This is a genomic window from Chloroherpetonaceae bacterium, assembly GCA_025056565.1.
Classification (GTDB): Bacteria; Bacteroidota; Chlorobiia; order Chlorobiales; family Thermochlorobacteraceae; genus Thermochlorobacter.
The window spans coordinates 1-202,159 of the sequence record JANWWA010000004.1 but is presented as its reverse complement, the minus strand read 5'-3'; the positions used below and the strand labels follow the sequence as shown (position 1 = coordinate 202,159).

The window sequence follows — 202,159 nt, the reverse complement described above, 5'->3', positions numbered from 1 at the left end:
TGACCGTGCCGCCTGAGAGACGGAACGAACCGCGTGGGGTAGCTGCACCCACGGTTGATGGACGGAATTTCTCCGCATTCACCACGCCGCCTTCAATAATGACGCTTCCCGTTCCGCGCGGCACCAAGCCTTCGTTGCCACAGGTAATCGTACCTGCCGTTTGGCGATAGGTGCCATAGACCACCAGCGCATTCCCTGTTGCCTGAATCGTTGCGCCATCGTTCCAGAGTTGCGCGTTTTCGCCGAGTTCTATGCTTGCGCCCGGCGACGCGCCCGTTTCGGGTCCACCAAGATCATAGTTGTCGAAGATTGTCATCAAATCGCTTATCGTGATGTTGGGTCCCAAGCGCAAAATGCCGTTGGTAATGACAAAGCGTTGCCCACCCGCTATGCTCGTGCCGCCATTGCCCCAAAATTGAGGGTTTGCCGCGCCCGCAGGCACGACGACGGAAAGCACGTGCGTCTGCCCCGTGCCTTTGTTCACGATGAAGTTGCCGAATTGCGTCGAGTGCCCCACGTTGAGCGTTACGGTATTGTCGCTTGCGCCGATGAAGCGAATGCGCGCCGAGCCGCCATTTGAGCCGAAAGGGTCTGCGCCTTCGGTAAGGTTTGTGAGGTCAATCGTGCCGCTGTTTGTGAGATTGCCGCTCAAATTGATGACGTGTTGCACGACGCCGGTTGTGCTGCCCACGTTGAGCGTTGCGCCGCTATTGACGGTGAGGTTGCCACTGATATTGAGCGTTACGACAGGTGGCGTGCCCGTGCCGCCAATTGTGAGCGTATTGCTCTCGACGGTCAGGTTGCCGTTGATGGTGAAGGTCGTTGCCGATGTGGGTGCGAAAGACTTTGCGCCCGTGCCTGCAATAGTGAGGTTGTTGTAGACGGTCGCGTCGCTTGGCAAGGTATAAGCGCCGCCCTCGTAGCGCACTGTGCCGCCGCCTGTTTGCAGAAAGGGATTGCTCGCAAGCGCCGTGAGCACGGTTGGAAACGCGCCTGCGCTGATGCGCAGCGTGCCTGTGCCTTGCAGTGTGCCGAAGGTTTGCGTCGTGAAGCTCTGAATGTTCAGCGTGCCGTTAATCGTAACCGTGCGGCTTGCGACAGTGTGCTGAATTTGGTTAGCTGCCGTGAGCGTAATCGTGTGTCCGGGGTTAATGACATAATTCCAGTCGGGGTTTGGCGTGCCAGTTACGAAGTCCACGCCGCCGTTGGTAAATGTCCAGATGTTTGGGTCATTAAAGTTGCCACTTTGGTAGGAATAGACAGTGGTCTGTCCAAACGCAAGCGTTGGAATAAATAGGGCAGTAGCAAACAGGACTACCACATAGCGTCGCACTTCTCGCATTTCAGTGAGTTTTTTAGTTAGCAAAAATTTTTTAGTTAGCAAAAACTCTATGAGCATTCAGCTACATAGCTAAACAGCTATTTCGTTGTGCTATTCCATCGGTCGCAGGGTGATGACATAGGTCGGCGCAGCAGTCATCGGCTCCTTCTGAGTGTAAGAGGGCGATGAGAAGTACTCGAAAGATAAGCCTTTTGCACCAGATTAGCAAGTTGGTGCGTGCTTTGCCTGTGTGCGCACTCAGAACTTCCCCCGAGGAGGCATTAGGGCAAGGGGAGGTGTCGCTCATCTTGCCCTACGCTGCTCTCTGTTTCAGGAATCTCTGCGTTACTCCTCTTCTTCTTGCTGGCGCAATTTTTCTAGTGTGGCGAAGTCTTCCAGCGTAGTCGTATCGCCTGAAATGGTGCCATTGGTCGCCAGCTCGCGTAGGAGCCTTCGCATAATTTTGCCGCTACGGGTCTTTGGCAACCCTTCTGCCCAGCGGATTTCATCAGGCTTTGCGATTGAGCCAATTTCACGTGCCACATGGTTACGCAATTCTTCACGCAGGGCAGCACTGCCTTCGTAGCCTGCTCGTAGCGTTACAAACGCTACCAGTGCGTTGCCTTTGATTTCATCAGGACGGCTGACCACTGCGGCTTCTGCAACCGCAGGATGTGACACCAGTGCACTTTCTACTTCGCTCGTGCCCAAGCGATGCCCACTTACATTTACCACATCGTCGACGCGTCCCATAATCCAGATATAGCCATCTTTGTCCTTGCGTGCTCCATCACCTGTGAAATAGACACCTTTGATTTCCGACCAATAGACTTTTTCATAGCGTGCGTTATCGCCGTAGATGGTGCGCAGCATAGACGGCCATGGACGCTTGATGACAAGGAAACCGCCTTCATTTGTTTTGCATGACGTTCCATCTTTTTTCACCACATCTACTACAATACCCGGTAGTGGTAAAGTGGCGGTGCCGGGTTTGAGCGGTGTTGCGCCTGGCAATGGTGCAATCATAATGCCGCCAGTTTCTGTCTGCCACCACGTATCTACAATTGGGCAGCGCTTTTTGCCGACAGTGGTGTAATACCACATCCACGCTTCTGGGTTGATAGGTTCACCCACTGTGCCAAGCAAGCGTAGAGAGGAAAGATTGTGTTTATTCACCCATTCATCGCCTGCACGAATAAAGGAACGAATCGCAGTTGGCGCAGTATAGAGAATCGTTACCTTGTGGCGGTCAATCATATCCCAGATGCGTCCCCAGTCAGGGTAGTTAATGGCGCCTTCGTACATCAGTGAGGTTGTACCGTTGCAGAGCGGTCCGTAGACGAAATAGCTATGTCCCGTAATCCAGCCTGCATCTGCCGTGCACCAGTAAATGTCTTCGTCCTTAATGTCAAAGACCATTTTGTGCGAAGTGGCGACATGCACCATATAGCCGCCTGTGGTATGCAAAATGCCTTTGGGTTTGCCCGTTGAGCCGCTGGTGTAGAGAATGAAGAGCGGGTGCTCCGCATCGACAGGTTCAGCAGGACAGTCATCGCTGGCAAGGCTCATTAGGTCATGCCACCAGTGGTCGCGTCCATCGACCATATTGATATGCACACCTGAATCGGGCTTGAGGCGCTGATAGACGATGACATTTTCAACGGACGGTGTATTGACCAGTGCCTCATCTACAACTGCCTTGAGATTGAGCACTGCACCCCGGCGATGCACGCCGTCAGAGCAGATGACCATTTTGGCGTGTGCATCATTGATGCGGTCGCTGACCGCTTGTGCCGAGAACCCACCGAAGATGACGCTATGCACGGCGCCAATGCGTGCGCATGCCAGCATTGCAATTGCCAGCTCAGGCACCATTCCCATATAAATTGCTACACGGTCGCCCTTCTTGATGCCGCGTTTCTTTAGTGCATTTGCGAGCTTACAGACTTCTCGATGCAGTTGCGCATATGTTAGCACACGCTGCTCACCGGGTTCTCCTTCCCAGATAATTGCTGCTTTGTTTTTGCGCCAAGTTGTCAGATGACGGTCTATGGCATTGTAACAGATATTGGTCTGACCGCCAATAAACCATTTCGAGTAGGGCAATTTCCACTCCAAGACTTTGCGCCACTTTTTGAACCAATGAAATTGCGAAGCTAAGTTTGCCCAGTATTTTTCAGGGTCTTTTTCCGCTTCTTTGTAGAGCCGTTCATACTCGGCCATTGACTTGATATGAGCTGCTTGTGAAAATGCTTTACTCGGCTTAAACACACGTTTTTCTGTGAGCACCGAGCTGATTTCTGCCGAAGACTTTTGTGCACCCTCACTTGCCGCTTGACCGTTGCGCCGCACCTTGCCGTTTGTTGCACTATGCAGGGAGGACGATTTGGCTTGGGACTTCTTCTGGGTCGTTTTCGCGGTCGGCATATCCTTACTCCTTTGTGTTTTGTCAGTTAATTGGACTTCTTGCTTATCAAGAAATGACTGGTGCAGAAAGTTAGGGTTTCTTTGGCTCGATTCAAATAGCGGAGAGCTGCCACCATGACTGCTTCGTTATGCAGTTTTCCTTGTGTTAATCCCTATGTTAAGTTTTTGTTAAGCTCTTTGTTACAACTTGGATTGAGTGCATATTGTTATGGTTTAACACTTTTATTTATGCTCAGACTCCGAAGCAGCCTCTTGCTTTGTTTTCTGCTCTGGCTCTGCAGCTGTCACGCCCCTGATGCTACAATTACTATTCGTGGCTCAGACACAATGGTCGCACTCGGGCAGAAGTGGGCAGAAATTTATATGAGCAAGTTTCCCGATGAGACGGTTCAGGTCAATGGCGGCGGCAGCGGAACAGGTATTGCCGCACTCATTAACCGCACTGCCGATATTTGCCAATCGTCTCGTCCAATGAAACCCAAAGAGCGCCAAAGAATTCGTGAAAAGTTTGGACGCGATGTCATTGAAATCCCTGTTGCCAAAGATGGAATTGTCATTTATGTGAACGAGCGTAATCCGATTGCAAAGCTTTCACTGTCGCAGTTGCGTCAGATTTACACTGGCAAAATTCAAAACTGGAAAGAATTAGGCTGGGAAGACCAGCGCATCATTGTCTATGGCCGAGAAAATAGCTCAGGCACCTACGAATTTTTCAAAAAAGAAGTGCTCAAAGGCGATGACTTTGCCGCTTTCGTGCAAACCTTGCCCGGCACCGCCGCTATCGTGAATGCAGTGAGCAAAGATGTCTATGCTATCGGTTACGGCGGCAATGCCTATTCACGCGGCATTCGCCTTATGCCCATCAGCCGCACAGACACATCTGCTGCGATTGAAGCCAATGAAATCACGATTGCGCAAGGCACTTATCCAATCTCGCGAAATCTTTATTTTTACCTTGCCAGAGAGCCAAACCCAACGATTCAGCGCTTTTTGGATTGGGTTCTGAGCGCCGAAGCTCAATCGATTGTCGCTGCACAGGGCTTTTTTCCAGTCAAAGGCTTGGTCGCTCAGCTGGACTCTGCAAGGAGCACCTCAAGCCAGTTTCAATGAATAAGTTTTCATCAACACCTGCTGTCAACCAACGCGCCAAAGCAGTAGACCAAGTGATGCGCGGGGTTATTACCACACTAGCGCTTGTTTCTTTTTCTTTCATTTTCCTCATTCTCCTTTTCACCTTCAAGGAAGCCAAAGATGTCTTTTTTGATGCTGAGACGCGCCAAGCGGTTTTGCCCACGCTCCTTAGCACAAACTGGCAACCTGTCTCTGAAAATCCCAAGTATGGAATTGTCCCTTTGCTCATCGGTACGCTGAAAACCACGCTGATTGCGATGGTGATTGCTATCCCGGTGGGAGTGCTTGCAGCACTTTACACAGCGTGTTTTGCTCCTATTTGGCTAAGAGAAATCATCAAGCCTGTGGTGGAGCTGCTGGCTGGTTTTCCCTCAGTCGTCATTGGCTTTTTTGCACTGTTTGTGTTAGCTGGTGCTTTGCAAACGCTTACAGGGGCTGAATTTCGCCTGAACGCACTGGTTGGCGGCGTGGCTATTTCTTTTAGCGCAATCCCTATTATTTTCACCATTGCGGAAGATGCACTCTCGTCTGTGCCAAAGTCCATTCAGGAAGCCAGCTACGGTTTGGGGGCAACGCAATGGGAAACAGCGTTCTACATTACTTTGCCTGCAGCGTATCCGGGCATCTTTGCCGGTGCGCTTTTAGGTTTTGGTCGTGCAGTTGGCGAGACCATGATTGTTTTGATGGCAACGGGCAATGCGCCTATCTCTTCTTGGACGCTCACTGATTCAGCGCGCACCCTGACAGCGACCATCGGCGCAGAGATGGCAGAAGTGGTCTTCGGCGACCCACATTACAATGTGCTTTTTCTCATCGGTGTTGTACTATTCCTATTCGCCTTGCTGCTCAATAGCATTGCAGAGTTCTACATTAAAGCCAAGCTGATGCGCAAGTTTCGTGGCAGCTAAAGCTCCAACTGCATCAAAGTGCAAGGAACCCAACGCAGCTAAGCAACAGATGAACAAACGGCTCTTGGGTAATTTCTACATAGGCATCACCGCCTTTGCAGCCTTACTGATTTTTCTTTTAGTCGCCTTTATTCTCCTTGACATTTTTCGCGGCGGGCTTGCGAAACTTAGCTGGGAATTTCTCACTCAGCCGCCCAAGGAAGGGATGACGGCAGGCGGCATTTTTCCTGCAATTTATGGCACTGTTGTGCTCGTGCTCTTGATGACCATCTTGGGTTTGCCGCTAGGCATCATTACGGCAATTTACCTTTCTGAATATACCACTGCTGAAAATTGGCTGGCGCGCACGGTGCGCTTTGCCGTGAGCAACTTAGCCAGCGTGCCTTCGATTGTGTTTGGTTTGTTTGGATTAGGTTTCTTTGTGCAATTTGTTGGCACAGGGATTGATGCTGTAGTGGCTCCAAAAGATGAAGTCATCTACGGCAAGCCTGCACTGATTTGGGCTGCTGCCACACTGGCGGTGCTGACGCTGCCTGTTGTCATCGTGTCGGTCGAGGAAACGCTGCGTGCTGTGCCTCGCGACTACCGTGAAGCGGCTCTGGCGCTCGGCGCTACAAAGTGGCAAACAACTTGGAAGGTAGTTTTGCCAAATGCGGTTGGAGGGATTCTAACTGGCGCAATTTTAGCCGTCAGCCGTGGTGCAGGTGAAGTTGCACCTTTACTTTTCACTGGTGCTGCGTTTTTTCTGCCCAAACTTCCTAATTCGCTTGATGACCAATTTATGCACTTAGGCTATCACCTCTACGTGCTGGCGACGCAATCGGTCGATGTCGAGCAAACCTTGCCCTTGCAATATGCTACGACGCTGGTTCTGCTCGCCTTGACTTTTCTTCTCAATCTTTCTGCTATTTTGATTCGTTACCGATTCCGCCAAAAGCTCATTCGCACCTGACATCGTCTTCGGCTGTGCAATGATTTACGCCGTAATTCCGTGCTACAACGCAGCCCAAACGCTGCCAGAGCTACTGCGTCGACTTGCCCCAGTTGTGGCGAATGCACACACCATTTGTGTCAGTGACGGCTCAACTGACCACACTGTGCAAGTGCTGTCTGCGTTTCCTGTGCATATCATTGCGCGTCCTCACAATGAGGGTAAAGGTGCTGCGCTCAAGGTAGGCTTTGAGTATGCTCTTCGTCAAGGGGCTTCGGCTGTGCTCACACTTGATAGTGATTTGCAGCATAGCCCAAGCGATGCACCGAAGTTGATTGCGGCGCTTGAGCATTTCGACATGGTCATTGGCTCTCGGCATCGTGCAGCACAGTTCCGCCGGTCTCCTATGCCGTTTGCACGTCAGCTTTCCAATCGCATCACATCAGGATTGCTCTCCCAGCTTTTGCACCAACCTATCTTGGATTCGCAATGTGGCTACCGCATCATCCGCCGACTGTGTCTTGAGACCATCTTGCCGCTTTGCAAAGAGACTGGCTATATGTTTGAGACAGAGTTTCTGATTTACGCTGTGCGTAGAGGTTTCCGCATCGGTTTTGTTGAGATTGAGACAATTTATGCGGGCGAGAAAAGCTACATGCGCTACGCTACGGAAACCAAAAACTTCCTTAAACTGGTCTGGCAAGCGTGGCGTCAGCAACAGGTTGCATAGCGCGCTAAAAAATTTTCTCAATGCTCCAGAGCAAACAGTGCGACAGCAGGTTTGCGTAGATACCTGCTACGACATCATCCATCATTATGCCCCAGCCAGCTGGTAAGCGCTGCAATTTATGCACAGGCTCAGGCTTAATCACATCAAAGAGCCGAAAGAGCGCAAAGGCAAGTGCCGTGGCTAAACAGGTTCTGGGTAGAAACAGCACGGCAATCCACTGCCCGACGATTTCATCAATCGTTGCTTCTCTGGGGTCTCGTCCATATTCCATTTCCAAAATCTCACCCGACCAGAGGCCAATCACAAAAAAGACAAGAATCGCTCCCCCTAACCACGCTGGTTCGGAGAGTTGCGGCACTGCCCAATACAGCCCTAATGCCAACAAGCTCCCGAATGTGCCTGTAGCATAGCGCAAATAGCCTGTTCCAAACCCTGTGCCAAACACCAGTGCCAAGAATCGTTTCACGGGGAGCTTTCTCTGAGTTAAGTTAATCCTCTTTCTTTGCGCATCAATGTGCCTTAGGCTTTCACGGAGGAGCGGTTGCTTAAATATGCGGCACGCAGCAGCGGCCAATTTTCTACCAGATACGCTATGCCAGTATAGACAGTGTAGATTGTTAGCCCCAGCATGAGCAGCCGAATCTGTGGCGCATGCAACCACTCTGCTGCTGTGGCTGCAATAGACTCATCAAATACGCTTCGCTCGGATAGCAACATCAGCAGTAAGAGCAAATATGCCAATAGGTTTTGCATCAACGTTTTGAGCTTTGCAGACCTGCTGGTAATCACTGGCTTATCTTTTAGTTCTGCGTATAGCCTGAGCACAGTGACCAGCACATCTCGCAGGAACACCACAATGACCATCCATAGCTCAACGATGCCGTTCAGCACGAAGACCAAAAATGCAGCTGTAATGAGAATTTTATCAGCCAACGGATCCATAAATGCTCCCCAGCGTGTGGTTTCGCCGTATTTGCGCGCATGGTAGCCATCATACAAATCGGTCAGCGATGCAAGGGTAAAAACTCCGATGCCCCACAGCCGCATAGTGGATGAGTCCGACAGAATGAGCCACACAAAAAGCGGTGTAAGCAAAATTCGGAGCGTCGTCAGTTGATTCGGAAGTGTCATTCTGACCATTCCTGTGCCTCGTTTTGAGACCTGTGTCAAAGGCTTAAACTTACTTCCCTTCCGAATTGTGCGCAAACTCACCTTATCTCGGGTAGCAGTAGCGGGCTTATGCCTTGCTATTGTCAGTGGTGCTTAGAGCATGATGACCCCCTCAATGCGGGATGCAGCACGATAGATTGCGATGATCTCTTCCGTGGATTGCATTTCTAACTCTGCCGTGATGCTCAGATAATTCCCGTTTCGCGAAAGCTTTGTGGTGAAGGGTTTTGGCTCAAACAAGCTTGCCAGTTCCTGTGCCTTTTCAAATGGGGCGATGAACTTAAACAGAAAGAGGCTGGGATATGTGAGCTGCTCATCAAGGCGGGCTTGCAGACCGTCAAAGGAGATATTTTTCATTGGACAATGCGTTAGTTAAAAAAATCTTGTGTAGATAGGCAAGTTTCAGCGAACTTGCAAACTTCTTGCAAGCACGCCTTTTTGAAGTAGCACTGTTTCGCAAGTAGTGCATCGCAGAAACAGAGAAGGGCGTGTGCTCACGCCCTTCTTACCTCAATCTCTATGCTGAGAATGAACTTCCGCACCCGCAGGTCTTCTTTGCGTTGGGGTTATCAAACGTAAACCCGCGCCCCTGCAGCCCATCCATATAGTCAATCGTTACACCGTTAAGGTAGAGCAGATGACGACGGTCAACTATCACCTCAATCCCATTCGTCACATAGACCTCATCATTTTCCTTTTGGGTGTCAAACCCCAGTGCATAGCTCAGCCCTGAGCACCCACCACCTGTAACACCCACTCTCAGCTTGTAGCCTTCTGGGATTTTGTTTTCCGCCATAATGCGGCGCACTTCATTCGCCGCACCTACAGTTAGGTTGATGGCTGAAGTGGTAGCTGGCACATCAATTAGCGTTTCATTTACCGCGCTCATACAAATTCTCCTTTCGGAATAGGTTTAGAAAGTTAAGGTTTGAACAGAAAAACACGGTTAGGCTGCACTTCGTTCAGGCTTGCTGCGACTGCCAGCGTTCCCAGCCCCAGCTTGCTGTGGCAACGATTGCGCACTTCAAGGCATCACCGACTAAGAATGGATAGACGCCCTGCATTAAAGCTTGTTCCCAAGAAAGCTTCAGGGCCGCTTTCAGCCACACTGCCCCTATTGCAAATGTGACAAGGCTGGCAAGGAAAACCATCACAAACTTTGCTCCTACTGAGCGCACATACACGGATAGCCAGCCTGCAACCGCTGCTGCAATTGGGAAAGAGAGTAGGTATCCACCTGTTGGTCCGAAAAGATGATGCAGCCCACTTGCCCCACCCGCATAAATTGGCAACCATACACCGCCTACTAAATAAGTCAGCTGGCTAAGTGCCCCCGCTCTTGCGCCAGCAAAGACTCCTGCTGCCAGTACGGCTGCCGTTTGCATCGTAATCGGCACAGGGTAGAGTGGAATTTCAATCTGTGCACTGAGTGCCGTGAGCGCAGCAAAACCAATTACTAGCAGTCCTTCTGCCGTCCAGCGGCGTGATTCTGTTAAAAGTGCTGTCAAGTGCATAGCAAATTGCAGTTTTTACGAAGATACACCTTGATGCTGGAAAATAAAATCACAGCCTGTATCACAGTGAATCGAATGTAGCAAGTTCTTCACTCCCAATTTTTGAACGGTGAATCTTAGGCTTACGCTCTCAATACGGTTACTAAACACAACTTGGTTTGCACTTTTTCTGAATGCCCCTGTTGCCTAACTTTGTTTTTCCGCAAATCCTTAACGCTGAGAGCAGTATGAGACACGAATTTGAACTTACCGACGGCTTTGAGACCCTTGCTAAGCCAAAGTTAGACCCACAAAGTCGGCTTGAGGCTCGCCGCAAAATTTACCAAGCACTGGAAGACCGTGACACGACTGTCATGATTGATGACGATGACCCGCTGGAGTCTAAAATCGTGCTCAATATGGGTCCCTCGCACCCTGCAACGCACGGCGTATTGCGTGTGGTCTTAAAGCTTGATGGCGAAACGGTCGTTGCGGCTGTGCCAGAATTAGGCTACCTGCACCGCGCCATGGAGAAGCTGGCTGAAAACAAGACCTATCACGAGTGGATGCCTTATACCGACCGCTTGGACTATATGTCGCCGTATTCGAACAACACAGCGCTATGCTTAGCGGTCGAGAAGCTCGGTGATTTCAAAGTGCCTGAGCGGGCACAATACATTCGCACGATTGGCTGTGAGTTAGCCCGCATTTCATCGCACTTGCTTTCTGTTGGCTCTATGCTGATGGATAGTGGTGCCGTCTCAATGTTTCTCTACACATTTGAAGAACGTGAGCATATCTACAACATTTTTGATTTGCTCACTGGTGCGCGTTTTACCATTTCACACTGTCGCATTGGCGGTGTGGCATCTGACATCTCGCACGAGTGCGTCTCATACATCAAAGGCTGGACAAAGGAGTTCAAGAAAAAGCTCTCAGAGTGGCGCAGACTTGTGGAGCGCAATCGCATTTTCATTGAGCGAATGGAAGGTATTGGTTACATCTCTAAGGAAGATGCGATTGCAATTGGTTTAACTGGACCGAACCTACGTGCCTCTGGCGTGCAGTATGACATTCGTCGTGCTGAGCCTTATATGATTTATGATCGCTTTGAGTTTAATGTGCCCGTGTTGGAAAACGGTGATTGCTTTGCGCGCTATCAAATCCGAATGATGGAAATGGAAGAAAGTGTCAAAATCATTGAGCAAGCCTTGCGTCAGCTGCCCAGAGGTGACGTGCGCATCGACAACGCCAAGCAAGCCTATCCTTGGAAGGGCGAAATCTATCACTCAATGGAAGCCCTCATTCACGACTTTATGATGACACACGAGGGCTTGCAGTTGCCCAAAGGCGAAATCTACCACGCCATCGAAGCACCAAAAGGTGAGTTAGGCTTCTACATCCAGTCTGATGGCAGCGGGTATCCATGGCGGCTGAAAATTCGCAGCCCTTCGTTCTGCAACCTGCAAGCGCTGCCGCTTCTCATTGAGGGAGGCTTGCTGGCTGATGTGGTGGTTGTCATCGGTTCAATCGATCCCGTGATGGGCGAAGCAGATAAGTAGCGAGCCTTTCTTTGCAGGGGTTTGAGGCGGGAGCCGGAATCGAACCGGCGCATAAAGGTTTTGCAGACCTCTGCCTTACCACTTGGCTATCCCGCCAATTTTTGTGGGGCGCAATCACAAAGTTACTACAAAATGTTCGTTTCTCAAATTAGCCATACATTGCAGATGAGAACACACCTTTCACTGGCACTTTGCATTACTTTTGCTCTTCTGCTTTTGACGCTCTCTGCGTGTCGTGAACCCAAGCCCACGCAACCTGTGCCTCGCTCGCTTCTCTTAGTCGATACGACTTGGCAACTTGCCTCTTTTTCTGCTACCACTCCTTTTGCTGTGGCGGATATTGGGGCTCGGATGCGGCTGAATATCAATGGCACAGCGCAGTTCAAGTCGTCTCGTGGTGAACTTCGCTCTGGCTCATGGCGCCTTATTGGGGGCGGCAATGAATTGGAACTGACACAAGATGGCGTTACAACCGTCTCACAAATCCTTGAGCTCACAGACACGCGCTTGCGACTACGTCGTTCCATCCCTCCTGACGCCACGCAAGCTGGCGGCACTCTGGAAACCATCTGGGTCGCCGTTGAGCGGTTCTAATTGCTGCGATGCTTTTTCGCATTAGAGCAATCTGACTACAGACATAGTAAGCAATGACCACGCACAAGATTATTTTTGCTGACTCTCGGCGAATGCTGGAAGTGCCCAACGAATCGGTGCATCTTATCGTTACATCGCCACCCTATTGGCAGCTCAAGGACTACGGCTCGCCCAATCAGATCGGCTTCAACGACAGCTACGAAGACTACATCAACAACCTCAACCTTGTCTGGAAAGAGTGCTACCGCGTTTTACACAATGGCTGCCGCCTCTGCATTAACATCGGCGACCAATTTGCACGTGCGGTCTATTACGGACGCTATAAGGTTATACCTATTCATACCGAAATCATTAAGTTCTGTGAGGCTATCGGTTTCGACTATATGGGCAAGATTATCTGGCAAAAGGTTACAACCTGCAACACAACTGGCGGCGCTGCAGTGATGGGGTCTTTTCCTTACCCACGTAATGGTATTGTGAAAATTGACTACGAATACATCCTGCTTTTCAAAAAAGGTGGAGCGCCACCCAAAGTGAGCCGTGAAGCAAAAGAACGCTCTAAGCTGACGCCAGAAGAGTGGAACGAATACTTTTCAGGACATTGGACATTTTCAGGTGAAAGGCAGGATAAGCACCTTGCAATGTTTCCCGAAGAATTGCCTCGCCGTCTCATCAAGATGTTTAGCTTCGTAGGCGAAACAGTTCTAGACCCCTTTCTTGGCAGCGGCACCACATCGCTTGCAGCACGCCGACTAAGACGACATTCTATCGGCTATGAAGTAAACGAGCAATTTCTGCCTATCATCGCAGAAAAACTAGGCATTGGACAAACCGATGTTTTTGAGCAAGTCTCCTTCGAAGTGCTCAAGCCCTGCCGTGAAGAACTGGATTTCTCTGAGCACATCAAAGCACTACCTTATGTGTTTAAGGATCCAGTAAAGTTCGACAAGAAGGTTGACCCCAGAGCCTTGTCTTTTGGCTCGCGAGTCAGCGCTGAGCAAATCATCTCTCCAACTGAATATCTGCGCCTTAGAACTGTGCTTTCACCTAACCTGATTGAGCTTGAAAATGGCGTGGTTGTGCGTCTCATCGGCGTTGAAGCGATTGAGGAAAGAGCTGCTGAAGCGATGCGATTTTTGGAAGAAAAACTGCGTGGCGAAAGCTTGTTTTTGAAGTTCGACGCCGTGAAATACGATGAAAATGGAACGCTCTTAGCGTATCTCTACTTGAAGAATAAAACCTTCGTGAACTTGCACTACTTGCGCACAGGACTTGTGAGATTCAGTGAGACATTTGCAATAAAGTATCGGGATAAACTCAAAGCTGCTTCTCCCACTGGAGGATGAAAAAGTTAGAGCTAAAAGATCGTGAGATAGCCGAGCTGCTCGACATAGACACTCCTGACTTTCCCAAGTATGTTACACAGCTCCTGAATCTTGCAAACCAAAATGCACAAGGCACGCGTCCAAAAGTTGTTGGTCAAATGAGTGAACTTATACGGTCTTTCAGAGGCAACACACTTGAGGAGTGGGAGCGATGGTATGTAGAGCAGTATCCAGAAGCTATTAAGCATGCTAGTGAAAAGATTCTTCAAATGGTTGAAAACTTTAAATCAGCACTTTCTCAGGTTGACAAAGAGATGGTAGAAAAATGGGTGAAAGATTTGGTGATCGTGAAGACATTTATCGGGTTAAAATTCCAGAGTGCAATTCTGCGGAAAATCGCCGAGCTAAAGGGCGTCTCCTATCGCACGGCTTCGCCCGAAGAAGAAGCCAAAGGCATTGATGGATTTATTGGTGAGACGCCTGTGAGTATCAAGCCCAAAACATACAGTATTGACGAGAAGCGTCTTCCCGAAGAGATTACAGTCCAGATGATTTTCTACGAGAAAACGAAAAGCGGTCTCATTCTTTACTTTGAGTAGGCTGCCTTACCTATCGCTGCATTTTCGCTATATAGCTTTCAGATTGCTTCTTTCTGACGCACGCACCCCACTACTCTGCTGCTGCCAGCCTTTTGCGCTTGCCCGATGCCGTGCGTGGAGAGGACTTCGGCACGCTTTTCTGCAAAAGTGTTACCAAAATTGCTTTCTGCGCATGCAAGCGGTTTTCAGCTTGGTCAAAGACCACCGATTGCTTGCCGTCTAATACTTCATCGGTTACTTCCTCACCCCGATTAGCAGGCAGGCAGTGCATTAAAATCGCAGTTGGCTTTGCAAGTGAGAGCAACCTTGCATTCACTTGATACGGTCGAAATGCCTTGCGACGCTCTTCAGCTTCATCTTCTTGCCCCATGCTTGTCCATACGTCGGTGTAAACGACATCGGCATCTCGCACCGCTGCTTCGGGGTCTTCCAGAATCTCAATTTTGCTCACACCTGCTTTCATTGCAGCTTTGAGGGTTGCAACATGCGGATTGTATGCCGGTGGCGCTGCCAGTACAAAATGCATCGGATAGAGCATAGACATTTCCAGCCACGAGTTTACCACATTGTTGCCATCGCCCACGAATACCACTTTGACGCCTTCAAAGAGTTTGCCGTGCTGACGCATTGTGTATAAGTCGGCAAACACTTGACAAGGGTGTGAGTGATTAGTAAGCGCGTTGATAACGGGCACGCTGGCATATTCAGCCAGCTCTAACAGCACGCTGTGGTCAAAGAGCCGCGCAATAATGAGGTCGTTGTAACGCGAGAGCACGCGTGCCACATCCGCCACACTTTCGCGCTTGCCCAGTCCCACTGATTCCTGTCCTAGGTAAATCGGGTAGCCACCTAGTTCTACCACACCCACTTCAAACGAGACGCGGGTGCGTAGCGAGGGCTTTTGGAACAGCAGCGCTACGGTCTTGCCTGCGAGCGGTTTAACAGTGCGGTCGGCTTTGAGTGCATCACAAAGTTCAAAGAGATGAAAGAGTTCCTCACGACCCTCAATGTCTTGTAAGGAAAGAAAATCGCTCTTCATCTTGAGGCTCCTTCCAAAATGCGTTGCACACGGCGTCGCTGCGAGGTGGCTGTCGTTGGGGCATCTTCATTGATGATTTCCGTGCCAATGCCTTCATTGGTAAAAATTTCAAGCAACAGTGCGTGCTTGATACCTCCGTTGATAAAGTGCACTTTATTGACCCCTCCTTCAATTGCCTCGAAGGCAGAATTAACCTTTGGAATCATTCCGCCGTAGATTTTGCCCTGCTCAATCCATTCTTGTGCCTCGCTTTTTGCCAGCGTTGGCACAAGTGCACCGTCAACAATCACGCCATCGGTATCGGAAAGATAAACGAGTTTCTCTGCTCGCAGTGCTACTGCAATTTCCGTTGCTGCAACATCAGCGTTGATATTGTAAAGTTCGCCGCGCTCGCCTAAGCCAATCGGTGCAACCACAGGAATCATCTCATTCTGCATTAGAAGCCTAAGGAACGCAGTATTGACCTGCACAATCTCGCCCACCAGACCCAAATCTATCTCGCCCTGTAACTTCCTTGCACGTAGGAGCGCGCTATCCACGCCACAGAGACCAACTGCGTTGCCACCATGTTTGGTAATCAGTCCAGCAATTTCCTTGTTAAGTGCGCCTGCCAGTACCATCATCACCACATCCATCATCTTCTCATCAGTGTAGCGCATTCCATTCACAAAGCGCGATTCAATACCGAGCTTTTGTGCCATTTCTGTGATGTCTTTGCCGCCTCCATGCACTACGATGATGTTGATGCCAATTTTTTTTAGAAGGGTTACATCTTGCGCAAAAGTTTGCTTCAACGCATCGTCTGTCATCACTGCGCCACCGTATTTGATGACAAATGTCTTGTTCTCATAAGTCGTGATATAAGGCAGTGCCTCAATCAAGACTTCTTCTTTGGTTTTGTAATCGGTCATTGCTTGCAGTTGTTTGACTACTTTACTTCAATTTTTTCTTCTACAGTAAGCGCTGTGAGTGCTTTCTCCCTTTCATAGAGATTCGGAATGAAAATCTCCATAAACTTTTCAGGGTGAGCGGGCGCAGAGAAGCCAAACTTTTCATACAGCCCGTGTGCGTAAGTGGTAACGAGTAGCCATCGGCGCAAACCTTGCAAGTCGGGGTGGCTCATAATTTTCTCTAAAAGCAGCATAGATAAATCTCGACCGCGATACTCTTCGAGAATAAACACATCGGAGAGGTATGCAAAGGTGGCAAAATCCGAAATGACGCGCGCAAAGCCTGCCTGCTTTCGGGCGCCATCAGGCCACATTTCATAGACCCCGAAGCAAAGCGAGTGCTCAATTGATCGCACCACAAGCTCACGTGAAATACCCTTCGCCCAGTGGCAGTTTGTAAGAAAGCCGTGAATAGCGTCAATATCGAGCAGACTTTTGTCTGTGCTTACAAAATACCTCGATTCGTGCTGCGTGGTCATTTCTCACTTTCAAAAGAGGATTGACGAAACTCTCCGATGCATAATTATGCAATCAGTCGAAATAGGCTATGAGCGATAGCTGCCATTAATTTCCACATACCTTGCAGAAAGGTCGCATGTCCAAAACCTCACTTCACTTTTGCCTTGACCCAGATCAATATGCAAGGTGATTTCAGGCTTGCTCAACACCTCTTTTGCTCTTGCTTCGTCCAGCTCAATGCGGAAGTTCGGCTTCAAGACAGCGACATCATCAAATGAGATAGAGACTTTCTCAGGATTGAACGCAATACCCGAATAGCCAATCGCTGCCATGATTCTGCCCCAGTTTGCATCTGCACCGTGCAGGGCTGTTTTGACAAGGAGTGAATTGGCTACACTGCGCGCTGCTTGCTCGGCTTCGCTTTCGCTATGAGCCCCGCTTATATGAATTTCAATGAGTTTTGTTGCGCCTTCGCCGTCTCTTACAATCATCTTTGCAAGGTGCGTCATCACTTCTTGTAGCGCAGCAAAGAATATGTGGTATTCCTTTGAATCTGCTTGTTCAATGCGTGGATTTTCCGCCAGTGCGTTTGCTAAGATGAACACCGCATCGTTGGTGCTGCAATCGCCATCGACGCTAATGCGGTTGAAGGAGCGCGTGTTGGCTTCAAAGAGTGCATGCTGAAGAAGGCTAGGCGACATCGCTATGTCCGTCGTAATGAACGCAAGCATTGTTGCCATTTTAGGTGAAATCATTCCAGAGCCTTTGGCGATTGCGCCAATATGCACATTCTTTTCGCCCAGTGTAAAGCTCACCGCAAATTCTTTGGGGCATGTGTCGGTGGTCATAATTGCTTCGGCTGCATCACGGCTGGCTTCTGGGCTTGCAGCAAGCTGTAAGGCAGCACGACGAATGCCATCAGAGATACGATCCATTGGCAGAAACTGCCCAATCACGCCAGTAGAGGCCACCAATACCGATTCTTGAGGTAGGTTTAACGCGGTGGCGGTTTCACGCACCATTCGCCATGCGTCCGAGAGACCGCGCTCGCCCGTGCACGCATTAGCATTGCCGCTATTTGCAACGATTGCAGAGCACATCTGGTTTTTCTGCAATTGTGCTTTGCACACCGCAATCGGTGCCGCAGCAGCTCGGTTGGTCGTGAAAACAGCCGCCACTGACGCAGGCGTATCGGAGACAATGAGCGCAATGTCTTTCTTTGGCTTGCGAATGTGCGCGCTAACGCCTGCTGCTCTAAATCCCTTCGGCGCACAGACGCCACCGCGAATTTCTTGAAATGCGTAGCTCACTGCAGTCCCTCCGTTTCGTCAAAGCCGAACATCAGGTTGAAATTCTGAACAGCTTGACCTGCTGCACCTTTGAGCAAGTTGTCAATGGCTGATAGCACAATGAGCTGGTTCGTTTCCCTTCGAATCTTGAAACCGATGTCAATGCAGTTGGTATGCGCCACGCCTTTAACGTGCGGCACAAGCGACTTACTGAAGCGCACAAATGGCTCACCGGCGTAGTGCTCTGCATAGACTTGCTCAATTTCTTCTTCAGTTGCGTTTCTACTGAGCGTGGCGTGAATTGTGGTGTAGATGCCGCGCACAATCGGAATAAGGTGTGGCACAAATGACACCGAAACCGCTTGACCACTGAACTCTTGTAGTGCCTGCTCAATTTCAGGTAGGTGCTGATGCTCACTTACCTTGTAGGCTTTGACGCTTTCGCTCACCTCACAGAAGTGCAGGTCAATTGAAGCGCTTCGTCCTGCGCCCGAGACACCTGACATTGAGACCACTGTGATGCGCTCTGGTTCGATGAGCTTTGCTTTCAGCAAAGGCACAAGCGGCAAAATGATGCTGGTCGGATAGCAGCCCGGATTAGCTAGCAAGGTCGCGTTCTTGATGGCAGCGCGATTAAGTTCCGTTAATCCATAGATGGCTTTCGAGAGAAGGTTAGGCGCAGCGTGCGTGTGTTTGTAGAATCGCTCGTATTGCGTCGCCTCCTTGAGGCGAAAATCGCCGCCAAGGTCAATGACTTTTTTGCCACGCAAAAGGAGTTCAGGGACAAGGTGCATTGCTTCGCCAGAAGGCAAGGCGAGAAAGACACACTGGCTCTCACAGGCAGCGTCAAGCGAATAGGGCTCTAGCGTGAGCTCCACTTGCCCACGAAAGCGTGGATAGAGTTCGGCAAAGTGCTTGCCAGCTGACGCATTCGCAAAGAGCTTGTGGATGCGCACGCCTGAGTGTCTCAGAAAGATTTGTACAAGCTCTGCGCCCGAGTATCCTGATGCGCCAACGATAGAGACGGAAACAACGTCGCTCAACTTTCTTTGTGCTACCTTTCGTTTGGCAATGCATAATTATACAAGACATCGCATAATTATGCAAAGTAAAATTATAGGTCTTCTGCACTGAGACTCCTCTTCACTTTTTAGGTGGCTGCTTCTACTTATGCTCTTTTGGCGCAATAAACATTTCTGAGACGGGGAATTGCAAGTCTGGGAAGGCTTGCATCGCCAAGTCGTCGCTGGGTTTGAAGATTTGCTTTTCTTGGTAAGCGCTGCCTTGCGGGTTGCGATACACCTCTACCTGCTTGGCTTGCAAGTTCAAAATCCATACCTCCGTGATACCATGCTGGGCATACAGTGGCAGTTTGGTTTCTCGGTCATAGAGCAAAGAACGGTCAGCTACTTCCACCACCAGCAACACATCTTTCGCCGTCGGCTTGCCAGAACAGTAATCGTCCTCACGCCAACGCAATACCGCTACATCTGGCTCAGGCTCCGAATACTCGCCCAACACGATTGGACTTTGCACAGAGACATTTGCACGGTGTCGCAGCGCTACGATAAGCAATCTTGCCAAACGCATCACGTGCGCCAGATGTGGTGCGTCCATTGCGGCCATTGTAATCAGCTCTCCGTTGATGAGTTCAAGGTGTTCATCTTCACTCAAAATGCCCGCCTGATACATCGCCGCAAACTCCGCTACCGTAATCTTTCGTCGCTCCGCTGGCGGTTTAATTGTTGGCGCTATTGTCATCAGTATGGTCATCTGAAAACTCATTGGGTTGCAGTGCAAAATGCTCCTCACTGCTAGCTGCCTGATTTTGGGCTTGGTCGAAGTATCGTCGCACGGCTTCTGCGGTTTTGCGCCCTACCACCTTTTCCAAATCTGCAAGGGATGCATCTCTGACTTTTGCTACCGAACCAAAGGTTCGCAGGAGTTTTTCAGCTGTGCGGGGGCCGATGCCCGCAATCTCTGTGAGCTCCGTTGAAAGTGTGCGCTTGCTTCGCAATTCTCGGTGGAAGCTCACCGCAAAACGATGCGCTTCGTCTCGCACTTGCTGCAACAGTTTCAGCGAGGATGATGTTTTCGGCAGGTTATGTGGTAGAGACTCATTCGGGAAAAACACTTCTTCCAGCCGCTTTGCTAAGCCGATAATTGGCACATCAATCCTGAGCCGCTTCAAAACCTCGTGCGCCGCTGAGAGCTGCCCTTTGCCACCATCAATGACGATTAAATCAGGCAAGGGCAATTCGGTTGCCAGTGTGCCACTGTAGCGTCGCTCAATTACTTCAGCCATTGCCGCAAAATCGTCATTGCCGACTACACTCTTGATTTTGAACTTGCGGTAATCGGATTTTTTAGGTTTGCCATCTACAAAGCACACCATTGCTGAAACAGGCTCTGCGCCTTGAAAATGTGAGTTATCGAAGCACTCAATTCGGCGCGGTAACTTCGGTAAGCGCAAATCTCGCTCCAGTGCATAGACGCTGCGTGGAATTGCCAGTGCCTCACCACGCTTTTGTTTTTGCAACAGGTATTCGCTAAGAAGATGTCTTGCGTTGGCTTCGCACAGTGCCACCAGCTTCGCCTTGTCACCAATCTGTGGCACAATACACTCAATTTTTCTTTGCTCGCCTTGCTCTGCCAACCGTTTTTCCAGTAGTGCCGAAATGGTCTCGAAGTGAGATGGCATTTCAGGCACGAAAATTTCGTCAGGCAGCACATCGGTGGTCTCGAGGTAATACTTCTCCAAGAGCTTTGTCAGCAAGTCAGGTCGTGGCACATCTTGAATGTTCGAGAAGTAGTAATGCATTGAGCCTAAGAGCTTACCTTCTCGCACCTTGAAGAGCACGCCGCATGCCTCATCTCCCTCGACGGCAATTGCGAAAATGTCTCGGTCAATGTCGTCGGTACTCATCACGCGCTGGCGTTCTGTGTAGCGTTTGAGTGCCTCGAGCTGACGTTTCAGTGCAGCTGCTTGCTCAAACTTCAAGGCTTTGGCATACTCTTTCATTCTTGTCTCAAGCGAGCGCATGGCTTCACGCGTTTTGCCTGAAAGCAGTCGCTTGACTTCAGCAATCATTGCATCATAATCAGCCTGAGTTTGCAAGCCTTCGCAAGGCCCTTGACACTTTTTGATATGGTAATCCAAGCACACCTTGAATTTTTTTGCCTTAATGTTCTCTTCGCTCAGCTTCAGCGAGCAACTACGCACTTGAAAAATTTCTCCAATTGCATCCAGCAGAGCGCGCATTTGCTTGGACTCTGTGTAAGGGCCGAAATACTTAGAGCCGTCTCGCCGCACCGTGCGCGTCGGAAACACGCGCGGAAACGGCTCATTTGTAACTACGATGTAAGGATAGGTCTTATCGTCGCGTAGATTGATGTTATAACGCGGTTTTAGCTGCTTGATAAGATTATTCTCCAAAATAAGCGCCTCGACCTCAGACGAAGTTAGGATAATGTCAAGGTCAACGATTTTGCTTACCAGCAAACGTGTCTTCTGATTGTGCTCTGCTTGATTGCGAAAATACGAGAGCACACGCGCTCTCAGGTTTTTGGCTTTGCCAATGTAGATTACCTCTCCACTTTTGTCTTTGAATTGATAGACGCCACACGCTACGGGCAAGCTTTCCAGCTTCAGCCTGAGCGACTCTGGCAGAGATTCTTTTATATCAACTGCATCACTATCCAGCATAGTGCTTTTTCTCTTGCTCGAATTTACGCATCACTGCCCTTCTGCCAGCACCACTGGTTTTTGAGCGTCTTTTCAAATCTGCTTTTGGGCTGGGCGTGATGTGGAAGTCTGAACTTGCACTCGAGGCGATTTTGTTGTTTCTTTATGCAAAAATTGCACCTGCAGTGGCAATTTTTTGTTACCATAAAATCACGCCACGCCTTGATTTTGGCATCTGCACACGTCTGCCCGGCGATTTTCAGCAAGACGTGCAATGGCTTGCGTCGCTGCCGTCTGCCTTGCGCCCAGAGATTACCTTCGACGATGGATACGAGGATACCTATCAAGTTGCATTTCCAATTCTGGCATCCTTTGGTCTCAGAGCGACAGTATTTGTCATCACGGATGCAATTGGGAAGCGTAATGATTGGGACGCAAATTTCTTCGGGGCTTTTCGGCATCTTTCGCTGAGTGAACTTCGTGCGCTATCAGTAGCAGGCTGGGAGATTGGCAGTCACGGTGTCTCGCATCGCGCACTGACCACCCTTTCGCTTGCTGCCCTTCGAAGGGAGCTGCTCTGCTCCAAACAATACTTGGAAGATGCATTAGGCAAACCTGTAAAGCGAATCTCTTTTCCGTTTGGTTTGTTTGATAGACGCACCGTAGAAATGTGCCAAGAAGTAGGATACGAGTCTGCTGTGTCCATTCGGCGTGCCTCAAGCTGTGGGTTTGTGCAGCGTAGTTTAGCTGTTTATCGTTTTGACACCCTGTTTCAACTCCGAGCCAAATTAGAGGGCAGAAAGTGGGAACTTCTAAGACTCCGAACAATTAGCGCTTTCTCAGGGCTGACGGTCTTGATGCATCAACTTCAATCAGTGCGCGTCTTGAACGATGTCGGATAAGCTAACGCAGTACTTCCTGCTTACGCTAGCGAGCTTACTTGTAATTTTCTTCGCATATGAAGTGCGCGAGGTGCTCTCGCCGCTGCTCATTTTCATTCTCGCCGTGTTCTTGCTCTACCCGATTAGCGACAACTTTTATGCCAACCGCTTGGTCTGGATTTGCGTGATACTTTTCATTGCATGGTTTGCCAAAACGCTTTCAGGTCTTCTGGCACCGTTCATTATTGGGTTTGTGCTCGCATACCTATTTGAGCCGCTTATCGGGCTTTTCATGCGTTTGCACCGACGTATCACGCGAAGTATTGCCGCCCTTATCATTACACTTTTTGGAGTTGGCAGTGTGATTCTTGCGGTCGTGTTTATTACGCCGCTTATCACAGCACAACTGGCACTACTCTCTAACACGCTCTCTGACCTTCCTGCCCAAGCTGAGGCACTCATTCAAGACTTGATGCAGCATCCTCTTGCCACACAAATCGGACTGAATAGCAAAGACTTGCAAGACGCTGTCGTTGAGTGGTTACGCCATCGCTCCGATGATATTGGCTCATTTTCTGCCAACGCAGTCTCTGCAATCGCCAGCAGCTTTCCACAGTTGCTCTCTGCCATTATTGATATTGTCTTGATTCCTTTTCTTGCTTATTACTTCCTTAGCGATTTGCCAGCCATTAAAAGCACGATTCGACAGCTGGTGCCGCCACAGTATCGCCAATCGGCACAAGAGTATGCTTTGTTGGGCGGCGAAATTGTTCGTCAGTATTTGCGCGGGCAACTTATTGTCGTCTTCATTCTTATTGCATTCTACTCTGTAGCGTTTGCGCTCATTAAGCTGCGGTATTCCTTCTTAATCGGCATTATTTATGGTGTGATGTCATTTGTGCCCTACATTGGTGGCATCATTGCGTTTCTTTCCAGCGTGCTGGTTGCCGTGTTTGGAGAAAATGTCGCACAGACGATTTTGCTTATTGCAATTATTTACGCTGCAGGTCATGCGTTGGAAAACTTCGTGTTAGCACCAAAGATTATCGGTGAGCGCGTCAAGCTCAATCCGATTGTGTTATTTCTTGCAATTTTTCTTTTCGGCTACTTCTTTGGCTTTTTTGGTGTGCTCTTAGCTGTGCCGCTTTCCGCATTTTTGGTGGAAGTTTTGCGGCGCTATCTGGCACAGCGCGAAGCTGCGATTGCGGCAGCCGAGTCACGTCCCGAAGCCCAACCCGAAGAGGAGGTAAAGGAATTTTGACACGCCCTGTTTTGGAAGCAAAAGCTATCTTCAAGACCTACCTGCCCAAAGGTCGTGAGCCGATTCAAATCTTGCGTGGTATCTCGCTTTCTGTGAGCGAGAACGAAATCATTACGATTGTTGGCGCTTCAGGCAGCGGGAAAACAACGCTGCTGAACATCTTAGGCACACTGGACTTGCCTGATAGTGGTGAGGTGCACTTTCAAGGCAAATGCATCGTGCAGGGCAGAGAAGCCTTACTTTCACCTGATGCACTAGCTGCATTCCGCAATCAACATATCGGCTTTGTGTTTCAATTCCATCACTTGCTTGAGGATTTTACCGCGCTGGAAAATGTTGCTATGCCCAAGTTCATTGCCACAGGCAACCTTAGGCAAGCCAAAGCTGAGGCTGAAGCGCTTCTAGTCAGCGTGGGTCTTCAAGACAGGTTGCATCACTTGCCTTCTGAGCTTTCTGGCGGTGAGCAGCAGCGCGTCGCTGTGGCGCGCGCTTTGATTAACCGCCCTTCGCTTGTGCTCGCTGATGAACCCTCAGGCAATCTGGACTCTTATAACAGCGATAAGCTCTATGACCTTATCGCTCAGCTCGCTCGTGAGCATCGCGTGTCATTTGTCATCGTTACGCACAACCCTCGCTATGCGGCTCTCTCCGACCGATGCTTGCAAATGAAAGATGGCGTGCTGGGTGTCTTTTCCAGTGCTGCAGTGTCTGAATGAACCAGCAGAAGCAGCTCGACTTGCCAATTTTTGGGCATACCAATAAACGCAACTTAGTGTGAAAACTTTGACAAAATTAATGCAATTTCCGCGCTGCTTGCGCTGGCTGCATAGCATTCGTATGTTTTGCGGTTCTTTTCAAAAAACCTTTTTCCCAACTTTTCAATCGGAGCAATGGAAAAAGAAATTGTGATTGTGTCCGTTACTGCTGGTGGCGGTCACAAGAGCGCAATGCATTCGCTCGGTGAATCTCTCAAGCGCTACGCCCCTGATGTGCGTGTGGTGTATTTTGAGAGCACCGTTGAAGATATTGAGAAAGCACACCGTGTTATCTACTCCAAATTTACTCGGCTCTATGACCGATTCTATGACCTGATGGAGCAAGATGCGGTGCGCGGCGCCTACTTCTGCTTTACGCGCAGCATCATTGAGCAACTTAAAGCAGAGTTACGCCCGTTCTTTGAACGCGCACAGACAGGGCTTATCGTGAGCACGCACTTTATGCAAACATATGCGCTCCTGCAGCTCAAAGCAAGCCTACAAGCCGATACCCATATCGCTGCCTACGTTCCCGACTTCGATGAATCTCTTATTCACGTGCCACGCTACAGAGGGCTTTTGCCCAACAGTGTGATTGCACAAAGCCCAGCTTACTTAGCTAAGCTGCAAGAAAAATATGGTTTGCTGGCTTCGCAGACGCTTCAAGCTGGATACATACCTCGCTCGCCCTTTACGGCTGCACGCTCACTATCACAAATGGAGGCCAGAGTCGCCTTTCAGCGGCAAAACTTGCCGATGGTGTCTAATGTCCTACCCGAGTGCTTTACTGTGGTTGCGACTGGCGGCACTTATTGGGTTGAACATCTCTACAAGCAGTTCGAAGTCTTAGCCACAGATGACGAGTTTGATTGGCATAACAGTCAAGTGTTAGTAGTTTGCGGCAATAATGCACGTGCGTATAAGAAATTTTCTGACCTTGCTGAGCGCAGTGGAAAACGCATTATTCCGCTCCCCTTTCTCAATGCCGAGCAAATGTCACTGGCGTTTCGAAGCGCAAGCGTTACTGTGCTATCTGGCATTGCGCCGGCTACGCTTTACGAACTGCTGGAAACTGATGCCGGCCCGATTTTGATTCACCGTATCAATCCAGGGCCAGAGAAATTCAACTTGGCAGTTGCTACTTCACGCCATCTGGCAGACTACTGCCCCGACCCTGCAGCACTCCTGCAGCGCCTAATTCAGCTCAGCCAGCAACCGCAAGCAGCAGATGCTGCAAAGCAAGCATTTTGTCAGCACGCCCGTGTCGAACGTGAGGCTGCTCTTCTACGCGCAAAAGCCGTTGCCTTGTCTTTGGCACAGATGCTTCAGCAGTCCAGCGTTTTACATGCAAGTGCATTCTGACACTGCGATGAAGTTAGGGCATTTGCGAAGGCTCAGCTTATCGGGGAAAAGAGTCTTTTATAGCTTACAAATACTGCTAAGAAAGTCGGCAGCGGCTTGAACAAGTGAATAAGTAGATTCTGTATCTTTGCACATGCAAACTAACAAAAAACTTCATACAGCTATGCCACATCACGGCGAAATTGTCTTCTTTCCTTCTAACGGACGCAGCGCAAGTGGTTATCTGAGCAAGCCCTCATCAGGCAAAGGCATTGGTATCATCGTGCTCCAAGAGTGGTGGGGGCTGGTTGACCATATCAAGGATGTTTGTGATCGGTTTGCGGCTGAAGGTTTCACAGCACTTGCGCCCGATTTGTATGATGGAGTTACCACCTCTTCGCCCGATGAAGCCAGCAAGCTCTTTATGGCACTCAACATCGGCGAGGCCGAGAAAACCCTGCGCGGAGCTATTGACTTCCTGCTCAAAAATGAAGCAGTTTCGTCCAAGAAAGTAGGCGTCGTGGGATTTTGCATGGGCGGTCAGCTTGCGCTTTTTGCCGCCACACTGAACCCAAACATCGGAGCTTGTATCGACTTCTACGGCGTGCATCCAGCCGTTAAGCCTGATTTTACAAAACTGAATGCCCCTGTCTTGGGACTATTTGCAGGAAACGACACATTTGTTAATCAAGAGGTAGTCTCTAATCTGGCAGCAGCGCTGAAAGCTGCTGGTAAGACCTTTGAGTTTCACACTTACCCAAATACTTCACATGCTTTCTTCAATGACACTAGACCAGAGGTCTACAACGCAGATGCCGCTCGTGATGCGTGGGAGCGTTCACTTAAATTTTTCCGCACCCATCTCTCAGCCTGACTGCTGGGCACTCTTTTTTCGCAAAGAGAGTGTGAGGTTCTGACACGCAGATGCTGCCGTAGACTCAGTTTCTTCGTAGTGAGGTGTTGCAAAGGGGAGAAGTATCGTACGATGCTGCACCTCAGAATAGGATTCTTTGCACTTAGTTCTGAAATGTCAGCATTCGTCTTCGCACCTCTGCCTCGAGCGGCGTTGCATGCTCGTTGAGTTCCAGCACCTCTACTGTGCTTTGCTGAGCGCCTACTCTACCCGTTAGCTTCACTACTTTGCCTCTACGATTCACGCGTATCTGAACTCGCGCGCCCGCCTTTAAACCCTCAAGCGAGAAAATTCTTTCCAAGAGTGTGCTGCTGCGGCTGGTGTCGACATCGTCGATTGCCAGAATTTCATCATCTGGTTTCAAGCCCATTCGTTCTGCCGCTGACTCTGGCAACACGCTTGCCACTTTCAGTGCCCCACTTGAGTCAAGCTGAATGAAATAGCCCATTTGTGGAACTGCTCTCCTTCGCTTGCCGTAGTAGAAGCCCGCCTTGCTGAAATAAGCGTGAAGCGGCAGTGTGTCTGTCCCTGCAATGAAGCGCGTGTAGAACGGTTCAATATCAACTTGTGCCAGACATGAGAGAACTGTAACTAGTGAATCATCGTGGTAGGGCTTTTCTGGTTTTCCATACTCCAAATTGAGTTTCTGCAAAAGTTCATCTGTGCCGCACCGTGCAGGGTGGTGGGTGCGCAGGTAAATATCCAGTAGCATAGCCACCACTGTGCCCCGTGTGTAGAATGGGAACATTTCAGAGTTGTCCTCAATGTATGCTAATCTTCGGCTAAGCGCCACTAAACTCTCCCTTTTTTTTGGTAAGTGCATTAGCCGAATCCGTTCTAACATATTTCGCAAAAAGACTTGCGGCGACATAATACCCCCCTTTACCATCAAGAGTTCAGCATAGTAGTCTGTTACGCCCTCCACGAACCACATTGTAGAAGTCCGAATCGGGTGCTGATAATCAAATGGGCCAAGCAAGTGGCTACGAAAGCGCTTAGGATTCCAGAGATGAAAAAATTCGTGGCTGATTGTGGTTGCAATCGGGTCGTATCGCACAGCGTCCCAGTCGAAGAGTGGCATATAGTAGGCCGAAGAATTCCGATGTTCCAGTGCACCAAATTGCCAGAATGTCTTCGGCTTCACTAAGCGAAAGAGAAACAGGTATTTGCTGTATGGTAATTCACCGAAGAAGCGATGATGTGTAACGATGATTTCTTTAATCAGTGCAAGAAGACTATCGGGCATTGGCTTTGCATCAGCATCAATTACGACACTGTGCAGTTTCCCAAGCAGCGTAAAGTCGTAGCGCTGAAACTTACCCAGCATCACGGGGGCATCGACCAATTCATCATAATCTCTGGCATGTGCTGTCTGTGAGTTCGGTGCTGTCTCAATTGCCGATGCCATTTGCCAGCCCTCTGGCAAACGGTATTGTACCATGCAAGGCAGGTCTTTATAGCCGTGTAGGTAGCCAAACACGTTTGTGCCGTTGAAGTAACCGCGCTGGGCGTTCAGCTCTGTGGTCTCAGGGTAGAGCAAGTCAGGACGATGCATTTGCGTAATGCAATATTGCAACCTCGATAGCTGCGTTGCAGGTCGAATTTTCCACGAGTTACTATCCACTTTTATGACTGTTAGTGGCTCCCCTCGATGGTCAAACGCCATCAGGTTACGCAGATACTGTCCATAATGCACCAGTTGATAGGCACCTGGCGCCCAAGCAGGTAAGGAAAAAATTTCCTCTTCGCGAAACTGCAGGCCACGCGGCATTAGCGTTACTGCAAATTCACCTCGCTGCGGCTTTGTTGCATCAACTATGTAGACAAACATAGCGGGTTGGTCGTCTGCATTCCTTATGCCAAAACTGCAACCGTATAGCCAGCAGACAGTCCCGCAGACGAGTAGCAAGAGACAAGTAACGCGAGCAAGCGGCAACATAGACTCACTTTGGCTTGCGTGCAAATTACAAAATCGTTCTTATCGCAGTGTGAGAAAGCCCTGTGAAATGCCTAACTTTCACCTGCTAAACAACGGAGAAAAACAGATGAAAACATTTGCTGTCCTTATCTCATCACACGGCGAAGTGGAGGCACCCAGCTTTTCTGCCTACCGCAATCAGATTCGTCATATCTTTCATCACGCTTCTGCATATATGCACATTCCTAAACCTGTCTTGCACGTCATTCCTACCGTTGGTGGTGCTCTGATGACACTCAAATACAGGCGAGCCAGATACCTTTCACCGCACAATCACCTTACGCGCCAGCAAGCTGAGAAAGTCAAAGCACACCTTTCCAACATCGCAACATCACTGCCCGTAACGCTGGAGGTCATTCCTACATTTGAAACCACGCCCCCTTACACTGAAGACCAGCTTCAGGATGCGATGCAGCGGTATGATGGTGTGATCGTGCTTGCAATGAACCCTATCGATGGCGACCTCTCTTGCGGCACGCTTTGCCGATTTGCACAACAGACCTTTCCACCCGATATGCTAAGCAAACTCACGGTGATAGGTGGGCTATGGCGTGATGAGGCGCTCTCAGCAGTGTATTGCACCTATATCTTGTCTCAAATTCAAGAGCTGACGCTTTACGGCAGAGTCGGACTAATCCTCATTATGCATGGCACAGTGGTTGCACAGAAAAATGGGGCTCCTGTCTCATTCCGCAATGGCTTAAAAGAGACGGAAAGTTTTTATGAGCGCCTTGCGTCAGGGCTGCGTGCAGCATCGCCTAAGTTGTTTTCACACATTACAGTGGCTTACTTGAATCATACTGTCGGAGGTCGTTGGACAACCCCTACCTTAGAGGACGCCATCGCTACGCTTAAAGCTCATGGCATAGAGACCGCTGTGGCTTTCGCTAGTGGCTATTTTACGGACAGCAGCGAAACCCATCATGCGGCTGAGGTCCTGTCCCGTGCAAAGTTTCGTGCTGCATACTACTTACCGTGTGTCAATGACACGGATGATTTTACGCGCTATCTTGCCGAGCGCATTCAAAAAGCTGCACGCGGATTGCTTCATCGCCAAGCACTTCTGGAGCTACCACCGAAAGCAGTGGAAAATAGCTCTCATCTACGCAGCTAATTTGCGGTAGGCCGTGCCAATCCGTTGCTGCTACGGTGAAAGTCGGTCAATTTTCCAAGTGCCATCAGCTTGCCTAAGGTAGCGAAAACGGTCATGCAGACGTGACGGCTGCCCCTGCCAAAACTGGATTTCATCAGGGAGAAGTCGATAGCCACCCCAGAATGGGGGCAGTGGCACTTTTCCAGTCGGATACTTCAGCGCAATTTCTGCGGCGCGCTTCATCAGTTCCATTTTGCTTTTAATCACTTCACTTTGGCGCGATGCCCATGCGCCGTATCGGCTGGTTAGCGGTCGTGAGTTGAAGTAGGCTTCCGACTCCTCTCGACTGACTTTCTCCACCGTGCCCATAATCGTTACTTGGCGCTCGAGAGTTTGCCAGTGAAAACAGAGTGCCGCATTTGGATTTTCAGCCAGCTCTTTTCCCTTCCGACTTTCATAGTTTGTGTAGAAGACAAACCCACGCTCATCTAAGCCTTTGAGCAAGACCATCCTCACCGATGGCTTGCCGTCCTTCGTCGCTGTTGCCAGTGCCATCGCATTAGGTTCTTCAATGTTTGCTGCCTTTGCTTCATTGAACCAGCGTTCAAACATCTTGAATGGATTGGGCTCAAGGTCTTCCTCACTCAGGGAGCCTCTTGTGTATTCTTTGCGCAAATCAGCCAGCGACATTCTCTGCGATGAATTTTGGTTAAAAGGCCTTCGCTTTCAATATACATCAAGCGAAGCGGCATGTAAATTGCGATTGCGTTGCGGAAAAAATGAAAAAGGCTTGCGTATCTGCAAGCCTCTTTTGTGCGTCTGGCATTCGTGCATCTACGCCGCTCCTGCCGCTGCCTCCTTTTTGCCCTCAGTTGATTCTTTTGCTGCGGCGGCTTTGCTTTGCGCTTCTTTGGAGCCGCGCACGCGCTTTTCACGGTCTTGACGCTGACGTCGCCGTTCCGTAGGTGCTTCGCTGTAGTCGACCAGCTCAATCATTGCCATTTTGGCAGCATCGCCATAGCGTGGTACCATCTTGATTACTCGGGTGTAACCGCCTGGTCTATCGCCTACTTTGTTTGCGATTTCGGTGAAAAGTTCTTTGACAGCCTTTTTATTGCGGATAAACTTGAAGACCTCTCGCTGGGCGTGGCCTGTGCCTTCTTTGGCGCGTGTGATCAGCGGTTCAATGTAACGCCGCATTTCTTTGGCTTTCGCCTCAGTGGTTCGTATGCGCTTGTGCAAGATGAGCTGCGTGCACAGGTTAGCCATTGTGGCTCGGCGATGGCTAGCGGTGCGCCCTAATTTCCTTAGTGAAATTCGTTTTCGCATTGCCGTTCAATCGGATGGTGTTACTTTTCGTTCAAGCGATACTTTGAAACGTCCATTCCAAAGTGTAGCCCCTTCGACTCCACGAGTTCTTTAAGCTCAGCCAGTGACTTTTTGCCGAAATTTTTGAATTTTAGGAGTTCTTCTTCTCGCTTGCTGACCAACTGTCCAAGCGTTTCAATCTCAGCTGAGCGCAGGCAGTTATGCGAGCGCACCGATAGCTCAATGTCTTCCATTCGTGTCATCAAAAGATTGCGAATGCGCTCAAACTCAGCGTCATCTTCCTTTACTTCTTGCTCGACGGGCTCTTCCTCAGCGGTCGGTGCAAACTTGGTAAAGAGGCTTACGTGATCGGCAATAATCTTTCCTGCAAGACTGACCGCTTCATCGGGCTGAATTGAGCCATCGGTTGTAACTTCCAAAATAAGTTTTTCGTAGTCAGTTCGCTGCCCTACGCGTGTGTTCTCCACTGTGTATTTGACATTGCGAATCGGCGTGAAAATAGAATCTACGGCAATGAACCCCAATGGCATTCCTTCAGGCTTGTTTTCCTCAGCAGGCACATATCCACGTCCTCGCCCAACATAGATATCCATCTTCACGGTTACATTCTTTGTAATTGTGGCAATGTGAAGGTCAGGATTGAGCACCTCGAAGTCTGCTTCCGGGCTGACAATATCCCCTGCTACGAAGTCTCTTGGCCCCTTCAGCGTGAGTGAAACCATTGCATTGCGCTTGCTAATAGAGCGGAAGCGCACCTGCTTGAGGTTCAGGATAATATCAGGCACATCTTCCTTGACTCCTTCAATCGTGGAGAATTCGTGTAGAATCCCCTCAATTTTGATACCTGTGATAGCTGTGCCGGGCAGCGATGAGAGCAAGACACGTCGCATTGCGTTGCCTATTGTTACGCCATAGCCGCGTTCCAGTGGCTGTGCAATGAAACGACCGAACTGGTTAGAAAAAGTGCTCTCATCAAGCTCCAACCGCTCTGGCATCTGCATCGGTTGAATCATAGTGCTCCTTAGTTTGGTTTAGCAAGCAAGTAAGCGAACTTCCCTCAGCCTACTTAGAATAGAGTTCGACCACCAGCTGCTCGTTAAACGGTTCTTGCACTTCGCTGCGTTCAGGCGCGTTCAGAAACACTGCCTTCAGGTTCGCCTTATCAACCTGAATCCACTGTGGGATCTGTGAGTCAGGCTTTTTGTTAAGGGAGTTACGCACTACTTCCAGATTTTTGCTCTTCGGACGAAACTCAATCACATCACCTGGACGCAGCTGATACGATGGAATATTCACCTTCTTGCCATTGACCAGTAGATGGCAGTGCGTAACTAACTGTCGGGCAGCTGGACGAGTTGGCGCAAACCCTGCGCGATAGACGACATTGTCTAACCTTGATTCCAACATCTTGACCAGATTGTCGCCTGTTACGCCTTTCATCCGTGAGGCTTTCTCGAAGTAAAGTCGGAACTGGCGCTCCAAGACGCCGTAGATATACTTCATCTTTTGCTTTTCGCGCAGTTGCACCGCATACTCAGAAATCTTACCCTTCTTGTTCTGACCGTGCTGACCTGGAGGGTATGGTCTGCGGTCTAAGTATTTTTCGTCTTTCGGCACAATTGCCACGCCAAGGCGTCGTGAAACCTTAGCAGTTGAACCCAGATATCTTGCCATATAGAAATGCTTAGGTGATTGACATCGGTTTTGAACAACTCAGACTCTTCTGCGCTTAGGTGGGCGACAGCCATTGTGCGGCAGTGGCGTAATGTCGCGAATAGAACGAACTTCTAAGCCTGCCGTCTGCAGAGAGCGAATCGCTGCATCTCGTCCCGATCCTGGACCTTTGATGAGCACATCGACCTTCCGCACACCATGCTCTGCCGCTTCTCTGGCTGCAGCTTCCGCCGTTACTTGCGCCGCATATGGTGTGTTTTTCTTCGAACCCTTGAACCCATTCTTGCCAGCGGTCGACCACGCGATTGTGTTGCCCGCCATATCGGTAATGGTTACAAGAATATTGTTAAAGGTCGCTTTGATGTGCGCGATTCCTTCGGTCGTTGCAGCAACTTTCTTCTTGCGCTTTGCTGTAGTGGTTTTCTCTGTTGCCATATCTTTGCGTCCAGATTATTTCTTTGCGACAGCTTTCTTCTTACCTGCCACAGTTTTGCGCTTACCTTTTCGGGTGCGTGCATTAGTGCGCGTGCGTTGCCCTCTAACAGGCAATCCTTTGCGATGCCGCAGCCCACGATAGCAGCCAATATCCATTAGCCGCTTGATGGCAAGCTGCTGCTCGCTACGCGCCTGTCCTTCCACTTTATACTCCGTGGCGATGATATTGCGAATCGCATTGGCTTCATCGTCTGTCAGTTCGCCAATACGCTTATCTTCACTAATACCTGCTTTGGCGAGAATTTTTTTTGCTGATGTTCTACCAATGCCGTAAATGTAAGTTAGCCCGATAACGGCACGCTTATTTCTTGGAAGATCAACTCCTGCAACTCTCATCTTATCCTTGACGCTGTTTATGGTTTGGATTTTTCTTGCAAATCACCAGAATCTTGCCTTTCCTGCGAATAATTTTGCAGGCTTCGCAGCGCTTTTTGACGGCTGAATAGACTTTCATCGTGATTGTTTGTTTTCAATTGCTGTAAGACAGAAAGGGCGCAAAGATACTGTATTTGCCTTAATTTGCAAAACTGCGTTGTGCAGTGCTACTTAAAGCGGTAGGTAATCCGCCCCTTGCTGAAGTCATATGGGGACACTTGAACGCGTACACGGTCGCCGGGCAAAATCTTGATGAAATTCATTCTCATCTTGCCCGATACATGCGCCAAAATCTCAAGGTTGTTTTCCAGCCTTACTCTAAAATTTGCATTCGGTAAGGCTTCCAAAATCACGCCATCAATCTCAATTGCTTCTTCCTTTGCCATACTCCTTCCCTGTTTGGTTGAGATTATATGGTTTCAACTTTTTTCTCTGCAGCCTCTTCTACGGCAGATTTATGCTTTCGGGATAGGGTTAAAATCTCTGCCTGACCTTTGCGCACTACTACAGTATGCTCAAAGTGTGCCGCAGGTTTCTTGTCACTTGTAATCGCTGTCCAAGTATCTGCCGCAATGATAGACTTGCGAGACTTGCCTAAGTTAATCATCGGCTCAATTGCCAAGCACATTCCTTCCCTTAGGAAGACACCTGTATTACGCTTTCCAATGTTCGGCACAGGTGGCTCTTCGTGCAGGCGTGTACCAATTCCATGCCCCACCATATTTTCAATCACACCATAGCCAAAGCTTTCTGCATACTGCTGAATGGCAGCAGAGATATCGTATAGCCGTTTCCCAACTACGGCTTCCTTAATTCCCAGCTCCAAACAGGTCTCAGTTACTTTTACGAGTTTTACCACTTCTGGCTTTACATTGCCAACCAAAAATGTTCGAGCTGAATCGGCGTGGTAGCCGTCTTTGCAGGCTCCACAGTCAATTGAGATAATATCTCCATCTTTGAGCACGCGCTTCGGACTTGGAATGCCGTGCACAACTTCTTCATTGATAGATGTGCAAAGCGTCGCAGGGTATGGTCGGGTGTTGCGTGCTCCTTTCGGCACATAGCCCAAAAAACTCGGCTTTGCACCTTGTGAGCGAATGTAGTCCTCAGCTAATTCATCCAGTCGTTTCGTCGTTACCCCTTCCTTTATCTCAGCCTCTAACATATCCAATGTCTCAGCTACAATTCTCCCAGCTTCTCTCATTATGTCAATTTCCCATTCGCTTCGTGCTGTAACCATCTGCGTTTCTCTCTTTTAGTTTAGGCAGGCACGCTGCGCCCTTTGAGTCTACCTGACTTCATAAAGCCATCGTAGTGGCGCATCAGCAGATGGCTTTCAATTTGTTGCAGCGTGTCCAGCGCTACGCCGACAATGATGAGCAGACTTGTTCCTCCAAAAAACTGTGCAAAGCCCGGGGTTACGTTCCCAAATTTAGTCAGCAGCGTAGGCAAAATTGCAATAATTGCTAATGCGATTGCCCCGGGTAATGTAATGCGGGTAAGAATGTTGTCAATGAAATCTGCTGTTGGCTTTCCGGGGCGCACGCCAGGAATAAATCCACCTTGTTTTTGCATCGTATCCGCCACATCCTTCGGATTAAAGGCTATAGCCGTATAGAAGTATGTGAAAAACACGATTAAAATGCCGAAAATGATGGCATAGCCCCATGAATCATATGAGATAAAGGCATTGATGCTCTGCATGGCCTCACTTTCGGGGAAAAATGAGACAATTGTGCTTGGAATAAACATAATTGACTGAGCAAAGATAATAGGCATTACGCCTGCAGTAATGACTCGCATTGGAATATACTGTGTGGTGCCACCATAGACTTTCCTGCCCACCACTCGTCGTGCATACTGCACGGGAATTCGGCGCGTGCCCACTGTTAGAAACACAACACCTGCCACAATCAGCAGCATGACACCTAACACAATGATTTCTACGATGAGATTCTTGCTTCCTGATGCCACCAGTTGCCATTCACCCACTAAGGCTTGCGGGAAGCGTGCCAAAATACCAATCATAATGATAAGCGAAATGCCGTTGCCGATGCCTCGCTCAGTGATGCGCTCACCCAGCCACATCGTGAAAATGGTCGCTGCCGTCAATGTGATGATGGTTGAAAGGGTGAAGAAAAAGCCAGGTTCAGGCACAATTGGCTGCCCAAACGAGGCTGGGCTTGAGAGGCTAACACTTACGCCCCATGCCTGCAACATCGCTACCAGCACAGTTCCATAGCGCGTAAGCTGGTTGATTTTCTTACGCCCTTCTTCCCCTTCTTTTTGAAGTTTCTGAAAATACGGCGTTACTGCACCTAGCAGTTGAATAATGATTGAGGCGGAGATGTAGGGCATAATACCCAATGCAAACACTGAAGCGCGCTTAAATGCGCCTCCTACGAAGAGATCAAACAGTCCGAACAAATCGTTGGTCGGTCCTTGCCCTGCTTCAGCAACCGCTGAGGCATCTACGCCCGGAATGGTGATATGCGACCCAATGCGATAGACAACCAGCAATCCTACCGTGTAGAGAATCCTATCTCTCAGTTCTGGAATCTTGCTGATGTTCCGAATGCTATCAATGAGCTTCATCAGTCTCTATGGGTTAATCATTTTTTGGCTGCTGCAGCCTTGCGTGCTAGCTTGGCTGCTTTTTTGATTTCCTCAACAGGCTTCTTTGGTGTCAGCAGCGCTTCGTCAAGTGGCTTTGTCTTCTGCATTCGCTCAGCTTCTTCGAGTGTGCGCTCTGCTAAGATAACTTTGCCGCCTGCTTTTTCAATTTTTTCCTTTGCGCTTTCGCTAAATGCATGCGCTGTAATGGTAATTGCTACTGTAATGTCGCCGTTGCCAAGTACTTTTATGCGACGACGTCTGGCTGGCACACCAATTTTCGCTAAGGCTTCCAGCGATACTTCGGGCGTCAATTTACCTTTTTTTATCCACGCCTCAATCTGTCCCACATTAATCGTTTCATACTCTTCACGACTGGGATTTATGAAGCCAAACTTTGGAATGCGGCGGAAAAACGGCATCTGACCGCCCTCTTTCAGTGAGCTGGTGTAACCGCTACGCGACTTATGCCCTTTCGTGCCTCGACCTGCGGTTGTGCCCAGACCAGAGCCAGGTCCGCGTCCGACGCGCTTGCGTGTTTTTCTTGACCCTTTCGCAAAACGCAGTGTGCTGAGGTTCATTGTCGTTTCCGTTTCAAGCGTTTCTGGAATTGTGTAAGCCGCAAATTAAGCGTCCTTAGTTCAGTTCCTCCACTTTTACCAAGTGGGCAACTACCTCGAGCTGTCCTCTCAGACGGGGGTCATCGTTCAGGACTACAGAGTAGTTGGGTCTTCCCAGCTTCAGTGCTCTGATAGTCGCTTTTTGTTTTTTTGTTGAGCCTATGATGCTGCGAACTTGCGTGATTTTCAGTTTCTTTTTTGGTTGTGCCGCTGACTCTGACATCGCTCTACTGAGTTTAGCTTTCGAAGACTTCTTTCAGAGTTTTACCACGACGCATGGCGACATCACGTGCATCGCTCAGGCTCAGCAAACCCTTGATGGTCGCCTTTACGACATTATGCGGATTTGATGAGCCGAGTGATTTGGTGAGCACATCCTTAACCCCTGCACTTTCCAAGACAGCACGTACTGCGCCACCTGCGATGATTCCTGTGCCGGGCGTGGCTGGCTTGAGCAGCACCTTTGCTGCACCGAACTTTGCAAACACTTCGTGCGGAATTGTGCCCTTCACGATCGGCACTTCGAAGACGTTTTTCTTTGCATCTTCAACCCCCTTCGCAATTGCATCCTGCACTTCATTTGCCTTACCTAAGCCATAGCCCACATGCCCTTCTCCGTCGCCAACGACGACAATCGCATTAAACCCAAAGCGCTTGCCACCTTTCACTACCTTTGCCGTGCGATTCACTTGCACCAGCTTTTCCTTTAAGTTTAGCTCCCCTGGCTTAACTTTTTTCTTAGCCTGTGTAGTTACTTTTGGCATTTTTGACTTGGTTTTGATTAAAACTCCAGCCCGCCTTCTCGTGCCCCATCTGCTAAGGCTTTCACACGTCCATGATAGCGATATCCATTTCGGTCAAACGCAACCTTCGTGATACCTTTTGCCTTAGCTTTCTCAGCCAGCATCCTACCGATTTCTCGGCTCACTTCTACTTTCTTTTTGCCGTTCAGCATCGGTGCAAATGCTTTTGAATTGCTGGTTATGGCTACGAGTGTTTCGCCTTTTTCATCATCAATAATCTGTGCATAGATATGTTTCAAGCTCCGATAGACGGAGAGGCGTGGTCGCTCTGCAGTGCCTCTTATCTTTGCGCGAACTCGTGCTCTGATTTTCTCTCTGCGTTTTCGTTTCAGAATCATTTTCCTAAAACAGTTGCGAAAGCGAAGCTCTCGCTTTCAGGTTAAGGAAAATTTGTCTCTACTTACCTGCAGTCTTGCCTTCTTTGCGGCGAATGACCTCATTTTCATACTTGATGCCTTTGCCCTTGTAAGGCTCTGGCTTTTTGAACGAGCGAATCTTCGCAGCGACGCTACCTACCAGCTCCTTATCAATCCCACTTACAACGACGCTGGTTGGTTGCGGCACTTCCACTCTAACACCTTCTGGCGGTCTGAAATAGATCGGGTGCGAATACCCTAGTGAAAAAATGATGTAGTTTTGCTTTGCTTCGGCTTTGTAACCAACTCCCACTAGCTCTAACTTGCGTGTGTAGCCTTGTGAGACACCGACAATCATATTGTTGATTAGCGCACGATAGAGTCCGTGCATCGCCTTGGTTTGTTTCTCGTCATTTTGTCGTTCTACTTTTACACTGTCAGGTTCTACCTTCACCGTGAGTGCACCTCGCAGCGGATATTCCAACTTACCTTTCGGTCCCTCAACTTTGATAAGACCGTCTTTTACCTCGACCTTCACGCCTTTGACTAATGGGATTGGTTTCTTGCCAATTCTTGACATTTTAGCATCTCCTTTCTCTCTGGATCAACTGATGCGAAAGAGGACTTCACCGCCAACCCCTGCAGCGCGGGCTTCCTTATCAGTCATCAAGCCCTTCGAGGTTGTGAGGATTGATAGCCCCAGTCCACCCAGATACTTTTTGATGTTCTTGCCTTCATAGACGCGTCGTCCGGGCGTGCTGACACGCTGCAAAGTCTTAATCGCATGCTGCCCAAACGCATCATATTTGAGCTGGATACGAATTATTGGGAACTTCCCAGACTCAATCACTGTGAAGTCCTTGATGTATCCCTTATCTTTCAACAGTTGCGTAATGCCCACCTTGAGCTTTGAGCTTGGGATATCAACTGTCTTATGCTTAGCTTTCGCTGCGTTACGAATGCGTGTTAAGTAATCTGCAATTGGATCTGTTACTGGCATAGCGGTTTAGATTTCTTCGTGCGTCCCGCAGGCTCGCCATTGCACTGCGGCAGCCACGAAGGTTGAACTTACAGGGTTAGGTTTTACCAACTTGCTTTCTTCATTCCTGGAATTTTGCCTTCCAAGGCAAACTTTCGAAGAATGTGGCGGCAGACACCAAACTTGCGATAGACTCCTCGTCCCCTGCCTGTAATTGCGCAGCGGTTTCGGTACCGTGTTGGCGAGCTGTCGCGCGGTAGTTCACGCAAAGCATCCATATTGCCTTCTTCTTTCAGCTTCTTGCGCAGCTCTGCGTATTTCTCAATCAGCCTCCTGCGCTTTTCGTTGCGTGCAATCACACTTTTCTTTGCCATGGGTATGGTTTAGTTTTTCTTTCGGAATGGCATTCCCAGTTCTTTTAGCAAGGCATAAGCCTCTTCGTCTGTCTTGGCAGTGGTTACGAAGGTGATATCCATTCCGTTGATCTTCGTTACTTTGTCAATATCAATCTCAGGAAAAATAATTTGTTCTTTAATGCCCAAGGTGTAATTGCCTCGGCCGTCGAAACTGCTGTCGCTCACACCCCTGAAATCTCGAATGCGCGGAATCGCCAGTGAGATGAGTCTATCCATAAATTCATACATTCGGGCGCGGCGCAGCGTTACGCGACAACCGATGGGCTGACCTTCTCGCAGTTTGAAGTTTGCAATGGATTTTCTGGCTTTACGAATCTCAGGCTTCTGTCCTGTAATGAGTGCCAGCTCCTTTGCGGCTGTGTCGAGCAATTTCGGGTCTTGTGCTGCCTCACCAATACCCATGTTAATGCAGATCTTCTCGAGGCGTGGCACCATCATCACATTTTTATATTTGAACTGCTCCATCAAGCGCCTTACCACCTCTTGGCGGTATTTCACTAAGAGCCGTGGCGGCGGCGCTGGCTCATTTGACATAGTTGCTGGTGCCTTAGCCGCTTCCTCAGTCTTCTTTTGCTTTTGTTTTTTTTGCTCTTTTGGCTCTTGTTTCTTTTGCTCTTTGTCTGCCATAGCGTGCGTGATTAAGAGATGGTCTTGGTCACCTCCGTTATTTGAAGAGATTATGACACTTTGCGCACGTTCGAGGCGTGAATTGGCATCTCCCGCTCAATGATAGCGCCCTGCGGGTAATTTTTATTCGGGCGTATGTGTTTGCGGCGTATGTTCACGCCCTCGACAATTACTCGGTTGGTTTCAGGGAAGACGCGCAGCACTTTACCCTGATAGCCTTTTTCTCTGTCAGCACGGACTGCTTCCGATGAAGTAATCGTTTTTAGAAGCTCGACCGTGTCACCTTTCTTGATATGCATCTTTGGTCGCTTGACCCCTGTTTTCATAACTGACCCGTTTCAAAGTTTGAGCGGGAGACGGGACTCGAACCCGCGACCAACAGCTTGGAAGGCTGTGACTCTACCAACTGAGTTACTCCCGCATCATTCTTGGGGGGTTTGAATTTACAACACTTCTGGCGCAAGTGAAATAATTTTCGTGTATTGCTTATCACGCAACTCTCTTGCAACGGGTCCAAAGATACGCGTGCCGCGTGGCTCGCCTTGCGCATTGATAAGCACCACCGCATTTTCATCAAAACGAATGTAGGAGCCATCTTTGCGGCGGTATTCCTTCTTGGTTCTCACGACCACTGCGCGTGAGACTTCCTTTTTTTTCACTGTTCCGCCCGGAATAGCTGATTTTACCGATACAACAACCACATCGCCAATACGTGCATAGCGGCGACGCGTGCCACCAAGCACGTGAATTACTCGGACTTTCTTAGCCCCACTATTGTCCGCTACGACTAAGTTTGTTTCATTTTGAATCATTTGCTCAACGCTCCTTTCATCTCTGTTTAGCTGAATTACTTCGCCCGTTCAATAATCTCAGCTAAGACCCATGATTTGCGCTTGCTGATTGGGCGAAACTCCACGATGCGCACCGTATCGCCTACTTTAGCCTCGTTGTGCTCATCGTGCGCCATAATCTTGGTCGTTTTCTTAAAGTATTTCTTGTAAATTGGGTGTTGCACACGTCGTTCAATCGCTACCACGATGCTCTTCTGCATCTTGTCGCTGATAACCTTGCCGATTCTTTCGCGTTTGAGGCTCTTCTTTTCAGCTGGTCGCGCTGGCTCATCTTTTGGCGCCTCAGCTGGCGTTTGAGAAAGCATTTCTTGCTCCGACATAGCTTAGGCTTCCTTATTTTTTGAAGCTTCTTTTTCTCTTTGAAGTTGCATCTGCCGCAATCGTGTTTTCATTCGCGCAATATCTTTTCGCAGATTGCGCAAAATCATCGGGTTCGTAGGCGGCTCAATGACTTTGTTAAACTTGATGTTCGCAATCTGCTGTTTGCACTCCTTGATACGTGCTTTCATCTCTGCCTCAGTCAGTGCAGCAATCTCATACTTTTTCATGGTGCATCTCCTTCTTTACTTTTTCGCTGCTGAAGTTTCTTCATAGTCAGGGCGCACGACAAACTTTGTCCTAACTGGTAACTTTGCAGCAGCCAAGCGAAATGCTTCTTCGGCTGTTGCTTTCGGCACCCCATCAATCTCGAACATAATGCAACCCGGTTTGACGACAGCGACCCAAAACTCTGGCGAACCCTTACCTGAACCCATTCGGGTCTCTGCTGGCTTCTTTGTAACAGGCTTATCAGGGAAGATGCGAATCCATGTCTTGCCATCGCGTTTCATATAGCGCGTCATTGCAATACGGGCTGCTTCAATTTGGCGGCTGGTAATCCAGCCCGGGTCCAGGGCTTTTAGTCCGAAAGATCCGAAGGCCACTTCTGTGCCACGTGTGGCGTTTCCACGAATACGCCCGCGCTGCGATTTGCGATACTTGACGCGCTTTGGCATTAGTAAACTCATTAGAGCTGCCCTCCTTTTTAGCTTTCAGGTGCTTGATTGCTTCCACCTTCCTGCGACGCAGTGCTTTTTGAGCCCCCTCTGCGACGGCGGCGACGCTTACCTTGCTTTTGTTCCTGACGACCACGTGCTCTGGCACTTTCTCGGCGGTCCCGCACCTTCTGGCGCTCTTCTTCCTCGAGCGCTTCAATTCGCTGGCCGAGCACCTCACCTTTGTAAATCCACACTTTCACGCCTACCGTGCCTGTAATGGTGAAGGCGGTGCTCTGCGCATAGTCAATGTTTGCGCGCAGCGTGTGCAACGGCACTTTTCCTTCCCTATACTGCTCCATACGCGCAATTTCGGCACCGCCCAAGCGACCACTCACTTGCACGCGCACACCTTCTGCACCTGCGCGCATTGCCTGCTGAATTGCTTGTTTCATTGCTCGGCGAAATGCCACACGCCCTTCCAGTTGCGCTGCAATATTGTCTGCAACCAACTGCGCATCTAATTCAGGCTTCTTAATTTCAATGACATCAATTTTGACTTCCTTCTTTGTGAGCTTCCCTAACTCTTGGCTTAGTGTGTTAATTTCTTCGCCACTCTTGCCCACCACTGCACCTGGGCGTGCAGCATAGATATAGAGCTTGATATTCTTGGTCGTCCGTTCAATTACGACCTTTGAGACGCCCGCTTTCTGTCGCTTTAAGCGAGTTGTGACATAGTTACGAATCACGTAATCTTCTTTAATCTTATCGGCGACACTTCTCGAGTTGTCATACCAGCGAGAGTCCCAATCTTTGATAATGCCCAATCGAAAGCCTATTGGATTAACTTTTTGACCCACGAGTCGTTTCCTTTCTTAGTTTGTGGTTAAGCGTTTTTTGCGTCGGCTTTTGGCTGTTTTTCACGCACTGGCTTGCGCTTGTCTACAACAATCGTAAGATGATTAGAACGCTTGCGAATGCGGTAGGCTCTACCCATCGGCGCAGGCAAGATGCGCTTTAGCGTGACCCCTTCATTGACGAAGGCTTCCACAATAACTAAATCGCGCTCGCTAACAGGGTCATTTGGATTGCGATTTAGGTAGTTTGACACTGCTGATTTGAGCGTGCGCATCACGGTGCGTGCAGCGTGCTTAGTAGAGTTCTGCAAGATGGCCATTGCCGTCTCTACATCTTTGCCACGCACCAAATCCACTACCAGCCTCATCTTGCGTGGTGAGGTCGGCATGTGCCTTAGCACCGCTCGGCTTCGACTGGCTTGGCGGCGCGCTTCTTTGCGCGCTTCAGCTGCTTCGCGTTTTCTTGCTCCCATCGCTTTTCCTTTTACTTTTTGCCAGGTGCTGAACCCGCTTTTTCTTTCTTGTCGCCCGGTGTATGTCCTCTGAAGGTTCGTGTGGGCGCAAATTCGCCGAGCTTGTGTCCTACCATATTTTCGGTGATATAGACAGGGATATGCGTCTTGCCGTTATGGACTGCAATCGTATGCCCCACAAACTCTGGCGAAATCATAGACGCCCGAGACCAAGTCTTCAAGACTTTTTTCTGTCCCTTTTCGTTCAGTTCTCTAATGCGCTCCAAGAGGCGCGCTTGAATGAATGGACCTTTTTTCAGTGAACGAGCCATAGCACTTCAGATGGTTATGCCTTTCGTCTATCTCGCACAATCAGTTTTTGGGAAGCTTTCTTGCGATTGCGGGTCTTAAAGCCTTTTGCCAGCTGTCCCCAAGGCGACCTTGGATGCCTGCGACCGCCACCAGACTTAGAGCGACCTTCGCCACCGCCCATTGGATGATCGACAGGGTTGCGTGCCATACCGCGCGTGATGGGACGCAGTCCCAGCCAGCGTGAGCGACCCGCTTTGCCGAGCGAGATATTTTCGTGATCTAAGTTCCCTACGACGCCGATTGTGGCTTTGCACTCGACACGCACTTTGCGCAGTTCGCCAGATGGCATTTTCAGTGTAGCGTAATTACCCTCTTTTGCTAAAAGAATTGCAAATGCTCCAGCGCTGCGCGCAATTTGCCCTCCCTTTCCAGCTCGCATTTCAACGTTGTGCACCTCGGTGCCGACAGGGATATTTTTCAATGGCAACGCATTGCCGATTTTGATGTCAGCGCTCTCACCTGTTTCAACCTTGTCGCCTACTTTCAAACCATTGGGCGCTAAGATGTAGCGCCGTTCTTTATCCTCATACTCCAACAGCGCAATGCGTGCAGAGCGGTTGGGGTCATACTCAATAGCCAGCACGGTCGCATTGATGCCGTCTTTGTCGCGCTTAAAGTCAACGATGCGGTAATGCCGCTTTGCTCCGCCGCCTCGTCCCCGACAGGTGATTCGCCCTAAGTTGTTGCGACCGCCTGTCTTGCGCAGTGGCACAATCAGACTTTTCTCTGGCTCTGTTTTTGTGATTTCTTCGAACGTCGGAAACGACATAAAGCGCGTTCCGGGCGTCCGTGGCTTCATATTGCGAATTGGCATAGTCTCCTCACTTTCGGATTATCCTTGTGGCGTTTCGCCCCCACTGCTCCCTCCTGATGCGGCGTAGTAATCAATCTTGGAGTCTTTATCCAGCGTTACATATGCTTTCTTAATGTCGGGCTTTTTGCCGACTTGCAAGCCCTTGCGCGTAAAACGTACCTTGCGCTTACCTTCAATGTTCGCCGTGCGCACCGACACAACCTTGACCCCAAACTTTTCCTCTACGGCTTTTTTAATTTCTTCCTTTGTCGCTTCACGGTGCACTTCAAAGGCATACTGATTCTTTTCCTCGCTTAGCTTCATCACTTTTTCTGTCAGCAGTGGGCGAATTAGCACCTCGGACAGTGTCATGTTTCTCTCCTTAGTTCATACTTAGGGTTTCTTCCAGCACTCTCACCGCGCTCTTTTGCAGCAAGAGCATTTTGCAGTTGAGAATGTCGTAAGTCGACGCCTTTTGTGCCTCGAGGACTTCTAAGTCAGGGATGTTGCGCCCTGATTTATAGAGCACCTCATTTTTGCCTGCGGTGAGAAAGAGGGTCTTCTTTTCGCTTAGACCCAGATTTTTCAGCACCGCTGCCATCTCTTTTGTCTTGATTTGTTCGAAGGTAAAGTCCTCTACAACGATGATTTCAGAGGCTTTGGCTTTGTAGCTGAGCGCTGATTTACGCGCTAGCTGTTTCATCTTCCGATTGATTTTTACTACATAATCGTGTGGTTTCGGTCCAAAGATAGCGCCACCGCCGGGCAAAAGTGGAGAGCGTTGTGAACCGCGCCGTGCCATTCCCGTGCCTTTCTGGCGATAAGGCTTTTTGCCCCCGCCACGCACTTCACCACGCGTTTTGACCTTGTGCGTGCCCTGACGTTGATTAGCCATAATCGAGCGCACATCCATATAGATGGCGTGGTCGTTTGGCTCAATTTCAAAGATGTTTGGGCTCAGTTCAATAACTTCGCCGCTTTCTTGACCTGTCTTGGTTAAAACTTTGACCTGCATAAGCCTTATCCTTTTGCAGTTACCACTTGCACATAACCGCCGTTTTTGCCCGGCACAGCTCCCTTGACGACCAGCAAGTTTGAATCGGCGAGCACTTTAACCACCTTGAGGTTTTTGACTGTTACGGTCTCACCACCCATTCGACCTGCCATTCGCATTCCTTTAAAGGAGCGTGATGGGAACGATGAGCCGCCCATTGAACCAGGTGCGCGCCAGCGGTCTGATTGACCGTGCGTGCGACAGCCGCCACCAAAATGATGACGCTTCACCACACCTTGAAAACCCTTGCCTTTCGAGGTGCCAATCACATCGACCACATCTCCTTCCTTGAAAATATCAGCCTTTACCACCTCGCCTACCTTCAGCTCACGCCCCATTACCTCTGCACGAAATTCCTTCACGAAATAGGCTGGCGGCACACCTGCTTTCTTGAAGTGTCCTAACTGCGGCTTTGGCGTGCGTGATTCTTTCTTTTCATCAAAGGCCATTTGATACGCCGCATAACCATCGTTTTCAACAGTCTTCACTTGTGAGACATAGCACGGTCCTGCCTCAATCACTGTACAAGGAATGACTTTGCCTTTTGCGTCATAAAGGCTTGTCATTCCGATTTTCCGACCTAAAATTGCGCTCATTGTTCGTTTGATTTTGTAACCACGAAAGCCGTTTTCGGGTTAGTGAATCATATATAGGCTTCTCAGCCCTTGATTTCTACATCGACGCCACTTGGTAGCTCCAGCTTCATCAGCAGGTCAATTGTCTTTCCGCTCGGATTGATAATCTCAATGAGCCGCTTGTGGGAAGCAATCATAAATTGCTCACGTGATTTTTTATCCACATGTGGCGAGCGGTTGACAGTATAAATTTGCGCCTCGGTGGGCAGTGGAATCGGACCCGAAATAATCGCATCGGTTTGCTTGACCACATCAATAATCTTTTCTGCCCACTTATCCACTAAGCTGTGGTCATATGATTTTAACTTGATGCGAATTTTTTGCTGTACCGCCACGATTCGGTCTCCAAGTTTTTGGGACAAAAAAGGAGTGAGCTTAAAGACGCTCACTCCTTTGCGCAACTCACTGCATCGTTTTACTCAATGATCTTCGTTACTGCGCCCGCCCCGACGGTCTTACCGCCCTCGCGAATTGCAAAGCGCAACCCCTCGTCCATTGCGATAGGTGAAATCAGCTCGACTTCAATGCTGACATTGTCGCCGGGCATCACCATCTCAACACCAGGCGGCAAGGTAACGACACCCGTTACGTCTGTGGTTCGGAAGTAGAACTGCGGGCGATAACCTGAGAAGAATGGAGTATGGCGTCCCCCTTCCTCTTTCTTCAACACATAGATCTCTGCCTTAAACTTGGTGTGCGGCGTGATGGAACCCGGCTTTGCAATCACCATTCCGCGCTCCAAGTCTTTCTTTTCAATACCACGAAGCAAGAGTCCAGCATTGTCTCCAGCCTGACCTTCTTCAAGGCTCTTTCGGAACATCTCAATGCCTGTTACAACGGACTTCTTGGTCGGCCCTAGACCCACGATTTCCACTTCTTCGTTGAGTCTGATGCGACCACGCTCAATGCGACCCGTGCCGACTGTGCCACGACCTTGAATCGAGAACACGTCTTCGACAGGCATTAGGAATGGCTTGTCCACATCGCGCACAGGTGTAGGAATGTAGCGATCGACCTCGTCCATCAGTTGCAAGACAGATGGCACCCACTTGGGGTCGCCGTTCAGCGCACCTAATGCGGAACCACGCACAATTGGAATTTCATCACCGGGGAAACCGTATTTTGTAAGTAGCTCACGCAGTTCCATTTCCACCAGCTCAATCAGCTCGGGGTCTGCAATGTCGACTTTGTTGAGGAATACCACGATGGCAGGCACATTCACCTGACGCGCAAGCAGAATATGCTCTCGTGTTTGTGGCATCGGACCATCGGTGGCTGCCACAACCAAGATGGCGCCGTCCATTTGCGCCGCACCTGTAATCATATTTTTGATGTAGTCCGCATGCCCAGGACAGTCTATATGGGCGTAGTGTCGATTCTTGGTCTCATACTCCACATGCGAGGTAGAAATGGTAATACCACGCGCTTTTTCTTCTGGCGCCTTGTCAATTTGATCATATGCCAATGCTTGCGCCAAACCTTGTTCAGCCAGCACTTTGGTGATAGCGGCAGTGAGCGTCGTCTTACCGTGGTCGACGTGCCCAATTGTACCGACATTCACGTGTGGCTTGTCGCGCTTGAAAACCTCTTTTGCCATAGCTGGTATTTCCTCCGATACTGTGATTTAATGCGTTAGAAATAACTTAGACTTGTGCGGTAACTTTTGCTCCGCTCTTTTCAATGATTTCCTCAGCCACGTTTCTAGGCACTTCTTCGTAGTGGCTAAATTCCATCGTGTAGTTCGCACGACCTTGCGTCATTGAACGCAGGTCAGTTGAGTAACCGAACATTTCTGCAAGCGGCACTTTGGCCGTGATGACCTGCGCTCCAGAGCGTTCCGACATTCCCTCAATGCGCCCTCGACGACTGTTCAGGTCGCCCATCACGGCGCCCATATATTCCTCTGGCGTTTCTACCTCTACTGACATAATCGGTTCGAGAATATAGGGGTCTGCTCTTCGTGCCCCTTCCTTGAAGCCAATAGAGCCTGCAAACTCAAACGCCATCTCAGACGAGTCGACTTCGTGATACTTACCGTCGTAGAGTATGACTCGAACATCTTGCACAGGGTAGCCTGCCAAGACTCCGTCTTTCATTGCCCCTTCAATACCCTTTTGCACCGCTGGGATGTATTCTTTCGGAATTGCGCCACCCTTGATTTCATTGACAAATTCAAAGCCCTTGCCACGTTCAAGCGGCTCAATGATGAGATTGACGATACCAAACTGACCTTTTCCGCCCGACTGACGCACAAACTTGCCTTCTGATTCCACACGACGGCGAATGGTTTCTCGGTAAGCCACTTGCGGCTTGCCTACATTCGCTTCGACTTTGAACTCACGCTTCAAGCGATCGACAATGATTTCCAAGTGTAGCTCACCCATTCCAGCAATAATAGTCTGCTGGGTCTCCTCATCGGTACTTACACGGAAAGTCGGGTCTTCTTCGGCGAGCTTTTGCAGCGAAAGGCTGAGCTTGTCAGAGTCGGCTTTGGTTTTTGGCTCAATTGCAATTTGAATTACAGGCTCTGGGAAGCTCATCTTCTCGAGCACAATTGGTTTGGATTCATCGCACAGCGTGTCGCCCGTGCGCGTATCTTTCAAGCCGACTGCTGCCACAATATCGCCTGTCAGAGCCTCTTCAATTTCTTCACGATGATTGGCGTGCATTTGCACAAGGCGGCTAATGCGCTCTTTTGTGCCAGAGACAGAATTTAGCACATAGCTCCCTTTTGTGAGCTTGCCTGAATAGACTCGAAAGTATGTCAGTCGCCCTACAAAGGGGTCGGTCATAATCTTGAATGCCAAGGCTGAGAAAGCTTCATTGTCATCAACCTTTCGTTCAATTACCTCACCTGTTTTCGGATGAGTACCCTTAATAGCTGGGATATCCAGCGGCGACGGCAAGTAGTCTACTACAGCATCCAAGAGGAACTGCACGCCCTTGTTCTTGAAGGCTGAACCGCAGAGCACAGGTACAATCTTGGAAGATAGCGTTGCTTTGCGTAGCGTCTCGCGGATTTCTTCTTCGGTAATTTCCTCTCCGCTAAGATATTTTTCCATCAAGTGGTCATTGACCTCTGAGACTGCTTCCAGCATATTCGTTCGCCACTTTTCCGCAGCCTCTTTGTATTCTGCTGGAATCTCTATGTCTTTGTAGCTTGTGCCGTCCTCAGCGTCGTAGACCACTGTTTTCATTCGGATAAGGTCAATTGCACCCTTGTAGTTTTCTCCTTCTCCATATGGGATTTGAATCGGGACAGCATTAGCGCCCAATCGTTCTTTCATCATATCAATGCATCGGAAGAAATTGGCGCCGACCCTGTCCATCTTGTTAACAAAGGCAATGCGTGGCACATTATACTTTGTTGCCTGACGCCAGACCGTCTCAGACTGCGGTTGCACGCCAGCAACAGAGTCGTAGAGCGCTACTGCACCGTCCAAGATGCGTAGAGAGCGTTCTACTTCGACTGTAAAATCGACATGTCCAGGTGTGTCAATGATGTTGATGCGATGTTTTTTATCCTTAAAGTTACCGTATTTTGGTGTCCAGAAGCAGGTTGTTGCCGCAGCGGTAATGGTGATACCCCGCTCCTTCTCCTGTTCCATCCAGTCCATTGTTGCAGCGCCATCGTGCACTTCTCCCATACGATGCACACGACCCGTGTAATACAAGATGCGCTCGGTCGTGGTCGTCTTACCTGCATCGATATGCGCCATAATCCCGATATTTCTCACTTTCTCTAACGGAACTTGTCTCGGCATAATTGATGTCTCTATCTCCCTTTGCTTGGTTTAAGTTGGTTAAAATCACTCTCACTACGATGCTCTTAGAATCGGAAATGCGAGAAGGCTTTATTGGCTTCCGCCATCTTATGCACTTCTTCTTTCTTCTTGACCGCTCCGCCTTGATTGTTTGCAGCGTCAATCAGCTCCGCTGCCAGTTTTTCAGACATTGTGCGCCCACTGCGTTTTTTTGCAAACTCTTTCATCCATCGGAGCGCTAGTGCAATTCGGCGGTCGGCACGTACTTCCATTGGAATTTGGTAAGTTGCACCGCCAATTCGTTTTCCTCGCACTTCCACAACAGGCGCCACATTTGAAATCGCCTTTTTGAACACTTCCACACCCGGCTCCTGCGTTTTCTGGGTGATAATGTCAAACGCACCATACACAATGCGGCGTGCCAAGTTTTTCTTGCCACGCTGCATAATTACATTGATAAATCGCCCAACTACTGGATCGCCGTACTTTGCATCAGGTTGGGCAGGACGCTTAACAGCTCGTTTTTTCCTCATTGCAACTATTGCCTCTTCTACTTTTTCTTAGCAGGGGCCGCTGCGGCTCCTTTTGCGCCTGCCGCAGCACCGGTGCCCGGTCTTTTTGCGCCATACTTCGAGCGACCGCGCTTGCGGTCCTGAACGCCGGCTGTGTCCAGTGTGCCACGAATAATGTGATACCGCACACCGGGCAAATCCTTTACACGTCCACCACGAATCAGTACAATGGAATGCTCTTGCAAGTTGTGCCCCTCGCCCGGAATGTAAGCAATCACTTCTTGCTGGTTCGACAGGCGCACTTTGGCTACTTTACGCAGCGCTGAGTTCGGTTTTTTCGGTGTTGTCGTATAGACTCTGGTGCACACCCCACGCTTCTGCGGACAGGCTTCCAGCGCTGGCACCTTTGTTTTCGCTTTCTTCGTATGCCGTCCTTTTCGGACTAATTGCTGAATTGTTGGCATTGCCTTCTCTAACAAAATCGCCCTGCACCCTTTGCCAAGCGGGCTTTTGCGAGCGATGTATTTTCTTCGGAAATAGTCGTAAACACAAAGGACTGCAAAAGTAAAAGAATTTTTCCAATTTTCAAAATTCTTTTTGTGCTTTTTGTTTCCGAATGAAGTATGCCTTTTGCGAAGGCATCTACGGCAGAAGAGCCTCAGACCAGCACAGGGAACTTAGACAAGGGAGAGCAGGGATATAATAAGCTACACTTCGTATTCTCTAACAGACTGGTATAACCCAGCCTACACAATAAAAAGGGAGCAGCCCATACTGCACTGCCCCCTTACTACTGAGAAAAAGAAAGAACGGTTTTGTGCTATTCAATCACCCAAGTTTCCTTGCCACGCAACAGCTCATCCAAATCGCCTTCACCTTTGACTTGCGCCATTTCAATCTGGTCAAGCATTGCATCTTCGTAGCAGAAGCGCTCTTCACGGTAGAAGACCCCAAATGGACGTGGCATGTAGTGTTCAGAGCCCGGTGCATCGAAGAAGCGTGCCAAAATATTCGCCTTTACACGGTCAGTTTCATCGTGAATCCAAAGGTCATTGACTGATACGTTAGGATCGTTCAGATTGACCACAATTGGCTTAAAGCCATCGAGGCGAATCCCTTTGTCTTGCTTTGCTCCGAAAATGAGAGGCTTGCCGTGCTCAAGGAAGAGGTCGTTTTCTGCTTTGGTGGCTTTTTCCGTGAAGGCTTCAAATGCCCCATCGTTGAAGATGACACAGTTTTGATAAATCTCCACGAACGAAGTGCCCTTGTGCTGGTGTGCTCGTTTTAGAATTTCGCGCAGATGCTTGACATCCCGATCCATTGTGCGCGCCACGAATGTCCCCTCTGCGCCCAATGCTAATGCAACAGGATTAACAGGGTGGTCAATGACGCCAAATGGCGAGGATTTTGTGATTTGCCCTTCGTGTGACGTTGGTGAGTATTGCCCTTTGGTTAAGCCATAAATTTCATTGTTGAAGAGCAAGAGCTGCAGGTTCAAATTGCGTCGCAAAAGATGTAGGAAGTGATTGCCCCCGATAGAAAGCAAATCGCCATCGCCCGTTACAACCCAAATATCAAGGTCAGGGCGAGCCATCTTTAAGCCTGAGGCAATCGCTGTTGCGCGACCGTGAATGCCGTGAATCCCAAAGGTCTCCATATAGTATGGAAAACGCGACGAGCAGCCGATACCTGAGATGAAGACAAATTTCTCTCTTGGAATGCCCAGCTCAGGCAAGATGGTTTGCACTTGCTTCAAAATAGAGTAGTCGCCGCAGCCCGGACACCAGCGCACATCTTGCGCCGAGACAAAATCCTTCGCTGTCAGCACAGGTAACTCTCGTGCCAACGTTTTCCCATTTCCGCTGAGGTCTAATGCTGACATCGTTACTTCTCCTTTTGGTTTAGGGTTTCCAAGATTTTGGCTTTGAGTTCTGCAACTGTAAATGGCAAGCCTTGCACCTTGCTGTAGCCGATTGCTGGCACAAGGAACTTATCACGAATCAGCCGAATCAGCTGCCCAGAATTCAGTTCTGGAATCAAGATTTTCTCAAAGCCGTAGATGATTTCGCCCAAGTTTTTCGGGAACGGATGAAGGTGGCGCAGATGCGCATGCGAGACAAGATAGCCTTCTTTGCGCAGGTCGCGCACCGCCGTTTTCACTGCTCCGTAGGTTGAACCCCAACTCAGCACCAAGAGCTTGCCACTGGGCTCGCCGTTGTCAATGGTCTGTAGCGGAATGGCGTCGGCTACCCGCTCAATCTTTGCTGCACGCAGGCGCACCATTGTCTCGTGATTTTCAGGGTCGTAGGAGATATAGCCTGTCTCGTTTTGCTTCTCTAACCCTCCTATACGGTGCTCCAGACCTTTTGTGCCCGGAATCGCCCAAGAGCGTGCCAGACGTTCATTGCGCTTGTAGGGTAGGTAGGGCGGGTCACCTGCCTCGCGCGGTGGCACAAATCTTACAGGAATTTCTGGCAAATCCTTCGCTTGCGGGAATCGCCATGGCTCTGAACCGTTGGCAATGTAGCCATCAGTTAGGCAAATCACTGGCGTCATAAACTCAATTGCCAGCTTGCAGGCTTCAAATACCGTATCGAAGCAATCAGATGGCGACTGTGCTGCCAAAATGGGCACTGGGGCTTCACCGTGTCGCCCGAACATTGCCATTAGCAGGTCGGATTGCTCCGTTTTGGTAGGCATTCCTGTGGATGGTCCGCTGCGCTGCACATCAATTACGACCAGTGGCAGTTCAAGCATTACGGCTAACCCAATCGCCTCTGCCTTCAAGTCCATACCAGGCCCAGAGGTCGATGTTACTGCCAAATGCCCACCATAGCTTGCGCCAATCGCTGCACACACTGCCGCAATTTCATCTTCAGCTTGGAAAGTACGCACGCCGAAATTTTTGTACTTTGCCAGCTCGTGGAGAATCTCGGAAGCAGGCGTAATAGGATAGGAGCCTAAGAAGAGCGGCAAACCTGATTTCTTGGACGCAGCGATGAGTCCTAACACTACCGCTTGATTGCCCATAATGTGGCGGTAGGTGCCAGCAGGCAACTTGGCTTTCTTGACCTCGAAGCGCACAGTGAATTGCTCGGTCATTTCGCCATAGTTGTAGCCTGCCTTTAGCGCGCGCACATTAGCTTCGGCGATTTCGGGTTTCTTTTTGAACTTTTCGCGAATGTTCTCAATGGTCGGGGCAATTGGTCTGCAGTAGAGCCAATAAAGCAGCCCTAAGACAAACATGTTTTTGCATCGCTCAATGTCTTTGGTGCTTAGCCCAGAGCCAGTGAGCGCATCATGCGTTAGACGCGTGATTTCAATTGCATAAACTTGGTAGTCGTGTAGTGAGCCGTCCTCGAGCGGATTGCTCTTGTAGCCAGCCAGCTCCAAGTTCTTTTCATCGAAGCCATCTTTATTGGCGATGATGAATTTGCCTTTCTTGAGATTTTTGAGATTTGCTTTCAGCGCCGCTGCATTCATGGCCACCAGCACATCAATCTGGTCACCTGGCGTATAGATTTCTTTGCTCCCGAATTGAATCTGAAAACCGGAAACACCTGGAAGCGTACCAGCAGGCGCACGAATCTCGGCAGGATAGTTCGGGAAGGTGTTGAGGTCGTTTCCCAAGAGAGCTGCGGTTTCACTGAACTGCGTGCCAGTGAGTTGCATCCCATCGCCAGAGTCACCAGCGAAGAGAATGGTAACATCTTCTTTGGTCTCGAGGCGGACCGATTTAACCTCGCTCATAGTTAATTACTCCTTTTTCTTTTGCGTGTCCAAAGCGCTGCCCAGACAAATGTCAAGCTATGCAAAAGAACGGTCTGCGGCAGCTGGTTCATTTTTGCAAGCTTACTGCGAAGATACATAAACCGTTCAGCAAATCCTAACATAGCACCAGCCACTTCAGCTTTGCAGCACCCCTCTCAGCAGAGCTAAGCAAGCAAAGTTTGCTAGAGTGGCTGCTCATGTTTTTCTCACGATTTCTTTCGCTTCTATCAAAGATGCTGTATTTTGATGTGTGTAGCAGAGTTTTCGTCAACTCTTCATTGCAAAGTGATTATGCCGAGAAAGAAAACAGACGCAGAGACTACTGAGCAAGAGACTTTGGAGGCGCTTGTAGCGCGCTTGGAAGAGATTGTCGGCCTAATACAAAGCGGACAGCTTGGTCTTGAAAAGTCTGTAGAGCTGTATGAGGAAGGGCAACGCATCGCAAAAATCTGTGAAGCACGCCTGAATGCACTTCAGCAGCGCATAGAGATTGTCTCACCGCTGCCTACTGATCTGCAGCAGGCACGGAACAGCCCCGACCCACTGGATAGCTACAGCACGCTTCTTGCATAAGCAAAAACTGTGCAAAATAAAACTGCCCAGCTCAGAGCTGGGCAACGCCACCTTGCTCCGCGAGCAGGATTCGAACCTGCGACCCATCGGTTAACAGCCGATTGCTCTACCGCTGAGCTATCGCGGAATGTGCGATTAAGGGCTGCAAAGTTAGGATACACCGTGCATATTTCCAAACAGAGCGACTTTTTCAACTCTCCGAGCTACGACAATGAAGCCAACAGCGATACTTCTGCTTAGTTGCTTAGTTGGACACTTGCTCTATGCACAAACGCCTCGCTTAGATAAGGGCGCAAGAGCCATTGCCCTAGGTGGCGCATTTACAGGGCTGGCTAACTCATCATTCGCTGTTTTCTACAACCCTGCTGGCTTAGCCCTGCTTCCCTATCGTGAGGCTAGCTTTTTCTATGTGCAGCCATTTGGATTGCCTGAGCTAGCTGACATTGCTATCACGTATGCAGACCCACTTCTTTTGCCACAAGGGTGGGGCTCACTCGGCGCTGCTATACGCCGCTTTGGCTTCTCGCTCTATAACGAAACAGCCGTTTCCCTTACCTACGCACGCCCATTCGAGCGCCGCTTGTTTATTGGCGTCAGTGCAAGTTACCAATTGCTCTCTATTCAAGGTTATGGCTATGCAGGAGCTGTGGGACTTGACATTGGCATCTTGGCTTTGATTACTCCTGACCTTTCAATTGGCGTAGCCGCAATGAACCTCAATCGCCCTGCATTTAGTCATTCTGGCGAGACGCTTGCGCAGGTTTATATGGCAGGTTTGTCGTATCGGCTACTTAAATCGTTGCGGGCTTTCTTTGATGTGGAGAAAGACATTCGGTATCCGTTATCCATTAAATCGGGGATGGAATTTGAAGCTGTAGAAGCTGTTGCCTTGCGTGCAGGGTTTAGCACAGAGCCACAGCGATTCACTGCTGGCGTTGGCGTACGCTATAGTGTGTTTGATGCTGACTATGCCCTTACCACTCACCCTGAACTGGGCTTTTCACATTATCTGACGCTTTCTATTCGACTTGGCAGCGAGAGCGACTCACCCCAAGCTGATTTTGAACGCTTGATAGAAGAAGCCTTTGACACTAAACCCCCGCTGGCAGAAGGCGACACACTCAATCTCAACACCGCAACTTTTCAAGATCTGATGCGACTGCCAAGAATGACCCGCACTCTTGCCGACCGCATTTTGCGTTATCGCCAAACTTACAAACGCTTTGAAAGCCTTGATGAACTTAGGAACATTCGTGGCGTCAGTGAGGCACTCTTCGAGGTATGGAAGCGCTTTTTAGTGATTGAGCCGTCCACTGAATCAAATCAGAAGTAGGCAATGCGTGCTTACCTGCTGGACATACTTTTGCGAGCCTACGACTCTATGACTTCGTCAATGAAGCCACCACCGAGCACTTCATCGCCGCTGTAAAACACCACAGCTTGCCCAGGCGTGATAGCACGCTTAGGTTGGTCAAACATCACTCGCACGCGTCCTACTGGTTCAGGGCTTACCACGCATGGCTCAGGGGTATCTTTGTAACGAATCTTGGCTTCACACCGAAGCGGCTCTGTCAGTTCCGCAAATGCAATCCAATTCACTTGCGATGCCAGCAACCCACGATGCAGCAGGTCTTCACTTCTACCGACCACAATTGTATTGCTTTCGTAGTGAATTTTCGTTACATACACTGGCTCAGGCGTCGTTAGTCCCAAGCCCTTGCGTTGCCCAATTGTGTAGAAGGGATAGCCGCGATGCACACCCAACACTTTGCCTGACTTATCGACAATCGGGCCTCCTGCCACTTTTTCCGCCAAATCAGGCACGGTTTCTTTCAGGAAGCGCTCATAATCATTGTCAGGAATAAAGCAAATCTCGTAGCTTTCGCTTTTTTCGGCGACTTTCAAGCCGAACTGGCGTGCTAAGGCTCTTACTTCAGGTTTTGTTAGCTCTGCAAGCGGGAAGATGGTGTGCGATAGTGCCTCTTGTGAGATGCCCCAGAGCACATAGCTTTGGTCTTTGTTGGCATCCTTACCTTTGAACAAGCGGTATCGTCCGTTTATGCACTTTACGCGAGCATAATGCCCTGTGGCAATATAGTCTGCGCCTAAGAGACGAGCACGCTGCAGAAGTGAATCCCATTTCACTTTCGTGTTACACATCACACACGGGTTTGGCGTGCGTCCACGCAGGTATTCCGACTTGAAGTATTCAATCACGGCTTCCCCGAAGTCTTCACGAAAGTCAATTGTGTAGTGGAGAAACCCGCGTGAGACCGCTACACTGCGCGCATCATTGATAGATTCCAGTGAGCAACAACCTGTTTCCTTACTGGAAGATTGACTCAGCCCTGCAAGGTCGTAGTCCCAAGTCTTCATTGTAATGCCAATCACCTCATAGCCTTGTTCAGCCAGCAAGCAGGCTGCAACTGACGAGTCTACGCCGCCCGACATTCCAACCACGACTTTCTTTCTCTGCATTTGGCGCAAGGTTTGAACAATTTTTGAACTCATTTTCCCGAAGCGCACACAAGCGGCACGCTATCAAGAAATTACCGCTGACAGCCAGCAGCAAAAAAGTGACCGCGCTTTGGCAAAGTTTCTCTTTACCAAGCTAAGGTATAAAAACGCGGTGCAGCGCTTGAAAATTTAGCTGACTGCGACTTTCTCTTCAGGCTTGAAATCAATGCAGAGCCACTGTCCGTCAAAGTAGGCTTCATCGGATTTCATTCCTGCAAGGAAGATGGGCAGCGTAACCGTCTTTTGATTGTCACCAATGCGTACCACGAGGTCATCGCCATGCTGCTGCAGAGCAATTGACATATTGACATCGGACAGGAAGGGCAATTTCATTCGCATCTGGAAGTGTCCTTCGGGGACTCTGCGAATCTCAAGCGGGCTTTCTTTGAAGAAGACTGTCAGCGGATCGAGGTCGCCATAGACTTCCTGCGCCATCAAGCGAAGCATATCCAATCCGACGACCTCGTGCGAAAAATAGGGCACTTTGGAGATGGGGATAGGAGAAAACGCATTGTAGATATCGTCAATGTATTTGTGCTGAATCGCTTTCCACTCGTTCAGGTAGCCTGAATCCTTTTCGCTAGGCAAAATGCGGTTGATGATTACCCGGTCAACCGTAATGCCGTAGAGGTTAAGGTAGGTCAGGGCACGCATAGATTCTTTGATAACCATTTTTTCAGGGTTCATCACAAGGCGCACGGTGGTCTTGGAGTTATCGCTCAGTAGGTCAATAATACCCTCTACGGCTGTGAAGAGATTGTCTATCGCATTGAAGACTTCTGGTGGGGCGACCGTCTTTTCCATCTTTGGCGACATTTTCGAGAGGGGACGAATGATGGGCCTTACGGCATATTTTTCCACATTGCGCAGCAGCCGTATCACCCAGCCGAAGGTTTCAGGTAGCGACAAAAGACGCAGGGTTTCTCCAGTAGGGGCACAGTCTACCACCAGCAAATCATACTTGCCAGACTCATTGTATTGCTTGATGTAGGAGAGCGAAAACAGTTCCTCCATTCCGGGCAGAATTCCAATTTCTTCGGCATAGACGCCCTCCACACCCTTGCTGCGCATCAGTTCTGCAAAGTGTGCGCGTACCACTTCCCAGTTGTTGTTTAGGTCGCTAAAGACACTCACTTCTTGGGCGTAGAGATTCTTCACTACCTCCATTGGTTCAGAGGAGAGTTCCCTATCCAACGAATCGCCTAAGCTGTGTGCAGGGTCGGTGGACATAATCAGGGTTCGATAGCCCATTTCGGCTGCACGCAGCGCCGTGCAAGCGGCTACGGACGTTTTACCTACGCCGCCTTTGCCAGTAAAAACGATAATTCGCATAGCACTAAGGTGTTTACAACTTCAAGGAAAACAAAGGGACTGCAAACTCGGTTTCGCCCAGAGCACTTGCAAATAGCTAATGCTTGGTTTGCTTGGTTTTAGCACCGCTGCTTGCGCTGCCTTTCTGGCCTGTTTGACTGATATGCCCGTGTGGCGTTGAGCCAACTCGTTTTAACGGCTTTTGCTGGCGCATCGTCTTAATGCAGTGCGGAATCGCAGGTAAAACCGATTCTACGGCTAACCGCGCATTTTCTGGATTGCCGGGCAGATTGATAATCACGGATTGGTTGCGAATTCCACTCACGCCACGTGACAGAATCAGATTCGGATTCTTATCACGATTAGCCAGGCGAATCACCTCTGAAAAGCCAATTACCTCACGGTGAATGACTGCAGCCGTTGCATCGGGCGTTACATCGCGTGCTGAACAGCCAGCCCCACCTGTTGTAACGACGACATCGACATGCTCCTTGTCGACACAGTTGATAATTTCATCGGCAATCGCCTTGATTTCGTCGGGCACAATTTTGGTAATTACCACCTCATATTGGTCTTTGGGGAAGGCTGCGGCCACTTTGGGTCCAGATTCGTCTTTGTAGATGCCTTGATAAGCTCTGTCGCTCACCGTAATCACTGCCACGCGAATAAGCCGCTCCTCAGCGGCGGAACGGGTATGTTTCACTTGCTCAGCCACGGTTGTCAAAAGTTTAGAACTAAGGACAAAACTTCGTTCCTGCAAGAACTTCGGATTCGGCGAGACTTTGTTCATTTTTGAAATATAGAACTTTTACCCAAAAGATTACAGCTTTTGTGCCGCTACGGTTTAGCGCGCCACGCGCTGGGCTTAGCGATGCGGCTCTGCGCAATGCTTAGTAAATCAGTTTGTTGATTTCATATTCAAAGATGCCCTCGGCACCTGCACGTTTCAGCTCCGGAATCAGCGTGCGCACCACCTTCTCCTCCACAATGATTTCCACAGCGACCCACTCTTCTGCCGAGAGTGGTGAAACCGTCGGGTTGCGCAGGGCGGGCAGCTTATGCACAAGCCCTTTCAAGTCCTCTCTTCGAATGTTGAACTTTAAGCCTACCTTGCCCATCGCATTGATGGCGCCTTGTAAGAGCATCGCAATGTTTTCAATTTTTTCGCGCTTCCACTTGTCGTTCCAAGACTTTTCATTTGCAATGAATTTCGTATTGGACTCCAACACCGTCTCCACAATGCGCAGCTTATTGGCGCGCAGCGATGTGCCTGTTTCTGTAACTTCTACAATTGCATCAGCAAGGTCGGGCGGCTTGACTTCCGTAGCACCCCAGCTATACTCCACATCGGCATTGACGCCGTGCCTTGCTAAGTAGGCTTTGGTGATATTGACGACCTCTGTAGCAATGCGCTTGCCTTCCAAATCCTTCACCGACTGAATGGGGGAATTCTCTGGCACAGCCAGCACCCAGCGCACAGGGCGCATAGAGGCTTTGGAATACACAAGGTCAGCCACCTCAATGACTTTCGCATTGGTTTCAATAATCCAGTCTTTGCCTGTCAGTCCGCAGTCAAATGCGCCTTGCTCGACATAGCGCGCCATCTCTTGCGCCCGAATCAAAATTGCAGAGAGTTCATCATCATCAATTGAGGGGAAGTAGGAGCGCTCACGCACAATGAAATGAAAGCCTGCTCTGGCAAATAAATCCAGCGTTGCGTCTTGCAAAGAACCTTTGGGCAAGCCCAGTTTAAGAATGTTTGGCATTTTGTGATGCGTTTTTTGATAGCTGAATAAGTTAGAGCGATTCCGTCAGCGTCTCTACTTGCTGCGACTCTGAAAAGAGCACCTCTTGCGTTTTGGCTTTCATCAGTCGCATCTCGATACCGTCAAACACAGCATATGTTGGTGTGCCACCAATCCACGTGCCACAGTTTACGTAATAGCTTTTCTGATTGCGTAATCGATGCAACTTGACGATGTGGCGATGTCCACAAACGAAGTAGTCAAACGGTATGCGCGATAGTTCTTCATTAGCAAACACGATTAGCCGCTCGTTTTCTCCATCATCTTTTTCAGTGTAGGAATGCTTGCGCGAGAGTTTGGAGAGAAATGCCATTAAGCCCACGCCGAAATCAGGGTGCAGCCAGCGAAACCAACTTAGGTTAAAATCGTTGCGCACGACGGCACGGAAAATCTTGTAGCCTGTGTCGCCTCTGCCTACCCCATCGCCATGCAAGATGTAGAAGCGTTTGCCGTCAATGTCGTGAAGCACTGCGCCGTAGTGCGTCTTGATGCCTATTTCCTCATCAAAATACTTGCCCAAGTAGAAGTCGTGATTGCCTGCGATATAATGCACTTCCACACCGCTTTGCACCAAGTCGTAGAGTGCCGCAAAAAATCGAAAATGTCCTTTGGGCACGACATGCTTGTATTCCATCCAGTAATCCAAAATGTCACCGACCATATAGAGTCGTTTGCCCTCTTGCCCTACTTCGCCGAGTAGCCTAAGCATCAAGTTCATTTTGGCTTCTTCAATGTGCCGCTCTTGCAAGCCAAAATGCACGTCGCTAAAAAAGTAAGTTTTCTTCATCGTTGTGAAATTGCATCAGTATGGTAACACCGCTATGCAGCGCCGCTAACAGTTAGAACAGTCTACTTGCATAGCAAGGTTGGAATCCTTATACGCAGTCATGTCGCATTTCTCAACTTGAATTTTGCTACCCAGCAGCTGAAGTGGCTGTAGCGCATGAGGGGCAACTTCCGCCTTGCTTTGGCTATGCTGTGCCCCGCTTGTGTGAAATGCGTATCTACAAAAATTCCGCATCATGGTAAACCTTTCAGGCGAGCGCTCAATTTCAAGTGTAAGCACTCTTCAGCTCTCTGTGCACGCTACACGCTTGTTCCTCTCCAATCTGCTACAGTCGCCACTCACCCCAGTGCAATTTAAGCCTCCTGCACACCTGCAAGGCTGTTTTCATCCATCAGCAAATTTGCATAAAGTCTGTATATTGATACTTCGGCTTTTTAACTCTTTTTTTGAGCATGTCTGCGAAGCGCTTTACACGAACACTGGTTACGACAGCTTTGCCTTATGCCAACGGCCCCCTGCATCTTGGACACTGTGCAGGCACTTTCATTCCAGCGGATATTTTCGTGCGCTACAAGCGCCTATGCGGCGAAGACATCATCCACATTGGCGGTTCTGATGAACATGGCGCAGCGATTACTATTGCGGCTGAAAAAGCTGGCACCACGCCCCAAGCCCTTGTCGATAAGTTTCACGCCTTGCAAAAGGAAGCCTTGCAAAAGCTTGGCATTTCGTTTGACAATTTCTCGCGCACATCTTTGCCCATTCACCACCAGACCACGCAGGAATTTTTCCTTGATATGGCAAGGAAAGGCATTTTCGTCAAAAAAGTCGAGAAGCAGTTTTATGATGAAGATGCCAAAATGTTTTTAGCCGATCGTTACATTGTGGGCACTTGCCCCGTCTGCAGACATCCTGAAGCAAATGGCGACCAGTGCGAAAACTGTGGCACTTATCTAACCCCAACAGAACTCATCAATCCCAAGAGCAAACTCACGGGCAAAACACCCATTTTGCGTGAAACGCTGCACTGGTATTTCCCGCTTGGTCGCTATCAGAAAGCCTTGGAAGCCTTCATCGACGAAAAAGAACGCTCTGGCGAGTGGCGGCAGAACGTTATTAACTACGCTCGAGCATGGCTTAAAGAAGGCTTGGGCGACCGCGCTATCACGCGTGATGTGAGCTGGGGTGTCAAAGTGCCGCTCGAGGAAAAAGATGCTGAAGGTAAGGTGATTTATGTGTGGTACGACGCCGTGCTTGGCTATATCTCTTCAACTAAAGAGTGGGCAGAAAAAATCGGTGAGCCTGACAAGTGGAAAGAATACTGGCTTCGGGACGACACGCGCCTTGTGCACTTCATTGGCAAAGACAATGTGGTCTTTCATGCCCTAATGTTCCCTGCGATGCTGATGGCTAAAAATGAAGGCAGCACGGAGAAGTATGTGTTGGTGGATAATGTCGTTGCGTCGGAGTTTATGAACATTGAGGGCAAAAAGTTTTCCAAGTCACGGGGCTATGCAGTCTACTTGCACGAATTCTTAGAAAAGTTTCCTGCCGATGCACTGCGCTACACGATTGCGATGAACTATCCTGAGACACACGACACAGATTTTAGCTGGAAAGATTTTCAGAATCGAACCAATGGTGAGTTAGCTGACACTTTAGGCAACTTCGTTAAACGCGCAGTGGACTTTTGCAACACACGCTTTGGTGGCACCGTCCCTGCTGAATGCACCCTGAGCGACTGGGAAGCACTGGGTTCAGACTTCATAGAGGCTTTCCGCAAAATTGACGAGGCTTATGAGGGTTTCCACATTCGGGACGCTGCATTTTACACGATGGAAATTGCCCGCCGTGCCAATCGTTACCTTGCAGAAACAGAGCCTTGGAAGACCTACAAAACCAATCCTGAAGCCTCTGCGAAGTCAATTGCCGTCTCGCTAAATCTCTGCTTCACCTTAGCGGTGCTCTTTGAGCCAATTTTGCCACATACATCGCAGAAGATTCTTCGAATGCTCGGCATAGACGGCAAAATTTGCTGGAATGATGCCAAAAAGCCCGCTCTCAAAGCAGGGCATAAACTTTCTGGCGAATCTGAAATCCTCTTTCGCAAAATTGATGACCGCGAAATTGAACCCGAACTCAAAAAGATTGACGACCTTATCAAGGCTGCCGAAGCTGCAGATGCAGAGAAGCTAGCTCAGCAAGTCGCACCTACCGATGGCTTTGCACCCATCAAGCCTCCTATCACAATTGAAGAGTTCGAAAAAATCGATTTGCGCATCGGCACAGTTGTCGCTGCTGAAAGAGTACCCAAAGCGGACAAGCTCCTTAGGCTCTCGGTCAAGATTGGCAGCAAGACATGCACCATTCTTTCAGGCATTGCTGAGCATTACAAGCCTGAGGAAATGCTTGGCAAGAACATCATCGTGGTTGCCAACCTTGCGCCACGCAAAATACGCGGCATTGAGTCGCAGGGAATGCTGCTTGCGGTGGAGGACGCAGATGGAAAGCTCTGCGTTGTAACTGTAGCGGGCGACAGCCTTAGCGGTAGACCTGTGAAGTAATGCCTAAGTCTCTATTTCTGAGCCAAATAGATTGCGGCGGTCTCAAAGCTCAAGGTGCGCCACAGCGCCTTGCGAAAGCGCACTTTGCCTAACTGCAACAAAAAGTCTTCGCCACTTGCAAAGGCTTCCACAGAGCAAGGTAGGTAGTAGTATGCATAATCCGATGGACTTAGGAGTGATGCAAGGCGCGGCAAAAGATGCTTAAAGTAAGCGCTGTAGATTCTGCGCAGCAGAGCACGACGCGGAAGCATCGGCTCAAGAAAGACAGCCACACCGTTCGGCTTCAGCACACGATAAATCTCGCTTAGCCCTCTTGACAGGTCGGCAAAATTGCGTGCGCCAAAGCCAATGGTTACAAGCTCGAAGGTTTCGCTCTCGAAAGGCAGGGCTTCGACAGCCGCTGCTTCAAAGCGAGCCGTCGGCACTTTGCGTTGTGCATAGCGCAGCATTTCCGCTGAGAGGTCAATGCCGACTACCGCCGTGCAAGCTGGTAAATCCTGCAGCAACTGTGCAAAATCACCAGTGCCCGTGGCTACATCTAAGGCTGAGAATGCTTGGCGTGGCGACAGCATCTGGTATGCCAGCTTCACTGCAGTTCGGCGCCAGTATTGGTCCAGTCCCAGACTTAGCGTGCGGTTGAGTAAGTCGTAGACAGGCGCAATTTCATCAAACATCTGCCGCACCGCTCGATGCGACTTCTGCTGCGCCAGCGCCTCCGCTTTCTGGACAGCGTTACGGCTCTGGTTTAGAGGCTGGCTTTTGTGCAACTTTTCCATATGTGGTTTCTGCGTCGAAGACAATTTGGTCACAAATCTCGAGTGCCCCATCTGGTGTCATTCGGCGGTAGAAGCACGACTCATAGCCCGTGTGACAAGCGCCGCCTTTCTGCATAACTTTGAGCACGATTGCATCACCATCACAATCCAGCAAAATCTCCTTGACCTCCTGCGTATTGCCTGATGTAGCGCCCTTGCGCCAAAGTTCTCGGCGACTGCGGCTCCAGTAACACGCCTTTTTCTCGGCAATCGTGATTTCCAAACTTTCGCGGTTCATATACGCCAGCATTAGGACTTTCCCCGTTACGGCGTCTTGTGCGATAACAGGCACCAGTCCATCTTTGTCAAACTTTACAGCAGAGAGAAAATCGTTTTTGTTTTGCTTTTGCATTGCTTGAAAAGATAAAGTTAAACGGTCGTTAATTGACACTTTTTTGCTTTCGCTTTTGCGATTGCTTGAAGGCTTGAATTGCCGCCTCCATTTTGGGGTCGCTCTGCACTTTGGGCGAAAGCGGTATGAGCGCGTTCTCCGCTTTGATCACCTCTTTTCCGTTCAAAATCAGCATCAAGCGACCGATATACTCGCCATCGTGTCCTGCCGACAGCACAAAGGTACTGCCGACTTTGGACGGCGTCTCAGTCAGAAATTCTTCCGAGTTGGTTATAATCACTGACAGTTGCGGAAAGCGCTCTGCCAACTTCTTCTCTAAGCCAATATCCTGCGTGCGTAAAAGTAGCACAGTGAGGTCAGGGGCTTCTTTACGGAGACTTTCCAGTGTGCGTTCTAATGCAGGCAAGGCAGGCTCAAGCCTTGCATCCATCTTGGCAGAGTCTTGTGCATTTGCAAAGGCACTTTCAGTCAGCACACCGATGAATGCAATGGAAACGCGCCTGATGCGTTTGATGCGATAGCGTGGCGCCAGTGTTGCTCCTTGCTTGTCGCTTAGGTTGGTAGAGACAACTGGCAGTGTTGAAAGGGTGACTTTTGCAAAGTCCAGTCCGTAGGTCAAATCATACTCGGCAAGATTGATGGCATCGTACTGCATTGCCGCAAGCAAATTCGCCACCAGTGCTGCTTCCTCTCTTGATTTTGGATAGGTAGAAAATTGATTGCCCGCGTCGACCAGCACTACCTTTTCACCAAAAGCGGCACGGGTTTGCATCACGAGCGTCATTCGCCGTGCCAGACCGCCCAAATTTTCTTTGGAGCACGGACATGCTTCCAAGTAGCCAAATGCACCGCCAGTATAGAGCAACACCAGTGTATCGAGCGATTGGGCAAGGAGGGGCGTCCAGCTCAGCCAGCACACCACTGTGCCTATTACGACCGCACTCTTTGTGCCCTGCATTGATGCATACCTTTCAAGCCGTTGAGGAATCAAGCTGCGGTTCTTTTTTGGCTGTGCTAAGCGGTGCGGTCTTAGGGAATTCTGGATAGATGATGCGCTCTAAGCGCACGCACTTGCCTGTCTCAGGGTCTAGCTGAATCAGCATGGCACAAAGCCGCACATCGTTGGTTGCGCACTCATACTTGTGAGGGGTTTGGTAAATGAACCGCTCAATCGCCGATTTCGTTACCATTCCGATAACGGAGTCATATGGACCTGTCATTCCAATGTCGGTGCAGTAGCCTGTGCCCTTCGGTAAGATGCGCTCATCCGCAGTCGGCACGTGCGAATGCGACCCCATCACCGCAGACACGCGCCCATCAAGATACCAGCCCATTGCCACTTTTTCTGCTGTTGCTTCGGCATGCATATCAACGATAATGTATTTGACGTCTTTCATCTTCTCCAGCGCCCAATCTGCTGTGCGAAATGGGCAATCAATTGTGTACATAAAAGTTCTGCCCTGTAAATTCAGCACGCCGATTTTACCTAATCCTTTGGGCAAGTCATAGATGCCCATCCCTGTGCCCCAAGTGCCCTTTGGGTAGTTCATCGGGCGTAGCACATGCGGGTCGCGCTTTAGAACTTCGTGAAACTTGAAGTTATCCCAAATGTGGTTGCCACCTGAGATGACGTTGACACCCGCAGAGCGCAGCTGATGGAGAATTTCAAGGCTCATTCCTTTGCCGTGGTAAGCATTTTCGCCATTGCAGATTGTAAAATGCACATCGTATTTCTGAATGTAGCTTTTGAGAAGCTTGACTACAATATCCACGCCGGGCTGCCCCACGACATCTGCCATAAAAAAGATGTTGATGGTCTTTGACATATCTTCATCCGTTTGCTTAGAGAAAAGCCGAATTTACAACAATCCCTTGCCCTTGCCAATCCGCCTTGCAAAAGCATTGCAAACCTTACAGTTGTAGCAAGGCTGCGGCATCAGGTTGCTTTGACTTTCTTTCCAATTCTCGCTGGAATTACCTATTGCAGCGAAGGGTTAGGGGCGCGGTCAGCATGGCGTGTTGTTCGCAACACATCCATCCTTTGAGCGGTCTGAATGCTCTGTTTCTTATGCTGTTTCTCATATCTTTGCTAACTTTCAAAACGACTGCATTTATCCCGAGCGATGATAAAAAACGATTTAGTTATTCGTTCCTTACAGCGCAAACCCGTTCCACGCACACCAATTTGGATTATGCGTCAGGCTGGGCGCTACTTGCCTGAATACCGTGAAGTGCGCAAGAAGACCGATTTCCTGACGCTTTGCAAAACCCCTGAACTGGCAGCGGAAGTAACTATTCAGCCAGTTGAGATTCTGCAAGTTGATGCGGCGATTATTTTTTCGGACATTCTGGTTGTGCCTGAGGCGATGGGCTTGCCACTGGAAATGCAGGAATCGCAGGGACCGCAGTTTGCCACGCCTGTTCGCACGCGCTACGAGATTGAAAAACTGGTTGTGCCTGATGTCTCTTGCGCACTTCGTTTTGTGGAAGATGCGATTCGCCTTACGAAGCGTGAGCTACAGGGACGCGTGCCTATTATTGGCTTTTCAGGCTCTGCTTGGACGCTTTTCGTGTATGTAGTCGAAGGGCGCGGCAACAAGGACTTCAAGGCCGCCAAGCAAATGATATATGCCAGTCCCGATGATGCACACGCTTTGCTGTGTAAGCTCAACAAAGTGCTGACGGACTACCTGCTTTTGCAAATTGAAGCAGGTGCCGACATTGTGCAAATTTTTGATACCTGGGCGTCGCTCCTCAGTGAAGAAGCCTTCAAGACCTTTTCGCTGCCATACCTTCATGAGGCAGTTCAGACTGTCAAGATGAAGCACCCGAATGTGCCCGTTATCGTCTTTGCAAAGGGTGCTAACACACTTCTCAGCGAGATTGTCAGTACAGGCTGCGATGCAATCGGGCTAGACTGGACCATCGACATTGGTAAGGCACGCTGGCAACTTTCTGACCGCGTGGCTTTGCAAGGCAACTTAGACCCTACGGTGCTTTATGCACCACCTGACATTATCCGTCAAGAAGCAGCTAAAATTCTGCAAAAGTTTGGCGACCACAGCGATACATCTGGGCACGTCTTTAACTTAGGGCACGGCATCTTGCCTGACATTGACCCTGCACACCTTCGCGCCTTGATTGACTTTGTCAAGAGCGAGAGCGTTCAGTATCACCGGAATGCTCAGTTTATCTCAAACGCAAACTAAGCAACCTAATGCTGGTCGTAGTCGACGATAACGAAGAGATTTTGCACCCTTTGGCGGAGTTTCTCTCTGACATTCAAGTTACGCGGGCTTTTAGCAAGCCAGAAGAGGCACTGGCATTTGTGGAGATGAATCGTGGCTTAGTGGAAGTTGCAATTGTGGATTACGCCATGCCGACAATGAACGGTGAGCAAGTGGCTCGTGAGATTCACCGCATAGACCCGAATATCCTTATCATTATGATGTCGGGCTATGTTGACTTCGAGCGCATTGAGCCTCTGCTCAAAGAGCGGCTCATCTATCAATTTTTTACCAAGCCAGTGGATTTTGAACGCTTGGCGCGTAGCGTGGATACAGCTGTAAAACTTTATCTCCGAAGGCAAGCTCTCTAAAAGCCGTGCGCTGCACTCACACGCCATTGTCTGGACTTTACATCATAGAGCCGCGCGTCTTTGAAGATGTGCGAGGCTTTTTTTTCGAGAGCTATAATGCACGTCTCTTTGCAGAGTTTGGCATTACTGCTACCTTCGTGCAGGATAATGTCAGTCGCTCTAAGAAGGGTGTGATACGCGGCTTGCACTACCAGCTTCAACCGATGGCTCAAGGCAAACTGGTGCGCGTCTCACAAGGCGTAGTCTTCGATGTGGTGGTGGATATTCGCCGCCAGTCACCCACATTTGGCAAGTGGTTTGGCACCCTGCTCTCCGAAGAAAACAAAAAAATGCTCTGGATTCCACCCGGCTTTGCACACGGTTTTCTTACACTTTCAGATATTGCTGACTTTCACTACAAGGTTACCAACTTCTACTCACCGGAGCATGAGCGCACCTTGCGATACGACGACCCTATGGTGGGGATTGAATGGCCGAAGCTAGATATTCCTTACTGCCTCTCTGAAAAAGACCGAAGCGGACAGACATTTCAAGATTTGGAAACCAATTTCTAAGGTGCTCACCGATTATGCGTGCATTGATTCAGCGCGTGCGCTATGCCTCTGTAGCCGTTGAGGATAAGGTAGTCGGTGAAATTGGGCAGGGCGTTTTGGTCTTTTTAGGCATTGCGCATCACGATACAGAAAAAGAGGCGGAGTATCTGGCTAGAAAAGTGCTTGCGCTACGCATCTTTGAAGATACCGAGGGCAAAATGAATCGCTCGGTTACAGATGTGCAGGGCGGGGTATTGGTTGTCTCGCAGTTCACACTCTATGCTGACACGCGCAAAGGCAACCGCCCGAGTTTTACTAATGCAGCGTTGCCCGAGCATGCTGAGCGCCTCTATGAGCACTTTCTTGCCGCCTTGCGCGCTGGCTCTTCGCTCAACATTCAGAGCGGACAATTTAGAGCCACTATGGCGGTCAGTCTCCTTAACGACGGTCCTGTAACCATCTTGCTAGACACCTCTCCACAATGAGCCAAAAGCCACATGTTGCCATCGTGATTCCTGCGCGACTTTGCTCCACACGCTTGCCTGAAAAAATGCTGGCTGACCTTGCAGGCAAGCCGCTGGTTGTGCACACCTACCAGCAAGCGCTGAAGGCAAAGCTGGCTGACGAAGTTGTCATCGCTACAGACGACCGCAAGATTACAGATGCCGTTCTACCTTTTGGCTGCAAAGTGATTCTATCGCCAAAGACGCTCAAAACTGGCTCTGACCGTGTGGCATTTGTGGCAAAGTCGCTACGCGCTGATGTGATTGTCAATCTTCAAGGTGATGAACCGTTGATTCACCCGAAAATGATTGACCAAGCGATTGCGCCGCTATTGCAGAAACACTCGCCAGCATGTGCGACACTCATCAAGCCTTTCCAAGAGCATGCCTTGCTTTCAAATCCCAGTGTGGTCAAAGTGGTGGTAGATAGACATGGGTTTGCGCTTTATTTCTCGCGCAGTGCGATTCCATATCACCGTCACCAATCTGAGAGACCTATCTACTACAAGCACATTGGCATTTATGCCTACCAGCGAGAGACGCTCCTTGCCTTTCGCCGCTTACGACCCTCGCCACTTGAAAAATTGGAGGGACTTGAACAGCTGCGACTCTTAGAGAACGGGTATCGAATTTATTGCGTGCGCACCACAATGGAGAGCCAAGCTGTTGATACGCCTGAGGACTTAGAGGCTGTGCGTCAGCACTTGCAGCAGAAACTGTGACAATTTTTTTATGAACGCATTTGTTTTATCCAGCCCTTTTTTAATTTAGGGCACGCACATTTCGTTTCGCGCTCTTTCAAAGCGACGAAGCAACTATGACAACGAGAAGTGAATCCAATCATAAATCGGCTGCGGCATCTGGCTGCCCAGTCGTGAAGCACGGCAAACCTTTGCTTGCCAATTGGGCCATAAAAAGCATTGATTTTTGAAGTGCTTCCTCGAGAAAGAGAAATGGGAGAGCCTCGGCATTATGCTGAGGCTTTTTTGTTGGCTGCGCTGGGTGAGGGTTGCGTTACGGCACGAGAATAATTTTGCCGTAACTTTGGCGTGACTCCAACAGTTCGTGGGCTTTCATTGCTTCAGAAAGTGGGAAGCAATGCCCAATCTCGACTTTCCATTTGCCTTCTTTGCGCCACTGCAGCAGCAAATTATAGGTTTGCTGATAATGTTCTGGGTCAGCTGTGATAGAGCGCATTGAAAAGCCAATCAGATGTGCGGAGCGATAGACCAGTGAGTAGGGGTCAAACGCTGGTGGCATTCCATCGCTATTGCCGTAGAGCACAATCTTGCCCCGCATGGCAAGTAGCTCAATGTTTTGTGGGAAGTGTGCTCCTGCTTTGCCGTCGAGGATGACTTGTACCCCGTCTGGTGCATATCGGCGAATTGCTTCTCTCAGTGACTCTTGTGTAGAGTTAATGGTAAAATCTGCACCCAATTTAGCGACGCGCTGCAGCTTGTGGTCTGCACTGGCTTCAGCAATGACCGTGCATCCAAAGAGCTTAGCCAGCTGCACCAATGCGGTGCCCGTTGCCCCGCCTGCCGAGTAAATCAAAACCGTATCACCTGCTTGAACTTGCGCTGCTGTCTTGAGAAGGTGATAGGCAGTTTGAAACGCTACTGGAAAGCCTGCACCTTCTTCAAAACTCATATAGAGCGGCAGGCGAAAGACACTAAACTCTGGCATCACGACGCGCTCTGCATAGCCGCCCCCGTAGTGGGAGACGCCGAACACCCTATCGCCGATGGCAAAGCGATGGGCATCGCGCCCTGTGCGTCGCACGATGCCTGCTACTTCGTAGCCGAAACCCGGCATTGGAATATCAGGCTGCGGCGTATAACCTTTGCGCACTTTGATGTCGGCAAAGTTTACGCCGACTGCCTTCACTTCAATTTCAACTTCATCATCGTGTAGCTCAGGCGGCGGCGCTTCTACCAGCTCCAGCCGCCCATTCGAGATAATGACTTTCTTCATCGCATCACACAGTGCCCTATGATGATTGGAGCAACTTAGAGAGAGTATGGTCAGGCAAGAAAACACTTAGCAGACTTGACCTAGTGCCTGCTTTCGCCTCGACAAAGTGGGAAACATGCAGTGGAGAATTGCTCTCGCCACCAGAGTTTGCTACGATAGTCGCCGTGCAGTAAATAGTAAGTGAAGCTAAATGGTCTTTGCCACTTCTAAGACTTCTTTCGCATGCACTTCAGGCTGCACGTCTCTAAAAATCTTTTTAATTACGCCGCCCTTACCAATGAGAAAGGTTACGCGTTGTGCAAAGCCTAATGCACCTAGCACACCATACTTTTTGCACACTTCTTTCGTCTCGTCAGCCAGCAGCGTGAAGTTCAAATTTTGCTTTTGCTTAAAGGCTTGATGAGACGCCACATTATCCACACTGATGCCAAAGACTTCAATGTCTGCTGCTTTAAACTCTGCATAGACATCACGAAATGCGCAAGCTTCTTTGGTGCAGCCCGGCGTTTCATCTTTTGGGTAGAAAAACAGCACGACCGTTTTATCCCTGTAGTCAGATAGTTTGATTGTGCGTCCATCGTCAGCCTTCAGCTCAAAGTCTGGCGCAAGGTCTCCAGCCTTAAGTGCCGTTTCATTGGACTTTGCAGCGCAGGCAGCCAGCGTCAGCGCAAAAAGTAGCACCAGCACGGTGCGAACCAGAGAAAATGTATTTTGGTTCTTCATATCTCTGCAAGTGGCTTAAAGTTGGTTGAAAGTTGATGTTACTGCGGTTTATGCAAAAGCTCTTCCAGCATAGATTTTGAGAGCGTTGTGCGAAACATGAGCGCCTCCAGATTTTGCTTAAAATCAATCGTGCCGATGAGCTTTTTGACCCTCTCGCTTTGTCGTTGGCTGAAATTTTTGGTAACCCATAGCGTGATACCGATTAGTCCGCCTGCAAAAAATGCGGCTGCACGGTTCTCGTAAATCCATTCGGACTGCCCTTCAATGCCATCGGTCAGCTTCAGCGATAGCACCAGCTGACGAATGTTTCGAATGTTGCCCATTGCTTGCATACCTTGATTGCCAGAAGTTAAGCCGCGCATTGCCCCAAACGCCCAGCGTGCCGAACCCAAAGCAACCCAGAAATGCGACTTATATTGCACGCGCTCTAAGAGCGGGGTCATTGTAGAATCCGTTGCCCAGAAATTAGTTTGCGGTTGCAAATAGTTAGCGATAGCGTCTGCATGGCTAGCTAACGCCACTTCAGAGTCAGATACACGGCTATACCACAAAGAAGGCTCGAGTTGATAGGCTTTCTTGCCACCCGATACAAGGCTATCCATTGCGCGCTGTGAAAGCTGTGCGAATTGAGCTTTCCCAAAGCGCCCCATCAACACGGCAAGAAAGGTGTTTTCCATACCATGCCGATTGACTTCGGCATAAAGTGCTGTATCCACGTCCTGTGCCACATCAATCCGCGCTGCTCTGGCAAAGCGGCCAAAGGCAGTGCTGGTATCGGCAAACCAGTTTGTTTTAAGCGAATCAGGCACGAATGTGTGCCAAAACTCAGAGGCACGAATTTCTTTCAAGCCCACATAAACTAACACATTCGCATTGAGCGGCAAACCCGATAGGCGCTCACGAATTGACGCTGGCAGTGGCTCTGCAGGCGGACGCTCACGCGGCAAATTCGCTAGCAGTGCTGCATATCCAAACAGAGATGAGACCAATATCACAAATATCAGTGCACCGATACCGCGCCCCTTTTTGGGAAACATTCCCGCCATCGGGTCGCTGCTGACTTCCAGTGGATTAAGCGCAGGCTCAGGGGGATTGGCTTCATCAGAAGAAGGTGATGATGGCGATTTTTCAATGTTATCTGGCATACTTTTACTCCTCTCTCACTGCATTCAGCTTGAGCAAGCGTCCACACTTTGCTCAACGCACCATCAAGATACACAAAACACCGCAATGTTCGTTCGGCACGCTCATTGCAGTAGGCAAACTTGTAGCATGAGTTTCGCAATGCTAGACTGCAACCTATGCAAATTTGCCGATTCTGACGACAGAATTTCCCTCTCCAAGCGTGGCGCCTTACAAGCATTGCGACAAAAGGAGTTGGCTGCTCGAGTTTTGCATACAGTATGTCAGTCTTGATGTGCATAGTGGTTAGCAATCGCTTGTGTGGCTAAGAAGTCGCAGCGGTTGTTCAGTGCATTGTCGCTGTGTCCCTTTACCTTGTGGAAACGCACGGTGTGCTTGGCTGTCAGATCAGCTAACCGTTGCCACAGGTCTTGGTTCAGCACAGGCTTTTTTTGAGTCGTTTTCCAGCCGTTTTTTTGCCACACACTTAGCCAACCTTGATTGAATGCATTCACAAGATAGGCCGAGTCGCTGTAGAGATCGACCGTGCAAGGTTCTTTGAGAGCTTCCAGCGCTTTAACTGCGGAGAGCAGTTCCATGCGGTTGTTGGTGGTGTGTGCTTCAAAGCCAGACAGCTCTTTTGTGGTGTTGCCGTAGAGGAGAATAGCTGCCCAGCCTCCCTTGCCCGGATTACCGCTGCAGGCACCATCGGTGTATATTGTTACTTGCTTTCGTTTAGGCATACCTGCGGCATAGCGAATCACTACATCCTGCTTCACAAGATAGCGTTCAGCAGTCACTTTGCCTGCTCTTTACGCACCACAACTTGCTCAGGCGTCGGTCAGGCACGCTTTGGTAGAGAGTTAGCGCGCTTTCAGGACTCTGGCCAACTCAGCCGTGCCTTTCTTGGCGATTGTGCGCAGCGCTTTTGCTGAAAGGCGCACACGCACCCAACGCTTTTCTTCTTCGAGCCAAATACGCTTTTCATGCAAGTTTGGCTCAAAGCGTGTGCGACGGTGATTGTTCGCATGCGATACGGCGTTTCCATACACGGGCTTTTTGCCAGTGAGTGCACAAACTTTTGCCATACTGTTCCGTGATTTTTCCGAAAAGAGCTGCAAATATAGCGTTTTTCGCTCGCTACGCAAAGAAATGGTAACCATGCTCACTAAGCGATTCCTTGCGGGACTTTTCACCTGCGACTTAGGGTGCAACCTTCTGTGCCAGCTCCGATTTTCTGCGCTCCAGAAACCGTTCTGCATCTATGGCAGCCATACAGCCTGTGCCCGCTGCTGTTATGGCTTGTCGATACTGACTATCTTGTACATCACCGCAGGCAAAAACGCCCTCAACGCTGGTTTCCATCGTAGACTTCTTGGTGATGATATAGCCTTGCGGGTCAAGTGCCAGTTGTCCGACAAATAGCTTGGTATTCGGTTCGTGCCCAATTGCGACAAATAAGCCATCGGCTGGTACTTCTACGCGCTCACCTGTTTTGAGGTAGTGCAGCCGAAGCCCAGTGAGCACTTTGCCATCGCCCAAGATGTCCTCGACCACAACGCTTGTGATGAATTTGATTTTGGGATTTCGGCGGGCACGGTCTAGCATAATTTTGGATGCTCGAAATTCATCACGGCGATGCAGAATTGTTACGCTTGCCGCATATTTGGTGAGAAATAGGGCTTCTTCCATTGCTGAATCGCCACCACCCACCACAAAGACATTTTTGCCCTTGAAGAAAAAGCCATCACATGTGGCGCATGCAGAGACGCCATAGCCCATATACTTGCGCTCGCTTTCCAAGCCTAAGAGCTTTGCGCGTGCGCCTGCAGCGATGATAAGCGTCTCTGCCAGAACAGTTTTCTTGTCATCAACTGTAAGTTTGAATGGGCGTTCTGACAAATCGACAGCCGTTACCTCACCGTAAAGAAATTCTGTGCCAAAGCGCTTTGCTTGCTCACGCATTTCGTCCATCAGTTGCGGCCCCATTATGCCGCGCGCAAAGCCGGGGTAGTTTTCAACCTCAGTAGTTGTCATCAGCTGACCGCCGGGTTGCACACCATCAATCACCAAGGGGTGCAACATGGCGCGTGCAGCGTAAATTGCCGCAGTCAAGCCTGCTGGGCCTGAACCTATGATGACGACCTCGTAATGTGTGTGCTCGGACATTACTTTCTCCTTTCTCACATGACCCTCAGTTTCGTGGCTTAGCTTCAAAGCTGTTCGGCTGCACTGAGTGCTTCCAAGAGCTGAAGGGGTCTGGGATTGACGAAGACGGCTTCAGCGCTTTGCGTGCGCACCACTACAGTTGGCACCACATGTTTGCCTCCTGTATGTTTCATCACGATTTCAGCTGCGCCTGCTACGCGCTCAATGTCAATCTTTTCAAAAGGAATGTTGTGTTCGGTCAGCACTCGCTCAATGCGGTAGCAGTCAGGGCACCACGTTGTGGCATAGATTGTAATTTTCGTTGTCATCTATGCCAACTGCAATTTGAGTTTGCTTTCAATGACGCCTTTTGGGACCGCCCCGATGATTTGGTCAACGACTTGCCCATTCTTAAAGATGAGCAAGGTGGGAATGCTTCGAATGCCGTATTTCATTGAGGTCATTGGGTTTTCATCGACGTTGAGCTTTGCTACCTTGGCTTTGCCCTCATACTCGGCAGCCAACTCTTCGACGACGGGTGCAATCATTCGGCATGGACCGCACCAGACTGCCCAAAAGTCAACTAAAACAGGTTTGTCGGATTTCAGCACCTCTGCCTCGAAGTTGGCATCAGTTGCTGTGATGTATTTTGCCATTGCTATGTACGATTTCAGTTAGGTTGAGAAAAGTCGAAACTGCGCAAAGTTACAACTTGTTGAAAAATTATGATGATAGCCAAACTGCCCCTGCACCTAAGGCATGTTCAAGTTTCTCCAAAACCTCATTGTCGGGGTCAACGGTTGCTCTGCGTGCAAAGAGCCGCATTCGTGCGGCTTTGCCGTTCTCCGAGTAGCATACTTCAAAATCAATTGGGACGCTGCCTCGATGCATGTCGCAAATTTCTTTTACCGCTTGGGCTTTGGCAAGACTTTCCGCATCGTCTGCGTCTAGTCGCAACACCACACGCTGGAGAAACTTATCGCGCACTTTCCGAATAGGAATCACTTCTTGCACCAAGAGTTTGGTTTGATTGTCTTTGCGCTCTGCCTCAGCAATTAGCATCACAACCGCATCTTTCTGGAAGTCTTTCTCGAAGCGTTCATACACGCTGGCGAATGCGGTTAGGTCTGCCTTACCTTCGAAGTCTTCAATCGTGCCAAAAAGCATTGGATTGCCTTTTTTGTCCAGATGCTTTTTCAGCTCGGTGAGCACGCCAATAATGCGATAGAGTCGCTTCGGCTCAAAGGTTTTGCTGCCGAGCTTGAGTGTAGCAAAGGCTTCCCAATCACGGCGATAGGCATCGAGCGGGTGTGTGGACACATAGAAACCAATAAGCGCCACTTCACGGCGCAGTCGCTCTGAATCGCTCCACTCTTCGGCTTTTACCAGCTCTGGGTATGCAGCCTCTTCCGAGCCGAGAAACTGCTCATCGTTAAAAAAGCCCTCTTGCCCCAAAGTGGTGCGCCTATTCTGCTTTTGTCCAAACTCTATAGCGCGCTCGAGGTTCTGCAAGAGCGTAGCCCGCCCTACCCCGAACTCGTCCATTGCACCTGCTTCAATCAGGCACTCAATAGCCTTTCGATTGATCACGCGCAAATCTACCGACGCACAGAAGTCAAACAAGTTTTTGAAAGATTTCCTGCGGCGTTTGCGAGCTGCTACAATCTCTTTTGCTGCACTGCCTACGTGCTTGATGGCTGAAAAACCAATGCGAATTGCTGTGCGCCCGTTTGGCAAGTCTTCGACAGTTGAGAGTGCGTCGCTTTTGTTCAGGCTCGGCGGCAAAATCTTGATACCCATTGACCGCACTTCATCGGTGAGCAATTTCATTCGTTCTGCGTCACCTGCTTCGCTGTTCAGCACCGCACACATAAACTCTGCGGTGTAATGCGCTTTGAGATACGCTGTCCAGTATGCCAAAATCCCATAGGCTGCTGCATGCGATTTATTGAAGCCGTAGCCAGCAAATTTTTCCATCATATCAAAGACTTCATTTGCTTTGGCCTCAGAGATGCCGCGCTCGGCTGCGCCTTTTACGAACTTTTCACGTTCCTGTGCCATCTTGTCTTTTTCCTTTTTGCCCATTGCACGCCGCAGAATGTCCGCCCCGCCGAGCGTGTAGCCCGCCATCACCTGCGCCATCTGCATCACTTGCTCTTGATAGACTGGGATGCCGTAGGTGGACTTTAAAATCGGCTCGAGCAAGGGATGCGGATACTCAATGGCTTCACGGCCGTGCTTGCGCTCGATGTAGCGTGGAATCAAGTCCATCGGACCTGGGCGGTAGAGCGCATTCATTGCAATAATGTCATCAATGCATGTGGGGCGCAGTTGCATCATATAGCTTTGCATGCCAGGCGATTCAAACTGGAAAATGCCTGCCATTTTGCCGTCCTGAAAAATTTTGTAGGTCTTCATATCGTCCATTGGCAGGCTTTCCAAATCAATAGTAACTTTGTGCCGCTTTTCAATGAGCCGCAAGGCTTCATCAATCACGGCCAGCGTCTCTAAGCCAAGATAGTCAATTTTAAGTAGCCCTGCTTTTTCAATCCAGTCTTTATCGAACTGCGTTACGACCTGCTTTTCATCCTTGCTTTTGAAGCCGGTGCTGCTCAGCTCGATTTCTTCGGGTTCTTCATCAGCGTAGCGGCGCTCTTCGGCTTCCACCTTGTCGGAAATGTAGAGTGGCACGTAGTCATCGACACATCCATTGGTGATGACCACGCCTGCTGCATGCACTGACACATTGCGCGCTCGTCCTTCCAGCGCCAGCGAATATTCCATCAGTTTTCGAATGCGCACATCAGGACTTTTAAGCAAGTCCTGCAGCTCTTTAACAGGCTCAATTTCAAGGTTACCGTGCTTGTCACGCTTGCCATAGACAAAGTCGCGCAACGCTGCCCCAATCGGCTTGCTGGGCACTAATTTTGTAATCCGCGTCACTTCCTCGAGAGGAATTTCCAAGACTCGTCCAACATCTTTGATAACTGCTTTGGCACCTAAGGTTGAAATCGCCACCACTTTTGCCACGCTTTGCTCACCGTAGCGATCAATCGTGTATTCCAAGACTTTTTGCTTGCCTACAGGTGTAAAATCAATGTCAATGTCGGGCATTGAGATGCGCTCAGGATTGAGAAAACGCTCGAAGAGCAGGTCATACTGGAGCGGCTCCACACGGGTGATATCCGTTAGATAGGCTACAATGCTACCTGCGACCGAGCCCCGTCCAGGCCCTACCGAGTAGCCTTGTCGACGCGAGGCGGCGATAAGGTCGCTCACAATCAGGAAGTAGGAGCTAAAGCCCATTTTGGCAATCGTGGTCAGTTCATACTCAATGCGCTCACGAATTTGCTTGCCACGCTCGCCTAGTGCATCAAGGTCGCCATATTTGCGTGCAGCACCTTGATAGGTGAGGTAGCGCAGATAGTCCGCGTCATCTTTGAATCCTTCGGGTAATTTGAAGAGCGGCAGTTGGGGGTTGCTATCTTTGAAGTGAAACTCACACTTCTCGGCAATTTCCAGCGTGTGCGACAGTTCATTGTGGCTGTTGTCGAAAAGTGCAGCCATTTCTTCGGGGGATTTGAGGTAAAATTCATCGGTTGGAAACTTCATTCGTTTGCTGGAAGAGAGCGTTGCTTTGCTCTTCATTGCCAGCATTACTTCTTGAATGGGCGCATCTTTTTTCTCCAAGTAGTGCACATCGTTGGTCGCAACCAGTTTCACGTCCCATTTCGTAGCCAGTCGGATAAGGTGCGCATTTAGGCGTGCGTCTTCGGGTGCGTTGTGTCGCTCGAGCTCAATGTAGAAATCATCGCCGAACACTTCCTTATGTGCTTTGATAAATGCCTCCGCACCTGCTTCATCGCCCCTCAGCACCAGCTTAGCCAGTTCACCACGGTCACAAGAAGTGGTGCAAATTAGCCCTTCGGCGTGTGTGAAGAGCGTTTCACGGTCTGCACGGGGGCGGTAATAAAACCCTTCCCGTGCTGCAATGGAGAGAATTTTGCATAGGTTCTTGTAGCCTATCCGATTTTTCACCAGCACATTTAAGTGGTGCACTTCGGTGGTGCTTTTGTCGTGGCGTGATGTAGGCGCAATAAATAGCTCCGCTCCAACGATGAGCTTGAAAGGCTGACCACACTTTTCAGAGACTTTCTTTGCCTCACTAAATAGCTCCGGCATATTGAACAGCGACGCATGGTCAGTTACCGCCACTGCGTTCATTCCTAAGTCAAGGCATTTCTGAAACAGTTCGGCTGGCAGAATGGGACTGCTCAGCATAGAGTAATGTGTATGGGTATGAAGATGAATGAAGTTCGGCGTCATCGTTCTTGGGATTCATACCTGTATCTGCCAAATATAGGCACTTTGAACTTGCGATGGCTTCGGTGATTTCTGCAGTGCAAGGTGGGTTCAGCAGACTTCGGTGGAGATTTCGCCACGCTATGGTGATTTTTGCCCTGACGGCTGTGCTTACCTACGCAGGACGCTATGTTTGTGCCTATCCTTTTGGACTGGCACGGTGTTTGAGCGCTTGTCATGCAGCCGTTTTTGATTAGCGGGTTCGTTAAATGTGCAAGCAAATGGATAGAGCGCAATCTACTTGCCCATTTCATTTTCCCCCCGAAACCTGCCAGCGCTTGGGCTGCCAAGTTCACTGTGATTCTGCACCTGCACTATGCCGTTTCAGGCAGTTTGTGCCAACACTTGCCCACTCGAGTCACTCGGAACCGGCGCAGCAATTTGTGGTGCAAGTCTGTGCATGGTGTGGTGAAGTTTTACGGATTCGCCCTACTAAAGAGAATGAGTATCACACTGTCTCTCACGGCATTTGCGTAGCTTGTGCGGCGGCGCTGCGCGCAAAATCAAAGCCCAGTTGAACGAATCATTTGCACCTGAGCGTTGAAGGCTCACCGTAACGACATCTTTTGCCATGCTACACATCTTTCGTATACCCGTGCACCTTTGGCTAATCGGACTTTTAGCCAGTTGCCAGACCCCTGCCAAAGACAAGGTTGTGGTCTACTCGCCACACGGCAAAGAAATGCTCTCTTACTTCGAGCAAGCTTTTGAGGCAGCCTATCCAACTGTAGATGTCGTCTGGCTCGATATGGGGTCGCAGAGCATCTTTGACCGCATTCAGACTGAGCGAGAAAATCCACAGGCTGATGTGTGGTGGGGTGGTCCTAAAGAGCTGTTTGTGCTTGCGGATTCGTTAGGGCTGCTGGAACCTTATACGCCGTCATGGGCTTCTGCCTTGTCTCCTGAATACAAGTCGCCTCGTCACACTTGGCACGCCACGCATCGGACGGCAGAAGGCATTATGTACAACACAGAACTCCTTTCGCCAGATGCTGTGCCCAAAGAGTGGGACGACCTTTTGGATAGACGCTGGCAGCGTCAAATCATCATTCGTGACCCTGTGCAATCAGGCACAATGCAGACCATCTTTGCAGCAATGATTGAAAAGGAGCGCGTGCGCACTGGGTCGGTCGACTCTGGCTTTGCGTGGCTAGAAAAGCTGCATGCTAATACGAAAAGCTATGCAGCTGACCCAACACAGCTTTTTTTGAAACTCGCTCGTGGCGAGGCGTTGCTCACACTCTGGAACCTAAATGATGCCCTTTTGCAATCTCGCTTGAATCGATTTCCATTTGGTTTTATTCTCCCTGAAAGCGGCACCGTTTTCGCTATTGAGGGCATTGCAATTGTAAAGGGCGCAAAGCACTTGGAGAATGCAAAGCGATTCTATGAGTTCGTCACTTCCCCAGAAAGTCTACACATTCAAGCGGAACGCTTCTACCGCATTCCTGCTCGCAGTGACTTGAAGCTAAATGTGGACTGGCTGAAAGGTTTATCGCTTAAACCACTTCTGTCGCAAACCGATTACCTCGAGCGCCATCAGCGCGCTTGGCTCAAACGCTGGCAAGAAGAAATTCGCCCCAAAAGTCTGGAGTAGTCAAAGCTCCTCGCTTTTCGCATATTTTTGCAAATGCGTCTAAGAGAAGCTGTGTGTAGCCGTCTTTACAAGCAAAAGCACTTCAAAATCCTGTTGCGTAAGCTAAGAATTGGAGCTTGATTGATGCGAAGGCTATTTCAGCCATCTCTGACTTTTACCTCCTTACTTGCACTGTCGATATGGCTGCTTGTGCTATGGCAACTGCCTTACTTGGAACTTCAGCCTTACGATGAAGGCTACTACGCTCTGCGCACGAAAGCCATCCTTTACTTCAATTGCTGGCTTGACCAAAGCGACTATGCCATCGGCGGATTTTACTCTGCGTCTCACCCACCGCTCTACATCTGGCTTGCTGCACTCTCGGCGAAGGTGGTTGGAATGGGAGAGTTTGCTTTTCGCTTGCCGTCGTGGCTTGCTGCCTGCCTTTTTTTGACAACGCTGGTGCAGGTTGCAAAACGGTCAGATTTACCACATACCCCGCTTTATGCGCTAGTTGTAGCAGGCTTTTTGCCACTGGTGCTCTGGTATGCTCGCCTTGCTCAGCTTGATATGTTGCTGATGTGGCTTTCCATGCTTCAAGTTTATTTTTTCCAGCGCTATGAACAGTCCGGTCGCCTCTGGCATGCTGCAGCGGCTGGATTGGTGCTTGGCGGCGCTTTGATGACGAAAGTGCTGGTTGGACTTTTTCCTGCGCTTGCAATTGGTCTGTGTGAAGGCTATCGCATTTGGACAAAGCAAATTACCTGCAAGAATGCTTTGCGTGCCTTACTACTGTTCTATGCTCTTGGACTTTCAGTGGCGATGCTATGGTTTGCGTGGATATGTGCTCAGCATCCGGGATATTTTGAGCAGTATATCTCATGGTTTGTGGCCGACCGAGTGCAGCGCAATCAAATGCTGTCGCAGCATCGCACAGGGGTCTTTTACTATCTCAATGTAGTGCTCACGCGTATCCCTTTGGCTGCGCTGAGTATGCTTTGGTTCTGGGCATTTTGGCGGCAACCGCATGTTCGTAAGCCCTATCGTGTGAGATGGCTTATCTGGCTACTGCTTACCGCATCGGTGCTATCGCTTTCGCAAACCAAGCTCCTTTGGTACACGCTGCTTTTTTTGCCACCCCTGATATTGATGGCTGCAGAATCCTTATCCTTGCTACTGAATGTGCCTAACGAGCACCACTTGGTGAAGCTAATCGCATTGAGCGCACTGTTTCTATCCTGCATTTGGTCGCTCTTGCAACCCTTTCACCGCGCAGTGCTTGAAGCGATACTCAATCAGGATTGGCTGGTCATGCTGGGCATAGTGGCTGTGCTGGCTGCAGCGCTGGCAGCGGGTGCTTTGGTGCACATAGCTTTGCGTCGTGAGCAAACGCGCGCAGTGCTTCTTACCTTGCTTATCTTGACCAGCACCTGTGTTGCAATATGGAGTGCAGTCAATGGATTAGCATTTGTGCAAACTTATCACGGGGCAAAGTCCGCATCGGAGTTTGTGCACCAGTCTAAGCCCGCCTGTCTCATTCACCTTGTGCCTCCTGCGCGCATTGGAGACCAGCGTTTTAATCCACAGTTCAGCTACTACTTTGATGGGATTGACGTGGATACTATGAAGTGGGGCGCAATGATGCGCTATGTGCGGTTGCCTGTCACTGCTGCTGCAGCGCTTCGAGATACACTTGCAGCAGAGCCATCGTGCGCAATTGTGCTCGAAAAGACTGTTCTTTCCAGCGAAAGACTGCAGCTACAAACCGTCAATGAGTTAGAATGGACTGCCCACCTGCTCCAGCTTGTGAAGGTCTTGGACACCCCCAACTACGCTGTCTATGTGCCACAGCCACAGTCGTTTTTCATGCGCCAGTCAAGCCAACCCAACCCTGTTTTGCGCAATGGAGGCGGGCTATGAAAAAAAAATTTCGAGCGTAAGTCCTCTTTTTGAAAGAACTTACCAAGTCAAATTATTCAAAACTTATCGAAATCTTATTTCTTTTGAAGCGCCCTGAGCGACTTTTGCTGCACTTTTTGCACAGTAGGCTCTGCAACGCAAACAAAACTAAACTATGATGCAATCATCCAAGAAACTTAAAGTGCTCTTCGTTGATGATGAGCCAATGATTCTCGAGGGGCTAGCGCAGCTCTTTGACACCACCTACGATGTGCACACAGTCTGCTGCGGTCAAGAAGCAATTGAGTATGTGCGGCAGCATCCCGATATTGCAATCGTGGTGAGCGACCAGCGAATGCCCGGCCTCAAAGGCATTGATGTGCTCAAAGCCATCAAGGAAATCTCCCCAGACACGATTCGCATCTTGCTGACAGGTTTTGCTGATGCTGATGCAATTTTGGATTCGGTTAATGTGGGTGAAGTGTTCCGCTATGTCAAAAAGCCTTGGAAACCTGATGAACTGACGGCGATTGTCTCACTGGCAGCCGCAACTTACCTTAGTCGCAAAAAGGTCAAAGAAGCAAAGGAAGCGGCTAAAAAGTCAGAACCCGTTGCCTCTCCCGAAGCACTTGAATCGAGCTCTGTGCAAAGCCTCGCTATGCAAGAATTGCAAAAGCAGCGCAGCATTGAGGAGAAGTTCTTCGACCGACTTACGCAAGCTGCTCCAGGCAATGTTGAGCAAGCCTTTCAAAGCCCCAGCGGTAAGCCCAAGATTTTGGTCGTCGATGATGAGCAAGGTGTGCTGACTGCGCTTACGCAATTGCTCTCTGATTCTTATGAAGTTTTTACGGCTCGCTCAGCCGATGAAGCGATGGCGCTCTTAAAGCAAGACTCTTTTATGACGCTGCTTCTCACTGACCAGCGTATGCCGAAGAAGACCGGCACAGACTTTCTCATTGAATCCAGAGAGATTGCGCCGCTTGTGCCTAAGATTCTCATCACGGCATACACTGATGTTGAAGACATCATCCGCCTTATCAACGAGGGACAAATCTATCGCTACATTCAGAAGCCATGGCATCCTGAAAAACTGCGCGAAACGATTGCTGAAGCAATTGACCTCTATCTCTATCAGGTAAAATCTAAGTTAGAAGAAAGCAGCAGCAATGGCACTTCACATCATTCAGATAAAGCTGCGCAAGACAGCAAGCCTGCGCTGAACCCCAACAATACACTCAGCGCGCTGGCTGCCCTTAGCCAGATGGCCAAACAAAAATCACAAGCCTAAACCCACACTGAAGGAGGACACTATGTTGACCAAAGACCTGCACACGAACCACGAAAATGGAAATGGGCATTACACAGAAGCCAGCACCGCCACCCACTACGCTGCCACGCAAGCTGAACTGGAACGCCGATTGCGCCCAAGTGAAGAGACCTTTCGCAAGATGGTGAACACCGTGCCCAGTATGATTTATCAGATTCTCTTTCGTCCCGATGGCACAATTGTCTATCCATTTGTCAGCGAAGGCAGCAAAGCCATCTATGGCATTGAGCCAGAACGCATTATGCAAGATGCGTCGCTGATTACGCGCATGTGGCACCCTGATGATGTCGGCGAGTATATGCGCCGTGTTGAGGAATGCCGTCGCACTTTGCAGCCTTTTGATATGGAATGTCGCATTGTGATGCCTGACGGTCAAATCAAGTGGCTACATGTGCGCTCGCAGCCAGAACTGCAGCCAGATGGCGGTCTACTCTTCTACGGCGTGCGCATGGACATCACGGCGCAAAAAGAAGCTGAAGCCCGACTGCGCTTGCAGCAAGAGCAACTCAATGCCGCCGTCGATCTGGCAAAGCTGGCATTCTGGGAAGGGGATTTGCAGAAGCAGTGCTTTTTCTTCAACGAACAATGCTATGCGCTTCTGGGCACCAGCGTTGCACGCGAAGGCAAATACGAAATTTCAATCGAGGATTACCTCTCACGCTTTGTTCTGCCCGAAGATGTGCCTGCTTCGGTGCAGCACCTGCAAGCCATTTTAGCTTCGCCCACACTGAATCGTGGTGAAGCAACCTATCGCATTCGTCGGGCTGACGACGGCACGATTCGCTACATTAAGGTCATCTACCACGTGGAGCGCAACGCGGACAGCGTGCCTGTTCGCCTCTTCGGCCCGATGCAGGACATCACCGACATCAAAGAAGCCGAAGAAAAACTGCGCAAGAGCGAAGAAATCTTCCGAAAAACCGTCAACACTGTGCCCAGTGTCATTTACCAATTAAAGTTTAATCCTGATGGCACATACTCCTATCCGTTTATGAGTGAAAATTGCAAAGCGCTCTACGAAGTTAGCGCAGAAGAAGCGATGCGTGATGCCACAATTCTGACCAAAATGTGGCACCCCGACGATGTAGAAGCATACTGGCGACAAATTCGCCGCACATTAGAGCATCTTGTGCCACTAGATATTACAATGCGCATCATCACGCCTTCTGGAAAGACCAAGTGGGTGCGTGTCAACTCCAATCCAGAAAAGCAAGCGGACGGCAGCATTGTTCTCTATGGTGTGCGCACTGAGATTACCGAGCAAAAGCAGCGCGAGCAGCTTGTTGCCAAAATCCAAACCGTTCAACAGAATATCTCGACGCGCCCCGAGTTTTACAATGGTGATTTTGATAGCGCTGTTGCCGTGCTAACCGAACAACTTTGCGATGCAATTAGTGTAGGCCAAGCAGGAGTGTGGTTTGTCGATGACGAAATGACTAAAATTGTGTCAGTTGATGTCTTCCATCAGCCTACACGGACGCACTCCAAAGGCACAGAGCTTTTTGCCAAAGACTTTCCAAATTACTTTGCGGCGCTGCGGTCGGAACGCAACATTGTTGCAACCGATGCACACCGTCATCCTGCCACGGCTGAGTTTTCAGATGTCTATCTGACCCCGCAAGGCATCGGGGCTATGCTTGATGTGCCTATCCGTTACAACGGCCAGGTCTTAGGCGTGATTTGTTTGGAGCATCTTGGCGGCACACGTGAGTGGACGGGCGAAGAAATCAACTTTGCGCTGTATGTGGCGGATATGGTTTCACTTGCCATGCAATCGCGTGAGCGCAAAGAAGCCGAAGCGAAACTGCGACAGCAGCAGGCGCAGATGAACGCCGCCGCCGACCTTGCTCAGCTGGCTTTCTGGGAAAGCGATTTGCGCACACAGGTCTCTACCCTGAACGACCGCTGCTACGCTCTGTTGGGCACAAGTGCAGAGCAAGAAGGGGGATATCAGATGAGTGTGCAAAGGTTCTTTGAGCGCTTCGTGTTGCCAGAAGACGCACTGGAAACGATGCAGCGTTTCCAAGCCGTCCTGTCTTCACCCACCGCCTTGCGTGGTGATGCCACTTATCGCATTCGTCGGGCTGACAACGGGCGCATTCGCTACATCAAGGTTATCTACGATATTGAGCGAGATGCCAACGGCACACCGATTCGCGTGTTCGGCCCGATGCAGGACATCACCGACATTAAAGAAACCGAAGAAAAACTGCGCAAGAGCGAAGAAAACTTCCGCAAGACGGTGAATGCCGTGCCCGGAATGATTTACCAGTTTGCACTTCTGCCTGATGGGACTATTCAGATGCCATATGTTAGCGAAGGCTGCCGCGACATTTTTGGATTGGAACCCGAAGCAATTATGCAAAACCCATCACTACTTTTTGCAATGATGGAGCCTGATGATGTTGCCGCTTCGCAAGTTGCTGTAGCAGAATCTGCTGCTAATATGTCACCGTTCCTATACGAGACGTGCTTTACGCTGCCCACTGGCAAACGCATTTGGACGCGTTTTCAAGGCAAGCCAACGAAGCGTGAAGATGGGGCAATCCTTTGGTATGGGATCTGTGTAGATATCACACAGCTTAAAACATTGGAAGCTGAGCTGCAGGCGCGCATCAAGGAAATCCAAGAGACACAAAAGCATCTCATTCAATCGGAAAAGATGTCGGCACTGGGGCAAATGGTCGCTGGTATTGCACACGAACTTAATACCCCAATCGGCTACGCCTCCAACAATGTGGCACTTATTCGCGACCGCTTCAAGAATATCTCTGCGCTGCTTCGCAAAGCGATCGAAGCACAGGATTGTGTCTATAACGGTCAGCTCGAGGAAGCCTTTACAAAAATGCAGGAGGTCAGCCATTCGCCAAACGGCACGATAGCGGAACTCGACGAGACCATTCGCCGCACGGATCGCCTCTTTAACGGTGTGATGCTGGGCTTTGAGCAGATGGCAAACCTTGTTCGGAGCATGCGCAACTTCTCACGCCTCGATGAAGCTGAAATGAAAAAAGCTGATATCAATGAAGGAGTGCGTAGCTGTCTCTTAATGATTGGGCATCAGTTGAAAGACAAAAATATTGAGCTGACTACGGAATATGGCGACATTCCAATGGTTGATTGCTTCCCTGCGCAGCTCAACCAAGTGTTTTTGAACTTGATTCAAAATGCCATTCACGCTGTCGAGGAAAGGCCTGAAGGCAAAGTGCACGTGTCAACTGGTCTTGAAGATGGTTATGTTGTCGTCAAGGTTAGTGACAATGGCAAGGGCATTCCCAAGCACATCCAATCCAAGATTTTTGACCCGTTCTTTACGACAAAGCCTGTTGGCAAAGGCACAGGTCTCGGCCTTTCGATTTGCTACTCTATCGTGCAAAAGCACAATGGCAAGCTATATTTTGAGACTGAAGAAGGCGTTGGCACCACCTTCTTTGTGAAAATTCCCGCTGTGGAATTTTTGGAAACGAAAAGTTAAATCCTTTGCAACTACTCGGGGCAACTTTAAGGGCGAGGGTCAGCATATTTGGTTTTTACCCTGTCTTCCCTCGCCCCGTTCATATTTTGGAAGATGAAACAATCAAGTAGGGTAGAACAATGCATAAAAAACCCAAAATGCTTATCGTCGACGATGAGCCGCAGGTGTTAGAGTCGCTCTCGCAACTCTTCGACAGAGAGTTTCAAGTTCTCACTGCCTCTGATGGGCAGACGGCACTCACGCTCTTGCAACACCATCTTGATGTGGCGATTGTCATCAGCGACCAGCGTATGCCCGGTATGCGGGGCGTAGAACTGCTGCGCAATGTCAAGCAGATTGCCCCTCACACCATGCGCATCTTGCTCACTGGATACGCTGACTTAGATGCTGTGCTGGACTCGGTTAATGTAGGAGAGGTTTTTCGATATGTGCGCAAGCCATGGGTGCCAGAGACGCTAAAATCTATCGTGGCACTGGCAATGGCTAGCTATATGCTGCGCTGCCAAAAGATGAATCGTGAGCAGCCAAAGAAAGCACCTGCTTCTACTCAGCAAGCGGCATCACCTGCGCCCATCCCACAGCGTCGGCGCACTGACCCAAATTTTGTGCCACCGCCTGATGGCCACCTGCCCCCGATTCCAGACCCACTTCCACAGCGGCGCAAAACTGACCCGGGCTACACAAGCTTTGAAGAAGAGTTCTTTGCTCGCTCTGAGGTCGCTTCAGACCAATTGTCGCCTGAACGTGTCTTTGAAAGCTTCGAAGAGGAATTCTTTGCTGCCTTCCGAGCTGAGGCCATTTCTGAGCTTAAGAAGTTCGAGAGCTTTGAAGAAGAATTTTTCGCAAAGCTTAATGCCAAAGTCGCGCTCCTTGAAGAGAGCAAGGCAAAATTCTCGACAGCTTTGCAGACTCTACCTAACGAGAAGTCTGTATTCGAAAAAGTCTTCTGTGGTCGAAGTGGCAAACCCAGAATTCTGGTTGTCGACGATGAAAGCCGTGTGCTCAGTGCGCTCTCTGAGCTTCTTAGTGCAGATTACGACGTGCTCACTTGCACCTCAGCCGATGCGGCTCTGGATATTCTGGAAAGCAGCGCCTTCGTAGCATGTATTCTTACCGATATGCGAATGCCCAAGAAATCAGGCAGCCAGTTCTTGCAAGAAGCTGAAGCCTTAGCCCCGCTGGTACCAAAAATTCTAATGACTGCCTTCAGCGACATTGAGGATATTATCGCACTCATCAATAAGGGCTTGCTGTTTCGGCACATTCAAAAGCCGTGGGATATTAGCAAGCTCAGTGCCGCGCTCAGCGAAGCGGTCCTGCGCTGCAAAGAAAATGTAGAAGCAGGTCTAATGCGCCACTTGCCTGCTCAAAAGAATATTGTAGCGCAGCATTAGCGATTGGCACACTTTCGAACAGGTTTACACTTGGTAATCTGAATCTGAGAGCAGCGCTTGAACACCCTAACAACTTGATGCACTATGCGAACAGATTTTATTTCACTTTCTGACAAGTTGTGTCAGGCAATTTGGGAAAGTGTATCAGATGGCGTCGTAATGACGGACGAAGCTGGCACAATTGTGTGGGCTAACCCTGCCTTTGCAAAGCTCTACCAGCACGAGTTGAATCACCTCATCGGAAAGCACATCTCGGTGCTCTACCCCGTTGAAGCTCAAGCCAGCATTGTTGCCCGATATGAATCACTTTTTGCATCGGCAAAAGATGGTGAGCGCTTCTTTTCTACGCACACTCTGCACAGTGGCTTTCAACTTTCGCTCGAGACCGTTGTCTTCTTCGAGGAAGTAGAGGGCAAGCGTACAAGAATGCTCTCCATTGTGCGAGAGCGACACCTGAGCGATTATGCCGATGCCCTGCGACTTCTTCAAGCTGAGCTAACACGCGCTCGTGAAGAATTCCAAGCTTTGATGCATGAGCAAAAGCGTCTGGAAAAAGAGTTGCGTGAAAAAGAAAGCAGAGCGTCCGAAACAGAGCGCCTGCTTAAAGCGGTCGCACATCATTTTCCCTCAGGCGCAATTAATGTGCTGGACAAAGAGTTCCGTCTACGCTTCGCCGATGGCGAGGAGTATGCAAAGTATGGGCTCGATGCCGCTACGCTGGTGGGCAAGTCACTTGATGAGCTTTTCCCGAATAAAGACCTGACGCGGTCTAAGGCACTCTACCGCAAAGTCTTTCAAGGTGAACCGCAAGCCTTTGAGTTCGAACACGGCGGGTTCATCTATCAAAATGTCGCCGTGCCATTGCCAAATGAAGCTGGGGAAATTGAACACATTCTGACCGTTACGCTCAACATCACAGAGCGCAAGCGCGCTGAAGCCACGCGTGAAGCACAAGCCGCGCAGCTTTCGGCTGTAACCTCACTGGTGCCATGCGTGATTTACCGCTACGAGATTGAGCCTGAAGCCAACTGGGCAGCCTACCAGCGTGGCGATATGCAGACAGTGGCGCAAACCAGTCGATATGCCTACATTAGTCCGCAAGCACAAGACGTCTTTGGTATTAGCAGCACTGTGCTGGCTGCCGATATAGGTCAATTTGCACAACTGCTCTTTCCAGAGGAACTCCCTTCGATTGTCGCTGAAGTGCATCGCTGCGCTCGTCAGTTGGTACCATTTTCAATGCGCTTCAGGATCCGCAAGCCAAATGGCGACATTCGTTGGATTCAGGCATATAGCGTACCGACGCACAGCCCTGAGTCAAAATGGGTTACATTTAACGGCATTTTTCTGGATATTACCGAAAAAAAGCGCGCTGAAGACGAATTGCGAGAGAAAAGCGAGTTTGTGCGTCAGGTTGTTGACCTCTCGCCCAACCTCATTTACCTCTACGACATTCAGCAGCAGCGCTTTACTTTTTTGAATCGTGAAGCTATCTCCTTTGGGAATTATTCGCCTGCTGATCTCCAAAATTTCAGTAGCTCCCGTTTCCAAGAAAAATTGCATCCTGACGACCTCAATGTGCTTGCTGAACATCAGGCATTCTTCGACACCGCCAGCGATAGTGACACATTCGTGCGAGAGCTTAGAATGAAAAACCACAAAGGCGAATGGCGCTGGCTTCGCATGATGCATCGTGTCTTTATGCGCGATGAAAGTGGTAAGGTTGTGCAAATCATCGGCACAGCGCAAGACATCACAGCGCAAAAGCAACTGGAGCTGGAGCTGCGCCAGCTGAACCGTTCTCTGGAGAAGCGTATTCGTGAGCGCACCCGTGAGCTGCATCGTTCCCAGAAGCTCTACGAAACAATTGCAAGGAATTTCCCAAACGGCATGCTGGGCATCTACGATTCGAACCTTACGCTGGTCTTCACCGAAGGCACCGAGTATCGCCGTGTGGGTATTCTCCCTGAGCAATTAGTTGGCAGAACAGTTGACCAGATTTATCCGCCACACCTTGCTGCGCAACTTAAACCTTACTTGCTTAGCGCTCTTAAAGGCACAGAAAGCCGCTTTGAGCTGGATTTTGGCACGGCGCAGTATGAATACATTGCCACGCCACTGCACGACAGCGATGGACAGACGACTCAGGTAATGGTCGTCGTGCAGAATGTTACCGAGCGCAAGCGAGCCGAAGACCGACTTCGCCGTAGCGAAGCGATGCTGGCAGAAGCCCAAGCGATTGCACACATCGGTAGTTGCGAGATGAATCTGCTTACGCACACCATTGAATGGTCAAAGGAAACCTACCGCATTTTTGAAATCTCTCCCGAGCAACGCCATCTTACCTTTGAGGACTTCCTGCAGCGCGTGCACCCAGATGACCGTGACCGCATCATGCGGCAGCATCAAGCAGCCATTGCAACTGGTCAAGACTATGAGACGGAATTTCGCTTGCTCTTAGACGGTGGGCGCATCAAATACATTCGCTCAATTAGCTCTATGACCAAAAATGACGAAGGCAAAGTCGTGCGCGTCAGTCACGTGGTTATTGACATCACTGCGCAAAAGGAAGCCGAAATAGAGCGCCAGCAGATCATGGAGAAAATGTTAGCCTCTCAAAAGCTGGAAGCAATTGGCACACTTGCTAGCGGTATTGCACACGAATTCAACAACATTATGGCTATCATTGGGCTAGCTAATGAGCATATCGGACTGCATGCCAAAACTCAAACTGTGCAAAAGCAAGTTGCCACGATTCGCAAAACCATTGAGCGCGGTGCCAGCATCGCCCGCCAATTGCTGGACTTCTCACGCTCTGAGAAAACCGAGATGCAGCCCTTGAACCTGATTGAGGTCGTGAGCGATGTTGCCGCCACGCTGCGCCGATTGCTGGACAAAAAAATTAGCGTTTCTGCAACACTGCTTGCCGACAAAGCCCTTATCAATGGCAGTGACAAGCAGCTTTACCAAGTCTTTCTCAATTTGGGCATTAATGCGGGCGATGCGATGCCTAATGGCGGTGAGTTGGAGTTCAAGGTCTACACAACGACTTGCCCAATCCTGACCCCAGAAGCTGAACCCGCAGTGGTCGTAGAAGTGCGTGATACAGGCACTGGCATCCCGCCCGAAATCCGTTCCCGCATCTTTGAACCTTTCTTCACTACCAAAGGCATTGGTAAAGGCACAGGGCTAGGCCTTGCGATTGTGCATGGCTTTGTAACCGCTCATCAAGGCACGATTGATGTTGAAAGCGAGCTTGGCTGCGGCACGACCTTCAAAGTGATCTTGCCCCTTTTGCAGCAACAAGACTTGGTCGAAGTTGCAACTGCAGCACCGCCCTTGCAGCTGGAAAAGACAACCGTGATGATTGTCGACGATGAAGCGTTTTTGCGCAGAACACTTGCACAACTTTTGCGCCGCCACAATCTATCCGTTGTTGAAGCTGAAGACGGCGACTCTGCGCTTCGGCTTTTTAAGAAGCACTCGGAGGAGATTGAAATCGTTATCAGCGATATGGGTATGCCAAATTTGGATGGATTGCAGCTCTTTCAACGCTTGTTTAAGTTACGCCCTACTCTGAAAGCTATCGCAATTACAGGCTACTTGGAACCGCACAAGTCCGCCGCATTAGCCAAGCAAGGGATTACCGTCGTCTCCAAACCCTTTGACACAAACGCGCTGCTCGAGATTATCAAAGCACTGCAGGAACAGCCAGCTCAAACGGCAGCCGACGCAACTCCGCAAATGAAGCAACTGGCTGCACACAAGAGCACAAAAACAGGGCAGCGCGCAACATGCAACACCAATAAATAGCGGTGAGAGGCGACCACCGAGTATGACAGGAAATCTTACCTCTGAGTCTTGCTGCAGGATTGGCTTTTGATTGCAGGACAGCGTGTGATAGTGCTGCTTATCAAGTTAGCATCAATGCGGTTTTACTTCCGCCAACTGCCGCTGCCACCACCAATGCATCGCTTTGAAGGGACTGCGCCTGTTTAGCACTTGGCTGTGCATCTTGGAAATTGCGATGCTGGTAGCCCAGCTCAAAGCCAATAACAGACCAAGTGTTGGTACCCGCATTGAAACGCACCACAAAACTGGCTGAAACGGTTGCAGAACCTCCCACATTGGCTTGTGTAAAGTTGCCACCGATAAATACATCGTTGCCAGAAGCCGCAATTGCATACACTTCGTTGTTGACTCCGCTGCCAGAACTTAGCACTGACCAAGTTTGGCTATCCAGATGAAACCGAGCAACATAGCTTGCCATAACGGGCAGTGTGGCACCAAGATTAGCCTTGGTAAAAAAGCCACCAACAAACACACTATTGCCCAACACTGCAATTGCATTGACCGCTCCATTAACTCCATTGCCCGGCGGCTTGCCCAGTGGCGACCATGTATTCGTGCCCGTGTGAAAGCGTGCAATGTAGTTTGCAAGAATTGGCGAGCCTGCATTGACCTGCGTAAATTCGCCCCCGACGAACACGTCTTCACCCGACACTGCAAGGGCATACACCGCTGGCTGTGAAGCGCCGCTTACGCCATTGCCGCCACCTGAGCCCAGTGTCGACCACCGATTTGCCGTAAGGTGAAAGCGAGCAATTGCATTTGCTTTGAGCACTGCCCCGCCACAGTTGGCTTCAGTGAAATCTCCACCGATGAACACTTCTTCTCCTACTGACGCAATTGCATACACCACACCGTTGACGCCATTCCCGCCTGCCGTGCCTAATGCACTCCAAGTGCTATTGCGCACATTGAACATCGCAAGATGATTAGCAGGCACTTGTGCCGCACTGCCTACATTAGCTTGCGTAAAATCACCGCCTACAAAAATGCGGGAGCCTAACACGCTCAGTGCATACACCCGCCCATTAACCCCATTGCCTGCTTCAGAACCCAGTGGCGACCAAGTTTGGGTGCTCAGGTCAAATCGAGCAAGGTTATTGACTGATACGGGCGACGATGACCCCACATTGGCTTGGGTAAATTCGCCTCCCACAATAACTGAGTTGCCCACCACTACAATAGCTCGCACTTCGCCATTGACCCCGTTCCCTGACGCATTCCCTAAGGGCGACCATGTGTTTGTCTTGGCATCAAAGCACGCAATGTGGTTGACAGAAAGGTTCTGCGTGCCATTAACCATTGTGAAACTACCACCAACATACCACTTGCCTGTTCCATCGGTTGCAACGGCATACACTACTCCACCTGTGCCATTCGCACAGGAAAATCTTGCATTAGACCAAGCAGCGGGCACAGGTTCATCGCTCTGGGCTAATGTCTGTACAGCAACCGGCATGCCTCCCATTGAGCCTGCTTGCACTGCAGAACCATTTACGCTGCACACATTAAAGCAAGCCCCTGAAAGAGACCAATGCGGTAGAGAGGACTCAGACCAATTAGCAAGACTTGGGCGAGCGGCAAGGAGAAAAAGCAGCAGAAACGCTGGTCGGCACATTGTCATAGTTAATACAGGTTTAGTTCAAGCAAAGTCGAAACGTTCGAACGCGCAAGCGCCAGCGATTAGCCAGCTAACCTAAACCGATAGTAGAGCCACACTGCACAAAGTTATCAAAATTGTGCGTCATATTTCAAAGCGCACGCTTAGAGGGAACTGCTGTACTCATCTTGTCTCTTGTGGGGAGCCTTTGGAAGATGACACATCAGATATGCTTATGCATTCTTTTGTTGGCAGCGAGCCAGTGACATTACTCTCGATTTTGCGAACTCTTTGCCGTTGAAGACACGGTTGCTTCAGGCGCTGAGAACGGCGGATTTAGCGTGGCACGCAGTTGAGCAAGTTGCACCTTCAACAGCGCCATTTCTGACAGTTGACGATCAAGCATCGCTTCCATGGCTGCTAAGTCAGTGTCGGAGCTGTGCGGCGACGCAGGTAAATGCTTTTTCAGTGCCATCGCTTGACGTGCTTCACGCAGCTCTGCCAGCTCGCTTGTGATGATGCCAATAAACAGGTTAAGAAAAATCATTGCGCCAAAGAGAATGAAACTCACAAAGTAGAGTGCCACACCTACCGCATTATGCTGCTTCATTAGGTCTTTCATCAGTGCTGCCCAGTCATCGAAGGTTACAATGCGAAAGAGCGTCAGCAGCGCCGCTGGTATTGAGTCGAACTCCTCACAGTCTTTCTGGAAGAAATCAACTCCTAACACTGCGTAGATGTAGAAATACATCACGAGCAGCAAAAACACATAAAAGAGACTCGGTATGCTATTGAACAGTGCATTGATAATGAGCTGGAGTTCTTCAAACTGTTCAGCGAGTTTTAGCACGCGCAGCACGCGTGCAAGGCGCAGCACGGCAAAAAAGTGAGTGTGAAATGCGTCAGGCGGCAGAAAGTAAGGCAAGGCACACGCTATCACGACGAAAAGGTCGAAAATGTTCCACCCATCTTTAAAAAACTGCATAGGCGAGCGACCGTAGCTTGCAAAGTTCAAGACTAGCTCAATGGTAAAAGCCGCTAAGACCAGCTGGTCGAGCAGGTGAAAAATCGGGCCGTATTGTGCCACTAAGGTAGGCGAGGTCTCCAGTCCTACGATTGCTCCTGCAACTATAATAATTACCAGCATCGTGCGCTCAAAGAGCGGCGAGTGGTAGATTTGGTAAAAAAGACTTGCCGTTGTCCCATTTTGTGGTGCAGTATTCATCGTCTCCAGGTTTTGAGAGAGTTAGCGAAAGTCAAGTGAAATTACAAAAAAAGCGTTCTACATACTGAGGCCGCACCTAAGAATTTTTGTGTTTCAGGGGGCAGAGAGGTTCAGAGCCACGCTTACTAGTGCAGCTATGCACTGGCTTGCGCTTTTAGGCGTTCTGTCTGGTCTTGTAATTTCAAGGCTTCTAGCAAGCCATCCAAATTTCCATCAATGATTTCCTGTAGCGACCAGTTTTTCAGTTCACCTTCTAAGCGGTGGTCAGTTACGCGGTTCTGAGGAAAGTTGTAAGTGCGGATTTTGTCGCTGCGGTCGCCGCTGCCGACCATTGCTCGGCGCATATCTGTGCGCTGTTGCTGCTGCGCTTGCAGTTTGGCATCGTAAAGCTTTGCACGCAGCATCTTCATTGCCCGCTCACGATTCTGCAGCTGTGAGCGTTCTTCTTGACACGCTACCACGATACCTGTGGGAATGTGGCGGATTCGCACAGCCGTCTCTACTTTGTTCACATTCTGCCCGCCTTTGCCGCCACTACGATAGGTTGAAATCTCCAAATCTTCTTTGCGAATCTCGACATCAACTTCCTCTGCTTCGGGCAGGACGGCCACCGATGCGGCGGAGGTATGCACCCTGCCTTGCGACTCCGTTTCAGGCACACGTTGAACTCGATGCACTCCGCTTTCAAACTTCATCGTGCCATAGACATCTTCGCCACTTAGGCTGAAAATGATTTCCTTGTAGCCACCCATTCCGCCTGTGTCGTTGTAGTCTAACACCTGCAGCGTCCAGCCTTTTCGTTCAGCATAGCGCTGATACATTCGGAACAGATCGGCGGCAAAGAGCGCGGCTTCATCACCGCCTGTGCCTGCGCGAATTTCCACAATTGCATTGCGAGAGTCCGCTTCATCTTTGGGCAAAAGCAGCATTTTTAGTTTTTCTTCCAGTTGCGGAAGTTGCTCTGAGAGTTCGTCATACTCCGCTTGCGCTAAGGTATGCATTTCGGGGTCTTTCTCAGCGTAGAGCATTTCTTTCGCCGCTGCAAGGTCTCTCTTCACACGCTTATATTCCGAGTAGACCTTCACGACTTCTTCTAGCGAGCGATACTCTTTGCTTAGCTTGCGAAACCGTGCTTGGTCAGCTACCGTTTCAGGCAATGCAAGTTGCGCCTCGATTTCCTTGTATCGCTCGACGAGTTGGTCTAATTGCTCGAACATTGAGCCGTAATGCGTTAAGTAAGGTTTGAATTAGCCTACTAGGTTGCTTCTGAAAATACAATGCTGCTTGCATTTTGCGAGCGCTCCTGTGCTGGACCGCTGTGCGTGTAGTTAAGCTAACCGCCTCTACACTGGCAGAGCTTCACTTCGCATTCGGGCAAAACCGTTTGCTCTTCTGAGTGGAAAGGTAGTCTTATTCGCCCGTGTTAATTAGGCAACTGAATGACGTCACTTTTCACTGCGAAAGTTAAAGAACCGTTAAATCTTGCCTCATTCGTTGCGCCAAAAATGCTGAACCTCTATCTTGCTACGGAAGTTTGCGACTTTTTATACCTTTTCCGTGCAAGCAGTCTGAACGCACACTACTCTGCAACTAAACGCCACACGCCATCAATGAGAAAAGCGATACTTCTTTTTTGGCTTCTCATACTCTCTACTGCTGCATACTCACAAGTGAATATCAACTCGCTGCCAGCTACTATCACTCAGGACTTCAATACGTTAGCCACCTCTGGCACGACCAACACTTGGACAGACAACTCTACACTTACGGGTTGGTATGCTACTTGGGTTGGTGGCACAGGCACTTTTTCCAATCAGTATCGTGCTGATGATGGCAGCTCGAACACTGGCGCACTTTACAGTTTCGGCACGGGCACGCAGACCGACAGAGCACTGGGTAGCTTGGCTTCAGGCACCACAGGCACAATTATTTTCGGTATTCGCCTGAAAAACAACACCGCGCAAACCATCACTTCACTGCAGATTTCCTACACGGGCGAGCAGTGGAGAAACGGCGGCAGAACTGACAACGATTCATTGCACTTCTCTTACCAGATTGGTGCTACCGTCACCAGCCTTACAAGTGGAACTTGGACAGCTGATACTGACCTTTCGTTTGTGGGTCCAGTAAATGCGGCTACTGCATCAGCACTAAATGGTAATTTGGCTGCAAATCGTGTTACACGCACAAAGACACTTACCGTGAGCATTCCAGCGGGACAAGAAATTATGCTGCGCTGGGTGGACTTTAATTCCCCTGGAAACGATCACGGTTTAGCGGTTGACGATTTAACAATTACAGCCAGCGCTACGGCGGCAGGTCCTGCCACACAATTAGCGTTTGTGAATGTGCCTGCTAACGGAATAGTCAACACAAACCTGCCTGCTTTCACGGTGGAAGCCAGAGATGCGAATAATGCATTAGTAACCAGTTTTGCAGGTAACATCACGCTTGCCAAAGCCAGCGGTCCAGGAAATCTTTCTGGCACACTTACCAAAGCTGCCGTAGCAGGGGTTGCAACCTTTGACGATATCAAGTTTGACCAAGCAGGCACTTACACACTGACCGCTACCAGTGGCTCGCTGACTGCCGCCACAAGCGGGAACATTAACATCACGGCTCCGACACCGACGAAGCTAGCAATTACAAGCATTACTCCTGCTTCGCCCACAGCAGGACAGCCATTTAGCGTAACCGTGCAAGCACAGGACGCAGCCAATCAGCCAGCGAATGTAACTCAAGCAACAGGTGTTCAGCTCTCTGCCACAGGTAGCACAATCGGTGGCACGACCACTGGCACGATTCCCGCAGGTCAGAACAGCGTGATTATTTCGGGCGTTACGCTTAGTCCAGCGGCGACGAATGTTACCCTCACCGCCACGCGCACCTCGGGCGATAACCTTGCGGCAGGCACCAGTGCGCCTTTCACAGTACAAGCAGGCTTCTCGCCGTTCTATGAGCCGTTCAACGGCACAGGGGCGCTGAACGCTGCACCAAACTGGGCAACGCACAGTGGAACGGCTGGGCAGATACAGTTCCTCACCACACCGAGTGATGTCGGTAACAGTCTCTCGTATCCACAGCTAGCCCCACCGCAGGGCAACCGCGTGCGCACGACACGCAATAACACTGAAGATGTTAATCGTGCCTTTCCAGCTGTTGCATCTGGAGTTTTGTATTATTCGGCACTCATTAAGTTCTTGGATACGTTGGGCCTAGCCGACAACACGAGTCCAATTGGCGACTATCCATTACACCTTGCAACGACTAGTGGTAGCACGGGTGTCACGGTATTCTTTGCACGCCTTCATATTCGCAAAGGCACATCAGGCAATACAGTGCAGATTGGTGTGGCAAACAGGGGCGCCGCTGGTTCAACCAACCCAACCTTTAACACGGCAAACTTCCCCGTGGGTCAGACGCATTTTGTGGTGATCAAGTATGATTTTGCTTCTGGCGTTGCCAGTCTCTGGATCAATCCAACGACAAACTTTGGTGGCAGCGAGCCAGCAGGGGCAGTAACAAACAATGCTAGCACAGATGCTATTGCGCAAGCTGCTAGCATTTGCATTCGTCAAGGTAGTAACACCGGCAACATTGAGATTGATGAAATTCGAGTTGGGCAAACTTGGGCCAGCGTAACCCCTGCAGCTCCACCAGCCACGCAACTTGCTTTTACCAGTGTGCCGACAGCTGGCACAGCTGGGGTCGTTTTACCACCGATTGTGGTGCAAGCACGCCGTGCGGATAACACCGTGGCAACGGACTTTACTGGCAATATCACGCTTTCTCGTGCCACAGGGCCAGGTACGATTGGCGGCACACTCACACGCGCTGCAGTGAATGGCACAGCTACATTCAATGATATTACGCTCAGTCAAGCGGGCACTTACACGCTATCAGCCTCAGCAACAGGGCTGACTAGTGCCACAAGTAGCAACATCACTATTTTGGCACGTGCATCACAACTGGCGTTTGTGAATGTGCCTACCAGTGGCCGGGTTGGGCAGTTCTTGCCTGCATTCCGCGTGCAAGCACGTCGTCCTGACAACACCGTAGATACCAGTTTCAGAGCTGTGATTACCATCGGTCGGCAGAGTAGCGCAGCGTTACCTGAAGAAGTTGACCTGCAAACGCTCTCTGGCGTGCTTAGCAAGGCTGCAGTGAATGGAGAAGCTACCTTTGACAGCGTGCGCGTTGATGTAGCCGGCCCTGTTACGCTCACCGCATCGGCACAAGGCTTGCCCACTGCCAGCTCTCCCGTTATCAACATTGCTCCGCCCCCTGCAACTCGCCTACGCTTTGTCAATGCACCTACTTCCGCACGCCAGAACATTGTGATACCTACCTTTTTCGTCGATGCTGTGCGCGCCGATACCACGCGTGATACAACCTTCACAGGCAACATTACTGTCTCGCTTATTGGCACAGGCACTCTTACAGGCAATACCACGCGCGCTGCTGTGCAAGGCAGAGCTACTTTTGACAGCCTTCGCATTACCGCTGCTGGCAACTTCCGACTGGTTGCCACCTCTGGCACATTGATTGCAGACACTACTGCTACCTTCGGTGTGCTCAGTGTAGAGCGCGACATCTCCGCTGGCGTGCCCAGAGACTTTGCGCTCTGGCAGAACTATCCCAATCCATTCAATCCAAGCACGGTGATCGTCTATGAACTGCCCGCTGTGAGTGATGTTGTGCTCAAAGTCTATGATATGCTCGGTCGTGAAGTCGCTACGCTCATTAGCCAGCGTCAGACTGCTGGGCGCTACCGTGTTACATTCAATGCACAAAACCTCGCTAGCGGCATCTACCTTTATCGCTTGCAGGCAGGTCGTTTTGTGGAAACAAAGAAGATGATACTTCTGAAGTAACTGAGCACCAGTCGACACCAGAGAGCCGCTAAGCAAAGCGGCTCTTTTCATTATCTTTCGGGCTTATGTCAGAACGATGAACCAATGCATTAAGATGAGCATTGTTCAACAAGAGCCAATTGCTGCAATTGCCACGGCAGTCGGTGAAAGTGCTATTGCGATTGTGCGAATGAGCGGCGAGGGTGTTCTGCAAATTGCCGATAAGGTCTTTCGCAAAGCAAAGAGCAAAAATTTTTCTTTTGTCCGCGCACCGTCCCATACTGCCCACTATGGACACATCATTGATGCGCAAGGCGACATCGTTGATGAAGTAATGGCGATTGTCTATAAGTCGCCTCGCAGTTACACGATGGAAGATACCGTAGAGTTCAACTGCCACGGCGGTGTGATTGTAACGCAAACGGTGCTGGAAACGCTGCTCAACGCAGGCTGCCGTTTGGCAGAAGCCGGCGAATTTACTCGTCGTGCCTTTCTCAACGGACGCATTGACCTTGTGCAAGCAGAAGCCATCGGTGAACTCATTCATGCTAAGACGGTTGCTGCCTACCGCTCAGCGCTCTCGCATCTTAAAGGTGACCTTTCCAAAAAACTTTCTGCCTTGCGCGAAGACTTGCTTCAGGCTTGCGCAATGCTTGAGCTTGAACTTGACTTCGCCGAAGAAGACGTAGAGTTTCAAAGCCGTGAAGCCTTGCAAGCCAAAATGTTGGAACTGAAAGCCCACTTGATTGAGCTAGCGCATTCATTTAAGCTCGGCAAACTCGTGCAAGAAGGCGTTCGGACAGTGATTGTCGGCAAGCCTAATGCAGGTAAATCCACCTTGCTCAACGCACTGTTAGGTAAAGAGCGCGCAATTGTGAGCGATGTCGCTGGCACCACACGCGACTACATCGAAGAAAGTTTCGTTATTGATGGTGTGCTCTTCAGGCTGATTGATACGGCTGGCCTGCGCTCGACACGAGACCAAATTGAGATGGAAGGTATTCGACGCAGCTACGAAAAAATTGAAGAAGCCGATTTGATTCTCTATGTCATAGATGCCTCGCAACCTGCCGACCCCGATGAAATCAGGGAAATAGAGACGCTTAGAGCCAAAAATCCTGATGCCAGATTCTTGCTTGTGCTCAACAAGACGGACAAAGGTCTTGCTGCCGAGCTTCACCTCAATAGCATTGACACAGTAAAGATTTCTGCACTGACAAAAGATGGCATTAGTGCGCTTCGCCAAAAAATGCGCGCCCTTGCTCTTGGCACAGCCACCCTCTCGGACGGTAGCATCCTGCTGACCAACCTGCGTCATTATGAAGCTATTTGCAATGCGCTGCAAAGTTTGGAGCAAGCTGAACTGCAGTTGCAACACCACGCCTCCACTGAACTCATTGCCTTTGATTTACGCGATGCCTTAGACCACATCGGTGCGATTACTGGCAAAGTCACCACGGACGACATCCTCAACCACATCTTCGCCAAATTTTGCATCGGAAAGTAGCCCCTTGCTGACAAGGTTGATAGCTGCTCAATTCTTTCTGCTCTCACTATGCTTTTCAGCAAAGAGAGGGATAGAGTTGCCATATCGGTCGTTTGAGAGCCGAAACGGTCGTTTTTACGCCTAATCGTTGGGCAGCATAAGACTTGTGCGCTGTAAAAAGTGCCCTGTGAAGCCGTTTTTCGGCACGGTTAAAAGTTGCAGAGTGGGAGGGCTTTTTGTAAGTTAGCATCGCAGCAGGAGCACCAGCACGGCAGCTGTGCCGCGCTTGAAGTAACCGAAACGAGGAGCGCCGAAGTATGACGACGCAGTTTTTCTCAACCAAAGAGCTTTCGGAGCTATGCGCAGTCGGTGAGACCACCGTCAAGCGCTGGTCTAATATGGGGCTGATTAAGCACCACAAAACCGTCGGTGGACATCGCAAGTTCAAACTCGAGGATGTGCTGGAATTCATTAGCAAAAACAACATTGAAATTCCGCCCGACCGACTGGAGCGCTTGAATCTGGAGAAAAGTTATGCGGACTATATCGACCTCAACAGCGAAATACTTCTGGTGCGCGGCGATGTGAATGCGCTGGCGCACAAGCTCACTGAACTGCTCTTAGGTTTCCGCAAAAATGAAGTGGAAGCGCTCCTCAGCAAAGCTGTAGAACACGGCATTTCCTTTGCTACGCTCTTTGACAAGATGATAGCCCCAGCAATGTACCGAGTTGGCGAACTTTGGGCGCAGAAAAAATTAGGTATCGGTGAGGAGCACATTATCACCAACATCGTCATTGAAGCCGTTTTAGCAGTCAAAACACGCTACGAAAAAGGGTTGCTGCACCCAGAAAAGTCGCCACGCGAAGGCCTTGGCATCAATGTTGGGCTGACGATGAATGCCGTCTCGCAGAACGGCAGGAAGACTGATGATGCTATGCCTGCTATGATGCCGCTGGCAAAGCCTGTCGCACTGGTATGCACTTGCCCAGAGTCCGAGTATCACGAAGTTGGTCTACTCGGTGTATCGCTGGTGTGCCAAAGTATGGGAATGGAGGTTAGCTATGTTGGTGCCGCTGTGCCATTCAAAGATTTAGAGCGAGTGGTCGATGAGGTGCACCCAGCAATTGTCTATATGTCGGTTACAACGGCTCGCGTGCGACCAGCGACCTATCGGCGCTTTGAATTGTTTAGAAAGTTCCTCAAAAAGCGTGGGGTTCGCTTCATCTTAGGCGGACAGTTTACCGGCGAGCGCAAATCGCAGCCTTTTGAAGCCGATTTCCGCGCCAAAACTTGCACTGAGCTGGAGCAATACCTCAGAGAGAATTTCGAAATTCTTTACCGAGGCACGGGCACCTCGCGTAACCAATCCTTGAAAAATTAGGAGTTTTCACCGTGTTCTTTGACTTTTCGCCTCAACCGCAACCGAAACAAACGCTGTTCTTTCTCACCTGATGCAATAGTAAGGCTCACGCTTGCTGAGGCATCGGTGAGAAGCAGTATCCGCAGTAGTCGTAACTTGCAGTAACGCATGAGTTGTGCATTGTTCTTTGAAAAGTTTGAAGCAGTACCCAGCGTGCTTTGCAGTAACGCGGGCAAAGCACGGTTCAAACTTGAAGCGTTCGTTCGCCGCTGAAAATGAACGGTTAGGCACGGCGAACATTTCTTCACTTGTTTCAAACTTTTTTGAAAGGAGAAAACTATGGCTGACCAAGAGAAACCGACTGGCGGAACACCAGAAGGCGGTGGCGGCGAAAAGAAACCTGTGCCTACTCAAGCCGGGAAACTTCAAGCTGCTGCCAAGAAACCTGCTGCTGCGCAAGCCGCTGCAGCAAAAGCAGCACCGAAGGCCGGTGAAGCCAAGCCTGCAGCTGCACCTGCCAAACCCGCCGTGATGGAGGCAGATGTGGCCGAGATGAAGCGCTTCCTCCTAAAACGCACGGAAACCCGCACGACTAAGTGGTATCAAGCCTTCGATGTTGACAAGCTCACCGACGAACAAGTCTTCGGCGGTCATCTTGCGTTGCTGGGCTGCTTGGGCATCGTGATGGGTATCTATTACATTTCAGGCATTCAGATTTTCCCGAACGGTGCACCCGGGTTCTATGACAACTGGTTCTACCTGACCATCAAGCCTCGCTTGGTGTCGCTTGGTATTGATACCTACAGCACAGAACCGGCTGCGCAAATGGAAGCTGCACGCAAGCTGCTCTGGTGGGCTGGTATTCACTTTGTCGTGGGTGCCTTCCTTATCTTCGGTGGTTGGCGACACTGGACGAGCAACCTTTCAAACCCACTGGCGTTCCTTTTCTTTTGGAACTATAAGCAAGCCAGTGTGCCGGGCAACTTCCGTGATTTCCGAATGTTCGGTAGCATTATCCCCGGTGGTATCGGCGGCCCCAGTGCCAAAAACTACGCCGAAGCACTTGGACCGCACACGATTTATCAAGGCTTCCTCTTTCTGGCGTGGGGCTTTGTGATGTGGTTTGTTTTAGGCATCACCCCTGAGCCTAACTTCCAGAAAATCAACTCCGAAGCCTTTATGTCCTTTATCTGGGCAGCGGTCTGGCTAGCACTGGGCTTCTACTGGAAAGCCAATCCACCGCGCGTCGCCGAACATCTCAACGACGACCTTCGCGCTATCTTCTCGGTGCACCTTACCTCAATGGGCTACGTCAATATCGCCCTTGGCTGGTTTGCCTTTGCTGCCTTCACGGATAGACCACAGTTCTTCTACACGCAGCTCAATGATTTGGTCTACTACATCTATGGCGAACCCTTTAACCGCGTGGGCTTTGATGAATTTGGCAACACTGACCTGAGCAAGGTGGAGTATCCTGAATATCCGCCTTATGCCATTCTGCCCAAAGATGGCAAGGTGTTTGGTATGGCGCAGGTGGTCATCAACCTTGTGGCATTTAACCATATCATCTGTGGATTCCTCTATGTGTTCTCAGGCGTCTTTCATGGCGGGCAATATCTGTTGAAGATTCAAATGTCTGGCCTTTACAATCAGTTGAAGTCGAAGTGGATTGCGCTGGGACGCAACAAGGAATTCCAAGTGAAGTTTGTCGGCACGATTATGGTGCTGTGCTTCACAACGATGATTTCGGTTTATGCCGTAATTTGCTGGAACTCGCTGTGCGAACTCAATATGATGGGCGCAAACATCACAATGAGCTTCTACTGGCTGAAGCCCACACCGATGTTTGCGTGGATGTTCACTGACCCCAGTATCAATGACTGGTGCGCTTGGCATGCGATTGTAGCAGGCTGGCTCTTTGCATCAGTGGCGACTTCACGCATTGCGTTCTTCTCACATACTTCGGCGCTCTGGGATGACCTGGGTCTGAAGAAGAACTCCTTCTCGTTCCCGTGCATCGGCCCTGTCTATGGCGGCACATGCGGCGTCTCAATTCAAGACCAGATGTGGTTTGCGATTCTCTGGTCTGTGAAACCGCTCTCCGTCATTGAATGGTATATTGACGGTGGCTGGCTGGCGTCAATGAACTACGGTATGGCTGTAGCGGACTGCAATGCGTGGGATGCAATTGCCAAGCTCAACCATCACTACACAGGCGGTGTCTTCTACTATATGTGGACGGAAACCCAAGCAATCTGGGCAAGCTCGCACTTGACCGTCGTCTTGCTGCTTGGACACCTTGTCTGGTTCATCAGCTTTGCCGTCTGGTTCAAGGATAGAGGCTCTCGTCTGGAAGGTGCGGACATTCAAACCCGCACGATTCGCTGGCTGGGCAAAGCTCTCCTTGGACGCGACGTCAAGTTCCGCTTCCCAGTGCTGAACCTTTCGGACTCGAAGTTTGCAGGTACGATTCTCTATTTCAGCGGCACATTTATGCTGGTCTGGCTCTATGTTGCCAATGGCTTCTACGCTACGAATCAACCTGCACCGCCACCTGTTAGCGACGCCGCCCGTGCAGGTAGCGATATGCTGGCGCAAGTGGTGGACTTCCTGCTGAAACTGATTGCGTAGGTTCTTTCCTTAGGGCGAAGACTTGGTGGGGGACTGGACGGCGCGTCCAAGTCCCCTTTTTTATCCTGAGAAAGTTTGGGAACGAAAAAAAGAGTTTTATTATTCCACTTAACAAACTTCTCAAAATTCAAACTCTCGAAATGGAGGCTATCCAATGGCAGAAGCAAAGGTCAAAAAGCGGGTAAAGAACAAATACGACATCATTGAAAATCTCTGCATCGCTTGCGGGTTCTGCTTAGACCAATGTCCACCGAAAGTGAACGCCATCGGCGTCAAGCTCTACGGTGATGTGCAGGAAGGTGGATTCCGTTACTATATTGACCAGAAGGCATGCATTTCCTGCCAGCTATGCTTTGATGCAGATGCTTGTCCTTCTGGTGCTCTTATTGAAGTGCGTCCCGAAGGCGATATTCTCGACTTTCGCTACACGCCTGAAAAGCGACTGGAACTCTACGACAAGCCTTTCTTTGCTCGCTGAAGAAAACATCTTCTCGCAGCGTGGATTCAAGCCCTGCTCCGCCATCAGCGAAAGCAGGGCTTCCCTGTTGGATGCATGCATGAAGGAGGTTTAGCACATGCTTTTACACCAGCTAAGCATAGCTTTCCCGTATCTGAAACAGCAGATAGAGCCAGAGTAGCCCGACAATAATGCCGAAGAGACTGAACGATAGCACATTGCTCAGTAGACCTACTAACTCAGCGTAGTATAGCCATACCCAGCCTTCACGGCGGCGATTGAAAAGCCCCGGCAAAGCCAACCCAGTCATAATCACAGTTGCAAGAAGTGTTACAAAACTCAAGAATGCCAGCGGGCCCAACGCAAGCGTGAGAATCGCTAACACACCGATTGCGAGTAACCCAACAAGTCCGAGTATACCAAGAACCAGCCAGACGATGCCGAGGTAGGGCATAATTTTGACAAATACTTCCTTAATGTTGGGTGGCAAAGCAGGCAGCTGAAGCGCAATTCCTCCGATTTGCTCCTCGAGAATGGCCTTCTGCATACTTCTCTCCTTTCACCAGTTTAACTTTAGGTAGGCTTTTGCAAGAAAACGGTTTTGAAACTTTTTTCCAACTTTGCTACGAAAGGGAAGGCACTGCAAATAGTTTGCCACGACCGTGTGTTGATTGTCCTCGCAACCAATCATTTTAGCAATTTTACGAATTTGTCAAAACGACCTAACACCATATGTCAGCTATCTGGGGCATTGACTTAGGCGGCACTAAAATTGAGGGCGTGGTGCTGCCAGATGCCGTTAGCCCTGAGCCGCTTTGCCGCCTTCGCATTCCAACCGAAGCAGAGAAAGGCTACACACATATCCTAAACCAAGTCGCTCACCTTGTTGAGCAACTGGCGCAAGCCTCTGGTGAACGGCCTCAACGTATCGGAATCGGCACGCCCGGCACATTTGACCCCTACCTTTCTGCAATGAAAAATTGCAATACCACTGCCCTCAACGGAAAGAATCTGCCGAAAGACTTGTCGGATAAGCTTGGCGTAGAAGTTGTGATTGCTAACGATGCGAATTGCTTCGCTTTGGCAGAAGCCACCTTAGGCGCTGCGAAGGGAGCGGCTGTAGTCTTCGGGGTTATTATGGGCACAGGGGTCGGCGGCGGCATCGTTATCAACGGCAAAGTGTGGAACGGTGCGCAAGGAATTGCAGGCGAGTGGGGACACAACAGTCTTGACGACACAGCCGAGCCTTGCTACAGCGGTATTCGCGGTTGCGTCGAGAGTTTCATTTCAGGTCCCGCCTTAGAGAAATTTTATGCCCAACAAAGCGGCACTGTGCGAAAGTTACCCGAAATTGTCCAGCGCTTCGAACAGGGCATAGATGCCAGCGCTACCGCCACTATGCGGCGACTCTGCCACTACTTTGGTCGTGCCCTTGCAACGGTGGTTAACATCTTAGACCCTGACGCTATCGTGCTTGGGGGCGGTGTTGGCAATATCGCTCTTCTTTACACAGAGGGCGTCGCAGAGCTTAAAAAGTATGTGTTCAACCACCGACTAGATACCCAGATCTTGAAACCACTTTTAGGCGACAGTGCAGGAGTGTTTGGCGCTGCAATGTTGGTTGCTCCGTAGGCAGGTGTGTCGCTTTACCCTGCAACTGCTTGCTTACGAGCAGCCTTTTCCAGTGCTTCAATGAGCAGTTCAGGGGTCAGCACCTCAGGCAGCACAATCGGTTCATTTAGCCGCCCTGATGGAAAGACCACATAGAGCGGCACACCTGAGCGACCAAACTTTTTCAGAAGTCGCGTAATTTCGTCGTTGCGATTTGTCCAATCGGCTCGTATCGGCACAATGCCTAACTCTGCCATCTTGCGCTCCACTGCATCTGTTTCCAGCACAGTCTTTTCGGTGACCTTGCATGTAAAGCACCACTCTGCTGTAAAGTCCACAAACACGGTCTTGCCAGACTGCACCGCTGATTCAATCGCAGCAATTGAGAAAGGCTGCCAGAGAATTTTGCTGTTTGCGGGTGTTTCTACCTGCGACAAGACTTTAGCTGCACGCCAGTTTAAGTTGCGCTCAAAGGTGATAAAGTATGTTATGCCAACTATTGTTACAACCAACGTCCAGATAGTTGCCTTACGCCACCATGAGGCTTGTAGGTCAATAAACTGACCAATGAGCCAGCACCCGACTCCGACCGCCAAAAGCAATATCAGCGTAGCGATCACGCCTTCCAATCCGAGCTGCTCACCCAGTACTGAGAGCAACCAAATTGCCGTAGCAAACAAAGGAAAGCTCATTGCTTGCTTGAAGCGATACATCCAAGCACCTGGCTTTGGAATAAACTTCAGCCACTGGGGCTTAATTGCAAGAATAAGGTATGGTAAAGCCAGCCCTAGTCCTACTGCGGTGAAAACTAAGAAAATCACAGCCGCAGGCTGCGAAAATGCAAAGCCTAAGGCGCTACCGAGAAATGGTGCCGTGCACGGCGTGGCTAAGGTCGTTGCTAAAATGCCATTTGCAAACGTGCTACTAAGGTCGCTGCGCATTAAAGTTTGACTCAGCTCACTTGACACGCTGGGAGTTGAGAATTCAAATACGCCTGCAAGATTTAAGCCAAAGACAAACATTACCAGAATCATCACCAAGACAAACATCGGCGATTGAAACTGAAACCCCCAGCCGACTTGCTCACCAGCTTGCTGCAAGAGCACTACCAGCAGCGCCAGTATCCAAAAGGATACCAGCACACCTAATGTGAACACCAATCCGTGCTTTGCACTCTCAGATTTGCTCTGATGTGCGCTCTGTATCAATCCCATCACTTTAAGCGAGAGCACAGGCAACACGCAGGGCATTACATTCAGAATCAGTCCGCCCAGCAGGGCAAACAGCAGCGCTAAGCCTAATGGCAGCTCCGCTGTTTGCGCCTTGACACCAACAAACTCTTGCTCGAGCAAGCGACTGGACGCTGCCGTTGAAGCAGGAATTTCTGCACTGGCAAGCAGTGGAACGCTTACTTCATAGCCTTTCTCGCCAATCAGCAAAACCCCCTTGATGAGCGTATTTGCAGGCAGTTGCCCTTGTGTCGTTACAGGCATTACAACCTGCTGTTGTTCTACCTTAAACTCACTGTATCGGAAGAGAAGCTGGTCGTGTGGTTCAGGGAAAAAGTCACGAATTGGAGCAACGCTCTTGCCGCTGAACGAAAGCGTAATCGCCTTGCCATCGAAGGTAACTTTGGAGCACTCGAGACCACTAAGCGCCAGCGGCTTAGGCAAGGCTTCACTTACCTTTTGAAGCAGTCTCCGTGCGACTTCACGGTCTTGCGGACGGAGCGCTTTGAGATTCAGTGCTACACGGGCGCTGCCCGGCACACACGACTCCTTGCAAACCAGCCAGTCCAGCTCTGCCGAAATAGTGAGGTCTGTTGGCAGTGTTGCAGGCAACTCCAACTCCGATAGCAACACCAACTCATCTGTGTAGCCAAACGCCACAAGACCTGATTCTACAATTTTGTGCGGAGTTGGAAATTGCAAGTCTCCTATCTTAGAGCCATCAGGCAGTTGCCACTTTACTCTGGGTGCAAAACCTGCATCACCTGCATTTTTCCAGTATAAATGCCAACCCTTCTGAATTTTGAAGTGCAGCACCAGCGTGTAAGCGCGCTCCCCTTTTGCCTCGACCGCATACAGTGCAGGTTCGACCAGCACGCTGCCATCCACGACTTGGGCAGACGCAGCAGAACAGAGAAGCAGCAGACCAAGCGCGAAAAGTGAATGCACTGCCGCATGCCGCTTTTGCCTTAGCTGCCTAAAAGACCCAATGCGCTGACAGGTTCTCGTCATTCTGCGGAAACGAACTTTAGCCCGATGATGGACGCAATTAGTGTAGAGATGAAAAAGAGCCGCCAAAAATCCGACGATTCCTTGAAAAGAAGAATGCCCACCAGTGCGGTACCCGCTGCTCCGACACCTGTCCAGACAGCGTAACTGGTGCCGAGCGGCAAGGTTTGTGCGGCTTTGCTCAGAAACAAAAAGCTAAGCGTAATGCAGACCAGAAATCCCAGCGTCCAGCGCCAGTCTGAGAAGTTATTAGAAAGTTTCATACAGGTTGTAAAGCCGACCTCACAGAGTCCTGCAATAATGAGAATGAGCCAAGCCATTGTTGCACGCAACTGTTTAGGTTATTGAGGCTTTTTTCTCTTTAACGACATCAAAAATCTCAATGGTTCCATAAAACACAAGGAGCGCAATTATTGAGCCGATAACAAGGTCAGGTAGGTTGGTATGTAGCCAAAGCACCAGTGCGCCTGACACAATCACTCCCACGTTGGCAAGTAGGTCATACTTCGTAAAAATCCAAGCGGCTCTTAAATGCGCTTCACCTTTTTTATGTGCATCAAGTAGGAGCAGACAAGCATAGTTTGCGGCAAACGCCAGTGCGCTCACGCCCATCATTGCCCAACCAATTGGCTCGCTGCCACCTAAGAATCGGCGCACTACCTCGTAAGCTAACCAAAGTGCCAAGATAAACTGTGCAATTGCCGCCGCCCACGCTGCTGTCTTTTTTTCTCGCGCTGTTTTACCAATTGCATAGAGTGTCAGCCCATAGACTGCCGCATCTGCCAGCATATCCAGTGAATCTGCAATCAGCCCAGTGGATTCTGCCCACAAGCCTGCTGCCATTTCTACGGTAAACATTAGCAAATTAATCAGTAACACCACACGAACCGCACGCAGTTGGTTAGCGTAGTGAGTGTCCAGCTCACACATTTTAGTTGAATTAGATTTGTTCTGTACCGACAGACTAAAAAATTTGCACAAAATTGCTCGCAAGACAACATAGAGATGCGCACACTTTAGCGTGCCACCCTGTGAAGGGTCACTTTCCTCTGAGCGGGGACAACAGCACCTCGTGCGTTCGCCCGTTATTCTTGCCGCCGCTAAGTGAAGTGTTCCCGCAAGGTGGAAGGGAGAAACCTGACGACAGATGCGTTACTTCGGGTCTTCAATTCTTTGCTGGTCTGAGGCGCAAGGAAGCAAAAAATGATTTGATGAGCGTGGTGCAGCGTTCTTCCAAGACACCACCTATCACTTCAGCACGGTGATTCAGCTTGTGAGACTCCACGAGATTAAATACAGTGCCGCACGCTCCCCATTTCCCATCGTAACTGCCAAAGACAACGCGCCCGATTTTTGCCAAGACAATTGCCCCTGCACACATTGGGCAAGGCTCTAAGGTAACGACCAGCGTGCAGTCAGGGAGATATTTCGTTCCAAGGGTCGCCATTGCCGCCGTGAGTGCAATCATCTCAGCGTGTGCTGTAGCGTCGCTCAGCATCTCCACTTGGTTGTGTCCTCTGCCGACAACGGTGCCGTTGGCGTCAATCACAACGGCACCGACGGGAATTTCATTGTGCTCAAAAGCTTTTTCGGCTTCCCGCAAAGCCCACTCCATCCATTGCTCAAGCATTGCTGACAGAGCTGGTTGCAAAGAAAGATTTATGCAAGAAAGCCGTATTGCCTGCAAGCGGTGCGGCACGCTGAGACAGGCTTAGTAGCGTTCACGCCGCTGATAACCGCTACTGCCTTTGCTACCACCGAATCTTCGCTCGCCTCCCAATCCGCCTCGTTCTCCAAAGGACTTCTTTTCTTGTGGGCGTGCATCGCTTACCTTGATGGAGCGACCGTCTAATTGTGTGTTGTTTAGAGCTTCCTTAGCTGCTTCGGCGTCGTCTGCGGACTTATACTCCACAAAACCGAAGCCTTTTCCTTGAATAATCTTCACAGAAACGATTTCGCCGAAATTGGCAAAAACGTTGCGAAGCCCTTCTTCACTGGTAGCGTAATTCAAGTTGCCGACATAGAGTTTCGTTGCCATTGTCTGAGCGTAGTAAGTTTAAGTTATTAAGTGTGGTCAGAGCGAGAAGCGACTTAGATACAGCGACTTGGGTATCCAAAGGTGCGGATTTCTACGCTCAGTGAACCGCTTAAATGTAGCGCCTTTGCGGCTCAATTCCAAACCGAACAGCGCGTGATTCTCGTAATTCCTATCTTGCCCCTGAAACGTCGTGCTTGAAATCACCGTTAGAGCTGCTGCAATTCAACCGACACGTAGTATGAAAGTAGCTCGCAGTTTTCTTCAGCAAAGCATTGTCAATTTTCTGGAAGCCAACGAAGCGTGGTTGCGCCCGCTTCTTACGGAACGCATCTTTGACGGTGTTGACCTACAAGCAGAGGGCGCTAGACTCAAAAACCCCAGCGTGCAGTATCCCGACTACTACCTTCAAGATTTTCATAGCGTAGAGGGCGGATACCTTAATAAGGATGCCGCCATCACATACGACCCAATTACGAATAAAATTCTTGTACCCAGTGAGTCGTATCTCCGCACAACGCTTGCCCAGATGTTTCCCAGTGACGCCCAGCACATTTTGGATTTGGGCTGCGGCACAGGCACTGCAACGCGCTTTATTGCAGAACGACTACCGAATGCACAAATAGTCGGCATTGACCTTTCGCCGTATATGATTGCAGCTGCGCAGCTCAAAGCTAGAGCGTTTTCCAACATCACTTTTCTTCATGCCAACGCGGAGCATTTACCCTTTGAGAGCAACACTTTTGATGCTGTGACTGCTTCGCTGCTCTTTCACGAAATGCCGCCTGAGGCAGGGCTAAACGTGATGAAAGAAGCGCTGCGTGTGCTAAAGCCCGGCGGAGTGTTTTTGGTGTTTGACGGCGCGCAGTCTACCAGCATTTCAAAATTAGGTGGCAATATCAGTAGTCTGCTTTTCCTTGAACCATATGCAGAAGCTTTTCTGAGCGGCAATCTGATTGAGATGATGCAAGCCGCTGGATTTGTGCACACTGAAGTCATCCCCGTGCTGACGCTCTATGAAATTCGTCGTGGTTACAAGGCTGCTTAGCCAGTAGCTATACTATTCCTGCATAGAAAGACGGCTCTGCATCTTTTATTGCTTTGCTGCGGGGAGCAGCCTAAGTAACTCACAACTCGACCTGCCATAAAACATGATGGCATAACTTGTGCGCCGCAACGCAATTTGCTTTTTCACATAGAAGTCTTAGCTTCCTGCTGAACAGGTTGCCCTTAATCTTACCTAGCAGAGTATGAAACGAGGTTTGTTTTTGCTCACTGCCGCACTGCTACTTTCATCTTCACCCTCGAGCACGCCACATCGCCACTGCGACACGCCAAGTGCGACTTCTACTTTGGCTGCGGACAGCACCTATCGCACAGAATACTTTTACTTTCAGACTACTGGCACGCCCAAGTCTCTCCTGAGTGAAGCGACTTATAAAGCAGTTATCGCCGCTGCACAAGCTGCAGGGTATAGTGAAGATGAAATTGAGGTTACCATCTTTGTCGTTGACCGAAAATCTCGTCAGGAGCGACTGCGCTCTTTGCAGCCTCATCCGCGCTCACGGCAGGAGCTACGTCGCCCAACGGTAAAAAAGTTTGAGTAGGGTTGCTTTGCACTGAGGCGTGCTTAGCCTAAGTTATGCTGCTTAGCCACAATCCGCTGCAGTTCCGCTGCAATTAGGCGCACATCTTCATCAAGAAAATGGGAGGAACGCAAGCGAGCGCGTTTTACAGCGTTCATATCAATTGTGCAGTCTAAGGCTGCTTCCACAAACTGAGGCAAAGACGCCACCTGCGAGCTATCTGGCGCAATCACCTCAGAGCCGCCCCAGTATGTCAGCCCATCTTCATTGCCTACTCGGCTCACGAATGCGACATACACAGAAAAAAGCCCGGCAAATGTGCGTGTCAGCCGCTGCCATACTGCCGCCACGCTTATATCGCCTGTCTCAAAATCTATTCGCAATGGGCTATTTACCATTGCAAAGAGTATTTTTGCGCCTTGCAAAGCGTGCAGCAGCGGCACTGTAACGTGCCAATTATCTTCACAAATCGCAATCCCTATCTTGCCTAGCCGCCGCGATTCAATCGGCTCAATGCGCTGACCTGCTTGAAAGTAGCGCAGTTCTTCAAACATTCCGTAGGTTGGCAGATAAACCTTGCGATGCGCTACCTTTGCTATACCATCCTCGAAGAAAAATGCCGCATTATAGACCCCGTAATCATCAGAGAGTTCAATGCCGCCACAGAGAATTGAGAGATGCTTAGAGAGTTCTCGAAGCGGCTGCAGGCGCTCATCTGAAATGTGCATGGCTAAGTCTTGCGCTGCATCTTGCACAAGGTAGCCAGTCAGCGAAAGTTCGGGGAATGCAATGAATTCTATGCCGTCTCGGATCGCTTGCTCACAAAACGCAATATGTTTGCAGAGATTTTCATTAAAGTTTGCTAGCACGCAATCGTGTTGGACAAGCCGAAGTTTTACCGCCATTGTTTGAAATATGCTCAGTTAAAATTAGGCGCAAAAATACACGCTCACCCGCTAAAGAAATGCACAGCGTCTTTGAGACTGCTTTATGCTTTGTTCGCTACGCCTGATTTCTCCCTCGTGCATGACTCTGGCAACGTTTTAATGCTGTAGCAGAAGGCGTTCATCTTTCCTCAAGATTTGGCAATTTTGTAGTTAGTATTTTTCACGACTCAACTGGTTCAACTATATGCCAGAACCGCTGGAATGGCAAGGGGTTGCACAGCTCTTTCATCGCAGCGCCTCAACGCCTGAGCGCATTGTGCTGCGTATTGCACCCAGTGGCTTGCACATCGAAAAGCAAGATGCAGGTATAGACTTGCCTGTCGGTTCGTTCCAAGTCTCAGAGCAGCCGAACACAGAGTTTGTCAAAATCACAGCAGAGGCACTGGGAGATAGTGTCGTGATGCTCTCTGACCGTGCTGGCATTGCAGTACTGGAACGAAACGGGTTTTTTAAGGCAAGCCGCGAGTTCAAAACGCCCTTTTATCTTCGCACGCTCATTTTCTTTGGTGTGCTGGCTGCTTTGGGCGTACTCTTCTTTACGCTGGGCATCAATGCCCTTGTATCATATTCTGCGGCTCGAGTGCCCCCTGAGCTGGAACGCGCCTTAGGCGAAGCTGCACTGAATGATTTTTTGCGCACTGAACGCCTCGAGAAAGACTCTGCTGCAGATGCCACACTCCGAAAATGTGCTACGCTTATTCGCAGATGGCACGGCGACACTGCCCTGCATCTCAAGATTATGGTCGTGGAAAATCGGCAGGTCAAAAATGCCTTTGCTTTGCCTGGTGGTTACATTGTGCTTTATCGTGGTATTTTGGATTCAATTCGCAGCGAAAGTGAACTTTTTGGGCTTTTGGCCCATGAGGCTGGGCATGTTGCGTTGCGGCACGGCTCAAAGCGCCTTTTGCGCAGTGCACTTTTTGCCGTCACGCTCTCCATTGCCTTTGGTGATGTGCAAGGACTTTCTGGCATTTTGCTTAGCCAGAGTTCCAATCTGCTTGACCTCTCCTACAGCCGCAGCGAAGAACTTGAAGCCGATGAATTTGCCCTGCAAATTTTGCAAACTGCTGGTCTTGATGCGCGCGCTTTGCCACGCCTCTTAGAGCGCATTGGCAGCAGCAGCTTTGAAATTCCATCTGTGCTTTCTACGCACCCGTCGCAAAAGGAGCGCGCTGCACTGGCGCAAAAAGTGTCTGCAACACTGCACCCGAAATCCTATCTTTCGCCCGAAGAATGGAACGCCTTGTTCCAGAGACCTTTTCAAAAAACATCTCAGGAATCAACTTATCTGCAACAATGACTCGTCTCATCGTTTCATTTTTTCTTCTTTGGGTTTCCACATATGCTATTGCGCAAGAAAAATCTCTGACGCTTGAGGAGATTTTCAAATCGCGCAAACTCCTGCCACGCTTTGTGGAAGGGTTTAACTGGTTTAGCGGCGACACCTATGCTGCACTCGAGGCTGATGAAAAAACTAAGACAGTGAACATTGTTCTTGTTAATGCGCTAAACAATCAGAAAGAAATTCTTGTGCGTGGCGAAGACCTCAAGTTTTTAGGCAAGCCAATTGACTTTGCACACTTTGAAATCAGTCGCGATAAAGAGTATATCTTGCTTACAGGTGCACTGCCTGCGCGTCGGCTTAAAACGGGCGGTGAAGTTTATCTCTACAGCCGAAAGACCAACCTTGTTACGAAAATCTCCCGCATCAAAGGTGAATATGAAATCATTAAGCTCTCGCCCGATGGCAAAAAGGTTGGCTATGTGCGCGACAAAAATCTTTTCGTCTATGACATTGACACAGGCAGGGAAACGCAGCTTACACGAGATGGCAGCGCTAATGTTCTCAACGGCGTTTTTGATTGGGTTTATGAAGAAGAGTTTTCCATCATTGACGGCTGGCAGTGGTCGCCTGATTCCAAACACATTGCTTTCTGGCGACTTGACCAGAGCCAAGTGCCTGAGTTCAAAATCGCCAAGTATGATTCGCTTTATCTCTCATTTCTGGAATACCGCTACCCCAAGGCAGGTGACAAAAACTCGCTTGTGAAAATTGGTGTCGTCAGTGTCGATTCGCGCCGACCGCAGCCGACCTATATTGACCTTGGCGAAAATACGGACATCTACATTCCACGCATTGACTGGCTACCTGATTCCAAGCGACTGGCTTACCAGCGGCTCAACCGGCAGCAAAATGTGCTGGAGCTTTTCTTCTATGACATTGAGCAAAAGACCTCTCGCCTTGTGCTCACAGAACGCAGCGAAGCGTGGATTGAAGTGGAACATAACGGCTACCGTTTCCTCAAGAATTCAGAAGCATTTATCTGGAGTTCTGACCGTGATGGCTACCAGCATTTTTATCTCTATGGCTACGACGGCACGCTCAAAGCCCAACTGACCAAAGGCGATTTTGATGACGATGCCTTGCTCTATGTCGATGAGACAAACCAGACGCTTTATTTCACATCGGCGAAAGAAAGTCCTCTGGAGCGGCATCTGTATTCGGTGAAGTTTGATGGCTCTGACCTTAGGCGGCTTACTTCGGAGCGTGGCACGCACAGCGCAGAGTTTTCGCCCGATGGCTCACTTTACTACCACACATATTCGAGTGTCAGCACACCGCCAAAGTTCTACCTGCGCAAAAAAGATGGGTCGCTTGTGCGTGAGCTGGAAAACAACGCAGCACTGGAGAAAACACTCTCTGAATACCGAATGGGCAAAGTGCAGTTTCTTACGTTCAAAAATGCGACAGGTGTGGAACTTAATGCTTGGCTGCTTTTGCCAGCAGACTTTGACTCGTCAAGGAAATATCCTGTCCTCATGCATGTCTATGGCGGTCCAGGTTCACAAACTGTGCGCAATATGTGGGGTGCGGTCAACCTTTGGTATCACTACCTTTCACAGCGAGGGTATTTGGTTTTCAGTGTGGACAATCGGGGCACGGGCTTTCGCGGCGCAGCGTTTAAGAAACTGACCTACAAAAAGTTAGGCATCGCTGAAACAGAAGACCAAGTGGCTGGCGCAAAGTTTCTTTCATCGCTGCCCTTTGTCGACAAAAGTCGGATTGGCATCTATGGGTGGAGTTACGGCGGTTATATGGCCTCCATGTGTATGACATATGGCAACTCACTGGGCGAGCCAGTGTTCAAGGCAGGCATCGCGGGCGCGCCCGTTACGCACTGGAAATTTTACGACACGATTTACACAGAGCGGTATATGGATACGCCGCAGCGCAATCCTAAAGGCTATGAAATCTCTGCCCCACTTACACACGCTGACAAGCTCAAAGGTCACTTTCTCTTGATTCACGGCACGCTGGATGACAATGTGCATTTTCAGAATTCTGTTGCCTTTGCCAAGAAGCTGCAGGAGCTTGGCAAATCTTTTCAAGCAATGTTCTACCCTGAGCAATATCACGGCATTCGCGGTCCAGCACGCTTCCACTTGCACCAACTAATGACCGAGTTCATCTTGGAAAAGCTCTAAATAAACCAGCACGGCAAAGCGTCTAGATCTGCTGTGTTTGCTCCAACAATAACACTTCTTCGTTCTCGCTGCGAGCGAAGGATAGAGCGGCAATTGTCTAAGCATTAGCCAAATTCTACTGGCAGAGTTGGCGCTAATTAGAGATTGATTAGAGATTGACAAGGCATAAAGTGCTCACTGATAACGCAGGGCTTCAACAGGCTGAATGCGAGCTGCACGGCGCGCTGGATAAAAACCTGCTACCAGACTGATGAACACTGCAAACCCAATTGCGCTCAAAACTAACCAAAGTGGAAAGTAAAAGAAGTCGATTCGCGTGCCCGTTTGCGATGAAACATACCAATTCACTAAGGCATTGATGCCCTCAGTTGCAAGCTGTCCAATTACCAGTCCAGCAACACTCCCCAAGAAGCCAATGACGGCGCTCTCTACAAAAAAGATTTTGCGAATATCGTCGTCGCCTGCACCAATTGCCTTCATAATGCCAATTTCACGGTATCGCTCCATCACCGACATTACCATTGTATTAGCAATACCTAGCGTTGCCACCACCAGCGCTACGGTGCCGATTACAGCCAGCGCAAGGTCGAAGAGCAAGAAAAGTTTCTTGAACTCCTCAAATTGGTCGGTAAAACTTGTGGCATTGAGCCCGATTGCATTCATCGCTGCGGCAATCGCTTCACATTCTTTCTGATTACTGGCGCGAATGATGATGGCTTGATAGCCCGCACTTTGTTCATTTCTGCGCAAAAGTTCAATAGTTGAAAGAAAATTCAGGCGGCTAATTTTTGCAGAGGTCTCAATCGGCAAAATCAAGCGAAAGCCGCTGGAGAGTTTCTGAATGTCGCTGCTTAGCACACCACCGATGCGAAAGTCATAGCTGCGCTCAGCAATTGGCAGTCCTGCACTGAAGATAGGCAAAGGGCTAGTCAGCAATTTTTGAGCATCGAGGGCAATGGTAGTTAGTTTGATGAGCTTTCCAATGGCTGCTTGCGGATTGCGAATCCCAATCCGAGTGAGCAAAATTTCTGAAATCACCACATCGCTTGCCGTATCGCTCTCAAAAAACTTGCCGATGCGGATTTCACGATACCCCGCTACTTTTGCAATGGCTGCAGGCAGGGCTTCTGCCATCACAATTGTTTCCATCGTATCCACGATGACCTTACATGGGAAGATGATTTCGGGATAAACCAAAGCGTTTGGTGCCAGCGGCTGAACGATGTCGCGCACACGCTGAAGCACTGAATCGGTCAGTATGATTTGATTTCTTTCTTCTGGCTGCTGGAGATTTCGTACTGTGCGTCGGGAAAGCGTGAAAATAGTGGAGAGATCCACACGGGTCGGCGTGATGCGCACCGTATTGAATAGCTCGAGGTCACTAAACTCATCAGAGAATGTTTTTTGCAAACCGCTGCCAAAAGAGACCATTGCCACGAGCGCGGCAGTGCCAATCGCCACGCCCAGAATTGTGAGCAGTGAGCGGAGCGGTGCACGACGCAAGTTGCCTATGGCAAATTTCACAAGGTCGCTTGCACTCATACTTTGTTTAAAGTTGGCTTATGAGCTTCGTCGCAAATGACTTCCCCATCTCGCAGTGTGATAATGCGTGTCGAGAGTTGCTCTGCTAGTGATAGGTCATGCGTAATCATCAGGACGGTTTTGCCTCTGGCATGAATGTCTTGCAGCAGTGCAATAATTTCCTCAGATGTGCGAGAGTCCAAGTTGCCTGTAGGTTCGTCCGCCAGTAAAAACTCAGGATCATTGACAAGGGCACGAGCAATTGCCACGCGCTGCTGTTCGCCGCCTGAAAGTTCAACGGGACGGTGGTTAAAGCGGTGCTCTAGTCCGACGCGTTCAAGCAACATTTTGGCACGGGCTTGCCGCTGCGATTCTGGCACGCCTGAAAAGAGCATTGGCAACGCAACATTTTCCCAAGCTGTCATATTTGGAATGAGGTTAAAGGCTTGGAAAATCATTCCGACCACATACCGTCGGTAGTGTGCCAGCTCAGACGCATTCATTTTCGTCAGCACTTTGCCTGCCGCTTCAATCTCCCCTGAAGTCGGCAAATCCATTCCGCCAATTAGGTTCAGCAAAGTTGACTTGCCGCTGCCTGATTTGCCCACAATAGAGACATATTCGCCACGTATCACTGTGAAACTGACGCCTTTGAGCGCCACTACTGGCGCTGCATTGAGGTTGTATATTCGGCTAACAGCTCGGAGCGTAATTAGTGGCGTTGCTTCAGACACAAGCGTTGTGCAAGCATTTAGAATTTCTCACCTTTGAAGTGTTGTTTCGACCCTTCGGAATGATGAAAAGCAAGCAAACGTTTCATAGCATGGAGAGCTAACTTAGTAACATGCTTCAATAGCTGTTTGTTCCACCAAAAAACCTCTGGAAGAATGAAGTATGACGCGCGAACTTATCACCGCTATTACAGCTGTAAAATCGGCTGGAAAGTATGCCCGCAAAAACTTTGGGCATCTTTCCACTGCGCACATTAGTCTTAAGGACCGCAACGACTTTGTCACCAAAGTTGACAAAGAATGCGAGGCACTTGCTGCGGAGGCTATTCGCAAGAAATTTCCTTACGATGAGATAATGGGCGAAGAAGGCACGCTGGAGAAAGGCTCTTCAGGTCGGCGCTGGATTATTGACCCTATTGATGGCACGCTCAACTTTATTCACTCGCTTGCCATCTTCTGCATCAGTGTGGCGTTGATGGATGAAAGGGGCGAATTGCAAGTTGGTGCAATTTATCAGCCAATGACGAAGGAGCTTTTCACGGCTGAGAAAGGGCGCGGCGCTTATCTTAACAATCGCCGCATCCGTGTTACGCGAAACTTTCGCAGCGAAAAATTGCTCTTAGCTACCGGTTTCCCTTACAAGGTCTATGAACACTTAGATGCTTACCTCAATCTCTTCAAGGACATTTTAGTTAGCACTGCTGGCATTCGTCGTCCAGGCTCCGCCGCAATTGACCTTGCCTACACGGCTTGCGGTCGGTTCGATGGTTTCTGGGAATATGGTCTCAAAATCTGGGATATTGCCGCTGGGGCACTCATTGTTAAGGAGGCCGGTGGTGTGGTTACTGATTTTAAGGGCAATAACGATTACCTCAAATCGGGAAATATTATAGCTACCAACGGCAAAATTCACGGCTGGCTTTTAAGCAAAGTTCAAACCTACTTTGGCACTTCGTTCGAGTAGCCACTTCACTTCCTAGCTCTTCTTTGCGCTCTTTCCCTTGCAAAATCATCTTATATCTATTAAATTAGATTTTGTCTAATTAAATAATCCAAATGCGTCTGCTTTCACTTGCACGCCTGATGCTTTTTGCGGCGCTGCTGCTTAGTGCTTGCCGCAATAATCCAAGTTCACCTACCTCACCGCTCGATATTCCGTCGGTATATGACTCGACGGGCTACACAGCAAATGTAGCGACCGAAGCACGTGTGCGCACAGAGCTTGCAGCGCTCACCGCACATATGCAAGTCGGGCGCAATATGGACTCAACGCTGACGCTGGCTTCCTTGCGTAGTTTCTGGGACGGCACGACCCTGCAACAAATTACGCCACTGCTTTATCGCAACAAGGTAAATGTTGCCTTAGAGGAGTTGCAAAAGGCGACAGGCAAACGCACCCGCTACCCATGGGAAAGTGCACCAACGGGTGATGGTGGTGTGGTGCCCACCACCAACGGTGGACGCATAGGCTACCTCTACGACGAGAATATGCTGGAAATGGAGCAAGTGATCGAAAAAGGTCTCTTTGCGGCTGCAATGTATAACCACGCTGTTTCACTTATCAACACTGGCAACATCACCGAAGCAACGATTGATAGGCTTGTGGAGATATATGGTGCAAAGCCTAGTTTTGCTAACAATGAACGCAGCACAGACCCACAACGCGACCGCTTCACAGCACAATACGCTGCTCGCCGTAGCGACATCAATGACCGAAACAGTCTCTATGAGCAAATCAAGCGTAATCTCATTACAGCAAAGGCTGCGGTGCGCGCAGGTTCAGCTTACAACTCAGAGCGCGACAAAGCTCTCGCAGATTTCAAGCTTAATTGGGAGAAGGTACTTGCAGCAACAGTGATTAATTACTGCCATTCAACGCTGGCAGCGCTCACCTCAGGTGTGCGTGACGACGCCACTATTACCAGCGCAATGCACGCTTACGGTGAGGCTGTTGGCTTTCTTTCTGGCTGGAAAGCTGTCCCTGCCTCGCAACGCCGTATCACCGATGCACAAATTGATGAATTGCTGGAACGGCTACGCGCTCCATTCGATGCCACTGCCTCTGCACAGTCGTTCCGATTTCTTAGTTCAAGCCCTACGGCTGCCGAGCTTTTTCGCTTAGATGGACGTAACGACCCCGGCGTTGGCGTCATTGAGCGTCTTGCACAAATCTACGGCTTCACCGATGCAGAGGTGGAAAGTTTCAAGCTCAATTGGGTTGCTCAACAGAATCGCCGATAGCTTTCAAGCAGAAACCTTCACCAACTCTAACTGCGACTGACACAGATGATGCGCACCGCTTTGCTCCTAAGACGTCTTTCTGCAAACCCCTTGTGGTCACTTGTGCTTACGACTACGGCTATTGCCACTGCTGCAACTTTTGCGGTTTCTTGTAACAACGGTACCACTGAGGGAAGCACGGATAGCTTTGACCGCCGCTCAATGCTGCGTAACATCGCCGAAAATTTCATCATACCAAGTTACAGTGAGCTGCAAAGCAAAGTCAATGCAATGCAAGCTGCAGTTAATGCTTTTACAGCCTCGCCCAGTGAAGCCGCTTTGCGTGCAGCACAGCAGGCTTGGGAAGAGGCTTACACGGCGTGGCAATACGCCTGCACATTTGATTTTGGGCCAGCGACCACATCAACCGGCACGCTGTTTCAGAAAATCGGGGTCTTTCCCACAAATGCCGCACGCATTGAAGAGCGAATCCAGCAGCGCAATTTCTCCACCGATGATTTTAGCCGTGATACACGCGGGTTCAACGCTGTGGAGTATCTCCTTTTCAGTGATAGCACGCTTGCACAAATTATCTCTCGCTTCAGCAATCCTGACCGACGGCAGTATCTACAAGCGATTGTAGCTGACATTAAAGCAAACGTAGATGCAACGGCAAATGCTTGGCAGCGCTACCGTGCTGAATTCATCACCAATGATGGCACCAGCGTTGGCAGCTCGACCTCAATGCTCTTTAACGAGTTCGTAAAGAGCTTTGAGCACATCAAGAATTTCAAGGTAGGGCTGCCAGCAGGCAAGCGCCCAGGACAAACTCGCCCTGAGCCGCAAAAAGTGGAAGCCTTCTACAGCGGTAAATCCGTCAAGTTCATTCGTGAGCATTTACAAGCGATTGAGATGATTTATCTCGGTATGCACCGTCGCACTGGCATAGATGATTTAGGTTTTGATGATTACTTGCGTAGCGTGCCAAACGGTGCCGCTCTTGTTATCTCCACGCTGGCTCAGCTGGAGCTTGTCAAGCAGCGAATGAATGCGCTGCCCGATGCACCGCTTTCGCAAACGATTGTCTCAAATTTTGCAGTGGTCGATGCATTCCACACCGAGCTGCAGCGACATACCCGCTTTTTCAAGAGCGAAATGGCTTCGCTGCTTTCCCTCACGATCACTTTCAGCAGTGGCGATGGCGACTGAGAACGATGCTCTCCACTACACAGGGCAAGGTTTCTCTTTCTTTGGAGCCAGCGCAGGCAAGCAGACTTGGAGTTTTTTGAAGCTCAGCGTGAGAGGGATAGCACGCACTTGGAAGACCTAACACAATTGCTTTGCTAAATGGTCAAGCTGCAGATGCTTACATCATTTCTCACAAAGCCTGTGCACATTGCGCCGCTCGCAATGTTTCGCATAGTGTTTGGGCTGGTGATGCTCATTAGCACGATTCGGTTTTGGCTGCTTGGCTGGATTGAAGACCAATACATCAAGCCTGTCATGCACTTCACTTATTACGGCTTTGAGTGGGTCAAACCGCTTGGTGCAGTGGGAATGTATCTTGTCTTCATCGCAATGGGGCTGACCTCGTTTTGCATCATGTTAGGGCTTTTTTACCGCGTGTCCTCTGTGCTATTTTTCTTGCTTTTCACATATGTCGAACTACTGGACAAAGCCTATTATCTCAATCACTACTACTTTGTCAGCATCACGGCGTTTTTGCTAACGCTTGTGCCCGCACATCGATACTTTTCGCTTGACATCTTGCTTCGTCCAGCACTTCGTGTAGAGCATGTGCCGCGCTGGACGATTGATTTGTTCAAGCTCCAGCTGGCGATTGTTTATTTCTTTGCAGGCATTGCAAAAATCAACTCAGAGTGGCTTTTGGAAGCAATGCCCCTGCGACTGTGGTTGCGCGCTCAAGACAAGCTCCCGCTTATCGGCTGGGCAATGCCATTTGATCTCACTGCATACTTATTTAGTTGGGCAGGAATGATTTACGACTGCACGATTGTCTTCTTTCTTTCTTGGAAAGTCACCCGTGTGCTGGCTTACCTTGCTGTCGTTCTGTTCCACACGATTACAGGCATGATGTTCCCAATCGGCGTCTTCCCTATTGTGATGATTGGTGCAACCACGATTTTCTTCTCAGAAGACTTTCATAAGAGAGCAATTAGTCTGATTGCATCTGTGCTGCATCGTGCGCTGCCCCTAAGCGCTCAATCGCCTGCAACGCTATCGGCGAAGACATACCAGACCCGCTGGCAACCACTTGTTCTGATGCTTTTGGCTGTGCATTTTGCGCTGCAATTCCTCCTGCCTTTTCGATTTCTGCTCTATCCGAATAACTCGTGGTGGAATCCATGCGAATTTTTCTGGAATGAGCAAGGCTACCGCTTCTCGTGGCGTGTGATGCTGGTAGAAAAGGCCGGCACTGCAATTTTTTATGTCAAGGATAGTGTAACGGGTCGAGAAGGCGTGGTCAATAACGCTGAGTTTCTAAATCCGACCCAAGAAAAGCAAATGTCCTTTCAGCCTGATATGATTTTGGAGTTTGCGCACTTTCTACGCGATTACTACGCAGCACATGGCGTCACAGACCCACAGGTGCGTGCTGAAGTGTATGTTACGATGAACGGTCGCCCCGGTCGGCTCCTGATTGACCCAACCGTCGATCTTGCCAAAGAAAAAGAGGGGTTTCATTACAAGTCATGGATTCTGCCGTTTGAACGCCAACTGGTTTCTGCAAGCCAATGATGCACTGCAGACTTTGCACATACTTTGTGAGCCTTGCTTTCTTTGCCACAGAACTTTGGGCACAAGAATCTGCAACGGTCTTCGGCACTGTGCGCGACCGTGAAACTGGTGAAGCTATTGCAGGCGCAGCGGTTTATCTCAAAGCGCAGGGGGTTGGCACGGTCACAGATGCGAAAGGCGAATTTCGTTTCGCAGCGCCGCCTTTTGAGCGCGACTCCTTGAAAGTCAGTGCAGGCGGCTACGAACCTTTTGCGCAAGCACTAGACCGCTTTCAGCTCTCGCAGCCTATTGAGATACGCTTAGTGCCACTTTCTTTCCAAGCCAGCGACATCTTTGTGCGCGACCAGAAAGTTAATGCCTTCGGCATATCTAAACTTGCTTCAGTCGAAGGCGTTGCCATCTATGAAGCGAAGAAAACAGAACGCATTGTGCTGGCTGACTTGACCGGGAACTTTGCCGCCAATAATGCCCGTCAGACTTTTGCGAAGGTCTCAGGTCTTAACATCTGGGAATCGGATGGCGCGGGTTTGCAATTAGGCATTGGCGGTAGAGGGCTAAGCCCCAATCGCACTTCGAACTTCAATGTGCGTCAGAATGGCTACGATATTTCGGCAGATCCTTTGGGCTATCCTGAAAGCTACTATACGCCACCCTTTGAAGCCCTTGACCGCATTGAGATTGTGCGTGGCGCCGCATCGCTTCAATACGGCACGCAGTTTGGCGGAATGCTCAACTTTGTCTTCAAAGAGGGACCTGCTGGTAAGCCTTTTGAGTTCCTCACGCGGCAAACGCTTGGTTCATTTGGTCTCTTTAATTCATTCAATAGTATCGGCGGCACTTTGGACAGGCTAAACTACTACGGCTTCTATCAATTCAAGCGTGGTGACGGCTGGCGCCCCAACTCTGAATTTTACCAGCACACGGCGTATCTATCGACGCGCTATGCCTTGTCAGAAAAACTTTCGCTCACGCTGAACTACACTTTCATGCACTACCTTGCGCGTCAGCCCGGTGGTCTGACCGATAACCAGTTTGCAACAGACCCCCGCCAATCGCTGCGCCCTCGCAACTGGTTTCGCATTGATTGGCAAGTCGCTGCTCTCACTGCAGACTACCACTTCTCAGAGCTGACACGCCTCAACAGCCGCTTTTATGGCTTGCTCTCAAGCCGCCAATCGGTCGGAAACTTAGATGTGATTTTCAAAAATGACGATGTGCCACGCTTGGATGGCACACGTAACCGCACGTTGATCCACGCCGATTTTCGTAACCTTGCCAATGAAACACGCTTCATTCATCGTTACAATTTCTTTGGTAACCTCTCGAGCTTTCTTGCTGGATTTCGGATTTTTCATGGCAGAACTACACAAAAACAAGGCGATGCCGATGCCAGCGCCAATCCCACCTTTGAATTTCTTAATCCAAACGAGCCTGAAAACTCCAGCTACCTTTTCCCAAACACAAACTTTTCCGTGTTTGCAGAAAATATCTTTGTGCTCACGCCGCAGCTTTCTATTACGCCCGGTGTCCGTTATGAGAATATCCAAACTTTCGCAGAAGGTTATTTTAAGCAGTATGTGTATGATGGAGCTGGCAACACAGTGGCTGTTCAGCGCACCGATGAGTTTCTTGAACGGCGGCGTGCATTTGTGTTTTTCGGTGTTGGTCTTAGCTACACACCCAGCAGTAGCGTGGAAGTGTATGCGAACTTTTCGCAAAACTATCGCTCCATCACGTTCAGCGACCTACGCATTGTCAATCCTAATTTTGCCGTTGACCCCCACATTCAAGACGAGCGTGGGTTTAATGCGGACTTCGGCGTGCGTGGCAATTGGGAAGGGTTGGTGTATTACGACCTTACGCTTTTTATGCTGGGCTACAACAACCAAATCGGTCTGCTTTTGAAAAACGACCAGCCGCCGCTGTTTTTGCCCTATCGTTTACGCACCAATATCGCTGACTCACGCACGATTGGCATTGAAACATTCATTGAAGCCGATGTAGCCAGACTTTTTAACCGCTATGCCACATTTAGCCTCTCGCTTTTCTCTAATTTTGCGCTTTTAGATGCGCGTTACATCAACACAGATGAACCTTCCATTCGCCAGAAACGCGTAGAGCTTGTGCCACCTATCACTTTCCGCTCTGGTTTGACTTTTCGGCAGGAGAAGTTCCAAGCTACGGTGCAATTTTCTTACACAGGCGAGCATTTCACCGATGCTACCAATGCCGTGCGCACTGCGACAGCTGTCAATGGCATCATTCCAGCATACTGGGTTGCGGATGCGTCACTGCGCTATCAGATTGGACTGCTTAGCATTGAAGCCGGCGTAACAAACCTCACGAACAACTTTTACTTTACACGCCGCGCCGACTCATATCCAGGACCTGGTATCATTCCTGCAGAAATCCGCAACTTTTATCTTACGCTGGGCGCGGCATTGTAACCCTGTTCACTGCTGATAAAGTCGATTCGGTCGTTACAATTTTCTTTGAAAAGCCGCCTGCCTTGTCTAAATTCACATCAGAAGTAACCTCTGCCCGCTGAGGCAAAAAGAGTAGCGCAGCCCTACGGGTTGCTGACTTTTGAGGATATGTTTCTTACAAACCTTTAATCGCAAAGGAGAAAAACTATGGCTGTCAATGCAACGGGAGCAGATGCCGTTCGAGTCCTGCCTACCGCCTTTGTCTATCACTTTACGCTGCCGCACACCATTGAGTTCTTGCCAGAGGTCAGCGAGTCGCTCGGAATGAAGGTTGAGATTAAGGATACGGGCAGAAATGCTCTTGAGATGTTTGGTGACTACATCAGCGGCAAGCTGAAGTATGAACACATTGACGACCCTGCGCAGCGCCGTATGAATGACTGGCTGACGGCATGGATTGTGCTTAGCACCAGCTGGCCATACATTCCAATTTTGGGCATCTATCGTGGTTTCAAGCTGGGTGCCGACTTTGTCAAAAGTGGCGACGAGTCACAACGGTGGATGGCTGGTATTTTGTCCCTGCTCCTTACTGCACCGTTTAATGTGCTGATGGGACTTTACGAAGCGGCTAATTTCCAGTCGGCGCGCATTCGTGAAAAGGGAATTGATAAAGCCTTCATGAAGGCATTGGACGACATTCCTGAGGTGCTCGGTGCTGGGTTCGATAAGTCCGAAAAAGAATACAAGCCCGATGCGTTTATTGATGGTGCAACCAAAGCGGTTACTAATGTGATGATGGCACCTTTCCTACCACTGATGGGCACTTATCGGGTGACGGCACTCATTAGCGATCTTACGCACAGAGACCGCCTCACACAATTTATTGCGATGCTGATTGGAGCACCTATTTTAGCGACTATTACGCTGCCGTATTTTGCACTCTTGCAGTCAGGCGATGTGGCTCGCACGGTGGTTGAAAAGTCTGGCATTGCAGGCTGGATTGCTAAGAGCCTAAGCAGCGCTTCAGACGCAGTGAAATCCAAATAGCGTTCAGCCAAGTGAGTATGGAGGCTGAAACGCCCGAGCAAGCACATGCCCACTTTGCGCAATGCTTGCCCAAAAGCCCTGTCAAACAGGGCTTTTTTGTTGCATTTAATTGCTCAGCACAGCGCGGTGTGCGTATCTTTGCACACTGAACGCTAACCAAGTATCAACATGCATCGCTATACCGTTGCGGTCTTAGGTGCAACCGGTCTGGTCGGTCGCACCATGCTGGCTTGCTTGGCAGAGCGGCATTTTCCTGTGCAGAAAATCGTGCCTCTTGCCAGTGAGCGCTCTGCAGGCCAGGTAATTGAGTTTCAAAGTCAATCCTACACGGTGCAAGTGCCCTCTGCAGCCGCTTTTGCTGACGTGGACATTGCGCTGTTCTCAGCTGGTGCTGCTGCCAGTAAGGTTTGGGCACCCGTTGCGGCTGCGCAAGGTGCAATTGTAATTGATAACTCCTCTGCTTTCCGAATGGAGCATGAGGTGCCGCTTGTTGTGCCAGAAGTTAATCCTGAGACCATCTTTCAAAATGGACGCCCTGCACCGATTATCGCCAATCCGAATTGTTCAACTATCCAGATGGTCGTGGTCTTAAAACCTTTGCACGACCGCTATAAGATTCGTCGTGTAGTGGTCTCTACTTATCAGTCGGTAACTGGCAAGGGTAAAAAAGGTCTGGAGGCTTTAGAGTCGGAGTTGGCAGGTGTCAAACCTGCACAGCACGTGCACTTTCATCCGATTGCATTTAATGTAGTGCCACAAATTGATGAGTTTGTCGAAGATGGCTACACGAAAGAGGAAATGAAAATGATACACGAGACGAAAAAAATTATGGGAGACGCCTCGATTCAAGTCTCGCCCACAGCAGTGCGCGTGCCTGTTTATGGTGGACACAGTGAAGCAGTGAATATTGAGTTTGAGCAAGAATTTGACCTCGAGGAAGTGCGCTCGATTTTATCGTCTGCACCGGGTGTGGTGCTCAAAGACAACCCGCAACAGCGGCTTTACCCTATGCCAATTGATTGTTACGGGCGTGACGAAGTCTTCGTAGGCCGAGTGCGGCGCGACCTATCGCAGCCAAAGAGCTTGAACTTATGGATTGTCGCTGACAACCTTCGCAAAGGTGCTGCTACCAATGCTGTGCAGATCGCTGAGCGCCTCGTTGGTCATCTGGTACCCAAGCAGTTAGATTTGATGCGAAGTTAAAAACGAAAAAGCCGCGAAATCGCTTCGCGGCTTTTCTTGATAGAAAATGTGCTCAAACTTATCGCCGAGCCAATCGGTCAGGCGAGGAATCGGGGTCACCAATGACGTAGCGCGTACCATTGATGTTGTTACGCTCATTGATCACACCGTTGTTTACCAGCAAGATGCCCGCCACATGCGGCGTCGCCATTGATGTGCCACTAATTGAGCGGTATCCGCTACCAATCCAAGTAGAATTGACGTTCACGCCAGGTGCGCACCAATCGATCGGTGGGTTGCCATAGTTAGAAAACGATGCAAAGCGGTCATTGACATCGTGCGCAGAAACTGTCCAGATGTTCGTGCCATTGACGCGTGCTGGTGAATAATTGTTAGCATTGGCAGAGGAATTTCCTGCTGCGACTGCACAGCGAATGCCTCTTGCGGCACAGCGGCGTACTGCATCATCTACAGCTGTTGATGCCCCACCCCCTAAGCTCATATTGCAGACATCGCCTGCTACTGCATTTGCAGTAACATAGTCAATACCTGAAATGATAATGGAGTTGCTGGAGCTACCGCTGGCACCGAAGACTTTCACTGGCACAACTGTTGCTCCTGCCGCTACACCTACGACGCCAATTGTGTTGTTGCGCGCTGCAATCGTGCCTGCTACGTGTGTACCATGCCCATTTCGGTCATCTGCACCGCCAGGCTCGTTCACAAAGGTGCGCGCAAATGTGGTATTGACCGTTAAGTCCGGGTGGTCAAGCTGAATGCCTGAGTCCACGACCCAAGCCCAGCGTGAGAGCCCTGCTGCATTGACGGCACCGCCGACACGTGTAATCCCCCAAGGTGTGGTCTGATTCATTAGCTCAGCCTGCTCTTTGGGTTCATCATCTACGGTGTAGCTCAGTGTCACTTCTTGGTCAGGCTCTACGTATGCGACTCTTGGGTCTTTACGCAATGCCTCGACTTGTGCCTCTGTGAGTTCTGCTGCAAAGCCTTGCAGGGCGTAGCTATATGTGCGCTCGATTTTGCTCCGATCAATGCCATACAAAGCGGCAAGGTCATCAACCTTGTTTCGGACTGCTTGCAATTCAGCATACTGTGGGGTGCGGAGACGGGTTTTTTGACTGGCTGTAAGCTCAGGGGCAGCCTCAAAGTCTTTGAACACAACAATATAGTGCCCTTCAATGACAGTGCTTTTTTGGACAGTGGGTTTTTCTTCGGGCAGCTGTGGGCTGAAGGATTGGTCGCGGCAACTCGATAGCGAGAGCACAACCAGAAGCGTCAAAGAAAGAACAAGTGAGCGAATAGCTTGCATACAGCATCCCTCCTTTTTTGTTTTGTGATAGAGTTCTCTGTTCAACAGGCGTTGAACAGCCGCCGATATTACGGTATGTATTGGATAATTCCAAACCCAGCAGTGAGACCGTATGATAATAACTCGCCTTAGAACGCACTGTGTCTGTGCTGCTTCCAGAGGCTGAGCCACTCCGATGTCAGCTATTTGAGGGGTAAGACTATCTTAAAAGAAAGAGTGAGTACTTCCTTTTGCGCTTACTTCACTTTGTGATACTTCATAGTGTTGAACTTACCACAGATTTTCTTAGCTTCCTTCCCAAGCAAGAAGCTCATCAACAACTATGACTTTTCAACTATGCAAGCAACTATTTTACGGCTGCGCCTTGCGCTCACACTACTTGCCTTGCTAACTATGAGCCAATCTACTTTCGCACAAGGTAGCACTGGCTATAAGATGCCACCGAAGGCGATTGCCGATTTGGTAGATGCGCCGCCTACGCCTGCTGTCAGCCTTTCGCCCAATCGCACCTTGATGCTTATTCTGGAACGGCCGAGCCTGCCGCCGATTTCGGAGTTAGCGGCACCTGAGTATCGTCTTGCTGGCTTGCGTATCAATCCGCGCACCAACGGTCCAAGCCGAGCCAGTTACTTTACTAAACTGGTGCTTCGGTCAATTGATAAACCAGAGGAACGTGTGATTTCAGGCTTGCCCAGTGAGGCACGTATTACGAATGTGCGTTGGTCGCCAAATGGGGCTTACCTTGCTTTTACCCTTACGCGCTCCAACAGCATTGAGCTTTGGTTAGCTAATGTAGCTACGGCCAGTGCAAAGAAACTGATTAATGCACCTCTGAATGATGCATTCGGTCCAGCATTTGTGTGGTTGCCCGACAGCAAAGGCTTGATTGTTAAACTTATCTCCGACAAGCGTGGTAAAGAGCCTCTGGCGCCTGCCGTGCCAACTGGTCCTGTTATTCAAGAAACTTCGGGCAAGACAGCTGCTGCACCAACCTTTCAAGACCTTCTGAAAAACGCTCACGATGAGGCACTCTTTGAGTATTTCCTTGCGTCCAAGTTAGCGCAAGTCTCGCTGTCTGGCGCGCTCAAACCGATTGCCAAAGAAGGTTTAATTGCCACTTTTCAGCCTTCGCCAAATGGGAAGTATCTCTTGGTGGAAACGCTGCACCGACCCTTTTCATACCTTGTGCCCGCCGCCCGTTTTCCGAAGAAAATTGAAGTTCTGGACTTGACTGGCAAATTGGTTAAGGAAATTGCTGACTTACCGCTTGCTGAAGATATTCCGCTTGGGCGTGATGCAGCACGCAAAGGTGTCCGGAATTGTCAGTGGCGTCCCGATGCCCCAGCCACGCTTTACTGGGTCGAAGCTCAGGATAATGGCGACCCGAAGGTCAAAGCTGAGGTGCGTGATAAGCTCTTTGTTTTAGCCGAGCCGTTTACAGATGCACCGAAGGAAATTGCAGCCTTAACCTATCGCTTTCAAAGCGCACTCTGGAGCGAGACGCACTTTGCGCTCATCAGCGAAACTTGGTGGTCGACACGCAAAATCCGCACTTGGAAACTTATGCCTGATGTCAAAGATGCTCAGCCTGATTTGCTTTTTGACCGCTCCTTTGAAGACCGATACAGTGACCCAGGCGAGCCAGTGATGAAAATGCTCCCAAACGGTTTTTCAGTCCTACATCTTGCTGATGGCGGCAATGCGCTCCTGATGATTGGCGAAGGTGCCTCCCCTGAGGGCGACAAGCCTTTTCTGGATAAGTTTAATCTCACCACAAAGAAAGCAGAGCGTCTCTGGCAGTCAGCTGCGCCCTACTACGAATATCCAATTGACGTGCTGGATGAAGCCAGCCAGCGCATCGTAACCAGCCGTGAGTCGCAAACAGACCCACCAAATTACTTTGTGCGAAACCTATCTGATAACACGCTGACCGCGCTGACGAATTTTCCGCATCCTGCACCCGCTCTGGCAAAAGTTCAGAAGGAACTCATCAAATACAAGCGCGAAGATGGCGTGGAGCTTTCTGCGACGCTTTATACCCCTGAAGGTTGGACACCAGAGAAAGGTCCTCTGCCGATGCTGATGTGGGCTTATCCGCGCGAGTTCAAGAGTGCACAGGCAGCCAGTCAAGTTGTCGGCTCTCCATATCGCTTTACGCGTATCAACTGGGGGTCGCCACTTTTTTGGCTCACGCAAGGCTACGCAATTTTGGACGGCCCAACTATGCCAATCGTCGGTGAGGGTGGCAAGGAGCCTAACGACACATACATTCCTCAGTTGGTTGCAAGTGCCAAAGCCGCTGTGGAGGAAGTCGTGCGGCGCGGCGTAGCTGACCGCCGTCGGATTGCGATTGGTGGTCACTCTTACGGCGCGTTTATGACGGCAAACCTCCTTGCACATTCTGACCTATTCCGAGCTGGCATTGCCCGCAGCGGCGCCTACAATCGCACGCTGACCCCCTTCGGCTTCCAGAACGAAGAACGCACGCTTTGGCAAGCCCCTGAAACCTACATTGCCATGTCACCTTTTATGCATGCCGATAAAATCAATGAACCCATTTTGCTCATTCACGGCGAAGCTGACAACAATCAAGGCACCTTCCCGATTCAAACCGAGCGGTTCTTCAATGCGCTTAAAGGGCTTGGTAAGACTGCCCGAATGGTGCTTCTGCCGCATGAATCACACGGCTACCAAGCCCGTGAATCCGTGATGCACATGCTGTATGAAATGCATGAGTGGCTCGAAAAGTATGTTAAGAACGCTGACACCAAAACTTCACAGCTGGATTAAAGATGGAATAGGGATACAAAGTTGGGAGCGGCGAAGCGAACGTCTCAACGCTGCTCCCTTTTTTACCTGACTGCGCTCTCTGCGTGCTCCAAGCTACTCCGCTCTGTGCTGCCCTGCGTGATATGTGAAACATCCAACCACAATGCTACTTGCACCTCACTCTGCTGCACAGATTATTTGTAATCGCTGCGCAGAGCATGCGCGATCTTATTCTATCCCTGTGCCACACGCTTCAATTTGCTTGCAGGCAGGCACAAATGCGGTGTCCTATTGAACATCTTCATATCGGTGGTGTATGCCCAGTGAGCTTTTGCCTGCATCTCTCCCTGCCAAATCCATGAAAAATTTTTCCACCCCCAACTTTTTGGCTTCTCTGCCAGTCTTACTAAGAAAGCGAAGCCAACTACTCGCAATGGCGAAGCACGAACTGTCGATTTCTGAGATGGATTTGATTCAGGCTGCGCAGGCAGGTAACCTCCGTGCATTTGAACGCCTTGTTGAGCGATACGATGAGCGGGTGCTTGCACTGGTATGGCGATATACCGCCAGCGAGGAAGATGCTAAAGACCTCTACCAAGAAATTTTTCTGCGCGTCTATAGAGGTTTGCCGCAGTTTGAAGGTCGCAGCGAGTTTTCCACTTGGCTATATCAAATCGTTACAAATGTTTGCCTGAGCTACCGTACGCAGCAGCAACGCTTATCTCAGGAACAAGATGTGCTCAAGTCCGAGGACGCCCTCAATGGCTACGCTGTATCGCCCAGTCCTATGCTTGCTTTGCAAGTTGAGGAGGCCTTGATGAGTCTTTCACCCCATCAAAAGATGGCATTTTTGCTCAAACATTATGAAGGTTACTCCATCAAAGAAATCGCTAAGATGATGAACTGTGCCGAAGGCACCGTAAAGAAGCATCTCTATGAGGCTGTTACCCGCTTGCAGCGCGTGCTACGCGATTTATCCGTTTAACCAACAATTATCATGACGACGATGAACCCTAATGAGCTCAATGAACGACTGATACTCTACGTGCTGAATGCACTCAGCAACGACGAAAAGGAAGAAATAGATGCCCTTCTTCAGCAAGACGCGGTTGCAAGAGAACAGGTTAGCACACTGCAAACCTTGCTTGCACGCCTTAACACAGCTTTTGCCACTTCACCTCCATCAACACTTTTAGCTGATGCCCGTGCTGCCCTGAAATCCCGTCTTCGTCTTGAAGCAGCTCCACCTTCTTTCTATCAGCGGCTTTTGTTTGCGCTTGAGGCGTTCATACCGCTGCACGCAAAGCCTGCATCACTTTATCAACTGGCACTCACTATGGTGCTGGTGTTTATCTTAGGTGGATTGGTTGGGTATGTTACGTTCTTTCTTTCGTTTAAGCTGCCTACTCTTTCTCACTCTGCCACACAAGGTTTTTCCAAGGACTTTGCACAACGGGCTCTTGTTCGCACCATCGAATCCCTTACCGATAGCACCTGCCGCATTGACTTCGATGTACTTGTGCCACAGGAACTATCTGGCACAGTGCATGACCCTCGCATTTGTGCTTTGTTAGCCCGTGCTTTGGCTGCTGATCAACCGCTGGAGAGTCGCCAGCAAGCCTTTGGTATTTTGCATCAAACACCTGCCCTATTGCATCAGCCTGATATTCGTGCTGCACTGATTCGCGTTGTTAAGTATGACCTGCACACTGAGTTACGGCATAATGCTTTGAACCTTCTGCTCCAGTTGCCGCCCACTGCTGAAATTGGTCAAGCGCTGCTTTATGTATTGATGAACGACTCAAACGCTGGTCTACGCATTGCGGCGATAGACGCACTTGCACGCGGCATTGGCTTCTCGCTTGATGCGCTTTCGCTTTCTAAGTTGCGAACGCGCTTGGAGCAAGATGAGAATCCATACATTCGCACTAATGCAGGTGCATTGCTCGAAGAACTTTCTGAACCTCTTTCTCTCCAATAACCCAACTGCTACAAGCTATGAAGAATCTGGTTGCATCGCTGCTGCTTTTTTTAGCGCTTCATCGCACGCTATTTGGCGGGTCGCTCTCAGACGAGCGCACTGACATTGAACGCACATTCTTCGTTCAGCCCGGTGGGTCTCTGCAAATTTCCATTAGCGCTGGGGATATCGTGGTCTCGGTGAGAGACGACAATGTGGTCTCAATACGCGCAGTGGGCATCGACGAGGACGAGAGCAACGCTCTCAAAATAGCTCAGAGCGGTAATACTGTAAGTGTCAGTTACCGTCCTCAACGCTCCAGTTGGCCGAGCCGCCCGAGTCGTCTTCTCCGCTTTGAAGTCAGCGTGCCTGTCATGTTCAACCTCGAGCTCAAATCACTGGCTGGCGATATTTTGCTTGGAGAGACACTTCTTGGTTCTGTGCGCGCCTCGAGCAACTATGGGGATATTCGCCTACACACGGTGAAAGGCAACGTTGACCTTTCTGCCACCAGCGGTTCTATCTCTCTTGAAGAAGCCCAAGGCGACGGATATGTAAAAACTTCAGGCGGCGATGTTCGCATCGGCAAAGTCGGTGGTCGTTTAGATGTCAGCACCTCAGGCGGCACAGTGCGTATTGGCACAGCTGGCAACAAATTGCATGTCAAAACCTTAGGGGGACACATCTATATAGATTCTGTTCAGGGCGATGCATTTCTGAACACCTCTGGTGGCGATATTCGCGTGCAAGCCGCCTATTCTGACCTGAGTGCTTCTACCTCTGGCGGTCACATCACAGTGAAACGCGCCACTGGTAAAGTAGATGTGAAAACCAGCAGCGGCTCTATTCGTTTGGAAAATATTGCTGGGACAATTTCAGCTCACGCCACTGCAGGCAACATCTACGCAGAACTTCTCCCCAATGCGGCTGGACACAGCTTCCTAAGCACCACATTTGGCGACATTGAGCTTCGCGTGCCTGAATCAGCAAAAGCGACTATTGAAGCACAAGTACGAGACAACTCACTATCTTTGTCTCGCTTACCTTACCTCCATACGCTCCATCGCCTGCGAGAAATTGATGCATTCATTCAAGAGCTGCGCGCACTTCGCAACTCAACAGACATCGATGAACACAGCCTCGTGATTCGCTTTGACACAACTATTAAACTTCCTTTAGTACGATCAGGGCGCATTGTGGATAGTCTTATTACGGGCTCTGCAGTAATTGTGCGACCCAATCACTTTGCACACAGCTCTGTTCTTGTCATTGACAGCCTGCGTCTAAAACCTGTTTTGATTACCACGCCAGAAGGCTTTGGTGGTTCAACAATTGTTGTTAGCATTGACAGCCTTCGCTATGTCCTCACTGCTGGTCAACTCGGCGCGCTGCAAAAATACTTGGTAAAGGCACGCGCTGCTCAACTTGATTCGCTCGCTCGAGCTGGGGGCAACAGCCGCAGCAAAGCCAGCCGCATTCTTTCAGACTTTGAGGCTCAAAGAACAAATGGTATAGACGGCTCTGATGATGAACTCACCATCACGCTCAACGGTGGCGGTGCACTGATTTCACTGCAAGCATCGCAGGGCAAAATCCGTATCAAGAAACTAAAGCGGTGAGCTGGCAAGGCACGTGCAGCTTTTGTTGCGGTGAATCACAGTTCAGTCACTCCACCCACGCTGCCTATCTTCTTGAGGGCTTTTTGCTGCACAAGGCTTTCAGTTGGTTTCACTGGCTTCGTGGTAAGCTGTATATTTGGGCTTTCCTTTCGGCAGAATGCGGTTCGGTTATCCAGAACATCTGCAGTGGCTATGGGCGCTGCTTCCACTGGCGCTGCTTCTTATCTATGGGCTTTGGGCCCGCTGGAACGCACTACGCCAGTTTGGGAACTTTGAATTGGTTCAGCAGCTTGCTGCTTCGCATAGCCGTGCACAAGCTGTTTGGAAAGCCATCTTCATTTGGGTGGCTGCCGCCCTCATTCTTGTTGCATTTGCCGCGCCACAAGTCGGCACGCGCCTCAAAGAGGTCAAGAAGAAAGGCATTGATATTGTCATTGCGCTCGATGTCTCAAACAGTATGTTGGCTGAAGACGTCAAGCCCAATCGATTGCAGAAAGCCAAGTATGAAATCAGTCGCCTGCTCGATAGGCTGGGCGAAGACCGCATCGGGCTGGTTATTTTTGCAGGCGAAGCATTCTTGCAGTGCCCACTAACGACTGACAAGAATGCTCTTCGGCTCTTTTTGGAAGTGGCTTCCACTGATGCTATCCAACCACAGGGCACTAATTTTCGTGATGCGATTCTGGAATCGGTGCGTGCCTTTCGTGGCATTGAGAGCGGTGCCGCTGCAAGTGACAGAAGCCAGCCGCGTAACAAGGTCATCTTGATGTTCAGCGATGGCGAAGACCACGAAGGCAATTTGCAAGCCGCTATTGATGCCGCCCAAGCTGAGCAAATACGCATTTATGCAGTGGGCATTGGCTCGGACAACCCTGTGCCGATTCCTGTGCTCGATGCACAAGGTCGGCGCATTGATTTTAAGCGCAATCAAGCCGGCATTGTTACCACCGCATTCGTGCCTGACCACTTGCGTGCCTTGGCGACCCAAACCGGCGGCAATTTCTATCGCATTGATGCGCAAACCAGTGGTCTTGAGCCGCTTGCTTCTGAACTTAACTCGCTACAAAAAGCGGAACTGGCTTCGCGAGAGTATGTTGACTACGACGACCGCTTTCAAATCTTGCTTTCCATGGCTTTGGTGCTCTTGATTGCCGACACTTTGCTATCGGAACGCAAGTGGACATGGACACGCAAATAGTGCTTCTGCTATGACGCATCAATCGCTTATCCTCGTGCTTGCTTTCGGGCTTATGTGGCACACGGCACAGGCCCAGTTTATAGATATTGAGCGTGGCAACCGCGCTTACAATCGTGGCGAGTACGATGAAGCCAAACGGTATTACGACAAGGTAGCCTCAGAAAAATCTTCACTGGAAGAGAAGAAAGAAGCGCTGTTCAATCAAGCAAATGTGGAGTATCGGAAACGCAATTATGCTGAAGCCATCAAGCAGTTTGAATCACTGGCTCAGAATCCAAGCCTCAGTGCTGACTTACGCGCTGATGCGCATTACAACATCGGGAACGCTTTGGTGCAACAGGGCAGAAATGCTCCCGTCGAGGAGCGTATGAACCTCTACCGCCAAGCTTTGAGCGCCTACAAAGAAGCTCTCTCGCTCAATCCCAAAGACTATGACGCAAAGACAAACTACGAGTTTGTTCGCTCTCTTTTGCATAGAGAAGAGCAGCGCCAGAAACAGCGCGAGCAACACAGACAACATCAGCAAAATGACCAGAGCGACAAGCAGAAAGACACCCCAAATTCAGACACACAGCCCGACCCTCATAAACAAGATGCGAAGCCTCCACAGGGCGAGCAAAAAGACACCGCACCGCCGCCACCCCCACAAGATGCTTCTGGCGCTCAGGACAAACCGCAAATGCCAAAGTTGCAGAATTTTAGCCCAGAGGAAGCGGAGCGCATCTTAGACGCTTTGAAAGACAACGAAAAAGGAATGCTAAAAAAGTATCAAGCCAAGAAGTCAGCTGGCTCTGTGCGTCCAGAAAAAGACTGGTAGTCCAAAATCTACACCTAAACTTCTATGCTCTCTGAGAAAACCTTAGGCATTATCGGCACAGGTAAGTTAGGTGAAGCGATTGCCTTAGGCTTACTGCAAAATGGGATTTTGAGGCGCGATGCATTGCTTTGCAGCGTTAAGCATCCGTCTTCGCTCGAGCGTGTGCGCTCTAAGCTCTGTGTTGAAGCGGTTTTGGACAATCGTTGGGTTGCGCAGAAGTCCGACATCATTTTGCTTGCGGTGAAACCGCAGAACGTGTCCAGCGTCTGTGCTGAAATTTGCGACGTGCTTCAGCCCTCGCAACTTCTTATCAGTGTTGCGGCTTCTGTTACGACTGCTTACATTGAGGCGCATTTGCACAAGCCCATTCCAGTGGTGCGGGCGATGCCAAACACCCCTGCGGTTGTTGGAGCTGCAATGACGGCGCTTTGCAAAGGTCAATTTGCCGACGCAATGCACCTTGACATGGCAAAAACGCTTTTTCGTGCCGTGGGCGAAGTGGTCGAGCTTGATGAAGCGCTCTTTGACGGTGTAACGGCTCTTTCCGCCAGCGGACCTGCTTACATTTATGTTGTGATTGAATCACTTGCGGAAGCGGGCGTCAAGCTCGGGATTCCAAGAGATATTAGCACCTTTTTAGCAGCGCAAACAATGTTAGGCGCAGCCAAGCTGGCACTGGAAACGAAACAGCACCCTGCACTGCTTAAAGATAGCGTTACCACGCCTGCGGGTTGCACGATTGATGGGCTTTTGGAACTTGAAGAAGGCGGCCTGCGTGTCACGCTTATCAAAGCAGTGGTGCGTGCTGCAGAACGCGCCTGCGAACTTGTTAAGAAATAACCCTAACTGTCGTTGGAAAGATGCAAATGCTGCAGCGACTTTTGTTACTTAGTCTGATTGTGACCGTGATGTATGGGTGGCAAACAGTATGCGCACAAGACATATCGGTGCGCGCTTCGGTGAGCGAAACCACGGTTAGCGTTGGCGAACCGTTTGAATACCAGATTGAGATTCAGGGCAGTGCCAGTGTTGAGAGTGTGCAGTTAGGTAAGCTCTCTGGTGTGGAAAAATACGGCGAGTCGCAGTCTACCAGCGTGAGCATCATCAATGGGCGCATTTCGCAGTCGCGTGTCCTTAGCTACACGCTGATTGCACGGCAGGAAGGCAAACTCATCATTCCGCCCGCTACGCTCCGCATTGATGGCAAAACTTATCAGACCAATCCTGTGGAAGTTACCGTTCGCAAATCCCTTGCGCAAGCACCTCACAGTCAAAGTGGCGAGAGCCACCTCTACTCTGACCTTGTCTTCATCAAGCCTATTGTCAGCAAGACCAAACTCTATGTTGGCGAAGCGACTACCGTTACTTACAAGCTCTATGAACGCGCTGATGTCACAAATGTGGTCGTTGAAAAAGATGTCAAGCCCGAGGGCTTCTGGGTAGAAGAAATTGACTTGCAGCAGGGGCGGATGGGCGTGCCTCACACTACTGAATTTCTTAACGGCTCACTCTATCGAGTCTATACTGTCAAGAAAATGATTCTTTTCCCCACACGCCCTGGCATACTGAGTAACGGCAGTTACAAACTCAGTTGCGATGCGTTGCTCTCCAGAATCAAGCCACAAAGCGGGCGCTCACTGTTCGACGACTTTGATGCCTTTTTAGGCACACTTGGCAAAAAAGTCAAAATTGATGTGGTCGCGCCTGAAATTAAGTTTGAGGTCTTGCCGCTGCCTGAACCTAAACCTGCCACATTTACAGGTGCAGTCGGCAAATACACGATGACTGCCACTGTAGATAAAACCAAAGTAAAAGCTGGACAGCCACTTACATTTCGGTTCACCATCTCGGGTGAGGGCAACCTCAGAGCGGTTTCAGCTCCTCTGCTCACTTTGCCTGAGTCGTTTGAGAAATATGAGCCGAAAATTGAGGAAGAGATTTCTCGTCAGTCGGGGGTGGTCAGTGGCACCAAGACGATTGAAATTGTTGCCATTCCGCGCACCAGTGGTCGGTTTGAAATTGAACCTGCTGCCTTTTCTTTCTTCGATGTGGAGAAAAGAGAATATCGCACGCTCTTTTCGCCTCGCTTTGAAATTGATGTGGAAGGCGATGCAGCTGCAACAGCTGCAATGCCTATGACCGATAAGCAGAGTCTTGAGAAGCTCAGTAGCGACATTCGCTTCATCAAAACGGATGCCGTGCTTGAGCGCCACCCTAAGCCAATTTACCAGTCAATTTGGTTTTATTCTTGCCTTCTTGCGCCACTATTAGCCCTGTTGCTTGTGTGGCGGCAAAGAAAGCACGAAGAAAAACTGCAAGCTGACGTGGCTTTCGCACGTCTTTCCCGTGCCTCTTCTGAAGCGAAAAAGCAACTTCGGCGCGCTCGAGAGCTGCTTAGGCAACATCGCCCCAAAGAGTTCTTTGCCGAGCTTGAGCATGCGCTTGTGAAGTTTATCGGCAATAAGTTCAACACCGATGATTTAGCACTTACCCGAGAAGAACTGCGCGTGCTTTTGCAGGAGAAAAAAGTGCCTGCACCCGTGATTGAAGATTGCCTAAAAATCTTGGAAAAATCCGAATACTACCGCTACGCTCCAGCTAACGAGACGACCGATGACCTTTCTGCAGTCTACAGCAAAGCAGAGCAAGTCATTTCGGAACTTTCTAAGCACTCGTAGTAACCAATGCATTACATCGCCCTGCTTATCGTTGCGCTTATACCACTTGCTGGTTATGCTGATGACATCGATGCCGACAAACTTTTCAGGGAAGGCAATGCAGCGTATCAAGCTGGAGATTTCAGCGCAGCGCTGCAGAAGTATCGGCTGCTGGACTCGTTAGGCTATCAAAGCGGCGCCCTTTACTACAACTTGGGCAACGCATACTACAAGCTGGGCACGATTGGTTATGCAATTCTTTACTATGAAAAGGCTCGTCGCTTGATGCCCAATGATGAAGATGTGCTGGCAAACTTAGAGCTGGCGCAGTTTCGCACAAAAGACAGGGTACCGCCGATGCCTCCCCTTTTTCTTGACGCATTGACTGTGCGCGTTTTGGATTTCTTTTCACTTACAGGCGCTGCTGCAGGGCTTCTTGTGAGCTTTTATCTTTTCGTGGCTATCCTCATTGCACATATGCGCCAACTGCTACCCCACCGCACGGTGTTGCTGGTCGGATTTTACCTCACGCTGACACTGACGGTGCTCTTCAGTGTTGTCTTTGCCGCCAAAGCCTACAGCGATGCGTCTCGCTCCGATGCGATTGTGCTTGCTCCAGTGCTTCACCTCAAAAGCGAGCCAAGAGAAGAGGGCAAGACGATTTTTATCATTCACGAGGGTCTTAAAGTGAGTGTGCTGCGTCAAGCGGGCGAATGGCGAGAAGTTCGCCTACCCAATGGCGAAAAAGGCTGGGTGAGAGCCAGTGAGTTGGGTATGATTTAGGCTTCGGTCTTTGTCTTCCACTTGATATTGCAACCAACAGACGGCTTTTGCTCTGGCGACACTGGCCGTCCTTCCAGCACGGCATCTATCGCTGCACGCAAGTCCTTCCCCGTTACAGGAATGCTATTCCCCGGTCGTGAGTCATCGAGCTGACCACGATAGACCAATCTCAAGTTTCCATCAAACAGGAAGAAATCAGGCGTGCAAGCTGCTTGGTAAGCTTTAGCAACAGCTTGGTTTTCATCGTAAAGATATGGAAATTTGTATCCGAGTCGCAAAGCTACTTCTCGCATCTTGTCAGGTGAATCGTCGGGATAGGCTTCTATGTCGTTGGAACTGATGGCGATAATTGAGACGCCCTTTGGCAGGTAGTCATTGCCCAGACGCACCAGTTCTGGCTGGACATGCTGCACATATGGACAGTGGTTGCAGATAAACATAATCAGCGTGGCTTTGTCTGAGCGCAGTGCAGCAAGCGAGCACAGCCTACCTGAAACCGTATCTGGCAGCGTAAAGTCAGGCGCTACTGCGCCAAGCGGCATTGCCATCGTAGAATAAGTCAGAGCCATATTGCGGTTGCAGATTTGGTAGAAACTTTGCGACAATATAACGACTGCTTCTGCATCAAAGAAAGCCGTAAAACTTCTAAGACAATGCTTCGCTGCATGTTCCCCATCGCCCCTGTCGTATTGATAAGTCTTTGCTTTACCTTAACCAGTGCAGCGATAGCACAGCCTCGCACACTTGCTGACAGCCTTCTTGAAGCGCTTGCTCAAACGGGTAGAGATACGCTTCATCTTCGTCTTCTTCATCGTCTTGTGCGCTACTACTGGCGTAATCAGCCCGATAGCGTGCTTCACTACGCTGAGCAAATGCATACACTTGCCAGTCAGCTCAAAGACAAACGCGGCCTTGCTGATGCCCATAATGCCATCAGCTATGTCTATGAACGCTGGTCTGACTTCCCAAAAGCCCTTGCGCATCGCTGGCAGGCACTTTCGCTCTATGACGCACTTGGCGACAAAACAGGTATTGCATGGTGTTATCATAGCTTGGGTAACATTTATGACTATCAAGGCAAGTATGACTCTGCTCTCAGCTATCACATTCGTGCCCTTGCACTTCGAGAAGAAATGGGTGATGCACAGGGCATTTGCTGGTCGCTAAACCGCATTGGCGATTGCTATGCGAATCAGGGCAAACATCATCTTGCGCTTTCACATCGTACCCAAGCCTTAGAAAAGGCGGAAGCCTTGAATGCACAAGACGCTATTTGCTCTTCACTGGTTGGCGTTGCGATGAGCTACTTTGCGCTGGGTGAGTATGAAGCAGCCAAGCGCTTTGCCCTACGCGGTCTGGAGATCGCTGAAACGCTCGGTGACAAACGCTACACCGACTTAGCCCTCACCACACTCGGCGAATGCGCACGCGTTCACGGCCACTATGACGATGCACTGCGATACTTCCGTAAAGGGCTTCAGTTGCGTGAAGAGATGCAAGTGCAGAACTACATTGCTGAATCACTGGAACGCATTGGCTATGTGCTCTTGCTTCAAAAAAAGCATACCGAAGCCGTGCAGTTTGCCACTCGCTCCTTAGAGCTTGCAAGCCGCATTCAGGCGCAAAATGAAGCCAGAGCCGCTGCCAAATTGCTCTCCGACATTTACCGTGATATGGGAGACTACAAAACTGCACTGGCTTACTACGAGCGCTTCAGTGCCCTTAAAGATTCGCTTCTTTCACTCGAGCGTCAGAAGCACATTGCGGAGCTGCAGCTCCGGCTTGAGACGGAACGCAAAGACCGAGAAATTGAACGCTTGCAAAGAGAAGCAGAAGCCAAAACCACTGTGCAGCGCCTGCTTTTGGCATTAGCACTACTTTTGCTGATTGTCGCTGGGCTTATTGCGCTCAGCTACTGGCAAAAGGTGCGTCAGAATCAAACCCTCTCAGCACTGAACGCCGAGCTTCGCAAGGCAAGAGAAAACGCAGACGTCGCACGCCAAGCTGCTGAACAAGCTGATGCATTCAAGACAGAGCTGCTCTCCATTGCAGCTCACGATTTGCGGAATCCGCTCCAGAGCATTGCTGGATTTGCTATGCTGCTTAGAGAAAAGCAACCTGCAAGTGATGATGTGACAGCGATGATCGATGCCATTCTTCACGCTTCACAACGCATGCTGCGTCTCATTACAGGTTTGCTTAAGACTACGGCACTTGATGCTGGCTCAGTTGAGTTAGAAAAATCGCTTGTGGACATCGGTATGCTGCTGAAAAGCGTTGTCGAAGCCAACCAGCCTAATGCTGCTCAGAAAATGCAGCGAATTGAACTTCAGCTCGCGCCTAATTTATACACCGAAGTCGATGCCAGTCGAATGCGAGAGGTGTTTGAAAATTTAATCTCAAACGCAATGAAGTATTCACTGAAGCAATCAACTATCTGGGTTGAGGCTCGGCGCTACGATGCCACTCTGCCATCCACGTCAGCCATGCCAGCTTCGGCTTGTGCTCAACCTCAACACATCACAACCAGCGTGCATACCGAGCTGCTGCCGTACCCCACCATTTTAATTTCGGTCCGTGATGAGGGCCAAGGTCTCAGCGCCGACGATATGAAAAAGCTTTTCGGCAAGTTTCAGCGTCTTTCAGCGCGCCCAACTGGCGGGGAAGATTCCACAGGTTTAGGACTTTCAATTGTCAAAAAGCTGGTAGAAATTCATGGTGGTAAAGTGTGGGCGACCTCCGAAGGGAAAGACAAAGGCAGCTCGTTTTTTGTAGCGTTGCCTGCGACTAAGTGAAAAGGCTTGCTGTCGATCAAAACTTACCATTGATTGCTACTTCTCGCAAAGCTACAACAGGTCTTAGCACTCATCGTTACTATACTTGGGTGTGCATAAACATTAAAACATTTCGAAGGTTTATGGGAAGCCTTCTTAAACTTAGAGTGCTCTCTGAAGTTTTTAGCAGTGCACTCCATGAGCTAAGCCAGCCACTTACGATGATGAACTTTGCTGCAGAGACGCTTTCGCTTCTTGCCGAAAAACCGCCTACCTCCATTGCAAATGAGCTTAGCGAACTATCTACCCAAATTCGACAAGGTGCTTTGCGCCAGAAAGCGATTTTGGAACTTCTCAGTGACCTTGTCAAAGGCAACACGCTGGAACGCCGCATTAACTTGCACGAATTTCTCGAGTCTGCATTGCGTCTCTTTCGCTCTCGATTGGGGGCGCTGCGCATTCACACTCAAACCAGACTGACTGCCGCACAACCCTTTCTTCGCGTGCCCTCCGGTCCACTTAGCCTTTTCATCTTTCTTATTCTCTGCGATGCTATCACACACGCCGAACGCGTTGACCGCAGGCGACGACCCAAGCTATCCATCAAAACACGCCAACGCCGCAATTGCCTTGAACTAAAGTGCCAATACACAACCGTGCACCTAGCCACCACCAAAGAACTCGAGGCAAGGGAGAAAGGTTTTCTTAATTTGCTACGCTCTCTGGCGCAAGCACTTCATGCGAGCGTAACCGTGTCCCGTCAAGCATCACGGTCGCTTACGCTGGTTGAAGCAAATTTTTCGCAACTCGACAAGCAAGCATAAATACGGCAAAGATGCTATGGCAAAGGCGCAGCTTGAACGCAATCAGCCTTCACGCACTCCACTTCGGCTTTTACTGGTTGACGACGACGACTTCGTGAGAGAAACGGTCGCCCAGAGCCTGACCTTAGTCGGCTATCAAGTCCACACGGCTGCCAGCGGTGCAGCCGCTCTGCAGAAGTTCGAAGCGCTCTGCCCTGACATCACGTTGCTTGATATTCGCTTGCCTGACCTTAGCGGATTTTCTGTGCTCAAAGCCTTGCACAAGTTGCAACCTCATGCGGAGATTATTTTCATCACAGGGGAGGGCGATATGGCACTGGTTATTGACGCTTTGCGCAGCGGCATTTCTGACTTTGTGCCCAAACCCTTGTCGCTGGAGACGCTACTGCCTGTTTTGGAAAATGCCGAGCGGCGACTGTGGCAGAAAAAAGCCTCTGCAAGCCCCCAACCCACAGAGCTGCCACGACTTTCTCTTTCTCACAGCGCTCTCGCACTGCCTATTCAAATTCAAGCCTTTGGCAGCTTGGTGGTGCAAATTCACGACCGCATCATCTACGAAAATGACTGGCAGAATCTTAAAACCGCAGCTGTCTTTAAGATACTGCTTTTGCATCATCAGCAAGTTGTACGCACTGAACAGCTGATTGACTGCATCTGGCCAGAGGTCTCCACGCGCAGCGCAGAAGTTATGCTTTTCAGTGCGATTTCCTTCATTCGCCGGCTGTTTGAGCCCAACCTTCGTGTGGCTCGCCAGTCCAAGTATATTCGCACACACCCCTCTGGCTATGAACTCAATCTCGGCACGCTGAATGTGGATTACTGGTATGATGTGGAAGCCTTCGAGGCTGCCTTGAAAGAGGCACAGCGCAGCCAGTCTGCAGAAAAGTACTACGCCGCAATTGAACTTTACCGTGATGAATTCCTCAAAAATGACGCTGAGTATGAATGGACTAGCTACAAGCGTCAGATGCTTAAAGACCTCTACCTTAATGCGTTGCAAGTGCTACTTAGCAAAGCACAAGCCGAGCAAAACCTCGCAGTCGTGATTGAGCTCGGGCACAAGATGCTACAAGCTGACCACCTTTATGAACCTGCCTATACGGTACTAATAGAGTCATACTTGCAGCAGCGTCGTCCTGCAGAGGCAAAGAAAGTGCTTGCACTCTGCGAGCAAAATTTTCGTATGCACTTGGGCACGTCTGCACCTTCTTACATTAGGGAGCTGCTTCGTGGTCGCTAAGGGAACTGCTCTCTGCACCTATTATATCAGAGCCAGAGAACATGCTTTGCCCTCTTGCTTTTAGCCGCCCTGCAGGGAGAGCGCAATAACTTGACTTCCTCGCTCACTTCTTAGCAAAGAGACTTTTCAGCAGGATTTCCATATCAAGCCCCAGCGAAGAATTTTTGGCATAGAAGAGATTTGCTTGTTCATGTTGTTCAGGTGTCATTGCACCTTGTAGGGCTGCTAAGCTCCAGACCCCTTCTTGCCAGCCTGCCACATGATTTGCTGAGGCTTGAGTGCCTCTTTGCACCGTGCTCATACCTACCCAAGTCTTCTTTCCGAGTAGCACCTCCCATATATCCGAGAGCGGCTTATGTCGTCGCCACAGCAGCACAGCTGTTAGCGGCAGCCATAGCACAAGGTCAAAGATTCGCTTAGAGAGCTGTCGTGAGAAGCGAGTGAGCGGCAAATCCACCTCGACCAATGGCACCGCTGTTGAAAAACTTTCAATAGAGCCTTTCCCAATCACCACATCTAAACCACTGGGCACAATTTTGCATTCGACGGCAGAACGGCTACATTTTGCAATCGCTGCTAAGGCAGCTGTGTTGCTTACCTCTGACGCTACAAAGATTAGCTCACTTAGTCGATTGATGCGCACAATGTCCACCACATCGTCTAACCTTCCCAACACTTGCAAGTGATGCATACCATCACTTGACGGGCTGACAAATCCCACAACTTCATAGTTCTTGGAGATATCGGCTTGCAACTTTGTCGCCACTTCCATTGCTGCTTGCCCTGTGCCCACAACTGCCACTCGCTTTCGGCGCGCTATTGCCCCACTGAATGGGCTTTGCCGAATCGCTCGCCAGAGCACCCTCCAGCCGCTTAGGAACAGCAGGGAGCAAAGAAAGGACACAGTTAGTCCCACGCGCGAGAACGCATACTGCTTGAAGAAAAATGTTAGCGAGGCATTGACCAGAAAACCGAACCCCAGTCCTAACCAGAGCGTTTTAAGCGCATATCGCTTTGTATCGGCGTATTGACCAAACGCAAGCAAGGACGCCAGCCAAATTGCTGTGTAAGCAGGTAGCACAATGCTTACAAATTCAGCTGGGTAGACGGTGAACTTGTATCGAAAGCCGATAAAAATTGCAGCCACGACAAGTGCCAGGTCTAACATCGGTATCACTAATCGCACCAGCACACGCCGCAAAAATGCCAGCGCTGCCCGCGCATAAATGCCCACCACCAGCAGCGCCTCAAACAGCCGAGAATAACGCGAGCGATAATGTTTGCGCACAAAAATCAGCATTGCTTCATAGAAACGAACCACGTAGTTGAAACTTTCTTTCTTTGTGCTCTCACCTTTGTAGTGAATAATCTGTGTGCCCGGATAGTAGTAAATTTTCCAGCCTGCTTGCTTGATGCGATAGCACCAGTCCAAATCTTCGCCATACATAAAGAAACTTTCGTCAAACAATCCCACCTGCTCCAAGACTTCGCGGCGAAGAAACATAAATGCGCCCATCAGCGCATCGACTTCATAAGTTTCATCAATCGGCAAGTAAGTAAGGTTATAGCGGGCAAAGCGGCGGCTTTTCGGGAAGAGCGTGGACAGTCCAATTAGCTTGTAAAACGAGATCTCAGGCGTTGGGAAACTGCGCCGACACGAGAGCTGAAATGACCCATCAGCATTAAGCAGCTTGCAACCTGCTGCCCCAATCTTTTCATCTTGCTCCATAAACGCAATCATCTTGCGGAATGTATCTTCTTGCACAATCGTATCAGGATTCAGCACCAGCACATACCGCCCCTTGCACTGCCGTAGGGCTTGATTGTTGGCTCGGCTAAAGCCCACGTTCTCGCTATTGAAGATGAGATGCACATTTGGCAGATGTGCAAACTGTGCTCGCAGCATAGCTTGTGTGCCGTCAACTGAATGGTTGTCGACCACAAAAATCTCTGTCTCAATGCCGTCTGCCGCTTTCAGCACAGAGCGCAAGCACTGTTCCAAGAAAGTCTTGACATTGTAGCTGACAATTACAACAGACAGTGTCATTCGGGCTTGCGGCAAATTGAAGAGCCAAGAAATTTTGCGAAATTACAACAATCCTAAATTCAAGTGTGTGCAATCGCAATCCGCGTTGCCGTCTTGCCAAGAGACACACATGACAAAGCATAGCGATGATGAAGATACCTGTTGGCAGTGAGTTGGCGTTCCAGCCCCATCAGTCTGCAGGCATCCAGAGAGGGTGAGCATTGCTACGCGCGCAATCAATCGTGGGCGACACTCTGAAGTGCAGAGTCTGCCATCGCATCGTGAATTGATTTGTGTCAACTAAACTGCGTTCTGAATTCGATGAGCTTCAGTTCTGACTCTACGCCGACGCTTTTCGTGGTTGCTGGTGAAGCGTCGGGCGACCTACATGGTGCTTGGGTGATGCGCGAGCTGCTGAAAGCCGTGCCTACCTTACGCTTTTTCGGCATTGGCGGCGTGCACTTGGCTGAGCTGGGAATGCAGCAGCTTTACCGCGCCGAAGAGGTCAATCTGGTTGGGTTTTTGGAAGTCGCAAAGCGGTTTAACTTCCTGCGCCACGTGATGCGCTCACTCAAGGCTGCTATCTTACAGGAAAAACCTGATGCGGCTTTACTTATTGACTATCCCGGAATGAATCTGCGTCTTGCAAAGTTTCTCAGCGAGCAGCGCATTCCTGTTATCTACTACATTGCGCCGCAAGTTTGGGCTTGGCGTGAGAAACGCGTGGAACTGATTAGAAAGTATGTCTCTCGCCTCTTGGTGGTCTTTGAGTTTGAGCAGCGCTTTTTTGCAGAGCGGGGTGTGTCTGCCACGTTTGTCGGTCATCCTATTTTGGAAGAAATTGCGGCGCACAAGTTGCCTAGTAAGTCCGACTTTTTACGCGCTCACCATTTGCCACCTTCACAGCGTTTTATCGGTCTTTTGCCTGGTAGTCGTCAGAGCGAGGTTAAGGCAATGTTGCCACCGATGCTGGAAGCTGCAGCGCATCTGGAACGTGAGTTCGGCACACGCTCGCTCTTAGGTGTAGCCAATACGATTCCTCCTTCTCTTTACCAGCTGCTGCTTGCACGCGCTCCCGTAAAGCCTATTTATGCTTCTGCCTACCAAACTCTTGCATACAGCGACCTTGCACTGGTTACATCAGGCACCGTGACACTGGAAGCCCTGGCATTTGGCACCCCAATGATTGTGCACTACAAAATGGGACGGCTTAATTTTGAGATTGCTAAACGCTTAGTCAAAATCAGAAAAATCGCATTGCCGAACCTGATCATTGAAGGCATAAAGGGCGACACGAAACTGGTGCCTGAGCTAATTCAAGACGCCGTCACTGCCGAGAACATTTATCGCACCGCCAAATCTCTCCTCACAAATGAGGCGCAGTTGCACGCTATTCGCTCCCGCCTACTGGCTGCGCGCACAGAGTTAGGCAGTCTCTCTCCTTCAAAAGAAGTTGCCAAAGTATTGCTCGATGTGATTAGTTGCTCACGTCGCACCAGTCCTGTGCTTCTTTCTTAGTCGTGCAGACTCTTTCCCTTCAAGCAACTTGCAAGCACAGTTCTTTTCTCGAGCAAAGCTTAAGCGTTACTTAGAGCGATAGCGCCGATACACCTGCTCGCTCAAAGGTCTGGCGGCGCGTTTCACGATCAATTTCAATCAAATCATCAAGGCTGAGGCTTTGACCGTTCTGATGCGCATTTAGTGCTTCTTCAATAAGTTCAGGAATTCTCACAAATGGAATTTTCTCTTCGAGAAAGAGCGCAACTGCCGCTTCATTTGCTGCATTCAGAACAGTTGGGTAGGATGCACCTTGCTCAATGGCTTGGTAGGCAAGTGCTAAACAGCGGAATTTTTCTTTATCGGGGGCTTCGAAATCAAGGCGCGCCAGCGTATGCCAGTCTATTCTTGGATAATCGGCTGGGAAACGCTCAGGGTAGGTTAGCGCATACTGAATCGGAATTCGCATATCCGGTGTGCCCAGTTGCGCTTTAATGCTTCCATCAGCAAATTCCACCATTGAGTGAATGATAGACTGTGGATGCACCACCACTTCAATTTTTTCCAGCGGGACGCCGAAGAGCCACTTTGCTTCAATGACTTCCAAACCTTTGTTCATCAGGGTTGCGGAGTCAATCGTAATTTTGCGCCCCATTTTCCAGTTCGGGTGGCGCAGCGCTTGCTCGAGCGTAATGCGATGAAATTCCTCTTTGGGCAGGGTGCGAAATGGACCACCTGAAGCGGTCAGAATAATCTTGCTAATGCTCTCTGGCGGTTCGCCTACAAGGCACTGAAAGATGGCTGAGTGTTCGCTGTCAATTGGCAATAGCGTGCCGCCGTATTCTCTAAGCAGCTTGGTGATGATTTCCCCTGCCACGACTAAGGTCTCTTTGTTTGCTAAACCGATGCATTTGCCGCATTTCAAGGCTTCAACCGTAGGTTTCAAGCCAGAGAAACCAACCAGTGCTCCAATGACAAAGTCGCTGTCGCTGCGACGCGCAATGTCGCACAGTGCTTCTGGACCTGCCATGACCTCTATTGGCTCGCCATGCAACCGCTCACGCAGCACAGGCTCTAAGGCTGGATTTGTGATTGCAACTGCGCGCGGGCGAAACTGCAGCGCCTGTTCTGCCAGCAATTCCACATTGTTATTTGCGGTGAGATACTGCACACAAAACTTGTCAGGGAATCGCGCAATCACATCTAAGGAATTTCGCCCGATTGAGCCCGTAGAGCCAAAGATGGTGATTCTTTTCATAAATGTTAGCCAATTGTGCAGTCTTGCTCGCTTAGTTGGAAAACCATTTTCTGCGTTAGGGAATTTCAAGCTGGCATCACGATTTTGCCCTTCGCGGTCAAAACCCAACCCAGCTCGCTTTTTTTGACCAAAGCAGGTCGCTCTATGCGAAACCCTTTCTGAATATCTCCTGCTGTGCTCAGCTCATAGACGGGTGCAATGCTCTCTTGCATCAGGAAATCAGATATCGGAAATGACGGCAAGAGAAACATTTCGTAATATCCCTCCGAGTTAGGCTGCCGTGCCACCAAGAAACTGCCATTTTTATTTTCCAGAAATTCCGGGCAACATGTAGGGTTGCTGAACACCTCGTCGAAATTCGACATTGTGCAGACTGTCACTTGACTCATAAATGCTTGCTCAGCCTCCGGCGTTGCGAGCATTTGATATGCCGCCAGCAGCGATGTCTCTTGTTTCTGCTGTACACTGCCGTCCAGCAACAGTTCTGTCTCTTCGGGTAGTAACAATTGGTCTGAGACTGGTTCATCGTCTTTTTTAGTCTGCGACTCTTGCGCCAGTGTGTTCAGTATGAACAGGTCTTTGCTGCGGCTATCCGACAGATCTATGGCATTATCATCTAACAGTAGTCCCAACTCAGTGGGTTCTTGCAAAGTTGTTTTCTCAATAGTGGGCTTTTCCACATCTGAGATTGCTGGGGTTGCATTCTCTGCAGCAATTAGTTCCCTTTCCTTGTCGGCCGTGCGTGGAGCAGAGCGCTTTTCAGCGTCCGCTTTCGGCGCGGACTGGGGACTGGTTGGCAGCTCAGCCCTCTCGTCGGTATATGTCGGGGCAACAGGCGCCACTGGCTTTGCGCTATCAAAAGATTTGGGAATGGTCTTGCTTGCCGTTTTTTCTTTCGCAGGTTCTTCTCCTGTCTGGGCTGCCACAGTCACTTGAGCTGACTCGGTATGCAGCGACTTGCTTTCTACGACCACAACCGCCGTTTCCAGTACGCTTGGAATTTGTTTAGGCGGCGCAGGAGGCAGTGCTGCAGCCAGACGTCGCCGCAAGATAAAAAGCAACGCGCCCGCTCCTGCCCCAAATGAGACTATCACTGCAATGATGATTGCCGCAAGCCCAAATCCCTCTTCTTTTTTAGCCGGTTCTTTCTTCGCTGTGGCTTCCGCTCCCTTGCTCATCTCCGCACCAGAGGACTCTGCAGTTTCTTTTTTGGCATCGCTTGGCGAACGGGCTTCACTCTTCTTTGCGTCACTTTTCTTTTTGCTCGATTTTTTTGGCTTCTTCTCGTCGCTCTGGGAAACACCATTTTCACTTTTCTTCACCTGCAGCTCGAGAGAGGCGGACTTGACACCGCAGTTGCCAATTTGAAGGATCTGGGTAGGCATACTCAAACATAGCCAGCAGCACAGATACGCAGGAAGGATAGAATACATTGCCGTCCGATTTGAAGTCCGCTTGAATGTGTTGGCAAAGTGCGATGTGAAACCTCATCGCCTCACTGCCGACTCACCTCCACAGCTCGGCACAATATAAAACGCTCTGCTAAGCTGTCAAAAGTGCACGGCGTGGGATGCGTTAAGTGTTTCGCTGGAAAGCTGACTTCGTGCGTAGCAACCCTTCTTTTGTGTATCTTCATACAAATTTCTACACGCTTTTGAAGATGCGATGCCGCTGTGTTGTAGCGGTTGTGTGGGGTTTTTTGAGCGCAGCGCCGCTGCTGCCTGCTCAGACACTCTCTGAACTAGACTCTTTGGAGCAGCGACTGCCTAGCGTATATGGTGAAGCTCGGCTTGCTCTCCTGCAGGAACTTGCTTCTCGATATCTTCGCATTGAGCTTCAGAAAGCTCAACTTTTCGCTGAGGAAGCTATTGAGCTTAGCCAAACATTAGGCAGCCGCAAATCGCACGCTTCTGCACTGGAAACGCTTGGGCTCATCTACGAGAAAAAAAGCCAGTATAGCGATGCGTTGCGTTTGCATCACCAAGCAATGGACATTCGTCAAGCAATCGGTGATAGTCTTGGTGTTGCATCTTCACTTAATCACATTGGGAGTGTCTACTTAGCGCAAAATCGCAGCACGGAAGCTCTGGAGTATTATCTGCAATCCCTACGCATAAAGGAGCAGCTTCATCATCGCCTATCTTTGGGCATCACGCTTTCCAACATTAGCAACCTCTACTATGAGCTTGGCAATGTTAGTGAAGCACTACGGTATCAAGAGCGTGCTTTTGAAATTGCTAAGGAGCTTAATGACAAAACGGGCATCGCTACTGCGCTTAACAACATTGCCAACATTTATGACGACCAAAATCGAATTGAGGACGCCAAATCCTACTACGAGCAAGCCTTAGAGATTTGCCGAGAAATTGGTGACCAAGTAGGGGCTGCTACAGTGCTCAACAATCTTGGCTATGCGGAGGAGCGCAACGGCAATTTCACAAAAGCCCTATTGCGCTATCAAGAAGCGCTGACGCTTAAAGAAAAAATTGGCAACAAAAGCACTCTCGCTATTACGCAGCAATCTATTGCGGAGCTTTATGAGAAGATGGGAAACTACACCGCAGCGTTGGACTTTGGCAAAAAAGCGCTTACTAATGCATACCAAGCTGGCTCAATGCGCACGGTTGCACAGGTCTATGAGCTACTTGCACGCATTGAAGCCAAATGCGGCAATTACAAAGCAGCCTTTGAGTATAGTCTCGCCTTTGCACGAGCAAGAGACTCCGTGCTCAACGAAAGCAGTGCCAAGCAGCTTGCAGAAATTCAGGAAAAATATGAATCAGAAAAGCGGCAACGAGAAATTGCTCGCTTGCAACACGAGAAAGAAATCCAAGCCCTTGCACTTTCACGTGAAATACTTTTGCGTAACTCCCTAATCGGGATTGCGCTGCTCGCCTTTGCCCTTGCCCTGACCGCTTATCGTGCTTACCAGAACAAGCGAAAAACAGAGGCTGCACTGAAAGAAAAAAATGCAGCGCTGAATGCAGCCCTCAAAGTTGCCGAAGAGCAGCGCCAGATTGCGGAAGAAGCCAGCCGTATTAAGACTGAGCTTTTGTCCATTGCTGCCCACGACCTTAAAAATCCGCTTCAGTCCGTCGTAGGTTTTGCAGAGCTTGCAAGCGAAGAGCTGTCTCAGCTCTCTTGCTCCACTGAGTTTGTGCGGTTAAATGCAGTTGCACTCTTTCTCCAGAGAATCCACTCATCTGCGCAGCGGATGTCGGAACTCATTAGCCACCTGCTTCAAACCGCTGCTCTCGAGAGCGGTCAAATTCGCCTGAATCGTCGCCTCACCAATCTTAGTGAGCTGCTCTCACTGACCATTTCTGATGCAGAAGTGCAAGCTCGACGCAAGTCTCAGACAATTCACACCTGCATTCAGCCAAATTGCTTCGCAGAGGTAGATGCCAGTTGGATACGAGAAGTCTTTGAGAACCTTTTGAGTAACGCCATCAAATACAGTGAAGTTGGTCAGCGTATCACCGTAGAATGCTATAAGACGGACAATGCCTCACAACCAGCCTTAGGCAATTCAGTGCAGGGCGAGGCTGCAATTGTGATAGCCGTGAAAGATGAGGGACAAGGTTTCAGTGAGGAAGATAAGGAGAAAGTGTTCGGCAAGTTTCAGCGCCTTTCGGCGCGTCCAACAGGCGGTGAAAGCTCGACTGGATTAGGATTAGCTATTGTGAAGCAACTCGTGGAACTCCACAGTGGAGAAGTCTGGGTAGAAAGTGAGGGTAAGGGCAGGGGCGCAGCTTTCTTCGTTAAACTTCCCGCTGCCCCTGCGCCGCCGATACCTACTGTTGCCTCTGCAAACTCAACATAGCCTTTGCCTGCTGCGCCACCGCTTGGGCAGCCACGATGCATTGCTGACACAATTAGGTTAGCTCGCTTCTGCCGTCACTTTGCTGTCGCATTTCATTACCTTGCTGTCACTTCTTGTGATACTGGCTTACCGTTGACACGGTAGTAAGTCTTGAGCGGCAAGCTGTAAATCTTGATAAACCCGCTGCTGGCTTTGTGGTCGAAAGTGTCTTCTTCAGTGTAGGTTGCAAGGCGTGTGTCGTACAGTGAGTTTGGTGACCAGCGTCCTAAAAGTTCCATGTTCCCTTTGTAGAGCTTGAGCCGAACTGTGCCGTTAACGACCCTCTGCGTTTCTTCTACGAAAGCATCCAGTGCAAAGCGCAGCGGTGAATACCATAGCCCGTTGTAAATCAGATCAGCGTAATCGTGTGAGAGTTTGGCTTTGTAGTGCATCGTGTCTTTGTCAAGCGTAAGCCGCTCGAGCTCGCGGTGAGCAAAGTGCAAAATCGTTGCGGCTGGTGCTTCATACAGCTCGCGTGACTTAATGCCGACCAATCGATTCTCCACTAAATCCAAGCGACCGATAGCGTTTTTGCCTCCAATCTCGTTGAGCGTCATAATGAGTTCCACGGGGTTCATCTTCTTGCCGCCAAGCGCAACTGGAACACCACGCTCGAATTCAATTTCAATTGCGGTCGGTGCGTCAGGTGCTTCTTCGGGTGAGACTGTGCGTTGATACGCATCCACTGGTGGCGGCATGCGTGGGTCTTCGAGTGCACCGCATTCAATTGAGGTGCCCCACATATTTTCGTCAATTGAGTAGGGACTTTCTTTCGTAGCTTTGATGGGAATGCCGTGCCTTTGGCAATACTCAATTTCTTCCTCACGTGAGCGAAACTCCCACTCGCGCAGCGGGGCATACACTTTAAGTTCAGGGGCAAGGGCTGCAATCGCTGCTTCAAAGCGAACTTGGTCATTGCCTTTGCCTGTGCAACCGTGTGCTACAGCCGTGCACCCTTCAGCTCGGGCAACTTCCACTAGTGCTTTGGCAATGAGCGGTCTGCCTAATGAGGTTGCCATAGGGTAAGACCACTCGTAGAGTGCACCTGCTTTGAGTGCTGGGAAGATAAAATCTGTCGCAAATTCCTCTTGCAAATCCAGCACGATAGCTTTCTTTGCGCCCGTTTTGTAGGCTTTTTCTTCTACGCCTTGTAGCTCTTTTTGCTGACCCAGATTGACCGTGAGTGTAATGACATCGGCATTATACTTTTCTTGAAGCCACTTGGCGATGACGGACGTATCCAACCCGCCAGAGTATGCGACAACGATTTTTTCTTTTGACATTCTCGAGCGTGTTTTGCAGTTAGTGTTTGTATTCAGCTATGATTTGGAACACTTCAAGTCCCCTTGTTTCCAGCGCTCACAGCTGCGCTGCCGGACAACTTGCTTTCACATTCTCGTTCTGCTTTGACAATCATTCTGCTTGAAAAATCGCTTCTTTGATGCGCCGCACGATGGCGGAAATTTTTTTTGTTGAAGTGGGCGCAATGAAAATGGTGTCATCTCCTGCGATTGTGCCAAGAATGTCAGGAATGTCCAAGCGATCGAGAATCTCTGCCACGCCAGACGCACGTCCGCGCAAGGTTTTAATTACAATCAAACTTTCGTTGGCATGAATAGATTCAATTTCATAGCTAATCAAAGCGCGCAAGCGATGTGCTTCGTTTTCAGGCTGCAGTTGATACCATGCGCCCTCAGGCGTTGAGACTTTGGCGATGCCCATTTCCTTCAAATCGCGCGAGAGTGTGGCTTGATTTACCTCAAAACCACGCCGCGAAAGTTCTTTTGCAAGTTCTTCTTGACTGGAAATTTCTTTCGTTGAAAGAATCTCCTTAATAGCCAGCTGGCGCTGCGCTTTTTCTGATGACGACATACCTTTTCTCTCACTTGCAGTATGCACCGCACGACCCACGAAGATACAAAACAGCTCTCAGTCTATGCTTTGCACACCGTTAATAGCAAGGCACTATTCGTTGTAATCAGCAGCCTTATTAATGGATGCTACTTCGCCTTGTGATTTGCGGCAGTTGTAGGTGTCTGGTGCAAATCTGGGAAATTCATCGCATCTGAGAGAATGTAGATGGGTCGCTGCTTAACCTCGTCGTAAATGCGTGCAATATACTCGCCAATGATGCCAATGCTCAGTAACTGCACACCCCCTAAGAACAAAATCACGACTATCATCGATGCCCACCTCTGCGGCTATGTGTGAAAATTGTGGAAAAGTGTATATTTTTGCTCAGTTTCAGCCCTTAGGCTTTCCGCTAGCGGCTATCACACTGCAATAGACGACGCAAAGGTATGCAAAAAATAGACTTTGATAACTTTGCGAAAAGTTACGACCAAATTATGGAAGCCCAGCTAAAGGGCTTTGGCGAAGAAAGTGCTTACTTTGCTGAATATAAGGTGCGTCTCGTAAAAGAGCGCTTGCAAAAAACCAGCTCAGCGTTGCCGAGCACTATTCTTGAATACGGTTGCGGCACAGGTCGAAATTTGCCATTCTTCAGAGAGTATTTCCCCGATGCTGTGATAGAAGGCTGTGATATTTCTGCGGAAAGCTTAAGTATTGCGGCTCGCCGAGCCCCTGATGCTGCGCTGTATCTCTTGCCGAACAATCTGCCTAAGAAGCAATACGACCTTGTGTTTGTGGCTTGTGTCTTTCACCACATCCCTCCAGCAGAACGCGCCGTTGTCTCTGCACAAATTTATGACTTAATGAAACCCTGTGGTGAACTTTTCATTTTTGAGCATAATCCATATAACCCTATTACGCGCCATCTTGTTAGCACCTGTCCTTTCGATAAGGATGCGATTCTGCTAACGCCTGCAGAACTTGCAACTTGTATCAGTGCTTCTCACTTGAGATTAGTAGAAAAACGCTACACTCTTTTCTACCCTGCGCCATTGAAGAGACTACGTCCAACTGAAGCCTATTTAGGTTGGTTGCTCTCGGCGGACAACACTATATCCGTGCCGTAAAATGACTTCTTCTGCACTTGATTCTCTGCCTACGCTTTTCCCGCGTCTAATGCCAGTACGCCAGTGGGACTTACTCACTGCTGTTGCTGCCCAGAGCTATACACCCTCGCCACCGCCTTTGGTCGGGATTGTACAAACTGATTCAGGCGTTGCTTATCGTGCATTGGGCGCAACGGATGATGCAGGATTATTCTACCTTTTGCCGAAACTTGTTGCCTTTCTAAATCTGCCACTCAATGTGGTTTGGGCGCTTTGGTTCTTTGGTCTGCTTGTGCTTACACTGGTAGTTGGAATTTACAGCACGGTGCGTTTGCTCCAATCACCTTCAGCAAAAGCGCTTTACCTCATTGAACTTGTCGTTCTGACTGTGCTTATTGTGAAGGTCGGCGATGTGTATCAACTTGCCCCCTGCCTTGCACTGGTAGGTGTGCCGCTTGCACTGCAATACTTCTCGAAACCAATTGATGAAAAACGGTTTCGGATTGGTATGGCAGCACTTGTGGCGGCTGGGGTCATATTTGGCTGGGCACACCTGATTCGTGCACATTCTGCGACGGCGGTCTTACTCTTCATCGGAACGCTGCTCTTATGTGCTACGCAAATCGCTTGGCCAAAGCGTGGGTTGCTCCTTGCAGCGTTGATTATAGGATTTGTCTTGCCGCAGGTTTATATGAAGCCAGTTTTTGACGCACGCGATTCCTTTCTTCAAGCACGAGTTGGATACCGCTCAATCGCACGTCAGCATCCATTTTGGCACTCTGTCTATATTGGTTTCGGCTACCTTAGCAATGAGTATGGACTAGCCTACAGAGACGAAGTCGCAGAGAAAAAGGTGCGTGAAATTGCACCCGACGCTGAGTATTGTTCACCAGAATATGAGGCTGCGCTGAGGAAAGCTGTTATTGACCTTGTAAGGCAAGATTATAGATTCGTTGTGCAGACTCTGCTAGCGAAGTCTGGTATTCTCCTGATTAGCCTATGCATTGCTGCAAACATTGGACTCATAGCAGCTATCCGACGCCCTAAATCGTGGGAGATTGAGCTTGCATTTGGGCTAGCAATAGGATTCAGTGCTCTTCCTGGTATCTTAGTAATGGTGCGCCCCCCCTACATCTTGGGCTTTTTTGCTTTCGCAATGCTTTATGGAGTCTTTAGTCTGGATGCGGCTTTGCAGCGAACGCAAGTGGCAAGTTCGCTTGCTTCATAACTACACTCGGCTTTGTGCGCGCTCAAAATACTCAATACCAATAATCCACGAGAGCACGGCTACAGCACAACTTGCTATGACAATCACCGAGATTAGGCGCGATGAGTTGGTTGCTTCCGTTGCCATATCTGCCATCTGTGAAGCGCTGCGCATTGCCACGCTGACCAGTGTGTCGAAGCGCGCCGTTAGCGTATCGTCAAGTGGCAAAAGACGATTTCGGAAAATCGCATACGCATCACCCTTCCGACCTGCACGCGAATAGCGAATCATTTCTCGGCTAATTGCAAGGTAGCGCTCATGGATCGCCTTAGTTTGCTCAAAGAGAATGCGCTCACGGTCGGAGACCATCAATTCCAAGTAAGCCTTTTCATGCTCACTGTAGCTTTTTTCCTCGGCTTGCATCGCAGTCTCTTGCCGCACCATGTCGAGCGAATCCTCAGCCAAAAGATGCCGTAGCTCGTGGATTTGATAGTCCGATACATCGGTGCTCATACTGGACACGTGATAGACGCTTGGCAACATTGTGCGCACAATTTCAAGTGCCTCACGGCTCACATCACCCTCATAGTTCAGTGTGTAAAAGTTGGAAAAAAGTAGCAGCGCAAATACAAATAGCGTTAGCGCATAGCGTTTGATAAAGTTCCACATCGCTTTTTGGGTGATTTTGAAGAGAATTAATGCAAGAAACCTCTTGCCTCTTCGCTAACTGCGTCGAGCACAACAGGTATTGGATGCAAGGCGTTCGTCACTCACTGGTTTAGTGGCACGATTTGTTATACTTACGCAGTTTGAAGTAGTTGTACGGCAGCGGCACTAAAAATCCTGCAAGGAGCGAAAGCAGCAAGGCAATCCAGAAGAAAGGTTCGCTCGGCACTGCCATCCCACCTGTGAGTGCATAGTCGGTCAGATTTTCCGCCAGCTCCATTGCCAGCATAGATAGGAAACTCATTGAGAGTGCGGTCTGAAATGCTGTTTTCCAGTCAAACTTCTCTCGCAGCTTAAGCAGCACGGTTTCCATCATTACGGAAGTTAGCAGTCCGCAGAGCATTGCAACGCCCATAATCATCCACATTGACCATCTCAGTGAACTGGCTTGGGCATAGATAAGGAAACCAAAATCACCAATTGAGCAACCAATCAAGCAGTTTAGTGTATTGAGTGCTGCACGTCGCCAAGTTGCGGGCTCCTGCCAAAAAGAGAGTTTTCCTGCCGCTGGCGTGATTGGCGCCCCCTCTATCACTGGCAAGGTAAGCGTTGGGTGCACACTCGGCGACGCCGCTGGCATTTTACTTACTTCGGCCTGATAGCCTCCTGCTTGTGCAAGTGCGCCGTTAATCTGCTCAAGCGACAGCGGGCGCACACTCACCAAACGGGCTTGGGGCGGGAAAAGTGAAACCTCCACTTCCTGCACACCATCCAACTTTAAAAGTGCCTCTCTGATGTGTTGCACGCAGCCGTCGCAACGCATCCCTGAAATCGCGATGCTTAGCACTTCTGCCTGTTGAAGCGTCGAGTTTAATTGCGCCATTTTTCTATGTTTTTGCTTCCTTTATATGCTGCACTGGCCGAAGGAGTTTCGCCCAGCATTGTTACTTCAAGAGCATCATTTTTTTGGTCTCGACATAACTACCTGCTTGCAGTCGGTAGAAATACATTCCACTCGCTAAGCCACTGGCGTTGAAGGTCGCTTGATAGCGCCCTGCAGCTTGCCGTCCGCTAAAGAGCGTTGCCACTTCTCTGCCGAGCATATCATAGACCTTGAGACTGACAGTGCTTGCTACGGGCAGTTGGTAGGAAATCACGGTCGTCGGGTTAAATGGGTTCGGATAATTTTGCTCGAGTGCAAAGGTCTCGGGGCGCGGCGCATTGAGTTCCCGAACCACTGAGGCCGCCCGTGCTGGCTGGGCATAGCGCAGCACCACGCCATCACCTGAGATGGCCAGCCCAAACACACTATCGGCAGTTACCAAGAACGAAAACGCAGCAATGCTTTCTGTTAGAGGTGGGCTATTGTGCTGCACCCATGTTGCGCCACCATCACGGCTGGTTAGAATGCCTGCCCCTTGTGAGCCAGCTATGCTCAGCCATAGTTGCCCTACTTCTGGCGCTGCGCCACCGCCGAAGTAAGCCAAAACGTTTGGCACAAAAACGGGTAACCATGTCTGACCACCGTCTGTGGTGCGCCGCAGTATGCTGCTGGAAATTTGCCGATTTTGTAAGGTGTAGCCACCGACCACCCCATTGCTCGTTGAAGCAAATGCGACTGAAACCAGCCAATCGTTGCTGCCTGCAGCACTTGATACACTCCAGCTATCGCCACGATTGGTTGTGCGCAGCACGCGTCCTTGATTTGTGCCGAACCAGCCTGAATTGCCCACGAATTGAAAGGAATTTACTAACCCAAATTCGCCAGAGGCAGCGGGCACAGTTTGTGCAATAGGCAACCACGTTGCGCCACCGTCGGTCGTCTTTACCAAGATAAATCCACTGCTGGCTGACACGGGGTCGGACTGCGCAATGCCATTCTGTGCATCAAAAAAGTGAATTGCATTCCAGAAACTGCCTACTGTGCTGACCACCTGCCACGACTGTCCGCCGTCTGCAGTGCGATACAGTCGCGCATTGCCGCTTTCAGGTCCGTCGCCGACGATAGCTACATTCTCGTTGAGCGCGTTGATGCAGTAGAGGTCATTCGGCGTCGGTGCATTCACTTGCGTCCAAGTTCTGCCACCATCTAACGAGCGCATCACGACACCTCCGTCTGCACATGCCCACGCCACGTTGCGATTAACCAGCTTAATGCCGTGAAAGCTCCCCGAGCGTGCTAGTCTTGCTTGTTCAAACCATGCTGGTCGACTTAGGTCTAAAAACGCCACGTCACTGTAGTTGGAAGGATTGTCTATCATATCCAAACGAAAGAGTGCCGTTGTCGTGGTGAAATCAATGTTACTGGGTAAGGTAACGCCAAAGGTCAGTGTGATGGTGTCGTTAGTGTTAATCACGCCACGCGCTTGACGAGGATTTGAGATGCTGACGCCCTGCACCGACGTGCTTAAAAGAAACTCAGCGTTCACGGTCGGTGCATTGTAGTTTGCGATGCGTGCGCTAATAGATGATGTCGGCTCATTGTAGCGCAAATCCACTGCTACAAGTCCAGGCGTTGTGCGACGCAGTGCTGCACTGGCATCTAAAATGCGCAGCGAAGTTGGTCCAAATGCCGTTGCTCGAATCTGTGTGGCAATCCGCTGCGGACTCCAACTCGGATGGCGCGCTTTAATTAGCCCTGCAATGCCCGCTACAATTGGGCAAGAGAACGATGTGCCCGAAAGCAGTATGTAGAGGTCAGTAGGATTGCGTCCATCTTTGACATCGACCGCACGCGGCGGTACAGTTGTCAGAAGCGCATTCCCTGCAGCATACACTTTGACGGTTGCCCCAAAGTTCGAGAAAGGCGTGCGCTGCCCGATGTTGACTCCCGAGTGAAACACTGCACCTACCGACAAAGCATTCAGATAGGCCGCAGGATAGCTGGGCGCTTCTGTGCCGCCATTGCCAGCGGCAGCAACAACCAGTGCCCCTGCATTGGTTGCAAAATTTACTGCATCTTCAATCGCCCGTGAGCGATTGGGTCCACCGAAACTGCTGTTGATGATGCTGGCACCATTTGTGGCTGCATAGACAATGCCACGGTCAATGAATGCGACATTGCGCACACGCTCTTGTGTGCCGCCCAGCTTGACAATCATCAGACGGCAGTTAAAGCCTGTGCTAGCGATGCCAATGCCGTTGTTGGTATTTGCTCCAGCTAATCCAGCCGTGCCTGTGCCGTGTCCTGAAAATTCATCATATGGGTTATTGTCCTGCGTGGCGGTTGTGGTGCCACTTTCCCAGAAATCCCATCCCCGCCAGTCATCAACGAATCCGTTTCCATCATCATCAACGCCATTAGAGCGTCGGTCTCGTCCTTGCGCATCGGTGCCCGTTTCGCCTGGATTTGTCCAGATTTTGCCTTGCAAGTCAGGGTGGTCAAATTCTACGCCTGTGTCCAAGATAGCGATAATCACATTTGGGCTGCCGGTGCTGACTTGCCACGCTTGCGGAATGTTATGGTATTCAAAGAAGTCTTGCCCACGCGTGCCGTAGGCAGAGTCATTCGGCACGACCGACAGTGAGTAGATGTAGCTCGGCTCAGCGTATTCTACCTCAGGCAACTTCGTCAGCTCGGCTGCCACCAGTGCTGGATGCGTGCCATCGGCGTAATGCAAGTAGTAGATGCGTGAGATGTCGTCTGTCAGTCGCTTAGCAGCTTCTTCTGGGGTTCTGGCAGATAGAATTGCCTCGCCTAACTCACCTGTGCCAAGGCGTGGTGCAAGCGTTTGACACAACTTGTTTTCATACTCCGCTTTCCAGAGTGGCTCCACTCGTGTCAGATGATGCGCTGCAATTGCCGCTTGCACGACTGCTAACGCGCCTGCCGCTTTGGCTGAGGTAGCTTGGACGCCTGTTGGATTGTGCATGCTGAACCGCGACTTATCTGGCTGACGCAACTTCACCACGACAATGCCGGGCATTACCTCAGAGAGCGGCACAGCTGGCACTGCCCTTTGTTTTGAGCGCGTCGGTGACACGGGTGCTTGCGCTATTGATTGCGAGCTGAACACCGTTGCAGCAAGCAGCAGGCAAATTAGAACGTGATGCATAGCAGTTGTTGAGTTCAGTAGGTGTGATGACACTGAAAGGCTCTAAGGTAATGCCGCTCTATGATTTGTGCAACTGCATCGCTTCCTCCACTTCCTCTTCGGAGAGCAGATTGATGACTGGCAGTGCATCGGTCGGCGGTTGCGGCTTTGCCTGTGTTTTCCACGCTCAATCTCCTCTGCATTCACCCCTGCTGCCAGCCAAGCTCCTATGCCCCACGAACATAAACCCGTCCTTTCCAGACCACTTTGCGGTCGAAGAGCAGTAAGAGAGGTATCAAGACCATTGTGCAGTAGTGATAGAGCGCAAAGAAGGGCATCGCTTTCAGCAGTGAAGCAGAATGCAGGCGTCGAAGTGGTGTCAGCAGAAAGAGGAAATCCATTCCGACTTTCCACAGCAGCATCAGGAATGCTTGACGCCAAGTAAAGAGAAAGAACGAGAGAATTGTCAGCACATGTGCCACAAATCCTAGTGTGAGCGTGGCAAGGCTACTGCGGTCGCCACCTAATCCGCCCAGCACCCATCGCTTTTGTTGCTTGTAGAGGTCGCACACAGTTTGCTCTGGCACAGTTGTATTCTGCGTGCCGTATTCGACCGGACAAGCAATTTTCCACTTGGTCTTCTTAATAGCTTGAAAGAGTGCAAAATCTTCCGTTACGCTAAAGCGCACCTTTTCATAGCCTCCTACTTCAAAGTATGTGCTGCGCCTGAAGCTGAAGTTGTTGCCAATTCCACCTATTGGAAAACCAATCGCTGCGACGGCTGAGCCTGTTGCTAGTAAGTAACACCAATTTAGTGCTTGAATGCGCTCAAAAGCGCGTGATGCACTGGGCAGCGTTATGCCGCAAACCAGCCCCGTCTCATCTGTGAAGTATTTGAGCGTATCTTTAGCCCAAGTTGGCTTGACCACGCAGTCTGCATCGGTCATCAAAATAAATTCACCTGTCGCTTGCACCGCTGCTTGATGAATTGCATTACCCTTGCCTTTGATAGCGCTTTCTTCTACCAAAAGGTATTTCACAAATGGATACTGCGCTGCATACTGCTTGATGATGTCGGCAGTGCGGTCTTGTGAGCGATCATCTGCAACGATAATCTCGAGCTGCTCTTTGGGGTAATCCAACGCCACAAGCGACTGCAAGCATGCAGCGATATTTTTTTCCTCATTTCGCGCCGCCACCACAACGCTAATTCTGGGAAGCGTGGAAAATTGTCGTGTTGGAAATTTCTTGTGCAGTGCCGCAATCATCACGATGGTCTCCAGCGTGTAGATACCGATTGCGCCTATTGCAGCCCACTCAAGCGCCTGCTCAATGATGCTGACCAGCTCTGTCATCTCCGTAAGGTGCGTGCTTGATTTGCTGCGAATTTACGCTACCGCTGCGCTTTGTGAAAGGAAGAAGAACTTGCAACAGGCGGCACGTCTCCAGATCTGGATTATGCGAAACCTGAGAACACGAGCATGAAATGACGCAGCAAGACTTCTCTTCAAGTTTTTGCTCTCGCTTCTGCCCTCTGTCCGTGTGCTTGCAACACCCTTGCCCTCAAAAAGCAGCGATTTTTGCTCAGATTGCATTTAGCGGAGTTTTTTCTAAGTTTGCCACAGTTTTCGCTGCTGAGTGCGTTGCAGCGGAAACGAATACCTTTTCCTCTTGCGTTCTAAGGGTAAATCTCAGGTCTATCTCTTAACAAGCGCATTGCCTCGAGGAAGGCTCAAACAATGAAACATCTTCACACCAGTGTGCTCATCGTTGCCGCCCTGTGCTTTGCGGCCTCGCTCTCATACGGATTCCTGTTTAGCCACGTCAATCACGATACCCACACCACTCCTGCAGTTGCCGAAAAAGAAGCACCCAGAGACGAGAGTGGGTGCATCTCGTGCCACGCTCAGCTAGCTGGCAAAGCAGGCGTGAGTGCTGCACTTTGGGAGCGCGATACACATCACCAAGCTGGACTTAGTTGCGTCAGCTGCCATGGCGGCAATCCCAGCCGTGACATCACGATGGCTAACTACCAAGAGGCACACAAAGACATCAAAGATGCAAAAGGCAAAGTGATTGTGCCGTTCATTGCTCGTGGTGATGCTAAGAAGCAGATGGAGTGGTGTGGCTCTTGCCACGAAAGTCCTGAGAAGATGAAAACCTACAAGCTCTCTAAGTCAATCGAAAAAATTGACTTCAACATCAATGCGGTGTATGCAGCCAGCTCACATGGTGTTGCCGCACTGAAAGAAGGCAATGCTGCCTCAGCCAGTTGCGTGAGCTGCCATGGTGCTCATGGTGCAATGACAGCCGACAACCCGCTCTCGCTCACATACCCGAAGAACATTGCGAATATGTGTGGCACCTGCCATGCCAGTGAGTCCTATATGGCTGCCTCACTTGAAAAGAAAGGCAAGAGCTTTGAGAATCATATTGAAGCCTATATGGAGAGCGTCCACGCAAAGGGGCTTTATGTCAAGAATGACCTTACTTCACCGACCTGCAATGACTGTCACGGTAAGCACGGCAATCACCCCGAAGAGGTCGCTGATGTTACGCAGGCATGCAACTCTTGCCACGCTTCAATTGCGTCTGCTTACTCAGCAGGACCGCATGCATCGGCGTATCTTGCAGCTGGCAACAACGGCTGCATCAGCTGTCATGGCTCTCCAAATGGACATCGCATTGCAAACTGGGGTCATGAGAAAGTGGGTATTCAGGAGGGCGCACAGTGTCTTAATTGCCACAATGCGAACGTGCCTGACCCCCCTGCCTACAAGGTTGCCTTAGATGAGCTAATGAAAGAGTTTAATGCCACGCGTCTGATTGTAGGGGATTTGAAGACGGCGCAAGACTCAGTTCGCTATGCCGCCTCACGCGGACTTTACAGCCGTGCCAAGTATCTTGCTGCTGTTCCTACCTCGCTGGAAGATTCGCTTCGGCTGGCTTGGAAATTCTTTGAGATGGATCGCTACAGCATCGCATTAGATACCAAGCAAGATAGCCTCAATGCACGCAAACTTGTGCCTGCACTTCTTCGCTACGTCAAAGATGAAGCCAAACTCGCCACGCTAAAAACCGCTGACGATTCGCTGGCACTTGCAATTGAGGTTGCAGACTATGCCAATAGCTACCGCAAGTATCAAGCTAATTTGCGTGCAATGGGCAGCGCTGCGAAGTTGCATGCCTACCTTATTGACTTTGAGAAGACCTACAAGGAGTCTCGCGAATTCTTTGAAGCTCGTGAGAAGGAAGCCATCCCTGTCAGCGAAGAGATGGCATATTTGGAAGAATTGAAGCGTCAGGCAGATGCAGCAGGTGGCAATCACCACATTGTACGTGCTGCACTCTTTGAAGCCAAGATGGCCGAAGGGTTTGCCGTTAAGGATTCTGTGAAGGCACTGGTGCATCGCACCGAACAGTTGATCGCTACACGTGCGACTGTACTTCGCGTTACGCTGGTTTTGGTAGGATTGCTCATCATCGGCTTGGGTCTGGTTGTCTCACGGCTCAACGATGAAAAGCGTGACCGAGGGCGCTGAGCCACAAGGTTTTTAACGAAAAAGCTCTATTTTCCTGAATGCACGTTGAGCTTCAGCGTGCATTCTTTTTTGGAGCTATTTGCAACCAACATTTTGCAAATTTGAAAGTGGTGTGAGACAGCTTTTGACGGCAGAGCACCTGCAGCACATCTTTGCTGACATTGAAGCAGCCAAAAAAGCTGGCGAAGCAAAGATTTGGGCTGTGAAGATTAACTCGCCTGTGTGGCGAATCAGAATTGTTGGACAGATTATTCAGGCTGCTGAGCGCCTACAGCTTATTGCCCGAGAAGTTAGTCTTGTCGGTCAGCCAAACATTTTCCAGCAAATTGAAAAAGATCTCTCTAAGCCTCCTCATCGCTTGGATTGTGTAGTAATTAACGCATATGCGGATTCTTCAAAAGATGCCCCGAGCGAAGAGTATCTCTGCCAATTGCTCGAGCTTTTCGCTCATCAAGCTCATCAATACAGTTATGTGTTTGTCTTCTGCTTGCCGACTTTTCTACTCGACCTTGCCTATCGCAATGCGCCAAACTTCTGGCGCAGTATTCGCTCGCGTCTTATCGACTTGAAGTCAGACCTCGAACCGCCCAAAGAGTTGGAGTATGGTTTTTCGTCCGCCCCAGTTGAACCTGCTGAGGCACGAGCGAAGCGCGTGCAACTTCTCGAGTCGCAAATTGCAGAAATCCGCCAGCGTTATAAAGCCACGCCGCAAGACCAAATTCCTACAATGCTGCTTCTTGCCCAAGCCTATCTTGATGACCGCCAATACGAGAAAGCGTTTGAGGTCTACAGCGACCTTTTGCTGCTGCTCAGCACGCCTGACGACCTCACACACCGTGCGCTGGCACTTTACCGCTTGGGTGCCATTCTCCACATCTGGGGCTACTACGAAAAATCCTTACAGCACTACCGCGATAGCTTAGCCCTGTATATCAAAATCGGTGACCTTGAACACATCGCTGAGCTTCTACATCAAATTGGCTTACTTTACCAAGACTTGGGTGAGTTTGACAAGGCAATTGACTACTACTCACGCAGCCTTTCGCATAATCGGGAGCTAAAAAATTCGGATGCTTCGGCTGGCACACGGCTTAATCTTGGCACGGTGTATGAAGATATTGGTCTGCACGTTAAGGCTATTGAACACTATCGTGAAGCCTTTGAATCCTTCAAACAGAATAATAACCTGCGCGGAATGGGGGTGTCGCTTCTTTATGCTGGGCAGGTTTATGAAGAGCGCGGGCTACACAAAGAGGCTCTCAAATACTACCTTGCGGCACAAAGCATTCTGGACAAAACGACTTCCATCTATCGCACCACCGTGCGCAAGCATTTGGGAAACCTTGAACACACGCTTGGCAAAGAACAATATGACAAGTTGGTTCAAAGCATTTTTTCTGCCAAGAAGAACCCTGCTGCCTCATCACCGACTTCGTAGTCAGCTATGAAAAGTTTGCTCTGGCTAAATCCCTATCTATGGCGTTACCGACGTGAGCTGGCTGCAGGTTTGCTTTGCATTCTGCTTACAAATTTCTTTATGATGAGCGCCCCGAAGTTTGTCGGGCGTGCTATTGATGCGATGCGCAGCGAGTTTTACGCAGGTGAGGTTGGACAAAATATCCTTCTGGCCTTGCTCTGCTCGTTGCTATCAGGCTTTTTTATGTTCCTCGTCAGGCAATTCATCATTGTTGCGTCTCGCAAAATTGAGTTTGACTTGAAGAACGACTTTTACGCTCACCTTCAAACGCTTTCGCAGAACTTTTTTAGGCAGCATAGCACAGGCGACCTAATGTCCCGCGCCACCAATGACCTCAATGCGGTGCGCAACTATCTTGGGCCTGGCATAATGTATTCGCTGAATACTGCATTTCGGCTGGTGTTTGCACTCTCGGCAATGCTTACCGTTTCACCTGTGCTTACGCTGTTTGCCCTCCTACCTGCTCCGCTTCTCAGCTACCTTGTGTATCGAATGGGCAAAGCAATTCACAATCAAAGCCAAGTTTTGCAGCAACAGTATGGCGAACTTACGACAAAAGTGCAGGAAAATCTGGCAGGTATTCGTGTTGTGAAGGCATTTGTCAGAGAAGACAGCGAGCAGCAAGCTTTTGCGGCGCTTAGTATGGCTTACTTCACGCAAAACCTGAAACTGGCTCGCTTGCAAGCACTTTTTTACCCAATTATGTCCAGCTTGTTAGGACTCTCAGTCATGCTGGTTATCTGGGTCGGTGGCACAGAAGTTACCAAAGGCACGGTTACACTTGGCCAGATGACGCAGTTTTTGATGTATATCGTTACGCTAGGCTGGCCGCTGATTTCAATTGGCTGGGTTACCAACATTGTGCAGCGCGCTGCAGCTGCACAAGCCCGCATTAACGCTGTAATGACGACTCAACCTGACATTGCTGATTCTGCTGACACAGATCTTCGCATCACGCACCTTGAAGGTGATATTGAGTTTCGCAATGTCTCATTTGCTTATCCTTCTTCGCCAGAGCGATGGGTACTGCGCCACCTTTCCTTTAGTATTCCTCGTGGTAGCAAATTTGCGATTGTAGGCGCTACAGGCTCAGGTAAAACGACACTGGTCAGTTTGCTTGCACGTCTCTACGAACCCACCGAAGGCGAGATTTTCATCGATGGCAAGCCGCTTCGCACCATTCCACTTTCTGTGCTGCGCAAAGCGATTGGCTTTGTGCCACAAGACCATTTCCTTTTCTCTGACACCATTCGCCACAATCTTGCCTTCGGTGCACCAGATGCCAGCGAGGCACAAATTCACAGCGCTGCATGGGTTGCTGCTTTGGAAGAAGATATTGCCCACTTTCCTGCGGGCTACGACACACTCGTCGGGGAGCGCGGCATCACGCTCTCAGGCGGTCAAAAACAGCGTGCCGCCATCGCCCGTGCCCTTCTGCGTCAGCCTAAAATTTTGGTCTTAGATGACGCGCTCTCCGCTGTGGATACCTACACCGAAGACACCATTCTACGCCGCTTGCAAACTGCAGCGGCATCTATGACGCTCATTCTCATTAGCCATCGCATCTCGACGGTGAAAAACGCAGATATGATTATTGTGTTAGATGAGGGCAAGATTGTGGAGTGTGGCACTCACGCTGAACTGCTGGCGCAAGATGGCATCTATGCTGCCCTGTATCGCAAGCAACTGTTGGAAGAGGAAATTTCGCAGCTGGATTAACAAATGGACATGGCAACTGCGCAAGTGCATAAACCTGCACTGACAAGCATCATCGCACTGGGCAAAAGCGTCTTTCGCATTTGGCGCACACGTCCTACCACTCTGCCGCATACACTCGTTGTCCTGATGTATCACAAACTTTCTCTGCACACGCAAGACTCGCTGACGGTCAGACAAGACCAGTTTGCAGCTCAACTTCAGTGGTTGCAAGCTCATCACTATACACCGATTTCATTTGCCGAACTTGCTGCCCATCATCAAGCGCAAGTGCCGCTGCCAGAGAAGCCTATCATTATTAGCTTCGACGACAACTATCAAAACAACTTTGAGTTAGCCTATCCCCTTCTTAAACAATTTGGTTTCAAGGCAACAATTTTTGTGCCTGTGGGGCTTGTCGGCAAAACGAATATTTGGGACGGCGGCAACGAGCCGCTTATGTCATACGAGACCATGCGTCAGATGACCGACCTTGTGGAGTTTGGCGTGCACTCACATCAGCATCGAGATTATCGCTCGCTTTCAATGAACGAAGTTCGCCAAGATATTAGCCAAGCCGCTGCGGTTGCGGCTGAAAGTGGCTTTCCGTATTCGCCTGTGTTTGCCTATCCCTTCGGCGGATTGCCTAAAAACATCTTGCAGCGTCGCCAAATCAAGGAATGGCTTCGTGCATCCGGCTTTGTCTGTGCAGCGCGCATCAAAGGCATTGCCAACACGCTACCCTTGCGCGACCTGTATGAAATTACTCGCATCGGCATCTCAGGAGACGATTCCCTGCAAACTTTTATCGCCAAAGTTGAACACGGAAAAGCCTAAGCACGATGCGTAGCACGACGCTCAAGGGCGCATTTATTTTGATTGCAGTCGTTGGGGCTATTGCCGTCTTTTTCTTTACACAGCAACTTATCAGCAAAGTTCGTGAACAGCAGCGCCAGAAAGTTGACCTTTGGGTGAAGTCGCTCCGGCTACTGGTCAGCACGGACAATCCTACCGATGTGTCGTTTCTCTTCACAGAGATTGTTAGCGTGATTGATTTTCCCGCCATTCTCTCCGACAGCGCAATGAACCCGCTGACTTGGCGCAATGTCAAAGTCGATACCACGCTCTCGAAAGAGGCACAACTGGCTTACCTGCGTCAGCGCATTGCTGCACTGGATAAAGAGTATCCACCAGTGGAAGTGTGGCTGGATTCCAACACGGTGCAGTATGTCCACTACGGCGATTCCGACCTTGTGAAAGCCTTGCAGCTTGCGCCGATTCTTTTAGGCATCGGTGTTGGCACTTTTATCTTAATCGCCTATTTCACTTTCAGCTACATTCGTCGCACGGAGGTCTCCAGCATTTGGGTCGGAATGGCAAAAGAAACGGCACATCAACTCGGCACACCGATTTCTTCACTAATGGGTTGGCTGGAACTTCTGAAAACTTCCAGCGACCACCCTGAGCGACAGGCACAAATTATTTTTGAAATGCAAACGGATATCAATCGCTTGAACCGCGTGGCGACGCGCTTTTCGAAAATCGGCTCCAAAGCCACTCTCTTGCCTGAAAATCTTGCCAGCGTGATTGAGACGATTTTTGACTACTACCGCGCTCGCTTGCCACAGATGGGCAAAAGCGTTTCAATGGAGCTTTCTGGCGAAACTGATTTGTCCGTGCCGATCAATCGAGAGCTGATGGAGTGGGTGTTTGAAAATCTTGTCAAGAACAGCCTCGATGCAATTGAGCGCAAGAGTGGCACGATTTCCGCTGTCATTTCTACTGAGGGCAACTATGTGGTGGTAGATGTGCACGACACGGGCAAAGGCATTGAGCCTCACTTGCGCGCCGACATTTTTCGTCCGGGATTTAGCACCAAGCCGCGCGGCTGGGGTCTTGGTCTGACGCTCGCCAAACGCATCGTGGAAGATTATCACGGCGGCAAACTTCTACTCAAGGATACCGCAGTTGGCAAAGGCACCACATTTCGCATTAAGCTCAAGCGCCATCTTTAGCTGCCACGCCAATCGTGGCCTACCTGCTACACCCCTGCACCGTTTTCTTCCCTTCACCAGAGGCGTGCAATCAGAGTATTACCAAGTCTTGAAAATTTCGTTGAGGTGCTGCACAATTCGCTCAGCAGCGCGCCCATCCCACTTCTCTGGAATTTTACTGCGCTTGACCTTGCCACTGAGGGTTTCCAGCGCTACTTGGCAGACTTCTTTTTCATCGGTGCCCACCAAGCGATTAGTGCCTACTTCAATTGTAATCGGGCGCTCGGTATTTTCTCGCATTGTAAGGCACGGCACGCCTAATACGGTTGTCTCTTCCTGCACCCCGCCTGAGTCCGTAATCACTAGCTGGGCTTCTTTCATCAGCTTCAAAAATTCAATGTAGCCTTGCGGCTCAATTAGGAGCAACCCTTCAATTGACTTTGCTTTTTCCATCAAGCCAAAGGTTTCAAGCATTTTCTGCGTGCGTGGATGAATAGGGAAGACAATTTTAGATTTTTTGGCAATAGTCTCGAAGATGCGCAAAATTTTCTCGAGGCTTTCTTTTTCATCCACATTGCTAGGGCGATGCAGCGTTACCAGCGTATAAGTCTTTGGCTTGAGTCCCAGCGTTTCCAGCACCTTCGATTGATTGGCTTTCGGCATCTGCTGCACGAGACTGTCAATCATCACATTGCCCACGTAGAAAATCTTCTCTTCGGGCACACCCTCTTTGATAAGATTATGCAAACCAGAGGGTTCGCTCACAAAGAGCACATCAGAGATGCTATCCGTTACAATACGGTTGATTTCCTCAGGCATCGTGCGGTCACCGCTGCGTAAGCCAGCTTCCACGTGTGCAACAGGCACCAGCATTTTTGCAGCTACAATTGAGCATGCCAGCGTTGAGTTGACATCGCCCACCACAATTACCATATCGGGCACTTCCCTCTCCAAGACTTTCTCAAACTCGACCATTATTTTTGCCGTCTGCTCAGCGTGCGAGCCAGAGCCAACGCCTAAGTAAATGTTCGGTTCAGGCAGTTCAAGGTCTTGAAAGAACACCTTGGACATTTTTTCGTCGTAGTGCTGACCTGTATGCAGAATAATCGATTGATAGTTTTGGCACTTTTGCAGTTCTCGATGGATTGGCGCAATTTTCATAAAGTTCGGTCGTGCGCCTGCAACCAAAATGAGTTTCCGCAAGTGGATAAATCAGTTTTAGTGGTTAAGTGTTCGAACTACAAAGATAGCACTTTACGCTGGATTCTTGCAGGGATTGGGTGGGTCTGTTGGCTCAGTCTGGCGCTGCCACTATTTGGTCAAACGAAGTTGCCGAGCCAAAAGCCAAGCAGTACTGATACCGTTAAGTTGGTAACCGTCATCTTGGAACGTGCTAATGAAGTTTATGGTGGCGAGATTTTGGATACTACGCGCATGCCGCCCGTGCTTGAGGAAATTCGTTCTGCTATTGGGAATGTGCTCTTTCGCGAAAGCACCACAACCGTTGAGTGCGACACAGCGACGCAATACCTCACTTCACGCAAAATTCGTGTGGTTGGCAATGTCAAAATCGTGCGCGATACGGTCGTGATTACAGGCTACGAAGGCTTCTACTTTCCCGATGAGCGGCGGTCAGAATTGAAGAAAGATGTTACGCTCTTTGACCAGCGTGTTTTGCTCAGAAGCGACTCTGGACTTTATTTCAGCAACGAGCGCCGTGCTGTTTTTAGCGGGAATGTCTCGCTTAAAGATAGCGTGAACATGGTTTTCTGCGATAGCCTTGTGTATTTACGTGATGAAGCCCGCTCACTGGTCTTTCGCAAGGTGCGCCTGATGAACTTAGCCGATAATACACTCATCACAGGTGACTACGCTGAGCACTTCCACGCACGTGGATATAGCTTCATTGTGGGGCAGCCACTGCTCACCAAAATTGACACGACACAAGGCGGCAAAGTGGATACGCTGTTCATTCGTGCCGCGCGAATGGACTCGCATCGTGGTGAGAAAGATAGCGTGCAGCGCATAGAGATGAAAGATAGCGTGCGCATTCGCTGGGGCACAGACCTCTACGCTCGCGCACGACACGCCACCTATCGTCTGAAAGACCAAAAAATCTTGCTCTACGGTCGCCCAATTGTCTGGTTCGAGCGCTCTCAGCTTACAGGCGACTCAATCGTGGTGCAGCTTAGGGAGCGCAACAAACGCCTTCGCATTGAAACTGTCTATGTTTATCGCAATGCCTTTCTGGCATCGAAAGATTCACTGGATAAAACAGGCTTAAAGTATAGCCAAGTCTCTGGTGTAGATATGGTGATTCGATTCGACGACAGTGCCCGTGTGCGCCAAGCCGATGTCTATAAGCAAGCACGCAGTTTGTATTACACTTACGATGGCACCAAGCCGCGTGGCGCTAATGCCTCAAGCGGCGATGAAATCAACATCTACTTTGAGAACAACCGAGTACGCCGCATTCGAATTCGTGGCGACGTGGAAGGCGAGCAGTATCCAGAGCGGCTTTTGTTCCGCAAAGATTTGAACCTGCCCGGCTTTGAGTGGCGCGAGTCGGAAAAGCCACGAGAATGATTCACTATCCTTGCTTTTCTTTAAGCTGTCCCAAAAGCAAACAGTGCTCCCTTTGCTTGGGCAGTTTTTCGAACCCAATCTTGCGACACTGACGATGATTAGGCATCTCCGCACACACTGGCATAGCGCCAGTGTCTCTCTACAGGCTGCTTTACAGCAGCTTAGAACTTCACGCCTTGCCCGCCACGCTGCAGCTTCAATGTTCCTCATGATTTTTTCGCGCATCGCCGGCTTCTTTGCGATGACATACGCAGCGCGTTGCCTTGGGCCAGAGAGTTTTGGTATTTCGGGCACCATTTACCTATCAGCCGCCTATTTTGCATTACTGGCAAATTTTGGTTTCGATGCGGTATCCGTGCGTCAAATTGCCGTTCAAAAGCATAATGTGCATCAGATTGCAAAGCCGCTGCTGTCATTTCGTGCACTTGTCTTGCTTGGGCTTTCGCTGGTGTGGGGCAGTGTGTGCTGGTTTGTGGTGCCAAGTGACCAGCGCTGGTTATGGCTGCTGGGTATTGCATTTCTTTGGACGCAAGGTCTGAACTTTCTTTTCGTCTTTCAAGGTCTGGAAGAAATAGGCTGGCATTATGCCACGCTGGCGCTTCAATCTGGTCTTTCTGCGCTGCTTATTTTTCTGTTCTTTTCTCCAGGAATGCCAGTGGGGTCTGACTTAGTTGTAACTGTTCTCGCTGGTCTTGTATCGACGTTGACTGCTGCCTACCTCTACTATCGTAAAACACAGCACTGTCCAATTGGGCGATTTTCATTCGCCGAGGTTGCCACCACTTTCCGCGAATCGTGGCGATACTGGTTGCTGACAACCGTCAACTTCACGGTTGTGAATGCTCAGGTGCCCTTGCTTGCACTGATGGCTGATGCGCACGCAGTAGGAATTTATCGCTCGGGCTATGCGATGGCAATGGCGTTAGATCTTTTTTTTAGCAGCGTTTATTCGCTCTTTTTGCCACGCCTATCGATCTGGCAAGCAATCGGCAAAGATACATTTCAGAAAAAGCTCACGGCTACTTTCTGGCTGTGTGTCGCCTTAGGTGGTAGTCTGACAACAATTGTGTGTCTTAGCGCGCCGATGATTTACAAGTTGCTGTTAGGCGACGCTTTTCTGACAGGTGTTGCGGTTCTTCAGGTTTTAGCGATTACACGCTTTATCGCATTTATCGCTCAACCTTACTGGCATGCACTTATCGCATTGCAGCAGGGGTCTGCAACGCTGCAAATTGGCATATTCAGCAATGCCCTCTATGTTCTGCTTGCTATCTCCACTGTGCCAAGTTGCGGCCCGCTGGCAATGGCTCTCAGCGCCCTTGCTGCGGACAGCACAACGATGGCATTAAGTTACTGGTTCGTCAAACGCAAACTGGAACAGAGCACAGTACTCTCTGAAGATGCGGCGACGCATCGCCTTGCACGGCAGGATGACAACGCAACTGATAAGGCCGTATGACGATTTCTTTCGCATGCCCCTTATCATTTCATCTTCCAGGCGGTGGACTTAGAATCATCGTGGAGTATGCTAACCATCTTGCCATGCGTGGACATCGCATGTTTCTCATTGCAGCCCACAATACATTAGGCGTAGACCGATTTGCTTCACCGCTGCAACACTTGAAGCGATGGATATGGTTTTTCCTGCGTGGAGTAGGCTATGGCGGTGGCTACAAGCCGCACCGCTGGATAAGTTTGCACCCAAGCGTAAAACTGCTCTGGCGTCCTAGCCTGCATTGGCGCTGGCTGCCCGATGCAGACGTGGTAATTGCAACGACTTGGGAAGCCAGTGAGTATGTCGCATCTTACCCCTCATCAAAAGGCAAGAAGTTTTATTTCATTCAAGGCCCTGAAATACATCTTGATGGCGTTGACCCAAAGCGGGTTGAAGCAGCTTGGAAACTGCCACTGACTAAACTGGTGATAGCCAGTTGGCTGAAAGACTTGCTGGCATCAATGGGAGAGTGTGCCCACGTTGTTTCTTTTGGCGTGGACTCACCATATAGCCCGTTTCGACTCCTGATCCCCATTGAAGCCCGCCAACCGACTCATGTGCTGATGCTATATCATACCCTTGCGCTAAAAGGCTCACAGTATGGGCTGGCGGCGCTTTACAAAGTCAAAGCACAAGTGCCTGCACTTACTGCTCAGCTATTTGGGGTAGTGAAACCGCCGCCAAATTTGCCCAGTTGGATACACTATGTGCAGAATCCTTCCCCGACGCAGCTATGCCAGCTTTACAACGACGCTGCTATCTTCCTTGCACCCAATCTTTCAGAGGGTCTCTCACTGACACCTATTGAAGCAATGCAGTGTGGTGCAGCCGTCTGCTTGACCGATATTGCTGCACACCGTGAGTATGCAGCAGATAATCAAACGGCTCTATTTGCGCCGCCGCAGGATAGCGAAAAGATGGCTGAGCAAGTGTTGCGGCTAATTCGTAATCCTGATGAGCGCGTTGCACTGGCAAAAGCCGCTTATGCGCATATTCGCACTTACACTTGGGCACGCGCCGTTGAGACATTTGAACGCATCTTACAAAGTTGACACAATGCTTGAGATTTTTCGGCGTCTTTCCAGAGAGTATTTCCTTCGCCTTGAAGCAGAAGTGCTGAGCGCTGGCACCACGCTGTTGGATGTTGGTTGCGGCGGTTCATCACCCATTCGGTTTTTTTCGCACAAATTGCACTATGCAGTTGGCGTTGATGCCTTTTTGCCAGCGATTGAACAAAGCCGCGCCCACAAGATTCATCACGAGTATCGGCAGATGGATGTGCTTGCACTTGAGACCGCTTTCCCGCCTCAGTCCTTTGATGTGGTCGTAGCGTTAGATGTCATTGAGCACTTTGAGAAAGCCGATGGCTACCAGCTCATTGCTTCAATGGAGCGCATTGCACGGCGAAAAGTCATTATTTTCACGCCCAATGGGTTTCAGCCGCAAGGCGACTTCGATGACAACCCATATCAACTGCATCGCTCGGGTTGGACGGTGAAGGACATGCGGGCGTTAGGCTACAGCGTAAGTGGAATGTCGGGCTACAAACCTTTGCGCGGCGCGCACAGCGAGGTGAAGTGGAAGCCCAAACTTTTTTGGCATCGTGTTAGCGTGCTCACGCAGCCTCTTGTGCGGCACATACCACACCTTGCATACCAACTTTTCTGTGTTAAGACGTTCAGCGATGCATAGGGCAGCAGCGTATTTTTATTACGCTTGCAAGCATTCACATCCCTGACAATTTTGCTACATCAATGAGCTGGCAACACATTTTAGGACAAAAGCAGCAAATAGAGACATTGCGTCGCACGATGCAAGCGGGTCGTTTGCCCAACGCTTACCTTTTTGTGGGGCCTGAGGGCGTGGGCAAAGATGCGGTGGCGCTCGAGCTTGCCAAAACACTCAACTGTCTTTCGCCCAGTGCACGACGGAATGCCGAGGCTTGCGACCAGTGCGAAAGCTGTCAAGCCTTCGCAGAGCTACTGCACCCTAACCTCGAGTATGTCTTTCCGGTTGAGGGAATTGTTCTGCGTGAAGTTTCCGACAGCAGCAAAGAGCGAGAAAAGCAGGAAGAAGCCTTAGCGCAATACAAGCAGCTTTTCGCCGAAAAACGCCGAAATCCTTACTTCAAGATGCAGATGGAAAAATCAATGGGGATTTTGGCAGAGCAGATTGAAGAGCTGATTCGCAAAGCGCAGTTTAAGCCAGAGAGTGGGATGCGCATTTTTCTTATCTCCCAAGCCGACCGAATGAATACCACTGCAGCGAATCGCTTGCTTAAAATTCTGGAAGAGCCGCCACCCTTTGTGCTTTTTATTCTCACGACGGCTCGCCCTGATGCTATGCTTCCGACAATTGTCTCACGCTGCCAGCTTGTGCGGTTTTCAGCTCTCTCCTCCGAAGAAATGCTTTCGCGCTTGGCTGGTGGAGCAGACAGTGCGGCACAAGTCCGGTTCGCCGTCGGTCTTGCACGTGGCAATTTTTTTAAGGCACAGCAGCTTCTTTGCGACCCTACAGCGCTGCAGCTACGCAACCGTGCTCTCGACTGGCTGCGCACTATCTTGGCCGAAAACCGCCTACTTGAGAGAATTCGCTTTATTGAGGAACTTACAAAGCAGACGAGAGATGCACAGCTTGAAGTTTTGAGCGCCTTGCTACTCATCTTTCAAGACGCGCAGCGTGTCCGCCAGTTAGGTGCCGCACTCTCTCCTCTTGTAAATACTGATATTTCCGAGACCATTGAAAAGTTCGTGAAAGCTTTCCCTAATGCAAACTTTGATGCTGCCGCAAAGCTGGTCGAAGAGAGCTTGTATTCTTTGATGCGCAATGCTAATCCACAGCTCACCCTTTCTGCACTGTCCATTCAACTTAGGCCGCTGCTCCGTGGCTTACCTTTCTCGGATTGAAGGAGTCGCCAAATGCGAGCGTCATCATAAGCCGCAGCGTGGCAGTTTTCACCGCAGTCATCTTTCAGAGCACAGCTTTCTGTCAAGGGGACTAATTTAGCAAGACCGAATTTGAAGGACGCCTTAAAAGCATTATACTTGCACAAATTTTGCCAGCTTACTAACCCGTTCTAAACCTGTTATCCAAGTATGAACAAGCGTGCACGGCAAGTTGCTAAAAAGCATCGTAAAGCGATTGCGCGAATGAAAGCCAAGCGCAAAGCAATGAGAGAGCAAGCCAGTAAATCTCAATCGACGACTCAACCTACAAAATCGCAAAGCAAATGATTGACTACAAGAATCTGCCTGTTGGGAAGCATCCACCGAAGGAAGTGAATGCAGTGATTGAGGTGCCGAAGGGTCAGCGAAACAAGTATGAATTTGACCCCGACTTAGGTGTCTTTAAGCTCGACCGCGTGCTGTACTCGTCTGTGCATTACCCTGCTGCATATGGGTTTATTCCAAATACGCTTGCTGAAGACGGCGACCCTGTCGATGTGCTGGTGCTCACGCACGGCGAGATTTTTACAGGCTGCCTGATTGAAGTGCGTCCTGTCGGGCTGCTGAAAATGCGTGATGACAAAGGAATGGACGATAAGATTCTCTCCGTCCCTATCAATGACCCTATTTACAACAACATTCGTCGCTTAGCCGATGTGCCACCACATTTGCCCAACGAAATTGAGCACTTCTTTAGCGTCTACAAAGAGCTGGAAGGCAAGCACGTAGAAAGTTTCGGTTGGCACGACTTTTTTGTGGCTGAGCGCGCCATCTTGCAGGCAATTGAACGCAAAAAAGAGCAGCTTGCTGAAGAAAAGCGTCTGGCTTCAAATGGCAAAGCAAATGGGACAACGAAGCCCAAAAAATCTGCCAAAATTGCTAAGCTGAAGCCAGACCCAACGAAGTAATCTGTTTTAAGATGCCAGAGGAGCCGTCGCTCAAAGAAGAAGAGCCTACCCTCTCACCCGAAGAAGAGAAGGCGCTCTATCAGAAGTTCCAGCGCCTGCGTGCCACAGCCTTTTTTGCTGCACTTCTGATGATGCTTCTCGGTTTTAGCAACGCCTATGAGAGCCTTGCAACACTTCTAAGTAGCGGCGAGACCCTTACTGAACTCTTCGGCTACAATAAGGAACGCGTCACGTCCTCCGCATTTGTTACGCTTGGCTTTGGCATTTTCGAGGTGCTTTGCGCGTTTGGCACCATTCGCCTGAACTATTTTGGCTGGCGCAGCGGCTTTTTCGTTACGATTGGCTTGATGTTGAATAGCTTCGTGTCTAGTATGGTTCTCTATGATTCGTGGTTCAGTATTCGCTCTATTGTGGCTGCAGTGCTAACGCCTATTATTGTGCTTTTGCTCTACAAAGCCCGTGCGCTTTTCCCTAAGCCTGAAACGACTTGACCGTCACGGCGGTTCGAGCGAAAAATGCTCTATCCAGCCATGCCTTACTTGGTATATGTTTGCACCAACTTGCGTCCAGAGGGTAGCCCCAAGCCCAGTTGCGTTCAGCGCGGCGCCACGGCTCTTTTAGAGCGTCTGAACGCTGAACTCGTCGCTCAAGGTTTAGATAGCACAGTTGAAGTGCAGACTGCCACTTGCCTAGGCGCTTGCGAAAATGGGTGCACAATGCTGGTGCATACTGACAACACATGGTATGGACACCTAATGCCCGACGACATTCCTGAAATTGTCGAGAGCCACTTCAAAAATGATAAGCCAGTTACGCGCTGCTTCATTAAGCACCTGATGCTACGGCGACTGACGGGTAGCTAAGTTGAACCCTTGCAACTTGCTTTGCATCTCTCGGATTTTCTAAAACACTTAAAACCAAAAGGAGGAATTCTCTATGCTAAAAGTTGGCGACGAAGCCCCTGATTTTGAGCTGGATAGCACCGACGGCACGAAGGTGAGACTCTCTGATTTCAGAGGCAAACAAGCCGTGCTGCTATCGTTCTACCCACTGGACTTTACGCCGGTCTGCACCGCTCAGAACTGCGGCTACTCTCAAGATTACGCACAGTTCGAGCAACTGGGCGTGAAGGTTTTGCCGATTAGTGTCGATTCCAAGTTTGCCCATGCAGCATTTCGCGAGAAATACCAGCTGACGCACCACCTGCTGTCTGATATTCATCGCGACGCCACTAAGAAATACGATATTCTCTACGAGCCGCTCAATTGCAGCAAGCGCGCTTATTTTCTGGTTGGCAAAGATGGCAAAATCAAGTGGATGCACATTGAAAATGAGCTCAAGGATAGCCGCACTAATGAAGAATTGCTCGCAGCTGTCAAGGCGCATCTGAACTAAAGCACACTGCGCCGCTTTCCCTTGCAAGAAGGCGGCGCAGCGCAAAAGCGACATTTGCTTTTCTCTCCAGTTTTGCTTCCCTTAGTAGCGCACCAGATTTCGTCCTGCACGTTTCGCTTCATAGAGCTTTTTGTCAGCCTCAGAGATCATTTTCTCGTGGTTGGGCATCTTGGTGTTCTCCGCTAACCCTACGCTAATCGTTACACGTAGATTGGGCTGCACAATCGTCCAGTTAAATTCCTCAACGGCGCGACGCAACTTTTCTGCCACCAGCACCGCTCGCATTAGAGATGTCTCCAACAGCCCAATCACAAACTCCTCTCCGCCATATCGCCCTACCAAATCCATTGAGCGGAGATTATTCTTAAAAATTTGCGCTACGGTCTTGATGACTTCGTCACCAACTTGATGCGAGAAGTTGTCATTAATTTTCTTGAAGTGGTCAATGTCCACAATCGCAATCGTGAAGGGATGATTGAAGCGTTTGCTACGCTCGAATTCTTGCGCCAGCAGTGAGTCCAGATAGCGACGGTTATAGAGTTTGGTCAGTCCATCTTCGCGACTTTGCTGCTCGAGCACAAGTTTTTGATTTTCCAGCTCGCGCATCAGCTCGCTTTTCTGCTTATCTAAGAACTGCAAGGCTTCGTTTGCCAGTTGCAATTCTGCACGCAGCTCTTGCAATTCCAGTAGGCGAGTATCTTCCTCCGCAGCGGCTTTACGATGCTTGTGATGATCGAGCAGTTGCAGGAGATCTGCACGATGTCGCTCCAGCAGCGCAATCGCTTCAGCGGACATTAGCGCCTTTTTGCGCAGTTCATCGCAATCTTGAACCAGTCTGGTCAGCCGCTCTTGAATGATATCACGGTCAGATTGCATTACCTGCATAGTTGCTTCGCTTGCGTTGGCTCATCTTCTCTGCCAAAAATAATTTCCAGTGTGCAAATTTGCGTCGGGCTTCAGCTCTCTGACGATAAATGTGTGCCTAAGGTGCGACTTTTTTCCTTCAGTGCACTTCGCCGATGAGGTATCTCTTAGTCGTAAGAGACCTGCGCCCCCACTTTGATACCGCGCTTTGCAAACCACCCTTGATTCAGTTCAATCGCAAAGGGCACGGGCACCGACGATTCATATCTTGGCTCCTCGTCTAATGGCTTCATCTGGTAGATGTCGGTAATTCTGCCCTTTTCGTCAATGAAGGCAATGTCAAGCGGAATGTAGGTATTGCGCATCCAGAACGATTGAATTTCTGGTCGCTCGAAGACAAAGAGCATTCCTTCATCTTCGGGCAGCTCTGTGCGAAACATTAATCCACGCTGACGCAGCTCATCACGGTCGGCAACTTCGACCCAAACTACTGCGGTGTCAATTCTCACTTTTCGCTTGCCTGCACGGGTGTTTTTGGTTGCCGTTACTGTCTGCTCTGCAGAAGATTCCTTCTGACGGCTCTGCCCGCAGCTTAATATCAAGCCTGCACAGATAATTAGCACAATTGCTTGCACTCTCATCGTTCAAGGCAATCATTTAGGTTGAGTTACTCTTCATTCTCTTCGCTCAGGAATGGTTGCGGTTTCAGGGCTGCACTGTAGTGAATTTTCCAAAGAAACAGCCCATTCGGCTTTGCTGATGCCCCTGCTTGCCGCACATCATGCGCCGCAAAAATACGCTGAAAATCGTTGTAAGAATACTCGCCTCGCCCGACCTGCAGCATGGTGCCTACCAGCAATCGCACCATACTGTGCAAAAACCGATTCGCCGTAATTTCAAACTGAAATACCTTTCCGATTTTTTTCCACGACGCCGCATAGACAGTGCAGAACTTTGTTTGAACAATTGACCCTGCTTTGCAGAACGATGAGAAATCATGCCGCCCCAAAATTGCTTCTGCACATCGCTGCATTCTCTCAACATCCAGAGTAGGATATGGATAAAATGCTTTGTAGCGATGCTCTAAGGCGCGTTTCTCTGTGGTTAGAAAGTATCGATATGTTCGCGCCGTTGCGGAAAAGCGTGCATGAAAACTTGGGCTTACCGTGCGCGCACTTTGCACTGAAATTTCTTTTGGTAATAGCCGATTGAGCACATAGCGAATCTTGTCATCACTCAGCTTGCTGGTTGTAAAGAAGTTAGCAACTTGCATTCTGGCGTGAACGCCTGTATCGGTTCGCCCTGCTCCAATCACTTCAATTGGCTCCTGCAGGACCTGAGACAACACCCTTTCTAACTCACCTTGCACGGTAACTTGATGCGGATTTTGCGGCTGACGCTGCCATCCCGCAAAAGGCGTTCCATCATACTGCAGAATGAGCTTGAGGTTGCGCGCCTGCGCTAGCTTGGCATCACGCATATTTGGCAAGTGTCGCATTGGTGCGCTACTCCCTTTTGGTCACAAAATATGTAGAGAACATGCGGCTACCGCCAAAACATCTCTGTGAACATCGCCTGACGGCGAAGCGCTGCGAACATTTACTATGCGGTTCCCTCTCGCTGTGGAGATGGGCTTACGCTTTGCCACGCTCTGCTGTTTGTGCTTTTTGCTATGCACACTGGGTCTTCAGTGTGCTTTGCTAATTTTTCCAGCGATAGCTCACGGAGCACGGCTGCAGTGTGAGGTAGCTCTTTGGCGTCCAAGTGCGCTGCCAGCCGCCATAAATCGCTTGATGTGTCGACATCATACCAACGCGGGAACACAAAAAGCTGCACCGACAATTGGCAGACTTGCCTTAGCGTCGCTCGATAAGTTTCGTTTGAGCTATACGGCACATTCTCAAAGACCTCAGGGAAATAGCGATTCATACCCAGCAGCACATAGCCGCCGTCCTCTGCAGGGCAAAGGCAAACAGCCGGCACTGACTGCGTGAGTGTATCGAAGGCTGTGTGTATCCGCTCGAGTGGCAAATCAGGTGAGTCAGTGCCCACAATCACCGCCTGCGAGAAGCCTTGCTCAAAGACCCATAGAAATGCATTCCGCATTCGCTCACCTAAATCCCTTCCGACCTGCTCAATGAGCGGAATAGACATTCTCTGTAACAGAGTTTCCAGCTCTCCTCCGTTCCCCACTTTGCCTGCTACAAAGCCGAAGACGGAGACTTGCTTCAACTTTCTTACTTTGGCAAATGTGTCGCAGACAAACGCTTGGTATAGTTTTGCGGCTTCTTTCGGTGAGAGTGGTGGGGTTAGGCGCGTCTTTACCCCACCGCTTTTCGCCCACTTGAAAAAGACAATCAGGGCAGATTGCTCCACAGATTTCAGCAAGAAAGTTCGTAGATTTGCAGCCTTGTTTCAAAAACAAGGCATTATTTCGGTCTTTTTACACAATTTTCACCGATGTAACAATGGCGAAATCAACCGCTCAGGCAACGAAAAAAACACAAAAATCCGAATCGGCAATTCCGCCACTTGCCGAAGAAAAAGCTTTAATCCCGAAACCATACCAAGATTTGGTAGCACTGCTCACGCTGGCAGTGTTGCTTGTGGTTTTTTTCTGGGACGCACTCTTTAGCGGTAAAGTCTTTCTTGTGCCCGACAATACGGCTTCGCTGAGTTTACAACCTTTTCTGCAAGAGGCGAAGGAACAAGGCGTTTTTCCACAGTGGATTCCTTACATCTTCAGCGGCATGCCTTGCTATGGCTCGCTTTTTGCTAGCGGCGAGCGCACTTTTGATTTCCTCAACACAGCGTGGTCTTATCTACTTGGTCTTATCACAGCGCCCTCCAAAAACGACCTATCAGACTGGGTAATTGTTTATTTCTTCATTTACGGTGCAGGCATCTATACGCTGCTCCGCATCAAGCAAGCACCTGTGTTAGCTGCCCTGACAGGCGCAATTGGGGGCACTTTTGCCACGCTCTCACTTGTCTGGATTCCTGTCGGGCACAATACCAAGATGGTTGCAATTTCTATGCTGCCTTTTACACTGGTCTTCTTAGAGCGACTGCGTGATGAAAGCGACTGGCGAAAAAATATCTTCAACTTAGCCGCTCTTGCATTTGCGCTGAATCTGCAAGTTCGCTCCACCCACGTGCAGATGGTCTATTACTCCTACCTTGCCATCGGTATCTATTTTCTCTTTGAGCTTATTTCTACGCTTGTTCGCAAAGCCCCTGTGCAAGCATGGCTGCGCAGCGTTGCGGGCTTCGTAATTGCCATGCTAATAGGGGTATCTATGTCCGCTGATACCTATCTTTCCGTTGCAGAATACACGCCGCACTCCATTCGTGGCTCTGCTAGCGTAACAGAGATTGCACCTGACCTTGCGCTGCCTGGCTCACCCGAAGAGAAGAAAAAGCCAGCTGGTACTGGCCTAGATTATGATTATGCAACCAATTGGTCATTCGGCGTTAGTGAAGTCATCACCTTCTTTATTCCGTCTTACTACGGCTACGGCAACTATACCTATTGGGGGCCGCAGCCTTTCACAGCTTGTCCACAATTCTTCGGTGCGGTCATCATTGCACTAGCCATTTTGGGGCTTGTCTATTACCGACGCGACCACTTTGTGCAGGCCCTTGCTGTGATTGGCACGCTTTCGCTTTTTATCTCTTTCGGCAAATACCTCCCAATTCTTTTCGACCCGCTTTTTTATTACTTCCCGTTCTTCAACAAATTCCGCGCTCCTTCGATGATTCTCATTTTGCTGCAAACCGCAGCGTGTATTCTGGCTGGTTATGGCATCAAAGCGCTTTACGAGATGCGCCAAGCGCAGCCTGAGCTACCCATCAAGATTTTCCGATACAGCACCTTTGGAGTTGTCGGCTTACTTTTTTTAGCGATTGTGGGCTTTTCAGGCTGCCGCAGTCAATATATCAAGGAGTATGCGTCTAGTCCCAAAGGACAAATGCTTATTAAGCAAAATCCGCTCATTCCGGGCGTGGTTGAGCGTATGGCTGCCGAGTATCGCTTGTTTGAAAATACGCAGACTGACCTTGTGCTGTCGCTGCTCTTCGTAAGCGCAGTGTTTGGCAGTGGATACTTTTTTGTGCGCCGTCGGTTGCCTGTGGCAGTCTTTGTGCCGCTGGTCGCTGCCGTCACGACGCTCGATCTTTGGCGTGCCAGCAGCCCTTTACTGAAAGAGCTTAAGGAGCCACAAGAGCAAAAAGCCTTCTTCGCCAAACCTGACTTCATTGAGTTTTTGGAGCAAGACAAAAGTAAGTTCCGCATCAACCCGCACGATTTTGATAAAGAAGCCAACTGGCTGGCTTACTTCAAGATGGAAACCGTAGGCGGCTACCAAGGCGCAAAACTTCGTCTCTACCAAGACTTGATTGAAACCGTTGGCATGGGCTCGACAGAGACACCTTTCTTCTTTATCAACTCCGTAATGATGGACCTGCTGAATATCAAGTATATTGTCTCCAGCACGCCCTACTCGGTGGTAGAGTTTAAGCCTGTTTTCAACGGCAGTGCCTTCGTGTTGCAGCGCGAAAACCCAACGCCACGAATGTGGTTTGTAAAAGAGGTCGCACAAGACTCCGCCGTAAATATCTTGCGCCACATTGTAGCACGCGACTTTAATGCCCGTGAGAAAGCTTTTATTGAGAAAGCTGTGCCCTTATATGAGCCAGCCGACAGCACGGCAAAGGTTGAAATTGTGCAATATCGCTTGCAAGACATTACTCTTAGAACAAACACCACTGGAACGCATTTTCTCTTTCTTAGCGAAATCTACTATCCTGCTTGGAAGTGCTACATTGATGGCGTAGAAACGGAGATTTACAAAACAAACTATGCATTTAGAGGCATCTTCGTGCCGAAAGGTCAGCACGAAATTCGTTTGGTGTATGAGTCGCGTGCGTTTGAGATAGGCAAAGTGCTCTCAGTTGGGGCAAATGTGGTGCTGGCAGTGATGTTCGTCGTGTCAGCCGTCATCGCATGGCAAGCTCGACGCACTCGAGCTGCAGAGACAACTGTAAATGGCTCCTCTACAGTTAATGTCAAGTGATGCAGATTTTCTCATCACCTTGCTTGCGCTGTCTAAGGCGCCCTCAATTGGAGCTGTACGGTTGCGGGCACTGGTTTCTGCATTTGGCACACCGCAGCGCATTTGTGCTGCTTCGAGAATGGAACTGCAACGCATTTCAGGCATTGGCGCGCGCCTTGCTGACATACTTTACGCATACCTTCATGGCCCTGCTTTTGCGCAAGCCAAAGCTGCTGCCGAAGCCCAACTGGAGCGCTGCCAGAAACTTGGTGCGGCCATTCTCACATTTTGGGACGCTGATTACCCTACCATTCTGAAAGAAACTTACGATGCGCCGCCTTACCTTTTCGTGAGAGGCAACCTGACGCCTGATGCACTGCGTGTTGCCGTAGTCGGCACGCGCCACCCTACGGAATATGGCAGAAATGCTACGCGTAAATTCGTGAGCGCTTTAGCTGCCACACGAGCAGAGATTGTCAGCGGCTTGGCATTTGGAATCGATATGGTGGCGCACCAGACGGCGCTGGAGAGCGGCCTGCGCACCGTAGCGGTCTTGGGCTCTGGCGTTGATACTATTTATACCGACCCTCGCGGCAAGCTCTATCCCAGAATCATTGAGCAGGGTGCGATTCTCTCAGAGGAGTGGATGGGCACTGCACCCGTTGCAGAAAATTTCCCGAAACGCAACCGCATCATCTCGGGGCTTTCGCATGGAGTCATTATCGTCGAGTCAGACATCAAAGGCGGGGCAATGATTACTGCAAAGTATGCACTAGAACAAAACCGTGAAGTCTTCGCTGTGCCAGGAAGCATTTTCTCGCGCAAATCCAACGGTACCAATGCCCTGATTCGTGACAGTCATGCCAAGCTTGTTCTGAGTGCCGAAGATGTCTTGTCAGAGCTTGTGCCGTCGCATCCGACCACTGTGCCTGCTGCAACCGCCACACTCCCGCTTGACCTTTCGCCTGAGGAAGCACAAGTTTATGCCTTGCTTTCGAATACACCGATGCATATTGACGACCTCTGCGAAGCTTCAGGGCTTGATGTTTCAGACCTGCTGGTGGTGCTCTTCGAGCTGGAAGTCAAACAGTGCGTCAAGCAATTGCCGGGCAAATTTTTTCAGCGAGCCTAGCGAATGATTTCAATTATTGACTACGGCGCCAGTAACTTGCGCTCCGTTGCAAAAGCCTTTGAATTTTTGGGTATTCCTGTGCGCTTTGCCGACCGTGCCAGCGATGTGGCAAGAGCTGATAAGCTCATTTTACCGGGCGTCGGTGCCTTTGGGAAAGCAATCGAGGCGGTGCGTCAACACAAGTTTGCTGAAGCAATTGGCGAGCACCTTGACAAAGGCAAACCGCTTTTGGGTATCTGTCTTGGTATGCAGCTTTTGCTAACTGAAAGTGAAGAGATGGGTCAGCATCAAGGTCTAAATGTGATTGCTGGCAAGGTCAAACGGTTTGATGATACGAAAGACAAAGTGCCACAAATTGGCTGGAATAGCCTTGACTTCATTCGCCGTGATGCTTTACTCTTCAAAGGTATTGACGAAGGTGCATTTGTCTACTTTGTGCACTCATACTACTGTGTCCCTGAAGTGGGCACAGCGGCAGAGGCATACTACGCAGGGCAGCGATTTACAGCCGCAATTGAAAAAAACAGTATCTTTGCTGTTCAGTTTCACCCAGAAAAGTCAGGTGAGACGGGGTTAAGAATCCTGAAGAATTTTGCCCAGCTTTGACGAAAGAAGTATATGGACGCATTAGCAGTGTGGTGAAATACAGTGACTTGGAGGCGCATTATGCTCATTATTCCAGCGATTGACATTCGCAACCAAAAGTGTGTTCGGCTCTCACAGGGCGACTTTTCGCGCGAGAAAATTTACCTCGATAGACCCTGCGACATGGCAATCATCTGGCGCAAGCAAAACGCCAAGATGCTGCATCTTGTCGACCTTGACGGCGCTCTGAAAGGCTCTCCACAAAATTTTGAGACAATTCGTGCTATTGTAGAAACAGTTGATATTCCCGTAGAAGTCGGTGGCGGCATTCGCACGATGCACGATGCCGAGCGCTACCTCAACATCGGTGTCTGTCGCCTTATCATTGGCTCTGCTGCTGTTACTAACCCTCAACTGGTTGAAGCACTAATCAAAGAATTCGGCGCAAAGAAAATTGTGGTGGGCATTGATGCCAAAGATGGGGTGCCAAAGGTGAGCGGCTGGACGGATGGCGCTCCGATGACCGATGTCGAGTTAGGGCTTAGAATGAAAGATTTAGGTGTGGAGCGCGTGATTTATACGGACATCTCCAAAGATGGAATGCTCTCTGGAGTGGGCTTAGATGCACTTCGCAATTTTGCTGAAAAAACGCATCTGCGAATTACTGCCTCAGGTGGTGTTTCGTCCTACAAAGATTTTATTGCGCTGAACGAATTGCGCCCGCTTGGTGTCGATTCAGTTGTCATTGGCAAAGCGCTCTATGAAGAAACTTTCCCTTGCCAAAAACTCTGGCACCTCTATGAAAAAGAGCTTACATTAGACACCAACTTCTCGACCGCAGCATTGCGTTGTCCAAATCCATAGCGCATTTGCACGATTGTTTGCACTCCTATACCTTTGAGTGAAAAGGAGAAGTTGCAGTGCTACTGTCGTTCCCAACTTGGGTGGTTCACATTTCCTCAATGGTAGAGTGGCTCGCTGCAGCAGTTCTGCTACATCGATACGGCAAAGCAGTCGGGCGAAAAGATATTGAGCAGTTTGCATGGCTGATGCTTCCGCACTGGACAGGTGGATTATGCGTCATTATCTATCACCTTACCACCGACTCCGTCGAGTTTTGGCTTGATGCATCGAAAGTCGTGAATTTGGTAGGAAGCATTTGCTTGCTTTACGCTTCACTGAATATCATTCGCTTCAATTCGTCCGCACGCACGGCACTAGCCTGCTTGTTTGGCATCGTCATGCTACACCTTTCGCCTAACGCTGCGGAGATATTTCCCAACAAAAGTTTCAAAGACACGCTCATCAATGCGGCTTTTCAGCTCTCGAGCCTTGTGTATTTTATTTTTTTAGTTTCATTGCTCTGGCTTTATCGCAAGGACAAAACTGTTTTTTCAGGGCTGACCGTCTTTGGTTTTTGGTTTGTTCTGGTTTTTGTGGTGGTAACGATTGTCTGTACCCATTATGCGACCAATGTGCGTGGTTACCCCACACTTACGCACGACGACCTTCTGCACGGTTTTGCGGAAAGTCTGCTTACTGCGAGCAATCTGATGATTGCCATCGGCATTGCACAGAAATTGCAGGCTGCCAGAAAAGGCAGTTAAGTCTTTGCCACCAATGCCGCATTGATTTCTTTGCTCAGTTCGCTCCCCAAACGGCAGATTAGGCTATGAATTTTTGCAGGCAGGACCGTTTCTGATGCGCCGACCAGATACAATCGATTTCCTAGTGCCCGAATCGCCAGCACACCGCGCTCAAATTCTTTGGTAACGGTTAGCAAGCTGGCAAAATTCAGTGCGCTGCCCTGTTCCTTCACCCAGAAGATTTCATCGGCAATCACATCTGCAATCCGCTCGAAGTCATACTTTTTCGTGGTTGCAATTTGCAAGATTGTGCCTTGTTCTGTCATAATCAGCGCATAGTCTAAGCCGTCGGATTCAATCATTGACCAGAGCCGCTCTTTGTAGCGCGCAAATTTGCTTTTGTAGTCGTCTGAGAGCGTTTCTGCCTCTGCAAGGCGCTTTGGCAAGCCTTCTTTGACGGACTTGCGTCGCTCTGTGACCAGAATGACCTCTTCTGCAGCAGTTGGCGCAGCAGGGAACCGCGATAAGAGTTCAGGGCGCTCTTTGACTAATGTTTGCAGCAGCGGTCGAATGGCTGTCAAAATGCCAGAAATGCGTGTAACGGCACATGCGGGATTGATGCGCACGCACATTGAAATTGTACAGTATCCCAGCGGTTCTTGACAGCGCGCCCGTTGCTGATACTTGCTGGTTGGCTCAAGCAGAGCAAGAATATCCGCACGCGTGCGCTTTGTTGGTGCTTGCTGCGATTCATTGATAATGAAATCCCAAAAAAATTCTTGCAGATGTTTCAGCTCTTTGGCACTGAGTTTTTTGAGAATAGAGACATAAACCGCCTCATCCGACACCGATGCCAGCAAGTTGTGTTTTACTGCGGCAAGGGCATCAACTTGAGCGGAGCTTAGTTGGCTCATATCTCTGTGGCTTTGTTGAATGAGTTGCGTAAGATTGCGTTCTCGAGTTACCTGCAAACAAATTTTGAAGATATAGGCACGCTTTCTCAAGCGCAAGGGCGCGGTGGCTGATGCGATTTTTCTCCTCGAGAGAGAGTTCTGCAAAAGTTTTGCCCAGCGACTGCACTTCAAAAATTGGGTCGTAGCCAAACCCGTTTGTGCCATGTGGCTGATGGGTAATTTGCCCTTCCACCATTCCTTCAACCCAGTGTTCGATCTGTAACGGCAGCTGCTCATTGCTAGCCTGCACTATGCCTACTAATGCTATCACGGTGCGGAATCGAGCAGCGCGGTTAGAGTGGGTTTGCATCTGACGCAAGAGCTTTTCTACATTCTCTGCGTAGGTTGGTCTCCGTCCAAGCTCCGCTTCAGCATAGCGTGCAGAATACACTCCAGGAGCTCCGCCTAACGCCGCTACTTCCAGCCCTGTGTCGTCGGCTAAGGCGATGAAATTTTCAGCACCTTGCTCGCTGAGTATTCGGAATGTTTCTCTGGCTTTTTTGCAGGCATTGCCTTCCAGTGTCGGTTCAGTCTCTTCCACTTCACGCAAAACGAAACCGCTCCGCTCGAGCTCATCGAGGCTCATCACCACCAGTGGCAACTGCATTGTTTGCAACTTCTGCCTGATTTCTTGCGCCTTGTCACGGTTTCTGGTTGCCAGTACTAGTGTGATTTGTTCAGTATGGAACTTTATCATCTTTCGTTTTCCACAATCTCAAGGCCTCTTGCGCATCGTGGAGCCATATTTGCTCCATTGGCATGGCGCGCTGTGCATGCGGCATTGCTATTTCTCGGTAGAGCAATTCATCATCAAAGCCAATAGCCGCTGCATCGCTGCGTGTATTTGCGTAGTAGATTTTGCGCAGGCGTGCCCAGTATATCGCTGCTAGACACATTGGGCAAGGCTCGCAAGAAGTATAAATCTCACAGTCCGTTAAGTGAAAATGCCCAATTTGCCTGCAGGCTTCACGAATTGCCACGATTTCTGCGTGCGCAGTGGGGTCGTTGGTCGAGGTTACCAAGTTTGTGCCTCGAGCAATTATTTTGCCGTCCTTTACAATCACTGCAGCGAAAGGGCCTCCTCTGCCAGCGCGCACATTCTCGAGCGAGAGTGCAATCGCTTCTCGCATAAAGTCAAGATTCATTTTCACTTCGGTATTTGATGTAACTGCCTTCTAAGGCAAGTGGCGCACGGTTTATGCTGCGTATCAAATTCAGCATTTCTCGCACGGCTTCCGTGATGCCTACCAGTGCTGCGCGGGCAACAATAGCGTGTCCGATACTGACTTCCTCAATCACATCGGAGAGCGTTGCAAAGTGCACAATGTTACGATAGTTCAAACCATGTCCTGCGACCACACGCAGTCCAAGACTTCTGCCAAGTTCAGCCGCTTTTCGTAAGCGTGACAGTTCCTCAATGATGTCGCGCTCATCTCTTAGGCGTGAAAATTTTCCCGTATGCAATTCTACATATGTTGCGCCTAAGGATTTGGACAGTTCTACCGTTTCAGGTTCTGGTTCAATAAATAGCGAAGTCGGAATTTGGTGTGCCGCCAGCTCCTCAATGAACGAGGCTAACAGCGCACGGTGCTTTTTGACATCAAGGCCACCTTCAGTGGTCAGTTCCTCCCGTTTTTCTGGCACCAGCGTTACCAGCTCAGGCTTGGTCTTGATAGCAATGCGTTTCATTTCTTCGGTTGCCGCCATCTCGAGATCGAGCTTGGTCTTGATGGTCTCGCGCAGTCGCCTTAGGTCATCATCTTGAATGTGTCGACGGTCTTCTCGCAGATGGCAAACGATGCCCGATGCACCCGCCAGCTCAGCGAGCACTGCCGCATAGACTGGGTCTGGCTCTGCTTCTCGGCGTGCATTGCGTAGTGTGGCGATGTGGTCAATATTTACGGCTAATCGCATACTCGTTTAGGTTAGAACAAGTCACATAGTTCTTGGATTAGGCGCAGTGGAGAGCTTACGCTGAAGCGATTTCATTGCATCGCATCGCACTAAGGTGCTTGTGCCGTTCAAGACCTTTGGAATTTCCTCATAGAGTTCTGGTGTCGTTGGAAGCAGGTTGCGAATCGCATTTAGGACACGCTCTGCTTTAAGTTTGGCATGACCTGCCAGCGAATGGGCAGGCAAGCAAGAACTGTCTTGAAGTTGTCGCTGCACCAGCTCTGGCAAAGCTGGAATCTCGAGGCTGTTGTTGACAATTGCGCCAAGCAACTTTTCCATTTTCGACAAGCGCGCAATCTCCGCATCGTGTGCTATCAGTTCATCAAGCTGCCGAAATGCGTCGGGGTATAGCGGCTCCAGATGTGGGCGTGCCTCACGCAGCGCTGTCAGCAAGCCTTTCACATCATTCATATCCAGTGGCTCGAGACGAAAGGTATGGTCAGTAAAAAGGATTAATCTAACCCCGTTAGAAGGCAGCGCGAAAGTTGCCTGCATAGTTTTGCAGCTTGCCTGCGTCGTGTCCCATTCTAAGCCCGGGAACGCTTTAGCGAAGCGTGTTTTTGCTTCGGATGCTTCCCACTTTTGCTCGCTATACATTTGTTACTTTGGTTACTCATCTGCTCAACTATTTCAATTTACGCATACTTTGCCAGAAAGTCGCTGTGATACTGCAGCCTCGTTCATTTCTTCTGCAGTCTCTCCGTGCATTGAAGAGAAATCTGTATTTTCTTTGCTTAAAAGCACAACTTAGTTATGCCATACTCTGCTACGAGCTACGCAACTGAACTCAGTGAGCGCCTCAAGATCTTTTTTCTAACGATGCAGGAATTCTTTGAATTTTCTCTTCGCACGTTTGGTGCGTTAGGCGCTACAAAACGATACTGGAAAGACGTGATGTATCAAATGTATGTGAGCGGCACAGAATCGCTACCGATTGTGATGGTGAGTGCTGTCTCAATCGGCGGGCTTCTGACATTTGAGATTGGCAACATCTTGACTGAATTTGGGGCGAAAGGCTTAATTGGTCGCACGACTGCTTTTTCTATCATTCGCGAGTTAGGGCCGCTTCTCACAGGCATTATGCTCTCAGCGCGTGTGGGTGCACGCAATGGCTCAGAACTCGGCGCAATGAAAATTTCTGAGCAAATTGATGCATTGCGCGCATTTGGCACTGACCCAATTGCTAAGCTGGTCGTGCCGCGCCTTGTCGCTGCCCTGATCATGTTTCCGCCGCTCACTGCGCTTTGCGATGCCGCAGGTTTGCTTGCAGGCGCCTTTATGGCTATCGGATACCATAGCTTAGACCCTGCTTTCTACTGGAATCCTGTAATGAACTACCTTGTGCCAAAAGACTTCTATGTGGGCTTCCTAAAGCCGCCTGTTTTTGCCACCTTGATGACGCTGGTTACGTGCTTTAATGGCTTTTCTGCGCAGGGTGGCACAGTCGGTGTCGGCAATTCCACGATTAAAGGCATCGTGGTCTCCTGCGGCTTAGTGATGGTATTTAACTTCTACATTTCAAAGCTAGTTTTTGAGATTCTATAACCACACACACTGGCACGATGATTGAGTTTAGAAATGTCTCACTCCGATATGGCTCGCGGGAAATTCTTAAAAACATTTCTCTCACTTTTGAAGACCGCACCATACATATGATTCTCGGGCCATCAGGTGTGGGCAAAAGCACAATTCTTAAGCTGATGTTAGGGCTAATCAAGCCGACTTCGGGTGAGATTTATGTTGATGGGATGGAAATTAGTCGACTTACGGAAACGCAGCTCTTTCCAATTCGCCGAAAAATGGGGGTGGTTTTTCAAGGCAATGCTCTCTTCGACTCCCTAACGGTGAGCGAAAACTTAGGCTTTTTTTTGCGAGAAAACCTCAACCTACCCGAAGAAGAAGTGCAGCGCCGTATCAAGGAACAAATTAAGTTTGCTGGTCTTGAAGGTTACGAGAATGCTTTGCCTGAAAATCTTTCTGGTGGAATGAAAAAGCGTGTGGCAATTGGTCGCGCACTCATTTTTCACCCTGAATTTATTTTGCTCGATGAGCCGACCGCTGGCTTAGACCCTATTAGCTCCAAGAAAATTCTCGACTTTATCAAGCGCCTAAAAGAGGAAATCGGTCTAGGCGCCGTCATGGTTACGCACATTATTACGGATGTTTTCGGTGTAGCCGATATGGTATCGGTGCTCTACGGCGGCGAGATTATCTACACTGGGCCGCCCGAAAAAATGAGCGAAGTGTCGCACCCGTTTATTACCTCGTTCCTCTCCAACGCAGAAGTATAATCTGAATATGGCGGAAACGGCAAAAAGTGCATTGACCTCTGAGGGCGTACGCTGGCGAGATGTGCGCACAGGAATTTTGTTTGTGCTGGGAGTTGCAATTATGGGCATCTTAGCACTGGTCATTGGCAAAAACACGAGCGCCCTCTCAAAGAAAGTTACCTACAAGGTGCTTGTGCCCGACATCACTGGCTTAGCGGAAAACAATTTAGTTTCGGTCGCTGGCAAAAAGGTTGGTACGGTACTCTCACTGGACTTTGCGACACCCAATGACACAACAATTGGAGTCGAGATTACTCTACTGGTTAATCAAGAGTATGCCTATCTTTTTCGGGAAGGCTCAAAAGCCACGATAGTTGGGCGCGGCATTCTGGGCGATAAACTGGTTGCAGTTATTCCTGGACGCGGTCGCCCACTTGCTCCCGGCAGTTACCTCGACTACGAACCTGCGGAAGGCTTAGAAGCTGTGCTGGCGTCGGTGCATCACGCCGTCGACAGCGTCAATGCACTGCTGGCCAAACTCAATCGGGGTGAAGGCACACTTGGCAAACTTCTGACCTCAGAGGACTTGCTAAATCGACTTACGCAAACCGTAGCTCATCTGGAGCAAGCCACTGCTGCCCTTACACAAGGCAAGGGTCTTGTGCCGCGCTTGCTCAACGACCACTCGCTGGCGGATAATGTGGAGAGCATTACCCGCAACCTCAATGAAGTCTCTCACTTGCTTAAACGAGGCGATGGCACACTGGGCAAGTTCTTGGTCGATGATTCATTTTACCACCACCTTAGCAGTGTGGTGCAACGTTTGGATACACTGCTCACGCGCCTTGAAAATCCGAATGGCACCTTAGGCAAACTCACCAACGATGCGGCATTGTATCGAAACCTAAGCAGCACTGCGGCTTCGCTGGATTCCTTGCTCAATGACCTACGCCGAAATCCAAGTCGGTATGTTACCATTCGCGTGTTTTAACCATTCCAACCGACCACATTGCAGATGAGCATTCTTCAAGCGGTCATTCTTGGCATTGTGCAGGGTCTGACAGAATTTTTGCCTATTAGTAGCACGGCGCATTTGCGCATTGTGCCTGCGCTTTTGGGCTGGGACGACCCAGGTGCAGCTTTTACGGCGGTCATTCAAATTGGCACGCTTGCTGCCGTACTGACTTACTTTTATCAAGACATTGCACGCATCTCTCAGGCTACGCTAAAAGCCACCTTAGCAGGTAATCCACTTGGTGAACCTGACGCCAAAATGGGGTGGATGATTGTGGCGGGCACCCTTCCGATTGTGGTTGCAGGGGTGCTTTTCAAGCAAGCTATTGAGACCACTTTGCGCTCGCTCTACGTGATTGCCGCTGCGATGATTGGGCTTGCGCTTCTGCTTACGCTGGCAGAGTATCAATTGCAGCAGCGCTTAATGCGCAAAGAGAAGCTAAAATCCATTGCAGACATTAGCTGGTTTGAAAGCCTAACAGTTGGATTTGCTCAGTGTTTGGCGCTTATTCCAGGTGCCTCTCGTTCAGGCGTGACCATCACGAGCGGATTGCTCTTAGGCTTGGAGCGTGAGGCGGCGGCACGTTTTTCCTTCTTACTTTCTTTGCCGTCTGTGTTTGCGGCGGGCATCTTCCAGCTGATCAAATCGCGTGAAGCCTTGCTTGCCTCACAGGAACATGTGCTCGCATTGCTGACCGCTACACTTGTGTCGGGTGTGGTTGGCTATGCCTCGATTGCACTTCTACTGGGCTATCTTCGGAAAAACTCAACGGCGATTTTCATCATTTATCGCATCGCCGTAGGCGCTGGCATACTGGCGCTGGTGCTTAGCGGAAAATTGTCTGCAGACTAACTCACATGCGCTGCGCTTCCCAGTTGGAGCTTTTCGACGGCTGCTTTCTTTTCTTTGGCGACGTGCGCTATGATTCGCGCCTTTTAAACCTTCTTCGCTCGCTTTCCCAGAAGTATGAGCGGCTTGTGCTGCTTCAAATTTCGGAGCAGCCTGAAACCTTTGTGTTTGAGCACTGCGAGGTACGCTCGCAGGCATTAAACCCTCGTTTGCGTGGCGCTCTTAAATTCCTTCGCTTCTACTGCACGATGCTCCCTGCTGTGCGGCGCATCAAGGCGAAGTTTTATTGTGCTGAAGATGTCTTTTCACTTCCGCTGGCTTACTGGGTAGCACAGCAGCAGTGTGCTCCGCTTTACTACGACTCGCGTGAGCTTTTTTTTGCCTTAGCGCAACTTTCTCATAAGCCCCTTCGGCAGCGCATCTGGGCAGCAATTGAGGCACACTGTATTCGCAAAGCTAAAGTCTTCACATCTGGCTTTCGTGACTCAGAAGCCTTGCGTCAGCGCTACCACATTGCTCTGCCCGAGACGATTTTCAACTACCCCCGCTACTGTGCCTATTCGCCTAATTCATCGCTGAGGCAACAGCTTGGTTTGCCTGATGAGGCAATTATCTTGCTCTATCAAGGCGTGATTACCGATGGCAGAGGGATTTGGAAAATGCTGGATATGCTAGCTTGGCTGGACAGCCGATTCGTGGCGGTCTTTATTGGAGCTGGCGACAAACTTGGCGACCTTCAACAAGCGATTGCTGCCCGCCACTACCATCGACGTGCTTTTGCAATAGGACGCGTGCCCTATCAAGAGCTGCTGCCCCTGACGGCCTCGGCTGATATTGGTGTTGCACTCATTGAACCGCTCTCCGAAAGCTACCAACTGGCACTGCCGAATAAGCTCTTTGAGTATGTAATGGCAGGCGTGCCCGTGCTGACAACCGACCTACCCGCAATGAAAGAGATTGTAGAGCAGCACAAAGTTGGTCTTGCCGTGCCTGCAACGGCTGATGAAAAATCCCTTGCTGAAGCCGTCATCACGCTCCAGAGCAAGATAGAACATTACCGCCACAATTGCCAGCAGGCACGCAAGGTGCTAAACTGGGAAGCTCAAGAAGCTCGCTTGCTTGACTTCTTTTCGCCTTGATTGGTTGCGATTTCTTAGATTTCCGAACAATATTGCTCCCAAAAAATGCCTGACGCCATCATTGAAAATCCAATCATCAATTCGCCCTACGAAGAGCCACGGCGCCACTTTAAGTTCGAGCGCACAGGCATTACCAATGACATCGTCGAAGGGCGTCGCCAAAGCATCTACTTCGTGCCTATTGCGCGCGCAAAAGCGAGAAACAAAAATCAACTTACCTTCGATACTGAGTGGACGCTGGATCGCATCAAGGAAAATACCTTCATCAATCAAGCGCGCAAGCGCGTCAAACAGTGGCGCGAAGGCGGCTATCAAGGCGCAACGCGCGTTACGAGACGCTTGCTCCACTACTGGACAAATCCAGAGCGCGAAAAGAAACTCTTTTTCTGCCAACTCGAAGCGATTGAAACCGCCATCTATCTCAACGAAATCGCCGCGCGAAACCAAGACCACTGGATGATTGAACAAATCCGCCGCCACA

General features: G+C 49.9%; 189 protein-coding genes, 3 tRNA genes and 2 pseudogenes. 86 read left to right on the top strand and 108 right to left on the bottom strand.

Annotated elements, in window-relative coordinates; all coding sequences use genetic code 11:
- Nucleotides 1-1,399 (bottom strand): hypothetical protein (locus tag NZM05_05235; GenBank protein MCS7013020.1); only part of this gene is annotated, 1,399 nt, incomplete at its 3' end.
- 267 nt (nt 1,400-1,666) lie between these two features.
- On the bottom strand, nt 1,667-3,748 hold the full coding sequence (gene acs / locus NZM05_05230) for an acetate--CoA ligase (protein ID MCS7013019.1): 2,082 nt from the start codon (nt 3,746-3,748) through the stop codon (nt 1,667-1,669).
- A gap of 228 nt (nt 3,749-3,976) precedes the next feature.
- Here acs and NZM05_05225 point away from each other — a divergent pair, with 228 nt between their 5' ends.
- The 4 genes from NZM05_05225 to NZM05_05210 are packed head-to-tail and all read left to right on the top strand — an operon-like array spanning nt 3,977 to nt 7,448.
- Entirely contained in the window at nt 3,977-4,858 is an 882-nt protein-coding gene (locus NZM05_05225; GenBank protein MCS7013018.1) for a phosphate ABC transporter substrate-binding protein, read from the top strand.
- Nucleotides 4,855-5,787, top strand: a complete 933-nt coding sequence (gene pstC / locus NZM05_05220; GenBank protein MCS7013017.1) for a phosphate ABC transporter permease subunit PstC — start codon at nt 4,855-4,857, stop codon at nt 5,785-5,787. Before NZM05_05225 ends, pstC begins: the two co-directional genes overlap by 4 nt.
- A 49-nt stretch (nt 5,788-5,836) precedes the next feature.
- Nucleotides 5,837-6,739: a phosphate ABC transporter permease PstA gene (pstA, locus tag NZM05_05215; protein ID MCS7013016.1), complete on the top strand. Its 903-nt coding sequence runs from the start codon at nt 5,837-5,839 to the stop codon at nt 6,737-6,739.
- A gap of 19 nt (nt 6,740-6,758) precedes the next feature.
- Nucleotides 6,759-7,448: a glycosyltransferase family 2 protein gene (locus tag NZM05_05210; GenBank protein MCS7013015.1), complete on the top strand. Its 690-nt coding sequence runs from the start codon at nt 6,759-6,761 to the stop codon at nt 7,446-7,448.
- A gap of 4 nt (nt 7,449-7,452) precedes the next feature.
- On the opposite strand, the gene NZM05_05205 is transcribed toward NZM05_05210, so the two are convergent.
- From NZM05_05205 to NZM05_05185, 5 genes are all read right to left on the bottom strand, one after another.
- Nucleotides 7,453-7,914: a phosphatidylglycerophosphatase A gene (locus NZM05_05205; protein MCS7013014.1), complete on the bottom strand. Its 462-nt coding sequence runs from the start codon at nt 7,912-7,914 to the stop codon at nt 7,453-7,455.
- A gap of 53 nt (nt 7,915-7,967) precedes the next feature.
- Nucleotides 7,968-8,579, bottom strand: coding sequence for a CDP-diacylglycerol--glycerol-3-phosphate 3-phosphatidyltransferase (pgsA, locus tag NZM05_05200; protein ID MCS7013013.1), 612 nt, complete (start codon nt 8,577-8,579; stop codon nt 7,968-7,970).
- A gap of 132 nt (nt 8,580-8,711) precedes the next feature.
- A complete protein-coding gene (locus NZM05_05195) occupies nt 8,712-8,975 on the bottom strand; it encodes a DUF493 domain-containing protein (GenBank protein ID MCS7013012.1) in 264 nt (87 codons plus the stop codon).
- A 160-nt stretch (nt 8,976-9,135) separates the two neighbouring features.
- Nucleotides 9,136-9,507 (bottom strand): iron-sulfur cluster assembly accessory protein, encoded by a 372-nt coding sequence (locus NZM05_05190; GenBank protein ID MCS7013011.1) that lies wholly within the window; start codon nt 9,505-9,507, stop codon nt 9,136-9,138.
- 73 nt (nt 9,508-9,580) lie between these two features.
- Nucleotides 9,581-10,132, bottom strand: coding sequence for a biotin transporter BioY (locus tag NZM05_05185; GenBank protein ID MCS7013010.1), 552 nt, complete (start codon nt 10,130-10,132; stop codon nt 9,581-9,583).
- A 227-nt stretch (nt 10,133-10,359) separates the two neighbouring features.
- Between NZM05_05185 and nuoD the strand changes: the two genes are divergently transcribed.
- Nucleotides 10,360-11,673: an NADH dehydrogenase (quinone) subunit D gene (nuoD, locus tag NZM05_05180; GenBank protein MCS7013009.1), complete on the top strand. Its 1,314-nt coding sequence runs from the start codon at nt 10,360-10,362 to the stop codon at nt 11,671-11,673.
- A gap of 24 nt (nt 11,674-11,697) precedes the next feature.
- Here nuoD and NZM05_05175 read toward each other — a convergent pair.
- Nucleotides 11,698-11,769, bottom strand: a tRNA-Cys gene (locus tag NZM05_05175).
- 69 nt (nt 11,770-11,838) lie between these two features.
- Between NZM05_05175 and NZM05_05170 the strand changes: the two genes are divergently transcribed.
- Genes NZM05_05170 through NZM05_05160 form a run of 3 tightly spaced genes read left to right on the top strand, consistent with a single transcriptional unit; the run spans nt 11,839 to nt 14,191 of the window.
- Nucleotides 11,839-12,267: a hypothetical protein gene (locus NZM05_05170; GenBank protein ID MCS7013008.1), complete on the top strand. Its 429-nt coding sequence runs from the start codon at nt 11,839-11,841 to the stop codon at nt 12,265-12,267.
- Nucleotides 12,268-12,320: 53 nt separating this feature from the next.
- Nucleotides 12,321-13,613: a site-specific DNA-methyltransferase gene (locus NZM05_05165; GenBank protein ID MCS7013007.1), complete on the top strand. Its 1,293-nt coding sequence runs from the start codon at nt 12,321-12,323 to the stop codon at nt 13,611-13,613.
- The gene (locus NZM05_05160) at nt 13,610-14,191 is read left to right on the top strand and encodes an MjaI family restriction endonuclease (GenBank protein ID MCS7013006.1); all 582 of its coding nucleotides are present in this window, start codon (nt 13,610-13,612) and stop codon (nt 14,189-14,191) included. The genes NZM05_05165 and NZM05_05160 overlap by 4 nt, the downstream gene beginning before the upstream one ends.
- Before the next feature lie 70 nt (nt 14,192-14,261).
- On the opposite strand, the gene argF is transcribed toward NZM05_05160, so the two are convergent.
- The 7 genes from argF to uvrC all read right to left on the bottom strand — a co-directional run bounded on the left by argF (nt 14,262) and on the right by uvrC (nt 21,634).
- A complete protein-coding gene (gene argF, locus NZM05_05155; GenBank protein MCS7013005.1) occupies nt 14,262-15,230 on the bottom strand; it encodes an ornithine carbamoyltransferase in 969 nt (322 codons plus the stop codon).
- Entirely contained in the window at nt 15,227-16,141 is a 915-nt protein-coding gene (gene argB, locus NZM05_05150) for an acetylglutamate kinase (GenBank protein MCS7013004.1), read from the bottom strand. Before argB ends, argF begins: the two co-directional genes overlap by 4 nt.
- Before the next feature lie 17 nt (nt 16,142-16,158).
- Nucleotides 16,159-16,659: a GNAT family N-acetyltransferase gene (locus NZM05_05145; protein ID MCS7013003.1), complete on the bottom strand. Its 501-nt coding sequence runs from the start codon at nt 16,657-16,659 to the stop codon at nt 16,159-16,161.
- Between the two features lie 66 nt (nt 16,660-16,725).
- Nucleotides 16,726-17,949, bottom strand: a complete 1,224-nt coding sequence (gene argJ / locus NZM05_05140) for a bifunctional glutamate N-acetyltransferase/amino-acid acetyltransferase ArgJ (protein MCS7013002.1) — start codon at nt 17,947-17,949, stop codon at nt 16,726-16,728.
- Entirely contained in the window at nt 17,946-18,971 is a 1,026-nt protein-coding gene (argC, locus tag NZM05_05135) for an N-acetyl-gamma-glutamyl-phosphate reductase (protein MCS7013001.1), read from the bottom strand. Before argC ends, argJ begins: the two co-directional genes overlap by 4 nt.
- A 121-nt stretch (nt 18,972-19,092) precedes the next feature.
- Nucleotides 19,093-19,689 (bottom strand): Uma2 family endonuclease, encoded by a 597-nt coding sequence (locus NZM05_05130; protein MCS7013000.1) that lies wholly within the window; start codon nt 19,687-19,689, stop codon nt 19,093-19,095.
- A complete protein-coding gene (gene uvrC, locus NZM05_05125) occupies nt 19,667-21,634 on the bottom strand; it encodes an excinuclease ABC subunit UvrC (GenBank protein MCS7012999.1) in 1,968 nt (655 codons plus the stop codon). Before uvrC ends, NZM05_05130 begins: the two co-directional genes overlap by 23 nt.
- A 98-nt stretch (nt 21,635-21,732) precedes the next feature.
- On the opposite strand from uvrC, the gene NZM05_05120 reads away from it, so the two are divergent.
- From NZM05_05120 to NZM05_05100, 5 genes are all read left to right on the top strand, one after another.
- On the top strand, nt 21,733-22,515 hold the full coding sequence (locus NZM05_05120) for a polysaccharide deacetylase family protein (GenBank protein ID MCS7012998.1): 783 nt from the start codon (nt 21,733-21,735) through the stop codon (nt 22,513-22,515).
- A complete protein-coding gene (locus NZM05_05115) occupies nt 22,505-23,755 on the top strand; it encodes an AI-2E family transporter (GenBank protein ID MCS7012997.1) in 1,251 nt (416 codons plus the stop codon). The genes NZM05_05120 and NZM05_05115 overlap by 11 nt, the downstream gene beginning before the upstream one ends.
- Nucleotides 23,752-24,471, top strand: coding sequence for an ABC transporter ATP-binding protein (locus tag NZM05_05110; GenBank protein MCS7012996.1), 720 nt, complete (start codon nt 23,752-23,754; stop codon nt 24,469-24,471). Before NZM05_05115 ends, NZM05_05110 begins: the two co-directional genes overlap by 4 nt.
- 174 nt (nt 24,472-24,645) lie before the next feature.
- A complete protein-coding gene (locus tag NZM05_05105) occupies nt 24,646-25,872 on the top strand; it encodes a hypothetical protein (protein ID MCS7012995.1) in 1,227 nt (408 codons plus the stop codon).
- A gap of 163 nt (nt 25,873-26,035) precedes the next feature.
- A complete protein-coding gene (locus NZM05_05100; protein ID MCS7012994.1) occupies nt 26,036-26,725 on the top strand; it encodes a dienelactone hydrolase family protein in 690 nt (229 codons plus the stop codon).
- 142 nt (nt 26,726-26,867) lie between these two features.
- Here NZM05_05100 and NZM05_05095 read toward each other — a convergent pair whose 3' ends face one another.
- Complete coding sequence (locus tag NZM05_05095) at nt 26,868-28,595, bottom strand: PDZ domain-containing protein (GenBank protein MCS7012993.1); 1,728 nt, start codon at nt 28,593-28,595, stop codon at nt 26,868-26,870.
- A gap of 175 nt (nt 28,596-28,770) precedes the next feature.
- Between NZM05_05095 and NZM05_05090 the strand changes: the two genes are divergently transcribed.
- Nucleotides 28,771-29,856: a ferrochelatase gene (locus NZM05_05090; protein MCS7012992.1), complete on the top strand. Its 1,086-nt coding sequence runs from the start codon at nt 28,771-28,773 to the stop codon at nt 29,854-29,856.
- A 30-nt stretch (nt 29,857-29,886) separates the two neighbouring features.
- On the opposite strand, the gene pdxH is transcribed toward NZM05_05090, so the two are convergent.
- The 38 genes from pdxH to NZM05_04900 all read right to left on the bottom strand — a co-directional run bounded on the left by pdxH (nt 29,887) and on the right by NZM05_04900 (nt 54,136).
- Nucleotides 29,887-30,525, bottom strand: a complete 639-nt coding sequence (pdxH, locus tag NZM05_05085) for a pyridoxamine 5'-phosphate oxidase (protein ID MCS7012991.1) — start codon at nt 30,523-30,525, stop codon at nt 29,887-29,889.
- A gap of 144 nt (nt 30,526-30,669) precedes the next feature.
- The gene (rplQ, locus tag NZM05_05080; protein MCS7012990.1) at nt 30,670-31,164 is read right to left on the bottom strand and encodes a 50S ribosomal protein L17; all 495 of its coding nucleotides are present in this window, start codon (nt 31,162-31,164) and stop codon (nt 30,670-30,672) included.
- Nucleotides 31,165-31,184: 20 nt separating this feature from the next.
- Complete coding sequence (locus NZM05_05075; GenBank protein ID MCS7012989.1) at nt 31,185-32,177, bottom strand: DNA-directed RNA polymerase subunit alpha; 993 nt, start codon at nt 32,175-32,177, stop codon at nt 31,185-31,187.
- A 49-nt stretch (nt 32,178-32,226) separates the two neighbouring features.
- Nucleotides 32,227-32,838, bottom strand: a complete 612-nt coding sequence (gene rpsD / locus NZM05_05070; GenBank protein ID MCS7012988.1) for a 30S ribosomal protein S4 — start codon at nt 32,836-32,838, stop codon at nt 32,227-32,229.
- A gap of 39 nt (nt 32,839-32,877) precedes the next feature.
- Nucleotides 32,878-33,273: a 30S ribosomal protein S11 gene (gene rpsK, locus NZM05_05065; protein MCS7012987.1), complete on the bottom strand. Its 396-nt coding sequence runs from the start codon at nt 33,271-33,273 to the stop codon at nt 32,878-32,880.
- A 15-nt stretch (nt 33,274-33,288) separates the two neighbouring features.
- Complete coding sequence (rpsM, locus tag NZM05_05060; GenBank protein MCS7012986.1) at nt 33,289-33,669, bottom strand: 30S ribosomal protein S13; 381 nt, start codon at nt 33,667-33,669, stop codon at nt 33,289-33,291.
- A gap of 1 nt (nt 33,670) precedes the next feature.
- Nucleotides 33,671-33,787, bottom strand: coding sequence for a 50S ribosomal protein L36 (rpmJ, locus tag NZM05_05055; protein ID MCS7012985.1), 117 nt, complete (start codon nt 33,785-33,787; stop codon nt 33,671-33,673).
- Nucleotides 33,788-33,875: 88 nt separating this feature from the next.
- The gene (gene infA, locus NZM05_05050; protein ID MCS7012984.1) at nt 33,876-34,094 is read right to left on the bottom strand and encodes a translation initiation factor IF-1; all 219 of its coding nucleotides are present in this window, start codon (nt 34,092-34,094) and stop codon (nt 33,876-33,878) included.
- 23 nt (nt 34,095-34,117) lie between these two features.
- Entirely contained in the window at nt 34,118-34,948 is an 831-nt protein-coding gene (gene map, locus NZM05_05045) for a type I methionyl aminopeptidase (GenBank protein ID MCS7012983.1), read from the bottom strand.
- 20 nt (nt 34,949-34,968) lie between these two features.
- Nucleotides 34,969-36,303 carry a preprotein translocase subunit SecY gene (gene secY, locus NZM05_05040; GenBank protein ID MCS7012982.1) on the bottom strand — a complete coding sequence of 445 codons (1,335 nt, stop codon included), beginning with the start codon at nt 36,301-36,303 and terminating at the stop codon, nt 34,969-34,971.
- Nucleotides 36,304-36,320: 17 nt separating this feature from the next.
- On the bottom strand, nt 36,321-36,902 hold the full coding sequence (gene rplO, locus NZM05_05035) for a 50S ribosomal protein L15 (protein MCS7012981.1): 582 nt from the start codon (nt 36,900-36,902) through the stop codon (nt 36,321-36,323).
- A 55-nt stretch (nt 36,903-36,957) separates the two neighbouring features.
- Nucleotides 36,958-37,164: a 50S ribosomal protein L30 gene (gene rpmD, locus NZM05_05030; protein MCS7012980.1), complete on the bottom strand. Its 207-nt coding sequence runs from the start codon at nt 37,162-37,164 to the stop codon at nt 36,958-36,960.
- A gap of 13 nt (nt 37,165-37,177) precedes the next feature.
- Nucleotides 37,178-37,705: a 30S ribosomal protein S5 gene (gene rpsE, locus NZM05_05025; protein ID MCS7012979.1), complete on the bottom strand. Its 528-nt coding sequence runs from the start codon at nt 37,703-37,705 to the stop codon at nt 37,178-37,180.
- Nucleotides 37,706-37,722: 17 nt separating this feature from the next.
- Nucleotides 37,723-38,082 (bottom strand): 50S ribosomal protein L18, encoded by a 360-nt coding sequence (rplR, locus tag NZM05_05020; GenBank protein MCS7012978.1) that lies wholly within the window; start codon nt 38,080-38,082, stop codon nt 37,723-37,725.
- Nucleotides 38,083-38,140: 58 nt separating this feature from the next.
- Complete coding sequence (gene rplF / locus NZM05_05015; protein MCS7012977.1) at nt 38,141-38,680, bottom strand: 50S ribosomal protein L6; 540 nt, start codon at nt 38,678-38,680, stop codon at nt 38,141-38,143.
- 24 nt (nt 38,681-38,704) lie between these two features.
- The gene (gene rpsH / locus NZM05_05010; protein ID MCS7012976.1) at nt 38,705-39,100 is read right to left on the bottom strand and encodes a 30S ribosomal protein S8; all 396 of its coding nucleotides are present in this window, start codon (nt 39,098-39,100) and stop codon (nt 38,705-38,707) included.
- 83 nt (nt 39,101-39,183) lie between these two features.
- Nucleotides 39,184-39,453: a 30S ribosomal protein S14 gene (gene rpsN, locus NZM05_05005; protein ID MCS7012975.1), complete on the bottom strand. Its 270-nt coding sequence runs from the start codon at nt 39,451-39,453 to the stop codon at nt 39,184-39,186.
- A 9-nt stretch (nt 39,454-39,462) separates the two neighbouring features.
- The gene (gene rplE / locus NZM05_05000; protein ID MCS7012974.1) at nt 39,463-40,029 is read right to left on the bottom strand and encodes a 50S ribosomal protein L5; all 567 of its coding nucleotides are present in this window, start codon (nt 40,027-40,029) and stop codon (nt 39,463-39,465) included.
- A gap of 143 nt (nt 40,030-40,172) precedes the next feature.
- Nucleotides 40,173-40,448 carry a 50S ribosomal protein L24 gene (locus tag NZM05_04995; protein MCS7012973.1) on the bottom strand — a complete coding sequence of 92 codons (276 nt, stop codon included), beginning with the start codon at nt 40,446-40,448 and terminating at the stop codon, nt 40,173-40,175.
- A gap of 22 nt (nt 40,449-40,470) precedes the next feature.
- A tRNA-Gly gene (locus NZM05_04990) sits at nt 40,471-40,543 on the bottom strand.
- Between the two features lie 22 nt (nt 40,544-40,565).
- Nucleotides 40,566-40,934, bottom strand: a complete 369-nt coding sequence (gene rplN / locus NZM05_04985; GenBank protein MCS7012972.1) for a 50S ribosomal protein L14 — start codon at nt 40,932-40,934, stop codon at nt 40,566-40,568.
- Nucleotides 40,935-40,969: 35 nt separating this feature from the next.
- Nucleotides 40,970-41,293, bottom strand: a complete 324-nt coding sequence (rpsQ, locus tag NZM05_04980; GenBank protein ID MCS7012971.1) for a 30S ribosomal protein S17 — start codon at nt 41,291-41,293, stop codon at nt 40,970-40,972.
- A gap of 3 nt (nt 41,294-41,296) precedes the next feature.
- Nucleotides 41,297-41,521 carry a 50S ribosomal protein L29 gene (gene rpmC, locus NZM05_04975; protein ID MCS7012970.1) on the bottom strand — a complete coding sequence of 75 codons (225 nt, stop codon included), beginning with the start codon at nt 41,519-41,521 and terminating at the stop codon, nt 41,297-41,299.
- Nucleotides 41,522-41,536: 15 nt separating this feature from the next.
- The gene (rplP, locus tag NZM05_04970) at nt 41,537-41,980 is read right to left on the bottom strand and encodes a 50S ribosomal protein L16 (GenBank protein ID MCS7012969.1); all 444 of its coding nucleotides are present in this window, start codon (nt 41,978-41,980) and stop codon (nt 41,537-41,539) included.
- Between the two features lie 17 nt (nt 41,981-41,997).
- A complete protein-coding gene (gene rpsC / locus NZM05_04965; GenBank protein MCS7012968.1) occupies nt 41,998-42,807 on the bottom strand; it encodes a 30S ribosomal protein S3 in 810 nt (269 codons plus the stop codon).
- Between the two features lie 26 nt (nt 42,808-42,833).
- A complete protein-coding gene (gene rplV / locus NZM05_04960) occupies nt 42,834-43,277 on the bottom strand; it encodes a 50S ribosomal protein L22 (protein ID MCS7012967.1) in 444 nt (147 codons plus the stop codon).
- Between the two features lie 11 nt (nt 43,278-43,288).
- Nucleotides 43,289-43,588 (bottom strand): 30S ribosomal protein S19, encoded by a 300-nt coding sequence (gene rpsS, locus NZM05_04955; protein MCS7012966.1) that lies wholly within the window; start codon nt 43,586-43,588, stop codon nt 43,289-43,291.
- 14 nt (nt 43,589-43,602) lie between these two features.
- Nucleotides 43,603-44,442 carry a 50S ribosomal protein L2 gene (rplB, locus tag NZM05_04950; GenBank protein MCS7012965.1) on the bottom strand — a complete coding sequence of 280 codons (840 nt, stop codon included), beginning with the start codon at nt 44,440-44,442 and terminating at the stop codon, nt 43,603-43,605.
- 18 nt (nt 44,443-44,460) lie between these two features.
- On the bottom strand, nt 44,461-44,787 hold the full coding sequence (gene rplW, locus NZM05_04945; GenBank protein ID MCS7012964.1) for a 50S ribosomal protein L23: 327 nt from the start codon (nt 44,785-44,787) through the stop codon (nt 44,461-44,463).
- Nucleotides 44,788-44,803: 16 nt separating this feature from the next.
- Complete coding sequence (rplD, locus tag NZM05_04940; protein MCS7012963.1) at nt 44,804-45,436, bottom strand: 50S ribosomal protein L4; 633 nt, start codon at nt 45,434-45,436, stop codon at nt 44,804-44,806.
- Nucleotides 45,437-45,441: 5 nt separating this feature from the next.
- Nucleotides 45,442-46,071, bottom strand: a complete 630-nt coding sequence (gene rplC / locus NZM05_04935) for a 50S ribosomal protein L3 (GenBank protein MCS7012962.1) — start codon at nt 46,069-46,071, stop codon at nt 45,442-45,444.
- 62 nt (nt 46,072-46,133) lie between these two features.
- Complete coding sequence (rpsJ, locus tag NZM05_04930; GenBank protein ID MCS7012961.1) at nt 46,134-46,445, bottom strand: 30S ribosomal protein S10; 312 nt, start codon at nt 46,443-46,445, stop codon at nt 46,134-46,136.
- 80 nt (nt 46,446-46,525) lie between these two features.
- Complete coding sequence (tuf, locus tag NZM05_04925; protein ID MCS7012960.1) at nt 46,526-47,707, bottom strand: elongation factor Tu; 1,182 nt, start codon at nt 47,705-47,707, stop codon at nt 46,526-46,528.
- A gap of 46 nt (nt 47,708-47,753) precedes the next feature.
- Nucleotides 47,754-49,874 carry an elongation factor G gene (gene fusA, locus NZM05_04920; protein ID MCS7012959.1) on the bottom strand — a complete coding sequence of 707 codons (2,121 nt, stop codon included), beginning with the start codon at nt 49,872-49,874 and terminating at the stop codon, nt 47,754-47,756.
- A gap of 65 nt (nt 49,875-49,939) precedes the next feature.
- The gene (gene rpsG / locus NZM05_04915; GenBank protein MCS7012958.1) at nt 49,940-50,407 is read right to left on the bottom strand and encodes a 30S ribosomal protein S7; all 468 of its coding nucleotides are present in this window, start codon (nt 50,405-50,407) and stop codon (nt 49,940-49,942) included.
- A gap of 17 nt (nt 50,408-50,424) precedes the next feature.
- Nucleotides 50,425-50,850 (bottom strand): 30S ribosomal protein S12, encoded by a 426-nt coding sequence (gene rpsL / locus NZM05_04910; protein MCS7012957.1) that lies wholly within the window; start codon nt 50,848-50,850, stop codon nt 50,425-50,427.
- Nucleotides 50,851-51,206: 356 nt separating this feature from the next.
- Nucleotides 51,207-52,268 (bottom strand): 2-oxoacid:ferredoxin oxidoreductase subunit beta, encoded by a 1,062-nt coding sequence (locus tag NZM05_04905; GenBank protein ID MCS7012956.1) that lies wholly within the window; start codon nt 52,266-52,268, stop codon nt 51,207-51,209.
- A 2-nt stretch (nt 52,269-52,270) separates the two neighbouring features.
- Complete coding sequence (locus tag NZM05_04900) at nt 52,271-54,136, bottom strand: 2-oxoacid:acceptor oxidoreductase subunit alpha (GenBank protein MCS7012955.1); 1,866 nt, start codon at nt 54,134-54,136, stop codon at nt 52,271-52,273.
- A gap of 312 nt (nt 54,137-54,448) precedes the next feature.
- On the opposite strand from NZM05_04900, the gene xseB reads away from it, so the two are divergent.
- On the top strand, nt 54,449-54,730 hold the full coding sequence (gene xseB, locus NZM05_04895) for an exodeoxyribonuclease VII small subunit (protein MCS7012954.1): 282 nt from the start codon (nt 54,449-54,451) through the stop codon (nt 54,728-54,730).
- A 55-nt stretch (nt 54,731-54,785) separates the two neighbouring features.
- Here the strand turns inward: xseB and NZM05_04890 are convergent.
- Nucleotides 54,786-54,857: transfer RNA gene (locus tag NZM05_04890), tRNA-Asn, on the bottom strand.
- An 84-nt stretch (nt 54,858-54,941) separates the two neighbouring features.
- Here NZM05_04890 and NZM05_04885 point away from each other — a divergent pair.
- On the top strand, nt 54,942-56,063 hold the full coding sequence (locus NZM05_04885) for a helix-hairpin-helix domain-containing protein (GenBank protein MCS7012953.1): 1,122 nt from the start codon (nt 54,942-54,944) through the stop codon (nt 56,061-56,063).
- Nucleotides 56,064-56,101: 38 nt separating this feature from the next.
- Here NZM05_04885 and mnmA read toward each other — a convergent pair whose 3' ends face one another.
- The 5 genes from mnmA to NZM05_04860 all read right to left on the bottom strand — a co-directional run bounded on the left by mnmA (nt 56,102) and on the right by NZM05_04860 (nt 61,150).
- Complete coding sequence (gene mnmA, locus NZM05_04880) at nt 56,102-57,241, bottom strand: tRNA 2-thiouridine(34) synthase MnmA (GenBank protein MCS7012952.1); 1,140 nt, start codon at nt 57,239-57,241, stop codon at nt 56,102-56,104.
- Nucleotides 57,242-57,376: 135 nt separating this feature from the next.
- Nucleotides 57,377-58,579, bottom strand: a complete 1,203-nt coding sequence (locus NZM05_04875; protein MCS7012951.1) for an ArsA family ATPase — start codon at nt 58,577-58,579, stop codon at nt 57,377-57,379.
- A gap of 76 nt (nt 58,580-58,655) precedes the next feature.
- Nucleotides 58,656-59,348 carry a MogA/MoaB family molybdenum cofactor biosynthesis protein gene (locus tag NZM05_04870; protein MCS7012950.1) on the bottom strand — a complete coding sequence of 231 codons (693 nt, stop codon included), beginning with the start codon at nt 59,346-59,348 and terminating at the stop codon, nt 58,656-58,658.
- 100 nt (nt 59,349-59,448) lie between these two features.
- Complete coding sequence (gene hisG / locus NZM05_04865; GenBank protein ID MCS7012949.1) at nt 59,449-60,324, bottom strand: ATP phosphoribosyltransferase; 876 nt, start codon at nt 60,322-60,324, stop codon at nt 59,449-59,451.
- Nucleotides 60,325-60,355: 31 nt separating this feature from the next.
- Complete coding sequence (locus NZM05_04860) at nt 60,356-61,150, bottom strand: UDP-2,3-diacylglucosamine diphosphatase (GenBank protein ID MCS7012948.1); 795 nt, start codon at nt 61,148-61,150, stop codon at nt 60,356-60,358.
- A gap of 452 nt (nt 61,151-61,602) precedes the next feature.
- Here NZM05_04860 and metG point away from each other — a divergent pair, with 452 nt between their 5' ends.
- Nucleotides 61,603-63,714: a methionine--tRNA ligase gene (gene metG, locus NZM05_04855; GenBank protein MCS7012947.1), complete on the top strand. Its 2,112-nt coding sequence runs from the start codon at nt 61,603-61,605 to the stop codon at nt 63,712-63,714.
- A gap of 11 nt (nt 63,715-63,725) precedes the next feature.
- Here the strand turns inward: metG and NZM05_04850 are convergent, their stop codons facing one another.
- From NZM05_04850 to NZM05_04835, 4 genes are read right to left on the bottom strand one after another with little or no spacing between them, the layout of a single operon-like run.
- Entirely contained in the window at nt 63,726-64,490 is a 765-nt protein-coding gene (locus NZM05_04850; GenBank protein MCS7012946.1) for a ubiquinone/menaquinone biosynthesis methyltransferase, read from the bottom strand.
- Nucleotides 64,447-64,881, bottom strand: coding sequence for a phosphoribosyl-AMP cyclohydrolase (gene hisI, locus NZM05_04845; protein ID MCS7012945.1), 435 nt, complete (start codon nt 64,879-64,881; stop codon nt 64,447-64,449). The genes NZM05_04850 and hisI overlap by 44 nt, the downstream gene beginning before the upstream one ends.
- 28 nt (nt 64,882-64,909) lie before the next feature.
- Nucleotides 64,910-65,839, bottom strand: coding sequence for a hypothetical protein (locus NZM05_04840; protein ID MCS7012944.1), 930 nt, complete (start codon nt 65,837-65,839; stop codon nt 64,910-64,912).
- A gap of 13 nt (nt 65,840-65,852) precedes the next feature.
- Nucleotides 65,853-66,707: a TIGR00282 family metallophosphoesterase gene (locus NZM05_04835; protein MCS7012943.1), complete on the bottom strand. Its 855-nt coding sequence runs from the start codon at nt 66,705-66,707 to the stop codon at nt 65,853-65,855.
- Between the two features lie 297 nt (nt 66,708-67,004).
- Between NZM05_04835 and hemE the strand changes: the two genes are divergently transcribed.
- Genes hemE through kdsB form a run of 5 tightly spaced genes read left to right on the top strand, consistent with a single transcriptional unit; the run spans nt 67,005 to nt 70,237 of the window.
- A complete protein-coding gene (gene hemE / locus NZM05_04830) occupies nt 67,005-68,090 on the top strand; it encodes a uroporphyrinogen decarboxylase (GenBank protein MCS7012942.1) in 1,086 nt (361 codons plus the stop codon).
- A gap of 8 nt (nt 68,091-68,098) precedes the next feature.
- Nucleotides 68,099-68,479: a response regulator gene (locus NZM05_04825; GenBank protein MCS7012941.1), complete on the top strand. Its 381-nt coding sequence runs from the start codon at nt 68,099-68,101 to the stop codon at nt 68,477-68,479.
- Between the two features lie 26 nt (nt 68,480-68,505).
- The gene (rfbC, locus tag NZM05_04820; GenBank protein ID MCS7012940.1) at nt 68,506-69,033 is read left to right on the top strand and encodes a dTDP-4-dehydrorhamnose 3,5-epimerase; all 528 of its coding nucleotides are present in this window, start codon (nt 68,506-68,508) and stop codon (nt 69,031-69,033) included.
- A gap of 14 nt (nt 69,034-69,047) precedes the next feature.
- Nucleotides 69,048-69,497 carry a D-aminoacyl-tRNA deacylase gene (gene dtd, locus NZM05_04815; GenBank protein ID MCS7012939.1) on the top strand — a complete coding sequence of 150 codons (450 nt, stop codon included), beginning with the start codon at nt 69,048-69,050 and terminating at the stop codon, nt 69,495-69,497.
- Nucleotides 69,494-70,237 (top strand): 3-deoxy-manno-octulosonate cytidylyltransferase, encoded by a 744-nt coding sequence (gene kdsB, locus NZM05_04810; GenBank protein ID MCS7012938.1) that lies wholly within the window; start codon nt 69,494-69,496, stop codon nt 70,235-70,237. The genes dtd and kdsB overlap by 4 nt, the downstream gene beginning before the upstream one ends.
- A gap of 292 nt (nt 70,238-70,529) precedes the next feature.
- Here kdsB and NZM05_04805 read toward each other — a convergent pair whose 3' ends face one another.
- The 9 genes from NZM05_04805 to dnaE form a co-directional block, all read right to left on the bottom strand.
- Nucleotides 70,530-71,489, bottom strand: coding sequence for a zinc-binding dehydrogenase (locus NZM05_04805; protein ID MCS7012937.1), 960 nt, complete (start codon nt 71,487-71,489; stop codon nt 70,530-70,532).
- Between the two features lie 186 nt (nt 71,490-71,675).
- Nucleotides 71,676-72,212, bottom strand: a complete 537-nt coding sequence (locus tag NZM05_04800) for a peroxiredoxin (GenBank protein MCS7012936.1) — start codon at nt 72,210-72,212, stop codon at nt 71,676-71,678.
- Between the two features lie 38 nt (nt 72,213-72,250).
- Nucleotides 72,251-73,357, bottom strand: a complete 1,107-nt coding sequence (locus tag NZM05_04795; GenBank protein ID MCS7012935.1) for a hypothetical protein — start codon at nt 73,355-73,357, stop codon at nt 72,251-72,253.
- A gap of 261 nt (nt 73,358-73,618) precedes the next feature.
- The gene (gene rnhA, locus NZM05_04790; protein MCS7012934.1) at nt 73,619-74,077 is read right to left on the bottom strand and encodes a ribonuclease HI; all 459 of its coding nucleotides are present in this window, start codon (nt 74,075-74,077) and stop codon (nt 73,619-73,621) included.
- Between the two features lie 120 nt (nt 74,078-74,197).
- On the bottom strand, nt 74,198-74,422 hold the full coding sequence (rpmB, locus tag NZM05_04785; protein ID MCS7012933.1) for a 50S ribosomal protein L28: 225 nt from the start codon (nt 74,420-74,422) through the stop codon (nt 74,198-74,200).
- A 115-nt stretch (nt 74,423-74,537) separates the two neighbouring features.
- On the bottom strand, nt 74,538-75,503 hold the full coding sequence (gene trxB / locus NZM05_04780; protein MCS7012932.1) for a thioredoxin-disulfide reductase: 966 nt from the start codon (nt 75,501-75,503) through the stop codon (nt 74,538-74,540).
- Nucleotides 75,504-75,547: 44 nt separating this feature from the next.
- Nucleotides 75,548-75,811 carry a glutaredoxin family protein gene (locus NZM05_04775; protein ID MCS7012931.1) on the bottom strand — a complete coding sequence of 88 codons (264 nt, stop codon included), beginning with the start codon at nt 75,809-75,811 and terminating at the stop codon, nt 75,548-75,550.
- Nucleotides 75,812-76,138, bottom strand: a complete 327-nt coding sequence (gene trxA, locus NZM05_04770; GenBank protein MCS7012930.1) for a thioredoxin — start codon at nt 76,136-76,138, stop codon at nt 75,812-75,814. It abuts the gene before it with no gap.
- Nucleotides 76,139-76,205: 67 nt separating this feature from the next.
- Nucleotides 76,206-79,808: a DNA polymerase III subunit alpha gene (gene dnaE / locus NZM05_04765; protein MCS7012929.1), complete on the bottom strand. Its 3,603-nt coding sequence runs from the start codon at nt 79,806-79,808 to the stop codon at nt 76,206-76,208.
- A 607-nt stretch (nt 79,809-80,415) separates the two neighbouring features.
- On the opposite strand from dnaE, the gene NZM05_04760 reads away from it, so the two are divergent.
- The 6 genes from NZM05_04760 to NZM05_04735 all read left to right on the top strand — a co-directional run bounded on the left by NZM05_04760 (nt 80,416) and on the right by NZM05_04735 (nt 93,328).
- Nucleotides 80,416-81,441, top strand: a complete 1,026-nt coding sequence (locus NZM05_04760; protein ID MCS7012928.1) for an extracellular solute-binding protein — start codon at nt 80,416-80,418, stop codon at nt 81,439-81,441.
- 123 nt (nt 81,442-81,564) lie between these two features.
- Complete coding sequence (locus tag NZM05_04755) at nt 81,565-83,340, top strand: glycosyltransferase family 39 protein (protein MCS7012927.1); 1,776 nt, start codon at nt 81,565-81,567, stop codon at nt 83,338-83,340.
- Nucleotides 83,341-83,494: 154 nt separating this feature from the next.
- The gene (locus NZM05_04750; GenBank protein MCS7012926.1) at nt 83,495-84,607 is read left to right on the top strand and encodes a response regulator; all 1,113 of its coding nucleotides are present in this window, start codon (nt 83,495-83,497) and stop codon (nt 84,605-84,607) included.
- Between the two features lie 22 nt (nt 84,608-84,629).
- Nucleotides 84,630-88,121: a PAS domain-containing protein gene (locus NZM05_04745; protein MCS7012925.1), complete on the top strand. Its 3,492-nt coding sequence runs from the start codon at nt 84,630-84,632 to the stop codon at nt 88,119-88,121.
- 119 nt (nt 88,122-88,240) lie between these two features.
- Nucleotides 88,241-89,515 (top strand): response regulator, encoded by a 1,275-nt coding sequence (locus NZM05_04740; GenBank protein MCS7012924.1) that lies wholly within the window; start codon nt 88,241-88,243, stop codon nt 89,513-89,515.
- 84 nt (nt 89,516-89,599) lie between these two features.
- The gene (locus NZM05_04735; GenBank protein MCS7012923.1) at nt 89,600-93,328 is read left to right on the top strand and encodes a PAS domain S-box protein; all 3,729 of its coding nucleotides are present in this window, start codon (nt 89,600-89,602) and stop codon (nt 93,326-93,328) included.
- Between the two features lie 100 nt (nt 93,329-93,428).
- Here the strand turns inward: NZM05_04735 and NZM05_04730 are convergent, their stop codons facing one another.
- The 3 genes from NZM05_04730 to prfA all read right to left on the bottom strand — a co-directional run bounded on the left by NZM05_04730 (nt 93,429) and on the right by prfA (nt 97,406).
- Nucleotides 93,429-94,988 (bottom strand): hypothetical protein, encoded by a 1,560-nt coding sequence (locus NZM05_04730; protein MCS7012922.1) that lies wholly within the window; start codon nt 94,986-94,988, stop codon nt 93,429-93,431.
- A 244-nt stretch (nt 94,989-95,232) separates the two neighbouring features.
- A complete protein-coding gene (locus NZM05_04725; GenBank protein ID MCS7012921.1) occupies nt 95,233-96,189 on the bottom strand; it encodes an ion transporter in 957 nt (318 codons plus the stop codon).
- 134 nt (nt 96,190-96,323) lie between these two features.
- Nucleotides 96,324-97,406 carry a peptide chain release factor 1 gene (prfA, locus tag NZM05_04720; protein MCS7012920.1) on the bottom strand — a complete coding sequence of 361 codons (1,083 nt, stop codon included), beginning with the start codon at nt 97,404-97,406 and terminating at the stop codon, nt 96,324-96,326.
- A 393-nt stretch (nt 97,407-97,799) separates the two neighbouring features.
- Here prfA and NZM05_04715 point away from each other — a divergent pair, with 393 nt between their 5' ends.
- The 5 genes and pseudogenes from NZM05_04715 to NZM05_04695 all read left to right on the top strand — a co-directional run bounded on the left by NZM05_04715 (nt 97,800) and on the right by NZM05_04695 (nt 106,998).
- Nucleotides 97,800-101,063, top strand: a complete 3,264-nt coding sequence (locus NZM05_04715; GenBank protein MCS7012919.1) for a T9SS type A sorting domain-containing protein — start codon at nt 97,800-97,802, stop codon at nt 101,061-101,063.
- A 76-nt stretch (nt 101,064-101,139) separates the two neighbouring features.
- Nucleotides 101,140-102,549, top strand: coding sequence for a tRNA uridine-5-carboxymethylaminomethyl(34) synthesis GTPase MnmE (gene mnmE / locus NZM05_04710; GenBank protein MCS7012918.1), 1,410 nt, complete (start codon nt 101,140-101,142; stop codon nt 102,547-102,549).
- A gap of 296 nt (nt 102,550-102,845) precedes the next feature.
- Nucleotides 102,846-103,910, top strand: a complete 1,065-nt coding sequence (locus tag NZM05_04705) for a cobalamin B12-binding domain-containing protein (GenBank protein MCS7012917.1) — start codon at nt 102,846-102,848, stop codon at nt 103,908-103,910.
- A gap of 318 nt (nt 103,911-104,228) precedes the next feature.
- Nucleotides 104,229-106,520, top strand: a complete 2,292-nt coding sequence (locus NZM05_04700; GenBank protein ID MCS7012916.1) for a photosystem I reaction center subunit IX — start codon at nt 104,229-104,231, stop codon at nt 106,518-106,520.
- Between the two features lie 193 nt (nt 106,521-106,713).
- Nucleotides 106,714-106,998, top strand: a pseudogene (locus tag NZM05_04695) (4Fe-4S dicluster domain-containing protein).
- Nucleotides 106,999-107,110: 112 nt separating this feature from the next.
- Here the strand turns inward: NZM05_04695 and NZM05_04690 are convergent.
- On the bottom strand, nt 107,111-107,524 hold the full coding sequence (locus NZM05_04690) for a hypothetical protein (protein MCS7012915.1): 414 nt from the start codon (nt 107,522-107,524) through the stop codon (nt 107,111-107,113).
- Nucleotides 107,525-107,709: 185 nt separating this feature from the next.
- Between NZM05_04690 and NZM05_04685 the strand changes: the two genes are divergently transcribed.
- The gene (locus NZM05_04685) at nt 107,710-108,609 is read left to right on the top strand and encodes an ROK family protein (protein MCS7012914.1); all 900 of its coding nucleotides are present in this window, start codon (nt 107,710-107,712) and stop codon (nt 108,607-108,609) included.
- 14 nt (nt 108,610-108,623) lie between these two features.
- Here the strand turns inward: NZM05_04685 and NZM05_04680 are convergent, their stop codons facing one another.
- From NZM05_04680 to NZM05_04660, 5 genes are all read right to left on the bottom strand, one after another.
- Entirely contained in the window at nt 108,624-110,828 is a 2,205-nt protein-coding gene (locus NZM05_04680; GenBank protein ID MCS7012913.1) for a protein-disulfide reductase DsbD family protein, read from the bottom strand.
- Nucleotides 110,825-111,145, bottom strand: coding sequence for a multidrug efflux SMR transporter (locus NZM05_04675; GenBank protein ID MCS7012912.1), 321 nt, complete (start codon nt 111,143-111,145; stop codon nt 110,825-110,827). Before NZM05_04675 ends, NZM05_04680 begins: the two co-directional genes overlap by 4 nt.
- Nucleotides 111,146-111,161: 16 nt before the next feature.
- Nucleotides 111,162-111,755, bottom strand: a complete 594-nt coding sequence (locus NZM05_04670) for a cation transporter (GenBank protein MCS7012911.1) — start codon at nt 111,753-111,755, stop codon at nt 111,162-111,164.
- 235 nt (nt 111,756-111,990) lie between these two features.
- Nucleotides 111,991-112,455, bottom strand: coding sequence for a nucleoside deaminase (locus NZM05_04665; protein MCS7012910.1), 465 nt, complete (start codon nt 112,453-112,455; stop codon nt 111,991-111,993).
- 81 nt (nt 112,456-112,536) lie between these two features.
- The gene (locus NZM05_04660; protein ID MCS7012909.1) at nt 112,537-112,863 is read right to left on the bottom strand and encodes an RNA-binding protein; all 327 of its coding nucleotides are present in this window, start codon (nt 112,861-112,863) and stop codon (nt 112,537-112,539) included.
- Between the two features lie 238 nt (nt 112,864-113,101).
- On the opposite strand from NZM05_04660, the gene NZM05_04655 reads away from it, so the two are divergent.
- On the top strand, nt 113,102-113,908 hold the full coding sequence (locus NZM05_04655; protein MCS7012908.1) for a methyltransferase domain-containing protein: 807 nt from the start codon (nt 113,102-113,104) through the stop codon (nt 113,906-113,908).
- Between the two features lie 202 nt (nt 113,909-114,110).
- The gene (locus tag NZM05_04650) at nt 114,111-114,467 is read left to right on the top strand and encodes a hypothetical protein (protein ID MCS7012907.1); all 357 of its coding nucleotides are present in this window, start codon (nt 114,111-114,113) and stop codon (nt 114,465-114,467) included.
- A gap of 23 nt (nt 114,468-114,490) precedes the next feature.
- On the opposite strand, the gene NZM05_04645 is transcribed toward NZM05_04650, so the two are convergent.
- Nucleotides 114,491-115,351: an acyltransferase gene (locus NZM05_04645; GenBank protein MCS7012906.1), complete on the bottom strand. Its 861-nt coding sequence runs from the start codon at nt 115,349-115,351 to the stop codon at nt 114,491-114,493.
- 226 nt (nt 115,352-115,577) lie between these two features.
- Here NZM05_04645 and NZM05_04640 point away from each other — a divergent pair, with 226 nt between their 5' ends.
- Together NZM05_04640 and NZM05_04635 are read left to right on the top strand one after the other, a co-directional pair.
- Nucleotides 115,578-116,693 (top strand): M48 family metallopeptidase, encoded by a 1,116-nt coding sequence (locus NZM05_04640; protein ID MCS7012905.1) that lies wholly within the window; start codon nt 115,578-115,580, stop codon nt 116,691-116,693.
- Nucleotides 116,690-118,879, top strand: a complete 2,190-nt coding sequence (locus tag NZM05_04635; protein ID MCS7012904.1) for a DPP IV N-terminal domain-containing protein — start codon at nt 116,690-116,692, stop codon at nt 118,877-118,879. The genes NZM05_04640 and NZM05_04635 overlap by 4 nt, the downstream gene beginning before the upstream one ends.
- Before the next feature lie 174 nt (nt 118,880-119,053).
- Here NZM05_04635 and NZM05_04630 read toward each other — a convergent pair whose 3' ends face one another.
- Both NZM05_04630 and NZM05_04625 read right to left on the bottom strand, forming a co-directional pair.
- Entirely contained in the window at nt 119,054-120,421 is a 1,368-nt protein-coding gene (locus NZM05_04630; protein MCS7012903.1) for an ABC transporter permease, read from the bottom strand.
- Nucleotides 120,418-121,134, bottom strand: coding sequence for an ABC transporter ATP-binding protein (locus tag NZM05_04625; GenBank protein ID MCS7012902.1), 717 nt, complete (start codon nt 121,132-121,134; stop codon nt 120,418-120,420). The genes NZM05_04630 and NZM05_04625 overlap by 4 nt, the downstream gene beginning before the upstream one ends.
- Nucleotides 121,135-121,294: 160 nt before the next feature.
- Between NZM05_04625 and NZM05_04620 the strand changes: the two genes are divergently transcribed.
- The 7 genes from NZM05_04620 (at nt 121,295) to NZM05_04590 (ending at nt 130,787) form a co-directional block, all read left to right on the top strand.
- Nucleotides 121,295-122,095 carry an inositol monophosphatase gene (locus NZM05_04620; GenBank protein ID MCS7012901.1) on the top strand — a complete coding sequence of 267 codons (801 nt, stop codon included), beginning with the start codon at nt 121,295-121,297 and terminating at the stop codon, nt 122,093-122,095.
- A 92-nt stretch (nt 122,096-122,187) separates the two neighbouring features.
- Nucleotides 122,188-123,372 (top strand): hypothetical protein, encoded by a 1,185-nt coding sequence (locus NZM05_04615; GenBank protein MCS7012900.1) that lies wholly within the window; start codon nt 122,188-122,190, stop codon nt 123,370-123,372.
- A gap of 45 nt (nt 123,373-123,417) precedes the next feature.
- Complete coding sequence (locus tag NZM05_04610) at nt 123,418-124,560, top strand: imelysin family protein (protein ID MCS7012899.1); 1,143 nt, start codon at nt 123,418-123,420, stop codon at nt 124,558-124,560.
- Nucleotides 124,561-124,713: 153 nt separating this feature from the next.
- A complete protein-coding gene (locus tag NZM05_04605) occupies nt 124,714-126,111 on the top strand; it encodes an HTTM domain-containing protein (GenBank protein ID MCS7012898.1) in 1,398 nt (465 codons plus the stop codon).
- Nucleotides 126,108-128,558 carry a TonB-dependent receptor gene (locus NZM05_04600; protein MCS7012897.1) on the top strand — a complete coding sequence of 817 codons (2,451 nt, stop codon included), beginning with the start codon at nt 126,108-126,110 and terminating at the stop codon, nt 128,556-128,558. The genes NZM05_04605 and NZM05_04600 overlap by 4 nt, the downstream gene beginning before the upstream one ends.
- Nucleotides 128,559-128,744: 186 nt before the next feature.
- A complete protein-coding gene (locus NZM05_04595; protein MCS7012896.1) occupies nt 128,745-129,584 on the top strand; it encodes a hypothetical protein in 840 nt (279 codons plus the stop codon).
- Between the two features lie 168 nt (nt 129,585-129,752).
- Complete coding sequence (locus NZM05_04590; protein MCS7012895.1) at nt 129,753-130,787, top strand: aspartate-semialdehyde dehydrogenase; 1,035 nt, start codon at nt 129,753-129,755, stop codon at nt 130,785-130,787.
- A gap of 58 nt (nt 130,788-130,845) precedes the next feature.
- Here the strand turns inward: NZM05_04590 and NZM05_04585 are convergent, their stop codons facing one another.
- Nucleotides 130,846-132,093, bottom strand: coding sequence for a S8 family serine peptidase (locus tag NZM05_04585; protein MCS7012894.1), 1,248 nt, complete (start codon nt 132,091-132,093; stop codon nt 130,846-130,848).
- 336 nt (nt 132,094-132,429) lie between these two features.
- Here NZM05_04585 and NZM05_04580 point away from each other — a divergent pair, with 336 nt between their 5' ends.
- From NZM05_04580 to NZM05_04540, 9 genes are all read left to right on the top strand, one after another.
- A complete protein-coding gene (locus tag NZM05_04580; protein ID MCS7012893.1) occupies nt 132,430-134,883 on the top strand; it encodes a prolyl oligopeptidase family serine peptidase in 2,454 nt (817 codons plus the stop codon).
- 412 nt (nt 134,884-135,295) lie between these two features.
- The gene (locus NZM05_04575; protein MCS7012892.1) at nt 135,296-135,847 is read left to right on the top strand and encodes an RNA polymerase sigma factor; all 552 of its coding nucleotides are present in this window, start codon (nt 135,296-135,298) and stop codon (nt 135,845-135,847) included.
- 21 nt (nt 135,848-135,868) lie between these two features.
- A complete protein-coding gene (locus tag NZM05_04570; protein ID MCS7012891.1) occupies nt 135,869-136,843 on the top strand; it encodes a HEAT repeat domain-containing protein in 975 nt (324 codons plus the stop codon).
- A 17-nt stretch (nt 136,844-136,860) separates the two neighbouring features.
- Nucleotides 136,861-138,441, top strand: coding sequence for a DUF4097 domain-containing protein (locus tag NZM05_04565; protein MCS7012890.1), 1,581 nt, complete (start codon nt 136,861-136,863; stop codon nt 138,439-138,441).
- A gap of 157 nt (nt 138,442-138,598) precedes the next feature.
- Nucleotides 138,599-139,639 (top strand): VWA domain-containing protein, encoded by a 1,041-nt coding sequence (locus NZM05_04560; GenBank protein ID MCS7012889.1) that lies wholly within the window; start codon nt 138,599-138,601, stop codon nt 139,637-139,639.
- A 10-nt stretch (nt 139,640-139,649) separates the two neighbouring features.
- Entirely contained in the window at nt 139,650-140,456 is an 807-nt protein-coding gene (locus NZM05_04555) for a tetratricopeptide repeat protein (protein ID MCS7012888.1), read from the top strand.
- A 24-nt stretch (nt 140,457-140,480) separates the two neighbouring features.
- Entirely contained in the window at nt 140,481-141,296 is an 816-nt protein-coding gene (gene proC, locus NZM05_04550) for a pyrroline-5-carboxylate reductase (GenBank protein ID MCS7012887.1), read from the top strand.
- 26 nt (nt 141,297-141,322) lie between these two features.
- Nucleotides 141,323-143,134, top strand: a complete 1,812-nt coding sequence (locus NZM05_04545; GenBank protein MCS7012886.1) for a BatD family protein — start codon at nt 141,323-141,325, stop codon at nt 143,132-143,134.
- A gap of 6 nt (nt 143,135-143,140) precedes the next feature.
- Nucleotides 143,141-143,896 (top strand): tetratricopeptide repeat protein, encoded by a 756-nt coding sequence (locus tag NZM05_04540; GenBank protein ID MCS7012885.1) that lies wholly within the window; start codon nt 143,141-143,143, stop codon nt 143,894-143,896.
- On the opposite strand, the gene NZM05_04535 is transcribed toward NZM05_04540, so the two are convergent.
- On the bottom strand, nt 143,893-144,465 hold the full coding sequence (locus NZM05_04535; GenBank protein ID MCS7012884.1) for a thioredoxin family protein: 573 nt from the start codon (nt 144,463-144,465) through the stop codon (nt 143,893-143,895). The genes NZM05_04540 and NZM05_04535 overlap by 4 nt on opposite strands.
- Before the next feature lie 84 nt (nt 144,466-144,549).
- Here NZM05_04535 and NZM05_04530 point away from each other — a divergent pair, with 84 nt between their 5' ends.
- The 3 genes from NZM05_04530 to NZM05_04520 all read left to right on the top strand — a co-directional run bounded on the left by NZM05_04530 (nt 144,550) and on the right by NZM05_04520 (nt 148,734).
- Complete coding sequence (locus NZM05_04530) at nt 144,550-146,691, top strand: tetratricopeptide repeat-containing sensor histidine kinase (protein ID MCS7012883.1); 2,142 nt, start codon at nt 144,550-144,552, stop codon at nt 146,689-146,691.
- Between the two features lie 122 nt (nt 146,692-146,813).
- Nucleotides 146,814-147,494, top strand: a complete 681-nt coding sequence (locus tag NZM05_04525; protein MCS7012882.1) for a hypothetical protein — start codon at nt 146,814-146,816, stop codon at nt 147,492-147,494.
- Nucleotides 147,495-147,510: 16 nt separating this feature from the next.
- Nucleotides 147,511-148,734 (top strand): response regulator, encoded by a 1,224-nt coding sequence (locus NZM05_04520; GenBank protein ID MCS7012881.1) that lies wholly within the window; start codon nt 147,511-147,513, stop codon nt 148,732-148,734.
- Between the two features lie 103 nt (nt 148,735-148,837).
- On the opposite strand, the gene NZM05_04515 is transcribed toward NZM05_04520, so the two are convergent.
- The gene (locus tag NZM05_04515; GenBank protein ID MCS7012880.1) at nt 148,838-150,781 is read right to left on the bottom strand and encodes a glycosyltransferase; all 1,944 of its coding nucleotides are present in this window, start codon (nt 150,779-150,781) and stop codon (nt 148,838-148,840) included.
- A 300-nt stretch (nt 150,782-151,081) separates the two neighbouring features.
- Between NZM05_04515 and lpxB the strand changes: the two genes are divergently transcribed.
- Nucleotides 151,082-152,278 carry a lipid-A-disaccharide synthase gene (lpxB, locus tag NZM05_04510; protein ID MCS7012879.1) on the top strand — a complete coding sequence of 399 codons (1,197 nt, stop codon included), beginning with the start codon at nt 151,082-151,084 and terminating at the stop codon, nt 152,276-152,278.
- 70 nt (nt 152,279-152,348) lie between these two features.
- Here the strand turns inward: lpxB and NZM05_04505 are convergent, their stop codons facing one another.
- Both NZM05_04505 and NZM05_04500 read right to left on the bottom strand, forming a co-directional pair.
- Nucleotides 152,349-153,515 carry a 1-deoxy-D-xylulose-5-phosphate reductoisomerase gene (locus NZM05_04505; GenBank protein ID MCS7012878.1) on the bottom strand — a complete coding sequence of 389 codons (1,167 nt, stop codon included), beginning with the start codon at nt 153,513-153,515 and terminating at the stop codon, nt 152,349-152,351.
- A 65-nt stretch (nt 153,516-153,580) separates the two neighbouring features.
- The gene (locus tag NZM05_04500) at nt 153,581-154,900 is read right to left on the bottom strand and encodes a hypothetical protein (GenBank protein ID MCS7012877.1); all 1,320 of its coding nucleotides are present in this window, start codon (nt 154,898-154,900) and stop codon (nt 153,581-153,583) included.
- Between the two features lie 275 nt (nt 154,901-155,175).
- On the opposite strand from NZM05_04500, the gene NZM05_04495 reads away from it, so the two are divergent.
- Nucleotides 155,176-157,338, top strand: coding sequence for a tetratricopeptide repeat-containing sensor histidine kinase (locus tag NZM05_04495; GenBank protein MCS7012876.1), 2,163 nt, complete (start codon nt 155,176-155,178; stop codon nt 157,336-157,338).
- A gap of 95 nt (nt 157,339-157,433) precedes the next feature.
- Here NZM05_04495 and NZM05_04490 read toward each other — a convergent pair whose 3' ends face one another.
- The 3 genes and pseudogenes from NZM05_04490 to NZM05_04480 form a co-directional block, all read right to left on the bottom strand.
- A complete protein-coding gene (locus NZM05_04490; protein ID MCS7012875.1) occupies nt 157,434-158,660 on the bottom strand; it encodes an argininosuccinate synthase in 1,227 nt (408 codons plus the stop codon).
- A 130-nt stretch (nt 158,661-158,790) separates the two neighbouring features.
- Nucleotides 158,791-159,249: an arginine repressor gene (argR, locus tag NZM05_04485; GenBank protein MCS7012874.1), complete on the bottom strand. Its 459-nt coding sequence runs from the start codon at nt 159,247-159,249 to the stop codon at nt 158,791-158,793.
- 128 nt (nt 159,250-159,377) lie between these two features.
- A pseudogene (locus NZM05_04480) lies at nt 159,378-159,548 on the bottom strand (glycosyltransferase).
- Nucleotides 159,549-159,677: 129 nt separating this feature from the next.
- Between NZM05_04480 and NZM05_04475 the strand changes: the two are divergent.
- Both NZM05_04475 and NZM05_04470 read left to right on the top strand, forming a co-directional pair.
- Nucleotides 159,678-160,355 (top strand): class I SAM-dependent methyltransferase, encoded by a 678-nt coding sequence (locus NZM05_04475; GenBank protein MCS7012873.1) that lies wholly within the window; start codon nt 159,678-159,680, stop codon nt 160,353-160,355.
- A 1-nt stretch (nt 160,356) separates the two neighbouring features.
- Nucleotides 160,357-161,562, top strand: coding sequence for a hypothetical protein (locus tag NZM05_04470; protein ID MCS7012872.1), 1,206 nt, complete (start codon nt 160,357-160,359; stop codon nt 161,560-161,562).
- Here NZM05_04470 and NZM05_04465 read toward each other — a convergent pair whose 3' ends face one another.
- The 5 genes from NZM05_04465 to NZM05_04445 form a co-directional block, all read right to left on the bottom strand.
- The gene (locus NZM05_04465) at nt 161,563-162,210 is read right to left on the bottom strand and encodes an MCP four helix bundle domain-containing protein (GenBank protein ID MCS7012871.1); all 648 of its coding nucleotides are present in this window, start codon (nt 162,208-162,210) and stop codon (nt 161,563-161,565) included.
- Between the two features lie 109 nt (nt 162,211-162,319).
- Entirely contained in the window at nt 162,320-163,090 is a 771-nt protein-coding gene (locus NZM05_04460; GenBank protein MCS7012870.1) for a DUF4396 domain-containing protein, read from the bottom strand.
- Nucleotides 163,091-163,151: 61 nt separating this feature from the next.
- Nucleotides 163,152-166,262, bottom strand: a complete 3,111-nt coding sequence (locus NZM05_04455; GenBank protein ID MCS7012869.1) for a S8 family serine peptidase — start codon at nt 166,260-166,262, stop codon at nt 163,152-163,154.
- Nucleotides 166,263-166,276: 14 nt separating this feature from the next.
- Nucleotides 166,277-166,444 (bottom strand): hypothetical protein, encoded by a 168-nt coding sequence (locus tag NZM05_04450; GenBank protein MCS7012868.1) that lies wholly within the window; start codon nt 166,442-166,444, stop codon nt 166,277-166,279.
- A 24-nt stretch (nt 166,445-166,468) separates the two neighbouring features.
- Nucleotides 166,469-167,596 (bottom strand): glycosyltransferase, encoded by a 1,128-nt coding sequence (locus NZM05_04445; GenBank protein MCS7012867.1) that lies wholly within the window; start codon nt 167,594-167,596, stop codon nt 166,469-166,471.
- Between the two features lie 384 nt (nt 167,597-167,980).
- On the opposite strand from NZM05_04445, the gene NZM05_04440 reads away from it, so the two are divergent.
- From NZM05_04440 to NZM05_04420, 5 genes are all read left to right on the top strand, one after another.
- A complete protein-coding gene (locus NZM05_04440) occupies nt 167,981-169,783 on the top strand; it encodes a hypothetical protein (protein ID MCS7012866.1) in 1,803 nt (600 codons plus the stop codon).
- Between the two features lie 112 nt (nt 169,784-169,895).
- Complete coding sequence (locus NZM05_04435; GenBank protein MCS7012865.1) at nt 169,896-171,221, top strand: tetratricopeptide repeat protein; 1,326 nt, start codon at nt 169,896-169,898, stop codon at nt 171,219-171,221.
- A 6-nt stretch (nt 171,222-171,227) separates the two neighbouring features.
- Nucleotides 171,228-172,979 carry an ABC transporter ATP-binding protein/permease gene (locus NZM05_04430; GenBank protein ID MCS7012864.1) on the top strand — a complete coding sequence of 584 codons (1,752 nt, stop codon included), beginning with the start codon at nt 171,228-171,230 and terminating at the stop codon, nt 172,977-172,979.
- Between the two features lie 3 nt (nt 172,980-172,982).
- The gene (locus NZM05_04425; protein MCS7012863.1) at nt 172,983-173,792 is read left to right on the top strand and encodes a polysaccharide deacetylase family protein; all 810 of its coding nucleotides are present in this window, start codon (nt 172,983-172,985) and stop codon (nt 173,790-173,792) included.
- Between the two features lie 5 nt (nt 173,793-173,797).
- The gene (locus NZM05_04420; protein MCS7012862.1) at nt 173,798-174,970 is read left to right on the top strand and encodes a HAMP domain-containing histidine kinase; all 1,173 of its coding nucleotides are present in this window, start codon (nt 173,798-173,800) and stop codon (nt 174,968-174,970) included.
- Nucleotides 174,971-175,048: 78 nt separating this feature from the next.
- Here NZM05_04420 and wecB read toward each other — a convergent pair whose 3' ends face one another.
- Complete coding sequence (gene wecB, locus NZM05_04415; GenBank protein MCS7012861.1) at nt 175,049-176,137, bottom strand: UDP-N-acetylglucosamine 2-epimerase (non-hydrolyzing); 1,089 nt, start codon at nt 176,135-176,137, stop codon at nt 175,049-175,051.
- 15 nt (nt 176,138-176,152) lie between these two features.
- Between wecB and NZM05_04410 the strand changes: the two genes are divergently transcribed.
- The 9 genes from NZM05_04410 to NZM05_04370 all read left to right on the top strand — a co-directional run bounded on the left by NZM05_04410 (nt 176,153) and on the right by NZM05_04370 (nt 184,278).
- Entirely contained in the window at nt 176,153-177,535 is a 1,383-nt protein-coding gene (locus tag NZM05_04410) for a hypothetical protein (protein ID MCS7012860.1), read from the top strand.
- Between the two features lie 94 nt (nt 177,536-177,629).
- Nucleotides 177,630-178,994, top strand: coding sequence for an oligosaccharide flippase family protein (locus tag NZM05_04405; protein ID MCS7012859.1), 1,365 nt, complete (start codon nt 177,630-177,632; stop codon nt 178,992-178,994).
- Nucleotides 178,991-180,082: a glycosyltransferase family 4 protein gene (locus NZM05_04400; protein ID MCS7012858.1), complete on the top strand. Its 1,092-nt coding sequence runs from the start codon at nt 178,991-178,993 to the stop codon at nt 180,080-180,082. The genes NZM05_04405 and NZM05_04400 overlap by 4 nt, the downstream gene beginning before the upstream one ends.
- Before the next feature lie 4 nt (nt 180,083-180,086).
- Nucleotides 180,087-180,722, top strand: coding sequence for a class I SAM-dependent methyltransferase (locus tag NZM05_04395; protein MCS7012857.1), 636 nt, complete (start codon nt 180,087-180,089; stop codon nt 180,720-180,722).
- Nucleotides 180,723-180,784: 62 nt separating this feature from the next.
- The gene (locus tag NZM05_04390; GenBank protein MCS7012856.1) at nt 180,785-181,936 is read left to right on the top strand and encodes an AAA family ATPase; all 1,152 of its coding nucleotides are present in this window, start codon (nt 180,785-180,787) and stop codon (nt 181,934-181,936) included.
- A gap of 323 nt (nt 181,937-182,259) precedes the next feature.
- On the top strand, nt 182,260-182,883 hold the full coding sequence (locus NZM05_04385; protein MCS7012855.1) for an inorganic diphosphatase: 624 nt from the start codon (nt 182,260-182,262) through the stop codon (nt 182,881-182,883).
- Between the two features lie 11 nt (nt 182,884-182,894).
- Nucleotides 182,895-183,374: a hypothetical protein gene (locus tag NZM05_04380; protein MCS7012854.1), complete on the top strand. Its 480-nt coding sequence runs from the start codon at nt 182,895-182,897 to the stop codon at nt 183,372-183,374.
- A gap of 24 nt (nt 183,375-183,398) precedes the next feature.
- Nucleotides 183,399-183,746 carry a (2Fe-2S) ferredoxin domain-containing protein gene (locus NZM05_04375; protein MCS7012853.1) on the top strand — a complete coding sequence of 116 codons (348 nt, stop codon included), beginning with the start codon at nt 183,399-183,401 and terminating at the stop codon, nt 183,744-183,746.
- 73 nt (nt 183,747-183,819) lie between these two features.
- Nucleotides 183,820-184,278, top strand: a complete 459-nt coding sequence (locus tag NZM05_04370; protein MCS7012852.1) for a redoxin domain-containing protein — start codon at nt 183,820-183,822, stop codon at nt 184,276-184,278.
- 81 nt (nt 184,279-184,359) lie between these two features.
- On the opposite strand, the gene NZM05_04365 is transcribed toward NZM05_04370, so the two are convergent.
- The 4 genes from NZM05_04365 to NZM05_04350 all read right to left on the bottom strand — a co-directional run bounded on the left by NZM05_04365 (nt 184,360) and on the right by NZM05_04350 (nt 187,518).
- The gene (locus tag NZM05_04365; protein MCS7012851.1) at nt 184,360-185,163 is read right to left on the bottom strand and encodes a GGDEF domain-containing protein; all 804 of its coding nucleotides are present in this window, start codon (nt 185,161-185,163) and stop codon (nt 184,360-184,362) included.
- A gap of 146 nt (nt 185,164-185,309) precedes the next feature.
- A complete protein-coding gene (locus NZM05_04360; GenBank protein ID MCS7012850.1) occupies nt 185,310-185,783 on the bottom strand; it encodes a DUF192 domain-containing protein in 474 nt (157 codons plus the stop codon).
- Between the two features lie 26 nt (nt 185,784-185,809).
- Nucleotides 185,810-186,640, bottom strand: coding sequence for a tRNA pseudouridine(38-40) synthase TruA (truA, locus tag NZM05_04355; protein ID MCS7012849.1), 831 nt, complete (start codon nt 186,638-186,640; stop codon nt 185,810-185,812).
- A 104-nt stretch (nt 186,641-186,744) separates the two neighbouring features.
- On the bottom strand, nt 186,745-187,518 hold the full coding sequence (locus NZM05_04350; GenBank protein MCS7012848.1) for a TIGR04282 family arsenosugar biosynthesis glycosyltransferase: 774 nt from the start codon (nt 187,516-187,518) through the stop codon (nt 186,745-186,747).
- Nucleotides 187,519-187,610: 92 nt separating this feature from the next.
- Between NZM05_04350 and NZM05_04345 the strand changes: the two genes are divergently transcribed.
- From NZM05_04345 to NZM05_04325, 5 genes are read left to right on the top strand one after another with little or no spacing between them, the layout of a single operon-like run.
- Nucleotides 187,611-190,217 (top strand): YfhO family protein, encoded by a 2,607-nt coding sequence (locus NZM05_04345; protein ID MCS7012847.1) that lies wholly within the window; start codon nt 187,611-187,613, stop codon nt 190,215-190,217.
- Nucleotides 190,207-191,328, top strand: a complete 1,122-nt coding sequence (gene dprA, locus NZM05_04340) for a DNA-processing protein DprA (protein MCS7012846.1) — start codon at nt 190,207-190,209, stop codon at nt 191,326-191,328. Before NZM05_04345 ends, dprA begins: the two co-directional genes overlap by 11 nt.
- Nucleotides 191,329-191,331: 3 nt before the next feature.
- Complete coding sequence (gene hisH / locus NZM05_04335) at nt 191,332-191,934, top strand: imidazole glycerol phosphate synthase subunit HisH (GenBank protein MCS7012845.1); 603 nt, start codon at nt 191,332-191,334, stop codon at nt 191,932-191,934.
- Nucleotides 191,935-191,994: 60 nt separating this feature from the next.
- Nucleotides 191,995-192,777, top strand: a complete 783-nt coding sequence (hisA, locus tag NZM05_04330; protein MCS7012844.1) for a 1-(5-phosphoribosyl)-5-[(5-phosphoribosylamino)methylideneamino]imidazole-4-carboxamide isomerase — start codon at nt 191,995-191,997, stop codon at nt 192,775-192,777.
- Nucleotides 192,778-192,833: 56 nt separating this feature from the next.
- Nucleotides 192,834-193,520, top strand: a complete 687-nt coding sequence (locus tag NZM05_04325) for a DUF3593 domain-containing protein (GenBank protein MCS7012843.1) — start codon at nt 192,834-192,836, stop codon at nt 193,518-193,520.
- On the opposite strand, the gene NZM05_04320 is transcribed toward NZM05_04325, so the two are convergent.
- The 5 genes from NZM05_04320 to NZM05_04300 are packed head-to-tail and all read right to left on the bottom strand — an operon-like array spanning nt 193,517 to nt 196,900.
- Entirely contained in the window at nt 193,517-194,413 is an 897-nt protein-coding gene (locus NZM05_04320; GenBank protein ID MCS7012842.1) for a hypothetical protein, read from the bottom strand. The genes NZM05_04325 and NZM05_04320 overlap by 4 nt on opposite strands.
- The gene (gene rdgB / locus NZM05_04315) at nt 194,385-195,149 is read right to left on the bottom strand and encodes an RdgB/HAM1 family non-canonical purine NTP pyrophosphatase (protein ID MCS7012841.1); all 765 of its coding nucleotides are present in this window, start codon (nt 195,147-195,149) and stop codon (nt 194,385-194,387) included. Before rdgB ends, NZM05_04320 begins: the two co-directional genes overlap by 29 nt.
- Nucleotides 195,130-195,597 (bottom strand): nucleoside deaminase, encoded by a 468-nt coding sequence (locus NZM05_04310; GenBank protein ID MCS7012840.1) that lies wholly within the window; start codon nt 195,595-195,597, stop codon nt 195,130-195,132. The genes rdgB and NZM05_04310 overlap by 20 nt, the downstream gene beginning before the upstream one ends.
- Nucleotides 195,587-196,366: a pyridoxine 5'-phosphate synthase gene (locus tag NZM05_04305; protein ID MCS7012839.1), complete on the bottom strand. Its 780-nt coding sequence runs from the start codon at nt 196,364-196,366 to the stop codon at nt 195,587-195,589. Before NZM05_04305 ends, NZM05_04310 begins: the two co-directional genes overlap by 11 nt.
- Nucleotides 196,367-196,387: 21 nt before the next feature.
- Nucleotides 196,388-196,900: a hypothetical protein gene (locus NZM05_04300; protein ID MCS7012838.1), complete on the bottom strand. Its 513-nt coding sequence runs from the start codon at nt 196,898-196,900 to the stop codon at nt 196,388-196,390.
- 258 nt (nt 196,901-197,158) lie between these two features.
- Here NZM05_04300 and NZM05_04295 point away from each other — a divergent pair, with 258 nt between their 5' ends.
- The 6 genes from NZM05_04295 to NZM05_04270 all read left to right on the top strand — a co-directional run.
- On the top strand, nt 197,159-197,950 hold the full coding sequence (locus tag NZM05_04295; GenBank protein MCS7012837.1) for an ABC transporter permease: 792 nt from the start codon (nt 197,159-197,161) through the stop codon (nt 197,948-197,950).
- Between the two features lie 17 nt (nt 197,951-197,967).
- Nucleotides 197,968-198,696 (top strand): ATP-binding cassette domain-containing protein, encoded by a 729-nt coding sequence (locus tag NZM05_04290; protein ID MCS7012836.1) that lies wholly within the window; start codon nt 197,968-197,970, stop codon nt 198,694-198,696.
- Between the two features lie 7 nt (nt 198,697-198,703).
- Nucleotides 198,704-199,666 carry an MlaD family protein gene (locus tag NZM05_04285; GenBank protein MCS7012835.1) on the top strand — a complete coding sequence of 321 codons (963 nt, stop codon included), beginning with the start codon at nt 198,704-198,706 and terminating at the stop codon, nt 199,664-199,666.
- Nucleotides 199,667-199,690: 24 nt separating this feature from the next.
- Complete coding sequence (gene uppP / locus NZM05_04280) at nt 199,691-200,542, top strand: undecaprenyl-diphosphatase UppP (protein MCS7012834.1); 852 nt, start codon at nt 199,691-199,693, stop codon at nt 200,540-200,542.
- Nucleotides 200,543-200,547: 5 nt separating this feature from the next.
- Nucleotides 200,548-201,678: a glycosyltransferase gene (locus NZM05_04275; GenBank protein MCS7012833.1), complete on the top strand. Its 1,131-nt coding sequence runs from the start codon at nt 200,548-200,550 to the stop codon at nt 201,676-201,678.
- A gap of 45 nt (nt 201,679-201,723) precedes the next feature.
- Nucleotides 201,724-202,159 (top strand): restriction endonuclease subunit R (locus NZM05_04270; GenBank protein MCS7012832.1); only part of this gene is annotated, 436 nt, incomplete at its 3' end.

Coding starts and splice junctions, on each gene's coding strand:
- acs (MCS7013019.1), bottom strand. CDS start 3,748: ATGCCGACCGCGAAAACGACCCAGAAGAAGTCCCAAGCCAAATCGTCC.
- NZM05_05225 (MCS7013018.1), top strand. CDS start 3,977: ATGCTCAGACTCCGAAGCAGCCTCTTGCTTTGTTTTCTGCTCTGGCTC.
- pstC (MCS7013017.1), top strand. CDS start 4,855: ATGAATAAGTTTTCATCAACACCTGCTGTCAACCAACGCGCCAAAGCA.
- pstA (MCS7013016.1), top strand. CDS start 5,837: ATGAACAAACGGCTCTTGGGTAATTTCTACATAGGCATCACCGCCTTT.
- NZM05_05210 (MCS7013015.1), top strand. CDS start 6,759: ATGATTTACGCCGTAATTCCGTGCTACAACGCAGCCCAAACGCTGCCA.
- pgsA (MCS7013013.1), bottom strand. CDS start 8,579: ATGACACTTCCGAATCAACTGACGACGCTCCGAATTTTGCTTACACCG.
- NZM05_05195 (MCS7013012.1), bottom strand. CDS start 8,975: ATGAAAAATATCTCCTTTGACGGTCTGCAAGCCCGCCTTGATGAGCAG.
- NZM05_05190 (MCS7013011.1), bottom strand. CDS start 9,507: ATGAGCGCGGTAAATGAAACGCTAATTGATGTGCCAGCTACCACTTCA.
- NZM05_05185 (MCS7013010.1), bottom strand. CDS start 10,132: ATGCACTTGACAGCACTTTTAACAGAATCACGCCGCTGGACGGCAGAA.
- nuoD (MCS7013009.1), top strand. CDS start 10,360: ATGAGACACGAATTTGAACTTACCGACGGCTTTGAGACCCTTGCTAAG.
- NZM05_05170 (MCS7013008.1), top strand. CDS start 11,839: ATGAGAACACACCTTTCACTGGCACTTTGCATTACTTTTGCTCTTCTG.
- NZM05_05165 (MCS7013007.1), top strand. CDS start 12,321: ATGACCACGCACAAGATTATTTTTGCTGACTCTCGGCGAATGCTGGAA.
- NZM05_05160 (MCS7013006.1), top strand. CDS start 13,610: ATGAAAAAGTTAGAGCTAAAAGATCGTGAGATAGCCGAGCTGCTCGAC.
- argF (MCS7013005.1), bottom strand. CDS start 15,230: ATGAAGAGCGATTTTCTTTCCTTACAAGACATTGAGGGTCGTGAGGAA.
- argB (MCS7013004.1), bottom strand. CDS start 16,141: ATGACCGATTACAAAACCAAAGAAGAAGTCTTGATTGAGGCACTGCCT.
- NZM05_05145 (MCS7013003.1), bottom strand. CDS start 16,659: ATGACCACGCAGCACGAATCGAGGTATTTTGTAAGCACAGACAAAAGT.
- NZM05_05130 (MCS7013000.1), bottom strand. CDS start 19,689: ATGACAATAGCGCCAACAATTAAACCGCCAGCGGAGCGACGAAAGATT.
- uvrC (MCS7012999.1), bottom strand. CDS start 21,634: ATGCTGGATAGTGATGCAGTTGATATAAAAGAATCTCTGCCAGAGTCG.
- NZM05_05120 (MCS7012998.1), top strand. CDS start 21,733: ATGTGGAAGTCTGAACTTGCACTCGAGGCGATTTTGTTGTTTCTTTAT.
- NZM05_05115 (MCS7012997.1), top strand. CDS start 22,505: ATGTCGGATAAGCTAACGCAGTACTTCCTGCTTACGCTAGCGAGCTTA.
- NZM05_05105 (MCS7012995.1), top strand. CDS start 24,646: ATGGAAAAAGAAATTGTGATTGTGTCCGTTACTGCTGGTGGCGGTCAC.
- NZM05_05100 (MCS7012994.1), top strand. CDS start 26,036: ATGCCACATCACGGCGAAATTGTCTTCTTTCCTTCTAACGGACGCAGC.
- NZM05_05095 (MCS7012993.1), bottom strand. CDS start 28,595: ATGTTTGTCTACATAGTTGATGCAACAAAGCCGCAGCGAGGTGAATTT.
- NZM05_05090 (MCS7012992.1), top strand. CDS start 28,771: ATGCCTAACTTTCACCTGCTAAACAACGGAGAAAAACAGATGAAAACA.
- pdxH (MCS7012991.1), bottom strand. CDS start 30,525: ATGTCGCTGGCTGATTTGCGCAAAGAATACACAAGAGGCTCCCTGAGT.
- rplQ (MCS7012990.1), bottom strand. CDS start 31,164: ATGCGAAAACGAATTTCACTAAGGAAATTAGGGCGCACCGCTAGCCAT.
- NZM05_05075 (MCS7012989.1), bottom strand. CDS start 32,177: ATGATTCAACCGATGCAGATGCCAGAGCGGTTGGAGCTTGATGAGAGC.
- rpsD (MCS7012988.1), bottom strand. CDS start 32,838: ATGGCAAGATATCTGGGTTCAACTGCTAAGGTTTCACGACGCCTTGGC.
- rpsK (MCS7012987.1), bottom strand. CDS start 33,273: ATGGCAACAGAGAAAACCACTACAGCAAAGCGCAAGAAGAAAGTTGCT.
- rpsM (MCS7012986.1), bottom strand. CDS start 33,669: ATGAGAGTTGCAGGAGTTGATCTTCCAAGAAATAAGCGTGCCGTTATC.
- rpmJ (MCS7012985.1), bottom strand. CDS start 33,787: ATGAAAGTCTATTCAGCCGTCAAAAAGCGCTGCGAAGCCTGCAAAATT.
- infA (MCS7012984.1), bottom strand. CDS start 34,094: ATGGCAAAGGAAGAAGCAATTGAGATTGATGGCGTGATTTTGGAAGCC.
- map (MCS7012983.1), bottom strand. CDS start 34,948: ATGGTTACAGCACGAAGCGAATGGGAAATTGACATAATGAGAGAAGCT.
- secY (MCS7012982.1), bottom strand. CDS start 36,303: ATGAAGCTCATTGATAGCATTCGGAACATCAGCAAGATTCCAGAACTG.
- rplO (MCS7012981.1), bottom strand. CDS start 36,902: ATGAACCTCAGCACACTGCGTTTTGCGAAAGGGTCAAGAAAAACACGC.
- rpmD (MCS7012980.1), bottom strand. CDS start 37,164: ATGTCAGAGTCAGCGGCACAACCAAAAAAGAAACTGAAAATCACGCAA.
- rpsE (MCS7012979.1), bottom strand. CDS start 37,705: ATGCCAAAAGTAACTACACAGGCTAAGAAAAAAGTTAAGCCAGGGGAG.
- rplR (MCS7012978.1), bottom strand. CDS start 38,082: ATGATTCTGAAACGAAAACGCAGAGAGAAAATCAGAGCACGAGTTCGC.
- rplF (MCS7012977.1), bottom strand. CDS start 38,680: ATGTCAAGAATTGGCAAGAAACCAATCCCATTAGTCAAAGGCGTGAAG.
- rpsH (MCS7012976.1), bottom strand. CDS start 39,100: ATGCCAGTAACAGATCCAATTGCAGATTACTTAACACGCATTCGTAAC.
- rpsN (MCS7012975.1), bottom strand. CDS start 39,453: ATGGCAAAGAAAAGTGTGATTGCACGCAACGAAAAGCGCAGGAGGCTG.
- rplE (MCS7012974.1), bottom strand. CDS start 40,029: ATGTCAAATGAGCCAGCGCCGCCGCCACGGCTCTTAGTGAAATACCGC.
- NZM05_04995 (MCS7012973.1), bottom strand. CDS start 40,448: ATGAAAACAGGGGTCAAGCGACCAAAGATGCATATCAAGAAAGGTGAC.
- rplN (MCS7012972.1), bottom strand. CDS start 40,934: ATGATTCAAAATGAAACAAACTTAGTCGTAGCGGACAATAGTGGGGCT.
- rpsQ (MCS7012971.1), bottom strand. CDS start 41,293: ATGTCGGAGCAAGAAATGCTTTCTCAAACGCCAGCTGAGGCGCCAAAA.
- rpmC (MCS7012970.1), bottom strand. CDS start 41,521: ATGAAAAAGTATGAGATTGCTGCACTGACTGAGGCAGAGATGAAAGCA.
- rplP (MCS7012969.1), bottom strand. CDS start 41,980: ATGAGTTTACTAATGCCAAAGCGCGTCAAGTATCGCAAATCGCAGCGC.
- rplV (MCS7012967.1), bottom strand. CDS start 43,277: ATGGGAGCAAGAAAACGCGAAGCAGCTGAAGCGCGCAAAGAAGCGCGC.
- rpsS (MCS7012966.1), bottom strand. CDS start 43,588: ATGGCTCGTTCACTGAAAAAAGGTCCATTCATTCAAGCGCGCCTCTTG.
- rplB (MCS7012965.1), bottom strand. CDS start 44,442: ATGCCAATTCGCAATATGAAGCCACGGACGCCCGGAACGCGCTTTATG.
- rplD (MCS7012963.1), bottom strand. CDS start 45,436: ATGCAGGTCAAAGTTTTAACCAAGACAGGTCAAGAAAGCGGCGAAGTT.
- rplC (MCS7012962.1), bottom strand. CDS start 46,071: ATGAGCGCAATTTTAGGTCGGAAAATCGGAATGACAAGCCTTTATGAC.
- tuf (MCS7012960.1), bottom strand. CDS start 47,707: ATGGCAAAAGAGGTTTTCAAGCGCGACAAGCCACACGTGAATGTCGGT.
- fusA (MCS7012959.1), bottom strand. CDS start 49,874: ATGCCGAGACAAGTTCCGTTAGAGAAAGTGAGAAATATCGGGATTATG.
- rpsG (MCS7012958.1), bottom strand. CDS start 50,407: ATGAGGAAAAAACGAGCTGTTAAGCGTCCTGCCCAACCTGATGCAAAG.
- rpsL (MCS7012957.1), bottom strand. CDS start 50,850: ATGCCAACAATTCAGCAATTAGTCCGAAAAGGACGGCATACGAAGAAA.
- NZM05_04905 (MCS7012956.1), bottom strand. CDS start 52,268: ATGTCAGCATTAGACCTCAGCGGAAATGGGAAAACGTTGGCACGAGAG.
- NZM05_04900 (MCS7012955.1), bottom strand. CDS start 54,136: ATGAGCGAGGTTAAATCGGTCCGCCTCGAGACCAAAGAAGATGTTACC.
- xseB (MCS7012954.1), top strand. CDS start 54,449: ATGCCGAGAAAGAAAACAGACGCAGAGACTACTGAGCAAGAGACTTTG.
- NZM05_04885 (MCS7012953.1), top strand. CDS start 54,942: ATGAAGCCAACAGCGATACTTCTGCTTAGTTGCTTAGTTGGACACTTG.
- mnmA (MCS7012952.1), bottom strand. CDS start 57,241: ATGAGTTCAAAAATTGTTCAAACCTTGCGCCAAATGCAGAGAAAGAAA.
- NZM05_04875 (MCS7012951.1), bottom strand. CDS start 58,579: ATGCGAATTATCGTTTTTACTGGCAAAGGCGGCGTAGGTAAAACGTCC.
- NZM05_04870 (MCS7012950.1), bottom strand. CDS start 59,348: ATGAACAAAGTCTCGCCGAATCCGAAGTTCTTGCAGGAACGAAGTTTT.
- hisG (MCS7012949.1), bottom strand. CDS start 60,324: ATGCCAAACATTCTTAAACTGGGCTTGCCCAAAGGTTCTTTGCAAGAC.
- NZM05_04860 (MCS7012948.1), bottom strand. CDS start 61,150: ATGAAGAAAACTTACTTTTTTAGCGACGTGCATTTTGGCTTGCAAGAG.
- metG (MCS7012947.1), top strand. CDS start 61,603: ATGTCTGCGAAGCGCTTTACACGAACACTGGTTACGACAGCTTTGCCT.
- NZM05_04850 (MCS7012946.1), bottom strand. CDS start 64,490: ATGGAAAAGTTGCACAAAAGCCAGCCTCTAAACCAGAGCCGTAACGCT.
- hisI (MCS7012945.1), bottom strand. CDS start 64,881: ATGCAAAAGCAAAACAAAAACGATTTTCTCTCTGCTGTAAAGTTTGAC.
- NZM05_04840 (MCS7012944.1), bottom strand. CDS start 65,839: ATGCAGGGCACAAAGAGTGCGGTCGTAATAGGCACAGTGGTGTGCTGG.
- NZM05_04835 (MCS7012943.1), bottom strand. CDS start 66,707: ATGTCAAAGACCATCAACATCTTTTTTATGGCAGATGTCGTGGGGCAG.
- hemE (MCS7012942.1), top strand. CDS start 67,005: ATGATAAAAAACGATTTAGTTATTCGTTCCTTACAGCGCAAACCCGTT.
- NZM05_04825 (MCS7012941.1), top strand. CDS start 68,099: ATGCTGGTCGTAGTCGACGATAACGAAGAGATTTTGCACCCTTTGGCG.
- dtd (MCS7012939.1), top strand. CDS start 69,048: ATGCGTGCATTGATTCAGCGCGTGCGCTATGCCTCTGTAGCCGTTGAG.
- kdsB (MCS7012938.1), top strand. CDS start 69,494: ATGAGCCAAAAGCCACATGTTGCCATCGTGATTCCTGCGCGACTTTGC.
- NZM05_04805 (MCS7012937.1), bottom strand. CDS start 71,489: ATGAAGAAAGTCATTATCTCGAATGGGCGGCTGGAGCTGGTAGAAGCG.
- NZM05_04800 (MCS7012936.1), bottom strand. CDS start 72,212: ATGAAGAACCAAAATACATTTTCTCTGGTTCGCACCGTGCTGGTGCTA.
- NZM05_04795 (MCS7012935.1), bottom strand. CDS start 73,357: ATGCCAGATAACATTGAAAAATCGCCATCATCACCTTCTTCTGATGAA.
- rnhA (MCS7012934.1), bottom strand. CDS start 74,077: ATGCCTAAACGAAAGCAAGTAACAATATACACCGATGGTGCCTGCAGC.
- rpmB (MCS7012933.1), bottom strand. CDS start 74,422: ATGGCAAAAGTTTGTGCACTCACTGGCAAAAAGCCCGTGTATGGAAAC.
- trxB (MCS7012932.1), bottom strand. CDS start 75,503: ATGTCCGAGCACACACATTACGAGGTCGTCATCATAGGTTCAGGCCCA.
- NZM05_04775 (MCS7012931.1), bottom strand. CDS start 75,811: ATGACAACGAAAATTACAATCTATGCCACAACGTGGTGCCCTGACTGC.
- trxA (MCS7012930.1), bottom strand. CDS start 76,138: ATGGCAAAATACATCACAGCAACTGATGCCAACTTCGAGGCAGAGGTG.
- dnaE (MCS7012929.1), bottom strand. CDS start 79,808: ATGACGCCGAACTTCATTCATCTTCATACCCATACACATTACTCTATG.
- NZM05_04760 (MCS7012928.1), top strand. CDS start 80,416: ATGCTACACATCTTTCGTATACCCGTGCACCTTTGGCTAATCGGACTT.
- NZM05_04755 (MCS7012927.1), top strand. CDS start 81,565: ATGCGAAGGCTATTTCAGCCATCTCTGACTTTTACCTCCTTACTTGCA.
- NZM05_04750 (MCS7012926.1), top strand. CDS start 83,495: ATGATGCAATCATCCAAGAAACTTAAAGTGCTCTTCGTTGATGATGAG.
- NZM05_04745 (MCS7012925.1), top strand. CDS start 84,630: ATGTTGACCAAAGACCTGCACACGAACCACGAAAATGGAAATGGGCAT.
- NZM05_04740 (MCS7012924.1), top strand. CDS start 88,241: ATGCATAAAAAACCCAAAATGCTTATCGTCGACGATGAGCCGCAGGTG.
- NZM05_04735 (MCS7012923.1), top strand. CDS start 89,600: ATGCGAACAGATTTTATTTCACTTTCTGACAAGTTGTGTCAGGCAATT.
- NZM05_04730 (MCS7012922.1), bottom strand. CDS start 94,988: ATGACAATGTGCCGACCAGCGTTTCTGCTGCTTTTTCTCCTTGCCGCT.
- NZM05_04725 (MCS7012921.1), bottom strand. CDS start 96,189: ATGAATACTGCACCACAAAATGGGACAACGGCAAGTCTTTTTTACCAA.
- prfA (MCS7012920.1), bottom strand. CDS start 97,406: ATGTTCGAGCAATTAGACCAACTCGTCGAGCGATACAAGGAAATCGAG.
- NZM05_04715 (MCS7012919.1), top strand. CDS start 97,800: ATGAGAAAAGCGATACTTCTTTTTTGGCTTCTCATACTCTCTACTGCT.
- mnmE (MCS7012918.1), top strand. CDS start 101,140: ATGAACCAATGCATTAAGATGAGCATTGTTCAACAAGAGCCAATTGCT.
- NZM05_04705 (MCS7012917.1), top strand. CDS start 102,846: ATGACGACGCAGTTTTTCTCAACCAAAGAGCTTTCGGAGCTATGCGCA.
- NZM05_04700 (MCS7012916.1), top strand. CDS start 104,229: ATGGCTGACCAAGAGAAACCGACTGGCGGAACACCAGAAGGCGGTGGC.
- NZM05_04690 (MCS7012915.1), bottom strand. CDS start 107,524: ATGCAGAAGGCCATTCTCGAGGAGCAAATCGGAGGAATTGCGCTTCAG.
- NZM05_04685 (MCS7012914.1), top strand. CDS start 107,710: ATGTCAGCTATCTGGGGCATTGACTTAGGCGGCACTAAAATTGAGGGC.
- NZM05_04680 (MCS7012913.1), bottom strand. CDS start 110,828: ATGACGAGAACCTGTCAGCGCATTGGGTCTTTTAGGCAGCTAAGGCAA.
- NZM05_04675 (MCS7012912.1), bottom strand. CDS start 111,145: ATGGCTTGGCTCATTCTCATTATTGCAGGACTCTGTGAGGTCGGCTTT.
- NZM05_04670 (MCS7012911.1), bottom strand. CDS start 111,755: ATGTGTGAGCTGGACACTCACTACGCTAACCAACTGCGTGCGGTTCGT.
- NZM05_04665 (MCS7012910.1), bottom strand. CDS start 112,455: ATGCTTGAGCAATGGATGGAGTGGGCTTTGCGGGAAGCCGAAAAAGCT.
- NZM05_04660 (MCS7012909.1), bottom strand. CDS start 112,863: ATGGCAACGAAACTCTATGTCGGCAACTTGAATTACGCTACCAGTGAA.
- NZM05_04655 (MCS7012908.1), top strand. CDS start 113,102: ATGAAAGTAGCTCGCAGTTTTCTTCAGCAAAGCATTGTCAATTTTCTG.
- NZM05_04650 (MCS7012907.1), top strand. CDS start 114,111: ATGAAACGAGGTTTGTTTTTGCTCACTGCCGCACTGCTACTTTCATCT.
- NZM05_04645 (MCS7012906.1), bottom strand. CDS start 115,351: ATGGCGGTAAAACTTCGGCTTGTCCAACACGATTGCGTGCTAGCAAAC.
- NZM05_04640 (MCS7012905.1), top strand. CDS start 115,578: ATGCCAGAACCGCTGGAATGGCAAGGGGTTGCACAGCTCTTTCATCGC.
- NZM05_04635 (MCS7012904.1), top strand. CDS start 116,690: ATGACTCGTCTCATCGTTTCATTTTTTCTTCTTTGGGTTTCCACATAT.
- NZM05_04630 (MCS7012903.1), bottom strand. CDS start 120,421: ATGAGTGCAAGCGACCTTGTGAAATTTGCCATAGGCAACTTGCGTCGT.
- NZM05_04620 (MCS7012901.1), top strand. CDS start 121,295: ATGACGCGCGAACTTATCACCGCTATTACAGCTGTAAAATCGGCTGGA.
- NZM05_04615 (MCS7012900.1), top strand. CDS start 122,188: ATGCGTCTGCTTTCACTTGCACGCCTGATGCTTTTTGCGGCGCTGCTG.
- NZM05_04610 (MCS7012899.1), top strand. CDS start 123,418: ATGATGCGCACCGCTTTGCTCCTAAGACGTCTTTCTGCAAACCCCTTG.
- NZM05_04605 (MCS7012898.1), top strand. CDS start 124,714: ATGCTTACATCATTTCTCACAAAGCCTGTGCACATTGCGCCGCTCGCA.
- NZM05_04600 (MCS7012897.1), top strand. CDS start 126,108: ATGATGCACTGCAGACTTTGCACATACTTTGTGAGCCTTGCTTTCTTT.
- NZM05_04595 (MCS7012896.1), top strand. CDS start 128,745: ATGGCTGTCAATGCAACGGGAGCAGATGCCGTTCGAGTCCTGCCTACC.
- NZM05_04590 (MCS7012895.1), top strand. CDS start 129,753: ATGCATCGCTATACCGTTGCGGTCTTAGGTGCAACCGGTCTGGTCGGT.
- NZM05_04585 (MCS7012894.1), bottom strand. CDS start 132,093: ATGCAAGCTATTCGCTCACTTGTTCTTTCTTTGACGCTTCTGGTTGTG.
- NZM05_04580 (MCS7012893.1), top strand. CDS start 132,430: ATGCAAGCAACTATTTTACGGCTGCGCCTTGCGCTCACACTACTTGCC.
- NZM05_04575 (MCS7012892.1), top strand. CDS start 135,296: ATGGCGAAGCACGAACTGTCGATTTCTGAGATGGATTTGATTCAGGCT.
- NZM05_04570 (MCS7012891.1), top strand. CDS start 135,869: ATGAACCCTAATGAGCTCAATGAACGACTGATACTCTACGTGCTGAAT.
- NZM05_04565 (MCS7012890.1), top strand. CDS start 136,861: ATGAAGAATCTGGTTGCATCGCTGCTGCTTTTTTTAGCGCTTCATCGC.
- NZM05_04560 (MCS7012889.1), top strand. CDS start 138,599: ATGCGGTTCGGTTATCCAGAACATCTGCAGTGGCTATGGGCGCTGCTT.
- NZM05_04555 (MCS7012888.1), top strand. CDS start 139,650: ATGACGCATCAATCGCTTATCCTCGTGCTTGCTTTCGGGCTTATGTGG.
- proC (MCS7012887.1), top strand. CDS start 140,481: ATGCTCTCTGAGAAAACCTTAGGCATTATCGGCACAGGTAAGTTAGGT.
- NZM05_04545 (MCS7012886.1), top strand. CDS start 141,323: ATGCTGCAGCGACTTTTGTTACTTAGTCTGATTGTGACCGTGATGTAT.
- NZM05_04540 (MCS7012885.1), top strand. CDS start 143,141: ATGCATTACATCGCCCTGCTTATCGTTGCGCTTATACCACTTGCTGGT.
- NZM05_04535 (MCS7012884.1), bottom strand. CDS start 144,465: ATGGCTCTGACTTATTCTACGATGGCAATGCCGCTTGGCGCAGTAGCG.
- NZM05_04530 (MCS7012883.1), top strand. CDS start 144,550: ATGCTTCGCTGCATGTTCCCCATCGCCCCTGTCGTATTGATAAGTCTT.
- NZM05_04525 (MCS7012882.1), top strand. CDS start 146,814: ATGGGAAGCCTTCTTAAACTTAGAGTGCTCTCTGAAGTTTTTAGCAGT.
- NZM05_04520 (MCS7012881.1), top strand. CDS start 147,511: ATGGCAAAGGCGCAGCTTGAACGCAATCAGCCTTCACGCACTCCACTT.
- NZM05_04515 (MCS7012880.1), bottom strand. CDS start 150,781: ATGACACTGTCTGTTGTAATTGTCAGCTACAATGTCAAGACTTTCTTG.
- lpxB (MCS7012879.1), top strand. CDS start 151,082: ATGAGCTTCAGTTCTGACTCTACGCCGACGCTTTTCGTGGTTGCTGGT.
- NZM05_04505 (MCS7012878.1), bottom strand. CDS start 153,515: ATGAAAAGAATCACCATCTTTGGCTCTACGGGCTCAATCGGGCGAAAT.
- NZM05_04500 (MCS7012877.1), bottom strand. CDS start 154,900: ATGCCTACCCAGATCCTTCAAATTGGCAACTGCGGTGTCAAGTCCGCC.
- NZM05_04495 (MCS7012876.1), top strand. CDS start 155,176: ATGCGATGCCGCTGTGTTGTAGCGGTTGTGTGGGGTTTTTTGAGCGCA.
- NZM05_04490 (MCS7012875.1), bottom strand. CDS start 158,660: ATGTCAAAAGAAAAAATCGTTGTCGCATACTCTGGCGGGTTGGATACG.
- argR (MCS7012874.1), bottom strand. CDS start 159,249: ATGTCGTCATCAGAAAAAGCGCAGCGCCAGCTGGCTATTAAGGAGATT.
- NZM05_04475 (MCS7012873.1), top strand. CDS start 159,678: ATGCAAAAAATAGACTTTGATAACTTTGCGAAAAGTTACGACCAAATT.
- NZM05_04470 (MCS7012872.1), top strand. CDS start 160,357: ATGACTTCTTCTGCACTTGATTCTCTGCCTACGCTTTTCCCGCGTCTA.
- NZM05_04465 (MCS7012871.1), bottom strand. CDS start 162,210: ATGTGGAACTTTATCAAACGCTATGCGCTAACGCTATTTGTATTTGCG.
- NZM05_04460 (MCS7012870.1), bottom strand. CDS start 163,090: ATGGCGCAATTAAACTCGACGCTTCAACAGGCAGAAGTGCTAAGCATC.
- NZM05_04455 (MCS7012869.1), bottom strand. CDS start 166,262: ATGCATCACGTTCTAATTTGCCTGCTGCTTGCTGCAACGGTGTTCAGC.
- NZM05_04450 (MCS7012868.1), bottom strand. CDS start 166,444: ATGCAGAGGAGATTGAGCGTGGAAAACACAGGCAAAGCCGCAACCGCC.
- NZM05_04445 (MCS7012867.1), bottom strand. CDS start 167,596: ATGACAGAGCTGGTCAGCATCATTGAGCAGGCGCTTGAGTGGGCTGCA.
- NZM05_04440 (MCS7012866.1), top strand. CDS start 167,981: ATGAAACATCTTCACACCAGTGTGCTCATCGTTGCCGCCCTGTGCTTT.
- NZM05_04430 (MCS7012864.1), top strand. CDS start 171,228: ATGAAAAGTTTGCTCTGGCTAAATCCCTATCTATGGCGTTACCGACGT.
- NZM05_04425 (MCS7012863.1), top strand. CDS start 172,983: ATGGACATGGCAACTGCGCAAGTGCATAAACCTGCACTGACAAGCATC.
- NZM05_04420 (MCS7012862.1), top strand. CDS start 173,798: ATGCGTAGCACGACGCTCAAGGGCGCATTTATTTTGATTGCAGTCGTT.
- NZM05_04405 (MCS7012859.1), top strand. CDS start 177,630: ATGATTAGGCATCTCCGCACACACTGGCATAGCGCCAGTGTCTCTCTA.
- NZM05_04400 (MCS7012858.1), top strand. CDS start 178,991: ATGACGATTTCTTTCGCATGCCCCTTATCATTTCATCTTCCAGGCGGT.
- NZM05_04395 (MCS7012857.1), top strand. CDS start 180,087: ATGCTTGAGATTTTTCGGCGTCTTTCCAGAGAGTATTTCCTTCGCCTT.
- NZM05_04390 (MCS7012856.1), top strand. CDS start 180,785: ATGAGCTGGCAACACATTTTAGGACAAAAGCAGCAAATAGAGACATTG.
- NZM05_04385 (MCS7012855.1), top strand. CDS start 182,260: ATGATTGACTACAAGAATCTGCCTGTTGGGAAGCATCCACCGAAGGAA.
- NZM05_04380 (MCS7012854.1), top strand. CDS start 182,895: ATGCCAGAGGAGCCGTCGCTCAAAGAAGAAGAGCCTACCCTCTCACCC.
- NZM05_04375 (MCS7012853.1), top strand. CDS start 183,399: ATGCTCTATCCAGCCATGCCTTACTTGGTATATGTTTGCACCAACTTG.
- NZM05_04370 (MCS7012852.1), top strand. CDS start 183,820: ATGCTAAAAGTTGGCGACGAAGCCCCTGATTTTGAGCTGGATAGCACC.
- NZM05_04365 (MCS7012851.1), bottom strand. CDS start 185,163: ATGCAGGTAATGCAATCTGACCGTGATATCATTCAAGAGCGGCTGACC.
- NZM05_04360 (MCS7012850.1), bottom strand. CDS start 185,783: ATGAGAGTGCAAGCAATTGTGCTAATTATCTGTGCAGGCTTGATATTA.
- truA (MCS7012849.1), bottom strand. CDS start 186,640: ATGCGACACTTGCCAAATATGCGTGATGCCAAGCTAGCGCAGGCGCGC.
- NZM05_04345 (MCS7012847.1), top strand. CDS start 187,611: ATGGCGAAATCAACCGCTCAGGCAACGAAAAAAACACAAAAATCCGAA.
- dprA (MCS7012846.1), top strand. CDS start 190,207: ATGTCAAGTGATGCAGATTTTCTCATCACCTTGCTTGCGCTGTCTAAG.
- hisH (MCS7012845.1), top strand. CDS start 191,332: ATGATTTCAATTATTGACTACGGCGCCAGTAACTTGCGCTCCGTTGCA.
- hisA (MCS7012844.1), top strand. CDS start 191,995: ATGCTCATTATTCCAGCGATTGACATTCGCAACCAAAAGTGTGTTCGG.
- NZM05_04320 (MCS7012842.1), bottom strand. CDS start 194,413: ATGAGCCAACTAAGCTCCGCTCAAGTTGATGCCCTTGCCGCAGTAAAA.
- rdgB (MCS7012841.1), bottom strand. CDS start 195,149: ATGATAAAGTTCCATACTGAACAAATCACACTAGTACTGGCAACCAGA.
- NZM05_04310 (MCS7012840.1), bottom strand. CDS start 195,597: ATGAATCTTGACTTTATGCGAGAAGCGATTGCACTCTCGCTCGAGAAT.
- NZM05_04305 (MCS7012839.1), bottom strand. CDS start 196,366: ATGCGATTAGCCGTAAATATTGACCACATCGCCACACTACGCAATGCA.
- NZM05_04300 (MCS7012838.1), bottom strand. CDS start 196,900: ATGCAGGCAACTTTCGCGCTGCCTTCTAACGGGGTTAGATTAATCCTT.
- NZM05_04295 (MCS7012837.1), top strand. CDS start 197,159: ATGCCATACTCTGCTACGAGCTACGCAACTGAACTCAGTGAGCGCCTC.
- NZM05_04290 (MCS7012836.1), top strand. CDS start 197,968: ATGATTGAGTTTAGAAATGTCTCACTCCGATATGGCTCGCGGGAAATT.
- NZM05_04285 (MCS7012835.1), top strand. CDS start 198,704: ATGGCGGAAACGGCAAAAAGTGCATTGACCTCTGAGGGCGTACGCTGG.
- uppP (MCS7012834.1), top strand. CDS start 199,691: ATGAGCATTCTTCAAGCGGTCATTCTTGGCATTGTGCAGGGTCTGACA.
- NZM05_04275 (MCS7012833.1), top strand. CDS start 200,548: ATGCGCTGCGCTTCCCAGTTGGAGCTTTTCGACGGCTGCTTTCTTTTC.